General features: G+C 62.7%; 197 protein-coding genes, 6 tRNA genes and 1 pseudogene (2 of these 204 running past the window's edge). 133 read left to right on the forward strand and 71 right to left on the reverse strand.

All coding sequences use genetic code 11. The features are described 5' to 3' along the window. The 3 genes from ACYQ12_RS07810 to ACYQ12_RS07820 all read right to left on the reverse strand — a co-directional run. Positions 1–43, reverse strand: the start of a protein-coding gene (locus ACYQ12_RS07810; protein WP_459869842.1) for an OmpA/MotB family protein. 620 nt of this gene lie to the left of the window's left edge; 43 of the gene's 663 nt are visible here — the first part of the coding sequence; its start codon is at positions 41–43; the stop codon falls past the left edge of the window. Beyond that, positions 36–857 carry a motility protein A gene (locus ACYQ12_RS07815; RefSeq protein WP_459869845.1) on the reverse strand — a complete coding sequence of 274 codons (822 nt, stop codon included), beginning with the start codon at positions 855–857 and terminating at the stop codon, positions 36–38. Before ACYQ12_RS07815 ends, ACYQ12_RS07810 begins: the two co-directional genes overlap by 8 nt. 75 nt (positions 858–932) lie before the next feature. Then, complete coding sequence (locus tag ACYQ12_RS07820) at positions 933–1694, reverse strand: glycerophosphodiester phosphodiesterase family protein (RefSeq protein WP_459869847.1); 762 nt, start codon at positions 1692–1694, stop codon at positions 933–935. A gap of 176 nt (positions 1695–1870) precedes the next feature. Between ACYQ12_RS07820 and ACYQ12_RS07825 the strand changes: the two genes are divergently transcribed. From ACYQ12_RS07825 to ACYQ12_RS07835, 3 genes are all read left to right on the forward strand, one after another. Next, on the forward strand, positions 1871–2440 hold the full coding sequence (locus tag ACYQ12_RS07825; protein WP_459869850.1) for a hypothetical protein: 570 nt from the start codon (positions 1871–1873) through the stop codon (positions 2438–2440). Positions 2441–2535: 95 nt separating this feature from the next. After that, positions 2536–3513: an NADPH:quinone reductase gene (locus tag ACYQ12_RS07830; RefSeq protein ID WP_459869853.1), complete on the forward strand. Its 978-nt coding sequence runs from the start codon at positions 2536–2538 to the stop codon at positions 3511–3513. Between the two features lie 9 nt (positions 3514–3522). Continuing rightward, a complete protein-coding gene (locus ACYQ12_RS07835) occupies positions 3523–3984 on the forward strand; it encodes a septal ring lytic transglycosylase RlpA family protein (protein WP_459869856.1) in 462 nt (153 codons plus the stop codon). Positions 3985–4056: 72 nt separating this feature from the next. On the opposite strand, the gene ACYQ12_RS07840 is transcribed toward ACYQ12_RS07835, so the two are convergent. Next, entirely contained in the window at positions 4057–6510 is a 2454-nt protein-coding gene (locus ACYQ12_RS07840; protein WP_459869858.1) for an acyl-CoA dehydrogenase, read from the reverse strand. Positions 6511–6846: 336 nt separating this feature from the next. On the opposite strand from ACYQ12_RS07840, the gene ACYQ12_RS07845 reads away from it, so the two are divergent. Then, positions 6847–7746, forward strand: a complete 900-nt coding sequence (locus ACYQ12_RS07845) for a DMT family transporter (protein ID WP_459869861.1) — start codon at positions 6847–6849, stop codon at positions 7744–7746. A 121-nt stretch (positions 7747–7867) separates the two neighbouring features. Here the strand turns inward: ACYQ12_RS07845 and betA are convergent, their stop codons facing one another. The 3 genes from betA to betI form a co-directional block, all read right to left on the reverse strand. Further along, positions 7868–9550, reverse strand: a complete 1683-nt coding sequence (gene betA, locus ACYQ12_RS07850) for a choline dehydrogenase (protein ID WP_459869864.1) — start codon at positions 9548–9550, stop codon at positions 7868–7870. An 87-nt stretch (positions 9551–9637) separates the two neighbouring features. Continuing rightward, a complete protein-coding gene (betB, locus tag ACYQ12_RS07855; RefSeq protein ID WP_459869867.1) occupies positions 9638–11122 on the reverse strand; it encodes a betaine-aldehyde dehydrogenase in 1485 nt (494 codons plus the stop codon). A gap of 53 nt (positions 11123–11175) precedes the next feature. Beyond that, positions 11176–11775 (reverse strand): transcriptional regulator BetI, encoded by a 600-nt coding sequence (gene betI / locus ACYQ12_RS07860; RefSeq protein WP_459869870.1) that lies wholly within the window; start codon positions 11773–11775, stop codon positions 11176–11178. Positions 11776–12056: 281 nt separating this feature from the next. Between betI and ACYQ12_RS07865 the strand changes: the two genes are divergently transcribed. From ACYQ12_RS07865 to ACYQ12_RS07890, 6 genes are all read left to right on the forward strand, one after another. Further along, entirely contained in the window at positions 12057–13010 is a 954-nt protein-coding gene (locus ACYQ12_RS07865; protein ID WP_459869873.1) for a choline ABC transporter substrate-binding protein, read from the forward strand. 103 nt (positions 13011–13113) lie between these two features. Beyond that, positions 13114–13190 (forward strand) — tRNA-Met (locus ACYQ12_RS07870). 144 nt (positions 13191–13334) lie between these two features. After that, positions 13335–13410 (forward strand) — tRNA-Asn (locus ACYQ12_RS07875). Positions 13411–13465: 55 nt separating this feature from the next. Further along, a tRNA-Asn gene (locus ACYQ12_RS07880) sits at positions 13466–13541 on the forward strand. Positions 13542–13570: 29 nt separating this feature from the next. Further along, positions 13571–13646, forward strand: a tRNA-Asn gene (locus ACYQ12_RS07885). 279 nt (positions 13647–13925) lie between these two features. Beyond that, on the forward strand, positions 13926–14099 hold the full coding sequence (locus tag ACYQ12_RS07890) for a hypothetical protein (protein ID WP_459869876.1): 174 nt from the start codon (positions 13926–13928) through the stop codon (positions 14097–14099). Positions 14100–14105: 6 nt separating this feature from the next. Here ACYQ12_RS07890 and ACYQ12_RS07895 read toward each other — a convergent pair whose 3' ends face one another. From ACYQ12_RS07895 to ACYQ12_RS07905, 3 genes are read right to left on the reverse strand one after another with little or no spacing between them, the layout of a single operon-like run. Then, positions 14106–15221 (reverse strand): ABC transporter permease, encoded by a 1116-nt coding sequence (locus tag ACYQ12_RS07895; RefSeq protein WP_459874482.1) that lies wholly within the window; start codon positions 15219–15221, stop codon positions 14106–14108. Beyond that, positions 15221–17950, reverse strand: coding sequence for a ribosome-associated ATPase/putative transporter RbbA (rbbA, locus tag ACYQ12_RS07900; RefSeq protein WP_459869878.1), 2730 nt, complete (start codon positions 17948–17950; stop codon positions 15221–15223). Before rbbA ends, ACYQ12_RS07895 begins: the two co-directional genes overlap by 1 nt. Beyond that, complete coding sequence (locus tag ACYQ12_RS07905) at positions 17947–19023, reverse strand: HlyD family secretion protein (protein WP_459869881.1); 1077 nt, start codon at positions 19021–19023, stop codon at positions 17947–17949. Before ACYQ12_RS07905 ends, rbbA begins: the two co-directional genes overlap by 4 nt. Before the next feature lie 323 nt (positions 19024–19346). Here ACYQ12_RS07905 and ACYQ12_RS07910 point away from each other — a divergent pair, with 323 nt between their 5' ends. Next, the gene (locus ACYQ12_RS07910) at positions 19347–20318 is read left to right on the forward strand and encodes an NAD(P)H-dependent flavin oxidoreductase (RefSeq protein ID WP_459869884.1); all 972 of its coding nucleotides are present in this window, start codon (positions 19347–19349) and stop codon (positions 20316–20318) included. A gap of 20 nt (positions 20319–20338) precedes the next feature. Here ACYQ12_RS07910 and glgX read toward each other — a convergent pair whose 3' ends face one another. The 4 genes from glgX to ACYQ12_RS07930 all read right to left on the reverse strand — a co-directional run bounded on the left by glgX (position 20339) and on the right by ACYQ12_RS07930 (position 29529). Then, positions 20339–22471 (reverse strand): glycogen debranching protein GlgX, encoded by a 2133-nt coding sequence (glgX, locus tag ACYQ12_RS07915; protein WP_459869886.1) that lies wholly within the window; start codon positions 22469–22471, stop codon positions 20339–20341. 22 nt (positions 22472–22493) lie between these two features. Then, entirely contained in the window at positions 22494–25046 is a 2553-nt protein-coding gene (glgP, locus tag ACYQ12_RS07920) for an alpha-glucan family phosphorylase (RefSeq protein WP_459869889.1), read from the reverse strand. 238 nt (positions 25047–25284) lie between these two features. Further along, on the reverse strand, positions 25285–27681 hold the full coding sequence (locus ACYQ12_RS07925) for a putative bifunctional diguanylate cyclase/phosphodiesterase (RefSeq protein WP_459869891.1): 2397 nt from the start codon (positions 27679–27681) through the stop codon (positions 25285–25287). 141 nt (positions 27682–27822) lie between these two features. Continuing rightward, the gene (locus tag ACYQ12_RS07930; RefSeq protein ID WP_459869893.1) at positions 27823–29529 is read right to left on the reverse strand and encodes a methyl-accepting chemotaxis protein; all 1707 of its coding nucleotides are present in this window, start codon (positions 29527–29529) and stop codon (positions 27823–27825) included. A 408-nt stretch (positions 29530–29937) separates the two neighbouring features. On the opposite strand from ACYQ12_RS07930, the gene ACYQ12_RS07935 reads away from it, so the two are divergent. Continuing rightward, entirely contained in the window at positions 29938–31560 is a 1623-nt protein-coding gene (locus tag ACYQ12_RS07935) for a methyl-accepting chemotaxis protein (RefSeq protein ID WP_459869896.1), read from the forward strand. A 110-nt stretch (positions 31561–31670) separates the two neighbouring features. Here the strand turns inward: ACYQ12_RS07935 and ACYQ12_RS07940 are convergent, their stop codons facing one another. The 5 genes from ACYQ12_RS07940 to ACYQ12_RS07960 form a co-directional block, all read right to left on the reverse strand. Then, positions 31671–32168, reverse strand: a complete 498-nt coding sequence (locus ACYQ12_RS07940; protein WP_459869898.1) for a TspO/MBR family protein — start codon at positions 32166–32168, stop codon at positions 31671–31673. 115 nt (positions 32169–32283) lie between these two features. Further along, on the reverse strand, positions 32284–34122 hold the full coding sequence (locus ACYQ12_RS07945) for a protein kinase domain-containing protein (protein WP_459869901.1): 1839 nt from the start codon (positions 34120–34122) through the stop codon (positions 32284–32286). 25 nt (positions 34123–34147) lie between these two features. Next, positions 34148–35830 carry a dihydrolipoyllysine-residue acetyltransferase gene (locus ACYQ12_RS07950; RefSeq protein WP_459869904.1) on the reverse strand — a complete coding sequence of 561 codons (1683 nt, stop codon included), beginning with the start codon at positions 35828–35830 and terminating at the stop codon, positions 34148–34150. A 12-nt stretch (positions 35831–35842) separates the two neighbouring features. Beyond that, the gene (locus ACYQ12_RS07955; RefSeq protein WP_459869907.1) at positions 35843–36820 is read right to left on the reverse strand and encodes an alpha-ketoacid dehydrogenase subunit beta; all 978 of its coding nucleotides are present in this window, start codon (positions 36818–36820) and stop codon (positions 35843–35845) included. Next, positions 36813–38042: a thiamine pyrophosphate-dependent dehydrogenase E1 component subunit alpha gene (locus ACYQ12_RS07960; protein ID WP_459869909.1), complete on the reverse strand. Its 1230-nt coding sequence runs from the start codon at positions 38040–38042 to the stop codon at positions 36813–36815. Before ACYQ12_RS07960 ends, ACYQ12_RS07955 begins: the two co-directional genes overlap by 8 nt. Positions 38043–38316: 274 nt before the next feature. Between ACYQ12_RS07960 and ACYQ12_RS07965 the strand changes: the two genes are divergently transcribed. From ACYQ12_RS07965 to ACYQ12_RS07980, 4 genes are all read left to right on the forward strand, one after another. Beyond that, on the forward strand, positions 38317–39372 hold the full coding sequence (locus tag ACYQ12_RS07965) for an AraC family transcriptional regulator (protein WP_459869912.1): 1056 nt from the start codon (positions 38317–38319) through the stop codon (positions 39370–39372). Positions 39373–39464: 92 nt separating this feature from the next. After that, positions 39465–41111 carry an AMP-binding protein gene (locus tag ACYQ12_RS07970; protein WP_459869915.1) on the forward strand — a complete coding sequence of 549 codons (1647 nt, stop codon included), beginning with the start codon at positions 39465–39467 and terminating at the stop codon, positions 41109–41111. Positions 41112–41173: 62 nt separating this feature from the next. Continuing rightward, the gene (locus ACYQ12_RS07975; protein ID WP_459869917.1) at positions 41174–41941 is read left to right on the forward strand and encodes an SDR family NAD(P)-dependent oxidoreductase; all 768 of its coding nucleotides are present in this window, start codon (positions 41174–41176) and stop codon (positions 41939–41941) included. 13 nt (positions 41942–41954) lie between these two features. After that, positions 41955–43145, forward strand: a complete 1191-nt coding sequence (locus tag ACYQ12_RS07980) for an acetyl-CoA C-acyltransferase (RefSeq protein ID WP_459869920.1) — start codon at positions 41955–41957, stop codon at positions 43143–43145. A gap of 18 nt (positions 43146–43163) precedes the next feature. Here ACYQ12_RS07980 and ACYQ12_RS07985 read toward each other — a convergent pair whose 3' ends face one another. The 6 genes from ACYQ12_RS07985 to ACYQ12_RS08010 form a co-directional block, all read right to left on the reverse strand. Next, the gene (locus ACYQ12_RS07985) at positions 43164–43742 is read right to left on the reverse strand and encodes a hypothetical protein (RefSeq protein WP_459869923.1); all 579 of its coding nucleotides are present in this window, start codon (positions 43740–43742) and stop codon (positions 43164–43166) included. A gap of 7 nt (positions 43743–43749) precedes the next feature. Beyond that, complete coding sequence (locus tag ACYQ12_RS07990; RefSeq protein WP_459869925.1) at positions 43750–45111, reverse strand: TRAP transporter large permease; 1362 nt, start codon at positions 45109–45111, stop codon at positions 43750–43752. After that, positions 45101–45763 carry a TRAP transporter small permease subunit gene (locus ACYQ12_RS07995; protein WP_459869927.1) on the reverse strand — a complete coding sequence of 221 codons (663 nt, stop codon included), beginning with the start codon at positions 45761–45763 and terminating at the stop codon, positions 45101–45103. Before ACYQ12_RS07995 ends, ACYQ12_RS07990 begins: the two co-directional genes overlap by 11 nt. Continuing rightward, positions 45763–46860, reverse strand: a complete 1098-nt coding sequence (locus ACYQ12_RS08000) for a TRAP transporter substrate-binding protein (protein WP_459869930.1) — start codon at positions 46858–46860, stop codon at positions 45763–45765. Before ACYQ12_RS08000 ends, ACYQ12_RS07995 begins: the two co-directional genes overlap by 1 nt. 259 nt (positions 46861–47119) lie before the next feature. Continuing rightward, positions 47120–48514, reverse strand: a complete 1395-nt coding sequence (locus ACYQ12_RS08005; RefSeq protein WP_459869932.1) for a sigma-54 interaction domain-containing protein — start codon at positions 48512–48514, stop codon at positions 47120–47122. Positions 48515–48709: 195 nt separating this feature from the next. After that, positions 48710–49639, reverse strand: a complete 930-nt coding sequence (locus ACYQ12_RS08010; protein ID WP_459869935.1) for a LysR family transcriptional regulator — start codon at positions 49637–49639, stop codon at positions 48710–48712. A gap of 142 nt (positions 49640–49781) precedes the next feature. Here ACYQ12_RS08010 and ACYQ12_RS08015 point away from each other — a divergent pair, with 142 nt between their 5' ends. The 4 genes from ACYQ12_RS08015 (at position 49782) to ACYQ12_RS08030 (ending at position 54291) form a co-directional block, all read left to right on the forward strand. After that, on the forward strand, positions 49782–51299 hold the full coding sequence (locus ACYQ12_RS08015) for a CoA-acylating methylmalonate-semialdehyde dehydrogenase (RefSeq protein ID WP_459869938.1): 1518 nt from the start codon (positions 49782–49784) through the stop codon (positions 51297–51299). A gap of 11 nt (positions 51300–51310) precedes the next feature. Beyond that, a complete protein-coding gene (locus tag ACYQ12_RS08020) occupies positions 51311–52087 on the forward strand; it encodes an enoyl-CoA hydratase (protein ID WP_459869941.1) in 777 nt (258 codons plus the stop codon). A gap of 64 nt (positions 52088–52151) precedes the next feature. Continuing rightward, positions 52152–53042 (forward strand): 3-hydroxyisobutyrate dehydrogenase, encoded by an 891-nt coding sequence (mmsB, locus tag ACYQ12_RS08025; RefSeq protein ID WP_459869944.1) that lies wholly within the window; start codon positions 52152–52154, stop codon positions 53040–53042. A gap of 97 nt (positions 53043–53139) precedes the next feature. After that, positions 53140–54291, forward strand: a complete 1152-nt coding sequence (locus ACYQ12_RS08030; RefSeq protein WP_459869946.1) for an acyl-CoA dehydrogenase family protein — start codon at positions 53140–53142, stop codon at positions 54289–54291. 75 nt (positions 54292–54366) lie between these two features. Here the strand turns inward: ACYQ12_RS08030 and ACYQ12_RS08035 are convergent, their stop codons facing one another. The 6 genes from ACYQ12_RS08035 to mntR form a co-directional block, all read right to left on the reverse strand. Beyond that, positions 54367–55731, reverse strand: coding sequence for an alpha-amylase family glycosyl hydrolase (locus ACYQ12_RS08035; protein WP_459869949.1), 1365 nt, complete (start codon positions 55729–55731; stop codon positions 54367–54369). A 393-nt stretch (positions 55732–56124) separates the two neighbouring features. Continuing rightward, positions 56125–57285 carry a metal ABC transporter permease gene (locus ACYQ12_RS08040; RefSeq protein WP_459869952.1) on the reverse strand — a complete coding sequence of 387 codons (1161 nt, stop codon included), beginning with the start codon at positions 57283–57285 and terminating at the stop codon, positions 56125–56127. Beyond that, positions 57285–58433, reverse strand: a complete 1149-nt coding sequence (locus ACYQ12_RS08045; RefSeq protein WP_459869955.1) for a metal ABC transporter permease — start codon at positions 58431–58433, stop codon at positions 57285–57287. Before ACYQ12_RS08045 ends, ACYQ12_RS08040 begins: the two co-directional genes overlap by 1 nt. Next, positions 58430–59227, reverse strand: a complete 798-nt coding sequence (locus tag ACYQ12_RS08050; RefSeq protein ID WP_459869958.1) for a metal ABC transporter ATP-binding protein — start codon at positions 59225–59227, stop codon at positions 58430–58432. The genes ACYQ12_RS08045 and ACYQ12_RS08050 overlap by 4 nt, the downstream gene beginning before the upstream one ends. 100 nt (positions 59228–59327) lie before the next feature. Then, complete coding sequence (locus ACYQ12_RS08055) at positions 59328–60299, reverse strand: metal ABC transporter solute-binding protein, Zn/Mn family (RefSeq protein ID WP_459869961.1); 972 nt, start codon at positions 60297–60299, stop codon at positions 59328–59330. Between the two features lie 189 nt (positions 60300–60488). Continuing rightward, positions 60489–60941, reverse strand: coding sequence for a manganese-binding transcriptional regulator MntR (gene mntR, locus ACYQ12_RS08060; protein ID WP_459869964.1), 453 nt, complete (start codon positions 60939–60941; stop codon positions 60489–60491). A 196-nt stretch (positions 60942–61137) separates the two neighbouring features. Between mntR and ubiT the strand changes: the two genes are divergently transcribed. Continuing rightward, entirely contained in the window at positions 61138–61614 is a 477-nt protein-coding gene (gene ubiT, locus ACYQ12_RS08065; protein WP_459869967.1) for a ubiquinone anaerobic biosynthesis accessory factor UbiT, read from the forward strand. Between the two features lie 70 nt (positions 61615–61684). On the opposite strand, the gene ACYQ12_RS08070 is transcribed toward ubiT, so the two are convergent. Together ACYQ12_RS08070 and ubiU are read right to left on the reverse strand one after the other, a co-directional pair. Further along, positions 61685–62581, reverse strand: a complete 897-nt coding sequence (locus tag ACYQ12_RS08070; RefSeq protein ID WP_459869970.1) for a U32 family peptidase — start codon at positions 62579–62581, stop codon at positions 61685–61687. Between the two features lie 26 nt (positions 62582–62607). Next, complete coding sequence (ubiU, locus tag ACYQ12_RS08075) at positions 62608–63603, reverse strand: ubiquinone anaerobic biosynthesis protein UbiU (RefSeq protein ID WP_459869973.1); 996 nt, start codon at positions 63601–63603, stop codon at positions 62608–62610. Positions 63604–63763: 160 nt separating this feature from the next. On the opposite strand from ubiU, the gene trhP reads away from it, so the two are divergent. Further along, positions 63764–65107 (forward strand): prephenate-dependent tRNA uridine(34) hydroxylase TrhP, encoded by a 1344-nt coding sequence (gene trhP, locus ACYQ12_RS08080; RefSeq protein WP_459869976.1) that lies wholly within the window; start codon positions 63764–63766, stop codon positions 65105–65107. Positions 65108–65156: 49 nt separating this feature from the next. On the opposite strand, the gene ACYQ12_RS08085 is transcribed toward trhP, so the two are convergent. Next, positions 65157–66047, reverse strand: a complete 891-nt coding sequence (locus tag ACYQ12_RS08085; RefSeq protein WP_459869979.1) for a prenyltransferase — start codon at positions 66045–66047, stop codon at positions 65157–65159. A gap of 176 nt (positions 66048–66223) precedes the next feature. Then, a complete protein-coding gene (locus ACYQ12_RS08090) occupies positions 66224–68518 on the reverse strand; it encodes a heavy metal translocating P-type ATPase (RefSeq protein WP_459869982.1) in 2295 nt (764 codons plus the stop codon). Positions 68519–68782: 264 nt separating this feature from the next. On the opposite strand from ACYQ12_RS08090, the gene ACYQ12_RS08095 reads away from it, so the two are divergent. The 11 genes and pseudogenes from ACYQ12_RS08095 to ACYQ12_RS08145 all read left to right on the forward strand — a co-directional run. Continuing rightward, positions 68783–69436 carry a cytochrome c3 family protein gene (locus tag ACYQ12_RS08095; RefSeq protein ID WP_459869984.1) on the forward strand — a complete coding sequence of 218 codons (654 nt, stop codon included), beginning with the start codon at positions 68783–68785 and terminating at the stop codon, positions 69434–69436. Then, positions 69424–72603, forward strand: a complete 3180-nt coding sequence (locus ACYQ12_RS08100) for a TAT-variant-translocated molybdopterin oxidoreductase (RefSeq protein ID WP_459869987.1) — start codon at positions 69424–69426, stop codon at positions 72601–72603. Before ACYQ12_RS08095 ends, ACYQ12_RS08100 begins: the two co-directional genes overlap by 13 nt. After that, positions 72600–73961, forward strand: a complete 1362-nt coding sequence (gene nrfD / locus ACYQ12_RS08105; protein ID WP_459869990.1) for an NrfD/PsrC family molybdoenzyme membrane anchor subunit — start codon at positions 72600–72602, stop codon at positions 73959–73961. Before ACYQ12_RS08100 ends, nrfD begins: the two co-directional genes overlap by 4 nt. Next, positions 73954–74484: a DUF3341 domain-containing protein gene (locus ACYQ12_RS08110; protein ID WP_459869993.1), complete on the forward strand. Its 531-nt coding sequence runs from the start codon at positions 73954–73956 to the stop codon at positions 74482–74484. Before nrfD ends, ACYQ12_RS08110 begins: the two co-directional genes overlap by 8 nt. Continuing rightward, on the forward strand, positions 74481–75086 hold the full coding sequence (locus ACYQ12_RS08115) for a c-type cytochrome (RefSeq protein WP_459869996.1): 606 nt from the start codon (positions 74481–74483) through the stop codon (positions 75084–75086). Before ACYQ12_RS08110 ends, ACYQ12_RS08115 begins: the two co-directional genes overlap by 4 nt. Further along, complete coding sequence (locus tag ACYQ12_RS08120; RefSeq protein WP_459869999.1) at positions 75083–76117, forward strand: hypothetical protein; 1035 nt, start codon at positions 75083–75085, stop codon at positions 76115–76117. The genes ACYQ12_RS08115 and ACYQ12_RS08120 overlap by 4 nt, the downstream gene beginning before the upstream one ends. Then, positions 76110–76634, forward strand: a complete 525-nt coding sequence (locus ACYQ12_RS08125) for a hypothetical protein (RefSeq protein WP_459870002.1) — start codon at positions 76110–76112, stop codon at positions 76632–76634. The genes ACYQ12_RS08120 and ACYQ12_RS08125 overlap by 8 nt, the downstream gene beginning before the upstream one ends. Then, complete coding sequence (coxB, locus tag ACYQ12_RS08130; RefSeq protein ID WP_459870005.1) at positions 76627–77646, forward strand: cytochrome c oxidase subunit II; 1020 nt, start codon at positions 76627–76629, stop codon at positions 77644–77646. Before ACYQ12_RS08125 ends, coxB begins: the two co-directional genes overlap by 8 nt. After that, on the forward strand, positions 77643–79259 hold the full coding sequence (ctaD, locus tag ACYQ12_RS08135) for a cytochrome c oxidase subunit I (protein WP_459870008.1): 1617 nt from the start codon (positions 77643–77645) through the stop codon (positions 79257–79259). Before coxB ends, ctaD begins: the two co-directional genes overlap by 4 nt. Beyond that, entirely contained in the window at positions 79231–79899 is a 669-nt protein-coding gene (locus tag ACYQ12_RS08140) for a cytochrome c oxidase subunit 3 (RefSeq protein WP_459870011.1), read from the forward strand. Before ctaD ends, ACYQ12_RS08140 begins: the two co-directional genes overlap by 29 nt. 59 nt (positions 79900–79958) lie before the next feature. Then, positions 79959–80207 (forward strand): annotated as a pseudogene (locus tag ACYQ12_RS08145) (hypothetical protein); the annotation flags it as partial. A 108-nt stretch (positions 80208–80315) separates the two neighbouring features. Here the strand turns inward: ACYQ12_RS08145 and ligB are convergent. Beyond that, the gene (gene ligB / locus ACYQ12_RS08150) at positions 80316–81923 is read right to left on the reverse strand and encodes an NAD-dependent DNA ligase LigB (protein ID WP_459870013.1); all 1608 of its coding nucleotides are present in this window, start codon (positions 81921–81923) and stop codon (positions 80316–80318) included. Between the two features lie 226 nt (positions 81924–82149). Then, the gene (locus tag ACYQ12_RS08155; protein WP_459870016.1) at positions 82150–84183 is read right to left on the reverse strand and encodes a carboxy terminal-processing peptidase; all 2034 of its coding nucleotides are present in this window, start codon (positions 84181–84183) and stop codon (positions 82150–82152) included. A 128-nt stretch (positions 84184–84311) separates the two neighbouring features. Between ACYQ12_RS08155 and ACYQ12_RS08160 the strand changes: the two genes are divergently transcribed. Continuing rightward, positions 84312–85610, forward strand: coding sequence for a M18 family aminopeptidase (locus tag ACYQ12_RS08160; protein WP_459870019.1), 1299 nt, complete (start codon positions 84312–84314; stop codon positions 85608–85610). 129 nt (positions 85611–85739) lie between these two features. On the opposite strand, the gene ACYQ12_RS08165 is transcribed toward ACYQ12_RS08160, so the two are convergent. The 9 genes from ACYQ12_RS08165 to ACYQ12_RS08205 form a co-directional block, all read right to left on the reverse strand. Continuing rightward, positions 85740–85816: transfer RNA gene (locus tag ACYQ12_RS08165), tRNA-Met, on the reverse strand. A 55-nt stretch (positions 85817–85871) separates the two neighbouring features. Further along, on the reverse strand, positions 85872–86963 hold the full coding sequence (gene ychF / locus ACYQ12_RS08170; protein ID WP_459870022.1) for a redox-regulated ATPase YchF: 1092 nt from the start codon (positions 86961–86963) through the stop codon (positions 85872–85874). Positions 86964–87119: 156 nt separating this feature from the next. Continuing rightward, positions 87120–87704, reverse strand: a complete 585-nt coding sequence (pth, locus tag ACYQ12_RS08175) for an aminoacyl-tRNA hydrolase (protein ID WP_459870025.1) — start codon at positions 87702–87704, stop codon at positions 87120–87122. Between the two features lie 31 nt (positions 87705–87735). Then, complete coding sequence (locus tag ACYQ12_RS08180; protein ID WP_459870028.1) at positions 87736–88377, reverse strand: 50S ribosomal protein L25/general stress protein Ctc; 642 nt, start codon at positions 88375–88377, stop codon at positions 87736–87738. Between the two features lie 105 nt (positions 88378–88482). Further along, positions 88483–89424, reverse strand: a complete 942-nt coding sequence (locus tag ACYQ12_RS08185; protein ID WP_459870031.1) for a ribose-phosphate pyrophosphokinase — start codon at positions 89422–89424, stop codon at positions 88483–88485. A gap of 72 nt (positions 89425–89496) precedes the next feature. Then, positions 89497–89571 (reverse strand) — tRNA-Gln (locus tag ACYQ12_RS08190). Positions 89572–89662: 91 nt separating this feature from the next. Then, the gene (gene ispE / locus ACYQ12_RS08195) at positions 89663–90517 is read right to left on the reverse strand and encodes a 4-(cytidine 5'-diphospho)-2-C-methyl-D-erythritol kinase (protein WP_459870034.1); all 855 of its coding nucleotides are present in this window, start codon (positions 90515–90517) and stop codon (positions 89663–89665) included. Continuing rightward, on the reverse strand, positions 90514–91131 hold the full coding sequence (gene lolB / locus ACYQ12_RS08200) for a lipoprotein insertase outer membrane protein LolB (RefSeq protein WP_459870037.1): 618 nt from the start codon (positions 91129–91131) through the stop codon (positions 90514–90516). Before lolB ends, ispE begins: the two co-directional genes overlap by 4 nt. Beyond that, positions 91131–92828 carry a tetratricopeptide repeat protein gene (locus ACYQ12_RS08205; protein ID WP_459870039.1) on the reverse strand — a complete coding sequence of 566 codons (1698 nt, stop codon included), beginning with the start codon at positions 92826–92828 and terminating at the stop codon, positions 91131–91133. Before ACYQ12_RS08205 ends, lolB begins: the two co-directional genes overlap by 1 nt. 340 nt (positions 92829–93168) lie before the next feature. On the opposite strand from ACYQ12_RS08205, the gene hemA reads away from it, so the two are divergent. From hemA to ACYQ12_RS08245, 8 genes are all read left to right on the forward strand, one after another. Continuing rightward, positions 93169–94443: a glutamyl-tRNA reductase gene (hemA, locus tag ACYQ12_RS08210; protein WP_459870042.1), complete on the forward strand. Its 1275-nt coding sequence runs from the start codon at positions 93169–93171 to the stop codon at positions 94441–94443. Further along, complete coding sequence (gene prfA, locus ACYQ12_RS08215) at positions 94440–95525, forward strand: peptide chain release factor 1 (protein WP_459870045.1); 1086 nt, start codon at positions 94440–94442, stop codon at positions 95523–95525. The genes hemA and prfA overlap by 4 nt, the downstream gene beginning before the upstream one ends. Then, positions 95525–96385, forward strand: a complete 861-nt coding sequence (prmC, locus tag ACYQ12_RS08220; RefSeq protein WP_459870048.1) for a peptide chain release factor N(5)-glutamine methyltransferase — start codon at positions 95525–95527, stop codon at positions 96383–96385. Before prfA ends, prmC begins: the two co-directional genes overlap by 1 nt. Before the next feature lie 172 nt (positions 96386–96557). Then, on the forward strand, positions 96558–97058 hold the full coding sequence (locus ACYQ12_RS08225) for an Lrp/AsnC ligand binding domain-containing protein (protein ID WP_459870050.1): 501 nt from the start codon (positions 96558–96560) through the stop codon (positions 97056–97058). 34 nt (positions 97059–97092) lie between these two features. Then, on the forward strand, positions 97093–97848 hold the full coding sequence (locus tag ACYQ12_RS08230; RefSeq protein ID WP_459874483.1) for a HesA/MoeB/ThiF family protein: 756 nt from the start codon (positions 97093–97095) through the stop codon (positions 97846–97848). Between the two features lie 259 nt (positions 97849–98107). Beyond that, positions 98108–99400, forward strand: a complete 1293-nt coding sequence (locus ACYQ12_RS08235; RefSeq protein ID WP_459870053.1) for an NAD(P)/FAD-dependent oxidoreductase — start codon at positions 98108–98110, stop codon at positions 99398–99400. A gap of 153 nt (positions 99401–99553) precedes the next feature. After that, on the forward strand, positions 99554–100918 hold the full coding sequence (locus tag ACYQ12_RS08240) for a glutamine synthetase family protein (RefSeq protein ID WP_459870056.1): 1365 nt from the start codon (positions 99554–99556) through the stop codon (positions 100916–100918). A gap of 45 nt (positions 100919–100963) precedes the next feature. Beyond that, positions 100964–102280: an NAD(P)/FAD-dependent oxidoreductase gene (locus tag ACYQ12_RS08245; protein WP_459870059.1), complete on the forward strand. Its 1317-nt coding sequence runs from the start codon at positions 100964–100966 to the stop codon at positions 102278–102280. Positions 102281–102374: 94 nt separating this feature from the next. Here the strand turns inward: ACYQ12_RS08245 and ACYQ12_RS08250 are convergent, their stop codons facing one another. After that, complete coding sequence (locus tag ACYQ12_RS08250) at positions 102375–103754, reverse strand: glutamine synthetase family protein (RefSeq protein WP_459870062.1); 1380 nt, start codon at positions 103752–103754, stop codon at positions 102375–102377. A 239-nt stretch (positions 103755–103993) separates the two neighbouring features. On the opposite strand from ACYQ12_RS08250, the gene ACYQ12_RS08255 reads away from it, so the two are divergent. Beyond that, a complete protein-coding gene (locus ACYQ12_RS08255) occupies positions 103994–105487 on the forward strand; it encodes an aldehyde dehydrogenase (RefSeq protein WP_459870065.1) in 1494 nt (497 codons plus the stop codon). A 73-nt stretch (positions 105488–105560) separates the two neighbouring features. Here ACYQ12_RS08255 and ACYQ12_RS08260 read toward each other — a convergent pair whose 3' ends face one another. Next, positions 105561–106826, reverse strand: a complete 1266-nt coding sequence (locus ACYQ12_RS08260; protein WP_459870067.1) for a 6-phosphofructokinase — start codon at positions 106824–106826, stop codon at positions 105561–105563. Positions 106827–107004: 178 nt separating this feature from the next. Here ACYQ12_RS08260 and mpl point away from each other — a divergent pair, with 178 nt between their 5' ends. The 3 genes from mpl to ACYQ12_RS08275 all read left to right on the forward strand — a co-directional run bounded on the left by mpl (position 107005) and on the right by ACYQ12_RS08275 (position 109732). Further along, entirely contained in the window at positions 107005–108372 is a 1368-nt protein-coding gene (gene mpl / locus ACYQ12_RS08265) for a UDP-N-acetylmuramate:L-alanyl-gamma-D-glutamyl-meso-diaminopimelate ligase (protein ID WP_459870069.1), read from the forward strand. Then, the gene (locus ACYQ12_RS08270; RefSeq protein ID WP_459870072.1) at positions 108365–109003 is read left to right on the forward strand and encodes a flavin prenyltransferase UbiX; all 639 of its coding nucleotides are present in this window, start codon (positions 108365–108367) and stop codon (positions 109001–109003) included. The genes mpl and ACYQ12_RS08270 overlap by 8 nt, the downstream gene beginning before the upstream one ends. A 105-nt stretch (positions 109004–109108) precedes the next feature. Continuing rightward, on the forward strand, positions 109109–109732 hold the full coding sequence (locus tag ACYQ12_RS08275) for a LysE family translocator (RefSeq protein WP_459870075.1): 624 nt from the start codon (positions 109109–109111) through the stop codon (positions 109730–109732). 9 nt (positions 109733–109741) lie between these two features. Here ACYQ12_RS08275 and ACYQ12_RS08280 read toward each other — a convergent pair whose 3' ends face one another. Genes ACYQ12_RS08280 through ACYQ12_RS08290 form a run of 3 tightly spaced genes read right to left on the reverse strand, consistent with a single transcriptional unit; the run spans position 109742 to position 112952 of the window. Beyond that, the gene (locus ACYQ12_RS08280; protein ID WP_459870078.1) at positions 109742–111151 is read right to left on the reverse strand and encodes a VTT domain-containing protein; all 1410 of its coding nucleotides are present in this window, start codon (positions 111149–111151) and stop codon (positions 109742–109744) included. Beyond that, a complete protein-coding gene (locus ACYQ12_RS08285; protein WP_459870080.1) occupies positions 111148–112089 on the reverse strand; it encodes a diguanylate cyclase domain-containing protein in 942 nt (313 codons plus the stop codon). The genes ACYQ12_RS08280 and ACYQ12_RS08285 overlap by 4 nt, the downstream gene beginning before the upstream one ends. Continuing rightward, positions 112086–112952 carry a hypothetical protein gene (locus ACYQ12_RS08290; RefSeq protein WP_459870083.1) on the reverse strand — a complete coding sequence of 289 codons (867 nt, stop codon included), beginning with the start codon at positions 112950–112952 and terminating at the stop codon, positions 112086–112088. The genes ACYQ12_RS08285 and ACYQ12_RS08290 overlap by 4 nt, the downstream gene beginning before the upstream one ends. 96 nt (positions 112953–113048) lie before the next feature. On the opposite strand from ACYQ12_RS08290, the gene ACYQ12_RS08295 reads away from it, so the two are divergent. The 11 genes from ACYQ12_RS08295 (at position 113049) to lipB (ending at position 123310) form a co-directional block, all read left to right on the forward strand. Further along, positions 113049–114332, forward strand: coding sequence for a glutamate-5-semialdehyde dehydrogenase (locus tag ACYQ12_RS08295; protein ID WP_459870086.1), 1284 nt, complete (start codon positions 113049–113051; stop codon positions 114330–114332). Further along, positions 114319–114987, forward strand: coding sequence for a nicotinate-nucleotide adenylyltransferase (gene nadD / locus ACYQ12_RS08300; protein ID WP_459870088.1), 669 nt, complete (start codon positions 114319–114321; stop codon positions 114985–114987). Before ACYQ12_RS08295 ends, nadD begins: the two co-directional genes overlap by 14 nt. A gap of 79 nt (positions 114988–115066) precedes the next feature. After that, positions 115067–115444, forward strand: a complete 378-nt coding sequence (rsfS, locus tag ACYQ12_RS08305; protein WP_459870091.1) for a ribosome silencing factor — start codon at positions 115067–115069, stop codon at positions 115442–115444. Further along, entirely contained in the window at positions 115441–115908 is a 468-nt protein-coding gene (gene rlmH, locus ACYQ12_RS08310; protein WP_459870094.1) for a 23S rRNA (pseudouridine(1915)-N(3))-methyltransferase RlmH, read from the forward strand. Before rsfS ends, rlmH begins: the two co-directional genes overlap by 4 nt. A 70-nt stretch (positions 115909–115978) precedes the next feature. Further along, positions 115979–117883 (forward strand): penicillin-binding protein 2, encoded by a 1905-nt coding sequence (mrdA, locus tag ACYQ12_RS08315; RefSeq protein WP_459870096.1) that lies wholly within the window; start codon positions 115979–115981, stop codon positions 117881–117883. Next, positions 117870–119015, forward strand: a complete 1146-nt coding sequence (gene rodA, locus ACYQ12_RS08320; protein WP_459870098.1) for a rod shape-determining protein RodA — start codon at positions 117870–117872, stop codon at positions 119013–119015. The genes mrdA and rodA overlap by 14 nt, the downstream gene beginning before the upstream one ends. Positions 119016–119046: 31 nt before the next feature. Further along, on the forward strand, positions 119047–120081 hold the full coding sequence (gene mltB / locus ACYQ12_RS08325; protein WP_459870100.1) for a lytic murein transglycosylase B: 1035 nt from the start codon (positions 119047–119049) through the stop codon (positions 120079–120081). Further along, the gene (locus ACYQ12_RS08330; protein WP_459870103.1) at positions 120081–121025 is read left to right on the forward strand and encodes a septal ring lytic transglycosylase RlpA family protein; all 945 of its coding nucleotides are present in this window, start codon (positions 120081–120083) and stop codon (positions 121023–121025) included. The genes mltB and ACYQ12_RS08330 overlap by 1 nt, the downstream gene beginning before the upstream one ends. A gap of 79 nt (positions 121026–121104) precedes the next feature. Beyond that, a complete protein-coding gene (locus ACYQ12_RS08335) occupies positions 121105–122229 on the forward strand; it encodes a D-alanyl-D-alanine carboxypeptidase family protein (protein WP_459870105.1) in 1125 nt (374 codons plus the stop codon). A gap of 104 nt (positions 122230–122333) precedes the next feature. Next, a complete protein-coding gene (locus ACYQ12_RS08340; protein WP_459870107.1) occupies positions 122334–122645 on the forward strand; it encodes an HP0495 family protein in 312 nt (103 codons plus the stop codon). Next, positions 122645–123310 carry a lipoyl(octanoyl) transferase LipB gene (gene lipB, locus ACYQ12_RS08345; protein WP_459870110.1) on the forward strand — a complete coding sequence of 222 codons (666 nt, stop codon included), beginning with the start codon at positions 122645–122647 and terminating at the stop codon, positions 123308–123310. Before ACYQ12_RS08340 ends, lipB begins: the two co-directional genes overlap by 1 nt. A gap of 114 nt (positions 123311–123424) precedes the next feature. Here the strand turns inward: lipB and lipA are convergent, their stop codons facing one another. From lipA to ACYQ12_RS08360, 3 genes are all read right to left on the reverse strand, one after another. Next, a complete protein-coding gene (gene lipA / locus ACYQ12_RS08350; protein ID WP_459870113.1) occupies positions 123425–124477 on the reverse strand; it encodes a lipoyl synthase in 1053 nt (350 codons plus the stop codon). Between the two features lie 200 nt (positions 124478–124677). After that, complete coding sequence (locus ACYQ12_RS08355) at positions 124678–125694, reverse strand: zinc-binding alcohol dehydrogenase family protein (RefSeq protein WP_459870116.1); 1017 nt, start codon at positions 125692–125694, stop codon at positions 124678–124680. A 113-nt stretch (positions 125695–125807) separates the two neighbouring features. Further along, a complete protein-coding gene (locus ACYQ12_RS08360) occupies positions 125808–126782 on the reverse strand; it encodes a LysR family transcriptional regulator (protein WP_459870119.1) in 975 nt (324 codons plus the stop codon). Between the two features lie 143 nt (positions 126783–126925). Here ACYQ12_RS08360 and ACYQ12_RS08365 point away from each other — a divergent pair, with 143 nt between their 5' ends. Further along, positions 126926–128341, forward strand: coding sequence for an acetyl-CoA carboxylase biotin carboxylase subunit (locus tag ACYQ12_RS08365; protein WP_459870122.1), 1416 nt, complete (start codon positions 126926–126928; stop codon positions 128339–128341). A 9-nt stretch (positions 128342–128350) separates the two neighbouring features. Beyond that, positions 128351–130147 (forward strand): sodium-extruding oxaloacetate decarboxylase subunit alpha, encoded by a 1797-nt coding sequence (gene oadA / locus ACYQ12_RS08370; RefSeq protein ID WP_459870125.1) that lies wholly within the window; start codon positions 128351–128353, stop codon positions 130145–130147. A 129-nt stretch (positions 130148–130276) separates the two neighbouring features. Here the strand turns inward: oadA and ACYQ12_RS08375 are convergent, their stop codons facing one another. Then, positions 130277–131467 carry an ammonium transporter gene (locus ACYQ12_RS08375; protein WP_459870128.1) on the reverse strand — a complete coding sequence of 397 codons (1191 nt, stop codon included), beginning with the start codon at positions 131465–131467 and terminating at the stop codon, positions 130277–130279. Positions 131468–131989: 522 nt separating this feature from the next. After that, complete coding sequence (gene pyk / locus ACYQ12_RS08380; RefSeq protein WP_459870131.1) at positions 131990–133459, reverse strand: pyruvate kinase; 1470 nt, start codon at positions 133457–133459, stop codon at positions 131990–131992. 505 nt (positions 133460–133964) lie between these two features. Between pyk and topA the strand changes: the two genes are divergently transcribed. The 8 genes from topA to ACYQ12_RS08420 all read left to right on the forward strand — a co-directional run bounded on the left by topA (position 133965) and on the right by ACYQ12_RS08420 (position 140372). After that, positions 133965–136595, forward strand: a complete 2631-nt coding sequence (gene topA / locus ACYQ12_RS08385) for a type I DNA topoisomerase (RefSeq protein ID WP_459870134.1) — start codon at positions 133965–133967, stop codon at positions 136593–136595. Positions 136596–136626: 31 nt separating this feature from the next. After that, positions 136627–137091 carry a DUF6586 family protein gene (locus tag ACYQ12_RS08390; protein WP_459870137.1) on the forward strand — a complete coding sequence of 155 codons (465 nt, stop codon included), beginning with the start codon at positions 136627–136629 and terminating at the stop codon, positions 137089–137091. A 95-nt stretch (positions 137092–137186) separates the two neighbouring features. Then, the gene (locus ACYQ12_RS08395; protein WP_459870140.1) at positions 137187–137423 is read left to right on the forward strand and encodes a hypothetical protein; all 237 of its coding nucleotides are present in this window, start codon (positions 137187–137189) and stop codon (positions 137421–137423) included. Between the two features lie 63 nt (positions 137424–137486). Next, on the forward strand, positions 137487–137975 hold the full coding sequence (locus tag ACYQ12_RS08400; protein WP_459870143.1) for a LabA-like NYN domain-containing protein: 489 nt from the start codon (positions 137487–137489) through the stop codon (positions 137973–137975). A gap of 283 nt (positions 137976–138258) precedes the next feature. Next, complete coding sequence (locus ACYQ12_RS08405) at positions 138259–138717, forward strand: PA2171 family ribosome-binding persister protein (protein ID WP_459870145.1); 459 nt, start codon at positions 138259–138261, stop codon at positions 138715–138717. 209 nt (positions 138718–138926) lie between these two features. Continuing rightward, positions 138927–139229: a DOPA 4,5-dioxygenase family protein gene (locus ACYQ12_RS08410; RefSeq protein WP_459870147.1), complete on the forward strand. Its 303-nt coding sequence runs from the start codon at positions 138927–138929 to the stop codon at positions 139227–139229. Between the two features lie 183 nt (positions 139230–139412). After that, positions 139413–139976: a L,D-transpeptidase family protein gene (locus ACYQ12_RS08415; protein WP_459870150.1), complete on the forward strand. Its 564-nt coding sequence runs from the start codon at positions 139413–139415 to the stop codon at positions 139974–139976. Positions 139977–140108: 132 nt separating this feature from the next. Next, entirely contained in the window at positions 140109–140372 is a 264-nt protein-coding gene (locus tag ACYQ12_RS08420) for an Lpp/OprI family alanine-zipper lipoprotein (protein ID WP_459870153.1), read from the forward strand. 42 nt (positions 140373–140414) lie between these two features. Here the strand turns inward: ACYQ12_RS08420 and ACYQ12_RS08425 are convergent, their stop codons facing one another. The 3 genes from ACYQ12_RS08425 to mfd all read right to left on the reverse strand — a co-directional run bounded on the left by ACYQ12_RS08425 (position 140415) and on the right by mfd (position 146838). Beyond that, positions 140415–141467, reverse strand: coding sequence for a L,D-transpeptidase family protein (locus tag ACYQ12_RS08425; protein WP_459870156.1), 1053 nt, complete (start codon positions 141465–141467; stop codon positions 140415–140417). 158 nt (positions 141468–141625) lie between these two features. After that, on the reverse strand, positions 141626–143272 hold the full coding sequence (locus ACYQ12_RS08430; protein WP_459870159.1) for an FMN-binding glutamate synthase family protein: 1647 nt from the start codon (positions 143270–143272) through the stop codon (positions 141626–141628). Between the two features lie 116 nt (positions 143273–143388). Then, complete coding sequence (gene mfd, locus ACYQ12_RS08435; protein ID WP_459870162.1) at positions 143389–146838, reverse strand: transcription-repair coupling factor; 3450 nt, start codon at positions 146836–146838, stop codon at positions 143389–143391. 602 nt (positions 146839–147440) lie between these two features. On the opposite strand from mfd, the gene ACYQ12_RS08440 reads away from it, so the two are divergent. The 11 genes from ACYQ12_RS08440 (at position 147441) to ACYQ12_RS08490 (ending at position 158213) form a co-directional block, all read left to right on the forward strand. Next, positions 147441–148895: a glyceraldehyde-3-phosphate dehydrogenase gene (locus tag ACYQ12_RS08440; RefSeq protein ID WP_459870164.1), complete on the forward strand. Its 1455-nt coding sequence runs from the start codon at positions 147441–147443 to the stop codon at positions 148893–148895. A 294-nt stretch (positions 148896–149189) separates the two neighbouring features. Then, on the forward strand, positions 149190–150539 hold the full coding sequence (locus tag ACYQ12_RS08445) for a Na(+)-translocating NADH-quinone reductase subunit A (RefSeq protein ID WP_459870167.1): 1350 nt from the start codon (positions 149190–149192) through the stop codon (positions 150537–150539). A gap of 2 nt (positions 150540–150541) precedes the next feature. After that, entirely contained in the window at positions 150542–151774 is a 1233-nt protein-coding gene (locus tag ACYQ12_RS08450) for an NADH:ubiquinone reductase (Na(+)-transporting) subunit B (RefSeq protein ID WP_459870169.1), read from the forward strand. Beyond that, a complete protein-coding gene (locus tag ACYQ12_RS08455; protein ID WP_459874484.1) occupies positions 151771–152544 on the forward strand; it encodes a Na(+)-translocating NADH-quinone reductase subunit C in 774 nt (257 codons plus the stop codon). The genes ACYQ12_RS08450 and ACYQ12_RS08455 overlap by 4 nt, the downstream gene beginning before the upstream one ends. A 3-nt stretch (positions 152545–152547) precedes the next feature. Further along, positions 152548–153222, forward strand: a complete 675-nt coding sequence (locus ACYQ12_RS08460) for an NADH:ubiquinone reductase (Na(+)-transporting) subunit D (protein ID WP_459870172.1) — start codon at positions 152548–152550, stop codon at positions 153220–153222. Beyond that, a complete protein-coding gene (nqrE, locus tag ACYQ12_RS08465; RefSeq protein ID WP_459870175.1) occupies positions 153222–153842 on the forward strand; it encodes an NADH:ubiquinone reductase (Na(+)-transporting) subunit E in 621 nt (206 codons plus the stop codon). Before ACYQ12_RS08460 ends, nqrE begins: the two co-directional genes overlap by 1 nt. Before the next feature lie 23 nt (positions 153843–153865). Next, positions 153866–155098, forward strand: coding sequence for an NADH:ubiquinone reductase (Na(+)-transporting) subunit F (gene nqrF, locus ACYQ12_RS08470; RefSeq protein WP_459870178.1), 1233 nt, complete (start codon positions 153866–153868; stop codon positions 155096–155098). Then, positions 155095–156150 carry an FAD:protein FMN transferase gene (locus tag ACYQ12_RS08475; protein ID WP_459870181.1) on the forward strand — a complete coding sequence of 352 codons (1056 nt, stop codon included), beginning with the start codon at positions 155095–155097 and terminating at the stop codon, positions 156148–156150. The genes nqrF and ACYQ12_RS08475 overlap by 4 nt, the downstream gene beginning before the upstream one ends. Further along, a complete protein-coding gene (gene nqrM / locus ACYQ12_RS08480) occupies positions 156147–156404 on the forward strand; it encodes a (Na+)-NQR maturation NqrM (RefSeq protein WP_459870184.1) in 258 nt (85 codons plus the stop codon). Before ACYQ12_RS08475 ends, nqrM begins: the two co-directional genes overlap by 4 nt. A 59-nt stretch (positions 156405–156463) precedes the next feature. Beyond that, positions 156464–157855, forward strand: a complete 1392-nt coding sequence (gene sthA / locus ACYQ12_RS08485; protein ID WP_459870187.1) for a Si-specific NAD(P)(+) transhydrogenase — start codon at positions 156464–156466, stop codon at positions 157853–157855. 76 nt (positions 157856–157931) lie between these two features. Next, the gene (locus ACYQ12_RS08490; protein WP_459870189.1) at positions 157932–158213 is read left to right on the forward strand and encodes a YrhK family protein; all 282 of its coding nucleotides are present in this window, start codon (positions 157932–157934) and stop codon (positions 158211–158213) included. Between the two features lie 35 nt (positions 158214–158248). Here ACYQ12_RS08490 and ACYQ12_RS08495 read toward each other — a convergent pair whose 3' ends face one another. Both ACYQ12_RS08495 and ACYQ12_RS08500 read right to left on the reverse strand, forming a co-directional pair. Beyond that, positions 158249–159151, reverse strand: coding sequence for a carbon-nitrogen hydrolase (locus tag ACYQ12_RS08495; protein ID WP_459870191.1), 903 nt, complete (start codon positions 159149–159151; stop codon positions 158249–158251). 1 nt (position 159152) lies between these two features. Next, the gene (locus ACYQ12_RS08500) at positions 159153–160223 is read right to left on the reverse strand and encodes an agmatine deiminase family protein (protein WP_459870192.1); all 1071 of its coding nucleotides are present in this window, start codon (positions 160221–160223) and stop codon (positions 159153–159155) included. A 163-nt stretch (positions 160224–160386) separates the two neighbouring features. Here ACYQ12_RS08500 and ACYQ12_RS08505 point away from each other — a divergent pair, with 163 nt between their 5' ends. Both ACYQ12_RS08505 and ACYQ12_RS08510 read left to right on the forward strand, forming a co-directional pair. After that, complete coding sequence (locus ACYQ12_RS08505; protein ID WP_459870194.1) at positions 160387–161628, forward strand: lipoprotein-releasing ABC transporter permease subunit; 1242 nt, start codon at positions 160387–160389, stop codon at positions 161626–161628. A 9-nt stretch (positions 161629–161637) separates the two neighbouring features. Further along, a complete protein-coding gene (locus tag ACYQ12_RS08510) occupies positions 161638–162327 on the forward strand; it encodes an ABC transporter ATP-binding protein (RefSeq protein ID WP_459870196.1) in 690 nt (229 codons plus the stop codon). 6 nt (positions 162328–162333) lie between these two features. Here the strand turns inward: ACYQ12_RS08510 and ACYQ12_RS08515 are convergent, their stop codons facing one another. Beyond that, complete coding sequence (locus ACYQ12_RS08515) at positions 162334–162861, reverse strand: DUF2062 domain-containing protein (protein ID WP_459870199.1); 528 nt, start codon at positions 162859–162861, stop codon at positions 162334–162336. A 154-nt stretch (positions 162862–163015) separates the two neighbouring features. Here ACYQ12_RS08515 and ACYQ12_RS08520 point away from each other — a divergent pair, with 154 nt between their 5' ends. From ACYQ12_RS08520 to murB, 9 genes are all read left to right on the forward strand, one after another. Beyond that, on the forward strand, positions 163016–165301 hold the full coding sequence (locus tag ACYQ12_RS08520; protein ID WP_459870201.1) for a DNA internalization-related competence protein ComEC/Rec2: 2286 nt from the start codon (positions 163016–163018) through the stop codon (positions 165299–165301). Positions 165302–165370: 69 nt separating this feature from the next. Continuing rightward, positions 165371–166018 (forward strand): MotA/TolQ/ExbB proton channel family protein, encoded by a 648-nt coding sequence (locus ACYQ12_RS08525; RefSeq protein ID WP_459870204.1) that lies wholly within the window; start codon positions 165371–165373, stop codon positions 166016–166018. Further along, entirely contained in the window at positions 166015–166449 is a 435-nt protein-coding gene (locus ACYQ12_RS08530) for an ExbD/TolR family protein (protein WP_459870206.1), read from the forward strand. Before ACYQ12_RS08525 ends, ACYQ12_RS08530 begins: the two co-directional genes overlap by 4 nt. Beyond that, positions 166446–168185 carry a lipid A export permease/ATP-binding protein MsbA gene (msbA, locus tag ACYQ12_RS08535; protein ID WP_459870208.1) on the forward strand — a complete coding sequence of 580 codons (1740 nt, stop codon included), beginning with the start codon at positions 166446–166448 and terminating at the stop codon, positions 168183–168185. Before ACYQ12_RS08530 ends, msbA begins: the two co-directional genes overlap by 4 nt. Next, the gene (lpxK, locus tag ACYQ12_RS08540) at positions 168182–169174 is read left to right on the forward strand and encodes a tetraacyldisaccharide 4'-kinase (protein WP_459870211.1); all 993 of its coding nucleotides are present in this window, start codon (positions 168182–168184) and stop codon (positions 169172–169174) included. The genes msbA and lpxK overlap by 4 nt, the downstream gene beginning before the upstream one ends. 8 nt (positions 169175–169182) lie before the next feature. Continuing rightward, the gene (locus ACYQ12_RS08545; protein WP_459870214.1) at positions 169183–169368 is read left to right on the forward strand and encodes a Trm112 family protein; all 186 of its coding nucleotides are present in this window, start codon (positions 169183–169185) and stop codon (positions 169366–169368) included. 2 nt (positions 169369–169370) lie between these two features. Next, positions 169371–170138: a 3-deoxy-manno-octulosonate cytidylyltransferase gene (kdsB, locus tag ACYQ12_RS08550; protein ID WP_459870216.1), complete on the forward strand. Its 768-nt coding sequence runs from the start codon at positions 169371–169373 to the stop codon at positions 170136–170138. Positions 170139–170170: 32 nt separating this feature from the next. Continuing rightward, positions 170171–170662 (forward strand): low molecular weight protein-tyrosine-phosphatase, encoded by a 492-nt coding sequence (locus ACYQ12_RS08555; protein ID WP_459870219.1) that lies wholly within the window; start codon positions 170171–170173, stop codon positions 170660–170662. Continuing rightward, positions 170649–171659 carry a UDP-N-acetylmuramate dehydrogenase gene (murB, locus tag ACYQ12_RS08560; RefSeq protein WP_459870221.1) on the forward strand — a complete coding sequence of 337 codons (1011 nt, stop codon included), beginning with the start codon at positions 170649–170651 and terminating at the stop codon, positions 171657–171659. The genes ACYQ12_RS08555 and murB overlap by 14 nt, the downstream gene beginning before the upstream one ends. A 108-nt stretch (positions 171660–171767) precedes the next feature. Here the strand turns inward: murB and rne are convergent, their stop codons facing one another. Next, a complete protein-coding gene (gene rne, locus ACYQ12_RS08565; protein WP_459870223.1) occupies positions 171768–175067 on the reverse strand; it encodes a ribonuclease E in 3300 nt (1099 codons plus the stop codon). Positions 175068–175732: 665 nt separating this feature from the next. Here rne and ACYQ12_RS08570 point away from each other — a divergent pair. The 3 genes from ACYQ12_RS08570 to sppA all read left to right on the forward strand — a co-directional run bounded on the left by ACYQ12_RS08570 (position 175733) and on the right by sppA (position 178524). After that, the gene (locus ACYQ12_RS08570; protein ID WP_459870225.1) at positions 175733–176680 is read left to right on the forward strand and encodes an RluA family pseudouridine synthase; all 948 of its coding nucleotides are present in this window, start codon (positions 175733–175735) and stop codon (positions 176678–176680) included. A gap of 69 nt (positions 176681–176749) precedes the next feature. Further along, positions 176750–177400: an HAD-IA family hydrolase gene (locus ACYQ12_RS08575; protein ID WP_459870227.1), complete on the forward strand. Its 651-nt coding sequence runs from the start codon at positions 176750–176752 to the stop codon at positions 177398–177400. A gap of 47 nt (positions 177401–177447) precedes the next feature. After that, positions 177448–178524, forward strand: a complete 1077-nt coding sequence (gene sppA, locus ACYQ12_RS08580) for a signal peptide peptidase SppA (protein WP_459870230.1) — start codon at positions 177448–177450, stop codon at positions 178522–178524. Between the two features lie 57 nt (positions 178525–178581). Here sppA and ACYQ12_RS08585 read toward each other — a convergent pair whose 3' ends face one another. Next, positions 178582–179184, reverse strand: coding sequence for a Maf family protein (locus ACYQ12_RS08585; protein WP_459870232.1), 603 nt, complete (start codon positions 179182–179184; stop codon positions 178582–178584). A gap of 293 nt (positions 179185–179477) precedes the next feature. Between ACYQ12_RS08585 and ACYQ12_RS08590 the strand changes: the two genes are divergently transcribed. From ACYQ12_RS08590 to ACYQ12_RS08660, 15 genes are all read left to right on the forward strand, one after another. Then, a complete protein-coding gene (locus ACYQ12_RS08590; protein ID WP_459870234.1) occupies positions 179478–180002 on the forward strand; it encodes a YceD family protein in 525 nt (174 codons plus the stop codon). 31 nt (positions 180003–180033) lie between these two features. Further along, a complete protein-coding gene (gene rpmF, locus ACYQ12_RS08595) occupies positions 180034–180204 on the forward strand; it encodes a 50S ribosomal protein L32 (RefSeq protein WP_023005526.1) in 171 nt (56 codons plus the stop codon). 23 nt (positions 180205–180227) lie between these two features. After that, entirely contained in the window at positions 180228–181346 is a 1119-nt protein-coding gene (plsX, locus tag ACYQ12_RS08600) for a phosphate acyltransferase PlsX (RefSeq protein WP_459874485.1), read from the forward strand. 5 nt (positions 181347–181351) lie between these two features. Continuing rightward, positions 181352–182329, forward strand: coding sequence for an ACP S-malonyltransferase (gene fabD, locus ACYQ12_RS08605; RefSeq protein ID WP_459870238.1), 978 nt, complete (start codon positions 181352–181354; stop codon positions 182327–182329). Positions 182330–182345: 16 nt separating this feature from the next. Further along, on the forward strand, positions 182346–183089 hold the full coding sequence (gene fabG, locus ACYQ12_RS08610; protein WP_459870247.1) for a 3-oxoacyl-ACP reductase FabG: 744 nt from the start codon (positions 182346–182348) through the stop codon (positions 183087–183089). Between the two features lie 97 nt (positions 183090–183186). Continuing rightward, a complete protein-coding gene (acpP, locus tag ACYQ12_RS08615) occupies positions 183187–183420 on the forward strand; it encodes an acyl carrier protein (protein WP_110600108.1) in 234 nt (77 codons plus the stop codon). Between the two features lie 182 nt (positions 183421–183602). Next, a complete protein-coding gene (fabF, locus tag ACYQ12_RS08620; protein ID WP_459870251.1) occupies positions 183603–184841 on the forward strand; it encodes a beta-ketoacyl-ACP synthase II in 1239 nt (412 codons plus the stop codon). A 5-nt stretch (positions 184842–184846) separates the two neighbouring features. Then, positions 184847–185695 (forward strand): aminodeoxychorismate lyase, encoded by an 849-nt coding sequence (pabC, locus tag ACYQ12_RS08625; protein ID WP_459870254.1) that lies wholly within the window; start codon positions 184847–184849, stop codon positions 185693–185695. Continuing rightward, a complete protein-coding gene (gene mltG, locus ACYQ12_RS08630) occupies positions 185683–186684 on the forward strand; it encodes an endolytic transglycosylase MltG (protein ID WP_459870256.1) in 1002 nt (333 codons plus the stop codon). The genes pabC and mltG overlap by 13 nt, the downstream gene beginning before the upstream one ends. Positions 186685–186747: 63 nt before the next feature. Next, positions 186748–187398 carry a dTMP kinase gene (gene tmk, locus ACYQ12_RS08635; protein ID WP_459870259.1) on the forward strand — a complete coding sequence of 217 codons (651 nt, stop codon included), beginning with the start codon at positions 186748–186750 and terminating at the stop codon, positions 187396–187398. After that, positions 187389–188372 (forward strand): DNA polymerase III subunit delta', encoded by a 984-nt coding sequence (locus ACYQ12_RS08640; protein ID WP_459870262.1) that lies wholly within the window; start codon positions 187389–187391, stop codon positions 188370–188372. Before tmk ends, ACYQ12_RS08640 begins: the two co-directional genes overlap by 10 nt. A 38-nt stretch (positions 188373–188410) precedes the next feature. Continuing rightward, complete coding sequence (locus ACYQ12_RS08645) at positions 188411–188746, forward strand: PilZ domain-containing protein (protein ID WP_459870264.1); 336 nt, start codon at positions 188411–188413, stop codon at positions 188744–188746. Between the two features lie 102 nt (positions 188747–188848). Beyond that, positions 188849–189676 carry a TatD family hydrolase gene (locus tag ACYQ12_RS08650; RefSeq protein WP_459870266.1) on the forward strand — a complete coding sequence of 276 codons (828 nt, stop codon included), beginning with the start codon at positions 188849–188851 and terminating at the stop codon, positions 189674–189676. 31 nt (positions 189677–189707) lie between these two features. Then, a complete protein-coding gene (locus ACYQ12_RS08655) occupies positions 189708–190256 on the forward strand; it encodes a DUF1285 domain-containing protein (RefSeq protein ID WP_459870269.1) in 549 nt (182 codons plus the stop codon). A gap of 20 nt (positions 190257–190276) precedes the next feature. Continuing rightward, positions 190277–192499, forward strand: a complete 2223-nt coding sequence (locus ACYQ12_RS08660; protein WP_459874486.1) for an ATP-dependent helicase — start codon at positions 190277–190279, stop codon at positions 192497–192499. Positions 192500–192578: 79 nt separating this feature from the next. On the opposite strand, the gene ACYQ12_RS08665 is transcribed toward ACYQ12_RS08660, so the two are convergent. Next, entirely contained in the window at positions 192579–194222 is a 1644-nt protein-coding gene (locus tag ACYQ12_RS08665) for an electron transfer flavoprotein-ubiquinone oxidoreductase (protein ID WP_459874487.1), read from the reverse strand. 334 nt (positions 194223–194556) lie between these two features. On the opposite strand from ACYQ12_RS08665, the gene ACYQ12_RS08670 reads away from it, so the two are divergent. From ACYQ12_RS08670 to ACYQ12_RS08705, 8 genes are all read left to right on the forward strand, one after another. Next, a complete protein-coding gene (locus ACYQ12_RS08670; protein WP_459870272.1) occupies positions 194557–195309 on the forward strand; it encodes an electron transfer flavoprotein subunit beta/FixA family protein in 753 nt (250 codons plus the stop codon). Next, entirely contained in the window at positions 195306–196232 is a 927-nt protein-coding gene (locus tag ACYQ12_RS08675; protein WP_459870275.1) for an electron transfer flavoprotein subunit alpha/FixB family protein, read from the forward strand. The genes ACYQ12_RS08670 and ACYQ12_RS08675 overlap by 4 nt, the downstream gene beginning before the upstream one ends. Positions 196233–196498: 266 nt before the next feature. Next, complete coding sequence (locus ACYQ12_RS08680) at positions 196499–197317, forward strand: DUF3450 domain-containing protein (protein ID WP_459870277.1); 819 nt, start codon at positions 196499–196501, stop codon at positions 197315–197317. Next, entirely contained in the window at positions 197314–198690 is a 1377-nt protein-coding gene (locus tag ACYQ12_RS08685) for a MotA/TolQ/ExbB proton channel family protein (RefSeq protein ID WP_459870280.1), read from the forward strand. Before ACYQ12_RS08680 ends, ACYQ12_RS08685 begins: the two co-directional genes overlap by 4 nt. Further along, positions 198674–199207: a MotA/TolQ/ExbB proton channel family protein gene (locus ACYQ12_RS08690; protein ID WP_459870283.1), complete on the forward strand. Its 534-nt coding sequence runs from the start codon at positions 198674–198676 to the stop codon at positions 199205–199207. The genes ACYQ12_RS08685 and ACYQ12_RS08690 overlap by 17 nt, the downstream gene beginning before the upstream one ends. Beyond that, a complete protein-coding gene (locus ACYQ12_RS08695; protein WP_459870285.1) occupies positions 199200–199607 on the forward strand; it encodes an ExbD/TolR family protein in 408 nt (135 codons plus the stop codon). Before ACYQ12_RS08690 ends, ACYQ12_RS08695 begins: the two co-directional genes overlap by 8 nt. Beyond that, on the forward strand, positions 199607–200350 hold the full coding sequence (locus ACYQ12_RS08700) for an energy transducer TonB (protein WP_459870288.1): 744 nt from the start codon (positions 199607–199609) through the stop codon (positions 200348–200350). Before ACYQ12_RS08695 ends, ACYQ12_RS08700 begins: the two co-directional genes overlap by 1 nt. Positions 200351–200352: 2 nt before the next feature. Beyond that, positions 200353–201597: a tetratricopeptide repeat protein gene (locus tag ACYQ12_RS08705; RefSeq protein ID WP_459870291.1), complete on the forward strand. Its 1245-nt coding sequence runs from the start codon at positions 200353–200355 to the stop codon at positions 201595–201597. Here the strand turns inward: ACYQ12_RS08705 and xthA are convergent. Both xthA and ACYQ12_RS08715 read right to left on the reverse strand, forming a co-directional pair. Then, on the reverse strand, positions 201564–202379 hold the full coding sequence (xthA, locus tag ACYQ12_RS08710) for an exodeoxyribonuclease III (RefSeq protein ID WP_459874488.1): 816 nt from the start codon (positions 202377–202379) through the stop codon (positions 201564–201566). The two genes, ACYQ12_RS08705 and xthA, sit on opposite strands and share 34 nt — an antisense overlap. Then, a complete protein-coding gene (locus ACYQ12_RS08715; RefSeq protein WP_459870294.1) occupies positions 202379–202645 on the reverse strand; it encodes a hypothetical protein in 267 nt (88 codons plus the stop codon). Before ACYQ12_RS08715 ends, xthA begins: the two co-directional genes overlap by 1 nt. 240 nt (positions 202646–202885) lie before the next feature. Between ACYQ12_RS08715 and rhlB the strand changes: the two genes are divergently transcribed. Then, complete coding sequence (rhlB, locus tag ACYQ12_RS08720) at positions 202886–204160, forward strand: ATP-dependent RNA helicase RhlB (protein WP_459870296.1); 1275 nt, start codon at positions 202886–202888, stop codon at positions 204158–204160. Positions 204161–204203: 43 nt separating this feature from the next. After that, complete coding sequence (gene dinG, locus ACYQ12_RS08725) at positions 204204–206339, forward strand: ATP-dependent DNA helicase DinG (protein ID WP_459870299.1); 2136 nt, start codon at positions 204204–204206, stop codon at positions 206337–206339. 113 nt (positions 206340–206452) lie between these two features. On the opposite strand, the gene ACYQ12_RS08730 is transcribed toward dinG, so the two are convergent. After that, complete coding sequence (locus tag ACYQ12_RS08730) at positions 206453–207532, reverse strand: 3-deoxy-7-phosphoheptulonate synthase (protein ID WP_459870302.1); 1080 nt, start codon at positions 207530–207532, stop codon at positions 206453–206455. Between the two features lie 366 nt (positions 207533–207898). On the opposite strand from ACYQ12_RS08730, the gene rpoE reads away from it, so the two are divergent. Next, complete coding sequence (gene rpoE, locus ACYQ12_RS08735) at positions 207899–208504, forward strand: RNA polymerase sigma factor RpoE (RefSeq protein ID WP_459870305.1); 606 nt, start codon at positions 207899–207901, stop codon at positions 208502–208504. Positions 208505–208518: 14 nt separating this feature from the next. On the opposite strand, the gene ACYQ12_RS08740 is transcribed toward rpoE, so the two are convergent. After that, positions 208519–208743 (reverse strand): hypothetical protein, encoded by a 225-nt coding sequence (locus ACYQ12_RS08740; protein WP_459870307.1) that lies wholly within the window; start codon positions 208741–208743, stop codon positions 208519–208521. 53 nt (positions 208744–208796) lie between these two features. Between ACYQ12_RS08740 and ACYQ12_RS08745 the strand changes: the two genes are divergently transcribed. The 15 genes from ACYQ12_RS08745 (at position 208797) to ppc (ending at position 227106) form a co-directional block, all read left to right on the forward strand. Then, the gene (locus tag ACYQ12_RS08745) at positions 208797–209483 is read left to right on the forward strand and encodes a sigma-E factor negative regulatory protein (protein ID WP_459870310.1); all 687 of its coding nucleotides are present in this window, start codon (positions 208797–208799) and stop codon (positions 209481–209483) included. Further along, entirely contained in the window at positions 209483–210472 is a 990-nt protein-coding gene (locus ACYQ12_RS08750; protein WP_459870313.1) for a MucB/RseB C-terminal domain-containing protein, read from the forward strand. The genes ACYQ12_RS08745 and ACYQ12_RS08750 overlap by 1 nt, the downstream gene beginning before the upstream one ends. Before the next feature lie 22 nt (positions 210473–210494). Then, the gene (locus ACYQ12_RS08755; protein ID WP_459870316.1) at positions 210495–210950 is read left to right on the forward strand and encodes a SoxR reducing system RseC family protein; all 456 of its coding nucleotides are present in this window, start codon (positions 210495–210497) and stop codon (positions 210948–210950) included. A 200-nt stretch (positions 210951–211150) separates the two neighbouring features. Then, complete coding sequence (locus tag ACYQ12_RS08760) at positions 211151–212578, forward strand: DegQ family serine endoprotease (RefSeq protein ID WP_459870319.1); 1428 nt, start codon at positions 211151–211153, stop codon at positions 212576–212578. 257 nt (positions 212579–212835) lie between these two features. Beyond that, positions 212836–214653, forward strand: coding sequence for a translation elongation factor 4 (gene lepA, locus ACYQ12_RS08765; RefSeq protein ID WP_459870321.1), 1818 nt, complete (start codon positions 212836–212838; stop codon positions 214651–214653). Positions 214654–214664: 11 nt separating this feature from the next. After that, complete coding sequence (lepB, locus tag ACYQ12_RS08770; protein ID WP_459870324.1) at positions 214665–215468, forward strand: signal peptidase I; 804 nt, start codon at positions 214665–214667, stop codon at positions 215466–215468. Positions 215469–215505: 37 nt separating this feature from the next. Beyond that, complete coding sequence (rnc, locus tag ACYQ12_RS08775; RefSeq protein ID WP_459870326.1) at positions 215506–216198, forward strand: ribonuclease III; 693 nt, start codon at positions 215506–215508, stop codon at positions 216196–216198. Beyond that, positions 216195–217094: a GTPase Era gene (era, locus tag ACYQ12_RS08780; protein WP_459870329.1), complete on the forward strand. Its 900-nt coding sequence runs from the start codon at positions 216195–216197 to the stop codon at positions 217092–217094. Before rnc ends, era begins: the two co-directional genes overlap by 4 nt. Before the next feature lie 25 nt (positions 217095–217119). After that, entirely contained in the window at positions 217120–217836 is a 717-nt protein-coding gene (recO, locus tag ACYQ12_RS08785; RefSeq protein WP_459870332.1) for a DNA repair protein RecO, read from the forward strand. A gap of 152 nt (positions 217837–217988) precedes the next feature. Next, complete coding sequence (gene pdxJ / locus ACYQ12_RS08790; RefSeq protein ID WP_459870335.1) at positions 217989–218801, forward strand: pyridoxine 5'-phosphate synthase; 813 nt, start codon at positions 217989–217991, stop codon at positions 218799–218801. Between the two features lie 149 nt (positions 218802–218950). Beyond that, the gene (gene cysM, locus ACYQ12_RS08795) at positions 218951–219847 is read left to right on the forward strand and encodes a cysteine synthase CysM (RefSeq protein ID WP_459870337.1); all 897 of its coding nucleotides are present in this window, start codon (positions 218951–218953) and stop codon (positions 219845–219847) included. A 1-nt stretch (position 219848) separates the two neighbouring features. Then, the gene (locus ACYQ12_RS08800; RefSeq protein ID WP_459870340.1) at positions 219849–221270 is read left to right on the forward strand and encodes a methyltransferase domain-containing protein; all 1422 of its coding nucleotides are present in this window, start codon (positions 219849–219851) and stop codon (positions 221268–221270) included. Further along, entirely contained in the window at positions 221254–223524 is a 2271-nt protein-coding gene (gene relA, locus ACYQ12_RS08805) for a GTP diphosphokinase (protein ID WP_459870343.1), read from the forward strand. Before ACYQ12_RS08800 ends, relA begins: the two co-directional genes overlap by 17 nt. Then, entirely contained in the window at positions 223505–224326 is an 822-nt protein-coding gene (gene mazG / locus ACYQ12_RS08810) for a nucleoside triphosphate pyrophosphohydrolase (protein WP_459870346.1), read from the forward strand. The genes relA and mazG overlap by 20 nt, the downstream gene beginning before the upstream one ends. Positions 224327–224457: 131 nt before the next feature. Further along, a complete protein-coding gene (ppc, locus tag ACYQ12_RS08815) occupies positions 224458–227106 on the forward strand; it encodes a phosphoenolpyruvate carboxylase (protein ID WP_459870349.1) in 2649 nt (882 codons plus the stop codon). Positions 227107–227148: 42 nt separating this feature from the next. Here ppc and ACYQ12_RS08820 read toward each other — a convergent pair whose 3' ends face one another. Then, positions 227149–228075, reverse strand: a complete 927-nt coding sequence (locus ACYQ12_RS08820) for a ketopantoate reductase family protein (protein WP_459870352.1) — start codon at positions 228073–228075, stop codon at positions 227149–227151. Further along, positions 228072–228855, reverse strand: partial view of a DNA topoisomerase III gene (locus ACYQ12_RS08825; protein WP_459870355.1) — the 3' end only. The gene runs 1190 nt beyond the window's last position; only the last 784 of its 1974 coding nucleotides appear in the window; the start codon falls outside the window, past its right edge; it ends in the stop codon at positions 228072–228074. The genes ACYQ12_RS08820 and ACYQ12_RS08825 overlap by 4 nt, the downstream gene beginning before the upstream one ends.

The raw sequence follows: 228855 nt of genomic DNA on the forward strand, positions 1-228855 counted from the left end.
ATCCGACGCCACCGAGCAGGTCGTCCTGATGCTGGCTATTCACCGGCCCGGGCTCCCATTATCGGGTCGTTGCGATGGAGCGGCTGGGCATCGCGGATTTCGTCCTGGTAGTTGGCCATGAAGGAGTTCAAGGTTTCTTCGATGAACGAAGGCAGCCGGCGCTTGGAAATCAGCGACACGCCTTCCAGCACCATGTTCATGGCGATCAGGCGATCTTCGGTACGACGTTCCAGCTTCACCGCGATGGGCTTGAACACCAGGTTGGCGAGCAGGATGCCATAAAAGGTAGTGAGCAGCGCCACGGCCATGCGTGGGCCGATGGCGGCCATGTCGCCGGCTTCCATGACTTCGAGCATGTTGATCAGTCCCACCAAGGTGCCGAGCATCCCGAAGGCCGGCGCATAGGCAGCCATGGTGCGGAAGATGTGCGCCTCGGCGTGCTCGCGGGCCTTGAGCCGGGCGATGCGCCAGCGCAGCAGATCGAGAATCTCGCTTTCCTTGGTGTTGGCGATAACCAATTGGATACCGGTGCGTAGAAACGGATTGCGTGTCCCTTCCAGTGCTGTTTCCACGGCGCGTACGTCGCCCTTGAACCACAGGCGGGCCATGTCGACGAGCTCCTTGATATCGTCTCGTGCGTAGGTGTTCTCCCGGCGGAACACGATGCCCACCAGGCGCACCACACGCACCACTTCGCGCAGCGGATAACTGATGAACGTGGCGGCCAGGGTGCCGGTGAGCACGATCGCCAGGCCGGGCAGGTTGAGGAAGCTGTCGGGCGATTCGGCGGTAAACAGCAATACGGTGGCGAGCAACAGGCAACTGACCACCATGCCGATCACGGTGGAGGCGTTCATAAGGGATCCTTGTCCGAAACGGTGACTGGATGACAGTAATATCGGCCGTTCGGCAGGGAACTTGAACGCGTCGGGTTATCCAGCCCTGTCGGTATCCTCCGCCAGGCGGGCGGGATCGTTACTGATCAGGCTGTCTGCGCCCCATGCCCATAGACGTCGGGCAACGGCGGGGTCGTTGACGGTGTAGCACAGCAGATGGGTATCGCTGGCCTTGATCGCGTGGGCCTGGGAGGCTTTCAGCCTGCGCCAGTCCAGATGCAGGCTGTAGGCCGAAAGTTGCTCTACCTGGTGTTGCCAGTCCTTGTCGAGCCTGTCGCTGAGAATGCCCAGCGGCAACCGGGTAGGGTCGGGCTCGCAAGCGCGGGCCGCAACCAGGGCCTCGTGGCTGAAGGAGGAGACGATCAGACGCGAGGCGGGCAGCGTTTCAAGCAGGGCGGGGATGACCGCCTTGGCCAGAGCGTCGGGGGCATGACCGCGGCTGACCTTGAGTTCCAGATTCAGCCCCATGCCGAGCTTGTCGATGAGCCCGAGTACCGCGCCGAGCGTCGCTATCCGCTCTCCGTGGAACTTGCCACTGAACCAGCTTCCCACATCGAAGCGACTCACCTGGGCAAGCGACAGCTTGCGCAACTTGCCGCGGCCGTCGGAGCAGCGTCGGATGCCCGCGTCGTGCCAGATGACCGGTGTACCGTCGCCGAGCTGCTGAACGTCGAGCTCCACCCAACGACAGCCTGCCTCGAATGCCGCGCGCACCGCAGACAGGGTGTTTTCCGGTGCGTGGGCCGACAGGCCGCGGTGGGCGATGGTGCAGGGGAGTTCGACGACTGTGGCATTCATGTGGGGCATCCCGGGACGCTGATACGGAGCCTGAACTTCGGCAAATTCTGCCGTCTCGTCAAGTGTTTCCAGGCGTGTCGATCATGATGTCGGGCGCCACCTCAAGAAGAGGTAGCAGACATCGCGATGTGCTAGGCTTCTGCGCCCATCAGTAACGGTGAAAAAGTGGAGAGCCGATGAAAGTCGTGCATGTAAAAAACGAGCAGCAACGTGACGCTTGTCTCGCACGGCTGTGTGCCGAGGTCTACGGCTATGAAGCCGGCATTGCGCCACTGGCGACTTTTGCCGGCACGCTCGGCGTGCTGTTCGAACAGGAGGCCGCGCGGGTGCTGGCACTGGTCGACGACGCTTCGCATCCGGTAGCTCTGGCGCTGCTGGTACTCGACGAACGCGGCAGCAGCATGGAGTTGGCGCTGCTCTCGGCACTGGATCCTCGGGCGCGCAAGCCGGCCGAGCGGCTGGTCAGGGAGCTGGCCGAGCGGGCACCGCTACGGGTGAATGCCACCGATGCGGCCGGAGAGGCGATGTTCCGCGACTGCGGCATCGAGCGCTGGTATACCGGCCCGGAGGGGACTCGCATCGGTCTGGGGCCCCGCCATCCCGCCACCGGGTTGGACGATCTGCCCGCGACGATGCGCTTCGACGAACGTGCGGTCATCCAATCCTTCAAGCAGGACGAAAAGCTCTTCGATGGCTACAAGAAGCGCTTCATTCGCGGGCTCGAGTCCTTCCCAAGGGTGCTGTAAGCGTATGGTAGTTTCCCGTGGGGACATGCTGGCGCTGACAACGGGGCGCTTGTATGGTGAGACGGTATCCCATTAGCCGAATAAGGAACGTTGCCATGGCCAAGCGAATCCAGCTCTCCCGCACCGGTGGTCCCGAGGTGCTCGAGTATGTCGATGTCTCGCCCGCCGAGCCCAAGGCGGGCGAGATTCGGGTCAGGAATCACGCCGTGGGCCTGAACTTTATCGACATTTACGTGCGCACGGGACTGTATCCGACGCCCGAGCTGCCCTCGGGGCTGGGTACCGAAGGCGCCGGCGTGGTGGAGGCGGTCGGCGAGGGTGTGAGCCACGTCAAGGAGGGCGATCGCATCGCCTATGCCCAAGGGCCGCTTGGCGCCTACGCCGACCTTCATGTGCTGCCGGCCGACAAGGTGGTGAAACTACCCGATGGCATTGCGTTCGAAACTGCGGCGGCATGTATGCTCAAGGGCCTGACGGTGCAGTATCTGCTGCGTCAGACCTACCGCCTGCAGGGCGGCGAGACCATCCTGTTCCACGCCGCGGCCGGTGGGGTCGGCTCGATCGCCTGCCAGTGGGCCAAGGCGCTGGGCGTCAAGGTCATCGGCACCGTGGGATCGCCGGAGAAGGCCGAACTGGCCAAGAAGAACGGTGCCTGGGCGACCATCGACTATACCCGGGAGGATGTCGCCGAGCGGGTTCGCGAGCTGACTCAGGGCGAGATGGTGCCGGTGGTCTACGATTCGGTGGGCAAGAGCACTTGGGAGATTTCCCTGAACTGCCTGCAGAAGCGCGGCCTGATGGTCAGTTTCGGCAATGCCTCCGGTCCGGTGGAGGGCGTCAACCTGGCGATCCTCAACCAGAAGGGCTCGCTCTACGTGACGCGTCCCAGTCTCAACGGCTATGCCGATACGCGCGAGCGCTTCGAGCAGATGTGTGGCGAGCTGTTCGAGGTGCTCGAGAGCGGCAAGGTCACGATCGACATCGCCCAGCGCTACCCGCTGGAGAAGGCCGGTGAGGCTCAGGAGGCGTTGGCGTCGCGCAAGACCACCGGTTCGACCATTCTGCTGCCCTGAGCCTGCCGGATGCCGGAAGTCATATTCTCGACGACGAAGGCCGTCTGCCGGAGCGCAAGCCAGGCAACCCGGTTGCGGGCCGGCAGGCTGGGGCTGGGGCTGGGGCTGGGGATTGCCGTATTGCTGGCGGGATGTGCGGGAACCGCGACGGCGCCTTCCTCCGCCGACATGCTGGCGTCGCCCGTCGAGACAGGCAAGGCGAGCTACTACGGCGAGGCTCACCGGGGCAAGCGCACTGCCAGCGGCGAACGCTACGATCCCGATATGCTGACCGCCGCGCATCGCACGCTGCCTTTCGGGACCCGTGTCCGCGTCACTCATCTCGGCACTGGACGCGAGGTGTCGGTGCGCATCAACGATCGCGGCCCTTTCGTACGGGGCCGCATCATCGATCTCTCTTATGCCGCCGCCAAGCGCCTCGACATGATTCGCCAAGGCGTCGCGCCGGTCGCCATACAGGTCGACGACTGACGCGGCTCACGTCCTTCCACCTCGATGCGCCCCGGCCTCCGGCCGGGGCGCTATCGGCAGTCAGGTGCCGGCTCAGGCGACGTCGTGCCAGACCACCTTGTCCTTGCGGGTGGCGAAGGCATCGAAGGCAAAGTCGTCGACGCTGAGCATCTCGAGGACCTCCTTCTCGTAGCGACGCATGAATTCGGCATCCTCCGCACTGATCAGCCCGGCCTCGAGCGCGGCCTCGATACGTTGTTCGGGGTGCAGGGCCTCGGCGGGCAGCTCGCCTTTGGCATAGGCCTTGTTCACCGCCCGGTAGATCGGCTCGGCGCGTGCGTTCTCGGCGAGCAGGGCGTTGTAGCGAGCCAGCGGATTTTCTTGCAGCCCCTGCGCATCCTGGGTATCCCAGGTATTGGCGGTCAGCTTGTGGCGTAGCGCGGTGTCCGTGGAGACCGCCCTGGCGATTTCGCGGGTCAGGTCGTCTGCCGGTTTCTTCCAGCGGCGCCCCAGCGGCATGGTAATGACCGACAGGGTCGTGGCCAGCGCCCGGTTGGGCAGGTTGTCGAAATACTCGACCAGCGCCTGCTCGGCACGGTAGAGCAGGGTCCGGCAACTATAGTGCAGCAACGCCGCCTCATGCTCGACGTGATCGCCTGCCTGCCACTGCTTGAGCACCATGGAAGTCAGATAAAGGTTGGAAAGTACGTCGCCCAGTCGCGCCGAGAGCAGCTCGCGTTGCTTGAGGCTGGCGCCGAGACTGGCCATGGCGGCATCGGCACCCAGGCCGAACGCTGCACTGAGCCGGCTCACGTCACGGGCGTAGGGGGCGGCGGTGTCGTCGAAGGGCACTGACGGCTTGCCGATGCCGAGGCTCTGGACGAAGGCGCGGGCGGCATTGCCGAAGATCAACCCGGCATGGGCGAAGAATGCCTTGTCGAAGGCCTCGATGTCGTTGGCCTCCTTGGCGGCCAGTTCCTTGAGCGTGTAGGGGTGGCAGCGAATCGCGCCCTGACCGAAGATCATCAGGTTGCGGGTCATGATATTGGCGCCTTCCACGGTGATCGATACCGGCACGGCGCTCCAGGCCAGGCCGAGGTAGTTGCGCTTGCCGAGGGTGACGGCGCGTCCACCGTGGACATCCATGGCATCGGCAATGATATTGCGCTGGAACTCGGTCAGTTGGCTCTTGAGGATCGCCGAGGGGACGGCGGGTTTCTCGCCGTGATCGATGAGGTTGGCGGTCTGCATCACCGTGGCCTGGGCAATATAGGCATGGGCGGTGAGCCGCGCCAGGGGCTCCTGTACGCCTTCCATCTCGGCCACCGGCACGTTGAACTGGCGGCGGATGCGGGTGAAGCCGCCGGACCAGCCGATGGCGTAGCGGCCGATGCCCGAGGCGCCGGAGGGCAGGGTGATGCAGCGTCCCACCGAGAGACATTCGACCAGCATGCGCCAGCCTTGCCCGGCCATGTCCGGCCCGCCGATGAGATAATCGAGTGGAATGAACATGTCCTGACCCTTGATGGGGCCGTTCATGAACGGACTGCCGATGGGGTGGTGACGCCGGCCGATCTCCATGCCCGGTGTGTCCCGCGGGATCAACGCACAGGTGATGCCCAGGTCCGTCTCGTCGCCCAGCAGGTGCTCGGGGTCGAACATGCGAAAGGCCAAGCCGATCACGGTGGCGATCGGCGCCAGCGTGATCCAGCGCTTCTCGAAGGTCAGCTTGAGGCCGAGCACTTCCTTGCCGTCGTGCATGCCGCGACAGACGATGCCCACATCCGGCAGCGAGGTGGCGTCACTGCCGGCACGCGGCCCGGTCAGACCGAAGCAGGGGATCTCGCGGCCATCGGCCAGGCGCGGCAAGTAGTGGTCCTTCTGCTCCTCGGTGCCGTACTTGAGCAGCAGTTCGCCAGGCCCCAGCGAGTTGGGCACACCCACGGACACCATCAGCGTCTCATTGATGGCGAGCTTCTGCAGAACCGCCGATTGCGCCTTGGCGGAGAAGCCCAGCCCGCCGTACTGCTTGGGAATGATCATGCCGAAGAAACCTTCCTTCTTCAGATAATCCCACAATTCCTCAGGCAAGTCGGCGCGTTCGCGGGCCACGTCCCAGCCGTCGCACATACTGGCCGCGACGGTGCACTGATGCTCGACGAAGGCGCGTTCCTCTTCGCTGAGCCCATCGTCACGGTAGTCGAGCAGGCGCTGCCATTGCGGCTTGCCGGAGAACAACTCGCCGTCCCAGGAGACGGTGCCGGCCTCCAGCGCGGAGCGCTCGGTCTCGGAGACCTTGGGCGCAGCCTTGTCGAAGAGGGCGTAGATGCGCGGCGTCAGCCAGCGCCGGCGCAGATCGGGCAGCCCGCTGACAGCGACTCCGCCTGCGGCGATGAGCAGTAGAATACCCACGACCGGTGCGCCGGCCAGCAGGCCGACGAGGCCGAGAACACCCAGCACGCCGACCGCTGGCATGGCACCGGCTTCGCGCCGCATGACTTCCAGCAGACCGACGATCGTCAACACGATCAGTATGAACTGCAGCATGATTTGCCTCCGAGCTTGGCGACGCGTTCGAACGATTGTTTGAATTATTAGCCTAGTGTATCTCCCTCGGTCTGGCTAGTCGTACCTGGCTGAAGGTGGCGCAACAAGACGCGATAAAAGACCATTTTCAGGTTGGCATAACGGCGAAGTCAGACGACGCTAAAGAAGGCCAACAATGCCTTTCATGGCTTCGAAAGGGCCGAAAAAGATGTAGAAATGACTCCAGGGCCATTCGCCCACGGCCGAGACTGAATCCTTTGGCATGAATCCTGTCGGCTGAACGACTCATCGTACCTGGGGCGGTTAACCTGCTCCCCGTTGCATGGAGATTGCGTATTGTTTTCGTCTACCGCGCTGGTAATAGCAGCCGCTTTCCAATGGGGGCTGGCCGGGGGGCTTGGCAGTCTGCTGATATCCCGAGGCTGGGCACCCGATGTCATCTCTTTCTGGCGGGCCTTGGTGGGGCTGGGATGCATGGCGATCTGGATGGTCGTGATCCGTCTCCGGGGGCGGCGCTTTTCCTTCAATCGCAAGTTAGTGCTTTGGTCAGTGGTCGCGGGGCTGGGCGTCGCAGGCAATTTCACGTTCTATTTCATCAGCATCAGCGAGGGAAGCGTAGCGGTGGCTGCCACCCTGATGTATAGCGCTCCGATCTTCGTTTACGTGGTCTCCTTCATTGCCGGAGTGGAGCGCCCTTCGCTGGTGAAGCTTCTCACCATCGTGCTGGTCATGGCCGGAATCGTACTGCTGACCGGCATCTACCGTGCACAGGCGGATGTGGTCACGATACTGGGCATCGTCAGTGGCCTGCTGGCGGGACTTGCCTATGCCTTGTTCATCTTCGGGTTCAAGTATGCCGGCGACTACGGGCCTGCACCGAGCGTGTTGTTCATTGCCTTCGCCACCGGCACGCTGGTCCTGCTGGCGCTGATCGATCACGGCCAAGCGTTAACCGTGCCGGTCTCGGCCGATGCGGCCTGGTTCTTCCTGCTTGGGTTGCTGGGCGCCGGCCTGTCGTTCTACTGCTATATCGCCGGGCTCCGGCACACCCTGCCTACTACGGCTTCGATCGTGGCCATGGTGGAGCCAGTCACCGCGGCTCTCTTTGGCTTGCTCATGCTTGGCGACACGTTGAACTGGCCGCAGGTCGTGGGCATGACCTTGATTCTGGGCGCCGTAACCGGCTTGAGCGTCCTGCAGAGCCGTCCTTCACGCAGCGCTACACTAAAACGGTAGTGCGGTATCGGTTCGGAAAGTGTTCCCGTTCTCCATTCCTTTTCCATGGAAGCGACGCCGAAGCCAAAACGCCCCGCATGAGCGGGGCGGGCAAGAGGGGCGGACAAGAGGGGCGGAGCGCTCAGGCCTTCGCTAGCTGGCGGGCCGGGGCGTCGCCGGCCACGTAGTAGGGGACATCGGCCCTGGGGAGCGGATCGCGGCCGCGCACCTTGTCGGCCATCTTCTCGGCGATCATGATCGTCGGGGCATTGAGGTTGCCGGTGGTGATGACCGGCATGATCGAGGCGTCGATCACCCGCAGCCCCTCGAGACCATGCACACGCCCGGCACCATCGACCACCGCCATATCATCCGTGCCCATCTTGCACGAGCCGCAGGGGTGATAGGCGGTTTCGGCGTGCTGGCGCACGAACTCGTCGAGCTCGGCGTCGCTCTGCACGTCCGGCCCCGGCGAGATCTCGCGGCCGCGATAGGGATCCATGGCCGGCTGGGCAATGATTTCCCGAGTGATGCGGATGGCATCGCGAAATTCCTGCCAGTCCTTCTCCTCGGACATGTAGTTGAACAGGATACTCGGCGCAGCGCCGGGGTCGCGGGAGGTCAAGCGGATCCGCCCGCGGCTCATCGAGCGCATCGAACCGACGTGGGCCTGGAAGCCGTGGGCCTGCACCGCGCTCTTGCCGTTGTAGCTGATGGCGATCGGCAGGAAGTGGTACTGCAGATTCGGCCACTCCTCGCCATCGTTGGTGCGGATGAAGCCGGCCGCCTCGAACTGGTTGCTGGCGCCGATACCGGTACCGAAGAACATCCACTCGGCGCCGATCCTGGGCTGGTTCCACCACTTGAGCGCCGGATAGAGCGAAATCGGCTTCTTGCACTCGTACTGGATATACATCTCCAGGTGATCCTGAAGATTTTCGCCAACGCCCGGCAGGTCGTGTACCAGCGGGATGTCGAATTCGCGCAGATGCTCGGGGTTGCCCACGCCGGAACGCAGCAGGATCTGCGGCGAGGCGATGGCGCCGGCGCATAACAGCACTTCGCGACGCGCCCGAACTTCCTGAGCCTGGCCCTTGCGCGAGTAGGCCACGCCCACGGCACGTTTGCCGTCGAAGAGGATGCAGTCGGTCATTGCATGGGTTTCGATGGTCAGATTGGGACGCCCCCTGGCCTGATCCAGATAGCCGCGTGCGGTGGAGGCGCGCCGTCCGTTGGGCGTGGTGGTGCGATCCATCGGCCCGAAGCCTTCCTGCTGGTAGCCGTTGACATCCTCGGTCTCGGGATAGCCGGCCTCGATGCCCGCACGGATGAAGGCACCGTAGAGTTCGTTGTTGCCCTCCTTGGGTGTGGCCACCGACACCGGGCCGTCGCCGCCGTGGTAGGCGTTAGGGCCGATGTCGCGGGTCTCCGCCTTCTTGAAGTAGGGCAGACACTCGAGGTAGTTCCAGTCCTCCAGACCGGGTGCCGCCGACCAGCGGTCATAATCCAGCGCGTTGCCGCGCAGGTAGCACATGCCGTTGATCAGCGACGAGCCGCCCAGGCCCTTGCCTCGCCCGCACTCCATGCGGCGGTCGTTCATGTAGGGTTCCGGGTCGGTCTCGAAGGCCCAGTTGTAGCGCTTGCCCTGAAGGGGATAGGCGAGGGCTGCCGGCATCTGGGTCCGGAAGTCGAAACGGTAGTCGGGGCCTCCGGCTTCCAGCAGCAGCACGCTGACCGCGGTGTCTTCGGTCAATCGCGTGGCGAGCACGTTACCGGCCGAGCCGGCGCCGATGATGATGTAATCGTATTCACGAGCCTGTGCCATGCCAAGGCCCTCCTGTCGATTCATGAAACGGGTGCAGCAAAGGAGGCAGCCGGGACTCCGGCTGCCCTGCCAGGGTTGGGGGCCTGGTTAGAAAACGGCCGGGAAGGGGCCCATCTCGACCTGCACGGACTTGATCTGGGTGTAGTGATCGAGCGTCGAAATGCCGTTCTCGCGGCCCACACCGGACTGCTTGTAACCCCCGACCGGCATCTGCGCCGGCGAGTCGCCCCAGGTGTTGATCCAGCAGATACCGGCCTCGATGCGCTGAATGACGCGGTGCGCGCGATTGAGCCCTTCGGTGAACACGCCGGCCGCCAGGCCATAGTGGGTGTCGTTGGCGCGGGCGATGACCTCCTCCTCGTCATCGAAAGCGAGAATCGCCATCACCGGGCCGAAGATCTCCTCACGGGTGATGCGCATGTCGTCGGTGCAGTCGGTAAACACCGTGGCCGAAGCCCAGGCGCCTTTGCCATAGTCATAGTCGGCATCGCCGTCTGCGGTCATGCGTGAGCCGCCGACCAGCAACCGGGCACCGTCCTGGTGACCGATCTCCAGATAGGAGAGCACCTTCTCCAGGTGTTCGAAGCTGACCAGCGGGCCGAAGTTGACCGTGGGATCGAGCGGGTCGCCCGCCTTGATACGCTTGACGCGCTCGACGATCTTGGCCTCGAAGGCGTCCTTGACCGAGCGCTGCACGAAGACCCGGGTACCGTTGGTGCACACCTGCCCGCTGGAATAGAAATTGCCCATCATCGCGGCATCGGCAGCGCGATCGAGGTCGGCATCGTCGAAGACGATCATCGGCGACTTGCCGCCCAGCTCCATGGTGACGTCCTTGAGTGTCGAGCCGGCGGCGGCGGACATGACTTTCTTGCCGGTGCCCACTTCGCCGGTAAACGAGATCTTGTCGATGTCGTCGTGCTCGGTCAGCATGGCACCCACGCGGCCGTCGCCTTGCACGACGTTGAACACGCCGTCGGGCAGACCGGCTTCGGTGAAGATATCAGCCAGCTTGAGCGCGGACAATGGCGTCACTTCGCTGGGCTTGAACACCACGGCGTTACCCGCGGCCAGTGCCGGGGCCGCCTTCCAGCAGGCAATCTGGAGCGGATAGTTCCAGGCGCCGATAGCGCCCACCACGCCGAGCGGTTCACGACGGGTATAGACGAAAGAGGTCTCACGCAGCGGAATCTGCGTGCCTTCGATGGCCGGGGCCAGACCGGCGAAGTATTCCAGCGAGTCGGCGCCGGTGACGATGTCCACTGCGCTGGTTTCGCTGATCGGCTTGCCGGTATCCAGCGTTTCCAGCTCTGCCAGCTCATCATTGCGCTCGCGCAGCAGCGCTACCGCCTTGTGGAGGACTCGGGCGCGCTGCATGCCGTCCATGGCGGCCCATGTCTTCTGTCCTTCACGAGCGCTGGCCACGGCACGATCGACATCGGCCGGCGAGGCTTGCTGAACGCTGGCGAGCACCTCGCCATTGGCGGGGTTGAGGGTGTCGAATGTCTCGCCGGATGTGGCATCCACCCGGCGCCCGCCGATATAGAGTTGCTGGGTTTCGAAAGTCGCCATGGGGTGCCTCCTGCGATATTGCATGGGATTCAGGCCGGGACGTGTGGTGACGCTCAGGCGCTGTATTCAGTGTGGTCTAGCTGAGTATCCAAATAGTCATAGGCCAAGTGGCGTGCGCGGTCGACATCGAGCCCCTCGGGCGCCAGGGCGCCGCGCAGCCACAAGCCATCGATCATCGCCGCCAGCCCGCGTGCGGCACGGCGTGCCTCCGGCTTGGGCAGGCAGCGGCGAAACTGAAAGCTCAGGTTCGAGTAGAGGCGCCGATCATTGACATACTGCAGGCGCTGCAGATCTGCGTGATGCATGCTCGAGGCCCAGAAGGCCAGCCAGGTCTTCATCACCGACCGGCTGATCTGGCTGCGGTCAAAGTTGCCATCGATGATGGCGCGCAGATGTTCCCGAGGCGTGTCATGCGCGAGGCTGGCGCGCCGTTGAATCACCGCGCTGCCCAAATCGTTGAGGATATGGCGCATGGTGGCCTCGATCAGCCCATCCTTGCCGCCGAAGTAGTGGCTGATGATGCCTGTCGAGACGCCCGCCCGCCGGGCGATACGTGCGATCGTGGCATCTGCCAGTCCGGCCTCGTCGATGGCTTCCATGGTGGCCTGGATCAACTGCTGGCGGCGGATAGGTTCCATTCCAAGCTTGGGCACCGCGTTGTCTCCTCTCGCATGCGACGCGATCGTTGCGTTGAAAGCGCAAGTGGCCTGTCAATGCAGCGTTCAGCTATAGTGTGCAGGATTTTTATTGAACGTTCAATCAATAATAGGGATAGTGGATTACATAGTTTTACACCCCTATCATAATAAAGCCTTATCGAAGATTCAGTGTTTCTTCGAATAATTTTATCCATCGGGTCGAGGCGTGTCTGATTGCAGCGACAAGACGCTGATGACACCGGCATGATCTCAGACCCTACCCGAGGAACGGTACGATGACGAAGAAGACGCTTTCCCTGTCCTTGCTCGCTGGCCTGACGACGCTCTCCGCTCCGCTGGCGATGGCGGAGGTGCCGCAAAGCTGCCAGACCGTACGCTTTGCCGAAGTCGGCTGGACTGACATTACCGCTACCACCGCGCTGTCGAGCGTGGTGCTCGATGCACTGGGCTACGACACGCGTGCCGACACGGTCTCGGTGCCGGTGGCCTACGCAGGCATGAAAAACGGCGACTTCGACGTGTTCCTGGGCAATTGGATGCCGTCGATGGCCTCCATCAGCGATCCCTACATCGAAAAGGGGAGTGTCGATCGCATCACCGCGAACCTGGAGGGGGCCAAGTACACGCTGGCCGTGCCGCAGTATGTCATCGACGCGGGCGTGACCTCAGTGGCGGATCTGGACGCTCACGCCGACGAGTTCGGACATCGTCTGTACGGTATCGAGGCGGGCAACGACGGCAACGAGATCATCCAGCAGATGATCGATGACGATGCCTTCGGGCTCGGCGACTGGCAGCTGGTCGACTCCTCCGAAGCGGGGATGCTGGCCGAGCTGAAATCGAAGACGGGAAACGAGGATTGGATGGTATTCCTCGGTTGGGAGCCGCATCCCATGAATACCAACTTCGACATGGGCTATCTGGAAGGGGCCGACGACTACTTCGGTCCTGATCTGGGCGGGGCGACCGTCTATACCAATGCGCGGGGCGGCTATGCTGAAGAATGCGCAAACGTGGGAGAGCTGCTCGAGAATCTGACCTTCTCGCTGGATATGGAAAACCAGATCATGAGCGCCATCATGGATGAGGGCGCGGAGCCGAAAACGGCGGCGCGCCAGTGGCTCAAGGTGCACCCCGAGGTGCTTAAGGCCTGGCTCGAGGGCGTTCAGACTGTCGATGGCGAACCGGGCCTGCCGGCCGTCAAGACGGCGCTGGGCCTGCAGGGCTGAGTCCCGCCAAGCCAGAGTGGCGATTCGGGCTTGCCATCATGCAATCCCATGTGCATAATTCGCCACCATCGTCGGGCGGCGCTACATGTCCCACGATGCAAGTGGCTACGTAGCTCAGCTGGTTAGAGCACATCACTCATAATGATGGGGTCCCCTGTTCAAATCAGGGCGTAGCCACCAGAATCGACGAAACGCCCATCGGCTTGTCCGGTGGGCGTTTTTCGTTTACGGACGGGGCGTGTTCGCGCCGATCCATCAGGTAAACGGCCGTAACCCTTGACGAATTTTTTTCGTTACGTATACTACGCCGCGTGTTCCGGATGTTCCCCGATAGCTCAGTTGGTAGAGCAAATGACTGTTAATCATTGGGTCGCAGGTTCGAGTCCTGCTCGGGGAGCCACATCGGACATGGCGCAGGTCATGCTCGGATTATCCTGACACCACAATTCGGCCATTCCCCGATAGCTCAGTTGGTAGAGCAAATGACTGTTAATCATTGGGTCGCAGGTTCGAGTCCTGCTCGGGGAGCCATCCAATGCCGAATTGATCCGTTATGCCGTTCCCCGATAGCTCAGTTGGTAGAGCAAATGACTGTTAATCATTGGGTCGCAGGTTCGAGTCCTGCTCGGGGAGCCAATGTCTTATCTTGATGCCTGCTCCCGGCATCATGCGAATCGCCGCTTGTCCCCCTGCTGATTTCCCGTCTCATGCCTTCTTGGCATCGTCGCATCCTCTGTGACGCTCGCTCCTTTTCGTTCCTGCGGAATGATCGGGGAATAAAGGGTCCTGGCCGTTCTCGACAGGCCAGATGAGTCCATTGTCCGCGTCTGATGACTTGCGCGCTCGGGTAGGCTCGTATTCCGTTAGATGCCTAAGCTGTAGTCATGTTTCGGTATGGCGGCCGGAGGCGGGATCATGTTGTGCGAACACTCACCACTTAAATGCTCCTGCGGGAGTGACGAGCTGGCTATCCCGAGCGAGGTGAGGGATGGCGCCTACGTCACCTGCGCGAGCTGCAACGCCGTGGTCTGCCACGTCGATGACTATCAGGCGCTGCTCGATGAGGCCGATATCAGATCCTCCCGTTGAAAGCCTTCAGTCCAACGACCTGCGCAACCGTGACAGGGACATGACAAAGAAGATCGTGCCGATGACCGCGAGCGTCACGAGTTGTGGCCAGACGACGGTCAGACCCGCCCCGCGAAACAGAATGCCCTGTCCCAGCATCACGAAGTGCGTGGTCGGAGCGGCGAGCATGATGTCCTGAATGAATTCCGGCATGCTTTCCCGTGGCGTCGTGCCGCCGGAAAGCATCTCCAGCGGGATCAGCGTGAGAATGATCAGCAGCCCGAGCTGCGGCATGGAGCGGGCCACGGTACCGAAGAAGATGCCCATGGAGGTCGTGGCGAACAGATGCAACGTGGCGCCGAACAGAAACAGGGCGACCGAGCCGGCAATCGGAACCTGCAGCCAGGTTGCCACGACCACGCGCAAGGCGAAGGCAGAGGCGAGCAGGACCACCAGACCCATCGACCAGACCTTGGCCATCATGATCTCGAAGGGAGTCACCGGCATCACCAGCAGATGCTCGATGGTGCCGTGCTCGCGCTCGCGGATCAGTGCCGCGCCGGTGAGGATGATCGACAGCATGGTGATCTGGTTGATGACCTCGTTCACCGCCCCGAACCAGGCCTGATTCAGGTTCGGGTTGTAGGCCACACGTACCACCGCTTGGACGGGCGTGACGGAATCGGGATCGTGGCCTGCCAGGAAGGTGGCGATCTCGTCGTTGATGATCTCCTGGATGTAGCCGGCCCCGGTGAACGCCTGGCTGATCTGGGTCGCATCGACGTTGAGCTGGATCGTGACAGTATGGCCGTCGAGCAGGTCGCGCTGAAAGTCCGGAGGAACGTTCAGCGTGAAGGTGTAGCGCCCCTCATCCATGCCTTCGTCCATGTCGGCATGCCCAGTCATCACCGGCGGCAGAAAATAGGGCTCCTGAAAGGCGTCGACGAGACGTTGCGACGCGGGTGAGCGATCCTCGTCGACGATGGCGATCGTGGCCCGGTGCAGGGTTTCAGGCATCGCGGTGGCGCTCGAGTAGATGCTAAGGCTGAAGGCGTAGACGATCAGCAGCAGCATGGCGGGGTCGCGCAGAAGCGTGCGCAGTTCCTTGAGGCCAAGCTGGAAGATATTGGAGAGCGTATGCATCATGTTTCCTGCTTCCTGAGACCGGCGAGGCTCAACAGGCTGAGCACCGGGATGGTCGCCAGCAGGGCCAGGAAGTAAGGATAGAGTTCGGTCAGGCCGAGGGCCTTGGAAAAGATGCCGCGGCTGATGACCAGAAAATGGCTGGTTGGGTAGAGCTGGCCGATCACGGCTGAAACGCCTTCCAGTGACGAAACGGGATGGATCATGCCCGAGAACTGGATCGCCGGTACCAGGGTGCCGATGGCGGTTCCGAAGATGGCCGCGATCTGGCTGTTGAAAAGCGACGAGACAAGGAAGCCCAGCCCGGTGGCGCACATCACGTACAGCAGGGCGCCCAGGGTCAGCGTGATCGGGCTACCCTTGATCGGCACGTCGAATACCAGTACCGACAGCAGCACCAGCAGTCCGAAATTGACCAGTCCCAGCGCCACGTAGGGCAGCTGCTTGCCGATCAGGAACTCCAGGCGCGTCACCGGCGTGACGTAGAAATTGGTGATCGACCCCAGTTCCTTTTCCCGTACGACCCCGAGCGCCGTCAGCATGGCAGGAATCATCATGAGCAAGAGCGGAATGACGGCGGGCACCATCGCCGGCAGGCTTCGCACGTCCGGGTTGTAGCGATAGCGAAGGGCAATGTCGACCTGGCCACTGCCGGACATGCCGCTGTCACGCGCCAGTTCCTGCACATAGCCGGCATGAATGCCCTGCACATAACCGCGAATCGTGCTGGCGCGAGTGGGCATGGCACCGTCGATCCAATAGGACACCTGCGGCGAGTCACCGCGCTTGAGGTCGCGTCCGAAATCGGGCGGGATTTCCACGGCCAGACTGATATCGCCGTTGCGCAGGCGTTCGTCGAGCTCCGCGTAGCTCTGCAGCGGCGCCTTCTCGCTGAAATAGCGTGAACCGGACAGGTTGAGACTGTAATGCTGACTGGTCGTGGTCTGGTCACGATCGAGTACGGCAAAGGAGAGATCTTCCACGTCCAGCGTAATGCCGTAACCGATGATGAACATGAGCAGCAGTGTCCCGGCCAGGGCCAGCGTGGCACGCACCGGGTCCCGGCGTAGTTCCATGCTCTCGCGCCGGGTATAGCTGAACAGTCGGCGCCAGCTGAAGCGTGGCGGCGGGGCGGCAGCGGCCGTTGCCGTGACGATGGAAGGGGAGCCTGCCGGTGCGCTGTCGGCCGGTTCCTCGGGGGATTGGCTGGCCTCGCGCAGATAGGCGATGAAGGCCTGTTCCAGCGTGGCGCTACCGCGACTTTCCATCAATGCCTGCGGCGTATCGCTGGCGAGTACCCGGCCGGCATGCATCAGTGAGATGCGATCGCAGCGCATGGCCTCGTTCATGAAATGGGTCGAGATGAAGATGGTGACACCATCCTCGCGTGACATCGTTGCCAACTGGGCCCAGAAGTTGTCACGGGCGACCGGATCGACCCCTGACGTGGGTTCATCGAGAATCAGGATTTCCGGGCGGTGGAGTATCGCAACCGCCAGTGACAGGCGCTGACGAACCCCCAACGGCAGGCGGCCGGGCAACTGGTCGACGACGCCCTCCAGGTCGAAGCGGGTCAGCAGCTCCGCGCGGCGCCGGCGATAGTCGGTATCGGAAAGATGGAACAGTCGGGCATGCAGATCGAGGTTCTGCCCTACACTGAGTTCGCTGTACAGCGAGAAGCCCTGCGACATGTAGCCGACCCGCCGTCGGGTCTCGATGTTCTGCGGATCGACCGGTTGGCCGAACAGCCGGGCCTTGCCTTCCTCGAACGGCAAAAGACCGGTCAGCATCTTCATGGTGGTCGACTTGCCGCAACCGTTGGAACCGAGGAAACCGAAGATCTCCCCTTTCTCGATGCGGAAATCGACGTGATCCACGGCGGTGAAATCCCCGAACCGCTTGGTCAGACCGTGGGCTTCTATGGCGACCTGGTCGTTGGCTCGCCGTGGCGGAATGTCCAACGCCTGATGTCCGCGGCGTTTTTCCTCGGGCAGCAGTTGGATGAAAGCGTCTTCCAGCGTCGTGCAGCGGGTCCGCTCGAGCAAACCTTGGGGCGTGCCGGTGTCGAGTATTCGGCCGTCGTTCATGGCTATCAGCCAGTCGAAGCGCTGGGCCTCGTCCATGTAGGCCGTGGCCACCAGAACGCTCATGTGGGGACGTTGCCGGCGGATGCTGGCGATCAGTTCCCAGAACTGACTGCGGGATAGCGGGTCGACCCCGGTCGTCGGTTCGTCGAGGATCAGCAGATCGGGGTCGTGAATCAGCGCGCAACACAACCCCAGCTTCTGTTTCATGCCGCCGGAGAGCTTGCCGGCAGGGCGCTCGGTGAACTCGCTCAGGCCGGTACTGCGAGTGAGGTCGGCGATGCGACGTTCACGCTCGCCGTGATCCTGACCGAACAGCCGCCCGAAGAATTCGAGATTCTCACGCACCGTCAGGGTCGGGTAGAGATTCTTGCCGAGCCCCTGGGGCATGTAGGCGATGCGCGGTCCCGCGAGGCGGCGATGCTCGCTATCGGCCATGTCGCCACCGAGGACTTCGATACGCCCTTGCTGGAGGCGCCGGGCACCGGCAATCAGTGACAGCAGGCTCGACTTGCCGACGCCATCGGGGCCGATCAGTCCGACCATCTGCCGCGCCGGAATGTCGAGAGTCACGTCGGCCAGGGCCATGGTCCTGGCGTACTGCAGGCCGACAGCGTTCAGTCGTGCGACGATGTCCCCGGTCATGACGCAACGTTCACGCGCAGAGCCTCGGGCCACTCGGCTTCGGAGTCGAGCTTGAGATAGGCCATGCCGGGCAGGCCGGTCTTGACCTGCTCAAGGTGCTCCTTCAGCAGTTGCGGATCGATGCGTGCCCGGATCCGAAACATGAGCTTTTCCCGCTCGCTGGCGGTTTCCACCGTCTTGGGGGTGAACTGAGCGGCGCTGGCGACGAAACTGACGCGGGCGGGAATCACGTATTCCGGGGCAGCATCCAGAATCAGGTGCACCTCGTCGCCCAATGCCACGCGACCGGCCTGCGAGGTGGGCAGAAAAAACGTCATGTAGACATCGGTCAGGTCGATCAGATTGAGCACGTTACCCCCTGGAGCCAGCACTTCGCCGGGTTCCGCCACGCGATACTGCACTCGGGCCAGACGGTCGGCACGCAACTGGCTGTCTTCCAGATCCGCCTGGGTCTTCGCCACGCTGGCTTCGGCGGCGTCGATGGCGGATTGCGCCTCGACGACCTGGGAACGTGACGCGACGATGGCGGCCTGGGCGGCCGAGACCTGGGCCTTGGCCGCCGCCAGCGCCGCTTCCTTGCTCTGCATGGCCGCCAGGTCATCGTCGACCTGCTGCCGGGAAATGGCACTGCGCTGGAGCAGGGCATGGGAACGCTCGTAGCGCTTGCGCGCCGCCGTCAACTCTGCCTGGCGCTGGTGCACGACGGCTTCGTCCGCCGCCTTGTTGCTTTCGTTCTGGGCCACCATGGCATGGGCGGTCTGCAGGGCGTTGCGCATGCGTTGCAGCTCGGCCTGGGCCTGGCGCAATTGCGCTTCGAGGGCGCGCGTGTCCATGCGGGCCAACAGCTCGCCGGGAGCCACGAAATCGCCTTCGTCGACCAGAATCTCCGCCACACGACCGCTCAGCTTGGTCGCCACGTCCAGCTCCGTGGCCTCGATGCGCCCGTTGCCGCTGGCGATCGACGCGTCAAGCGCGTCCGGGCGTAGCGTTGACCAGGCGATGAAGCCGACGATGGCCAGCAACCCCACGACGATCACGATTCTTGTCAGCATCTTGCGGTTGGGCTGCATCATGTGTGTCCGGCTCCGGTAGGCAGTGAAGACGATACGCTCTGGCCTGAGCGCTCAGATTAACCTGCACTGCTGAATGTATGTTGTCATGGATCAACAGTACAAGTCGGATGATGACTGCTGCCGAGTCTCGGTACCGTCGTGCCTCATGTGGCTGCTGCAGTGGCTGAGAAGAGCCGGCCATGCAGCGAAAGGCACATTGCATTGCCGTGCAAGGAAAGGGTTAGCTGTCGCTTTCCGGCCTTTGTCCTGCCGCCGACAGCGCGCATGAGTCGCCAGGAACGAGGAGCGGGAAAAGGACACCAACCAGAGAGAGCGGGCACTCGATGAAGACACGTATCACGGAACTGCTGGGAATTCGCTACCCGATCGTTCAGGGCGGCATGCAATGGGTAGGGCTGGCCGAGTTGGCTTCGGCCGTCTCCAATGCCGGCGGGCTCGGCATTCTGACGGCGCTGACCCAGCCCACGCCGGAGGCGTTGAGCCGGGAAATCGCGCGTACCCGAGAGATGACCGACAAGCCGTTCGGGGTGAACCTGACCATCCTGCCCGCCGTCAACCCGCCCCCTTACGCCGAGTACGTCGATGCCATCGTCGAGTCGGGCATCAAGATCGTCGAGACGGCGGGCAACAATCCGAAGGAATTCATCCAGCGTTTCAAGGCCCATGACGTCAAGATCGTGCACAAGTGCACCCAGGTGCGCCATGCCCTGGCCGCCGAGCGCAGCGGCGTCGATGCCGTGTCGATCGACGGCTTCGAGTGCGCCGGCCACCCGGGGGAAGAGGACGTGCCCGGATTGATCCTGATTCCCCTGGCGGCCCGTGCCCTGCGGATTCCGGTCATCGCCTCGGGCGGCATCGGCGACGGACGCGGCATGGCGGCGGCCATGGCGTTGGGGGCAGAGGGCATCAACATGGGCACGCGCTTCTGCGCGACCCGGGAGGCGCCGATCCACGACAACGTCAAGCAGGCCCTGGTCCGGGCCACGGAAAAGGATACGAAGCTGATCTTCCGCACGCTGCGCAATACGTCCCGGGTGCTGAAGAATGCCGTTTCCGAAGAGGTGGTCAGCATCGAACGGCGCCCCGGTGGCTGCGAGTTCGAGGACATTCGGGCACTGGTGGCGGGAAAGCGCGGCCAGGCGGCTTTCGCGTCCGGCGAGGTGGACAGCGGTATCATCAGCGCCGGACAGGTCATCGGACTGATCGACGACGTGCCCAGTTGCGCCGAGCTGCTCGAGCGCATGGTTCGTGACGCCCGCGAAGCGCTGGCCTCGGCGGCGTCGGCATTCGCGTGACGCCATGACACCGGCATGAATCAAGCGGATGCGGGGGCCGGCGCCGCAACGAGGATGGCGCTGGCGCGCAGCCCGAGTCGATAGGTCGGGTCCCGGTGCGGTACGGGCTCGTCCGGCATCGCGCATGATGTCAGCCGCGACTCGTGCGCGGTATCCACGGCCAGATGCCATTGCCGGCCGGGCGGCGCCTCGGGCAGGCGAAACTCGACGCTGTCCACGCCAGCGTTGAACAGCAGCAGCAACGGGCACGCGGCATCCCGGATCCACCAGGCGAGCTGGCGGGCCTGCGGTGCATCCCAGGCGGGAGGGCCGCCATGGGGGGCGAGCCAGCGAACCTCGTCGTCGCCATAGAAGCGTGTCTCGCCGAGGACGGGGTGGGCATGACGAAAGGCGATCAGTTGGCGCACGAACCGGTGGAGATCGCCATGACGCTCCAGCAGCCGCCAATCATGCCAGCTCGTCTCGTTGTCCTGGCCATAGGCGTTGTTGTTGCCATGCTGGGTGCGTCGGCACTCGTCGCCGCCCAGCAGCATCGGAACCCCGCGGGATACCAGCAGGGTCAGCAGGAAATTCTTGATCTGTCGCTCCCGGATGGCGTCGATCACGGCATCCGTGGTCTCGCCCTCCGTGCCGTAGTTAGCGCTATGGTTGTCGTCGGTGCCGTCGTGGTTGTCCTGACCGTTGGCGTCGTTGTGCTTGACGGCATAGCTCACTAGGTCATTGAGCGTGAACCCGTCGTGACAGGTGACGAAGTTGACGCTGTTGGCGGGGCTCTTGCCCGAGCGGGCGTAGAGATCGGCGCTGCCGCAAAGGCGGCTGGCGAACGCCCCGAGCATACCCGCATCGCCGCGCCAGAAGCGCCGCACGTCATCCCGGTAACGGTCGTTCCATTCCGACCAGCGCGGTTGCGAGAAGCTGCCGACCTCGTAGGCGCCGGCGATGTCCCAGGCTTCGGCGATGAGCTTGACGTCACGCAGCACCGGATCTTCGGCGATCTGGGCGGGAAGCGGCGCGTTGGCCAGCAGCCTGCCACTGGCATCGCGGCCGAGGATCGAGGCTAGATCGAACCGGAAGCCGTCGACGTGCATCTCCGTCACCCAGTAGCGCAATGCGTCCAGGATGAACTCCCGCACGACGGGATGGCCGGCGTTGAAGGTATTGCCGGTCCCGGCATAGTCCCGATAGTGACGGCGGTCGTCGTCGAGCATGTAGTAGATGGCGTTGTCGAGGCCGCGAAAGCTCAGGGTCGGGCCGCACTCGTCGCCCTCGGCGGTGTGGTTGAACACCACGTCCAGGATCACCTCGATGCCGGCGCGGTGAAAGGCTCGGACCATCTCCTTGAATTCCGCCACCTGCTGCCCCTGTCCACCGGCGCTGCTGTATGACGCCTTGGGCGCCAGAAAGGCGACCGAGTTGTAGCCCCAGTAGTTGTGCACTTCGAATGGACGGCCGGTGTGCGGCTCGATCTCGGGCAACTGGCATTCGTTGAACTCGTGGACGGGCAGCAGTTCCACCGCCGTGACGCCGAGGGCCTGCAGGTAGGGAATCTTCTCTACCAGGCCGCGATAGGTACCGGGATGGGCGACGCCGCTGCTGGCGTGTCGGGTGAAGCCGCGGACGTGCAGTTCGTAGATGACGGTTTGCGACCAGGGACGCCGGGGCGGGAGGTCGTCCTGCCAGTCGAACGCATCCCGGATGAAGATGCACTTGGGCATGGCGCCGGCGCTGTCCAGCGTGGACGGTGCGCGGTCCGGTTCCGGCGCCAGCGGATCGTATCCGCGTGCCGGCGCGAAATCCCAATGCGCCAACTGGGTGAGCGCGCGGGCGTAGGGGTCGAGCAGCAGCTTGTGGGTATTGAAGCGATGGCCCTGTTCCGGGCAATAGGGACCCGTCAGGCGATAGGCATAGAGCTGGCCGGGGCGGACGCCCTTGATCCACACGTGCCACAAGTCACCGGTGCGATGCCGGACGGGATCGAGATCGATGCCGTGGATCGGCACGGCGTCATGAGGATCGGCGAACAGCTCCAGACGGACACGCTCGGCATGACGGCTGAACAGGGAAAAGTTGACTCCGCCCCCGAGGGGGTGGGCGCCTTGGGGGAGTGGAATGCCGCGACGAATGTCGAGGCTTTCGGGAAGCGCGCACTGCATGTCCATGGCGTGGGAACCCGGCTCAGCGTTGCCAGAGAATATGGGCGTCTTCCAGGGGCACGGCCATCGGGTCATGCTGCGCGATCACCCTGGCCGTGTAGTCCGTGGCGGGACGCAGTGACGCCAGCGAGGCGCGATAGACGTAGCCGTTGGCGGCATGTTCCAGGCGGTGCTGGCGCTGCATGGGCACGCGTTCCACGGCGGCTCCTTCGATGGCATTGGCATAGAGCTCGACCCGGACCCTGTCCGGATCGAGGCCGTCGAGGTAGACCTCGATCTCGAAGCCATGCTGCTGGGCATCGCTGGTCACCCGCATCTCGCCAAAATGGAGGTCGGGCCATGTCTGGGCCTGCGGATGCTGCCAGCGCACGGCCTGGCCACTGATGGCGGCTTCATGGCAGCGCGCGGACCGCTGGCGGAAGGCAGCGGCAGCCGGCAGATAGTAGCGCTCGGCATATTCGCGCAGCGTGCGGTTGGTGGAGAAGCGCGGCGTGAGGCGGGCCATGCTCTCGCGCATTCGCGACACCCAGCCAGTGGGAATGCCCGAGGCATCGCGAGCGTAGAAGGCGGGGGCGACTTCCCGTTCGAGCAGGTCGTAGAGGGCCTCGGCCTCGGCCGCGTCCCAGGCGGGATCGTCGTCATGTTCCTGGCCGTCGCCCAGCGCCCAGCCGACCTCGGCGGTGTAGGCTTCCGCCCACCAGCCGTCCAGTTCCGAGAGGTTGAGACCGCCGTTGACCAGCACCTTCATGCCGCTGGTACCGCTGGCCTCCCAGGGGCGGCGTGGCGTGTTGAGCCAGACATCGACGCCCTGCACCAGATGTTCCGACAGCGACATGTCGTAATCGCTGAGAAAGATCACGCGCGAGCGCGCCTCGGGCCGGCGGATGAAACCTATCCACTCCTGGATCATGGCCTGGCCGGCGAGATCGGCCGGATGCGCCTTGCCCGCGATGATCAACTGAATGGGGCGCTCGGGGTGGTTCAGCAGCCGCAATAGCCGCTCCGGGTCGTGCAGCAGCAGGTTGGGGCGCTTGTAGGTCGCGAAGCGGCGGGCAAAGCCCAGGGTCAGTATCTCCGGATCGAACAAGTGTTTCGCCTCCGCGACCTCCGCTGGCGAGGCCCCGGAGGCGGCCCGCTGCCTTGATAGACGTTCGCGGGCGTATGCGACGAGCTGGGTGCTGCCCGACAGGCGGAATTGCCAGAGCCGGGCATCCGCAACCTGGCGGATCGCGTCGCCCAGATGCTCCGCCGTGCCCCGCCAGCGGTCCTGGCCGCAGACCTCCGTCCACAGTTCGTCGGCGGGCGCCGAGTCCCAGCTCGGCATGTGCACGCCGTTGGTCACGTGACCGACGGGAACTTCCTCGACCGGCCAGCGTGGAAACAGCGGGGCGAAGAGGTGACGGCTGACCCGCGCGTGCAGCTGGCTGACGCCATTGACCGCACCGCTGCCATGGATCGCCAGATAGGCCATGTTGAAGGGCTCCGAGGTATCGTGCGGGTCGCGACGGCCCAGGGCCAGCAGGTCATGCAGCGAAATGCCGAGACGCTGCTCGGCATAGGCGCTCAGATATTGCTCGATGAGCGCCGGGGAGAAGCGATCGAATCCTGCGGCGACTGCCGTATGGGTGGTAAAGAGATTGCCCGCCCGGGTCGTGGCCAGAGCCACGTCGAAGGGCTGGGCGGTGCGCTGCATGAAACACGAGGCGCGCTCCAGCACGGCGAAGGCGGCGTGACCTTCGTTGAGGTGACAGACCTCCGGCTCGATACCGAGCGCCTCGAGCAGGCGCCAGCCGCCGATGCCGAGTAAAAGTTCCTGCTGAAGACGCAACTCCGGGCCGCCCCCGTACAGTTCGCTGGTGATACCGCGATGAGCCGGAAAATTCGCCGCGTCGTTGCTGTCGAGCAGGTAGAGCCGTGTCCTGCCGACCTGTACCTGCCAGGTCCGCAGCCAGATGGAATAGCCGGGAAGCGCGACTTCCAGGCGTAGCCACTCGCCATTGGCCTGGCGCAGCGGCGCGATCGGCAGTTGCCCCGGATCGTTGTACGGATACAGCGCCCGCTGAGTGCCATCCTGGTCGATCACCTGCCGGAAGTAACCCTGCTGGTAGAGCAGCCCCACGCCGATCACCGGGACGCCGAGATCGCTCGCCGCCTTGAGCTGGTCGCCGGCGACGTTGCCCAGCCCGCCGGAGTAGATGGGCAGGGTCTCGCTGAGCATGAATTCCATGCAGAAGTACGCCACGCATTTCAATGCACTCTGGGGATGGCTCTGCTGGAACCATGTCGAGGCGCTCTCCGCCTCGCGGGTCTCCTGTATCCGGACCTCGAGTTCGGCGCGAAAGGCTGGCTCCCGCATCGCTTGCTCGAGCCGCTCTCGCGATACCGTCTGCAGGACGACCCAGGGATTATGGGTCAGCTCCCAGAGCACGGGATCGAGCTGTCGCCAGACACGGTCGGTGGCGTGATTCCACGACGAACGCAGGTCGAGCGCCAGTTCGGCCAGTAAATCGAACCCCTCCACGTCCGCACATAGAGGAAGCTCCTTGGGGTAGCGGCCATGCAATGAGTCACTCATAGCGCCTCGCTTGTCGTGAAACCCGTTCGATGGGGACCATGCCGTGTCGTGGCATATGGGACAGCTTTACATTAGCTTGGCCTGCAAGGGCAATGCCTGCCCGCAAGGAGAGAAGAGTATTTCTGGTCGAGTCCGATCCACCATGACGGGCGCCCTGTATCGGCGCTTCACGGGGTGAGTGCCGAGATTTCTCGGACAAGGCCTGGTGTAGGCCCGCTTCCAGTGGATCGATCACTCTTCACTCTTCCCTGAGAGGCAACGGTCGGTGGGAAGTGCCGATGTGGCGGCTGAAGTCGACCCATGGCATGGGGCGGTAGTAGTGAAATCCCTGTACGTGATCGACGCCCATCGAGTGCAACAGATCGCTCTGGCCTTGGGTCTCCACGCCTTCGACCACGACCCGTTGCGAGAGCTGCTCACCGAGATACAGCAGTCCCTGCATCAGGTGACGGCTGGCATCGGCATTATGACCACAGAGACCTGCGGTGAGTGAACGGTCGATCTTCACGCTGGAGAAGGGAATGTCCTGCAGGAAACTGATCGATGTGTAGCCCGCGCCGAAGTCGTCCAATGCGACGCCGAAGCCCGCCTCACGCAACTCGGCGATCTGCTCCTGTACCGACGCCATGTCGAGAAGTCTGACGTGTTCGGTCATCTCGAAGGACACCGAGCGGGTGGGAATGGCATAGCGTTCGGCCAGGGCGATGACGTAGCCGGCAAAGCAGCGGGCATAGAGCTGCTTGGCGGAGATGTTGATCGACAGGAAATCGATGTGTCGGTAGAGCTGTTCGGCGGCCATGCGCTGGAAGGTCCGTTCGACGACCCACTCGTTGAGCTTGAGGATCAGATCGCTGGCTTCAGCAATCGGAATGAAGAGGCCAGGGCTGATATCGCCTCTTTCAGGATGATGCCAGCGCAGCAGCACCTCTCCGCCAACGGTCGTGTCACGCTTCAACGAGTGGATCGGCTGGATGTAAAGTTCCAGCGCGCTGTCCTGTTCATCCAGGGTGCGCTCCAGCTCCCGTGAGTAGGCGAAATGGCGCGACTGGTCGTCGAGCAGACGTGAAGTGAACAGCACGATGGGCGTGTCGGGGTCGCGCTTGGCGGCGGACATGGCCGCATCGGCGCGTTTCAGCAGGCCGGCGGGGTGTCGTGCATGCTGCGGGAACAGTGCGATACCCACCGTGCAATGCAGAGTGTGGTGATGGCCCTCGATGATGAAGGGATCCTGCAGGGCTTCGACGATACGTTCGGCCAAGGGCAACGGGCACTGTAGCCGATCGCTTAGGATGAGGAACTCGTCGCTATCCATGCGCCCATAGGCCGCCTCGGGCCCCGCAATGGTCCCCAGTAACCGGGCAAAGCACTGCAACAGGCGGTCACCGTGAGCATGGCCGAAGGTGTCGTTGATCTCCTTGAAACCGTCCAGATCCAGATACAGCAGGCCGAAGGGCTCTCGGCGTGATGTCATCTCCGCCAATAGTGCGGTCATCTTGCGACGATTATACAGGCCGGTCAGCGTATCGTGCTCCGATTGCCGGGTGGCCAGATGAACCTGGCGCTGCTGCGAGTGCAGGCGCCACCAGGCAATCAGTGCCACCAGAAACAACAACGCGGTCATCCCGGCGATCAGCATCCGTCCCCAGAGCGGGAGCCGTTCAGCGTCGGGGGCATCGAATACCCTGACGTCTAGCCCGCGCGGCACCTGGTCGAGCAGGGCATGGCTAAGATTCAGTTCCAGCGGTACCTCGATCGTCGGGGCCGCTACGTCACGGCTCAGCAGGTGACGGGCGACAAGGTGCGACAGACTGGCGACATTGACGAACGCTCCCCCATCGCAGCCGTAGTCGAGCAGGTAACCGGCGTGGCAGAAGAAGGCGCTGAACTTTTCCTGAAAATGGGCAGCCAGGGCGGGGGCCGGAGAGCGCCGGGCCAAGCGCAGTGGCGCGTCCAGCGCCAGAATGGCGTAACTGGAATAGTCGCGAGTGTCTGTATAGACGGACTGCCACGTTCTGGCGATTACGCGTTCGAACCCGGCCTGGGGAATCTGATCGAGCGCCTGTCTCCCGAGTCGGAAACCCGCATCGGTGGCGGAATGCAGCAGAAGCAGATCATGTTTGCCGGTGACTTGGCGAGCGAGAATCGCGCTCTGGGTCATGGCCTCCGAAGTCAGGGCCAACGGCACGCCACGGACTCGAGCCAGCTCGGCCAGCTTCGAACTGTTGATGCCAATGGCGATCGGCGGTGGGCCGGAAAAGGTTGAAGAGTGCCGCAGGTAGAACGCCAGCGCTGCATCATCCAGCAGCACCAGGCGATCATAAGGTCTGAGGCGGTTGGCGCTGTCATGCAAGGCGTCGTCTGCGAGATAGTCACTGGCTGGCTGATCGCGTGCTTCGAGATAGTGTACGCGGACACGCACGTTCTGATTCGCCGATTCGAGGTAGTAGCGCAGGTTGCGTACCAGACTATCCGTCCAGGCATCGCCGTCATGGTACGACGCGAGAATCAGAATCTGAGGCACCTCCTTGCCCATCGAGGGCATCTGCTCCGGCATCGCGGGATCCGCTTGCGTGCCTCCTCCCTCCATTGTCAGGCCCAGCGCGAGGATGAGAGGCGACAGAAATCGGTAAAACATAAAGCGGCGTCCCCCGTAAGCGTTCTTGTCGTTTCACTAGAAGTCTAGTCCTCTTGGCTAATGGGAAAGTGCTATCTTCCGCAACGAAGTCCTGCTCGTAGCCATAAGCGTGGCCAGGCCACGCTTATGGCTGCTACCGAGTTAGAATTCGCTCCAGTCTTCGACGAGGGCTTTGGGCCGCGGGCTTGTCGGCGCTTTTTCCGGAGTGGCCGGCAAGGCGGGGGAGGGGGACGTTTGTGCCGAGGCCTTTCCCGCGGCCGCAGACTGCCGGGTGGGCACGGGTTGCCGGGTGGCGGCGGCCTGGCTATCCAGACGGAATGTGGCAATAAGCTCGGCCAGTTGTTTGGCCTGCTCTTCCAGAGACGCGGCGGCGGCGCTCGTCTGCTCGACAAGAGACGCGTTCTGCTGGGTGACGGAATCCATCTGGGTGAGGGCCACGTTGATCTGTTCGATGCCGCTGTTCTGCTCTTGTGTCGCCGATGACACTTCGGTCATCAGGGCGGAGACCTGGCGGATGGAGCTGACCGTCTCATCGATGGTCTGTCCGCTACGCTCTGCCTGCTCGGCTCCACTGACGATTCGCGATGTCGTGTCGTCGATCATGGCACGAATCTCCTTGGCGGAAGTGGCGCTACGGCTGGCCAGTGAGCGCACTTCGCTGGCTACCACCGCGAAACCGCGACCCTGTTCTCCTGCACGGGCCGCCTCGACCGAGGCATTCAGGGCCAGGATGTTGGTCTGGAAGGCGATGGAGTCAATGACTTCAACAATGTCCTGTATCTTGCGTGAGCTGTCGGCGATTTCCCGCATCAGTTGCACGGTCTGCTGAACTTCCTGCCCGCCGGCTTCGGCTGTCCGGGATGCGCTGGTGGAGAGTCGGTCGGCCTGCGTTGCCGACTCGGTATTCTGGCGTACGGTGGAGGCCATCTGCTCCATGCTGGAGGCGGTTTCCTGCAGGGCGGATGCCTGTTCTTCGGTGCGTGAGGAAAGGTCCTGGCTTCCCGTCGCGATTTCGCCGGCACCGGTGAAAACGCTCTCGCTATTCTGACGCAATGACAGCACGAGGTGACGCAGCTTTTCCTGCATATCCTTTAGCGCGCTGAAGAGCCTGCCGATCTCATTGCCGCCTCGGTCCTCGATCCGGGCCGTCAGGTCGCCCTGGGCGATGCGGTCGAAGTGTTCCATGATTTCCTTGAGCGGCCTGACCACGGCGCGCATCATTCCTGCGCGTACGATCAGCGCTGCCATTAGCGCCAGTACGAGCAGGGTAACGGCAATAATTTCCACCAAGAGACTCGATTCGGAATCTTCGGCAACGAGCGTCTCACCACGCTCCTCGACAAAATGAATAAAGCTCCTGACTGCGTCATCGAAACTCATGAAAAGCGTATCGAGGGACGCTTTCTGGCGCTGAATGTCGTCCGGGTCGGCTTCCTCCAATAGCGGAACCAGCGTATCCGAGACAAGCGCCCCGTAGGCTGACGTGACCGCATCAATATATGTGCCGTGTTGACTGTCCTGGCGCGAAGGAACGCTCTTGAACGCGGCAAAGCGCTGCCGGGCCCTTTCAAGTGCTTCTTCGGCGCGCTGGCGCATTTCTCTCGCGCCGTCATAGTTGGCCTGGCGGCTCAACATGGCATATTGATCCATCATCTGTCGCGCACGCAACAGATTGACTTGTGCCCGATTGAGCATGTTGGACTGCGTGACATTGACTTGCGAAAGTTCATCGATGGCTTTTGCGCTGATGTTATTGGAATAAAATCCTAGCGCGCTAATTGCACCGATCATCGCCACTAGCACGGCCAGCGCCAGGGTCAGGCTCCATTTGACTGATAGGTTTTTCATTTCTCGGTTCGCTTTATTATAACAGATTTATACAAATATTTTTGTATCCCGCATTTCATATCGGCACTAGGGAGTCGAGTTTTAATTTAATTAAAGGTTTTTTGGATAGTAAATACTTACTTGGGCGATGGGGGCTGTCCGGAATTTTTTGTCGCGCCAATAAAAAACTCGTAGTGGGATGATAATTAGCATAAAAGTTATTTTTATTGTCTGGTCAATATAAACAAGGCTGCAGAGTGGCAAGAAATTGAGGCTTGTTGGCAGGAAATTAACGCTGGCCGACAAGGCATGAAGAATCAGCAGACTCAAGCTGGGAGAAGGCTCGCCGATATCCATGATGTCGATAATTACAAGTCCAGTGACACCAATTACCAAGAACCTTTATGAAACTTTCGACAGGGAATTACCATGCGGCATTGGACTACGCGAAGAAAGCTGTGGGCCATTCTGGCTCTGATGTGGGTGGGCATGCTGGTGCTGGTCGGGTGGACCGCCTTCGACAAGCGTGCGGGTCTGCTCGATGAGCGTGTTGCCAGCTTGAGCAAGTTCGTGGGCAGTGCCCGCGATCTGGTCAATGATTATGTGGCGCGTGCCGAACGCGGCGAGATGAGTGTGGAGGAGGCCAAGTCCCGAGCCATCGGCAGGCTGGCGAGTCTTAGCTTCGGCGAAGGAGGCTATATCTTTGCCTTCGACAGCGATATTCGAATCGTCGCCCATCCGCGACGTGAAACCGGTGACGACATGAGCGGTTATCAGGACGATGACGGCAAATATCTTTATCGCGAACTCAAGGCGACCGCCGACAACAATCCCCAGGAAGGGGGCTTTGTCTATTACATGTCCGAGCGGGCCCAGGCTGGCGGCGGTCAGACAGCCAAGCTCAGCTATGTGCAGCGGGTCCCGTCCTGGAACTGGAACCTGGCGGCCGGCGTTTACCTGGATGATATCAATGCCGCGTTCTGGAACAGTCTGATCAAGCTCGGGGCGCTGCTTCTCGTCATCGGGGCAACCGTCACGCTGATCATGGGGTGGATCATCCGCGATGTGCTGAACAGCCTGGGTGGCGATCCGCACCATGCTCAGGAGGTGGTCAAGCGTATCGCCGAGGGCGACCTGACCCAATCCCTGACGCTGAAATCCGGCGATACCACCAGCCTGCTGGCGACCATCGAGGGCATGCGCATCCGCCTGGCTTCATCCATGGTCAACATTCGCCAGGCCACGGACTGGATCCACGTCGGGGTCGGGGAGATGACTACCGGCAACCAGGACCTGTCGGCGCGCACCGAGCAGCAGGCGGCCTCCATCGAGGAAACGGCCTCGAGCATGGAAGAGCTGACCCAGACGGTACGCCAGAACGCCGATAACGCCCAGCAGGCCAGCGTCATCGCCGACGAGGCCAGCAGCACGGCACGTCGTGGCGGTGAAATGATGGACGAAGTCGTCACCACCATGCGCGGCATCACCGACAGCTCGCGCCGGGTCACCGATATCATCGAGGTCATCGATTCCATCGCCTTCCAGACCAACATCCTGGCGCTGAATGCCTCGGTCGAGGCGGCCCGTGCAGGAGAACAGGGTCGCGGTTTCGCGGTGGTAGCCAGCGAAGTGCGCTCGCTGGCCAGTCGCAGTGCCGAGGCCTCCCGCGAGATCCGCACGCTGATCGCAGCTTCCAACCAGCAGATCGGCAGCGGGGCGACATTGGTCGACCGTACCGGCGATACCATTCGCGGCGTGGTCACTGCCGTGGCGCGGATGACCGATCTGATGCAGGAGATCTCCTCCGCCTCCCGGGAACAGAGCGCCGGCATCGAGCAGGTCAGCCAGGCGGTGGGGCAGATGGATCAGGTTACCCAGCAGAACGCCACGCTGGTGCAGCAGGCCGCGGGCGCTACCGCCTCGCTGGGTGAGCAGGCCGAGCGTCTGGTGAAAGAGGTGGAGTGGTTTCGGATCGCCGAAGAACAGCGCCATGCATCTGGCGCCCCGCAGAGCATGCATCGGCTGGCTGCGGTGCCTGAAGCGTCGTTCTAAGGCTGGGATCGTGCCGCCCGTTACCCGGGCGGCCTGGAAGGGCGAAGAGGCGTCTTCCTGCCGCCAGGTTCGCTGTATCGGCGGGCGAATCGGGGCGGCGGTGGATATTCTCAGCCGAGTAACTGCGGGTTGGCGTGCCATACCGAATAGGTCAGTGCCATGGCGACGCCGACCCACAGCAGATAGGGCAGCATCAGCAAGCCGGCGAGGCGGCGAAGCCGCCAGAAGGCGACCACATTGATGACGATCACGGCCCATAGCACGACGATACAGGCGAAGGAGAGCGCGCCGAGATGCCAGACGAAGAACAGCCAGCTCCATAGGGCATTGATAGCCAGCTGGATCAGGAACAGCGTCAGCGCTTCGGGTGCGGCACGAAAGCCGCCGATCCGCCATATCCACCAGGCAGCGATTGCCATCAGGACATACAGCGTGGTCCATATCGGTCCGAAGGCCGCCGCCGGAGGTGCCCAGCCGGGTTGGTCGAGCCTTGCATAGAACGCGGCGGCGTCGACGGAGGCCACGGCGCCGATCGCCGCTACAACGAAACAGATCGCCAGCCAGGCGATGAAGCCCAGTGCCTGATGGCGGGTGGAAAGCTCACTCATGAATGTGCCTCATCTCGGGGTTAACATGCCCAGCATGCGCTATCGAGGAGTTTTTTCCATGCCCCATGCCGAACACTTCTGATAAACCGTCCTGCATCGGCCGTTTACCCTTGTGTTACCACGCTGCGTGGGGTGAATGGACGCTGCGCGGGTTGCGTGGATAATAGTGTTCCGGCAGACGGTCGACATGGGTGAAGAATTTGGTGTCCTTGTAGGGCATTTTCATGAAGCCCGAGATGCCCAGGCCGTTGATCTGCGGTACCGCGGCGAGCAGCGTATCCAGATACGAGCGAAATTCCTCTTCCCGCGCCGGGTCGAGGAGACGGTAATAGCTGTGGATCTTGAGATGGGTGGGCAGGGCCTCGAAGATGATCATACCGGTGTGATGAATGGCGTTGAGTTCGATCAGCGTATCCATGATTGCCTGCGGCAGCGCCAGGTACTCCTCCGGATCCGGACCATCCTCGAAATAGGAGTGTACGCGGCTGGGATCTTCCAGATCCGGGGCGGCGCTGACCTCGTAAGGAAGTTCCATCTGCGGCTCGACGAGGAAGGGTTCGTCGGGCGCTGCGCGATCGATATGCAAGGTGTCGCGGGCATTGAACAGGCAGGCCTTGAAGATGCCCTGACGATAGATGGCGCGGGCCAACTGGACCATATTGTTGACCGCGGCGACGAAGGCACTTTTGCGGCCGGCATCATGCAGATTGAGCGTCGTGTCGATGTAGACGCCTTCCTTTTCCCAGCGCACCGCCAGACCGCCGACCACGGGATACTTGCCCAGGCGGCTGACGGCGGCGAGAAACGCCTTCTCGGTCTCGCCCATGCCCTGCATGAAGTTTCGGTAATAGCGATCCAGCTGGACGTCGTTGACTTCAGCGAGCACATCCTCGCGATTCTCCTCACGCAGGAACGACTTGCGCGAGCTGTAGACCACGGTATCGATCTCGCGCCGACTGGGCCGTACCCAGACCGGTACCATCGGCGCTTCGGGGGGCATGGGCAAGTCGAGCATCACGGTGCGCGCGATACGCGGCATGTGAGCCAGGAAATAGTCGCCGGCGTGCGCTCTTGCCGCCGGGTCGGCATCGAGCAGGGCGTCGAGCAGACGGGCGAACTCCCGCGGTAGCCCCAGCGACACCGCCGGGATGGCGCGATGGCCGAAACGGCAGGACTGCGCCGAGGCCAGCGCGTATAGCGTGGCCGCAGCGCCCTGCTCGTCGAAGCGCGGCGAGGAGAGCCCGCCATTCAACTGCTCCTCGCCGATGAAGTAGACGTCGCCCAGGCGGGCGTTGGTCTGCTGCAGATTGTCCGACATCAGTTCCATCACGTTATTGGCGAGAAACTGCAGATTGGTGTCGAGCTGAGCGAACACCGACGAGCCCCAGTCAATCAGCGCGATCCGCTCGGTGCGCGGATCGAAGACCAGGTTGGAGGGCTTGATGTCGCCATGCACGATGGGCTTGCCGGAGGGGCCCGCACCTTGGCGCAGACTGCGCAGGATATCTGCCAGCTGCGCGGCGATCCTGATGACCAGGCGCGGCGGAAGGCGGCCGTGACGCAGCGAATACTCCTCGAGATTGATGCCGGGAGCGCGCTCCATGACCAGGATCGACTGGCGGCGCACCTGCTGGTAGGCGATCAGCTTGGGTACCTGGGGGTGGTCGACCTGCTCGAGCATGAACGCCTCCTCCTCGAGGCGCTCGTGAAACTGCTGGGGCAGGGTGAGGCGCGTGAACTTGAACACATAATGAGCCTGGTGAGCGGTGACGCCGGCGAATACGAAACCGTAGGCGCCTTTGCCGATCAGCTCGATGTCCCGATAGCCCAGTTGAACGAGCTGGGCCTTGCATAACGCCACCCACTCCTTGAGCTTTCGGGCATCGGTATGGCTGAGCAGATAGACCGACTGCTCTTCGGGAATATAGAACTGTTGCAGGCCATCGTGTGTCATTGAAAACACGTCCCCACCCGTAGCGTCAGCGCATTTCGAGCAGCATCGTCTGCGGCGCCTGCAGATAGCTCTTCCACAGGTTGCAGAAACGCGCCATGCTGCCGCCGTCGAGGATGCGATGGTCGCCGGACCAGGTGATGGTCATGATCGAGCGCGCCACTACCGCTCCGTCATCACTGAAACGTGGCAGCCGCTGGATCTTGCCCAGCGCGACGATCGCCACTTCCGGTGGATTGATGATCGGCGCGGCATAGGTACCGCCCAGCGCGCCGATGTTGGAGATGCTGATAGTGCCATCCTGAAGATCCTTCTGTTCGACGCGGCCTTCGCGAGCGGCCTGGGTCAGGCGCTCGACCTCGGCGGCAATCTCCAGCAGGCTCAGGGTTTCCACCCGCTTGATGTTGGGTACCATCAATCCCGCACGGCTATCTACTGCCATGCCGATGTTGCAGTGCGGCTGATAATGGATTTCGCTGGCGTGTGACTCGAAGCGGCTATTGAGAATCGGGTAGGCCTGAATCGCCAGCGCCATGGCTTTCATGATCAACGGCATCAATGTCAGCCGGGTGCCCTGCGCCTCGGCCTGAGGCTTGAGTGTCTCACGCAGTGTCAGCAGCTCGGTAACGTCGATCTCGTCGCCATAGGCGAAATGCGGAATCGCCGCAGCGGCTGCCGCCATGCGCTTGGCCATTACCGCCCGCACGCCGCGTAGCGCTTCGACCTTGACGCCATCCTCTGGTGGCGTGGCCGGTGTCGGCGGGACCCGCTCGGAGGCGGTGGCAGCCGGGGCAGGCGCCTTTCGAAAGGCCAGCACGTCCTCCTTCAACACGCGTCCATGCTTGCCGGAGCCGGGAATGTCCTCGAGGCGCAAACCATGCTCGCGTACCAGCCGCCGCACCGCCGGGCTGGCCGGGATACGCCGACGGGCCGAAGGCGTGGACGGCGTGGTGTGGACGGAGTCGGCGGCAGCGTTCGGCTCGATGTTGACCTGCTCGGGGCTCGATGGCGCTGCCGATGCGCCCGGCGCGGGAGAAGCTTCCCGGTCGCGCGGCACGAAGGCGAACAGCGGGGCATGCACCCGGGCGTGCTGCTGCGCCTGGCAATGATGCCGGGTCATCCGTCCCGCCTTGGGTGCGGTGATCTCCACCAGTGCCTTGTCGGTCATCACGTCGACGACCGGCTGGTCCTCTTCAAAAGGCTCGCCCTCGGCCACATGCCAAGTCACCACCTCGCATTCGACGATGCCTTCGCCGATGTCGGGCAGCAGGAAATCCTCGGTAGCCTCGCCAGTGTCGGCATCGGAGCTCGGCACGGAGTCTGACGTCGGCGTATCGGCGTCAGGCGACGCGCTGGCCGGCGGGCGTCCCGGCACTTCGGCGTCGAGCGTCGTCTCGTCGCGTGCCGCCGGCGTCTCGCCGGGCTCGGGCCTGTCGGCGCGAGGCGTGTCGTGGCTTGATGTGTCGGCCGAGGCGTCCTGCGGGGTGAAGGCAAACAGCGGTGTATGCACCCGTGCCGTCTCGCCTTCCTGATAGTAGAGCTGGGTGATGCGCCCCTGGTGCGGCGCGGTAATCTCCACCAGCGCCTTGTCGGTCATCACTTCCACTACAGGCTGATCCTCCTCGATAAGATCGCCTTCCTGAATCAGCCATTTGACCAGTTCGCATTCGACGATGCCTTCGCCGATGTCGGGTAGGATAAATTCACTCATTACACCATTCCTCTAGAAGTCGATGCTGCGTTGGATCGCCTCGAAGATCTTGAGGTGATCGGGCAGGTACTCTTTCTCCAGCGCGAGGGGGAACGGCGTGTCCAGCCCGGTGACCCGCGCGATGGGCGACTCCAGATAGAGGAAGCAGCGTTCCTGGACGGTGGCTGCGATCTCGGCGGCGAAGCCACCAGTCAGCGGTGCCTCGTGGGAGATCACCAGCCGGCCGGTCTTGAGCACCGAGTCGCAGACTGTGGCCACGTCCCACGGTGCGATGGTGCGTAGATCGATCAGCTCGCAGGAGATGCCGGACTGCTCGGCTTTCTCGGCGGCGTCCTTCAACGGCTCCATCTGCGCGCCCCAGGCGAGCAGGGTAATGTCGGTGCCTTGCTTGATGACGTCGGCCTGACCCAGCGGCAGTTCGTAGTCCTCGTCGGGAACGTCGCCCACCGAGGCGCGATACAGTCGTTTGGGTTCGAAGAACAGCACCGGGTTGCGATCGCGGATCGCGGCGAGCAGCAGGCCCTTGGCCTGATGGGGATTGCGCGGCACCACGATCTTCAATCCCGGCGTGTGGGCAAAGTAAGCCTCGGGGGATTGGGAATGATAGAGCCCGCCGGAGATGCCGCCTCCGTAGGGGGTACGGATCGTCAGCCCGCCGACATTGAACAGGTTGCCGGAGCGGTAGCGGAACTTGGCCGACTCGTTGACGATCTGGTCGAAGGCCGGAAAGATGTAATCGGCGAACTGGATCTCGGCCACCGCCGTCGCACCCTGGGCCGCCAGGCCATTGGCGAAGCCGATGATGCCCTGTTCCACCAGCGGTGTGTTGAAGCAGCGCTGCCGGCCGTACTTCTCCTGCAGATGGCTGGTGGCGCGGAATACGCCACCGAAGATGCCTACGTCCTCACCGAAACAGACCATCCGCGCGTCGCTGGCCATGGCGATATCCAGCGCGTTGTTGATTGCCTGCAGCATGTTCATGCTAGTCATGCGCCTCACCTCCCTCGCGTTTTGTCGGCTTGGCGTCTGACTGGTGGGCGCTGCGGGGATATGCCTCGGGATACTTGCGGATATGCGCCTTGAGGCTGGCCAATTGTTCGGCGAGCTGTGGCGTGACCTCGTCGAACACGTCGGTGACCAGCGTGTCGAGCTCGGGCGGGGGACGTTTCTCGGCACGCTTCATGGTATCGAGCACCTCGCGACGCAGGTTGTCCTGCAGGGGCTTTTCCTCCTCTTCGCTCCACCACCCGAGATCGATCAGCCAACGTTTCATGCGCATGAGCGGGTCCTTTTCGCGCCAGGCTTCCTCCTCCTTCTTGCTGCGGTAGCCGGACGGATCGTCCGAAGAGGAGTGCGCGGCAAGGCGATAGGTCATCGCTTCGATCAGCACCGGTTGATGCTGTTCCACCGCCAGCTGGCGTGCCGCCCGCGTGGCCTCGTAGACGGCGAGAATATCGTTGCCATCGACGCGAATCGTCTGCATGCCATAGCCGAAGGCGCGCGGGGCGATGCCGTCGCCGGCGAACTGCTCCACCGCCGGAGTGGAGATGGCATAGCCGTTGTTGCGGCATAGGAAGATCACCGGCACCTTGAGCACCGAGGCCATGTTGAGCGCGGCATGGAAGTCGCCTTCCGAGGCGGCCCCCTCGCCGAACAGCGTGAGGGTGCAGTGTCCGTCGCCATCGAGCTTCTGGCCGTAGGCGTAGCCTGCGGCCTGAGGAATCTGCGTGGCCAGCGGCGAGGAGATCGTCATGTAATGCAGTTCACGCGAGCCGTAGTGCACCGGCATCTGGCGCCCCTGACCGTAATCCAGGGCATTGCCGAAAAGCTGGTTCATGAATTCGTCAGTGGTGAAGCCGCGATAGGCCAGCGCGCCCTGTTCGCGATACTGCGCCATGATCATGTCGGCGTCGTCGAGGGCGGCGGTGGCGCCGATCACCGAAGCTTCCTCGCCGGTGCACTGCATGTAGAAGCTCAGGCGCCCCTGGCGTTGCGCCGCCATCATGCGTTCGTCGAGTACACGGGTGAACAGCATGGCGCGATAGATGCGCAGCGCCTTTTCCCGGTCGAGCGAAGGCGATACGCCGCCCTCGTGCAGCGTGCCGTCCTGCTTGAGCAGCGTAAAGACGGGAACGTGGATGTCTTCCCCATTCATGAAGGTGGGGGCGTGGACGTGAATAGCTGACGTATCGAGTGACATTGTTGTTGTCATGATCCTCTTCCTGGATGCGGCGGAGGAGAGACGCGCCTCTCGTGAAGGCGCGGATTTCATGCCAGGCGCGTCGTTACGTGTCGATGGCTGGCATACCTTTACGTTAAGGTAAGGCGTGTGTCATGCGAACGCTAGTGGGGAACGGGCATATCGGACTATCGTCTAGATGGCGCCTCCGGCGTAAACCTCTTCAATGAAAGCATGCCGCGGGTATTGGCATGGCGTGTCATGCCCGCACTGCCTTGGGGCCGTCATCCCGTGCCGAGGGGGCGCAGTGGTCGAAAAAGGAACCATCTCCGTACGGTTGGTGCATGAGGCGCTCCAGGCGCCCGGTCAACGTGGCATCGACCCGTTCATGCTGCTGCGGAAGGCAGGGATCGAGACTGCGGTACTCGACGAACCCGACTCACGCGTTTCGGCCTTCCGGTACGCCGCGCTGTGGCGGACGGTGGCCGCCTGTCTCGACGATGAGTACTTCGGCATGAATGACCGTCCGTTGAGGAGGGGCAGCTTCGCCTTTCTGTGCCGCTCGTCTCTGGCCTACGCCAGGCTGGGGGACGCGCTCGCGCACCATCTGGGCTTTCTTTCGCTGATGCTCGACGATATGCCGGCGATGCTGCAGCGTCATGGAGATCTGGCGGAAATTCGCCTGGGGGAGCGGGGCGCGCCTCGCCGGGCCTTCAGCTACTTCACCTACTGGATGATCGTGCACGGCATCGCCTGCTGGCTGGTGGGGCGCCGGATCCCGATACTCGCTGTCGAGCTGCGCAGTGCGCCGCCGGCGTACTGTCAGGACTATCGCATCATGTTCGGCGAGAACCTGCGCTTTTCCCGGCCCGTCACCCGCATCATCCTCGCTGCGGGATATCTCGACCTGCCCATCAAGCGTACTCAGGCGGAGCTGGGCCGCTTCCTTGCCCGAGCGCCGGCGAACATTCTCGTCAGGTACCGCGATCCCGACAGTCTGGCGAGTCGCATCAAGGCCTACCTGCGCCAACGGCCGGCCCATACCTGGCCCGGAGCCGACGGGCTGGCCCGGGAGCTGCACATGTCACCCTCGACGCTGCGCCGGCACCTGAAGCGCTCGGGAGGAAGCTATCAAGCTCTCAAGGACAGCGTGCGCAAGGAGTCGGCGATCGCGCTGCTGGCCGAGTCGACGCTGTGCTTCGAGGAGATCGCCGGGCAACTGGGTTTCGCCGACGCCAGCTCGTTCTATCGCGCCTTTCAACGCTGGACCGGCTCCAATCCCGGCCACTATCGCAGCCTGGCGCAGGGTGAGGGGCGGGCTCGCTCAGGCCTCATGGCAAAACCGGTCAGCCACCTTGAGTGATTAGGCCATTGTCCGTTTCCGATCGGTCGGGCCACCATCCAGAGGCATCCTTCTACGGTTCCACAACAATCACAAACCGAGGAGTCAACGCCATGTTTCACCGGTTCACGGCATCCACCCCGCGCGATTATTCCGCAGCGACTGCCGAATTCGATTATCAGCATGTCGTGGACGCCACCCTGGCGGGCCGTCTCGACGCCATGAACGCCTGCATCGAGTGCTGCGATCGGCATGCCCTGCCGGGACGGGTGGGACTGTTCTGGGAAGGCGCGGACGGTGCCAGCGAGATGCATACCTTCGCCCAGCTTCAGCGGCAGGCCGCCCGGTTCGCCAACTTTCTTCACGCCCAAGGCGTCGAGCCGGGGGACCGCGTGGCGGGCCTATTGCCGCGCATTCCCGAACTGCTGGTGACGATTCTTGGCACCTGGCGCCTGGGCGCGGTCTACCAGCCGCTGTTCACCGCCTTCGGTCCCAAGGCGATCGAGCATCGCCTGAACGTCGGCAAGGCCCGGCTGGTGGTGACCGACGGGGCCAACCGGCACAAGCTCGACGAGATTGCCGACGTGCCGCCTGTCGTCACCGTCGGCGGCGACAAGGGACGGGGCATCCGGCGCGATGATTTCAGCTTCTGGAGCGAACTGGAGCGGCAGCCTGCACACTTCGAACCGGTCATGCGCAACGGTGACGATCCGTTCCTGCTGATGTTCACCTCCGGCACCACGGGGCCGGCCAAGCCGCTGCAGGTGCCGCTCAAGGCCATTGTCGCCTTCGTCGGTTACATGCACGACGCGGTTGGCCTGCGCGAGGAGGATGCCTTCTGGAACTTCGCCGACCCGGGCTGGGCGTATGGCCTGTATTACGCCGTGACCGGCCCGTTGGCGATGGGCCACCCGACGACCTTCTACAATGGGCCTTTCACGGTGGAGAGCACCTGCCGGGTGATCCGCAAGTATGCCATCACCAATCTGGCCGGCTCGCCCACGGCCTATCGCCTGCTCATGGCGTCCAGCGACGAGGTCGAACAGGCCCTGCGCGGACAGTTGCGTGTCGTCAGCAGCGCCGGCGAGCCGTTGAATCCGGAGGTGATCCGCTGGTTTGCCGAACGGCTCGGGGTCACCATCCATGACCACTACGGGCAGACCGAACTCGGCATGGTGGTATGCAACCATCATGCCTTGGAGCATACCGTGCGCCCCGGCTCGGCAGGGTTTCCGGTGCCCGGACATCGCATTGCGGTGCTCGACGAGAACTATCGGGAGCTGGGGCCGGGCCAGCCCGGTATCCTCGCCGTCGACCGACGCCAGTCACCGCTGTGCTGGTTCGCAGGCTACCAGGACATGCCGACGTCCGCCTTCGTCGGGGATTACTATCTGAGTGGCGACACCGTCGAGTGGAACGATGATCAGAGCATTAGCTTCATCGGACGCAGCGACGACGTGATTACCACTTCGGGCTACCGGGTCGGGCCCTTCGATGTCGAAAGCGCCCTGCTCGAACATCCTGCAGTGGCCGATGTCGCCGTGGTCGGCAAGCCCGATCCGCAGCGTACCGAAATCATCAAGGCCTTCGTGGTGCCGGGAGCCCGGTACCGGCCCGATGATGAACTGATCGAGACGCTACAGCAGCACGTGCGCCAGCGTCTCGCGGCCCATGCCTATCCCCGCGAGATCGAATTCGTGGAGGCGCTGCCGAAGACGCCCAGCGGCAAGGTACAGCGCTTCATCCTTCGTCAACGTTAACCGTGACCCTGACGCGGCGGATATCCGCCTGGCGCAGGGCACCAGCATATCGAGGCTAGTGCATGCATATCGATAAACACGTGTTCATCGTCACCGGGGCGGGATCGGGGCTCGGCGCGGCCACCGCCCGGATGCTGGTCGAGGCTGGAGGCCGGGTCATACTGGTCGACATCAATGCCGAAACCGCCGAGGCGCTGGCCGCGGAGCTGGGCGAGACGGCAGGCGTTGCCGTCGCCGACATCAGCCGGGAGGAGGATGCCGCCGCCGCCATACAGGTCACGCGGGAGCGATTCGGTGCGGTGCACGGGCTGGCCAACTGCGCGGGGATTCTCAATGCCGAGAAGGTGCTTGGCAGGGAAGGGCCGCATCGTCTGGACAGTTTCGCGCGCACCATCAACGTCAACCTGATTGGCAGCTTCAACATGCTGCGTCTGGCGGCACAGGCCATGGCGGACAACGCGCCGGATGGCGAGGGCGAGCGCGGCGTCATCATCAATACCGCCTCGATCGCGGCCTACGATGGCCAGATGGGGCAGACCGCCTACGCGGCGTCCAAGGGCGGCATCGCCAGCCTGACATTGCCGGCGGCCCGGGATCTGGCCCGCTACGGTATCCGCGTGATGACCGTCGCCCCCGGCATCTTCGAGACGCCGATGATGAGCGAGCTGCCGCAGGAGGCGCACGATGCGCTATGCGCGAACGTGCCGTTTCCCTCGCGCCTGGGCCGCCCCGGAGAGTACGCGGCGCTGGTGCGTCACATCATCGAGAATCCCATGCTCAATGGCGAGGTGATCCGTCTCGACGGCGCCTTGCGGATGGCGGCCAAATAGTCTGGAGGCATTTATGACAACATCGGATCCCGTCGTGATCGTCGGCGCCGCCCGCACCCCGATGGGCGGTTTTCTGGGCGATTTGCAGGGGCTGACGGCCCCCCAGTTGGGTGCCGCGGCCATTCGTGCGGCACTCGAGCGCAGCGGCCTGACGCCGCAGGCGGTCGAAGAGGTGCTGTTCGGCTGCGTGCTGTCCGCCGGGCTGGGGCAGGCGCCGGCGCGCCAGGCGGCTCTGGGAGCCGGGCTGGAGAAATCGACGCTGTGCACCACGCTCAACAAGATGTGCGGCTCGGGCATGCAGGCGGCAATTCTCGCCCACGACACGTTACTGGCCGGCAGTCGCGAGGTGGCCGTGGCCGGCGGCATGGAGAGCATGTCCAACGCCCCCTACCTGCTTGAGAGGGCGCGCAGCGGCTACCGCATGGGCCATGGCCGAGTGCTGGATCACATGTTCCTCGACGGGCTAGAGGACGCCTACGAGCCGGGCCGCCTGATGGGCACCTTCGCCGAGGACTGCGCCGAGGCTCACGGCCTGAGCCGTGAGGCCCAAGATGCCTTTGCCGTCGCCTCGCTGACCCGGGCCCAGCAGGCCATCGATGACGGCACCTTCGCGGCCGAGATCGTGCCGGTGACGGTGAAGGCCGGCAAGCAGGAGCGGACCGTAGAACACGACGAACAGCCCCCCAAGGCGCGACTGGACAAGATACCCGGACTGCGGCCCGCCTTTCGCGAGGGCGGCAGCGTCACGGCGGCCAATGCCAGTTCCATCTCCGACGGTGGCGCCGCTCTGGTGATGATGCGCCGCTCCCAGGCCGAACGGCGCGGCCTGACACCACTGGCCATCGTTCATGGCCATGCCGCCTTCGCCGATGCGCCGAATCTGTACCCGACGGCGCCGATCGGCGCCATCCAGCGCCTGGCGGAAAGAACCGGCTGGTCGCTGGCCGACGTCGATCTGTTCGAGATCAACGAGGCCTTCGCCGTGGTCAGCATGGTGGCGATGAAGGAACTCGACCTGCCTCACGACAAGGTCAACGTTCACGGCGGCGCCTGTGCGCTGGGACATCCGATCGGCGCCTCGGGGGCGCGTATTCTGGTGACGCTGCTCAACGCCCTGCGCCATCGTGGGCAGCGCCGGGGCATCGCCGCGATCTGCATCGGTGGGGGCGAGGCGACCGCCATGGCCATCGAGAATCTTCAGTAACGGCGGGCGAGCCGCTGCTCAGGCGTCGCGAAGATGCAGCACCTGTCCGGTCAGGGCCCGTCCGCCGCCGCTGGCGAGGAAGCGCGCGCAGTCGGCGATTGCCACGGAGGAGGCGCCTTCGGGACAGAGAAGATTGACGCGCACGCCGGAGCCGGCCCCTTCGGCGAGGCGCCGGACCAGAGCCGCCAAGGCCTCGCGTACCATGCTGTCTGCCTGGCTTTCCCCTTCGGGTGCAATGGCGATCAGCCGGCCTCCGCCACGGCTATGCATCCAGGCGCGCGCGACCTGCAACAGACTCGTCGGCGCCGCGACCTGCTCGCTCAGGCGGCGCTCCAGCGGCACGTCGCGTGACAGCGGCTCCGGGGCGCATACCAGGACATCGAGGCGTCCTAGCCGGCCTAGCAATACGTCCAGCGCCCCCTCACCGACCGTCACTCCGAAACGATCGTCACTCTCGCCGCCCAGGCTATCGAGTGCCCGGGCCAGGCTCGCTGCATCGGCGATGAGCAGTGCCACGATCGCGCCTTCTTCCAGAAAAGCCCGTGCCAGGGTCGCGACAACACCGCCGCCGCCGGCGATCAGTACATGCTTGGCCATGGCTTCCTCAGGGCATCAGACCGGGTAGCCACAGCGCCAGAGCGGGGAAGAAGATACATAGCGCTAGCCCGGTGAGTTGCAGCAGCACGAAGGGAATGATCGAGCGGTAGATGGTGCCGATGCCGATCCGTCCCTCGGTGATGCCCTTGAGATAGAACAGGGCATAGCCGAAGGGGGGCGTCAGGAAACTGGTCTGCAGATTGATCGCCACCAGGATGGCGAACCAGACCAGCAAAGCCTGGCCGGAAAGCCCGTAGCCGAAATCGAGAGCTGCGAATACCGGGGCCACCAGCGGCAGCACCACGAAGCTGATTTCGATCCATTCGAGAAAGAAGCCCAGCACGAAGATCAGAGCCATGATCAGCAGCAGCAGGCCGTATGGGCCGAGTCCGGTGCCGGTGATCAGCTCTTCGATCATGTAATCGCCCCCCAGACGCTTGAAGACCACCGAGAAGCAGGTGGCACCGATCACGACGAAGAGAATCATCGCCGAGGTGCGTGAAGTCTCGCGGACCGCGTCGCGCAGGGTGGCGAAATCCAGTCGCCGCAGCACGCCGGCCAACAGCAGGCTGCCCGCCGCCCCGATGGCCGCTGCCTCGGTAGGGGTGGCGATACCCGCCATGATCGAGCCCAGCACTGCGGTAATCAGTAGCACCGGCCCCAGCAGGTCGCGTAGCAATGCCAGCGCCAGCGGTGTGGTGTCCGCATCCGCGGCATCGGCATTGGCCAGCGGCGCCCAATCGGGCTTGAGGCGGGCGGTGATCAAGAGGTAGGCAATGTACAGCCCGCCCAGCAACAGGCCGGGGATCAGCGCAGCCTTGAACAGCGCGCCTACCGAGACCTGCAGGATCGAGCCCATCAGTACCAGCATGATCGAGGGAGGGATGAGGATGCCCAGCGTGCCCGAGGCGGCAATGACGCCGCAGGCCATTTCGGCGCGATAGCCCTGCTTGAGCATGACCGGTAAAGCCAGCAGACCGAGCATGACCACCGAGGCGCCGATGATGCCGGTACTCGCCGCCATCACGATGCCCAGCAGGGCCACCGATACTGCCAAGCCTCCGTGGGTGCGCCCGAACAGGCGTTGCAGGGTCAGCAGCAGGTTCCTGGCGACGCCGGAGCGTTCCAGCATCAGCCCCATGAACACGAACAACGGGATGGCAATCATTAGCCAGTTCTCGACCACCCCGCCGAAGATACGCGAGCCGACGGTGCCCAGGAAGGGGATCGGGATATCACCGATGAAGGCAAACACGATGCCCAGCCCGCCAAGCAAAAACGCCACCGGATAACCAGTGAAAATGCCTGCTAGCAATGCTGCCACCATGGTCAGGGCCAGGCCGTACTCGTTGAGGAAATCAGCTGACATGAGGTGGCTCCCTGTCATGACTGGCCGCGGCTTCCGCCGGTGTCACCATCGGCTCGAGTCGCCGAGGGTCGAAGAGCCCCGCCAGATGATCGAACACCTGCCCCAGCGCACCGACGGCCAGGAATACCAGGCCGATGGGCAGCATCGCTTTTATCAGGTAACGGTCGGTGAGCCCTCCATAGTTGGAACGCTCACCGGACAGGTAGGACATCGCCACGAAGTGTTGCGACAACCAGGCCACCAGCAGACAGAAGGGAATCAACAGCAGTAGATGTCCCAGGATGTCGACGATCGCTCGGCCGCGCGGCGACAGCTTCTGGTAGACCAGATCGACGCGCACGTGGGTATCGTGATGCAATGCATAGGTGCCGCCCAGCAGGGTCAGGATACCGAAGAGGTGCCACTGCAGTTCGGTGATACTGTTGATGGTCAGGGCGTTGCCGAACAGCGGCACGCTCCTCTCCCAGCGAGCGATTTCATTGAGCCCCAGCGCGTTGAGCGTGACGGTGGTGAGCACGGCGAGCATGACCAGCAGCACCAGCCAACTGGTCACGCGACCGACGACAAGGCCGACGCCGACAAGCGGACGGGCCAGCGCCGCGCACACCGCCCCGCTCCGCGCCCGCCAGGGCGCGAGGCGAGCGGTCGTCATCACTGTGCTCCTTCAACCGGCTTGGGAGCGGGCAATGCTTGCAGTTCGTACCATTCATCGATCAGCCCGACATGCTGCATCAACGACTCGTAGGCTTCCTTGAACGCTGGGTTGTTATCCATCTCTTCCTGACGCACCTCGACCCAGGCGTTCTGCAGCGCCTCGATCACCGAGTCGGGGAAGCGGCGGACCTTGACGCCTTTCTCCTCGAGCCGATGAATCGTACGCACCTGTTCGGGCGGCGCCTCGGCCATCGCCCACTGCAGGGTGGCGCGACAGGCTGTCTCGAACTGCGCCTTGCGCTCGTCGCTGTAGCTGTCCCATACCTGCTGGTTGACCAGCAGCGAGAACCAGCTGGCGCTCTGGTGCCAGCCGGGGAAATAGTAATAATCGGCCACTTCGTCGAAGCCCATCGCAGCGTCTACCTGGGGAACCGAAAATTCGGTAGCGTCAACACGGCCGCGTTCAAGGGCCAGATAGATCTCGTTGCCGGGCACCAACTGGGTGGAGGCGCCGAGCTTGTTAAGCACCTTGGCGCCGAGTCCCGAGATGCGCATCGACAAGCCCTGGAAGTCCTCTGGTGAATTGATCTCCTTGTTGTACCAGCCACCGGTTTCCTGAGGCGAAATGAAGCACGGCAGGACTTTCACGCCGTAAGGATCGTAGGCCTTCTGTAGCAGCTCGGTGCCTTCATCGGCCCACATCCAGGACATGAAAGCTTCCGGTGTGGGGCCGAACGGCAGCGCGCCGTAGAGATTGGTGACGGGAACGGTACCGGCCCAGTAGCCGATCCAGTCCCATCCCGCCTCGACAGCGCCAGAGGAAACCGAGTTGAAGACCTCGAAGGGCGGTACCAGGTCGCCGGGTTCATGGACGCGTAACGTCACCGCACCGCCGGTGGCCCGTTCCAGTTCCTCGGACAGGTGTACCGCGCCGGCACCGAGGAAGTTCTGGGTGGAAAAGGTACTGGCAACTTCCAGGCGCTTGGGGCCTTCGGCCAGCGCAGGCGTCGCTAGCAAGACGCTCAGTGCAGCTACGGTCGATGTTGTCAGACAGGTACGCGGGCAGGGAAAGCATGTCGTATATGAACGTGGCATGAGTTACTCCTTGGCGTGTTGTTATTGTGTGGGCGTCAGCCGACCGCTACGTTCCACGCAAGAACGCCGCCAGAAAGTAAAAGAGCTTTAATTTTTAATTGTTTAAAGATGCGATATACAACGCATAACCCGCCTTGGGGCTTGGCGGCGACAGGCAAGGCCATGAAGCGTCCGGCTGAGCGGACGGTTCGGGGGGAACATCGCGCCGACAGCCGGGCAGAGGCGCTCAAGATGTGTCCGGAATACCAGACGGTGTCCGCTATTCCGGACGTATCATGCCGTGACGGGCCAGCTTTTCGTAGAGCGAGGACTTGGCGATGCCCAGCTGTCTGGCCGCCTGGGTTCGGTTGCCTCCGCAGGTAGACAAGGCGGCACGCAGTGCCTCGCACTCAGCACGGGCCAGCGTCGACTTAAGCGTGCCGCCGAGGGCTAGCGCCGGACAGGTCCGTTGCAGTGTTTCCGGCAAATCGGACTCATCGAGACAGGCTCCGCCCAGATAGAACGCCGCCTCGAGCACATTCTCCAGCTCGCGTACGTTGCCTGGCCATGGATGGGCGCAGAGCCGTGACAGTGCCGCCGGGGTCAGCATTGGGCAGCGCCGGCCGCGACGATGCGCTAGTCGCGCCAGCAGATGACGGGCGAGGACCGGTATATCCTCGCGACGCTCGCGCAGCGGTGGAATGACCAGTGGTACCACGTTGATGCGGTAAAACAGGTCCTCGCGGAATTCGCCGCGCTCGACCAGGCTCTCCAAAGGCCGGTGAGTCGCGGCCAGCACGCGCACATCCACCGGCAGCAGACGGGTTGCGCCTACTGCTTCGATTTCGCGGTCCTGCAGCACACGCAGCAGTTTGGCCTGCATGGTCAGCGGCATGTCGCCGATCTCGTCGAGAAACAGGGTGCCGCCGTGGGCGAGCTGGAACTTGCCCGGCTTCCCTCCCTTGCGCGCACCGGTGAAGGCGCCTTCCTCATAACCGAACAGCTCGGCTTCGAGCAGCTGTTCGGGAATCGCCGCGCAGTTGAGCTTGATGAAGGGACCTGCGGCACGCTCCGACAGACGATGCAGAGCATGGGCATACAACTCCTTGCCGGTGCCCGACTCGCCGCGAATCAGAACCGATGCATCGCCCGGCGCAACCTTGCGTACCTTGGCGCTCAACTCGCGCATGACAGGGCTTTCACCCACGACATCAGCCAGTTGCCAGCGTGCCCCGGCGCGGGCATCCAGTGCCGTGCGATAGTAGTCCACCTCCGCCTTCAGCGCCTTGACCTGAGCATTCATCTGACGCCATTCCCAGGTGTCGTGGTAAATCACCGTGCCGATGGCACCGATGATCTTTCCGCCGGCCTGGATCGGATAGCGATGAGCAATCATGTGATGACCCCGTAGCATCTGCAACTGAGCCAGTTCGGCCTGACCCGATGCCACTACCTGGGGCATGCGGGTATTCTCGATCACCTCCCGCACGTCACGGCCCACCACCTCCTGAGCATCGACTTCGAGAAAGGCTGCATAGGGGGCGTTGAGATAGACGATTCGGGCATCGGCATCCACTACCACCAGCCACTCCGCCATGGCATCAAGTGCCGCAGGCAGCAGTGGTGACGGATTACCGGCTTCAACAGCTGGCAGACGATAAGCGTCAGCTTTCATGAGGGCCTCCAGATGCGAGGCGTAGTGTCCGAGGCGAATGGCGGGACGACCGCGAGGTCACGTGGGGAGCAAGATGTTCCATGGGGTGTCTTCCCGATTATTGTTGTAAGGGGGAGCGATTGGCTGGATGAATCCTGAGCATCCGCAGCGAGCGCGACACTGTCAAAGCGACCAAGGCAGGGGGGCGAAGGACATTCAGTCCGGTGGAAAGTCGCCGGGCTCGGCATGGCCCATCATGGTGGCCTGGGTGGCCTGCGCCGTGGCACGCAGATGATCCCAGGTGGCCCGCATGCGAGCCACGTCCCTGAGTTCGGTGGGCATCAGCATCCAGAAGGTGCGGACGAACTCCACCTGGTCCGCGAGTACCCGGCGTAGCCTCGGTTCTGCACTGGCGGCGAAGGTGGGGAGGATGGCGATGCCCGCACCGGCGGCACAAGCCTGTTGCTGAGCCAGAATGCTGGTACTGCGCAAGGCGACGTGTCGCGGACGGCCGAGTTCCTCAAGATAGCAGAGTTCCTTGCTGTAGAGCAGGTCGTCGATATAGCTGACGAAGGTGTGCTGGCGCAAGTCCTCGCGGGTGCGGATCGGCGGATGGTGGCGCAGATACGCATCGGAAGCATAGAGCCGCAGCACGTAATCGGTGAGCCGGGTGATGGTAAAGGGGCCTCGCTCGGGGCGCTCGAGAGTAATGACGATGTCCGCTTCGTGACGCGAGAGCTGAACCGTGCGCGGCACCGCCAGCAGATCGACGCTGAGGTCGGGATGACGCGCGGTGAGGCTGGCCAGGTGAGGAGCGAGCATGGCGACACCGTATCCTTCGGTGGCACCGATCCTGACCAGGCCCGACAGGTTGTCGCGTCCCCCCGGCGCATACTGCTCGATGGACAGGCAGGCACTTTCCATGGCCTCTGCCCGAGGCAGCAGGTTGCGGCCATTCTCGCTGAGGCGATAACCCGCGGCGGCACGGATGAACAGCGGCATGCCGAGCGCCTTCTCCAGTGCCTGTACCCGGCGGGCCACGGTAGTGTGGTCGACCCCCAGGCGCCGTGCCGCCACGGTCAGCTTGCCGGCCCGGGCCAGCTCGAGGAAATAGCGCAGATTGTCCCAGTCCAGAGGTTTTTGCATGGCTTGTCTGTGCAAAAATGCAGAGTTTATCTGCATTTCGTCGTGTTGTATTCCGCAGCGACGCACCTAGTATCGTTAATACCCTTGGTATCGCTTGGGTTATCAGGCTCACAACAACATTTCCAATACGAGCGATTCACCTATGCCAGCGCAACACGATGCTTCCACTCCCACCGTCAAGCTGTTGATCGGCGGGGAGCTGACCGAATCCACCACGACGCAGTGGCGCGACGTGATCAATCCCGCGACCCAGGAGGTATTGGCGCGCGTGCCCTTCGCCACGGCTGATGAAATCGAGGCGGCGGTGGCCAGCGCCAGGGCCGCCTTCAAGACATGGCGCAAGACGCCGATCGGCGTACGCTCGCGTATTTTCCTCCGATACCAGCAGCTGATTCGCGATCACATGCAGGAGTTGGCGGCGATTCTCACTGCCGAGCAGGGCAAGACGCTACCGGATGCCGAAGGCGATGTGTTCCGAGGTCTGGAGGTGGTGGAACACGCCGCCGGGATCGGCAATCTGCAACTTGGCGAACTGGCCAACAACGTCGCCGGCGGTGTCGATACCTACACCCTTCTGCAGCCGCTGGGCGTCTGCGCCGGGATCACACCGTTCAACTTTCCGGCCATGATCCCCCTGTGGATGTTCCCGATGGCTATCGCCACCGGCAATACTTTCGTGCTCAAGCCCTCCGAGCAGGACCCGATGGTCACCATGCGGCTGGCCGAACTGGCGATCGAAGCCGGTATCCCGCCAGGGGTCCTCAACGTGATCCATGGCGGCGAGGAGGCCGTCAACGCGATCTGCGACCATCCGGCCATCAGGGCCGTGTCGTTTGTCGGCTCCACCCGGGTGGGCACGCATGTCTACCAGCGCGCCTCCCAGGCGGGCAAGCGCGTACAGTGCATGATGGGAGCCAAGAACCACGCCATCGTCATGCCCGATGCCAACCGCGAGCAGACCCTGAACAGCCTGGCCGGGGCGGCATTCGGCGCAGCAGGGCAGCGCTGCATGGCGGTATCCGTCGCGGTGCTGGTGGGCGAGGCCAACGACTGGCTCCCGGAGCTCGTCGACAAGGCCCGTTCGCTCAGGATCAGTGCGGGACACGAGGCCGACACCGATGTCGGGCCGCTGATCTCCTGTGCAGCGCTCGAGCGCGTCAAGGGGCTGATCGAACGCGGCCGGCAGGAGGGCGCGGAGCTGCTGCTCGACGGACGCGATCCGGACGTTGCGGGCTACGAGAAGGGCAACTTCGTGGGGCCGACGATCCTCTCGGGAGTGACGCCAGAGATGTTGGTCTATCGTGAGGAGATATTCGGGCCGGTGCTATGCGTGATGCACGCTGCGAGTCTGGACGACGCCATCGAGCTGATCAACGCCAATCCCAACGGCAACGGCACGGCCATCTTCACCCGTTCCGGTGCCGCCGCGCGGCACTTCCAGGAGGAGATCGACGTGGGGCAGGTGGGCATCAACGTACCGATTCCCGTGCCGGTGCCGATCTTCTCCTTCAGCGGCTCGCGGGGCTCAAAGCTGGGCGATCTGGGCCCTTACGGCAAGCAGGTCGTGTCCTTCTACACCCAGACCAAGACGGTCACCTCGCGCTGGTTCGATGAGCAGGAGGTCGGCGGTACCGTCAACACCACCATCACGCTGAAATGAACGGGGGCTCCATGAACTACCAGAATCTGCAACTCGAACGTCACGGTAATGTCGCCCTGATCATCCTCGACCGGCCTCAGGCATTGAACGCGCTGTCTCCCGAGCTGACGGTAGAGCTCTCGACGCTGCTCGACGAGCTCGAGGCCGACGATGATATCAGCGTGGCGGTGCTCACCGGCAGCGACAAGGCCTTCGCCGCCGGCGCCGATATCAAGGCGATGAAGGACTGGTCGTACATGGACGTCTATCAGGCCGACTTCATCACCGCCACTTGGGAGCGTATCTCGACCTTCCGCAAGCCGGTAATCGCCGCGGTCGGCGGCTACGCCCTGGGCGGAGGCTGCGAGCTGGCGATAATGTGCGACTTCATCATCTGCGCCGAGACGGCAAGGTTCGGACAGCCGGAGATCACCATCGGCACCATTCCCGGCGCGGGCGGCACCCAGCGATTGGCGCGCTTCATTGGCAAGTCCAAGGCCATGGACATGGTGCTCACCGGCCGCATGATGGATGCCGAGGAGGCTGAACGCTGCGGTCTGGTCAGCCGCGTGGTGCCGGCCGAGCAACTGCGTGAGGAAGCCCTCGCGGTGGCCGAGCGGATCGGGCAGCTTTCCACGCCGATCACGATGATGGCCAAGGAGGCCGTCAACCGGGCCTTCGAGACCACGCTCGCCGAGGGTGTGCGCTTCGAGCGGCGCCTGTTCCATTCGACCTTTGCCACGCAGGATCAGAAGGAGGGCATGGCCGCCTTCGTCGAGAAGCGCAAGCCCGACTTCAAGAATCGCTGAGTCGGCACGGATCCTGACGTATCGCGCAAGACATGCAGCACGACAAGAACAACAGGAGGATGCCATGCATATCGGATTTCTCGGTCTCGGCAACATGGGCGCGCCCATGGCGCACAATCTGCTCGCGGCCGGCCATCGCCTCACCGTCTTCGACGTCAACGAGCGGGCCGTGGCAGGGCTTGCCGAAGCGGGTGCCACGGCGGCCACTTCGGCAGCGGCGCTGGCCGGTCAGGATGTGGAAATGATCATTACCATGCTGCCCGCCGCAGCTCACGTCCGCGATGTCTATCTCGGCGAGGATGGCCTGCTGGTCCACGTGGCAGAGGGCGTGTTGCTGGTCGACTCCTCGACCATCGATCCCATGACCTCCCGCGAAGTGGCCGTGGCCGCAAACCGCCAAGGCAACCCGATGCTCGACGCGCCGGTATCGGGCGGGACCGGCGGAGCCACGGCCGGGACCCTGACATTCATGGTCGGTGGCGAGCCCGAGGACTTCGAGCGCGCGCAACCGATACTCGCCGCGATGGGCAGGAACATCGTGCACTGCGGGGCCGCCGGCAACGGGCAGGTGGCCAAGGTGGCCAACAACATGCTGCTCGGCATCTCCATGATCGGCGTCGCCGAAGCCATGTCACTGGGCGTGGCACTGGGCATGGACCCCGCGGTACTGGCCGGGGTGATCAACACGTCGAGCGGACGCTGCTGGAGTTCCGATACCTACAATCCCTACCCCGGCGTGCTGGAAAACGCACCCGCGTCCAAGGATTATCGTGGCGGCTTCGGCACCGACCTGATGCTCAAGGACCTGGGGCTGGCCAGCGAGGCGGCCAGACAGGTACGCCAGCCGGTGATTCTCGGCGCTCTGGCCGAGCAGCTCTACCGAAACTTCAGTGTCCAGGGGCACGGGCAACTGGACTTCTCCGCGATCATCAAGCAGTACCGCCAGGACGCTTGAATATCCCCGAATCAACCAGAAGCGGTGGCCACACACGGGATCGGCATCAGGAAGTCGCCCGGGGTGATCGTGCGCCGCGGATAGCAGGAGGTGTCCCGTGCATGACATCGAACTGAGCGAAGACCAGCGCATGATTCGCGATCTGGCCCGGGACTTCGCGCGGCGCGAGATCGCGCCGCAGGCCCCGGCGTGGGAGAAGGCCGGCTGGATCGACGATGACATGGTGGCGCAGATGGGCGAACTGGGGCTGCTCGGCATGGTGGTGCCGGAGCAGTGGGGTGGCTCCTACATCGACTACATCGCCTATGCCCTGGCCGTGGAGGAGGTCTCCGCGGCAGATGCGGCGACCGGGACGCTGATGAGTGTCCACAACTCGGTCGGCTGCGGGCCGATATTGAAATACGGCAGCCAGGCGCAGAAGGAGGCCTGGCTGGCCGAGCTGGCCAGCGGTCGAGCCATCGGCTGCTTCTGCCTGACCGAGCCGCAGGCCGGCTCCGAGGCCCACAACCTTCGCACTCGCGCCGAGTTGCGCGACGGCCGGTGGGTGATCAACGGGGCCAAGCAGTTCGTCACCAACGGCAAGCGCGCCAGGCTGGCCATCGTCTTTGCAGTGACCGACCCCGAACTGGGCAAGAAGGGGCTGTCGGCGTTTCTGGTGCCCACCGATACCCCCGGCTTCGTCGTCGATCGCACCGAGCACAAGATGGGCATTCGTGCTTCCGATACCTGCGCGATCGTTCTCGATGACTGCGCCGTTCCCGAAGCCAACCTGCTCGGCGAGCGTGGCAAGGGGCTGGGCATCGCCCTGTCCAACCTCGAGGGCGGACGCATCGGCATCGGGGCCCAGGCGCTGGGGATCGGGCGTGCCGCCTTCGAAGCGGCACTGGGCTATGCCCGTGAGCGAGTCCAGTTCGGCAGGTCGATCAGCGAGCATCCGAGCATCGCCAACATGCTTGCCGACATGCATACCCGGCTGAATGCGGCACGGCTGCTGGTGCTGCATGCCGCACGTCTGCGCAGTGCCGGTGAGCCCTGCCTGTCGGAAGCCTCGCAGGCCAAGCTGTTCGCCTCGGAAGCGGCCGAGTGGGTGTGTTCCAAGGCGATCCAGATTCATGGCGGTTACGGTTTTCTGGAGGATTACCCCGTGGAGCGCTACTACCGTGACGCGCGCATTACTCAGATATATGAAGGCACCAGCGAGATTCAACGCCTACTGATTGCGCGCGAGCTGAGCAATTATGCCCTCTGATGCGTACGCCAGGCGACGCGATCATTCGCCTGCTCGCATGGGCTTAAAAACGGCGGAGACAGGGCGGGCAATTAGTCACGCTCTCAAACTGAGAATGCGCCCGCCATAGGCGGGTAGTGTCTCGATATGCACTTGGCCACCATGAGCTTCGAAGCGTCGCTGCGGCTCCAGCAGGTCGATAAAGACACTGCCATCGGCGACCGGGGCGTCGAGAGTCAGCGCCACCGGTTGCGCTGTCGCATTGACGGCAACCAGCACGCATTCCTCTTCGACTTGGCGTATGAAGCCCAGCTGCTCGTGATGCACTGCGGCCTGGCGATAATCGCCATGGCACAGGGCAGGGCTGGTATGGCGGATATGCGCCAAGCGTGCAATGTAATCGGCAAGCTCCGGATGCGGCGCGTTGTGCCTGACCTCGGGGCTGGGCATCGCGGGCCGTAGCGCAGAATCATTTCCGGCCTGCCGTTCGCCCTGTATGCCCCATTCACTACCGGCATAAATCGAAGGCATGCCGGGGATGCTGAACAGTAACAGGTATAACGGATACAGGTGCTCCGGCTGGCGTAGCGTGCTGGCGATGCGGTCGACATCGTGATTATCAACGAAGTTGTACAAGGGCAGGTGGCGATAGATCCCCTCGGGACCGAATTCACGGTTCAGCGAGTAGGTGATCTCGAAGAAGTTGCGATCGTTAAGGCTCGACCACAGGCCCTTGTAACACTCGTAGTTAGTGGTGGAGTCGAGAGTGTCGGGGTTGGCCCAGCGCCGATAATCGCCGTGTATGGTTTCGCCGATAAGCAGGAAATCCTGGCGCTGCTGACGACAGAAATCGGCCAAGGCACGCAGGAAGTCATCATCGATACTCTCGGCGACATCGAGGCGCAGGCCATCGATATCGAACTCGCGAATCCATTTCGCCACCGCGTCGAATAGATGCTCGCGGACCTCGGGATGATGCAGGTTGAGCTTTACCAGGTCGTAGTGACCGTGCCAACCATCGTACGCGAAGGCATCGCCATCGGGGCTTTCACGATCAAAATCGACGCCGGCGAACCAATCCCGGTAAGGGGAGGCTTGCAGGTGGCGCTGCAGGTCGCGAAAGGGGCCGAAATGGCGTCCGACATGGTGGAAAACGCCATCGAGCAGCACGCGAATACCCTGTTGGTGGAAGGCGGCGACCAGCTCGGCCAAGGTCTGATGGGTGCCCAGGCGGCGGTCGACACGAGTGTAATCGGCGGTGTCATAGCCATGTGCGGTGGATTCGAATACCGGACCGAGGTAGACGGCATTGATGCCAAGGTATTGCAGGTGCTCGATCCAAGCGTTGAGTTGGGCGAGACGAGGCTCGGGGGCGGACGAGAAATCGTTGGTACGCGGCGCGCCACACTGTCCCAGAGGGTAGATGTGGTAGAAGACCGCGTCGGATGTCCAGGTCGGCATTCGTTTCCTCCTACTATAGGAATGGCGCCTTATCCGTCAGGATGGATGATGCCTAAACGGCTGGCAAAGTGACTCAACCGCCTTGGTGAGTAGCGAACACACATCCGCTGGCTCAAGTGGGGTTAGTACGAGTCAGAGTAGCCGAACCTTATCGGCCTCGTTGGCTAAAGGTGTATGACGCCTGTGCACATACTGCTGTCTTGTTCATCTGGCCCCTCCCGGCGTGAAGGTTATCTAATGTTGCTCATTTACAAGAAAGTCGAGTACGTGCAGGCCTTGTGGCCTCAAAAACTCACTTTTAAATCAATGATTTAGTCAAGAAATGTGGCGTTTTTTCGCCATTGTGATGTCTGGCCAAGGCAACATCGGGCCTTGACCGCAACGCTTAGCCGCTTAGCCGTAATGGGCTCGTCGCTGAGAGGGCAGCCCCGCCTTGGCGGGTTCCAGAATCTCCTGTGCCATCGTGCGTCCGCTGGGAGTGAGGCGCAGCAGGCTGCCGTCGCGCACGACCAGTTGCTGATCGAGGCTGCGTAGCACGACCCGGCGTGCACGGGACTCGTCCCAGCGCAGGTGTTCGCAGAGCGCGAGGGTGACGTTCTCCACCCCTTCGGGGTCGTCCTCGTGGTTGTACAGGTGTACCGCCAGCGTCCGGCATTCGTTGACGCGTCGCTGACTCTGGCGGCGTATGGCCTGGGCCACCAGGCCGTAGCGCGGCCCGGCGAGAAAGGCGAGCAGCAGGAAGACACCGGTCATTACCGCCATCATGCCACCGATCGACACGTCCCAGGCCACCGCCAGGTGATAGCCGCTAACGCTCGAGGCGATCGAGATCGCCATGCCATAGAGGAACATCAGCCACAGGCGGTCCGTGAGCAGGTAGGCCGCGGCAGGCGGCACGATGACGAAGGCGACGAAGAGCACGGCGCCGACGGCGTCGAATGCCGCCACGGCCGTGCTGCTGGTGAGCATCAGCAAGCCATAGAACAGCACGCCGGGCGCGAATCCCAGCGCCTTGGCCAGGGCTGCGTCGAAGGTGGCGAGCTTGAGCTCCTTGTAGAACAGCGTGACGAACAGCCCGTTGATCAGCGTCATGACGCCCATCGACAGCAGCGACTGGGGGACGCGGTATTCGCCGAGCGTCACCGTGTCGAGCCACACGAAACCGATCTCGCCAAGCAGCACGGTATGCGTGTCGATGTGCACGTCGCGGGCATAGAGGTTGAGCAGTAGCACCCCGATCGAGAACAGCACCGGAAAGACCAGGCCGATGGCGGCGTCCTTCTTGACGCGTTGCGTGTTGACCAGCAGCTCGGTGAGAAAGACGGTGAAGATGCCGGTCAGGGCCGCACCGACGATCTGGATTGGGCCGCTCTGCTGATGGGTGATCAGCCAGACGATGACGATACCGAAGACGATCGAGTGGCCGATGGCATCCGACAGCATGCTGGTGCCGCGCAATACCAGAAAGGTGCCCACCAGGGTCGATGCGATGCCCACCAGGGCGCCGACCAGCATGATCATCAGCGGTACGTTATCAAACAAGGCAGCCAGCATCAGGTGTCCCCCCGGCCCAGTGTGTCCAGGATCCGCTCGGCTTCGCTGATCCCCGACGGTGTCAGGGCCCAGTACGCCCCGCTGCCCGGCTCGCCGGGCGGTGAGGAGCGCAACTCGACGAGGCCGCGGCGAGCGAGCTTCGCCAGTGCCGTTTGGGTGCCCACGCCATGATAGGTGTCCACCATGCCCTGCTCGGAGCGGTAAGCGGGGTCGCCGTGTCGGGCGGCGAGCTGGTAGAGCGTGGTCAGTACCTGCTGGTAACGCAGGCGCCGCCGGCCGCGCCACAGGCGTATGGCCTCCCACACGAAGCCACGGCCCGGGGCGAACAGCAGCGAGAAGATCACCACGCTGGAAACGCTGAGGATGATCAGCGGCCCGGTCGCCAGGCCGCGTGCCAGGGCGCTGAGCAGGGCGCCGCACACGCCCGAAGCCACGCCGATCAGGGCGGCGAGCGTCACCATGCCCTCGAGCCGGCGACTCCACTGACGGGCGGCCACCGCCGGCGCGATGATCATCGCCGCCATCAGGACGACGCCGACCATCTGCAGCCCCACGACCACGGCCAGGGCAATCATCACCGTCAGCACCACTTCCAGCCACACCACCGGCAGGCCGAGCGAGGTGGCGAATCCGGGATCGAAGGAGACCAGCTTGAACTCCTTCCACAGCATCGCCACCAGTAGCAGAGCGGCGGCCGTGATGCCGCCCATGATCCATAGATCGCTGCGCAGCGTGGCCGCCGCCTGGCCGAAGAGGAAGGAGTCGAGCCCGCCTTGCGCTGCATTGTTCATGCCCTGGATATAGGTCAGCAGGACCACGCCGAGGGCGAAGAAGGTGCTCAGGGTGATGCCCAGCCCGGCATCGGTCTTGAGGCGGCTGTTGCGCGTCAGCATCAGCATTACCAGAGCGGCCAGCGCACCGGTGACCAGCGCGCCGAGCAGGATGCTACCCATGTGACGAGTGCCGGAGAGGATGAAGCCCAGGCAGACACCGGGCAACGCTGCGTGGGACAGGGTGTCGCCGAGCAGGCTCTGCTTGCGAAGTACCGCAAAGCTGCCGAGCACGCCACTGATCAGGCCCAGCAGGGCTGCGCCGATGATCACGTTCTGGATCGTGTAGTCCTGAAGCAGGTCGAGGATATCCATCATGGCTTTTCGATCACGTCGACCGTGTCGTCACGGGGCAGTAGAGCGGAATCCTCGAGCAGGGCAATCTGTCCGCCGTAGGCCTTGCGTAGGTTGGCGGCAGTATAGACGTCACGCACCGTACCTTGGGCGATGACCCGCACGTTGAGAATCAGTAGCCAGTCGAAGTAGCTGCGTACCGTCTGCAGGTCATGGTGCACGACGATGACCGTCTTGCCGGCGTCGCGAAGCCGGCGCAGGATCTCGACAATGGCACGTTCGGTAGTGGCGTCGACGCCAGCCATGGGCTCGTCGAGGAAATAGACGTCGGCTTGCTGCACCAGGGCGCGGGCCAGGAAGACCCGTTGCTGCTGGCCGCCGGAAAGCTGGCTGATCTGGCGCTGGGCGAAGTCCTGCATGCCGACCAGTTCCAGTGCCTGCATGGCTTCGCGTCGTTCGCGCCGTCCCGGGCGTCTCAGCCATCCCAGGTGGCCATAGAGCCCCATGGTGACCACATCCAGCGCGGTGGTCGGGAAATCCCAGTCGACGCTGGAGCGCTGGGGCACGTAGCCCACCCGTCGCCGCTGGGCCCGGTAGGGGCGCCCGAATAGCGTGACGTGGCCCGCTACGGTAGGCACCAGGCCGAGAATGCTCTTGATCAGGGTGCTCTTGCCGGCACCGTTGGGACCGACGATCGCCGCCATCACGCCGGGTGGTACGTCGAAATCGATATCCCACAACACCGGCTTGCTCTGATAGCTGACGGTCAGATCCTCGACGTGCAGGGCAAGATTCGGCTCGTGCAGAGACGTGGTCATGATTGGCGCTTCCGTGGGTTGCGTGGATGGCAGAGCAGGCTCGGCGGGTCTGTCGTGGGCGGCGCGCATCTGCCGTCGCACTCCGACAGGGGGCATCCCGCTATGAGGCGATCTCCCACCGCTCGGCCCAGTCAGCCAGCGCATCGGGCAGGGCCGGCAGCTCGCCACCGAGCGCCTCGACGATATGGCGTGTGTTGAAGTAGATCATGCCAATGTAGGTGCCGTCAGCGGTGCCCGCCTCTCCCATGGCATCCGAGAAGAGCTGGCCGCCGATGACGATCTCCTGACCTTGCTTGCGAGCGGCCTCTATCACTGCCTGGACGGTGCGCGGATTGATCGTGCTCTCGACGAAGACGGCCGGCACATGGCGCCGGGTGACGATGTCGGTCATCTCGCGAATATCGGCGACGCCGGTCTCGGTCTGGGTGCTGATGCCTTGAATACCCGCCACTTCGATATCGTAGGCCCGGCCATAATAGTTGAAGGCGTCGTGTGCCGTGACCAGTATCCGCTGGGTGTCGGGAATCGTGGCGATGCTGTCGGCCACCCAGGCGTGAAGCGCCTGCAGTTGAGCAGCGTAGCGTTCGGCATTGGCGTGAATCGGTTGCGTACAGTCGGGACGCTGCTCGCTCAGCGTGTCGGCGATAATGGGCAGGGTCTGCGCCCATAGGCTGACGTCCATCCACACATGGGGGTCGATGCCATAAGCATCCTGCACGGTGATGAGGCGGTCCGGGGCGATCGCCGCGGAGGCGACTGCAACCGTGGGTGTGATATCGGCAAATCTTTCCAGTACGTCCCCGAGCTGGCCTTCCAGGGAGTAGCCGGAATAGAAGATGACGTCGGCGCGCTGGAAGGTTCTCACATCCTGGGCGCTGGCCTGGTAGAGGTGCGGATCGACTCCGGGTCCCATGAGTGCCGTGACGTCCACGCAGTCGCCACCGACGTGTGCGACGAGATCGCCAACCATGCCGGTGGTGACGACAACGTCGAGGGGAGGCTGCTGTGCGTGAGCGGGAGCGGCCCCGGCCAGCGGTATCACAAGACCCAATGCGGTCAACCAGGCTTTCATGCTGCGCTTCCTCATGACAGGGCGGGGACGGAGTCACTCTCGGCGAGACGTTCATGTATAGCATTAGCTATACATTGGCGCAAAATTAGCAGAAGCGCTTCGCCTGTCAAGCGCAACTGGACCATGCTGGCGGGTGGAAACAGGGCGAGAGGAGAGTATTGCCGTCTGGCCCAGGGGAGGGAGCGTGCGCTAGCTCTCCTCCAGGTAGCGCTCGAAGGCAGTGAGGGTTTCGCCGCTGACATGGTGTTCGATGCCTTCGGCATCTATGCGGGCGGTTTCGGCACTGACGCCGAGCTTGCACAGAAATGCCTCGACGATCTGATGCCGGCGTCGACTCATGGTGGCAAGCTGCTCGCCTTCTTCGGTCAGACGGACGCCGCGGTAAGGGCGCTTGACGATGAATCCCTCCTCGGCAAGGCGCTTGAGCATCTTGGCTACGGTGGGCTGTGCCACGCCCAGGCGGCGTGCGATATCGGTCTGCCGAGCTTCGCCAGCATCGCCGATCAGATCGGCAATGAGCTCGACGTAATCCTCGATCAGCTCGGTACGGCGTGCATCGCGCGCCTTGCGGAACCCTTCCACGTGACTTTCGGCTTCTATCAACGATTCACGGCTGGCGGCGCTTCGGGATGTCGGATTCATTCGCGGGCAATAACCTTCAGCTGCAGCAGGATAGTGATAACCCATCATGCCTATAGGAAAAAACATTGCAACAAGGTGTGACGTTGTATCGGCGGTTCCAATGCGGGCTGACTTGATACGTATCAGGTGTCGGTTCGGGGGCTCGGTCTAGCATGGCAGGCATTTCGTTCAAGTACCGTTCATCAGGAGTTGCTTTATGTTCCCCGCCACCTTGCCTCGCCCGCCGGCTCCCGCTCGCCTGCTCGGCACGCTCGATTCGCTCCTGCCGGCAACCGTCAAGCGCCAGTTGGTCGAGCCACTGCTTAACCGCGTCTTTGCCGAGCCCTTGGCGGAGGGCGAGTTCGACGCACTGGAGGGACGGCGCATCGCGCTGTGCATCGAGGATCTGGACATGTCTCTGACGCTGGGCATGCAGGCGCGCCGCCTGACGATGCTCGATGCGAAAGGGGAATCGGTCATCCGCGGCGGCTGGCGCGAATTCCTGTGCCTGGCCACGCGCAAGGAGGATCCGGACAGTCTGTTCTTTCAGCGCCGCCTGGTGATCGAAGGCGATACCGAACTGGGACTGATGGTCAAGAATCTTCTCGACAGCCGCGAGGAGGGGGTGATTCCCGCTCAACTGGGAGAGTGGCTCTATCGTCTCGAGGCGCTCTCCCGCCGCGAGTCTCGATAGTCACGGCCGGGCCTGCGCTGACGCAGCGGACCGGCGGCAACAGCGAGACCGCCGGAACCCGCAGCGAGAATCATGCCGGTGGCTGGGTCAGGGCCATGCCGGGGCGGCCGTGCCAGTAGCCATCGCAGACTTCGACATCCACCAGGGCCAGCGGGTCGCGGGGCAGTGGCTCTCCCCGGCGGGCGCGGTCGAATGCCGTTACCACTTCAGTCATGTCCAGGGCGGTGGGGCTCAGGCGCACTGCAGCCACGCCCATTTCACGCATGGCGGGGATCTCATGACGTAGGTCCTGGCAGGCCCCCGAAAGCGTCTGGATACCATTCAGCGTGAAGACCTCGCGGGATTCCTGGGAGCGTAGCGGCAGCCCCTGAGGATATTGCTGGCAGACGAACTGGCAGCGATCCTTGGGCTTGTCGTGGCGCCGGGCCGTGAAACAGCGTGCCGACCAGGCCAGAGGCAAATGCCCGTAGGCGAACACTTCGCAGGGTAGCGCCAGGTCGCGCTCGCGGCAGCTCTCGAGCAGCGCAGTCAGGGCCTGACGGGACATTTCCACCGGTGCCTGCCAGCGTTGCAGGCCGGCAGCGGCCAGCACGGCAAGCGTGGCCGGGTTATAGAGATTGAGCGACGCGCCGCCGACGAACGGCAGCCCCGCCCGGGACAGCAGTTGCAGTGCGCTCTGATCGTTGGCTTCGACCAGAAACTCGCCGTTGGCGCAGAGCCTGCGCAGGCCACGCAGGTCCGCCTCGGATTCGATCAGGGTCTGCGACGACAGCACCACCTGCTTGCCGTGCTGGCTCAGCTCACGGCCGATATCCAGCCAATCGTCCAGCTTCATGTCGCGCCTTCGGGAACAGACCGTCTCGCCCAGATAGACGATATCGACCGGCCAGTTAGCGACGTCGCGGTAGAAATCGGCGAGACGTTCACGCGTCCAGTAGAACAGCACCGGGCCCAGGGAAAGTTGCATGTTGCCTCCTGCTCTGTCGTATCGGGTCATTTCCAGCGACGTTCGTAGGCGCCCAATGTCGTGGTGGTGCCTTCGGAGAGCTCACCGAGTCCCGTCATCCAGGCCGGGGCGGGGCGAAAGCTCTCAGGGTCGCGTTCGAGAGTATCCAGCGCTTGTCGCCAGATGCCGGCCACCCTGGCCACGTAAGCCGGACTGCGCTGGCGGCCTTCGATCTTTACCGCGCGGATGCCCAGCGCTCTGAGCTCGGGAAGCAGGTCCAGAGTATTGAGGCTGGTGGGTTCCTCAATGGCGTGGTAGGTCTCGCCATCGACTTCGAAGCGCCCCTTGCACAGCGTGGGATAGCCGGCGCGTTCGTCCGCGGCGTAGCGATCGATCAAGACACCGCCCAGGCGCGATTCCAGGCCCTTGGGAGTCTCTTCCCAGCGTACGTGGGCGGCCGGCGAGCACACGCCGCGCGTGTTGGGCGATTCGCCGGTCAGGTAGGAAGAGAGGTAACAGCGTCCCTCGGCCATGATGCACAAGCTGCCGAAAGCGAACACTTCCAGCTCCACCGGACTCTGGCGGGCCAGATCGCGCACCTGGGTGAGCGACAGCACTCGCGGCAGTACGGCACGCACGATGCCGAAATGCTCGTGATAGAAGCGCAGCGCCTCATGGCTGGTGGCCGAGCCCTGCACCGACAGGTGCCGTGGCAGGTCGGGGTGGCGGCGGGCGGCGTAATCGAGCAGCCCCATGTCGGCCAGGATCAGTGCGTCGACACCGAACTCCGCGGCCTGATCCACCGCACGCGTCCACTGCTCCCAGCCATCCGGCTGGGGATAGGTGTTGATGGCACAGAACACGCGCCTGCCTCGCGAATGGGCGTAGGTCACGCCTTCCCGGGCGCGCTTGTCGCTGAAGTTGAGTCCGGCGAACTGGCGGGCATTGGTGGCATTCTGGAAACCGAAGTAGACGGCGTCGGCTCCTTCGTCCACGGCGCGTTTCAGAGCGGGCAGGTTGCCTGCCGGACAGACGAGTTCCATGGGCTGTCTCCTGACTGAAAGACCGACCATGCTAGTCGACTATTTTCGGACTCCCCTTGATGCGGATCATGGCCGTACCGTTTTTGCGCCTCTCGAACTGGGCGCGGGAAAAGGCCAAGGGCATCATGCCGCTGCCCATCATCATCATGAGGAATCCGCCATGCCGCAGGCCCCCGAACTGCTGTCGCCCGCCGGGACGTTCAAGAACATGCGTTACGCCTTCGCCTATGGCGCGGATGCCGTCTATGCCGGACAGCCCCGCTATTCGCTGCGGGTTCGCAACAACGATTTCAGCCTCGATAATCTGCACCGCGGCATCGCTTACGCCCATGAGCGGGGCAAGGCGTTCTACCTCGCCTCGAACATCGTGGCGCACAACAGCAAACTCGGGACCTATCTGCGCGATATAGCGCCGATCGTCGAGGCGGGACCGGATGCGCTGATCATGTCGGATCCCGGGTTGATCATGATGGTCCGCGAGCGCTGGCCGGAGCAGACGATCCACCTGTCGGTGCAGGCCAATGTGGTCAATCACGCCGCCGCGCGTTTCTGGCAGCGCCAGGGCATCCGCCGCATCATCCTGTCGCGGGAGCTGTCGCTGGAGGAGATCGCCGAGATACGTCAGGAGTGTCCGGATCTGGAGATCGAGACGTTCGTCCACGGTGCCTTGTGCATCGCCTACTCGGGGCGCTGCCTGCTGTCGGGATACTTCAATCATCGTGACCCCAATCAGGGCACCTGCACCAACGCCTGCCGCTGGCAGTACAACACCATCGCATCGACTACCGACGAGACCGGGGACCTGATGCCGGTCGATGTGGGGGCCGACAGGAAAAGCGTCATGGCTGGCGAGGCGACAGGGCAGGAGGAACGCTCGGCACTGATCGAGGAGGCTTCGCGTCCTGGCGAGCATCTGCCGATCCACGAGGATGAGCACGGCACCTATATCATGAATTCCAAGGACCTGCGCGCCGTGCAGCATGTGGCGCGGCTGACCGAAATGGGCGTGGCTTCGCTGAAGATCGAGGGGCGCACCAAGTCGCCCTATTACGTAGCACGCACCGCCCAGGTCTATCGGCGGGCCATCGACGATGCCGTGGCGGGGCGCCCCTTCGACATGCGACTCATGGATGAGCTCGATAACCTGGCCAACCGGGGATACACGGAAGGCTTCTATCGCCGCCACGTGCATGACGAGTATCAGAACTACGAGCGTGGTCACTCCATCGGGGTGCACCAGCAGTTCGTCGGCGAGGCGCTCGGCTACGATGCCGACCGCGGCTGGCTGGAGGTCGATGTCAAGAACCGCTTCGCCGTGGGTGAGACGCTGGAGCTGATGCTGCCGGGCGGCAATCGACGCTTCGTCCTCGAGTCGCTGGAAAGCTCGCGCGGCGAGCGGATCGATGTAGCGCCTGGCTCGGGGCATGTGGTGCGGCTGCGTGTGCCGGGAGCCGTCATCGACCCGGCTCGGGCCGAGTATGCCCTGCTGATGCGCGACCTGTAGCCAACCCCGGTGCGCAGACAACGCCCGGCGCAGGAACTAGAGCCGCACGTTACCCCAGCAGCAGGGCCAGACCGAGCAGCAGCAGGGTGCCCAGCAGCGTGGCGACATTCAGACCGAGCACGGGCAACAGATATCGAGGCCCCTCGTCGGCGTGGCGCAGTTGCCAGGCGACCCGCAAGGCCGCCGGCAGAGGCAGCAGGGCGATGAGCGCTGCCAGCGGAAAGATGCCGGTAATGCTTGCCGCTGCCACACCCAGGTAGGCGCCGATCAGCAATCCCGAGGCGATGCGCGCGCAGGCCGGAATACCCAGCACGATGGGCAGGTGCCGGCGCCCGATGCGGCGGTCGGCATCGATATCGGGGAACTGATTGACCAACAGCAGTTCGCTGGTCAGGGCCATGGCAACCAGCGAGGCGAAAACCGCCGTGGCATCGAGTTGCCCACCGAGGGCGAGCGTGGTGCCCAGCACCATGACAGGGCCGAATCCCAGGCCTGGCGCAATCAGGCACAGGAATGGGGAGCGGGTGAGCCAGCGCGTGTAGGTAACCACGAGTATCAGCCCTGCCAGGCCGATCACCAGCAGGGCGAACCCGCCCGTCCAGAGGAAGCGGATGCCGATGAGGACGGTGGCGGCCAGCATCGTCAGCCCGGCGAACCCGACCCCGCGTGCGGCGCCGGGAGTCGCGGGCAGTGCCCCGCTTCCGCCCGAGAAGGGCGTGCGTCTCGTCATCAGGTCGAGTCCCGAACGGAAGTCGTCATACTCGTTGAGCAGGTTGACGGCGGCGTGCGCGCACAGGGCGCCCAGCACGATCAGGGCGATGTCGGCCGGCGATACGACGAGCTGCCGCGTGGTGACAGCGATGCCCAGCAGCACGCACAAGGGTGCCAACAGCAGAAAGTTGGGGCGTGTCGAGCGTGTTACGGTTGTGATGGCATGCATGACGTCAATCGCTTCTTGGCTACGCTCTGTCTGAAAAATGTCTGCGCTCACTCATGCAGCGTTAAAAATCAGCTCAAATGCTCATTTACACCACGTAAACCCGAATGCGGGCCCAGTCCGTTTATCGCTGATTTTTGCCTTGCCTGCGTATCGCTCGCCGGTTTTTCAGACAGAACTTAGGGTTTGAGCGAGGGACACTGTGCGCGCGGGGCCGGCGCATCGGCTCGGCTATTCTGCGCTAGCGAACCATCCTGCGGAAGATAGAGACGGGCGGCATTGGCCAGCACGCTGACGGAACTGACGGTCATGGCGGTGGCGGCGATCACCGGGGGAATCGGCATCCAGATCGCCAGGCCGAGCGCCAGTAGATTGTAGACGATGGAAAATCCCAGGTTCTGGCGCATCAGTCGATAGGCTCGACGGGCCAGACGGTGAGCTTCCCAAGCCTGCCCGATGCCGGGCGTCATCAGCGAGACGGCCGCCATGTCCCGCGCCTGACGGGTGGCGCCGGCAACGCTGATGCCCGTCGTGGCGGTGGCCAGTGCCAGGGTGTCGTTGATGCCGTCGCCGACGAATACCGATGGACGGGGCAGGGTGTCGACCAGGCGCGCCTTGGCATCGGGCGTCAGGGCAGCGAAGCATTCACTGTCGCGAAATCCCGCGCGACGGCCGACGGCATGGACATTGTCGGCCTGGTCACCGCTCAACAGGGCCAGGACGAAGGAGGCCCGACGGAAATGGCGAAGTGTATCGGCAGTGGCCGTCGCCAGCGTTTCGTCCAGGGCCAGAACTCCCAGCCACTGGGTTCCTCGGGCCACGCCCACCAGCTTGCCCGACATGGCCGAGATATCCTGCGGCTGTGCGCCGTGTTCGGCCAACCAGGCTGGCGAGCCGACGCGAATGCAGCCATCCGCCAGATGCATTTCCACACCCTGCCCTGGATGATGGGTGGTGTCGACGTCTTCGGCCAGGGTCAGGCCGCGATCGATGGCGTGGCTGCGCAGCGTCTGGGCGACGGGATGCATGATGCCCTTTTCCGCCTCGGCGGCCAGACGCAGCAACTCGTCGGCATCGATATCCGCCGCGGTGAGGATGTCGCGGATGCCGAGCCGGCCGACAGTCAGGGTGCCCGTCTTGTCGAAGGCGATGCTGCGGGCCTTGGCCAGTGTCTCGAAGGCTGCCAGGTCCCGGAACACGATGCCGCGGCGCAGACCGGAGGCACTGGCTGCCTGCGTCACCACCGGAATGGCCAGCCCCACGGCACAGGGACAGGCGACGATCAGCACCGACAGCGCCCAGGCGAAGGCAGCCTCGAGTCCGACACCACGCATCAGCGTGACGGCAAAGGTCAGCAGCGCCAGGCCCAGTGCCACGGAGGGCAGCCAGCGGGCGAACACGTCGGAAAGCTTCTGGAACTCGCCCTTGCGGGCGTGCAGTTCAAGCATCTTGTGACGCAGGGTGTCGATGTAGCGCTTGCCGAAGGGCGCTTCGACGATCAGCGAAAATGACGGTCCCGCGTTGACGCAGCCTGCCTCGAGCGCGTCGCCACGGGTCAGAATGACCGGCGTGTTCTCGCCGGTGAGCACGGCACGGTCGATCAGGGCATGAGCATTGACCAGAATACCGTCGAAAGGGACGGCCTCGTGCTCTTCCACCGCTACACGAGCCCCGGGCGGGACCTGATCGACCGACAGCTGACACCAGGCATTCTCCTGCCAGACGCGGACGGTTTCGGGAGTCAGGTCGTCCAGTGCGGCCAGCGCCTCGAGACCGTCCTGGCGGCTGTACATTTCCACCAGACGGCCTACCAGCAGAAGGGTGATCAGCATCACGGCGGTATCGACGTAGACGTCAGCCGAGCCGCGCCACAGGTGCCAGAGGGAAAACAGCACGGCGCTCAGCACGCCCAGGCTGACCAGCACGTCCATGCCCGGCCGGCCGGCACGTAGCGTGCGCCAGGCGGCACGATAGAAGGGCAGGCCGGCATAGCTCACCACCGGCAGGGCGAGAACGCTTGCCACGATGGCGATCACCCAGTCGACACGTGCACCCAGGCCATAGTTGAAGTACAGCAGTGCCGAGGCCATGACCGTCCACATGCCGAACGCCACGCTGACGACAAGACGCGTGACAAGTGCACGTTTCTCCCGCGCCAGGCGGGCACGGCCGGCTGTCGCGCTGGGCGAGGAGGACAGGACATACCCGAGCCGGTCGACACGGGCACTCAAGGCGTCGAAATCGGTCCGCTCGGGATTCCATTGCACGAATGCCGTGCCGGAGACGAAGTTGACGCTGGCCTGTTCGACGCCGGCCTGACGCTCGAGATAGTGCTCGATGGCGAATGCGCAGCTGCTGCACCACATGCCATGCACGGCAAAGACGCCTTCCCGTGTCGGGGGGCCGGGAGATGCCGCCGCTGCCGTGGAGGCTTGCGAGTGGCCAGTATGTGAATCTGCCAGGGGTAGGGGCATCGTGTTCCGTCGATGGAGTATCCAGATTGAGCGTAGCGGAAATTGGCGCAAGCGAGATATCAGGTATTAGGCAACGGCGATGAAGGCAATGAAATCCGTTGCGTGGCAAACGCTTGGAAGTCAACGCGTGATGCTGAATCAGCATAAAGAGATGCACGCCGTATTGGCACGCCTGGCCATTCCTTTCCTATAGTGAGTTCCGTTGGGACCGTGATTCGGTGCTTCGAGGAGTCAAGATAAGAATAAGGTCAAGGAGAGGGCCGAATGCCGCAAATCTTTCCCCGCCGAGCGAACTCACTGGTCAGCGTCATGCTGTGGGGCGGCATCCTGGCGGTGGTGGCGCTTGCCGTTGTCGCCATCACGCTGGGGAGTTCGGCGCACGATACCGGGGTCAATTCCACGCCGGAGCAGCCGGTGCCCTTCAGCCACGATCACCATGTGGGCGGGCTGGGCATCGACTGTCAGTATTGTCATACCAGCGTCATGCAGTCCGACTTCGCGGGATTGCCGCCGACCTATACCTGCATGACCTGCCATTCGCAGCTATGGACCAATGCCGAGATGCTGGCACCCGTACGCGAGAGTCTCGAGCGTCGCGAGCCCCTCCGGTGGGTTCGCGTTCACGACCTGCCCGATTTCGCCTATTTCAGCCATCGCGTTCATGTCAACAACGGCGTGGGCTGCGAATCATGCCACGGCCGGGTCGATGAGATGCCCATCACCACCCAGCGCAAGCCCCTGACCATGCAGTGGTGTCTGTCGTGCCACCGCAACCCCGAACCCAACCTGCGCCCTGCCGACAAGATCACGGCCATGGGGTACGACCCGGCCAAGGACGACATTCCCGGGCATGCGCTGCTGGAGCGTTACGGAATTCACAAGGATAACCTGACCGAGTGCGTCACATGTCATCGATAAGTCATTCATCGATAAGCCAAGATGACCTGCAGAACATCCGCGAACGGCTGGCGGATGTGCGCGGGCCTCAGTACTGGCGGAGCCTGGAGGAGCTGGCCGACAGCGATGCCTTCGGCCAGTTCCTGGCCCAGGAGTTTCCACGCCTGGGCGCGGTCTGGGAGGCGCCACTGGATCGGCGTGGTGCGCTCAAGCTGATGGCGGCAAGCATGGCGCTGGCCGGGTTGACGGCATGCGGACGGCAACCGGAAGAGGTCATCGTGCCCTACGTCAACATGCCCGAGGGCGAGGTGCCGGGGCAGCCGCGCTATTACGCCACCTCCTATCTGATCGGGGGTTATGCGCAGGGTCTGCTGGCGCAGAGCCACCAGGGCCGCCCGGTCAAGATGGAGGGCAACCCCGAGCACCCCGCGACGCTGGGCGCGTGCGACGCCTTTTCCCAAGCCTCGGTCCTGTCGCTCTACGACCCGGACCGTGCCGGTGCCGTCATGCATCGCGGCGACGTGGCGGGATATGGCGGGTTTCTCATGGCGCTGCAGGACAAGCGGCGTGACTGGGATGCCTCGCAGGGGCGCGGTCTGCACATACTGACCGGCAGTTTCACCTCGCCGAGCCAGCACGCTTATCTGCAGACATTGCTTGAACGCTGGCCGCAGGCGCGCTGGCATGTGCATGAGCCCATCGATCGCAGCGCCGTCTATACCGGTAGCCGGCTGCTGTTCGGCAGGCCGCTGGAGCCGGTCTACCATTTCTCCCAAGCGCGAATCGTGGTGTCGCTGGATGCCGATTTCATGCAGGCGCAGCCAGGCTTCCTGCGTCATGCCCGGGATTTCATGGCGGAACGGCGTCCCCGTGACAATGACGGTTTTCTCGCCCGACTGTACATGGCCGAGTCGACCCCCAGCATTACCGGCAGCGTGGCCGATCACCGCTACCGCTTGCCGTTTCGGCAGGTGGAGGACTTCGCACGCCAGCTTGCCGTGGCGCTAGGTGTGGAGAGGGTCGAGCTGCCCACGCAGACGGAGATTCCCGATAGCTGGCTGGAGCCGTTGGTGGCGGATCTGCGCCAGCATGCCGGCGCCGCGCTGGTGGTGCCTGGAGACCAGCAGCCGCCCGCGGTGCATGCCATCGCTCATGCCATCAATCAACGCCTGGACGCCTATGGCCGTACGGTGGATTTCGTCGCGCCGGTGGATGCCAGCCATACCGCTGCGCCACTGGAGGAGTTGACCGCCGCCATGCAGGGCGGCGAGGTGGAAAGCCTCATCGTCATGGATACCAATCCCGTTTACACGGCCCCGGCCGATCTGGCGTTCGCCGAGGCTTATCAGAAGGTGGCGTGGCGGCTGCACTGGGGGGAGGTCTATGACGAGACGGGCCGGATGTCGCACTGGCATATTCCCGCTACCCACCCGCTCGAAACCTGGGGCGATGCGCGCGCTTTCGACGGCACGGTGAGTTTTCTGCAGCCACTCATCCAGCCGCTGCACGGCGGCAAGACTAGCCTGCAGCTATTGACGGCACTGTTCCGGGGCACCGACGAGGATCCCCGTGAGCTGCTGGTCGCCTATTGGCAGGCGCAGGCGCAGGCGCAGGCGCAGGCTGTCGGCGACTTCCAGACCTTCTGGCGGCGGGGTCTGCATGACGGCTTCGTGGCGGATTCCGCCTTCGCACCGGAAAATGCCATGCCGCGTGACGGTTGGACGGACGTCCTGGCCGCACCGGATACCGAGGTGGACGATGAGAACGGCATAACGCTGCAGTTGCAGCCCGATCCGGCGATCTGGGACGGGCGCTACGCGAACAATGGCTGGCTCCAGGAACTGCCCCGGCCGCTGACCAAGCTGACCTGGAACAACGCGCTGCTGATCAGTCCGCTGCTGGCGCAGGAGCGTGGCCTGAAGGAGGGCGACGTGGTGCGTGTCCGCTCGGACCACCATGCGCTCGAGGTGCCGGTCTATGTGCTGCCGGGCATGCCGGATCGTGCCGTGACGCTGCAACTGGGCTATGGTCGTGACGGCATCGGGCATATCGCCGACGGAGTGGGCGGCAACGCCTATCCGTTCTCTACCAGCACGGCCCGCTGGGCGACGCACGTGGACCTGGAGACGACCGAGCGCCACATGAGTCTGGCGACGACCCAGAACCACCACGCCATCGAAGGCCGCGATCTGATTCGCGCCACCACGCTGGAGGAGTATCGCAGCAACCCTCGGTTTGCTCACCATCCGCCGCCACATGAGTCGCTCTATCCCGAGCCCTGGCCCGCCGAACGTCAGGCCGAGTATGCCTGGGGCATGGTCGTCGATCTGACCGCCTGTATCGGCTGCAACGCCTGCGTGGCGGGCTGTCAGGCCGAGAACAACATCCCCGTGGTCGGCCCCGAGGAGGTCAAGCGCGGGCGCGAGATGCACTGGATCCGTATCGATCGCTACTTCGAGGGGCCACCCGAGAGTCCGCACCTGATCTTCCAGCCGGTGCTGTGCATGCACTGCGAGAATGCTCCCTGCGAGTACGTTTGCCCCGTCGAGGCGACGCAGCATTCGGCCTCGGGGCTCAACGAGATGATCTACAACCGCTGCATAGGCACGCGCTACTGCTCGCAGAACTGCCCGTACAAGGTGCGGCGTTTCAACTGGTTCGATTACACCGGGGAGCAGGCGACATTCGCCCAGCCCGATGCAGTGCACAATCCCGAGGTGACGGTACGCTCGCGGGGCGTCATGGAGAAATGCACCTTCTGCGTGCAGCGCATCAACCGTGCCCGGATCACCGCCGATGTCGAGGACCGGCCGATCCCCGACGGCGCCTTGCAGACGGCCTGCCAACAGGCCTGTCCGACCCAGGCGATCGTGTTCGGCGATATCGGCAACGAACGGAGCCACGTCAAGCGACTCAAGGAGCATCCGCTGAACTACGGCATGCTCGAACATCTCAACACGCGCCCGCGCGTGTCGTACTTGGCGGGCGTGGGCAATCCCAACCCCGAGGTCACGGCGCCCCAATCCGACCCGCTGGTCGATCCGGACCAGTACAAGGCGGAGCGAAAGGAGACGAAGGGCAGCCCAACGAAAATGCGGGAGCGGGACGCGGGGGAAAAGGAGGATGCACCGCTGGTGGGCTTCTTCACGCCGTCGTCGCGTAAGGATGGCAAGGGAGAGCTGACATGAGCAAGCGTGAAGAACGGCCGCTGCTGCCCCCCGACCTGACCCATGCCCGGCTCACCGAGCGCATCAGCAATCTGGTGCTGAGCCGGTCGACACCGCGTTCCTGGTGGGTGGCTCTCATGATCAGCGGCCTGGTCGCCGTGTCGTTCGTCTATGCCGTGCTGTACGTGTTCGCGGTGGGGGTCGGGCTTTTCGGCATCAACATCCCCGTCGCCTGGGGCTTTCCCATCACCAATACCATCTGGTGGATCGGCATCGCCCATGCCGGCACCCTGATCTCTGCGGTGCTGCTGATCACCCGTCAGCCCTGGCGGGCGTCGATCAACCGCTTCGCCGAGGCGATGGCAATGTTCGCGGTGGTATTGGCCGGCGCCTATCCCATTCTCCACCTCGGGCGGCCCTGGTTCTTCTACTATCTGCTGCCGTACCCCAACCACATGGAGTTGTGGCCGCAGTGGCGCAGTCCGCTGGTATGGGACTTCTTCGCCATCTTCACCTATCTGGTCTTCACCGCGACGTTCATGTACGTCAGCCTGCTGCCGGACCTGGCCACGCTGCGCGATCGGGCCACCGGCTGGCTGGGACGGGTGGTCTACGGCACGCTGGCGATCGGCTGGCGCGGCTCGGCCGCGCACTGGGCGCGCTACGAGAAGGCCAACATGATCCTCTCCTCGGTGGCTGCGCCTATCGTCGTGACGGTGACCGGCATCATCTCGCTGGACCTGGCGGTCTCCATCGTGCCCGGTTATCACTTCACCATTTTTCCGCCCTATTTCGTGTCGGGAGCGCTGTTCTCGGGGTTTGCGACGGTGGCGCTGTTGGCCGTGGTGCTACGCAGCATGTTCCGCCTGCAGGATCTCGTTACGCGGACTCATCTCGATTACCTGGGGCGCATGATGCTGGTGTTCGCCCTGGTCGTCGATTACGCCTACACCCAGGAGATGTTCTTCGCCTGGTACTCCGGCGAGGACTATTACCGCTACGTCTACATCGATCGCTGGACCGGCCCTTACGCACCGGCCTGGTGGGCGATGATCTTCTGCAACGTGGTGCTGGTGCAGTTGCTGTGGTTCAGGCGCGTCAGGCGCTCGCCGATCGCCATGTTGTGTCTGGCGATCACCAGCGACGTGGGCATGTGGCTCGAGCGCTTCCAGATCGTCTTCACCTCGACGCATGCCGATTATATGCCCTCGGCGTGGGGCGAGGCCTGGCCGACCGTCTGGGATTGGGCGGTATTCATCGGCTCGCTGGGGGTGTTCTGGCTGTTGCTGCTGCTGTTCGTACGTCTCATGCCGTTGATTTCGATGCATGACATGCGCGGACTCATCGCCAAGCTCAACAAGGGAGACGACGATGGCTGAGGAATATGGCGTCATGGCGCGTTTCGAGACTGCCGAGGCGTTGGTAACGGCCGTTCGGGGCATGCGCAAGGCCGGTTATCGCCAGCTCGAGCCCTGCGTGCCCTATCCTGTGGAAGGCCTGGCCGAGGCGCTGGCGTTCAAGCCCCGCTGGGTGCCGATCGTATCGCTGGCCAGTGCCATTCTGGGAGCGGCCGGCGTCTATTTTATGCAATGGTACGCCAGTGTACTGAGCTATCCGTTCGTGGTGGGCGGCAAGCCCTTGCACAGCTGGCCGGCGTTTCTGATTCCGAGCTTCGTCATCGGGTTGCTGTCGGCAGTGCTGGGCAGCGTGATCGCGATGCTTTGGGGAAACCGGCTGCCACGTCCTTATCATCCCGCCTTCAACGTGGCCGAGTTCGACCGGGCCTCGGATGACGGCTTCTTCCTCATCGTTGCGGGCGACGATGCCCGCTTCGATGCCGACAGGACACCGGCCCAGCTGCGCGACCTGCACGCCGCGGACATCATGGAGGTGCCGGCATGAGGCTCGGACCGGCTCCGCTATGGGGAATGGCGCTGCTGGCGTTGTTGCTGGCGGCTTGCGATCAGCAACAGATGACCGACCAGCCCAAGTACGAAACCTACGAGGCGGCGCCGACCTGGCCGGACGACCAGGCGGCACGACATCCGGTGGCGGGCACGGTGGCGCGCGATGAATCCATCGACACGAGCGTGCCCGAGGAGCTGCCGATGCCGTTGACGCAACCACTTCTCCAGCGTGGTCAGGAGCGCTTCAACATCTATTGTTCGCCATGCCACAGCCGCGTCGGCGACGGGCAGGGCATGATCGTGCAGCGCGGTTTTCCGGCGCCACCGTCGTTTCATACCGATCGCCTGCGCAATGCTCCACTGCGCCACTTCTACGATGTCATCACCGATGGCTACGGGGTGATGTACTCCTATGCCGACCGGGTGGCGCCGCAGGATCGCTGGGCAATCGCGGCCTACATCAAGGCGCTGCAGCTTTCCCAGTATGCGAGGCCGGAGGATCTGACCCCGGTGCAGCGTCGTGAACTCGAGGGTGCCGGCTCATCAGGCCAGGCCGTGGAAGCGGGCACGCAGGCGACACGGGAGGGCAGTGAATGACGAGACCGGTGATCTGGATTGTCGGCCTGCTGGCCCTGGCGCTCTGCCTGCTCGGAGCCGTCATCGACTGGACCGCCTTCCTGCGTAGCTGGCTGGTGGCCACGCTCACCTGGAGCGCGCTGCCCCTGGGGGCCGTGGCGGTACTCATGACGCACAACCTGACCGGCGGCGCCTGGGGGCATGCCAGCCGTCACGTCTGGCGGGCCCTGGCCGGCGCCATGCCGCTTTTCGCGCTGGCCATGGTGCCGTTGCTGTTCGGCCTGGATGAACTCTTCTCCTGGACGCGTCCGCTCAGTGAGCTGCCCGAGGTCGTGCGGCACAAGCGACTCTATCTCAACGAGCCGTTCTTTCTGGGGCGCTGGGGCTTCTACATGGTCGTGTGGCTGGGGCTTGCCTGGTTGCTGGCGTGGCGGGGAAGCCGCGCCAAGGCGGTATCGGCGCCGGGCCTGATTCTGTGGGTCCTGACAGTGACGTTCTTTTCCGTGGACTGGTACATGTCGCTGGAGCCCAAGTTCTACTCCGACGTGTTCGGGCTGGAGCGGGTCTGTGCCATGGCGGCGAGCAGCCTGGCGGCAGGCATGCTGCTGCTGGCGCCGCAACTCAAGGCGGCGTTGCGCAAGGACATCGCCAATATCTGGCTGACCTTGCTGCTGGGCTGGATCTTCATGGGGTTTTCCCAGTTGATCATTATCTGGTCGGGCAACATCCCCGACGAGATCGGCTGGTACATCCACCGCAGCGAGGGCGCCTGGCAATGGGTCGGCAGGATGGCGTTCGTGCTCTTCATGCTGGTGCCGTTCATGATCCTGTTGTCCACGACGGCCAAGCAGCGCCGGGGCTGGCTCACGCTGGCCGCGGGGATCTGCCTGGTCGGCTATGTGCTGCAAATGCAATGGATGATCCTGCCTGCCTTCGAGGAGTGGCGTCCGGCACAGACCTGGCTCGATCCGGCCGCGCTGGTGGCCGTGGGGGCAGGCTTCGTGTGGCTGACAGGCCGGGCCCTGAAACGTGGGGAGCGAGACCATGAGTGAAGAACACAATCCGACGGCCGGTCACGAGCCTCGCGATGTTCCGGCTCGCATTCCGGTGCTGTTCATCCTCTTCATGGCGATATTCTTGCCTCTCGTGCTGCTGGCGCTGTGGGGATTGATGTCCACGGTATGGAGGGAGTTGCCCGGCCCGCCCAACCCCTTTGCCGGAGAGCCGGCCAACGTATCGAAGGCGCCAAGGCTGCAGACTTCGCCCGAGGTGGATCTGGCGACGTTCAATGAACGTGTCGAGGCGCGACTGCACGGTGTCGGCTGGAGCGACAGGGAGGCGGGGCGTGTCCACATGCCGGTCGAGCAGGCAATGCAGTTATTGGCCGAACGTGGCCTGCCGGAGCAGGGGCCGCTTGCCAGCGAGCGCGCCAGTCTCACCGAGCCGCCGCTGTCCAAGGGCGTGAATGCGGCGACTCCGGACAGGGTGAACGTCTCGGCTGCCCAGGCGGTCGTCGGGGCGGAAGATAGGACGGAACCTGGCGACAGACAGGAGGCGGGGAATGAATGACGAAGTCGCATCCTATCTTCCGGAGGTAGAGAAGGGCTTGCACCTGATCCCGACGCAGGCGACCGACTATGCGGGACAGGTCGATCATCTCTACTTCGCCCTGGTGGGCGTCTGCGCAATCATTCTGCTGCTGGTATTGGGACTGATCGCTTTCTTCGGTTTCCGCTATCGCGCCGGCAACCAGAAGGCGGATCGCTCGAACCGGCCTTCGACGCGCACCGAGAACCGAGTGGAAATTGCCGTTCTGGCCGCCATGTTGGCAGCGTTCATGGTGTTCTTCGGCTGGGCGACCAGCCTTTATCTCGAGGCCTATCGCGGGCCCGAGCCGGCCATGACCATCGATGTCGTCGGCAAGCAGTGGATGTGGAAGATCCAGCATCCCGACGGGACGCGAGAGATCAACTCGATTCACGTGCCGGTCGATGAGGTCATCGAGCTGCGGGTGACGTCTCAGGACGTCATTCACAGTTTCTTCGTCCCGGCATTTCGCCTGAAGCGCGACGTCGTGCCGGGCACCGAAAAGACGGCCTGGTTCAAGGCGTCGAAGACAGGGGAATTCCGGCTGTTCTGTGCCGAGTACTGCGGCAGTTTCCACTCACGGATGCTGGGCAAGGTCGTGGTGATGGAGCAGGCCGACTATCAGGACTGGCTGACCCGGCAGGGCACCGAAGGCAGCCTGGCCGCTGCGGGCAAGCAGCTCTTCAAGACCCATGGTTGCAGCGGTTGTCACATGGGCAAGTCGAGCGTTCGCGCGCCCACGCTGGCCGGCATCTATGGGCGTAGCGTAGCTCTGGACGACGGACGCGTGATCATGGCCGACGAGGCCTATCTCCGCGATTCGATCCTTCAGCCGGACAAGGATATCGCTGCCGGCTTCGAGCCGGTCATGCCGAGCTTCGCAGGTCAGATCACGGAGGATGAGATCTTGCAGATCATTGAGTATCTCAAGTCATTGGAGCCCGGCGACTGGGAGACAGCGGCGCTGCTGCAGAATCAAGGAGAGAATCCATGAGTGCCGAGAGTGCCATGAATCAGGCGCACGAAAGCTACCTGACCCGCGGCTGGCGGATTCGCGATTGGCTGCTGACGACGGACCACAAGCGCGTCGCCTGGCTGTACACGATATCGATCACCGCCTTCTTCTTCCTGGGCGGAATCGCGGCGCTGCTCATCCGGCTGGAACTGATGACGCCTCAGGATGATCTGCTGAGTGCCGATCTCTACAACCAGACCTTCACCGTTCACGGCATCGTGATGGTGTGGTTCTTTCTGATTCCTTCCATACCCAACACCTTGGGCAACTTCCTGATGCCGCTCATGGTGGGCGCCAAGGATCTGGCGTTTCCCAGGCTCAACCTGCTGTCGTGGTACATCTACACGATTGGCGGAATCCTGACGATTGCGGCCGTGATCACCAGCGGCGTGGATACCGGCTGGACTTTCTACACCCCGCTATCCACCCAGTACGCCGACAGGGCGGTCATCGCGGCGCTCGCCGGGGTGTTCGTGGTGGGGTTCTCCACGATCCTCACGGCCATCAACTTCATCGTCACCACGCACAAGATGCGCGCGCCGGGGCTGACCTGGTTTCGCCTGCCGCTGTTCGTCTGGGCCAACTACGCCACCAGCCTGGTCATGGTCCTGGCGACCCCGGTGCTTTCCGCGACGCTGATCCTGCTCATTCTGGAGCGGCTGTTGGGAATCGGTATCTTCGATCCCACGCTGGGTGGAGATCCCATCCTGTTCCAGCATCTGTTCTGGTTCTACTCGCATCCCGCGGTCTACATCATGATCCTGCCAGGCATGGGAGTGGTATCGGAGCTGATCACCTGCTTTTCGCGCAAGACCGTCTTCGGCTATCACGGCATGGCCATTTCGATCCTGGCCATTGCCGTGTTCGGCTTTCTGGTGTGGGGGCACCACATGTTCGTCGCCGGACAGAGCCTCTATGCCGGGGTGATGTTCTCGCTGTTCTCGTTCTTCGTCGCCTTGCCTTCGGCGATCAAGACCTTCAACTGGACGGCGACCCTGTACAAGGGTCGGCTGATCTTCACCTCGCCGATGATCTATGCCCTGTCGTTCGTCGGGTTGTTCACCATCGGCGGCTTTACCGGAATCTTTCTCGCCTCGGTGGCCGTCGACGTGCATGTGCACGATACCTACTTCGTCGTGGCGCACTTCCATTACATCATGGTCGGCAGCATGGTGACGGCGTATATCGGCGGGCTGCACTTCTGGTGGCCGAAGATGACGGGGCGCATGTACCCCGAAATATGGGCCAAGGTTGCCTCACTGGCGCTGTTCATCGGGTTCAATCTGACATTCTTCCCGCAATACCTGCTGGGATATGCCGGGATGCCTCGGCGCTATCAGACCTATCCCGAAGATTTCCAGATACTGCATGTCATGTCATCACTGGGCGCCGGGGTACTGGCCATCGGCTATCTGCTGCCATTGGTCTACCTGCTCTGGTCCCTGCGCTGGGGCGAACGTGCACCGCCCAATCCCTGGCGGGCCGCGGGGCTCGAGTGGCGCACGGATTCGCCACCTCCCAAGCACAACTTCCTCGAACCGCAGCAGGTAACAGGACCGCCTTATGACTACGACGCCATCGACAACAAGTAAAGCGGAGCCCGCCGAGCAGTTCGATGACATGACGCAGCAGCGCCATGCGGATCTCATGGGCATGTGGATCTTCCTGGCCACGGAATTGATGCTGTTCGGCGGGGTGTTCACGGCCTTTACCGTCTATCGCCATGCCTACCCCGACGCCTTCGCCGAAGCGGCCGGGCATCTCGATCTCACGCTGGGAACGCTGAACACGGTGCTGCTGGTCACCAGCAGCCTGTTCATGGCCCTGGCCGAGCGGGCGGCAAATGCCGAGCAGAAGCGGCTGACGCTGATGTTTCTGCTGACCACGATAGGCATCGGCGTGGTGTTTCTCGCCATCAAGGGCTATGAGTGGCACCACGAATACACCGAGGGCCTGATGCCGGTGCTGGGTCTGGAATTCCGCTATCCGGGCCAGCATCCGGAGCAGGCCCAGATGTTCTTCAACTTCTATTATGTCCTGACCGGGCTGCATGCCGTACACATGTCCCTGGGCATGATCATGCTGCTGGTGCTGCTGGTGTTCACGTTGCGCTGGCGAAACCCGCCCAAGCTGGGACGGCAGATACAGATCAATGGTCTCTACTGGGCCTTTGTCGACATCGTCTGGGTCTTCATTTTCACGAGCCAATACTTGCTGCGTGCCTCATCGTGAAGCACGCATCGCCATGAAGGCCGTCCGGAAAAGAGCTGCATCATGAAGGGGTCTGCGAAATGAAGGATGTCAAAGCACCCGTTCTCGCCTGGGGCGGATACGTCGTCATACTCGGCGCCAGTGTCGCGGCGGCCAAGCTCGTGCCAGGATCGCTGGGGCATGCTTTCAGCCTGTTATGTGCTTTCGTCATGGCGGCGCTGATCGTGACTTTCTTCATGGGGTTGCGCTCGGCGGACAATCTCCTGCGCGTGTTTGCCCTGGCCGGGATCATGTGGCTGACCTTCATGATCGTGCTGACCATGGCGGACTACTTCTACCGCGACATCAAGGAGGGAACGGCGCTTCGCCAGGACGGTGGCGTGACGAGTCACCATGAGACGATGAGAGTGCGGCATGCCGTGGAGGCGTCTAGCGGCTCACCGATCCAGGATATGTTCATCGGCGAGGCGCGTCAGCCATTGCGTCACGAGGGGATGGTGGAAGAATTCGAAAAGCCGGGATGCTCGTACCGGGCCAATGCCGGGATACTGCTGCCAGTCGGAGAGGCCCCGGGCTTGCAACGCAGTTAGAGAGGTTTCCTTTATCGCGGCTTTAAAGGCGGCATCGGGGAGTGTCGGCATACCCAGTGCGACAAGCCAGTGCTGGCGGTCTCGTTGGCGTGCCTGCTGGAAGCTTTCCCGCCAGGCATGGGCCCGCTTGGCGCCGACGACGGGCAGCTCGGCAAGCTGAGGCTCCGTCAGTTCAAGCCAGTCGAGCAGATCCGCCACGAGTCCATGCTCTATCAGCCGCCGCCAGGTGCCAGGCCCAATGCCCGCAAGTGCCAAGCCCTTGTCGCTGCCTAGCCACTCCAGACGCGCCAGAAACTGCTCATGACATGCCGGGGCATCATGCATGCAACTCAGGATGTCGTAGCGACTCTCGTCGGGCGGGTTGACTACGGGACGCGGGTCGGCGGGCACCAGCACCGATTCGAGCTGAGGGATGGTCAGCCCGGCGAGACGAATCAGCACCTGATCGCCGGGGCGAACGTCCAGCTCGTGCCAGTGATCGAGAGAGCCCAGGCTGACGCGGCGGACTTCACGGTCGTCGAGCTGAACGGGGCTGAGATTGGCAACGGGAGTGATCTTCCCCGTGCGTCCGATGGAGAAGTCCAGCGACTCGACGACGCCCAGAGCACGCTGAGCGGGGTATTTCCATGCCATGGCCCAGTCCGGGGGCTCAGCATGCCAAGTACTGCCCGACGGGCGATCGCCCCGCTTGACCACGATGCCATCGGTCACGAAGGGCAGGGCTTCGTGATACCAGCGCTGGCGCCATTCGCTGATGTCTTTCAGGGTGCGGATACGCTGGGTGTAATGTCCGACCGTACCGAAGCCCCAGGCCTCGAGCTGGGCGAGTCGGTCCGGCATGGCGTCGGGACCGTCGGGCCACGCCCATACGAAGACATCGAGGCTCGTGGCTTCCCGAGGGGAGAGGGCCTTTTGCGCCATCATTCCCGCCACGGCGCTGCGGGCCCCGTCGCTGCCCTCCTGCGCCTGCACGTGGCCCTGGCGGCGCTGGTACAGTTCGCCTTGCAGCACGACATGGGCCGGCAGGGGCCGTGTCGTCACCGGCAGGGTCTGGGGGACTGTCGGCAGGCGGCGGATCTGCGCCAGCCAATCCTGTCCTTGTTCGCCATTGCCCCGGCTGATGGCGGCAGCGAGATGGCCGGCTTCATAGACCAGCGTCACCGCGACACCGTCGACCTTGGGCTGCGCCCATAACGGGGCGTCGCCCTGCCGATGCAGCCAACGCGCAATGGCCTGCCGGTCGGCCAGCTTGTTCAGGCCCGTATGCGGAATCGGATGGCGAAGGGCGCCTTCGGGCTCGGTCGGTGTGGGGGAGACCCGCCCCGGCTGAAAGCAGTGCTGCCACGTTGCCAGTTGCCGCTTGGCTTCATCGTATACCCCGTCCTCGACCAGACGACGCCCTTCGCGGTAGTAGGCCTCGTCCCAGCGAGCTATCTGCTGTTCCAGGGTGGTCACGACCCGTTGGCCCTGAGCGAGGGGCACGGCGGGGCAGGAGGACACTGAGACGGGAAGTGGCGGAGAGGATGCCGCAAGGGTTGGTGCGCATGGCAGCAGCGCTACTGTCAGCACCAGAGACCACGGCAGACAGCGTACCAGGCCCTCGAATGACCGGCGCGAGACACGCACCGCGAAGAGCGAGCGCCACAACGACATCGCCCCGCAAGAAGCGGGGCGATGGGATTCAGGCCTGGTTGAGCAGACGGGCATAATCGAGAAGGATTTCAGCGCTCTCTTCGATCTGAGCGCGATCGATCGGCCGTAGCTCCTCCTCTTCACGACTCTCCGCCCAGTCCTCGATAGGGTCGAGGCCCATGGCACGACGGCGTTGGTTCTCCAGAGCGAGCTGTTCGGCCTCCTGGGCCTCCATCTCGCGCTGGCGCTGCTCACGGTTGAGACTGACGCTGTTCTGCTGTTCGCGCAGTCGCTTGGCAAGCTCCGCCTGGCGTTCGAGATAGGTAAAGTCCGCATCCTGGGCAACACGCTTGTCATGCAGGTCTTCCAGGGTCTCGCGATAGCGCCACGGTTCGCCATACAGGCGATACTGTACCGGCCTCACGTGGTCCCAGGGCAGGGCGTTATCCAGAGCGCTCTCTCCGATCTCGTCGGGGTCGATCAGTCGCGGAAACAGCAGGTCGGGTTCGACGCCCCGGTGCTGGGTGCTCTCACCGGAGATGCGGTAGAACTTGGCGCGTGTCAGCTTGAGTTGACCATGGCTCAGGTCGTTGAGCGTCTGTACCGTCCCCTTGCCGAAAGTGCGGGTGCCGAGTACGAGACCCCGGCCGTAGTCCTGAATGGCGCCGGCAAAGATCTCCGAGGCCGAGGCCGAAAGCCGGTTGACCAGGACGGCCATCGGCCCTTCGTAGAGCGCACCGCTTTCGGTATCGCCGTACAGGCTGATGCGACCGCGCGCATCGCGGACCTGCACGGTGGGGCCCCGGTCGATGAACAGACCGATCAGCGAGTTGGCTTCCTGCAGGGCACCGCCGCCATTGTTGCGCAGGTCCAGCACGATGCCTTCGGCACCCTGCTCCTTGAGCGATTCGATCTCCTTGGCCACGTCGCGGGTCGTGCTGCGGTACTCCTCCTCGCCGGCCTGCCAGGCATCGAAATCGACATAGAAGGCGGGCACGTCGATGACGCCGATCTTGTGCTCGCTGCCATCGCGGGTCAGCGTGACGATCTCGCTCTTGGCGGCCTGGTCCTCCAGCTTGACGGTGTCACGCACGATTTCCACGACATGCGAGCGGGTCACGTCGACGGCCTTGGCGGGAATGATATCCAGGCGCACCGTGGAACCCTTGGGACCCCGAATCAGTTCGACGACTTCGTCAAGGCGCATGCCGACCACGTTGGTCATCTCGCCATCGTCTCCCTGACCGACGGCGACGATACGATCCGCCGGCTGCAGAACGCCGCTCTTGTCAGCGGGGCCGCCGGGGACCAGGCTCGACACCTTGACGTACTCTCCCTCGTTCTGGAGCAGGGCACCGATGCCCTCCAGGGACAGCTTCATCTGGATATCGAAGGATTCGCTCTGCTGGGGCGAGAAGTATTCCGTATGCGGATCGATGGTGCCGGTAACGGCGGACATGAACAGTACCAGGACATCCTCGGCATTGGTCTGGCGAATGCGCGACAGCTGATTGGCATAGCGTTCATGCAGCGTCTCGGCAATGTCATCGTTCTCCTGATCGCCTATCGATAGCGTCAACGCCGCATTCTTGAGCCGCTTGTCCCACAATTCGTCAAGCGCCTTCTCGGTCTGCGCCCAGGGCTCGTCCTCGCGGTCCAGGGCGATGCGATCGTTTCCCTCGTAATCATAGTCGAGCCCTTCGTCGAGACGGGCCAGCAGCCACTCCAGGCGCGCTTCCAGACGTTCCTGGTAACGGTTGTAGAGGGCATAGACGCGGTTCAGATCCCCATCGGAGATGGCATCGTCGAGTGAGGTCCTGAGATCACTGAAGGCATCCACGTCGCGTTGCAGCAGGTAGGCACGCTGCGGGTCGAGCAGGTTGAGAAAGCGTGTCAGCGCGTTCTGTGACCATTGGTCATCGAAATTGACGTCGGCGTAATGACCATAACGCAGCGACTCGGCAACTTCTACGGCGGCTTGGTTCTGTACATCGGTTGGGGTAGGGCCGGCCAATGCCGGGGCGCTCAGCATGACCAGCAGCGAAAGCGCCGCCGCTCGCCAGGCGGCTAAAGACAGACTCATCAATGAAGCACTCCAGGATTCATATATACTCTGTTCCCTAGACTTCCGGATTCCTTGAGAATTCCCAAGCCGGACTGGCATTGTAGCAGTCTGTATCGCTGGACACAGGCCTTTCACTGAGGAATTTCATGTCTCACGCTCCGCTTCTGGAACGGTTGCTCTCATTTCTGCAGCTTTCTCCGACCCCGTGGCACGCCGTGGCCAACATGGCGTCTCGCCTCGAACAGGCTGGCTATCGCCGTCTCGACGAAACCCAGGCCTGGCAACTGTCGCCGGGCGACAGATTCTATGTGACGCGCAACGACTCCTCCCTGATCGCCATGCAGATACCCGCGGCGGGGCTCTCTTCGCTGCGCATGATCGGTGCACACACCGACAGTCCGGGGCTGCGTTTGAAACCCAATCCGGCGGTAACCGGACGTGGCTGGCTGCAGCTGGGCGTCGAAGTATACGGAGGGGTTCTGCTGGCTCCCTGGTTCGATCGTGATCTGGGGCTGGCCGGACGGGTCCACGTGCGGCGGGCCGACGGGCGTTTGCAGAGCGTGCTGCTCAATGTCGACCGCCCGGTGGCCATCGTGCCGAGCCTAGCGATCCACATGGATCGGGAAGCCAACAGCGGACGGGCCATCAATGCCCAGACCCAGATGGCCCCGGTATTCCTGCAGGACGGTGACAAGCCCGATCTCGAGCGTCTGCTCAAGCGCTGGCTCTTCGAGCAGCATGGCATCGAAGAGGCCGACATTCTCGATTTCGAACTCGGCTTCTATGATGTTCAGCCGCCTGCCGTGATCGGTGTGGAAGGGGAGCTGATAGCCAGCGCACGCCTGGACAACTTATTGTCCTGCTTCATCGGTATCGAGGCCCTGCTGGCAGGTGATGGCACGCAGGGCGCCGTGTTCGTGGCCAACGATCATGAAGAGGTGGGAAGCGCCAGCGCCAGCGGAGCGCAGGGGCCGTTTCTCGCCGACGTGCTGCGCCGTGCTCATGAACAGTTGGAAAAGGGCGGCGAGGAAGGCTGGATCCGCCTGATACAGCGCTCGCGCATGATCTCCTGCGACAACGCTCACGCCCTGCATCCCAACTTTCCCGACAAGCACGATGCCAACCACGGGCCCGCCATCAACGGAGGGCCGGTCATCAAGGTCAACGCCAACCAGCGCTACGCCACCAACAGCGCCACGGCCGCGATGTTCCGGGATCTGTGTCGCGAGGCGGAAGTGCCGGTACAAAGCTTCGTCACGCGTGCCGACATGGGATGCGGCAGTACCATCGGCCCGATCACCGCGACCGAGTTGGGTGTTCCCACCCTCGACGTCGGCGTGCCGCAGTGGGGCATGCACTCGATTCGTGAAACCGCCGGGAGTCGGGATGCCGACTATCTGATCCGGGCATTGACGGCTTTCGTCAATCGAGCCGAACTGGGGTAGCCTGTCCAGTTCGCCTGTCACGGGCGGGCTGTTCATCGGCAAGGCCGGATGCCGCCTGGCGGATTGTCTTTCCACAAGCCACAGCAAAACGCCCGCCAGGCAAAGCCATGGCGGGCGTTTTCGATTCGGTGGTGGCTACGCCCTGATTCGAACAGGGGACCCCATCATTATGAGTGATGTGCTCTAACCAGCTGAGCTACGTAGCCATTCAACGGGGGCGCATGTTACCGCTAAGCGCATGATGTGTCAATCTTATTCCCGTCAGACATTGAAACGGAAGTGCACCACGTCCCCATCCTTGACGATGTACTCCTTGCCTTCCAGACGCCATTTGCCGGCATCCTTGGCAGCCTGCTCGCCACCCAGCGTCACGAAGTCGTCATATCCGATGACTTCAGCACGGATGAAGCCCTTCTCGAAGTCGGTATGGATCACGCCGGCCGCCTGCGGTGCGGTGGCCCCGATTCTGATCGTCCAGGCGCGCACTTCCTTGACGCCGGCCGTGAAGTAAGTCTGCAGGCCGAGCAGAGCATAGCCGGCACGAATCACCCGGTCGAGACCCGGCTCCTCCATGCCCATCTCGTCGAGGAACATGCTGCGCTCCTCGTCGTCGAGCTCGGCGATTTCCGCTTCGAGCTGGTTGCACACGGGAACGACGACGGCATTCTCTTCCGTAGCGATTTCACGCACCACGTCGAGGTAGGCGTTATTCTCGAACCCGTCCTCATTGACGTTGGCGATGTACATGGTCGGCTTCAACGTCAGGAAACCGAAGCTCTTGACCTGGCGCTTCTCGTCATCGGAGAGATCGAAGCTACGCAGTGGCAGGCCTTCGGCGAGATGCGGCTGGATACGGTCGAGTACCGCCTTGGTGGCGATGGCATCCTTGTCGCCGCCCTTGACCACGCGGGTCAGGCGCTGGATGGCCCGGTCGACGGTATCGAGGTCGGCCAGGGCCAGTTCCATGTTGATGATCTCGATGTCCGCACGGGGATCGACCTGGTTGGCGACGTGAATGACATTGTCGTTATCGAAGCAGCGCACCACATGTGCGATGGCATCGGTCTCGCGGATGTTGGCGAGAAACTTGTTGCCCAGTCCCTCACCCTTGGAGGCGCCTTCCACCAGTCCGGCGATGTCCACGAATTCCATGGTGGTGGGGACCACCCGCTCCGGTTTGACGATCTCGGCGAGCCTGTCGAGACGCGGGTCGGGCATCGGCACGATACCGGTATTGGGCTCGATGGTGCAGAACGGGAAGTTTTCGGCGTCGATGCCTGACTTGGTCAATGCATTGAAAAGAGTGGACTTGCCGACATTGGGCAGGCCGACGATGCCGCAGTTGAAACCCATGGTATGTTCCTGGAAGTCGAGATCGCGAATGAAAGAATGGCGGGCATTTTACGCCATGAGACATGGCTTCACTAGCCGAAGGGGAGTGTGGACGAGCGGGAAGCCGCAACATGCCGGAATGGGCATCGATGGCAGTGCGATCTGAAGGGGCGGGCGCTACCCCTGGAAGCTGTGCAGGCGATTCATGGCCTTGGCCCAGTTCCCCTCCAGTGCGTCGGGAAGGGTTGCCAGACTTTCGGCTATGGCAGCATCGATGGCGCTGCGTTCGCTCTTGCCGGGACGACCGAGCACATAATTCGTCACCAGTTTGGCGCTGCCGGGATGGCCGATGCCGATACGCAGGCGGTGGAAGGACTTGTCATTGCCCAGTGCGCTGATGGTGTCGCGCAGGCCATTGTGGCCACCATGGCCGCCACCCTGCTTGTAACGGGCAGTGCCTGGAGCGATGTCGAGCTCATCATGGGCGACGAGCAGCTCGTCCGGAGCAAGCTTGTAGAACTGGCAAAGCGCGGCGACAGCCGCGCCACTGCGATTCATGAAGGTGATCGGGGCGAGAAGATGCAATTCCTGCCCGTCAAAATTCACCTTGGCATAGTGACCCAGAAACTTCTTTTCCGGGCGCAGTGGCGTATGGCTGTCGCGCGCGATGGCTTCCACCAGCCAGGCGCCTGCATTGTGCCGGGTGTCGTCGTATTCCGCGCCGGGGTTGCCCAGGCCGATGATCGCTTTCACTTGGCTCATGCGTTTGCCTATTCGGTGTCAGCAGCGGGACTTATTCCGCCTGACCTTCTTCGTTACCCGCGCCTGCTTCGTCCTCTTCGCTGGCGGCGCTGACGGTAGCGTGGGTCACGCTGACGACGCCGGCGTCATACTCTTCGCCGTGAGTCAGAGCGACGATGCTGACGCCCTTGGGCAGTTTCAGGTCGGAGAGGTGCAGCGTCTCGCCCATGCCCAGGTCGGTGACGTCGACTTCGATGTACTCGGGCAGATCGGCCGGCAGACAGCTGACTTCCACATCGTTGGCCAGCACGTGCAGCACGCCGCCCTCGTCCTTGACGCCCTTGCACTTGTCCTCGCCCACGACGTGCAGCGGCACGTGCAGGGAGAGTTCGTGAGTGGCATCGACGCGCAGGAAGTCGGCATGGGTGACCAGCGCCTTGTACGGGTGACGCTGCAGATCGCGGATGACGACCTGTTCGGTGCTGCCATCGATATCGATGGAGATCAGCGAGGAGAAGAACGCTTCATCCTCGATGGCCTTGTAGAAGGCGGCCTTGTCGATGGTGATCGGCTGCGGAGCCTTCTCACCGCCGTAGATGATGGCGGCGACTTGCTGGTTCGCACGACGCAGGCGGCGGCTCGCACCTTTCCCCAGCTCGTGGCGAACGTTGGCGGTCAGTTTGTAATCGGACATGATTCAACCTCTTGGTCGTTAAAGGAAGCGGCACCGCCCGCGACCAGACGATGCCGTTCCTGAATGCTCCCGACACCAGGACGGGAGCGATGTATCCGGACGATGTCAGTGGAACATCGCGCTCACGGATTCTTCATTGCTGACGCGGCGGATCGCTTCGGCGATCAGCCCCGCCACGCTGAGCTGACGTATCTTGCCGCTGCGGCGAGCCAGCTCGGAAAGCGGAATGGTATCGGCAACGACGAGTTCGTCAAGCACCGAGCCGGAAATATTGTCCAACGCCGGACCGGAGAGGATCGGATGCGTGGCGTAGGCGACAACGCGTCGGGCGCCGTGCTCCTTGAGAGCCTCGGCCGCCTTGCATAGCGTGCCGGCGGTATCCACCATATCGTCTACCACCACACAGGTACGCTCTTCGACTTCGCCAATGATGTGCATGACCTGGGCCTGGTTGGCCTGAGGGCGGCGCTTGTCGATGATGGCGAGATCGGCGTTGAGCTGCTTGGCGATGGCGCGAGCGCGTACCACGCCGCCGACGTCAGGGGAGACGACGACCAGGTCATCGTAGTTCTGACGTTCGATGTCGTCGAGCAGGATCGGTGAGCCGTAGACGTTGTCCACGGGGACATCGAAGAAGCCCTGAATCTGATCGGCATGCAGGTCCATGGTCATGACGCGATCGACACCGGCCTTGACCATCACGTCGGCGACCACCTTGGCCGAGATCGGTACGCGGGCGGAGCGCACGCGACGATCCTGGCGGGCATAGCCGAAGTAGGGCACCACGGCGGTGATGCGGGTGGCGGAAGCGCGACGCAAGGCATCAACCATCAGGATCAGCTCCATCAGGTTGTCGTTGGTCGGAGCGCAGGTGGACTGCAGGATGAAAACGTCCTTGCCGCGAACGTTCTCGTTGATCTCGACGGCGATTTCCCCATCGCTGAACTGACCGACCGTGGCATGGCCGAGTCGATTATCGAGACACTCGGCTACCTTTCGGGCGAGTTCGGGGTTGGCATTCCCCGCGAAGACCATCAATTTAGACACGCGCAGCCACCTTTGGAGTCTTGTGGGATCTCGGGAGTGGATCAGTTACGGCGTCGGTCATGTGCCCGGGATTGGCTGGGGTAGGAGGATTCGAACCTCCGAATGGCGGTACCAGAAACCGCTGCCTTACCACTTGGCTATACCCCAGTAACGACACCCTGATTCAGCATGGCTCATTGAGCCCAGGCGACCAACTCGTCGCTGCTCTCTTCCGATGCCGTGAAAGCAGGCAGAACGATCAGTCGTTCGCCTTGGCATCGAGAGCATTATGGAGAGGGGATGTGTTGCAGCCACGCGCCTTGAAGGCAAGCCAGTCACCACGAACACGGCGTAGAATTCTATCGGCGGCCTCTTCGCTCGTCAAGGGACAGAACAGGCAGGCGCCGGTACCGGTCAACATCGCCGGGCCGAAATGTCCAAGCCACTCAAGCGCCTGGTCAACGGCTGGATAGAGCCGTCGCACCACGATTTCACAATCGTTGCGCCATCCGCATCCCCCCTGCAATGCGCGCGCCATACTAATTGGCGAGGTGTCGCGTGTCAATTCAGCGTGACGGAACACGGAGGGCGTGGAGACCGACACGCCGGGGTGCACGACGACGAACCAGGGGGTGTCGAGCGCAACGGGAGTGAGTCTCTCGCCGATACCTTCCGCCCATGCCGCCTTGCCGTGCACGAACACCGGTACATCCGCGCCGAGCGTCAGACCGAGGTCGGCCAGTGCATCGAGCGACAGTCCCAGTTGCCATAGCCGGTTCAGAGCGAGCAGGGTCGTCGCGGCGTTGGAGCTGCCACCGCCGAGCCCGCCGCCCATCGGCAGGCGCTTGTCGAGGCGGATGTCGGCGCCAAACCGGCGTCCGCTGACCTGCTGCAGCAGACCGGCGGCACGCATGATCAGATTGTCCTGAGGGGCAACGCCGGTGAGCGAGGGGGTCAACTGGATGTGACCGTCCTCGCGAGGTGAAAAATGCAGCGTGTCACCATGGTCGAGAAACTGAAACAGGGTCTGCAGCTCGTGATACCCATCGGGACGTTGTCCGACGATATGCAGCATCCGGTTGAGCTTGGCCGGTGCCGGCAGGGTCAGCATCATCGAGTCTCTTCCGCCTCGCGAGACGCCAGGTTCCAGTCATTGATCACCAGCGTGGCGTGCAGATCGTCATAGGTCATGAACAGGCGCTGAGGCAGCCACAATCCACCGGCATCAGTCCAGGCGCTGTATTCGATATTCCAGCCGGCCTGATGCAAGCGTGTCGGAAAACCGAGCTCGTCGGTCACCAGCTCATGAGGCATGTCGGGTGTCGGCAGCCCGCGTATCCAGTAATCGAGCGCAGAGATCGGCAGTGACCAGCCCAGTTGTTCATGCATCAGGGCTTCGGGACTGTCGGCATGGAATTCGCCGTTTCCAGTCGTCAGGCTGACCTGACCCGGACGGCCCTCCAGTACGCTGCGGCCGGTGCCGAAGGGGCCGCTGAGCAACATGCGGTAATGGCCGGGACGCTGCGTCCAGTCGAGGTTGGCACCGGTGGTGTCGTCGGGCGTGCGAAGCCCGACCTTGCCGGCCAGGGACCAGCTCTGCAGGGCTTCGAGACGGGGCTTCTGGCGCTGCCAATCATCCACCTGGCGCGTCACGTCGGGGCCGGGCGATTGGGTCGCGCAACCGGTAACAAGCAGGAGAATGACGAAAAGGGTGATCAGGCGTGACATCAAGGCGTTTCCGGGGCTTGGGTGGGCGTGAGAGCTTCGGTGGGCGTAGGCGCCAGGCGCGGTTCCTGCTGGAGAAGGGCATCGATGGCGGGATGTTCGGCAAAACGGGCCAAGGTGTCAGCGACAATGGCGCGGGCCTCGTCCTTCTGTCCTAGATGCCACAGCACTTCCGCGAGGTGGGCGGCGATCTCCTGATCGGGCTGTTTGCGGAAGGCTTCCTGAAGATAGGGCAGGGCACGCTCGAGGTTGCCGAGCTGGTAGTGTACCCAGCCCAGGCTGTCGAGAATCGCGGCACTTTCCGGCTCCAGCCGGTGGGCTCTCTCGATCAGGGCCAGGGCCTCCTCGTTCCGGTCGGTTTCACTGGCCAGGGTGTAGCCTAGTGCGTTCAGGGCCTCGCTGTTGTCAGGCTCCTGATCGATGATGACGCGCAGGTCCTGCTCCATGGTGTCCAGATCGCCCTGACCGTAGGCGCGCATGGCTCGCATGTAGCGCAGCTCGGTATCGTCGGGATCATCGAGCAGGGCGCGGTCGAGCAGAGCATTGGCAGCTTCCGTTCTGTCCCTGGCGTCGAACAGTTCCATCTCGAGGCGTAGCAGGTCGATCCGCTGGGACGGGTGACGCAGACGCTCGATATGCAGAAAGGCATGTGCATCCAGCTCACGATCCGCTTCGACCAGCATGTGGGCGGCTCGCGCTCGGGCATCGAGGAAGCCTTCTCCGGGCGGCACCTGACGATAATAGAGCAGGGCGTTATCGATCTCTCCGGCCTGTTCGGCAATGGCGCCCAGCAGAATGTAGGCTGCCGACGGCGTCTCGTCGCGGTCGAGCAGAGGCAGCAGAAGACGGCGTGCCGTCGCGGGAGCCTCGCCGTCGAGAAACATCTGGGCCAGCGCCATGCGCAGCATGGGGCTGTCGTCATGGCTGGCGAGAATGCGCTCGCTCTGGATCTCGGCCTCTGCGATCTGGCCCAGCGCAAGATAGGCCTGCGCCAGGGCGAGAGTGAGGCGGCTGTCGTCAGGCGCTTGTGTCAGGCCGCGGCTAGCGGCGTCACGTGCCTTCTCATACTGATGGGTCTGCATGGCGATGCTGGCCCGCACCAGCCACAATTCCGCCAGATCGGGCTGACTTTCGGCCAGTCGGGCCAGTCGGTGATCGGCAGCGCCGGGTTCACCATTGGCCGTCTCGAGCAGCGCGGTGGCCAGCTGAGCATCGGCGTGCTGAGGATTGGCCTCGGCAAAGGGGCGCAACTCGGCGAGCAGGGGCGTGGGGTCGGCGTGGCTGTCGATGGCCAGTTCGGCCAGCGAGGTCAGCTCCGCCTCCTGGCCACGCCTGGCCAGGGCCAGGCGCTGCTCGAAGGCTTGCTTCCAGTCGCCACGCTGCAGCGCCAGACTGGAGAGAAGGCGTGCAGGCAACTCGCTCTGCGGAGCGAGCCCCTGCCAGTGCCGTGCGGCGCGCTCGAGAAGCGGCTGATCATTGGCGTAACGCGCCGCGAGAGTGGCGCGCTCGGCGAGCTGGGGCGAACCATAGCGCTCGGTGGCCTGGAGGTAACCGCGTGCCGCCTGCTGATAGTCGCCGCGCTGGCCTGCCATTTCAGCCAGCATCACCTCCCGCAGCCCGGCGGCATCGAACCCCTGAGTGACGGGCGGGGCGTCGGCCAGCGGATCGTCCAGGGTCAGAAAGCTCCGCGAAGGGTCCATGCTCTGGCATCCCGTGAGCCATGATGCCAGTGCCGTGGCAGCCAATGCCGTGGCGGTCAATGTCAAGCGTGAGCGCATGCCACCCTCGTATCCGGTCAAGTGATTCCAGCATACCGGCTTGGCTGCAAGGGGCAAAGCGCCTCATGAGCGAAGCGCCCATGACGCGGCGTAACATCACGTGAGCACCGCTCATCCCATGGCGCACCTCCCTATGGTAGAATGCCTGTCCCCGACAGGACGGTCCGGGCTGGTAAACCGGTGTGGTCGCCCTCACATCGCCTGACATGGCACATAATGCCGATCGACGCTCATAAAGCGACATATTGATGACCGTGATTTCATGACGCTTCTCGCCCTGGGAATCAACCATAAGACGGCTGCCGTCGAGGTGCGCGAGCAGGTGGCGTTCACGCCAACTCAGCTCGAGTCCGCCCTTGCCCAGCTGAAAAGCTTGCCTCATGTGCAGGAGGCAGCCGTGCTGTCGACTTGCAACCGTACCGAACTCTACTGTGTCACCGGCGACCGAGGAGAGCGTCAAGTCCTCGACTGGCTGAGCGACTTCCATCGTCTGCCGGTGGAGTCGCTGGTGCACTGTGCCTACCACTATCTGGACGGTGAGGCGGCACGGCATCTGATGCGGGTTGCCGCCGGTCTGGACTCCATGGTGCTGGGCGAGCCGCAGATCCTCGGCCAGCTCAAGGACGCCTACCAGGTGGCGCGTTCCTGCGCCGGGCTGGGGGGCGAGCTCGAGCGCCTGTTCCAGCACACCTTTGCCGTGGCCAAGCAGGTGCGCACCGAAACCGGCATTGGCGAGAACCCGGTATCGGTCGCCTACGCTGCCGTGAGCCTTGCCAGTCACATCTTCGACGATTTTACGCGCGCTCGCGCTCTGCTGATCGGAGCGGGTGAAACGATCGAGCTTGTGGCAAGGCACCTGCACGAGGCGGGCATCCGCGGCCTGACCGTAGCCAACCGCACACGGGAGCGGGCCGAGCGTCTGGCGCAGGAGTTCGACGCCGCAGCGATCGAGCTGTCCGAGATTCCCCACGCGCTGGAGCGGGCCGATATCGTCATCGCTTCCACCGCCAGTCCTCTGCCGATCCTGGGCAAGGGCATGGTGGAGCGTGCCCTCAAGGTGCGCCGCCACCGCCCGATGTTCATGGTCGATATTGCCGTGCCGCGGGACATCGAGCCCCAGGTGGGCGAGCTCGACGACGTCTTTCTGTACAGCGTCGACGACCTGCAGGAGGTCATTGCGGAAAACCGCCGGCACCGTGAAGTGGCGGCGCAACAGGCCGAGGCCCTGATCGAGCTGGGGGTCGATAAATGGCTGCACGAGCGTCGCGTGCGCGGGGCCGGCGATCTCATTCGACGCTATCGTGAGCAGGCCGAGACGCTGCGTGTGTCGGCCGAGGCTCAGGCCTTGTCGCAACTGGCGCGGGGAGACGATCCCGAGAAGGTGCTCAAGCGGCTGTCCCGTCAGTTGACCAACAAGCTGATGCACGGCCCGACGCAGCGTCTGCGCGAAGCCTCCGGCGCCGAGCGCCACGATATCATTCAGGCGGCCGATGCTCTGCTGATCGATCCGGCCGCGCCGACACAGGATCCTGCATGAAAGAGACATTGCGCCAACGGCTCGAGGCTTTCCACGACCGTTTCGAGGAGCTTGCCGTGCTGCTTTCGGAGCCGGACGTGATCACGGACCAGGCCCGCTTCCGGGACTACTCGCGCGAGTATGCGGAACTGGAGCCGCTGATCGAGGCGTGGCGTACCTATCTGCGTACCGAGGCGGATATCGAGGACGCCGAGCAGATGCGCCAGGATAGCGATGTCGAAATGCGCGAGCTGGCCGAGGAGGAGTGGCTGGCGGCACGCAAGCGCCAGGCCGAGCTGGAGGAAGAGGTCAAGCGGCTGCTGGTGCCCAAGGATCCGGACGACGAGCATAACGTGTTCCTCGAGGTGCGTGCCGGTACGGGAGGTGACGAGGCGGCGCTGTTCGCGGGGGACCTGTTTCGCATGTATTCACGCTACGGCGAGAAACAGGGGTGGAAGCTCGAGATCATCAGTGCCAGCCATGGCGAGCAGGGCGGGTACAAGGAGATCATCGCCCGAGTGCGCGGCGATGGCGTTTACGCCCGGCTCAAGTTCGAATCCGGGGCGCACCGCGTGCAGCGCGTGCCGGCTACCGAATCCCAGGGGCGCATTCACACCTCCGCCTGCACCGTCGCGGTGATGCCCGAAGCGGACGAGGTCGGCGACGTGGACATCAATGCCAACGATCTGCGTGTCGATACCTTTCGTTCCAGCGGGGCCGGCGGTCAGCACGTCAACACCACCGACTCTGCGATCCGCATCACCCACCTGCCGACGGGGCTGGTGGTCGAGTGTCAGGAGGAGCGCAGCCAGCACAAGAACCGCGCCAAGGCGATGTCGTTGCTGGCTGCTCGTCTCAAGCAGGCGGCAATCGACAGTCAGCGCCAGCAGCAGGCCGATGCCCGCCGCTCGCTGGTGGGTTCCGGGGATCGCAGCGAGCGCATTCGCACCTACAACTTTCCTCAAGGGCGCATCACCGACCATCGCATCAATCTGACGCTCTACAAGCTCAACGAGGTGATGACCGGCGAGCTCGACGAGATCATCGGTCCTCTGGTCAACGAGTATCAGGCCGAACAACTCGCTGCCTTGCAGCTTGGCTGATGCGTATCGACCGTCTGCTGACTCTCGCCGCCGCCCGTCTTCAAGCGGAGGGTTCGCCCACGCCGCGCCTCGACGCCGAGGTGCTGATGATGGATGCCACCGGTCGTGACCGGGTCTGGCTGTATGCCTGGGGCGACCGGGAGCTGCAAGGATTCGAGCGTGCGCGCTTCGAGGCGCTGGTGGCGGCACGAGCCATCGGCCATCCCGTGGCCTACCTGATCGGCGAGCGAGAGTTCTGGGGGCTGGCCCTGACGACCTCGGAGTCGACGCTGATTCCGCGTCCGGATACCGAATGCCTGGTCGAAGCGGCGCTGGCGCGTACGGCTTCACCTCGAGGAGACATGCTCGATCTGGGCACGGGCACCGGCGCGATTGCCCTGGCCTTTGCCAGCGAGCGACCCGGGTGGCGGGTGCTGGGTGTCGATCGGGTGGCGGAGGCGGTGCAGCTCGCGCGTCTCAATGCCGAACGCCTGGGGATCGACAATGCGCGCTTCGCACAGAGCGACTGGTTCGCGGCCATCGCGTCGGAGCGCTTCGATCTGATCGCTTCCAATCCCCCCTATCTTGCCGATAACGACTGCCATCTGGAGCGGGGCGATGTGCGCTTCGAACCGCGTTCCGCCCTGGTGGCGAAGGAAGCCGGCCTGGCGGATCTGCATTTTCTGATACGGGCGGCACGTGAGCATCTCGAGCCCGGCGGCTGGCTGCTGCTCGAGCACGGCATGGCCCAGGGAGTACCCGTGCGCGAGGCGCTGACGGCGGCCGGCTACCACGCGGTCACGACGCTTCCCGATCTGGCCGGTCATGAGCGCGTCAGCCTGGGGCAATATCAACCGACGGAATATCAACCGACGGTATGACAGGCGATTGCGTTCCGTCACATTCAGCGTCGTCTGGAGCCGTGACCTTGGAGTGTGTTAGTAATAGATTTTTGCCCATCACGTTGAGATGCGGTGCGGTCGATCGTGACGCCGATGCGTGCTGTGGGCAGAGTATCGTTCTGTTTATTCATCGGCTGGGAACAGAATTATAATGAAAGCCAAAACCCGTTCGCTGGATCGTATCGATCTCAACATCCTGCGTTGCCTGCAGGACAACGCTCGCATTTCCTATGTCGATCTGGCCGCCAAGGTCGGGTTGTCGACGACGCCCTGCCTGGAGCGTGTCAAGCGTCTGGAGCGTGCCGGTATCATCCGCGGCTACAAGGCCGTGCTGGATCCCAGGGCGCTGAAGGCCAATCTGCTGGTATTCGTCGAGATCAGCCTCGAGACGCAGTCGCCCGCCGTGTTCGACGAGTTTCGGCGCGCCGTGGCCAGGCTGCCGCAGATTCAGGAATGTCATCTGGTCTCGGGCCAGTTCGACTACATTCTCAAATGCCGCATTCCCGAAATGTCGGCCTACCGGCAACTGCTGGGTGATGTGGTACTGACACTGCCGGGCGTGAAGGAGTCGAAGAGCTATGTGGTGATGGAGGAGGTCAAGGAGGAGTTCTCGCTCTACATTCCCGATATTCACCAGCTCGACGAGAAATGAGTCGTGCGCTACAGGAGCCGAGTCCATGCCCTCGATGAATGACGAAGCGTTGCTGCGTTATAGCCGTCAGATCATGCTCGAACAGATCGAGATCGAAGGGCAGCAGCGGTTGCTGGATTCCCATGTGCTGATCGTGGGGGCCGGAGGGTTGGGGTCTCCCGCAGCACTGTATCTGGCCGCGACCGGGGTCGGGCGGCTGACGCTGGCCGATGACGATGTGGTCGAACTGTCCAATCTGCAGCGTCAGATCGCTCATGGACAGGCGGACCTGGGCCGGCACAAGGCGGATTCCGCCGCGGAATCCGCGCGTGCGCTCAATCCGCATTGCGACGTTCAGGCGGTGACGATGCGCCTGAGCGGCGAGACCCTGTCGAATGCGGTGCGAAGCGCGGATGTGGTGCTCGATTGCACCGACCGTTTCTCCAGCCGCTTCGCCGTCAACCGGGCTTGCGTGGAAGCCGCTACCCCCTTGGTGGCGGGAGCGGCGATCCGTTTTTCCGGCCAATTGATGGTGTTCGACCCAAGTGACGAGAAATCTCCCTGTTACGCCTGTCTGTATGGGGAGCAGGGGGATGACGAAGAGCTGCGCTGCGCCGAGAACGGGGTCGTCGCTCCCCTCGTCGGCATCGTGGGTGCCTTTCAGGCCCTGGAGGCGATCAAGCTGCTTACCGGTGCCGGCACCGCGCATCAGGGGCTGTCCACTTTCGATGGGCTCCATGGCGAGTGGCGTCACTTCAAGGTCAGGCGGGATCCGCAGTGCCCGGTATGCGCAGAGCGCCGGGCGTCGTGACACCACCATGGGTGGCATGACCGAATACACCGGCGGCGCGGCTGTTTCTCACCGGGGCTGCCATGCCCACCGAGTCTACCGGGGCTGTCTCCCCCATCCGGCCCGTTCTGGGTGAATGAGGCTCGGCTGCGGACAATTCATCCGGGGACGTTTCACTACTTGACGCCGCGTAACGCTTTAATGTCAAACTAAAGCCCATGAAGCGGGCCCGCGCTGTTCGCTGGCCAACGTCGTGCCACTACGGGGCCCCTACCTGTCCATGAATATCGCTGCAGCCCTGCGTCGCCCCTCCTCCTATTACAGTGCCAGTGTGGCTGTCGATCTCGCGCCGAGTATGCCATTGACAGGCGAGGCCAGAGCGGACGTCTGCGTCGTTGGCGGCGGCGTGACCGGCTGTTCGGCCGCGCTGCATCTGGCGGAGCGCGGCTATCGCGTCGTGTTGGTGGAGGCCGGCGAGATCGGCTATGGCGCCTCGGGGCGCAGTGGCGGGCAGATCCTGCCCGGGCTGGGTACCGATATGCCGGTGATCGAGAAGGCACTGGGGCGTGAGATGGCACGCCGTACCTGGGAGTTGAGTCGGGAGTCGGTGCGCCTGACCCGGGCGCTGATCGAACGCCACGCCATTCCCTGCGATCCCGCCTGGGGCTATCTGCACGTGGCGCTCAAGCCTCGTCACGTCAGGGCGATGCGGCGCCATCAAGCCTACATGGCCGAAGTCTACGGCTACTCGGGCGAGACCTGGCTGGACGCCCCGGCACTGCGCGAGCATGTGGTCACCGATGCCTACCTGGGCGGACTCTTCGATCGCGAGGGCGGCCATCTCCATCCACTCAACTACACGCTGGGGCTGGCACGGGCCGCGCAGCAGGCGGGAGTGGCGATCCATGAACACAGTCCTGCGATACGCATCGAGCAGGAAACGCCGGCCACGGTCGTCACGGCCCACGGCCGGGTGAAGGCCGATTACGTGGTGATCGCCACCAACGCCTACCTCGAGGGGCTGGTAAACGAGATGAGCGGGCGAATCATGAAGGTGGCCAACTATATCATCGCCACCGAACCGCTCAGCGATGCGCAGGTCGCTCAGGTTCTGCCCCGCAACGATGCCGTCTCCGATGCCAACTTCGTTCTCGACTATTACCGTCTTTCCGCCGATCATCGCCTGCTTTATGGCGGTGAGGTGAGTTACAGCGGACGCGAGCCGCGTGGGTTGCGCGCCCGTATGGAAGCGAAAATGGCGAGACTGTTTCCAGTGCTCGAGGGCGTGCGCATCGATTATCGCTGGGGCGGCGATGTTGCCATTACGCGCAATCGGGCCCCGGATTTCGGCTGGCTGGGAAGCAATATCGTCTACGCCCAGGGATACTCGGGACATGGCATGTCCCTGGCGGGTCTGGCGGGGCAGTTGATGGCCGAGTCGATTGCCGGTCAGGCCGAGCGGTTCGATGTCTTTGCGGCCATGCGCCACCGCGTGTTTCCAGGCGGCGAGAGACTGCGTATCCCCCTGCTGATGCTGGCGACCCAGTTCTACAGGCTGCGCGACCTGTTGTGAATGCCGGCCGAGGAGGATTTGCAGAATCTTCACTTCACGCCGAGCCTGGAAGGCGAGAAGCTGCAGACCTTCCATCATTGTGACGCAAGTGCAGTCGCGTTGAGTCGAAAGACCGGAGGCTGCAATCCCCGGCAGGCCAGTTAAGGAATTTGTATGAGCAACCCGCAGGATCATACCCTGAACGCGTGGTTCAGCACGCATGGCATTACCGAGGTGGAATGCCTGGTCTCGGATCTGACCGGCATTCTCAAGGGCAAGATCATGCCGGCAGGCAAGTACCTCAATGGCGGTCGCCCCCGGTTGCCGGACTCCATCTTCATCCAGACGGTGACCGGGGGCTATCCCGACGATGACGATATCCGTTTCTGGAACCCGGCCGAACTCGACATGGAACTGGTGCCGGATCCCGATTCAGTGTTCCTCGTGCCCTGGGCCGACGATCCCACGGCGCAGATCATTCATGATTGCTATTACATGTCGGGCGAGCCGGTAGAACTCTCGCCGCGCCATGTCCTCAAGCATGTGCTGGCGCTCTACGCCGCGCGGGGCTGGAAGCCCATCATGGCACCGGAACTCGAGTTCTATCTGGTCAAGACCAATACCGATCCGGACTACCCTCTCGAACCGCCCGTGGGACGCAGCGGACGTCAGGAGAGCAGCCGTCAGTCGTTCTCCATCGATGCGGTCAACGAGTTCGACCCGCTGTTCGAGGACATGTACGACTACTGCGAAGCGCAGGAGCTGGACATCGATACCCTGACTCACGAAGAAGGGGCCGGCCAGATGGAGGTCAACTTTCAGCACGGCGATCCGCTGGCACTGGCCGACCAGGTGGTGATCTTCAAGCGGACGCTGCGCGAGACGGCGCTGCGCCACGGCATGTACGCCACCTTCATGGCCAAGCCGATGGCCTCGGAGCCGGGCAGTTCCATGCATCTCCATCAGAGCCTGATCGATGTCAAGACCGGCAGGAACCTGTTTGCAGGCGAAGAAGGGCGGCCGAGCAGGATGTTTCACCAGTACATCGGCGGCCTGCAGCACTACCTGCCGGCGGCGATGCCGTTTTTTGCGCCCAACGTGAACTCCTACCGACGCCTGCTGCGCAGCGAATCGAGCGGCTCGGCGCCGATCAATACCGAATGGGGGTTCGACAACCGCACGGTGGGGTTGCGCGTACCGGTAGGGGATCCCGAGGCGACCCGGGTCGAGAACCGCCTGGCCGGCGCCGACGCCAATCCCTATCTGGTCATGGCAGCCTCCCTGGCCTGCGGCTACCTGGGCATGCTGGGCCAGCTCGAGCCGCGCCCGCCGATGATCGGGTCCGCCTGGTCCGCCGGGCATACCCTGCCCGAGGACATGGGACCGGCGCTGGACGCCTTGAGCCACTGTGCGCCGCTGACCGACCTGCTGGGCGAGCGCTTCACGCGAAGCTATCTGGCGGTCAAGCGTGCCGAGCACACCGCCTATTTTCGCGTTATCAGCTCCTGGGAGCGCGAGCATCTGCTGCTCAGGGTCTGACGCCTTGCGCAGCCATTCGTCCACCATATTGCTTCAGGAAGCGCTATGTCTCCCCACGCCACGTCGCATGTCTCGGTTGCTCCCGCGCGGGAGCACGTCGCTTCCTACTATGCCGCTTCCGCCCATGCCAGTCCCGAACGTCCCGCCCTGCAAGAAACGGTACGCTACGACGTCTGTGTGATCGGCGCCGGCTTTTCCGGCATCTCTTCGGCGCTGCATCTGGCCGAGAAAGGTTACCGAGTCGTGGTGCTGGAGTCGGCCCGGGTCGGTTTCGGTGCCTCGGGACGCAACGGTGGGCAAATCGTCAATAGCTATAGCCGCGACATGGACGTGATCGAGGCGCGCTATGGCGAGGATACGGCGCGTGCGCTGGGCAGCATGGCCTTCGAAGGCAACACCATCATTCGCGAGCGGGTGGCGCGTTACGCCATTGACTGCGACCTCAAGGACGGAAGCCTCTTCGCCGCGTGCAATGCCAAGCAGTGGCGAGGGCTCATCGAGCACAAGGCGCTGTGGGAGCGCTACGGCCACGACCGTCTCGAGCTGCTGGGGGGCGATGCCTATCGCCGCGAGATCGGGTCCTCCCGTTATGTCGGCGCGCTGCTCGATCATTCGGGAGGACACGTCCATCCGCTCAATCTGGTGCTTGGCCAGGCGGCGGCCTTCGAGTCACTCGGCGGCGTCATCCACGAGCAATCACCGGTGATTGAGCTGGTTCACGGTGAGCCGGCACGTGTACGCACCTCAGCGGGCAAAGTGGTGGCCGACCATGTCGTGGTGGCCGGTAATGCCTACATGAGCGGCCTGGTTCCTCCTCTGGAGGGCAAGGCCATGCCCTGCGGAACGCAGGTGGTGGCCACCCGACCGCTGGACGAGGCGATGGCCCGGGAGCTGTTGCCGAACGATCGCTGCGTCGAGGACAGCAATTACCTGCTCGATTACTTCCGGCTGTCGGCGGATCGGCGCCTGATCTATGGCGGTGGGGTGAACTATGGCGGTCAGGATCCGGCGAGCATCGAAAGCGTGATCCGGCCCAAGCTGGAAAAGACCTTTCCCCAACTCGGGGGGATCGCGCTGGAGTATGCCTGGAGCGGCAATTTCCTGCTGACGCTCAACCGCTTGCCCCAGTTCGGGCGACTCAACCGTAACGTGTTCTATGTCCAGGGCTATTCGGGGCACGGCGTGACCGCCACGCATCTGGCGGGACGGTTGATCGCCGAAGCGTTGTCCGGCCAGCACGAGCGGTTCGACGCCTTCGCCGGCATTCCGCATCTGCCGTTTCCCGGCGGACGTCTGTTCCAAGTGCCGTTCAGTGCATTGGGTGCCTGGTACTACCGGTTGCGGGACGGTTTGGGAGTCTGAACGATTTTATACCGTTATCTTTACTGTTCGGCCCCATTATCCAGTAAAGCGGGAATGACGGAGGGGATTCGCACAGGTTAGTCCCCTCCAGAAGTCACACGTGGCGCAGATACCAGCGGTACTCCAGAGCGCTGACGGCCTGACGCGACAGTTCGTACTCGGCGGTGCGGTTGGCGTGGTAAACCGCATGAAACGTGGAGCCGAAGAGTTCGCTCATCGGTTCGCTTTCGAGCCAGGCGTCGAGTGCCTGCGGCCAGCTGATCGGCAGACTGGGCTCCACCTGGTCATAGGCATTGCCGCGGATCGCCTCGGGAGGGGGGAGCCGGCGCGACAAGCCATGCTCGATGCCTGCGAGCAGGACGGCGACCAGTAGGTAGGGGTTGGCGTCGGCACCGGCGACGCGATGCTCGATACGCTTGGCGGCGGGCGGCCCGGAAGGGATGCGAATTGCCACCGAACGGTTGTCGTAGCCCCAGGTAGGGGCCATGGGAACGTACAGGCCGGGTTGGAAACGTCGATAGGAGTTGAGGTTGGGCGCGAAGATGGCCATCGAGGCCGGCATCAGTTCGACCAGCCCGGCGATGGCCTGCTGCAGAAGCGGACTGCCCAGCTGCGCATTGTCGGAAGTGGCGAAAACGTTGCGCCCGCTTTCATCGAGCAGGCTGATGTGTCCATGGGTGCCGTTGCCGGCTTCGCCGCCGTAGGGCTTGGCCATGAAGGTGGCCTCGAAGCCGTGATGGATCGCTACGCCCTTGATCAGTCGCTTGAGCATTACTGCCTCGTCGCAGGCGCGCAGGGCATCGTCGCGGTGCAGGAGATTGATCTCGAACTGACCCGGCGCGCACTCCTTGAGGGCAGTGTCGATAGGCAGGCCCTGTGCCTGGGCGGCCTCGGTGACCTCTTCGAGAAAGTCGGCGTATTCGTCGAGCTCGGCTACCGAGTAGAGCTGGCTCTGGCTGGCGCGCTCGCCTGTCATGGGAGAGCGCGGCGGCTGAGGCAGGCCGGAGCCGTCACGCTCACGGTCGACCAGATAGAATTCCAGTTCGACGGCGACGACCGGCTGCAGTCCCTTGGCGGTGAAGCGCGACAACACGCGTGCCAGAACCTGGCGAGGGTCGCATTCGAAAGGGCGGCCATCGGGCTCTTCCATGGTCATCAGCATCTGGGCCTGATGGCCGCGCCGGGACCAGGGGACACGAACCAGCGTACCGGCAACGGGACGGCAGGCGCGATCGCCGTCACCGCTGGCCAGCCCCAGGCCGGTTTCCTCGACCGTATTGCCGCAGATGTCGAGTGCGAACAGGGAGGCCGGAAGATGCATGCCGACTTCCAGTACATGCAGCAGATTGTCACGGGGAACGCGCTTGCCGCGTAGTACGCCGTTCAGATCACTGATCAACAGGTCGATGCTGTCGACCTCGGGATGAAGCTCCAGAAACGCCCTGGCCTCGGCATCGCAATGGCTGGCCGTCATGGGGGGTTACCTATCAGAGGGAAGGAGAATCTGCCCATCTTTCAGTGACCTCCGACGCTTGTCAATGTCGATGTTTCGCTTGCGTCGGAGCGCTCGATTAACGCTATAGTCACGTCAGCGGGCTTGGCGCCGGTCGGAACATCGCGGTCGCAAGCCGGCAGGCACACGCCAAGCATCGCCATATCCGCCGATAGCAAGGGCATCGGTCAATCCATGCAGGATCCATGCGGGCCGGAAAAATGCACAAGACTCATGCCGAATGGCAAGCGCTTGCGGGAGCGCTGTCCGTTGAAACCCGAGCGTTCATCGGAGGGCGGTTCGTCGAAGCGGCGAATGGGGAGCGTTTTGCGACGATCAATCCCGCCACGCGCGAGACACTCGCGGACGTTGCCAGCTGTGACGATGCGGATGCCGATGTCGCCGCCGCCCATGCGCGCGCCGCCTTTGCCGAGGGCGCATGGTCCCGGTTGGCGCCGGCGCATCGCAAGCGCATCTTGCTGCGCCTGGCAGAGCTGATGGAAATACATCGCGATGAGCTGGCGCTGCTCGACACGCTGGACATGGGCAAGCCGATCACCAGTGCTCTGGGCGATCTGGGCGGTGCCATCAACTGCATTCGGTACAATGCCGAGCTGATCGACAAGAGCTACGGCGAGGTGGCGCCGACCGATGCGGGCAGCCTGGGCCTGATCTTGAGGGAGCCGTTGGGGGTGGTCGCCGCCATCGTTCCCTGGAATTTTCCCATGATGATGGCGGCCTGGAAGATCGGACCCGCCCTGGCAGCGGGCAACAGCGTGATTCTCAAGCCCTCCGAGAAGTCCCCGCTATCGGCGTTGCGCTTGGCTAGGCTTGCGTGTGAAGCCGGCATTCCCGACGGGGTGTTTCAGGTGCTGCCGGGGTTCGGGCATACCGTCGGCAAGGCATTGGCGCTGTCGATGGATGTCGACTGTCTGGCCTTCACCGGCTCCACGCAGGTCGGCAAGCAACTCATGCAGTACGCGGGGCAGTCCAACCTGAAGCGGGTCTATCTGGAGTGCGGCGGCAAGAGCCCCAATCTGGTGTTTGCGGACTGCTCCGATCTGGATAGCGTGGCACGCCATGCCGCCGATGCCATCTTTCACAACCAGGGTGAAGTGTGTATTGCCGGCTCCCGTCTGCTCGTGGAGAACGGCATTCGTTCCGCCTTTCTCGACAAGCTGTTGGCCCACGCACGGGAGATGCAGCCAGGTGACCCGCTCGATCCCGACAGTTACATGGGCGCCATCGTCGATGAGGCCCAGTACCGGCGGGTTCTGGACTACATTCACCGTGGTATGGCGGAGGGCGCGACGCTGCGCGCCGGCGGAGAGGTTGCGGAAGCCGGCACGCAAGGCTTCTTCGTGCCGCCGACGGTATTCGATGACGTGACGCCCGAGATGGCCATCGCTCGCGACGAGATCTTCGGCCCGGTGCTTTCCGTGTTCGGCTTCGACAGCGAGGACGAGGCCATCACGCTGGCCAACGACAGTGCCTACGGGCTTGCGGCAGGTCTGTGGAGCCAGGATGTCGATCGCATCATGCGTGTCTCGCGTCGACTGCACTCGGGGCAGGTCTTCGTCAACAACTGGGCCGGGGGCGACATGACCGTTCCCTTCGGTGGGGTCAAGCAGTCCGGTAACGGCCGTGACAAATCCCATCACTCCCTTGACGAGTACTGCAATCTCAAGACGGTCTGGATGACGCTCAAGCCCTGAACGAGGCTCAACGCAAAACCCCCGCCGAACGCTCGGCGGGGGCGGGCATTGCCTCACTGTCAGGTGTCAGGTGTCAGGTATCCATCGGGAATTCGGGCAATTTGCGCTCGACCTTGGCCTTCTTGAGCTTGGCCACCTTGGGCAGGCCGTTTTCGAACGGCGGATAGTCTTCACCTTGGATCAGCGGCTGCAGGTAGCGACGGCATGCCTCGGTGATGCCGAACCCGTCCTCGCGGATAAAGTCGCGAGGCATGAACTTCTCCTGATTGGCGACTTCCGCCAGCGGTGCAGCTTCGATGCGCCATTCGTAAGGCGCCTCGCTGACGCGCTTGATGGCCGGCATCATGGCATTCTTCCCGGCCAGGGCCAGCTTTACCGCCTCCTGGCCCACGGCGTACGCCTGCTCGACATCGGTGCGCGAGGCGATGTGGCGCGCGGCGCGCTGCAGGTAGTCGGCGACTGCCCAGTGATACTTGTAGCCCAGATCCGCCTTGACCATGTCGGCGAGTGCCGGCGCCACGCCGCCCAATTGGCGATGGCCGAAGGCATCGGTGCTGCCGGCATCGGCGAGGAAGGTGCCGTCGGCGTAGCGAGCGCCTTCGGAGACGACGACGACGCAGTAGCCGTACTTCTTTACCGCTTCCTCTACACGTGCCATGACGGCTTCACGATTGAAGTCGATCTCGGGGAAGATCACCAGGTGGGGCGGCTCGCCTTCGCCATTGCCCGCCAGGGCGCCGGCAGCAGCGATCCAGCCGGCATGGCGTCCCATGACTTCGAGAATGAAGACCTTGGTCGAGGTGGAGCACATCGAGGCGATGTCGAGAGCCGCTTCGCGGGTCGAGGTGGCGATATACTTGGCTACGCTGCCGAAGCCCGGCGAGTTGTCGGTGATCGGCAGGTCGTTGTCGACGGTCTTGGGGACATGAATCGCGGTCAGCGGATAGCCCATTTTCTCGGAGAGCTGGGAAACCTTCAGACAGGTGTCGGCGCTGTCACCGCCGCCGTTATAGAAAAAGTAGCGAATGTCGTGAGCCTTGAAGACCTCGATCAGGCGTTCATATTGGGCACGATGCGTCTCGATATCCTTGAGCTTGTAGCGGCAGGAGCCGAAGGCGCCGCCCGGTGTGTGACGCAAGGCGGCGATCGCGTCGTCGCTCTCCTGAGAAACGTCGATCAAGTCTTCGGTCAGAGCGCCGATGATGCCAAAGTTGCCGGCGTAGATTTTGCCGATCTGATCGCTGTGCTGACGGCAGGCCTCGATGACACCGCAGGCGCTGGCGTTGATCACGGCGGTCACGCCACCGGACTGGGCATAGAAGGCGTTATGCTGGGCCATGGGGCTTCCTGTGCTCCTGCTGAAAAATGGCTCGCGAATGGTAGGGTCCATCCGCATCATAGCCAAAAGCGCCGCCCTCTGCACGGCGGCCCGTTACGTTCGTGACGGCACTGGTCGCCATGCAGGCGCCATGCTAGGCTCGCTGCCAACATGGCAAGAGCGGCGGAGACTAGGCGGCATGCACCTCCATATTCTGGGAATCTGCGGTACTTTCATGGGCAGCCTGGCGCGGCTGGCGAAGGATCTGGGTCATCATGTCAGCGGCTCGGATGCCAACGTCTATCCGCCGATGAGTACCCAGCTCGAGGAGGCGGGCATCGCCCTGACCGAGGGCTTCGCTGCCGCCAATCTCGACCCACGGCCCGATCTGGTGATCATCGGCAATGCCCTGTCGCGCGGCAATCCCGAAGTCGAGGCGGTACTGGATGCCCGATTGCCTTACGTTTCGGGGCCTCAGTGGCTGGCCGAGCACGTACTGCCCGGGCGGCATGTCCTGGCCGTCGCCGGCACCCATGGCAAGACCACCACCGCCAGCATGCTGGCCTGGCTACTGGAGAGTGCGGGACTGACGCCGGGATTTTTGATCGGTGGCGTGCCGCGCAATTTCGGCGTCTCGGCACGGCTGGGGTCGCCGGAATCCCCCTTCGTGATCGAGGCTGACGAGTACGATACGGCCTTCTTCGACAAGCGCTCCAAGTTCGTGCACTACCGTCCCGATGTAGCGGTACTCAATAATCTCGAGTTCGATCACGCGGACATTTTTTCCGATCTCGCTGCCATCGAGCGCCAGTTCCATCATCTGGTGCGCACCGTGCCGTCTACGGGGCGCCTGATCGTGGCCCAGGACGAGCCGGCGCTCGAACGGGTGCTGGGACAGGGCTGCTGGACCCCGGTGGAGCGCTTTGGCGAGGCCGCGCAGAGCGACTGGCAGTATCGCCTCGAACGTGACGATGCCAGCCGTTTTCGCATCGTTCACGGTGGTGAGGATGGCGTGGTGGATTGGGCCATGACCGGCGTGCACAATGCCCGCAACGCTACCGCGGCGCTGGCCGCTGCGGCCACCTGCGGCGTGGATCTGGCACGAGGGTGTGCCGCGCTGTCGCGCTTTGCTTCGCCGCGCCGACGCCAGGAGGTGCGCGGTGAAGTCGCCAACATCCAAGTGATCGACGATTTCGCACACCATCCTACCGCCATTGCAATGACGCTCGAGGGGCTGCGTGCAGCCACCGGCAAGGGCCGCCTGCTGGCGGTGATCGAGCCGCGCTCCAACACCATGCGCTTGGGGGCCATGAAGGAACGGCTGCCCGTCAGTGTGGCCAGTGCCGACGCCGTCTGGTGGTTTCAGCCGCCAGGACTCGACTGGACACTGGACAGTCTGGTGGACGAAAGCCCCGTTCCCGCGCGTGTCGTTACCGATCTCGAGGTGCTGGTCGATGAGATCGTCGAGCAGGCGCGCCCCATGGATCGTATCGTGGTGATGTCCAACGGCGGGTTTGGCGGCGTGCATGAGCGATTGCTCAGCGCGTTGGAGGCGAAACATGGCTGAGCCGGGCCGGCAGGAAGCCTTCAGGCCACCGGTGACCGTCGCGCTGACGGGAGCTTCGGGCGTGCAGTACGGTCTGCGTCTGATCGATTGTCTGGTGGGGGCCGGGCATGAGGTCTTCGTGATGATCTCCAAGGCCGCCCACATGGTGATCAGTACCGAAACCGACGTGGCGCTGCCGGCTCAACCGACGCGGCTGGCCGAGGCCTTGGCGGCACGCTCGGGAGCGGCTCCGGGACAGATCCGCTGTTTCGGGCGTGAGGATTGGATGGCCCCGGTGGCCTCGGGATCCGGGGCACCCTCTGCCATGGTGGTCTGTCCCTGCTCGACGGGAACGCTTTCTGCAGTGGCGACCGGGGCCAGCAACAACCTGATCGAGCGAGCCGCAGATGTCGCGCTGAAGGAGCGCCGCAAGCTGATCCTGGTGCCGCGCGAGACGCCGTTTTCCGCCATCCACCTCGAGCACATGCTCGCCCTGACCCGCATGGGAGCGGTCGTTCTGCCGGCCGCACCGGGTTTCTATCATCGTCCGGCGCGTCTCGAGGACATGATCGATTTCATCGTGGCGCGCATTCTCAATCAGCTGGATATCGAGCACGCCCTGATGCCGCGCTGGGGCGAAGAGGCGTTGTAAGCGAACAGATGCCGTAGGATAGTCGATATATCGCCAGACGATAATGTAGCCAAGCGCAAGCGGATCGGCTGGCCTTTCCGGGAATGTGTCGAGAAGAGTGCTGCCATGGTCAACCTCTCTTTGTTGTCGGTGTTCGTGCCGACTTTCTTCATGGTGTCGCTGACACCGGGTATGTGCATGACGCTATCGATGACCCTGGGCATGACGGTCGGGGTCCGTCGGGCGATGTGGATGATGGCCGGGGAACTGGTCGGGGTGGGGCTGGTGGCGGTCTCGGCGGTGGTGGGGGTGGCTACGGTCATGTTGCGCTACCCGCAGTTGTTCGCCGCCTTCAAGTGGCTGGGCGGTGCCTACCTGATCTACCTGGGAATCATGATGTGGCGTTCGCGAGGACGCATGGCCATTCCTCTCGAGTCCCAGGCGTCGCCGGACGTCTCGCGCCTGCAGCTCGCCAGCCAAGGGTTCGTGACTGCCGTGGCCAACCCCAAGGGGTGGGCGTTCTTCATCGCCCTGCTGCCTCCCTTCCTCGATACCTCGCTGCCCATGGCATCGCAGCTGGCCGTGCTGGTGGGCATGATCCTGGCCATCGAGCTGAGCTGTCTTCTGCTGTACGCCGGCGGCGGCCGCACGGCCAGCCGCCTGTTGCAGCGTCGGGGAAATGTCCAGCTGCTCAATCGCGTGGCCGGCAGCCTGATGGTGATAGTGGGGTTGTGGCTGGCCTTCGGATGAACGTCTGCCTCAGGCTGGCGGCAGCCAGAGGATGCGTATCGTCATGAGCACCAGTGAGGCAAGGCTCAGCGTCAGCCAGGGAGGCGAGGTCAGCGGCGCGTGGGCGAAGCGATGATAGCTGACCCGAGTCACGCCACATACCGTCAGGCCAAGCAGAGCGCCCCCGATCACGTCACTGGTCCAGTGCGTGCCCTCCACCAGGCGGGACAGCGCCATCAGTAGGCATAGGATGATGGCTGGCCAGTAGACATATGCCCGACGGCGCGATGACAGCGCCTGGGCGAAGAACGCACCTGCCAAGCCGTAGACCACCACGATGGTGGACATCAGTGTGTCTGGATAGGTCGGTGAACCGGGAACCTGCGAGGCGCCCGCAGCCATGCCGGCATTGATCTGGTGCTGGCTGAACAGCGCGTTGGCCACGGCGATGCCCCCGAAGGCCGAGACCAGATGGAAGAAAGCCGCATAATGGCGGGCTTTCAACAGCCATAGCATCCAAGGCAGGGTCAGAGCGATCACGCCGGGTGCATCACCGCTGAGAGCTACCGCCTGACTGAGACTGGCGAGCAGATCGAACTGGATGTGTTGCATGATCGATCTGATCTGCAGGTCCATAAGCAGCGGACCCTGCGTTTCCAGCACCCATAGCGTCCAGGCACATAATGCGGTGAGGCTAGTCATCAGCAGACACAGCGAGGCCAGCGGAAACTCTCCGCGAGAACGGGGAGAGCTCAGGGCGTTCCAGAGGCGCCTGCGCCAGGAGGAGTTCTGCGCCAGCCGCGCCAAGTGACGGTAGAGCCGACCTTCGAAGCTCAGCTGATAGCGTAGCCAGGAGAAGCTCACCGCCAGGAAGGCCACCGTCGTGGCGAGTATGATCAGCCAGCGATTCGTGCCTGGGGGAATGTCCAGCAGGCGTTGCCAGGAGTGCCCCAGCAAGTAGCCTGGCAACAGATAGGCCGGCGCCCAGGCCAGGGCGGACAGGATATTGACCCCCAGGAATCGCCCGGTCGGCATGTGCAGCATGCCCGCCACCAGCGGGATCAGGGGACGCACCGGCCCCACGAAGCGACCGATCAGGATCGACAGGATGCCGTAGCGAGTAAAGAAGGCCTGGCTGCGTTCGAGCCATTCGGGGTGACGATTGAAGGGCCAGGTCTGGGGAACGCGTTCGCGCTGGGTGTAACCGAGCCAGAAGCTCAACCCATCGCCAATGATGGCTCCGGCAAATCCGCTGGCCAGCACCAGGCTCAAGGCAACCTGCTGATGCCCGGCCAGAGAAGCGGCTGCGGTGATCAACACCACGCCTGGAACGACGAGGCCCACCACGGCCAGCGACTCGCACAGGGAAATCAGCAGAATGATCACGAGCAGCAACAGTGGCGAAGGGGAAAGCTGATAGAGCCACTCGGTAAGGTTCAAGAATGCGGCTCCATCAGCTTGTCTCCCGCAACGGCCAGGCGTTGCTCGAAATGGGAGTGGCTCTCCTGCTTGCCGAGACGTTTGACGCGAGAGTGGAACTCCAGCGGACCGGTCTCGGGAAAGAAGAGCTTGGCGGTCTCCTGGGACAGGCGCTCGCGGGCGTTCAGAGCGTTCGCTTCGGTGGTGTTGGGCAGCAGCAGCCAGAAAAGGCTGTGCTGATGGCGCCCCAGGATATCGCCGCGGCGCGTGTGAGTCGAAACGGTATGACTGAAACGCTTCAACAGAGCATGTCGTAACTGGAGGCCGAACTGCTCGCTCGCCACATCCAACTGCGGCAGGTGAATGATAAGAACGCTCAAGGGTTGATTCAGCGTCTGGGCACGCGAAATCTCGGTGTGCAGCCGTTCGCTCAGCGCGGTCCGCGACAGAGCGCCGCTTTCGGTGTCGTAGAGATCGGTGGCGCGTAGCAGACGGGTCTGGCTGGAGTACCACCACAATGGCAGCACGCCCGCCAGGATCAGCACGACGTAGTGCATGACGACGTCCCGCGAGAGCAGGGAGTCACCGAGTGATGCCAGCCAGACCGGCGCCAGCAGCACATTGAGCAGCATGGCAGGCCCGGGCGGAAGGAGAATCAGGGTCAGAACGGGAGGAAGCCCTATCCATAACGTGCCGGGATCGTCGAGATGGGGAAGCTCGGAGGCGACCATGAGATAACAGCTGATCAATACCAGATAGGAGGACAGGTGGCGCTTGTCGTGATGCGTCAGGCGTAACGCTGCGGCACCGGCGACCATCAGCGAGAGCAGCGCGGGCAGCAGGATTTGCGAGTAATGCCCCAGCAGATAGTGCCAGAAGGCGTACACCAGCAGCAGAGGGGCGCTGAAGACATAAACCAGTGTGACAAGCCGGGTCGAGACGAAGCGATGAGGCGTCACGTGCTGGCCTCCATGTCGATACGGAGAGGTTCCTGTTGCTGAGCGAGTTCCTGCGCCAGCAGGATGGGCGGTGTCGGCTCTTCGAGAGGCATCACGCGGGCCACGATCTCGCCCGGCAGTTGTTCGATGATGGCGTTGCGCCGCAGTCGGGCAGACTGTATGTCGCGGGTGATCAGGATAACGGCAAAGACGGTTCCGTTGAGCCAGTAGCAACTTTCGAAGGGGTAGGTGGCGGAATTCAGCGCCAGGCCCAGTTCCTCGGCGCTCAGCTGCTGGGGCGTGCGGGCGCGCAGCAGCAGCAGCTCTCCATAGGTGCCTTCGCGCTCGCTACGCGCGAGTTCGATCTCCAGGTCGTGGCTGAGACGTCCGGCTGACCACATGCGCATGCGTGGTGAGACGCGTGGGCGGATATCGATATTGTGGCGCAGCTGCATGAACGAGCGAGCATTGGCCAGACCCAGCAACAGCAGGCTGATCAACAGTACCGCCAGCACCAGACTCTGCTCCAGGCCCAGCGTATAGGTCATGCGCCACCAGGCGACGACCGACAGCACCGCTACGCTCAACTGGATCAGGGGTGGCTGGGGAAACAGCAGTAGAATGGGCCACGCCCATATCCAGATGCCATGGCGATACGGGTCGAGCCACAGCAGGCCGAGCACCAGCAGGGCGATGACCAGCGTGAGGTAGCGCAGATGGTGAGGGGGGCGCTTGGCCAACGCCATGCAGGCGAAAATCGCCGCACCGGCCCAGAGCAGCAGCGAAGTGGGGCTAGGCGCTTCCATCACCCCCAGAATCATGAGCAGGCCCGCTGTCGACAGGAACAGGACATTGGGCAGGCGTGTTTTGTACTTACGCTCCATGGTGCCTTACTATTGATCCGTTTTCTGGACGATGTCCGGCATTATAACGTTTGCATTGGCGCCGTCGCGTGCGCCCTTCAGGAGATGATTTCCGGCATGTTCTCACACTCGTCATCCGAGATCCGTGACGTCGCTGCCTATATGCATGAGCTGGGCGTCGTCGCGCGTCGTGCCAGCAGCCAGATGCGCCGTGTCGATACCGGACGCAAGAATGCGGCGCTGCGGGCCATCGCCCACCACCTCGAGGCGTCGCGTGATGCCCTGGAAAATGCCAACGAGGCGGATCTGGCGCGTGGGCGCGCTTCTCAGCTCGAAACGGCTCTGCTCGATCGCCTGGCCCTGACGCCGGCACGTATCGATACCATGATTGAGGGGCTTAACCAAGTGGCATCGCTGGCCGATCCGGTAGGAGAGGTCGATGGGCTGCGCTTTCTTCCCAGCGGGATTCAGGTCGGACAGATGCGCGTGCCGCTCGGCGTGATAGGCATCATTTTCGAATCCCGCCCCAATGTGACGGTGGAGGCCGCCAGCCTGTGCCTGAAATCGGGTAACGCCTGTATCCTGCGTGGCGGTTCCGAGGCCCGGGACAGCAACGCGGTCATTGCGTCCTGCATCAAGGCTGGGCTGGAAGATGCAGGACTGCCGGCCGGTGCCGTGCAGGTGGTGGCGACCACGGACCGGGCCGCCGTGGGCCACCTCATCACCATGCCCGAATTCGTGGACGTGATTATTCCCCGAGGTGGCAAGTCGCTGATCGAGCGCGTTTCACGCGAGGCCCGGGTGCCGGTGATCAAGCATCTCGACGGTATTTGCCACATCTATATCGATGCATCGGCGGATCTCGACAAGGCCCTGGCCATTGCGGTCAATGCCAAGACGCAACGCTACGGGACTTGTAACACCATGGAAACGTTGCTCATCGATGCGCCGGTGGCCGATACGCTGCTGCCGAAACTGGCCGAAGCCTATGCCGGGCATGGCGTCGAGCTGCGCGGGTGCCCGCGTACCTGCGAGATCGTGGCAGACGCCACGCCGGCCAGCGCGGCCGACTGGGATACCGAGTACTTGGCGCCGGTGCTGGCCATTCGCGTGGTCGAGGGCGTCGAGGCGGCCATGGAGCATATCGAGCGTCATGGGTCGCACCATACCGATGCCATCGTCACCGAGAACATCAGCCTGGCGCGACGCTTTCTCGCCGAGGTGGATTCCAGCTCGGTGATGGTCAACGCCTCGACGCGTTTCGCCGACGGCTTCGAATACGGGTTGGGAGCGGAAATCGGTATCTCCACCGACAAGCTGCACGCCAGGGGGCCTGTGGGCCTGGAAGGGCTGACGACACGCAAGTATGTCGTGTTTGGTGACGGTCATGTCCGTACCTGAACATGGCGCTGACCGCCATCCGCGTGTCGCCATGATGGGCGGGACCTTCGACCCTGTTCATCTTGGCCATCTGCGTAGTGCCGTGGAGCTTGGCGAGGCGCTGGCACTGGACCGGATCCACATGGTGCCTGCCCATGTGCCTCCCCATCGGGAAGCACCGGGCGTCTCCTCCGCTCAACGCCTGGCCATGCTCGAGGCCGGTATCGGCGATACGCCGCGCCTGATCGCCGATGGTCGCGAACTCGATCGCGATGGACCCTCCTATTCCGTAGACACGCTGGCTCTGCTGCGTGATGAAATAGGCTCCCAGGGGAGGCTGGTCATGGCGCTGGGGCATGATGCCTTTATCAAGCTGCATCGATGGCATGAGCCGAAGCGTCTGTTCGAGCTCGCCCATGTGGTGGTCATAGATCGTCCCGATCATGAAGCGCTGTGGCCCGCGGCGCTGATTGAACTAATCGGCAAGCGTGAAGTCGATAACGCTTTCGCGTTGATGCGTGAGCCTGCGGGAAGATTGTTGCGTCTGCGCCTGTCCAGCCGTATGGCGATTTCGGCGACCGGGATTCGGCAACGCCTGCAGCGGGGAGGCAGTGTGCGCTATCTGCTGCCTGAGGCGGTCGAACGGTATATCGTCCAACGCCGGCTCTATGCGTAAACGCTGACGGCAAGGGAATCCGCACGTAGAATGTGCTTGTACTGACCAGGATGGATTCCATCTATATTCACGAGGAGCTATGCAGATCGAAGCGCTCAAATCCCTGGTGGTGGATGCTCTTGAAGAACTCAAGGCACAGGACATCACCGAACTTGACGTGGCGGCATTGACTAGCGTCACGGATACCATGCTGGTGGCTAGCGGCACGTCGTCCCGCCATATCGGGGCTCTCGCCGACAACGTGGTGGAAAAGGCCAAGGAGGCGGGGGTTCGCCCGCTGGGGGTCGAAGGGGATCAGGGATCCGATTGGGTTCTAGTGGACCTGGGCGATGTCGTGGTCCATGTCATGATGCCGGATGCACGGCGGCTTTACGATCTCGAGCGTCTCTGGGCCGATCTGCCCAGCGATGATCTACGCGAGCGTCGTGGGGAGGAGGTACATGAGGCTCAGGGATGAAGCTGCGTTTGCTTGCGGTCGGCACGCGCATGCCGGACTGGGTCAGCCAGGGCGTCGAAGAGTATCGCAAGCGTCTGCCGCGTGACTTCTCTCTCGAAGTGGTCGAGATAGCCCCCGGCAAGCGTGGCAAGAATGCCGACATTGCCCGGGCTATCGAGGCTGAAGGTGGCCGAATGCTGGAAAAGCTGCGTGAAGGGGAACGGGTCGTGGCACTCGATGTGGTGGGACAGGCCTGGAGTACCGAGCGCCTGGCATCGGTTGCCGATGAGTGGCGTCATGAAGGTCGGGATGTGGCGCTGCTGGTGGGAGGCCCCGATGGGCTGGACCCACGTGTCGTTGCAAGGGCCGAACAGCGCTGGTCGCTGTCGGCTCTGACGCTGCCGCATCCTCTGGTTCGCATTCTTCTTGCCGAGCAGATCTATCGCGCCTGGACCCTGCTCTCTGGCCATCCTTACCATCGATAATCTGGATATGGCATTTGCCAACCCGTTCATGTGCCATTCCTGTCCTGTCAAGTGACCATGCGTTTCCTCCATGCGTAAACCCCGCAAAGCGATCAAGAACCCCAAGCAGGAAGTGCGCGTCTTCCATAACCGCTCGCTGGTTGCAGCGCTGGTTGTGCTGCTGATGACAGGTAGCCTGTTTGCCCGGCTCGTCTATCTGCAGGTTTACGAGCATGACATCTACATTACGCGCTCCGACAAGAACCGCGTGCGCGTCGAGCCCTTGCCGCCCACCCGCGGGCTCATCTATGACCGCAACGGTGAGTTGCTGGCCGAGAATCGTCCCACCTATAACCTGACCATGATCCGTGAGCATGTCGAGGACATGGATGCCACGCTCGATACCCTGGTCAAGATCCTGGGATTGCCGGACAGCGAGATCGAGACCTTTCGCGAACGGTCGCGTCAGCGTCAGCGTCCCTATCAACCCGCCCTGCTGATGAGCGATCTGACCGAGCAGCAGATCGCCAGTCTGGCGGTCAACCGTTACCGTCTGGCAGGGGTCGAGGTCGAGGCGCAACTGCTGCGCTACTACCCGGATGCCCAGATCATGTCGCATGTGCTGGGGTATGTGGGTCGCATCAATGTCGAGGAGCTCGCCGAACTCGATCCGGGGGATTACGCGGGAACGCATTTCATCGGCAAGACCGGCGTCGAGCGCTTCTATGAAGAGGAGCTTCACGGGCATGCCGGGCTGCGCAAGGTCGAGACCAATGCGCGTGGCCGGGTGCTGCGTGAATTGGGGCGCACGTATCCGGTGCCTGGCAAGGATATCACCCTGACCATCGACAAGCGCATGCAGCAGCTGGCCTTCGATCTGCTCGACGGGCGGCGCGGCTCGATCGTGGCCATCGAGCCCAAGACGGGCGACATCCTGGCCATGGTGTCGGCACCGGGGTTCGATACCAATCAGTTCGTCACCGGTATCGATTACGCTTCCTACCAGGCGTTGCAGAACGACATCGACCTGCCGTTGTTCAACCGGGCCAGTCGCGGCCAGTATCCGGCAGGGTCCACCATCAAGCCTTTCATGGCGCTTGCCGCACTGGAAAACGGCGTGGTGACGCCGGACGAGACCATCTACGACCCGGGATATTTCCAGCTTCCCGGCGACTCCCATCGCTACCGCAACTGGCTGCGCTGGGGACATGGTCGGGTGGATCTGGAGCGCGCCCTGGCGGTATCCAACAATACCTATTTCTATGACATGGCCAACCGTCTGGGGATCGATCGCATCTCGGAGTTCATGCACAAGTTCGGCTTCGGCGAGCGTACCGGTCTGGACATCTATGGCGCCTCCCAGGGGCTGATGCCGTCGCGTGAATGGAAGCGCGAGCGCTACCGCCAGGCGTGGTATCCCGGGGAGACGCTGTCGGTGGGCATCGGTCAGGGCTACTGGATGAATACTCCGCTGCAATTGGCGACCGCCGAGGCGGTACTGGCCAACCGCGGGCATTGGGTTCGCCCGCACCTGGCCAGCCGGGTCGGTAACGAGGAAGTGGCACCGCCGTTTCCCGACACCAAACCGGATATCGAGCTGCGCAACGACGGCTGGTGGGATCGGGTCTACAACGGCATGGAAAAGGTTGTCAGCGGGCGAGAGGGAACCGCACGGCGCATTGGCGTGGGGCTGGAATATCGCATGGCGGGCAAGTCGGGCACGGCTCAGGTCTTCTCGCTGGGGCAGGACCAGAAGTACAACGCCGATCAGCTTGCCGAGCGGCTGCGCGATCATGCTCTGTTCACCGCGTTTGCCCCGGTCGGGGATCCTCAGATCGCCGTGGCGGTCATCGTCGAGAACGCCGGCGGGGGAAGCTCGCATGCGGCACATCTGGCACGTGCGCTGATTGATGCCTGGCTGCTTCCGCCGGAGGAGATCACGCATGACGCCGAGGCGCTGATCAAGAAGGAGGTCGGGCACGATGATGACGCATGATTTTCAACGCACGTTGCGTGGTCAGGAAGCCGGGGTCTCCCGCAAGCGCACCTTGTGGTCGCGCATTCACCTCGACCCGTGGCTGCTGCTGCTGCTGCTCATCCTGCTCTCCGCTGGCTTGGTAGTGCTCTACAGTGCCAGCGGCAAGAGCCTGCATACCGTCACGGCGCAAGCGATCCGCTTCGGTATCGCGCTGGTGGGGATGTTTTTCATTGCCCAACTGTCGCCTTCCACGCTGTTTCGCTGGACGCCGCTGGTCTATGGCGCGGGTGTGCTGATGCTGGTCGCGGTGGAAGTGATGGGTGATATCGGCATGGGGGCGCAGCGCTGGCTGGAGATCCCGGGCCTGATCCGCTTTCAGCCCTCCGAGCTGATGAAGCTTGCCATGCCCATGATGGTAGCGGCCTACCTGCACCGTCGCGAGTTGCCTCCCAGCTGGCGGGATCTGGCGGTATGCGGCGTGATTCTTGCGGTTCCGGTGCTGCTGATCGCTCGGCAGCCGGATCTGGGCACATCGCTGCTGGTGGGCAGTGCCGCGGTGTTCGTGATCCTGCTGGCCGGGCTGTCATGGCGCTTCATCGCGCTCTTGGTGGGGCTGGCGGGTGCAGCGCTGCCGCTGTTGTGGATGAACATGCACAACTACCAGCGCCAGCGGGTACTGACGTTTCTCAATCCCGAGAGTGACCCGCTGGGAGCGGGGTGGAATATCATCCAGTCGAAAACCGCGATCGGTAGCGGGGGCATCTTCGGCAAGGGGTGGGGGCTGGGCACGCAGTCCCAGCTGGAATTCCTGCCCGAGAGTCACACCGACTTCATCGTCGCGGTATTGGGCGAGGAGTTCGGCCTCATCGGCATGAGTGTGATACTGCTGCTGTACCTGCTGATCGTCGGGCGTGGGCTGTTCATGGCCAACGGCGCTCAGGATACCTATGGACGGCTGTTGTCGGGCAGTATCATCCTGACGTTCTTCATCTACGTCTTCGTCAATATCGGCATGGTGAGCGGTATATTGCCCGTGGTGGGCGTGCCACTGCCGCTGGTCAGCTACGGCGGCACCTCCAGCGTGACGTTGCTGGCGGGTTTCGGTATTCTCATGTCGGTTCACACCCACCGTCGGCTGTTGGCTCGTTGACCAGGCGCTGCGATGAACAGGAGGCTTCACAATGATGCGGCGTTTCACGTATAGACACGCCATGCTGGCCGGAGTCACGGGCGTATGGTTGACGCTGGTGTCACCGGGCATCTTCGCTCGGGAGGACTTCGACCCGCAGCAGCATCCCGAGGTTCGGACCTTGATCAAAGAGCTGGCGCAGGAGGAGGGGCTGGATCCGCAGCGCCTGGCCGAGATCATGCGAGGTGCCGAGTTCCATCAGAGCGTGCTGGATGCGATGAGCGGTGCTGCCGAGCGCCACCTGCGTTGGGGGGAGTACCGCGATATCTTCATCCAGCCCGAGCGAATCAGTGAAGGAGTAGACTTCATTGCGGCACATGCCGACGCCTTCGCTCGTGCCGAGCAGCAATACGGCGTGCCCGCGGAGATCATTGCCGCCATCATCGGCGTGGAAACCCGTTATGGCGCCCATACGGGACGCCATCGCGTGCTCGATTCCCTGTCGACGCTGGCTTTTCATCATCCCACCCGCGGCGCCTTCTTTCGCGGCGAGTTGGCCGCCTTTCTGACCATCACCCTGTCGCAGGGGGTCGATCCGGGAGCGCTCAAGGGGTCCTACGCCGGGGCCATGGGATATCCGCAGTTCATCCCCACCAGTTATCAGGCCTATGCGGTGGATTTCGATGGGGATGGGCTGCGGGACCTGTGGGAAAACCCCGTGGATGCCATCGGTAGCGTCGCCAACTATTTCGCGCGTCATGGCTGGGTGAAGGACGCTCCGGTCGTTTCTGAAGCACAGGGACCGGCCGTGCCGCCGAGCGGTATCGAGTTCAACCTGGCGCGCCAACCCTATGTCAGCGTCGCACAGCTGCGCGAGAGGGGCATCACGGCGATGCGGGAAGCGTCGCTGGCACCGGATCGGCAGGTGATTCCCCTGGCGCTGGAAGTCGACGAAGGGCAGTACCGCTATGCCATGGGGCATGACAATTTCTATGTCATCACCCGCTATAACCACAGCTATCTCTATGCAATGGCTGTCACGACTCTGGCGGAGCGGATCCGAGCGGCCATGGACGAACAAACCTGATGCGATGGCTGGTTCTCGGCCTGGTCCTTGCGCTTCTGGCAGGGTGTGCCGGCAATGGCGGTACCTCGGGAGGGCGCTATCGGATGGCGCAAGACGCCTATCCCGATGCGCCGCCAGACGTCTCCCAGATTCCCGATGCCGTGCCGAAAGTCGAACCCCTGGCGCCTAGCGGCAATCGGTCGACGTATCAGGTCTGGGGCAAGACCTATCATGTCCTGCCCGATGCCCGGGGCTATCGCGCCGACGGGTTGGCATCATGGTACGGGGAGAAGTTTCAGGGCTATGCCACCGCCAGTGGCGAAACCTACGACATGTACAAGATGACGGCGGCGCACCGCTCCTTGCCGTTGCCGACCTATGCGCGCGTCACCAATACGAAAAATGGCCGCTCGGTCATCGTCAAGGTCAACGACCGTGGCCCCTTTCATGGCGATCGTCTTATCGATCTGTCCTATGCAGCGGCGGCCCGTCTCGATATTCTGCGCGGCGGAACCGGGCATGTATTTGTCGAGGCCATCGATCCGGTACAATGGCTGGCCGAACAGCGAAGCAGCAAGGGCACGGCGTCACCGGAGGGCGCGCAAGAGTCAGCCGATGCCGTCCGGCCCGGGCCTCCCGCATCTTCATCGGCACAGGTGTCAGGCCCGACCAGTGAGCGTGCACAGCCGCCCACGGTGCTGGCATCCTCGGATCATGCCGTCTCAAAGCCGCAAGGCGGCGGGCGGTATCTACAGGTGGCGGCATTGGGCTCTGCGGCCAATGCCCAGGCTCTCAAGGCCCGCCTGCAATCGCAGTTGTCGCGCCCGGTGCGTGTGGCAAGTTCCGCTTCCTTGCATCGTGTCCAGGTGGGACCGGTGCAGGATGCATCCACCCTTGAAGCCCTGAAGGCGGCGCTTCGTGAGGCCGGTTTCGACCAGCCTTTTGTAGTGACCGTCAACGAGTAATCCGTTCAGCGAGAAAACCTTTGTCATGAGAGTGTTCTGTCTTTCACCGTACATGTCCCGCCTCTCAGCGGTACTCCTCATGTTGTGCCTGTCTCTGGTGACGCTGTCGGCCAGGGCCCAGATGGTCATACCTTCACCGCCTTCCCTGGCTGCTTCCTCCTGGGTATTGATGGATGCTTACTCAGGCAAGATCCTGGTTGATCACAATGCGGATCAGCCCCTGCCGCCCGCCAGTCTGACCAAGATGATGACGGCCTATCTGGTCGAGCATGAAATGGACGAGGGCAACCTGTCGCCGGATGATCAGGTCATGATCAGCGAGAACGCCTGGCGTACCGGCGGGTCGCGAATGTTCGTTCAGGAAGGGACCACGGTCAGTGTCGAAAACCTGCTCAAGGGAGTGGTGATTCAGTCGGGCAACGATGCCAGCGTGGCACTGGCCGAACATATTGCAGGAGGCGAATCGACCTTTGCCGATCTGATGAACCAGCATGCCAAGCGCATGGGAATGAACAACTCCCACTTCGTCAATGCGACGGGGCTGCCGCACGAGGATCATTACTCCTCCGCCCACGATTTGGCCATTCTTGCTCGCCACATCATCAAGGACTATCCGGACCACTATCAGGTCTACTCGGAGAAGTACTTCACCTATAACGATATTCGTCAACCTAACCGTAACCGGCTGCTATGGCGTGACCCTGATGTCGATGGCCTGAAGACAGGCCACACCGACGAGGCGGGCTACTGTCTGGTAGCGTCGGCCAAGAAGGGAGAAACCCGGCTGATCGCGGTCGTCATGGGAACACGCTCCGAAGAGGCGCGCGCTCAGGAAACGCAGAAACTGTTGAGCTACGGTTTCCGCTTCTTTGAAACCAAGAAGCTGTACGACCGTGGCGCGGTTCTCAACGAGCCGCGCGTCTGGGGCGGCGAGCAGAATACGCTGCGCGTGGGCGTGACGGAAGACGTCTATATGACCGTGCCGCAGGGACGCAGCGATGAACTGACGGCGCGCCTCAACATCCAGCAGACCATCAAGGCGCCGGTCCAGGCCGGTCAGCAGGTGGGAACGCTGGAAATCAAGCTGGGAGATGAGGTGTTGGGTCAGCAGCCCTTGGTCGCTCTGGAGCCCGTGGAAGAGGGCGGCTTCTTCAAGCGGATCTGGGACTCCATCCGCCTGTTCATCGACGGCCTTTTCGACTGAGCCCTGCTGCAGGCCGCGTCGGGAGCCTCGCTCGACCTTCGCCCTTGGTAGACGGGCGAAGGTTGAGTAGAATACTCGGAAATATCATCTGTCGAGTGCACCTCATGACCGACAAGTCTCTACGGGATCTGCGTGTGTCGGATGCTCAGGCGGCGCCCGAGGCGCCCAAGGTTGAGTTTCCCTGTGAATATCCCATCAAGATCGTGGGCGACGCCGCTCCCGACTTCAAGACGACCGTGATCGATATAGTCGAAATCCACGCTCCCGATTTCGACCGTACCAGTATCCGCATGGTCGACAGTCGTAATGGCAGGTTCCAGTCGGTACGCGTGACGATTACCGCGACCGGGGAGGAGCAACTGCGTACGCTGTTCACTTCTCTCAAGGCCACCGGCCGTGTGCATATGGTGTTGTAATGGAGAGCGAGGGCGACTTGTCGCCGATCCAGTTGCACCGCCTGGGGCGGCGCGCCTATACACCGGTCTGGCAGGCCATGCGTGCGTTTACCGATAAACGTGATGCCCGGACACCTGATCAGTTCTGGCTGGTGGAGCACGAGCCGGTATTCACCCAGGGGCAGGCCGGCAAGCCCGAACATCTGCTGATGCCCGGCGACATTCCGGTAGTCGCCACCGACCGCGGAGGGCAGGTGACCTACCACGGGCCGGGGCAAGTGGTGCTATATCCGCTGCTTGATGTGCGACGCGCACGGCTGGGGGTGCGGGACCTGGTCACTGCCTTGGAAAGGGCGGTAATCAACCTGCTCGATTCACATGGCGTGGTGGCGCAAGCGCGCCCCGATGCGCCGGGGGTCTACGTGGGCGACGCCAAGATCGCCTCCCTCGGGCTGCGAATCCGGCGTGGCGCCAGCTTTCATGGGGTGGCGCTCAATATCGATGGCGATCTGTCACCCTTCTCGCGGATCAATCCCTGCGGCTATGCCGGCATGGCCATGACTCGGCTCGCCGATCTGGTCGATGACTGCCCCGATACCGACACGGCGGCTCTGCAACTGGCCGAGTTCCTGGCACGGGAACTGGGACGTAAACTCGCGCTGGCGGAGACGCCCGTCTGCACGTAGCCGCGCCAATCTCCCTCCGCTCCCGGCATCAGCAGAAACCCCGCCAGACTCATGATCTGGCGGGGTTTCTGCTATCCGCTGTACAGGCTCGCCGATATTCGAGGCCTGGTGCGTTCAGCCGACATTGACGGCCGCGATACGGTTCGAGTCGGGTTCATGGCCAGGCACGGCAGCAGGGGAGGCCAGGCCGAGATTGTTCTTCTCGAATACCCTGTCAGCCCTGTAGCTTGAGCGAACCAGCGGACCGGAAGGCACTTCCATGAAGCCCTTCTCCAAACCCAGAACGCGATAGCGCTCGAACTCCTCCGGGGTAACCCAGCGTTCCACCGGCAGGTGGTTGCGCGTGGGCTGCAGGTACTGGCCCAGGGTGACGATGTCCACACCGATGGCGCGCAGGTCGTCGAAGGTCTGGAGGATCTCCTCTTCCGTCTCGCCGAGCCCCAGCATCAGGCTGGTCTTGGTGACGATCTCGGGGCGATGTCGCTTGGCATGGGCCAGTACGTCGAGTGTCTTGCGATAGCCGGCACGCGGGTCGCGCACGCGTCGGGTCAAGCGCTCCACGGTCTCGACGTTCTGGGCGAACACCTCGAGGCCGGAGTCGACGACCCGCTCGATGGCGCTGGTCACGCCGTTGAAATCCGGCGTCAGGGCTTCCACTGCGACCTCGGGGGTGCGTGACTTGATGGCGCGGATGCAGTCGGCATAATGGCCGGCACCGCCATCGGCAAGATCGTCGCGGTCCACGGAAGTGAGAACCACGTAGCGCAGCCCCATAAGCTCCACCGACCTGGCGGTGTTCTCCGGCTCCTCGGCATCCAGCCAGCCCTGCGGGTTGCCGGTATCCACGGCGCAGAAACGGCAGGCGCGGGTACACACCGAACCCATCAGCATGATGGTCGCCGTGCCGTTACTCCAGCATTCGCCCATGTTCGGGCAGTGGGATTCGGCGCAGACGGTGCTGAGCCGGTGCTTGGCCACGTTCTTCTTCACGGCATCGAAGCGTTCGCCACCGGGGACCTGGGCGCGCAGCCATTGCGGCTTGCGCCCGCTGACGCCGCCGCCCTCGGCCTGACTACGCACTTTCATGCCGTCCTTGATGGCGGCGATGCCATGGTCGTTGCGATATTTCTCGCCACTGGAGACGCGTTTGGAAGGGGTGTCGCTCATAGCTGTGAGCCTCTCTGCTTGCAGGGCCAACGACGCCGGGACTGCGTTACCACGGGTCCACCGGGAGTGCGCCGGCCGGCGTTTTCAGGCAGTCTGGCACGTCGAATGATGCGTGGATCTTGGTGCATAAATTACCACAGGAGACGTCATGCTGGACAGCGGGCCCTGGCAAGCCGCCGCTTGACGTCAGGCCGGTAAGGCTAAGCCATTGCCGTCAGCACGAGCTTGCCGGTGACGTGGCCCTCTTCGAGCTTGCGGTGCGCCTTGCCGAGATTCTCGGGCGTCAACGGACCGACGACTTCGCTCAGTGTCGAGTGCAGGCGCCCGGCATCGAAGTGCTCAGCCATTTTTGCCAGCGCCTGACCCTGATGCTCGATATGGTAGCCATGCAGCGGGCGGGCGAACATGAACTCCCAGCTGAACGTCACGGCCTTACCCTGCAGTTGGTTGAGGTCGACGCTCTTTTGCGTCTCGGCGATCGCCACGATATGGCCGAGCGGACGAATGAGCTCGTTCATGTTATCCCAATGATCGCCAATGTCGTGGCAGTTGAAGATGTAGTCGACTTCCGGATGGCCGGCACGCTGCATGGTATTGACCAGGTCGTGATGATCGACGATTTCATGCGCCCCCATGTTGCGGCACCACTCGATGGATTTTTCACGTGACGCGGTGGCGATGACCTTGATGCCGGTCAGCTGACGTGCCAGCTGGATGGCGATCGAGCCTACACCGCCGGCACCGTTGATGATCAGCAGGGTCTCGTCTTGGTGCGTATCGTTGCCCTGCGACAGCTTCAGCTTGTCGAACAGCGCTTCCCAGGCGGTCAATGCCGTCAGCGGCATGGCTGCCGCCTCTTCGGGCTTGAGTTTCTGCGGTGCCTTGGCGGCCAGGCGTGCATCGACGAGCTGATATTGCGCATTGCAACCGGGACGCTCGACCTCGCCGGAATAGTACACCCGGTCTCCCTTGGCAAAGCCGCTTACCTTGTCACCGATGGCTTCCACTTGGCCAGCGACGTCCCACCCCAGCACATGCTGTTGGTCGCTGGGCAGAAAGGCCCCCTGACGGATCTTGGTGTCGACCGGGTTGACCGACACCGCTTCTATACGCACCAGCAGATCCCATTCGCCGGGCTGCGGTGTTTCGCGTTCGATGAACTCAAAGGCGCGCTCGGGCGTTGCTTCAGGATGGCCGGTAGTGGCGATGGCTTTCATGTCACGCTCCCTGTGTGGAGAAGATAAACTTAAACTGTATCGTGAAGGTAAAGGTCCAGTCCCAGATGCGGGCGAGCACCGCAGGAATCAACCGCATGCGGGCAGACAGAACGTCAGGTGGTACAGACGAAACTGGGACCCGGTGCCGCTTCCAGCGGTGCTCGGAAGTGAGCGTTGAGCTCCGGTAGCAGTTCGCGAACGAAGCGCAGAAACAGTTCGGTGACCGGTGTCGGGTAACGGTCCTTGGGGTAGACCGTGCACCAGGAACGCCGCAGCGGAAAGCCGGGCAAGTTGGGTGAGGCGAGAAGGCCTGAGGCAAGCTCCAACTGCACCGCCAGGCGTGGCAGAATCGCCACGCCAAGATGCGCCATGACACCCTGCTTGATGGCCTCGTTGGTCCCCAGCTCGATGGTGTGATGCAGCGAGACGCGCTCGCGGGCGGCAAAGTCCTCGAAGGCGGTACGCGTACCGGAGCCCGGCTCCCGCATCAGCACGTAGTGATGAGCGAAATCCTCCAGAGTCGGAGACGTCGCGGTCAGCAGCGGATGACCGGGCCACACGATGGGGATCATCTCGTTGTCGAGAATCGGCATGAACGCCAGGTTGGCATCCTCCGGCACCATGCCCATGATCACCAGATCATCGCGACGCTCGGCGAGGCGCTCCAGCGCCTGACCGCGGTTGCAGACCCGCAGACGAATCTGGACTTCGGGATAGCGGGCCCGGAAGCGCGCCAGGATATGCGGCACCACATATTGCGCAGTACTGACCGCCGCCAGGTTCAGCTCACCGCGAATGGTGCCGGCCAGCTCGGAGAGCTCCATCTGCAGGCTGGACACCTGCCCGAAGATGGACTGCACCGAGGCCGACAGGGCGTCGGCGGCGGGCAACACATGCAGTGTCTTGCCAGCATATTTGAAGAGTGGCTGCTCGAGCGCCTGTTCGAGCTGGCGGATCTGCGCACTGACCGCCGGCTGTGTCAGGCCGAGCTGTTCCGCAGCGCGCGAGTAGGACTGCTGTCGATAGACGGCCTGAAAGACCTGAAGCTGACGAAACGTCAGACGGTTGAGCAGATTGGGTCGTGACATCGACGTCCCCGAGGGCAGCTATAAGCTATCCCTTATAGGATGGCAAAAAAATATCAATTTTTCTATTGGCTCTTGTCTGGGTAGCGTTGAACGCAGGAAACGGGCGGCACTGATTCCCGTCGACGCAACCCGGAGGGCATACGGTGTTCAAGAAACTTCTCATCGCCAATCGTGGCGAGATCGCTGTGCGTATTGTACGCGCCTGTGCCGAGATGGACATACGTTCGGTCGCGATTTACACCGAGCCGGATCGTTTCGCCCTGCACGTCAAGCGTGCCGATGAAGCCCACTTCGTGGGGGATGATCCGCTGGCCGGCTATCTGGACCCGCGACGGATCGTCGATCTGGCCCGCGAGACGGGCTGCGACGCGATCCATCCCGGTTACGGGTTTCTTTCCGAGAATGCCGATTTTGCCCGTATCTGTAGCGAGGCCGGTATCACCTTCGTCGGGCCCGACGCCTCGGTGATTGCGCGCATGGGCGACAAGACGGCGGCGCGTGCGGCCATGCGCGAGGCGGGCGTGCCTGTCACGCCAGGATCGGAAGACAACCTGGCATCCTGCGAGGAGGCCTTGAACCTGGCCGAAACCATCGGTTATCCGGTCATGCTCAAGGCCACCTCCGGCGGCGGCGGGCGCGGCATTCGCCGCTGCGACACGCCGGCTCAGCTCAGGCAGGCCTGGGATCGCGTGATCTCCGAAGCGACCAAGGCGTTCGGCTCGGCTGACGTGTTCATGGAAAAGTGCGTCGTCGATCCGCACCATATCGAGGTGCAGATTCTTGCCGACCGCCATGGCGGCATCATCCACCTTTTCGAGCGCGACTGCTCCATCCAGCGCCGCAATCAAAAGCTGATCGAGATTGCGCCGAGTCCCCAGTTGACGCCGGAGCAACGCTCCTATGTGGGTGAGATGGCGGTTCGTGCCGCTGCCGCGGTCGGCTATGAGAATGCGGGCACCGTGGAGTTTCTCGTCAAGGGCAACGAGGTGTACTTCATGGAGATGAACACCCGGGTCCAGGTCGAGCATACCATCACCGAATCGATTACCGGCGTCGATATCGTGCGTGAGCAGATTCGTGTCGCGGCAGGGCACAAGCTGGCCTTTCGTCAGGAAGACATCCGCCATCACGGCTTCGCCATCCAGTTTCGCATCAACGCCGAGGATCCCAAGAACGATTTTCTGCCCTCCTTCGGACGCATTACGCGTTACTACGCGCCGGGCGGACCGGGTGTGCGTACCGACACGGCGATCTACACCGGCTATACCATTCCGCCGTACTTCGACTCCATGTGCCTCAAGCTCATCGTCTGGGGGATGACCTGGGAGGAGACGCTCAACCGGGGCATCCGGGCCCTCAACGACATGCGCCTGCAGGGCGTGAAGACCACTGCGCCTTACTATCAGGAGATTCTGCGCCATCCGGACTTCCGCAGCGGTCATTTCGACACCGGCTTCGTCCCCGCGCATCCGGAGCTTCTGAATTACTCGGTGAAACGCAATCCCGAGGAAGTCGCCCTGGCCATCGCCGCCGCCATCGCCGCACATGCCGGCCTGTAAGGAGAAGTCATGAACAAGGTCAATGTCACTGATGTCGTGCTGCGCGACGGTCACCAGTCCCTCATCGCCACGCGCCTGCGCACCGAGGACATGCTGCCGGTCTGCGGCAAGCTCGACGCCATCGGCTACCATTCACTGGAAGTCTGGGGCGGCGCCACCTTCGATGCCTGCGTGCGTTTTCTGAAGGAGGATCCTTGGGCGCGGCTGGCAGCATTGAAGGAGGCGCTGCCCAACACGCCGCTGCAGATGCTGCTGCGCGGCCAGAATCTGCTTGGCTATCGCCACTATGCCGATGATGTGGTCGAGCGATTCGTCGCCAGGTCGGCGGAGAACGGCATCGACATCTTCCGCGTCTTCGATGCCCTGAACGATCTGCGCAATCTGGAAACCGCCATGCGTGCGGTCAAGGCCAGCGGCAAGCATGCCCAGGGGACCATTTGCTACACGGTCAGCCCGGTGCATACGCTGGACATGTATGTCGATCAGGCCAAGCGACTGCTCGACATGGGCGCCGACTCCATTGCCATCAAGGACATGGCAGGCCTGCTCACGCCTTACGCCACGGGCGAGCTGGTAGCGGCACTGGTCGAGGCCGTCGAGGTGCCGGTGCATCTGCACGCTCACGCGACATCGGGTCTGGCGCCGATGTGCCAGGTCAAGGCCGTAGAGGCCGGTTGCCGGCATATCGATACCTGCATTTCGGCGTTTGCCGGCGGCACCAGCCATCCCGCTACCGAATCCATGGTGGCGGCCTTTCAGGGCACCGGTTATGACACCGGGCTCGACCTGGAGGCGCTCAAGGAGATCGGCGACTACTTTCGCGAGGTACGCAAGAAATACGCAGCCTTCGAGAGCGAGTTCACCCGCGAGGATGTCTCGGTGCAGATCAATCAGGTGCCGGGTGGCATGATGTCCAATCTGGCCAACCAGTTGAAGGAGCAGAATGCCCTGTCGAAGATTCGCGAGGTGTTCGACGAAATTCCCCGGGTGCGTGCCGACCTGGGCTATCCGCCGCTGGTGACGCCGACATCGCAGATCGTGGGTACCCAGGCGGTCATGAACGTGCTGATGGGCAGTCGCTATAAATCCATTACCAACGAGGTCAAGCGCTACCTGCTGGGCGGCTATGGCCAGCCGCCGGCAGCCGTGGACGAGAAGGTGCGTCGGTTGGCGATCGGTAACGAACCGGTGGAGGAGGGGCGTCCGGCAGATCGCCTGAATCCCGAAATGTCTCGCCTGGCCCAGGAGATCGGGGATCTGGCCGGAAATGAAGAGGACGTACTGACTTTCGCCATGTTCCCCGATCTTGGCCGGGAATTCCTGCAGGGGCGCCGCGACGGCACGCTCAAGCCCGAGCCGTTGCCGGCGCCTGCCGAAATGGCGGGACGCCCGGTGACCGAAGGAACGCCCACCGAATTCGTGATCGACGTCCATGGCGAGTCCTACGAGGTGCAGATCACCGGTGTCGGTCGCAACATGGGGGGCAAGCGTCAGATCTATCTGACCCTCGATGGCATGCCCGAAGAAGTGCTCTTCGAGGCCAAGGACGATTTCGTCGGCGGCCAGGCTTCTGGCCGGGCACAAGCCACCGCGCCGGGCCATGTCACGACCTCAATGCCTGGTAACATCGTGGATGTACTGGTTGAGACCGGTGACAGCGTGACCGAGGGACAGGCGGTGTTGATTACCGAGGCGATGAAGATGGAAACCGAGGTCCAGGCACGGGTTTCCGGTACCGTCAAGGCGATTCATGTGGCCAAGGGCGATCGGGTCACGCCCGGTGAGGTACTCATCGAGATCGAGTAGCTGTGCCGGCTCTCTCTGTTGCCCCGGCTTGTCCGGGGCTTTTTCGTGCATGCGGCCTCGTGGCGGGCCGAGAATCGCCGGTAGAACGAGTCCGGGCACTACTGGCCCAGGTTCATGTTACGGCGCGCCTTACTCGCCACGCGGTGTGGCACTGATCTTGTGCAGGGAAAGATCCGCACCTTGGTACTCCTGCTCTTCGGAAAGGCGTATCCCGACACTGGCCTTGAGGCCGCCATAAACGATGGCGCCGGCGAGCAGGGCCAGGGCGATGCCGCCCAGGGTACCGATCATTTGTGCCACGAGGCTCACGCCCCCCAGGCCGCCCAGCGCACTCTGCCCGAAGATACCGGCGGCAATACCGCCCCAGGCACCGCATAGACCGTGCAGCGGCCAGACGCCGAGTACATCGTCGATCTTCCAGCGATTCTGGGTCAGGGTGAACAGCCAGACGAAAATGGCGCCTGCAATCAATCCCGTGGCCAGGGCGCCGAGCGGGTGCATCAGATCGGAGCCGGCGCACACGGCCACCAGGCCGGCCAGTGGCCCGTTATGGATGAAGCCCGGATCGTTGCGCCCTGTCGCCATGGCGGCGAGGATACCGCCGACCATTGCCATCAGCGAGTTGACCGCGACCAGCCCGCTGATGCCGTCCAGGGTCTGGGCGGACATGACGTTGAATCCGAACCAGCCCACGGTCAATGTCCAGGCACCCAGAGCCAGGAAGGGAATGCTGGAGGGCGGGTGCGCGGCCACGGCACCATGGCGCGGATAGCGTCCCTTGCGCGGGCCCAGCAGAAGCACGGCCACCAGGGCGACCCAGCCCCCGAAGCCATGCACGACCATGGAGCCGGCAAAATCGTGGAAGGCGTGGCCGAAGCTGGCTTCAAGCCATGCTTGAAGGCCGAAATTGCCATTCCACACCAGTCCCTCGAAGACGGGGTAGGCCAGCCCGACCAGAAGCAGCGTAGCGGTAAATTGCGGATAGAAGCGGGCGCGTTCGGCAATGCCGCCGGAAATGATCGCCGGTATCGCGGCGGCGAAAGTCAGAAGAAAGAAGAATCTGATCAGCCCGTACCCGTGATCGGCAGCGAGTGTCGTGGCATCACTGAAGAAGCCGCTGCCATAGGCCAAGGCATATCCGAGTGTGAAATAGGCCACCGTGGATGCGGCAAAATCCGTGATGATCTTGACCAGGGCATTGACCTGATTCTTGGAGCGGACGGTGCCGACCTCAAGAAAGGCAAAGCCGGCATGCATGGCCAGCACCATGCAGGCGCCCAGAAGGAGAAACAGAACATCGGCGCTGGAAGGAGTCGGCATTGGGTGTGTACCTGTCATTCTCGTTGAAAAAAGCCGCGGGTTGGCGCGGCCGTGCATGGGAATCCGTCATGCACAAAATGTGCCTATAATATTATCTTTTAAAATCAATGAGTTATTTTTGCATGCTTGTTTATGACGCATTTATGGCATTAATTTGGTGCATTCTCGAAGAGGGGTGAACTTTTGTGGTGCAAAGAGTGCCGCCGGTGTTCCTCGACGGTGCAGGCAGACGGGAGCGCCAGCAGGATACCTGCAGGGGACAGGCGAGCCGGATGTCGCATGATCTCGGTAGGCAATGAACTGGCTGAAAGAGGCGTGCGGGATTCTCGGCCTGAAGCTATGTCAGAAGATTACGAAAAAAGTTGGGCCAGTGCGCGAAGGAAAGCGCATGCCGGCCCGACATGGTGCGGTGACAGGAGAGTGCGCCCGTCGGATGCAGGCGCGTCCCACCCACTCGGGCAATGGAGATTTTCTTGCTGGAATGGGCGATCAGTGCGTGTCGCTTGGCGTCGTGGTCACTGCTCAGTCACGCTCGTCGCCTACCTGGATGATCTTGAAGGTATTGGTGCCGCCGTGCGCGTTCATATGATCGCCGCGGGTCAGGATGACATGGTCTCCCTCGTGAGCGATGTTGCGCTTGACCAGCTCCCGGATCGCGGCACTGTTGATGCGATCCGACGGGATGTGATCGCTGTCGAAGGGCAGCGAAACCACCCCGCGATAGAGCGCCATCCGCCGCTGGGCAATGGGGTCCTGAGCCAACGCCACGATGGGCAGGCCGGAGCGGATGCGTGAGGCGATCAATGGGGTATAGCCGGTCGAGGTCAGACAGGCGATGGCCGCGACACCGGAAAGGTGGTTGGCCGCATACATGGCCGACAGAGCGACCGTTTCGTCGATTCGGGTGAAACCTTCATGGATGCGGTGCTGGGATTGCTGGGCGGCGCGTTCGCGTTCGGCGCCCAGACACAGGCGATGCATGGCTTCCACGGTTTCCACCGGATAGTTGCCGGCAGCCGTCTCGGCGGAAAGCATCACGGCATCGGTGCCGTCAAGCACGGCATTGGCCACGTCGAAGACCTCGGCACGGGTCGGCAGCGGTGCACTGATCATCGACTCCATCATCTGTGTGGCGGTGATGACCAGCTTATTGAGACTGCGCGCACGGGCAATGATACGCTTCTGCACGCCGATCAACTGAGCATCGCCGATCTCCACGCCCAGGTCGCCACGTGCCACCATCACTGCCTCGGAAGCGCGGATGATGTCGTCGAGCACTTCCGGATCGGCAACCGCCTCGGCGCGCTCGATCTTGGCCACCAGGCCGATCTCCTTGCCCGCATCGCCCAGCAGTTCGCGGGCCAGTTGCATGTCGGCGGCATTGCGGGGAAAGGAGACCGCCAGATAGTCGACACCGATGGCGATCGCCGTCTTGAGATCGGTCTTGTCCTTGTCTGTCAGTGCCTCGGCCGAGAGGCCTCCGCCCTGCTTGTTGATGCCCTTGTTGTTGGACAGTTTGCCACCGACGCGTACGGTCGTGTGGACCTCGGGAGGCGTGACGCGCTCCACCACCAGTTCCAGGCGACCGTCATCGAGCAGCAGTACATCGCCGGCTACCACGTCGTCGGCGAGTTGCTTGTAATCACAGCCGACACGTTCGCTGTCGCCGGCATCACGGTCAAGAGAGACATCGATGACGAAAGCCCGGCCTTCTTCGAGATGTACTGCACCTTCTGCAAAACGGGCAATACGGATCTTGGGCCCCTGCAGATCGCCCAGTGCCGCGACACACTTCCCATGACGGGCGGCCACTTCACGAACCGCAGCCAGGCGACGGCGGTGATCTTCGGCACTGCCGTGAGAGAAGTTCAGGCGCACCACGTCGACACCGGCGGCGATCATTTCGTCGAGCACGCCTTCCTGGTCGCTTGCCGGTCCCAGGGTGGCGACAATCTTGGTGCGGCGGATCGGACCATGAAACGCGTTCTGCATGGGGTTCTCCTTGGCCTGTATCAGGTAATGAGAGAGTGAAGAAAGCTGGCTGATGTGGTGATTTTACTACATTCGGCCAGCGCCTGCCGAGGTCGGTAGCCGGTAAAGCCCTCCGGCACATCGATGCCTTTCTACGTTTGGATAATGACGGGAAAGTAACAGTTACGGTAGGGGTTAGACATAAATCGTCGTTACTGTCGCCAGGGGAAGGACTTGCCGTCCTGATAAGCCTGTGTCTAGTGTTCATGGCACGGCCCTTGTCGCGCGAAGGATGCAGCCCCATATTGCCAGGCCTCGAAGGGGCGCTTGACGAGCCAGCCGGTACCGCAAGGCGCGATCAGAGCCCTTGGCACGAAGCGGTCCACGGTTCCGGCACATTATGTAACGACTGGCGTGGTGGGCAGCGCTGGGGTAGGGTAAGCGCATTTTTCTCGCCGGGACGCCCCGGACGCGATGAACAAGAAGCCGTTGATGTCAGGTCAGCGGCCCGGAGAAACGGAGCACTATGGGCAAGTCACTGGTCATCGTCGAGTCGCCGGCCAAGGCCAAGACCATCAACAAGTATCTCGGGAACGACTTCGTCGTGAAGTCGAGCGTGGGGCATATCCGCGATCTGCCGACTAGTGGCTCCGGCAAGGCGGCCAGCGATCCCAAGGAGCGCGCTCGTCAGGCCGCGGCAACTCGCAAGATGTCGCCCGAGGAGAAGGCTGCCTATAAAAAGCAGAAAGGGTGGTCTCAACTGGTACGGCGCATGGGGATCGACCCGGAGCATGGCTGGTCGGCCCATTATGAGATCCTGCCCGGCAAGGAGAAGGTGGTCGCCGAGCTCAAGAAGCTCGCCGAAAAGGCCGATGCCGTCTATCTCGCCACCGACTTGGATCGTGAGGGAGAGGCGATTGCCTGGCACCTCAAGGAAACCATCGGCGGCGACGACACGCGCTATCGGCGTGTGGTGTTCAATGAGATCACCAAGAACGCCATTCAGGAAGCCTTCAAGACGCCGGGAGCGCTGAACGTTCCCCGTGTCGAAGCGCAGCAGACCCGGCGCTTCCTGGATCGCGTGGTCGGGTTCATGCTCTCGCCCCTGTTATGGAACAAGGTCGCTCGCGGCCTATCGGCGGGGCGCGTCCAGTCGGTGGCGGTACGCTTGATCGTCGAGCGCGAACGCGAGATTCGTGCTTTCGTACCCGAGGAGTTCTGGGACGTACATGCCGACCTGGTCAGCGAACAGGGCGAACCCATCCGCTTCGAGCTGGTGCGTCAGGAAGGGCAGCCATTCCGCCCGACCTCGGAGAAGGAAACGCTGGAGCGTATCGAGGCGCTGCGCAAGGCTGAACTGGCCATCACCGAGCGTGAAACCAAGCCGACCCGCTCCAAACCGACGGCGCCCTTCATCACGTCGACACTGCAGCAGGCCGCCAGCGGACGTCTGGGATTTTCGGTCAAGAAGACCATGATGATGGCTCAGCGTCTTTACGAGGCAGGCCATATCACCTACATGCGTACCGACTCCACCAACTTGTCTAAGGATGCGGTGGATAGCGTGCGCGACTATATCCAGGACAGTTTCGGCAAGGCCTACCTGCCGGAAACGCCCAACCGCTACTCCAGCAAGGAGGGCGCGCAAGAGGCGCACGAGGCCATTCGTCCCTCGGACGTGAGCCGTCGTGCCGATAGCCTGGAGGGCATGGAACGCGACGCCCAGCGTCTCTACGAGCTGATCTGGCGCCAGTTCGTCGCCTGCCAGATGACGCCGGCGGAGTATCTGTCGACGACCCTGACGATCGAGACTCGGGGCTACGAGCTCAAGGCCAAGGGGCGCGTGCTCAAATTCGACGGTTACACACGGGTGATGAAACCTGCCGGCAAGAAGGACGAGGACCAGTCGTTGCCGGACATCGACAAGGGAGCCGTGCTGTCGCTCGAGAAGCTCGATCCTCAGCAGCATTTCACCAAACCGTCGCCGCGCTACACCGAGGCGAGTCTGGTCAAGGAACTCGAGAAACGGGGCATCGGTCGACCCTCGACCTATGCTTCGATCATCTCGACCATTCAGGATCGCGGTTACGTCAAGCTTGAAAACCGGCGCTTCTATGCCGAGAAGCTCGGCGACATTGTCACGGATCGCCTGGCAGAGTCGTTCAGCGATCTGATGGACTACGGTTTTACCGCCCGGATGGAGAACAATCTCGACGAGGTCGCCGAGGGTGAGCGCAACTGGCGCGAGCTGCTCGATGCCTTCTACGCCGATTTCAAGGCCAAGCTCGAGCACGCCGAGGGCGAGGAGGGCATGCGGCCCAACCAGCCGGTGCCTACCGATATCGACTGTCCCCATTGCGGGCGCAAGATGCAGATTCGTACTGCCTCGACGGGCGTGTTCCTGGGCTGCTCCGGCTATAACCTGCCGCCCAAGGAGCGTTGCAAGACGACCATCGATCTCATCCCGGGCGAAGAGGCGGTGGCGGCGGACGCCAATGAGGAGGCCGAAACCGATGCGCTGCGTGCCAAGCGTCGCTGCGCGAAGTGCGGCACGGCCATGGACAGCTATCTGATCGATGAGACGCGCAAGCTGCACATCTGCGGTAATAGCCCCGACTGTGACGGCTACGAGATCGAAACCGGACGATTCCGCCTCAAGGGTTACGAAGGGCCGGTCATCGAGTGCGACAAGTGCGGCAGCGAAATGCAGCTAAAGTCGGGTCGCTTCGGCAAGTACTTCGGTTGTACCAATGAGAACTGCAAGAACACGCGCAAGTTGCTCAAGAATGGGGAAGTGGCGCCGCCCAAGATGGATCCGATTCCGATGCCGGAACTGGCCTGTCATAAGGTCGAGGATCATTATGTGCTGAGAGACGGTGCCAGTGGCCTGTTCCTGGCTGCCAGTCAGTTTCCCAAGAACCGTGAAACCCGCCCGCCGCTGGTCAAGGAACTCAAGGCGCACGCCAGGGAGCTGCCGGAGAAGTATCACTTTCTGCTCGATGCGCCGAGTGAGGACCCCGAAGGTCGGCCGGCGCAGATCCGCTTCTCGCGCAAGAGCAAGAGCCAGTACGTCATGACCGAGGAGGAGGGCAAGGCGACCGGCTGGCGTGCACTGTTCGAGGAGGGACGCTGGCAGATCGAGGACAAGCGCAAGTGAGCTGGTCGCCGGATGGCGAAGGAGACAGGACATGACGCCTCGTGGACGTACCAATCAACTGCTGTACCAGGCAGACTTGCTGTTGGGCATGGGGAGCGAGACGGGAGGGGATGAACACGCAGAGGCGCGACGCCTGGCGAGTGAAGAGGGGGCGCTGGCACTGCTTGAGCTGGCGCTCAACGCGCTGCTGCGCGAAGTGACCGAACATGCCCGTCTGGAGCGTCACGAATGGCGCGAACTGCTGGCAGAGGGCGCCTCTCCGGTCGCGGCCGTAACGGAGCTTCGTGAAATCGCCACGACGCCCGATAGTTGGCTGGCGATGCTGACGGTCCGTCTGGAGGCGCTGCATGGCGTGGATGGCGCCGCACGCCGGGAAACCCGCTCGGCGATGATCATCGGTACCGCGCAGGCCTCGTTAGGCGATGAGCTGCGCTGGTGCCTGCAGGAGTTCAAGGCGCTGTTGCCCCGGTTGCGTGAAGCCAGTCTAGAGTGGTGACGATGGCGCATGCAGATGATAGGCTTGAACCGGAACAACGACCATGGCGCTCCGCCTTGGTCGTTTTTTGTTGTCCGCAACGATGAGAGGTGAATGTGGCTGATACTGCGATTCTTGAAATCGTTGAGCTCGCCGATGGCGAGATCGTTCTCCGGCCTTCGGAGGGCAAGGGAGAAGCGCTGGTGAGCATCCGCTTCTCCCAGGAGGCGGCGGAACTGCTGCGTCAGAGCCGTTTCGAGGTGGCGCGTGAAATGATTGACCATGCCATCACGCGTACGCATCTGTGGGAGGGCGAAGACGACGACCCGCGCGAACCCGCTACGCTTCATTGAGTGACCCGGTGCCGCGCAATGCGGCGCTTGAATCGTCCGCGAGAGTGCATCAGGAGAGAGGCAATGGAGAAGATAGCCATTTTCGTGGACGTGCAGAATATCTATTACACGACGCGACAGGCCTTTGGCCGGCATTTCGACTATAACGCCTTCTGGCGCGAGGTAACGGCTGGCGGGCAACAGGTCCATGCCATTGCCTATGCGGTCGAGCGGGATGATGAAAAGCAGCGTCAGTTCCAGAACATCCTGCGTGGCATCGGCTTCGAAGTGAAGCTCAAGCCCTTCATCCAGCGTCGGGATGGCTCGGCCAAAGGCGACTGGGATGTCGGCATCACGCTGGATGCCATCGATTATGCCGAAAGGGTCGATCGCATCGTCCTGGCCTCGGGCGATGGGGATTTCGACCTGCTGGTCAGCAGAATAAGGCACAAGTTCGGCATACCCGTCGATGTTTACGGTGTCGCACGTTTCACGGCGAATTCCCTGATTCAATCGGCCACGCGCTTCACGCCTATCGAAGAGCGATTGCTGCTGCCCGCCAAGTTCACGTAGCTCCGCATGCAGCGCCAGAGAAGAGGATTGCAGAAAACAGCCCATCTGCGGGCCGGCTCCGGCGAGGAGAGACGTGTTTGACGTTCCCTCACGTAGAGCTATGTTTAGGGTTCATGGGTCTGGTTCGCTTCGTGTGCCGACTGTGCTCTAGCAGGTGGCGCTGCGATGATGGGCAGTCTGGGCGGCACGGCCCGACCCTTGAATGATGCAATGTGACGGGCGGCCTGAAAGCCACATAGAGGGCGGAGCCGCCAGGCTGATGACCATAGGAGAGATATTGTCGATGAATGCCATCGAGTTGCTCACGGAAGATCACAAGACGGTTCGCGAACTCCTCACCCAGCTGGTCAGCACGACCGAAAGGGCCGAAAAGAAACGGCCCGAACTGCTCGAGAAGATCGAGCTCGAGGTTCTGGCCCATACCACGATCGAAGAAGAGATTTTCTATCCCGCCTTCAAGGAGAGCAACGGCAAGGAAAACGACCGGATGTATTACGAGGCCTGGGAGGAGCACCGTGCCGTGGAGGAGCTCGTACTGCCTGACCTGAAGAAGACCGATCCGACCAGTCCGCAGTTTTCCGGGCGTGCCAAGGTACTCAAGGAGATGCTTGAGCACCATATCGAGGAAGAAGAAGAGGACATGTTCGAAAAAGCCCGTGAGACCATGTCCGAAAGCCAGCTCAACGAGCTTGGCGAGCGGATGGCGGTACGCAAGAAGGAATTGATGCAGAAAGGCGTCTGAACAGGGGCGGAGGAAGAACATCCGGCACCTGACGCTCGCGCTTCAAGACTGCAGCCCCGGTTCGTCGAGAGCCGGGGCTGCAGTCTTGCAGACAACACGAAACGGCAGGTCGCACTTGGGCGACCACGACAGTATCGGCATGTCTGCCAGGCGCCGTGGAGCCAGCGCTCCCGCCGTGCGCATCACCGAAGCCATCAAGAGGAGATCGCGTGTCCAGCCGGCCGGAAAACCGCTACGCGTATTATCATGCTCATGTCTACTTCAACGCTGCCACTCAAGAGCAGGCGGTCTCGCTGTGTCAACGGGCCGGGAGCCATTTTGATGTCAGGGCCGGGCGTGTACACTGCAAGCGGGTAGGGCCTCATCCGTGCTGGAGCTGCCAGCTGGCTTTCGAGAGTCAAACGTTCGACTCGCTGATTCCCTGGCTGGAATCAAACCGGGATGGGCTGGATATCCTTGTGCATGGGGTGACAGGCGATGACTGGGCAGACCACACGCGCCACGCCATGTAGATGGGAAGAGAGCTGGTGCTGAATCTGTCGGTCTTTGCTCGTTGAACCGGCACGATGACCTGACGAGAGCATGAATGAAGGGCGGTACCGCCTGGTGAATCGCTGCGCATGCGAACGGGTCGGTGGGCGCGACAGGAATGACATGAATGAGGAGGCGGTAACCGCGTGTCAAGCGTACGCTCCATGAACCTGCGGCAGCAGCTGTTATCGTTATGTATCCTATTATTTCTTGGAATGACCGCCTGGCCGGCCAGTGCGGATCAGGGAGAAGTCTGGCTGCTTGTCGATGACAAGACCTCGACGTTGCATGTCTATCGCGGCGAGAAGGAGATCGAGCACTTCCACCCCGTTTCGCTGGGTAGGGGAGGCGCCTCGCGGCTGCGTGTGCGGGGTGATAACAAGACGCCGACCGGCGAGTTTCGTATCAACTGGATCAATCGGGACAGCCGTTTCCATATCTTTCTGGGCCTGGACTACCCGACGCTCGCCAATGCGCGCGAAGCGCAGAACGCCGGAATCATGAGCAACGAGGAATTCGATCGCTATCTGAGCGATTATCGACGTCTTGGTGTCCCGCCTCAGAATACGGTGCTGGGCGGTAATATCGGAATTCACGGTATCGGTGAGGGCGATCCGAGCTTCCACAAAAAATTCAACTGGACTCAAGGTTGCGTGGCGGTTACAAATGAGCAGATTGAACAACTCGCGGATTGGGTAGGACTTGGCACAAGAGTCATCATCCGCTAGTTTTCTCTGTGAGGGCAGAAAATGCCCGCCCGATGCATTGGCGTCAGGCTTGCCTATCGACGTTGCAATTGCACGGAAAAGCCTGCCAGTCAGGCATTGACTAACCAAGGAAGTGACTTCAAGGAGAAGAGCATGTCGAATCCTATCAAAACCACTCTCAAGCTTTCCGCCATTGGCCTGACCATGGCCATTTTTGCCGGTTGTGCTTCCAGCGGTGGCGAGAAGAGCGGGCAGGCGGAGCAGGCACAGGCTGACGCCACTGAAACCCGTAACATGGCCCGTGAGGCTCTGAACACGGCTAACCAGGCTCAGCGTGACGCCCAGGCAGCCATGCAGGCCGCTCAGCGCAACAGAGAAGAAATGGATCGTATGTTCCAGAATTCCATGCGCAAGTGATCCGTTAGGTGGATACCGCTTGCGGTATCCACCGAGCGAACCTCAGGAAGACCCTGCCATCGGCAGGGTCTTCCTCGTTTCATCCCACCAGTTGGCATTCTGCGCAATTTCCATCTGATCGAAAAACGTGGTGTTCTCCTCCTCCGGTGGCGCGGCAACCAGTTGAATCGGTTCCGGCAAGCCATGGGGAGTCTCGATGATGCTGCGCAGGCGGGCGTAATCCACCGGATACTGCTTGTCTTCGACAAAGTCCGATACGGCATCGACAGCTTCGGTAATTCGAGTGATGGACGTTTCGTGCATCTCTTCCAGGCTGGGATAGGCCTGGACATAAAGCACATCCTGCGACCAGCCGAGCTTGAAGGGTGCATGAATCAGTCGCACTTCGGTGCCTACCGGCAAGCGCGGAAACAACCGTTCGATGTCTTCGGGAAGCATGCGGATGCAGCCATGCGTGACCCGCATGCCCACGCCCTGAGGCCGGTTGGTGCCGTGAATGAGATACCCCGGGATGTCCAGGCGCATGGCGTATTGGCCCAGCGGATTGTCCGGACCGGGAGGAACGACCCTGGGCAACATGTCGCCCCGCTCGGCATGCTCCTTGATGATCGATTCCGGCGGATACCAGGCGGGGTCTTTCACCTTGGCCACGATACGGGTCTCGCCGAGAGGGGTTGACCAGTCCATGCGGCCGACGCTGATCGGATACGTTTCCACCTGGGCCGGTTCACCCTCGGCGGCAGGGGGATAATAGTAGAGCCGCATCTCGGCGACGTTCACGACGACGCCTTCGCGCGGTCCTGGGGGCAGAATGAACCGAGTGGGAACGACGACCTCGGTGCCTTCGCCCGGCAGCCACGTGCGCGTTTCCGGATTGGCCCGGCGCATCTCCTCGTAGCCGACACCGTAACGGCGACCGATATCGATCAGGGTATCCTCCTGGGTCGCCGTCACCACCTGGGCTTCGCCGATGATATCGCCCTCCTCGGGCATCGGATAATGGCCGACCGGCCAGGAAGTTTCCTCGGCCATGAGCAGGGAGGGAAGCAGCAGAGCGCTGCCTAGCAGTAATAGACGTTTCAAGGATGCCGGCATGTGTCAGGACCTGTGCTGTACGCGCATCAGCGGGAAGCGCCGATGCAGTATTCTGAAGTATTTTTTCCTCCAGCTGAATCGCAATTAACCGCTTGGCGCATGGCTTATTGACGATTCCGCGGGAAACGGATTTCGTGGCATGTACGATCCGGTGGCAACTAGCGCAACTTGGTGGCACGCAGTTCCGCAATGGCCGCGGGGGGATGGAACGACGCTGGGTTGGCGTCGGCCCAATAATTGCGGAAGACCACGTGCTGCGGCATGCCATCCAGCAGTTCGCCGGGTTTCACGAAGGGAAACAGCGCCGCATAGGACTGTATCTCGTTTTTCGATACGCGGCGCATGATGTGCTCGGGGCCCAGTTCGGAGGCGTCGTTGAGCCCGGCAGCGGCCAGCATCTCCGCTAATGCCTTTAGCGTATTGTCATGAAAATGGTAGACGCGCGCGCTCTTGTCAGCCACGTCGAGCTTGTTACCACGCCCGGGATTCTGGGTGGCCACGCCACTGGGACAGCGGTCGGTATGGCAGGCCATGGCCTGGATGCAACCCAGGGCGAACATATAACCGCGGGCGGCATTGCACCAATCGGCTCCCAGCGCGATGGTGCGGGCAATGTCGAATGCAGAAACCAGCTTGCCGGCGGCACCGATATAGATATGCTCACGCAGGTTCGTGCCGACCAGGGTATTGTGCACCAGCAGCAGCGCTTCGGTCAGTGGCATCCCCAGGCGATTGATGAATTCGAGCGGTGCCGCGCCGGTGCCGCCTTCACCACCATCCACCACGATGAAGTCGGGATGCTGTCCGCTTTCCAGCATGGCCTTGACCAGTGCGAACCACTCCCAGGGGTGGCCGATGGTCAGCTTGATACCCACCGGCTTACCTCCCGAGAGTTCCCGTAGCCGGGCGATGAAGGCCATCATTTCCAAAGGCGTCTCGAAGGCGGAGTGGGCATAGGGGGAGATGACGTCCTCTCCCACCGGAACGCCACGGGCCTCGGCAATCTCCTCCGTCACCTTGGCACCGGGCAGAATGCCGCCATGTCCGGGTTTGGCGCCCTGCGACAGCTTGATCTCGATCATCTTGACCTGATCCAGCGAGGCGTTCTTGATGAAGCGCTCTTCGCTGAAGGTGCCATCCGCATTGCGACAGCCAAAATAGCCCGAACCGATTTCCCACACCAGGTCGCCGCCGTGTTGGCGATGATAGCGCGATATCGATCCTTCGCCGGTGTCGTGATAGAAATTGCCACGCCGGGCACCGGCATTGAGGGCGCTGATGGCATTGCCCGACAGCGAACCGAAGCTCATCGCGGAGATATTGAAAATGCTGGCCGAGTAGGGCTTGGCGCAATGCTCGCCAATGGTGATACGGAAATCGTGGAAGTCGATCCGCACCGGCTTCAGCGAGGGGTTGATCCATTCGTAACCCTCCTCGTACATATCCTTCAGAGAGCCGAAGGCTTTCTTGTCGAGCACGTTCTTGGCCCGCTGATAGACAAGTGCGCGTTGTTCGCGGGAGTAGGGCTGCTCGTCCGTGTCGCCCTGAATGAAATACTGCCGGATCTCGGGTCCGATGGACTCCAGGCTGTAGCGGAAGTGCGCCAGGATGGGGTAGTTGCGGCTGACCGTATGGCGACGCTGAGTCAGGTCGTACGTGCCGAGGAGCGTCAGACCGCCGAAGACCAGAACCGCCCAGCCCCAGGTGAAGGAAAACGCCAGACCGACCAATGAGACCAACAGGCCGAGCAGGCTCAGGGAATAGGCGCCGTAGCGCAGCGGAAGCTTGGATAGATGTGCCAGCATCCTCGCGGGACCTCCTTGGGCGTGCGAATGCGGTGGTTGAAACAGGCGACAGTCGCTGAAGACTGACGCCCGTGAGTGTGGGTTGCCCCGTCCGATGAGAGCAGTCGGCCCCGGGATCAGGCTGCTTCCGCCTTGCGGTTCAGGACTTCCAGTAGCCGCTCCACCGCAGTGAATCGCGCTTCTTCGTTCCCCATGTCGGCTTCGAAACGCAGCGTGTCGGCACCTTCGAGCCTGTAGTGTGCCGGATCCTGCTGAATCAGGGTGACCAGCGTCATCGGGTCGATGGCCGGACTGGCGCCGAAGATGACACGGCCGCGCTCGGGACCGGCTTCCAGTCGCGCAATGCCTAGCCGGGCGGCACGTTGGCGTAGCAGGGTCTGGCGAAACAGCGTCTTGACCGGAGCGGGAAGCAGACCGAAGCGATCGACCATTTCCACCTGCAGTTCCTTGAGGTCGGCCTCGTTTTCGGCGTTGCTGATGCGCTTGTACATGATCAGGCGTTGCTGCACGTCGTGCAGATAATCATCGGGGATCAATGCCGGCAGATTGAGGCTGACTTCCACGCCTTCGTCCAGCGGGGCTTCGATATTGGGCGTCTTGCCGGCACGGATCGCCTTGACCGCGCGATCGAGCATCTGCATGTACAGACTGTAGCCGATGGTTTCCATCTGCCCGCTCTGCTCGTCACCCAGCAGTTCACCGGCACCGCGGATTTCCATGTCATGACTGGCCAGGGTGAACCCGGCGCCGAGATCCTCGGCCTGGCCGATGGCTTCGAGGCGCTTGATGGCATCCCGGGTCATGCCCTTGGGCGGCGGCGTCAACAGGTAAGCATAGGCCTGATGGTGGCTACGGCCGACACGTCCACGCAACTGGTGCAGCTGAGCGAGGCCGAACTTGTCGGCGCGTTCGATGATGATGGTATTGGCGCTGGGCACATCGATGCCGGTCTCGATGATGGTCGAACATACCAGCACATTGAAGCGCTTGTGGTAGAAATCCGACATGACCCGCTCCAGCGAGCGCTCCGGCAATTGACCGTGCGCTACCGCCACCCGGGCCTCGGGCACCAGTTCGCGAACCTTTTCCGCCGTCACCTCGATGGTCTTGACCTCGTTGTGCAGGAAGTAGACCTGCCCGCCTCGCAGGATCTCGCGCAGGATGGCTTCCTTGACTACCGGTTCGTTGCGTTGCTGGACGAAGGTCTTCACCGACAGGCGTCGTGCCGGCGGGGTGGCGATGATCGACAGGTCGCGAATCCCGCTCATGGCCATGTTCAGCGTGCGGGGTATCGGTGTGGCGGTCAGCGTGAGGATATCCACCTCGGCGCGCAGGCCCTTCAGGCGCTCCTTCTGCGCGACGCCGAAGCGGTGCTCCTCGTCGATGATCAGCAGGCCCATGTTGGGAAACTTCATCGACTTCGAGAGCAACTTATGGGTGCCGATGACAATATCGGCGCGCCCTTCCTCGATGCGCTTCATGGTCTCGGATTGCCCCTTGCCACCGGTAAAGCGCGAAATCAGCTCGATCTGCACGGCCGTGTCGGCGAAGCGATCGCGAAAATTATCGAAATGCTGCTGGGCGAGCAGAGTGGTCGGTACCAGGACCACCACCTGGCGCCCCGAATTGACGGCCAGAAAGGCGGCACGCATGGCCACTTCCGTCTTGCCGAAACCGACGTCACCGCAGACCACGCGATCCATGGGGCGCGCCGCTGTCATGTCGCCGATCACGGCATGAATCGCGGCACGCTGATCGGGCGTCTCCTCGAAAGGGAAACTGGCGGCAAAACGGGCATACTCCTCGCCGGGCGGGTCGCAGGCGAAGCCTTCCCGGGCTTCGCGCCGGGCATAGACATCGAGCAGTTCGGCGGCAGTGTCGCGGATCTTCTCGGCAGCCTTCTTCTTGGCCTTGTCCCAGGTGTCGGAGCCCAGTTTATGCAGCGGGGCGAGCTCGTCGCTGGCCCCGGCATAGCGGGAAATCAGATGCAAGCTGTCCACCGGGACGTAGAGCTTGGCAGCGTTGGCATATTCCAGCGCGACGAATTCGGCAGCCTGACCGCCGGCTTCCAGTCGCTCCAGTCCCAGGTAACGACCGACGCCATGGGTCTGATGGACGACGGGGGCGCCGGGACGCAGTTCGGAGAGGTGGCGAATCGCCAGTTCGTTGTCATCGGTGGCCTTTTCTCGGCGCCGGGTCTGGCGGACGACCTCTCCATAGAGTTCGGTTTCGGTGATCACCGCCAGGGCGGGATCGCTCATCCATAGCCCGTCGTCCAGCCCCCCTTGAGTGATGGCCAGTCGATCGTGCCCCTCGAGAAAACCTTGCCAGCTGTCGAAATAGGGCAGCTTCAGGTGGAGCGGGGCGAGTGCCTCTTCCAGGGCTTCGCGTCGGCCCCGGGATTCGGCGACGAACAGCACGCGTAGTTCGGCATGCGCTTGCAGGAACTCCTCCAGACGGGCCAGAGGCTGCTGGGCGCGGGCATTGATGGCAACGGTCGGGGGAGGCTGGGTGGCCAACGTCTGAGCGTGGGGGTGTGGCTCTTGATTGACCAATTCCACACGAGGACGGCGCTTGATCGCGGCAAAGACCTCGGCGACGGGGACGAAAGCCCGGGCTGGCGGCAGCAGGGGGCGGGTCGGATCGACGCCGAGGTTCTCGAAGCGGCTTTCGATGGCGGCCCAGTGATGCTCGGCAGCACCATGCGCTTCAGGCAGTAGCGCGACCTGGGTGTCCTTCGGCAAGTAGTCGAAAAGCGTCGCCGTCTCTTCGAAGAACAGCGGCAGGTACTGCTCCAGCCCGGGAGAGGGGATGCCCTTCAAGGCATCGATGTAGAGCGGGCTCTGACGCGGATCGACATCGAACAGCGTCTCGAAGCCTTCGCGGAAGCAAGCGATGGACGAGCGGGACAGGGAATACTCGTGGGCCGGCAGCAGCTCGACATGCTCGATCTTGTCTGCCGAGCGCTGAGTATCGGGATCGAAGCGGCGCAGTGTATCGATCTCGTCATCGAACAGGTCGATGCGCAGCGGCGCGTCGCTGCCCATGGGGTAAAGATCGATCAATGCGCCCCGCAAGGCGTACTCGCCGGGTTCGTAGACGGTTTCCACGGCACGGTAACCGGCCCGCGAGAGGCGTTCGCGAAAGCCTTCGCGATCCAGCGTCATGCCGGTCTGCAGCGTCAGCACTCGGCCGGCAATGTAGTCGGTGGGCGGAAGGCGCTGCATCAGGGTATTGATGGGTACCAGCACGATGCCACTGAGGCCTTCCTGCAGTTGGCGTAGCGTACGCAGCCGGGATGAGACGATATCCTGATGCGGTGAAAAACTGTCGTAGGGCAAGGTCTCCCAGTCGGGAAAGGGGAGTACCGGCACTTGCGAGAAGAAGCTCAGGGCGTTTTCCAGGCGCTGGGCGCTGGCGGTGTCCGGTGTGATCACCAGCAGTGGCGCCGCATCGGCCAGGCGGGCCAAGGCCAGCGCCGTGGCGCTGCCTTGAGGCTGGTACCAATACGCCGTCTTGCGCGTATCTTCCGGGCGTGGTGGTTCAAGCGGCGAGAAGTGCGTCATGGGCTTGTCGTCGTTCGGGAAATGCTGCTGATGATACCAAGCCCGCCTTGCCTGAGGACAGGGGCATCAAAGTCGGGCGGTTTTCTAAAAGTTCGAGATGGAAAGAACTCATTCTGTCTCGATGCGTAATGGTAAGTTCGGCATGTGGAGTAGCCAGGGCTTTTCTTGAGACTCTTGCAGGGAGGATGGAACATTGTACTAAAAGGTTAAGTTGAATTAGTACTTTGCAGTATCGATGGAGATAACGAAATAATACAATGTTGCGGAATGTTTCGTTGAGCAATATCGGAACATACTTGTTGCCGCGAAGCGTTGAAAGCGGGAGAGAGTTTCCTCGCGAAGCCATGCGCTGCCGGTAGGTTAAACGCGGCCATTGTCGGCAGGTACGGTGATGATCCACTGATTTTACTAATAAAGCGGACAGGCTATTAAGGTGGATTAACGTCCCGCTTATTGCCTTTTTTTATTTTGTAGTCAAGCCTCTTTTTCTGTAGTGGCGCTACAGCAGTTGCGACCATACTGGCATTGCAGTCAAGCGCAACGTGAACGGATAATATTCTTCACTAAGTCAAACCAATTCCCGAACAGTGAAGAGGCCCTCCGTGAGTCAAGAAAAGCTCGACACCTATTTTCAGGAATGGCAGGACAATGAGGCGTTAGCCGAAGAAATGATCCCGCTGCTGGGTCAGTTGTACCGCAAATACAATGTTGTCCCCTCCCTGTACGGCCGCTCACTCATCAATCGTTCGGTTATCCGGATTCTCAAGAATCATCGCTACGTACTGAAGGTCGAGGGTACGGAACTGACGGTTCGCGATACCTTTCCCATGGTCAAGGCCATGACCGAGCTCGACCTGGGGCCGGCCCACGTCGATATCGGCAAGCTGGGCGTCGCTTTCAAGAAATCGGGCAAGGATGATGTCAAGGCGTTCCTCAGAGAGGAGCTGGCCGAGATTGTCGGGCGCCACGAGGCCGCCGGCATGGGCGGCGCGCCCAAGGATGTCGTGCTCTACGGCTTCGGGCGTATCGGTCGCTTGCTGGCACGTATCCTGATCGAGAAGGCGGGCGGCGGCAACTTGCTGCGTCTGCGTGCCATCGTCGTGCGTGGAAGTGGTGACGATCTCGAGAAGCGTGCCAGCCTGCTGCGTCGTGATTCCGTACATGGCCCCTTCTCCGGCAGCATCAGAGTCGATCACGAGAATAATGCGATCATCGCCAATGGCAATTTCATTCAAGTGATCTATGCCAATTCGCCGAGTGATGTCGATTACACCGCCTACGGTATCGACAATGCCCTCATCGTCGACAATACCGGCAAGTGGCGGGACGAGGAGGGGCTGTCCCAGCATCTCGAGTCCAAGGGGGTTTCCAAGGTGCTGCTGACGGCGCCGGGCAAGGGCAACCTCAAGAACGTGGTGTATGGCATCAACCATCACGATCTCGACGAGGGGGATCGTATCGTGTCGGCGGCTTCGTGCACGACCAATGCCATCGTGCCGGTGCTCAAGGCGATCAACGACGAGTTCGGCATCCAGCATGGTCATGTCGAGACGGTTCACTCCTATACCAACGACCAGAACCTGATCGACAACTACCACAAGGGTGATCGTCGCGGACGCAGTGCGCCATTGAACATGGTGCTGACCGAAACGGGCGCGGCAAAGGCGGCGACCAAGGCGCTGCCCGAGCTGTCCGGGAAGCTGACCGGCAATGCCATTCGCGTGCCGACGCCCAACGTGTCGATGGCGATTCTCAACCTTTCTCTGGAGAAAAAGGTCAGCCGGGACGGGTTGAACGAGTATCTGCGTGACATGGCACTGCATTCGACCATGCAGAAGCAGATCGACTATGTCGATTCACCCGAAGTGGTGTCGTCCGACTTCGTTGGCAATCGCCACGCTGGTGTGGTCGATGCCAAGGCTACCCTGGCCAACGACAACCAGGCCGTGCTCTATGTGTGGTACGACAACGAGTTCGGCTACAGCTGCCAGGTGGTACGTATCCTGCAGTACATGTCCAACGTGCATTTTCTCTACCTGCCTGCCGGCCGCAGCTGATCGGCTGCCGCTACCGTCTGTCCCGCATGTCGGGACAGGCGGCTTCGCTTTTCCTGCCAACACCGACCTTCGCTCAGGTGGTCTTTCGACTTGCGTCTCTTTATAATGGGTGCGATTTTTCCGCGTGATCCGTTTGGCCACGGATTGCAGACGCAACCTTCTGATAAGAAAAGAATTCGAACGCCGTGACGTCAGCCAAGCACACGAACGAGACCCACGTTGCGTGTCAATGGTGTTGCCGTCCGTCGAAGATCCTTTCCTTACGCAAATCAGATCCAATGACTGGGCGAGACTATGATCGAAGTCAAACGAGGCCTGGATCTTCCCATCGCCGGGGCGCCCGAGCAGCGTATCTACGATGCGCCGCCGGTACGGCATGTGGCGATCCTGGGGCCTGACTACGTCGGCATGAAGCCGACCATGGAGGTCCAAGAGGGAGATAGGGTAAAGCTGGGCCAGCTGTTGTTCACCGACAAGAAAACGCCAGGGGTTCGCTTTACCGCACCAGGTGCAGGTGAAGTGGTCGCCATCAACCGCGGAGAGAAACGTATCCTGCTGTCCGTGGTGATAAGGCTGGACGATCAGGAAGAGGCGGTGACGTTCACGGCGCATGACACCAGTGCCCTGGCCGGGCTGGAGCGTCAGGCAGTGGTCGATCAACTGGTGGCGTCGGGGTTGTGGACTGCGCTGCGCACTCGCCCATTTTCGCGTACGCCGTCTCCCGAGGCTGTACCCGCCGATATTTTCGTCACGGCAATCGATACCCATCCGCTGTCCGCTGATCCCGCGGTCGTCATCGCTGAAGACGGCGATGCCTTTGCCAACGGGCTCAAGGTGCTCAAGCAACTGACGCCGGGCAAGGTATTTCTTTGCCAGGCACCCGATGCTCAGCTTCCCGGTGGCGAGATCGAGGGCGTTCAGGTCGAAACCTTCACTGGGCTGCATCCGGCTGGCCTGCCGGGAACGCATATCCATTTCCTGTCTCCGGTCAGTCTGAGAAAACAGGTCTGGCAGGTGGGATATCAGGATGTGATCGCCATCGGCAAGCTCTTCGTCGAGGGGCGCCTGGACCTGAAGCGTGTCGTCGCGGTGGGCGGACCTCGCGCCAAGCAGCCGCGTCTGTTGCGTACGCGCATTGGGGCGAGCAGCGCCGAGTTGCTCGAGGGCGAGATCGTCCAGCCGGAGGAGACCCGGGTCATTTCAGGTTCGGTCTTCGGCGGCGCCACGGCGGAAGGGGCCCGGCGTTTCCTGGGACGTTTCCATCAGCAGTTCAGCCTGATTGAAGAAAACAACAAGCGGGCCTTCATGGGCTGGCTGTCACCCGGGCGCGATCGCCACTCGGTGACAGGGGTGTATATCTCGCGTTTCCTCGGATTGCCCAGCTACGCACCGGATACCTCGGTCAATGGATCGGAACGCGCCATGGTGCCGATCGGCTCTTACGAGAAGGTCATGCCGCTCGATATCCTGCCCACGCAATTGCTGCGTTCATTAATTGTCGGCGATATCGAGTCCGCCATGCAGCTTGGCTGCCTGGAACTGGATGAAGAGGATCTGGCGTTGTGTACCTACGTCTGTCCGGGTAAGTACGAGTACGGCCCCATCCTGCGCGACAATCTCACCATGATCGAGAAAGAGGCCTGAAGATGGGTATTCGCAAGACGCTCGACAATCTCGAGCCGCACTTCCACAAGGGAGGCAAATACGAGAAGTATTACGCGCTGTATGAAGCCGTCGATACGATCTTCTATTCGCCGCCCGATGTGACCAAGGGAACCGCGCATATACGCGACGGTATCGATCTCAAGCGCATCATGATCACGGTGTGGCTATGTACCTTCCCGGCGATGTTCTTCGGAATGTACAACGCCGGTCTGCAGGCCAACCTCGCCATCGACAACGGCTACGGTGTGCTTGGCGGTTGGCGCGAAGCGGTCACCATGGCGCTTGCCGGCAGCCATGATCCGGACAGTCTCTGGGCCAACTTCGTGCTCGGTGCGACATATTTCCTGCCGATCTATCTCGTGACCTTCGTCGTGGGAGGCTTCTGGGAAGTCCTGTTCGCCATCAAGCGCGGTCATGAAGTCAACGAAGGCTTCTTCGTCACCTCCATTCTGTTTGCGCTGATTCTGCCAGCCACCACGCCGCTCTGGCAGGTTGCGTTGGGCATCACCTTCGGTGTCGTCATCGGCAAGGAGGTGTTCGGCGGTACCGGCAAGAACTTCCTTAACCCCGCGCTGACCGGACGGGCCTTCCTATATTTCGCCTATCCGGCCGCCATGTCGGGAGACGCGGTCTGGGTCGCGGCCGACGGCTATACCGGCGCGACCGCGCTATCCGTTGCCGCTCAGGATGGCATGGTGGAACTGCACAACCAGTATGACTGGCTGGATGCCTTCCTGGGCTTCCTGCCCGGTTCGATCGGTGAGGTGTCCACACTGGCGATTCTGATCGGGGCGGCCGTGCTGCTTCTGACGCGGGTCGCTTCCTGGCGCATCATGCTGGGGGTCTTTCTTGGCATGGTGGCCACCGCGCTGCTGTTCAACTTCGTGGGCTCCGAGACCAACCCGATGTTCGCCATGCCTTGGTACTGGCATCTGGTGCTGGGCGGTTTCGCCTTCGGCATGGTATTCATGGCGACCGATCCCGTTTCCGCCTCGATGACCAATCCCGGCAAGCTACTCTTCGGTGCGCTGATCGGGGTGATGACCGTGCTGATTCGTGTCGTCAACCCGGCCTTCCCGGAAGGCATCATGCTGGCGATCCTGTTCGCCAATCTTTTCGCACCGCTGATCGATCACTTCTTTGTGCAGGCCAATATCAAGCGGCGCATGAAGCGTGAAGCGGCGTATGCCAACGTGACCGAGGAGGCTGCCTGATGGCCAGTAACAACTCCGTCAAGAAGACGCTGACGGTCGCTCTGGCGTTGTGCATTGTCTGTTCCGTGGTGGTCTCCACGGCAGCGGTAGTGTTGCGCCCGATTCAGCAGCAGAACCAGGAGATTGACCGCAAGAGCAACATCCTGCAGGTGGCGCAGCTGTATCAGCCGGGTGTCAGCGTTGATGAGCAGTTCGAGCGTCTGATCACGCCGCGTGTCGTCGATCTGGAAACCGGTGAGTACTCCGAGGATCTCGATCCGAGTACCTACAATCAGTTCGATGCCGCCAAGGACCCTGCGACGTCCCGCTCGCTTTCGGGCAACGATCCGGCAGGTCTGGGCCGGCAGGAGCGCTTTGCCACCGTGTATCTGGTAGGCGACCCCGAGAACCCCGACCAGATCATCCTTCCGGTCCGCGGTCAGGGGCTATGGGGGCTGATGCAGGGCTTCCTGGCGTTGGAAGGCGACGGCAATACCGTGGTTGGCCTGTCCTTCTACGATCAGTCCGAGACCCCGGGGCTGGGTGGGGAAGTCGAAAACCCTCGCTGGAAGGCGCAGTGGGAAGGCAAGAAGATCTATGCTGACAGCGATATGCAGCCGGAGATCGTGCTGGTGAAGGGAGGCGCAAACAGTGAATATGAAGCTGATGCGCTTTCCGGGGCCTCCCTGACCAGCCGTGGGGTGACCAACCTGCTGCAGTTCTGGACGAGCGAGAACGGCTTCGCCGAATATCTCGCCCGATTCCGCGACAACACACAAGGAGGAGCGTAAGCAATGGCTGCCGATACTCCCAAAAGCGTCGTATTCTCGCCGGTCTTCAAGAACAATCCGATTGCCTTGCAGGTATTGGGGATCTGTTCCGCGCTGGCCGTGACCAACTCGATGAGCGTCTCGCTCGTCATGGGGCTTGCCGTCATCGCGGTCACAGCATTCTCCAGCATGTTCGTCTCGCTGATCCGCCATCACATTCCGTCGGCGATTCGTATCATCGTACAGATGACCATCATCGCGTCGCTGGTCATCGTGGTCGATCAGGTCCTCAAGGCGTATGCCTACGACATGTCCAAGCAGTTGTCGGTATTCGTCGGTCTGATCATCACCAACTGTATCGTCATGGGGCGTGCCGAAGCCTATGCCATGCAGAACGGCCCGATGATGAGTTTCCTGGATGGCGTGGGCAATGGCCTGGGATATGCCGTGATTCTCCTGATCGTCGGCTTCGTGCGCGAGTTGCTGGGGTCGGGTAGCGTCTTCGGTATCACCCTGTTGCCGGCCATTCAGAACGGAGGCTGGTACGTGCCCAACGGGTTGATGCTGCTGCCGCCGTCGGCCTTCTTCGTCATCGGCCTGCTGATCTGGATCCTGCGTTCCTTCAACCCGGATCAGGTCGAGAAGACCGAATACCGGATCGTGGCCAACAGCAAGACCAAGATCAAGGAGACCGTGTGATGTTCGAGCATTATCTGAGCCTGTTCATCCAGGCGGTCTTCGTCGAAAACATGGCGTTGGCCTTTTTCCTGGGCATGTGTACTTTCCTGGCGGTATCCAAGAAGGTGGCGTCGGCCATCGGTCTGGGCATCGCCGTGGTGGTGGTGCTGACCATTACCGTGCCGGTCAACAACCTGATCCTGAACTTCCTGCTCGATGAAGGGGCACTGACCTGGACGGGACTGGAAGGCGCCGAGAACATCGATCTGTCGTTCCTCGGGCTGCTGAGCTATATCGGCGTCATTGCGGCGATCGTTCAGATTCTCGAGATGTTCCTCGACAAGTTCGTACCGGCGCTCTACAACGCCCTCGGCGTCTATCTGCCGTTGATTACCGTGAACTGCGCGATCCTTGGCGCCTCCCTGTTCATGGTGCAGCGCGACTACGCCTTCGGTGAGTCCGTGGTATATGGCGCCGGATGCGGGTTGGGCTGGGCGCTGGCCATCACCGCACTGGCGGGCATTCGCGAGAAGCTCAAGTACAGCGATGTGCCGGCAGGTCTGCAGGGACTGGGCATCACCTTCATCACCGTCGGGCTGATGTCGTTGGGCTTCATGTCCTTCTCCGGCGTTCAGCTGTAAGCCAACGGGAATAGGAAACCGACATGGTCGATTCATCCATTATCGTGCTCGGTGTCGTCATGTTCACCGTGGTCGTTCTCGGCCTGGTGCTGGTGATACTGGCGGCACGCAGCCGACTCGTGAGTAGCGGCGACGTCTCCATCGAGATCAACGACGATCCCGAGAATACCCTGACGACACAGGCCGGCGGAAAGCTGCTGCAGACGCTGGCCGCCAACGGCATCTTCCTGTCCTCCGCCTGCGGCGGTGGCGGATCTTGTGCGCAGTGTAAATGTCGTGTCACGGAGGGCGGGGGCTCCATCCTGCCCACCGAAGAGTCCCACTTCACCATGCGTGAAAAGAAGGAGGGCTGGCGCCTCTCCTGCCAGGTACCGGTGAAGCAGGACATGAAGATCGAGGTGCCCGAAGAGGTCTTCGGCGTCAAGAAGTGGGAGTGCGAGGTCGTTTCCAACCCCAACGTTGCCACCTTCATCAAGGAACTGACACTGAAGCTCCCCGAAGGGGAGAACGTGGCCTTCCGGGCGGGCGGATACATGCAGCTCGAGGCGCCGCCCTACGACATCCAGTTCTCCAGCTTCGATATCGAGGAAGAGTATCGCGGCGACTGGGATAAGTTCGATCTGTTCAAGCTTTCCCACAAGACGGACGAAGAGGTCATCCGCGCCTACTCGATGGCCAACTATCCGGAAGAGAAGGGCATCCTCAAGTTCAACATCCGTATCGCGACGCCACCGCCCAACAGCGACCATCCGCCCGGACTGATGTCGACCTATGTCTTCTCGCTCAAGCCGGGTGACAAGGTCACGGTATACGGGCCCTTCGGTGAGTTCTTCGCCAAGAACACCGATGCCGAGATGATCTTCATCGGCGGTGGTGCCGGCATGGCGCCGATGCGCAGTCATATCTTCGATCAGCTCAAGCGCCTCCGGTCCAAGCGCAAGATCTCCTTCTGGTATGGCGCGCGCTCCCTGCGCGAATCCTTCTACAACGAGGAGTTCGATCAGCTGGCGCAGGAGAACGAGAACTTCGAGTGGCATCTGGCCCTGTCTGATGCGCAGCCCGAGGACAATTGGCAAGGGCCTACCGGCTTCATCCATAACGTGCTCTACGAGATGTACCTCAAGGATCATCCGGCGCCCGAGGATTGTGAGTACTACATGTGCGGGCCGCCCATGATGAACGCATCGGTGATCAAGATGCTGACGGATATGGGGGTCGAACCCGAAAACATCCTGTTGGATGACTTTGGCGGATGACCTACCGCATCACGCGGTGTCTGGCAGGGCTGGCCCATCTCGGGCTGGCCCTGTTGCTATCCGTCTCACTGGCGGGGTGTGAACGTCAACCGCAGGTTTACCGCTTCGAGGGGCCGGCTTTCGGCACCGGCTTTCATGTCACCCTCTATGGCACTTATGACCAGGAGCGCATCGATGCCATCGAGGCAGGCATTCTGGATGCTCTCAATGAAGTCGATACCCTGATGTCGACCTACAAGTCCGACTCCGAACTGTCGCGCTTCAATCGTGCCGAAGTTGGCGTACCCTATACCTTATCGCCACCTACCGCCGAGGTGATCGATGAGGCGATCGGTATCGGGGAGCTGTCTGGTGGCGCGTTCGATGTGACAGTCGGGGCTGCGGTCAATCTCTGGGGGTTCGGACCGGATATGCGCCCCGAAACGATTCCCGGCGATGAGGAGGTTGCCCGAGCATTGGCCGAGGTGGATTTCCATGCGCTGCAGCTGGACGGCAATCGCCTCACCAAGACCAAACCGGTCTATGTCGATCTGTCCGGCATTGCCAAGGGATACGGAGTCGATCGTGTCGCGCAGCGCCTCGATGTCGAAGGGGTCGAATCCTATCTGGTCGAGGTCGGCGGTGAAATCCGCACCCGGGGTGAAAAACCGGGCGGCGAGCCGTGGCGGATTGCCGTGGAAAAGCCTGTTTCTAGCCAACGCTCCGTGCAGCATGTCGTCGAGCTGCGGGACGCGGCCGTGGCGACTTCAGGCGACTATCGCAACTATTATGAACACGATGGGCAGCGCTTCTCGCATACCATCGATCCACGTACCGGTAGGCCGGTCACGCATCGTCTGGCATCGGTTACGATCATCGCCGAGCGTTGCTCCACAGCGGATGCGCTGGCTACCGCCATTACCGTGCTCGGGCCGGAGGCCGGCCTGGAATTGGCGGAACGCGAGAATATTGCCGCCTATCTTGTTGTCAAAACTGATGACGGTTTCGAAACCCATGTCAGTCGCGCTTTCCGCTCTTATCTACAGGGTGAAAGTGAAGGAGTTGAAACATGACTATCTGGTTGTTGGCGTTCGGTCTGATGCTGCTATTGGTGGCCGGCATGGCCATCGGCGTAATCCTGGGGCGCAAGCCCATCGCCGGCTCGTGTGGCGGCCTGAATCGTTTGGGGCTCAAGCAGGGGTGCGATATCTGCGGTGGCAAGGATGAGGTCTGCGAAGAAGAGAATCGCAAGCGCCGCCTGGAGCAGCGCCGTCGCGATGACGAAAATCGCGGTGCCGATCTGGGATACGACGCCACCCGCCGTTGAGCGTCCCGAAGGCTCAGCAGTGTCAATCGGAATTGCAATGAAAGGAGCAAGCGAACCTAATGGCTGTCCATAACTATGATGTGGTGGTGATCGGTACCGGTCCGGCGGGAGAGAGTGCAGCCATCAATGCTGCCAAGCACGGCAAGCGTGTCGCGGTAGTGGAGAGGCAGGCTGCCGTCGGTGGGAACACGACGCACTGGGGAACCATTCCTTCCAAGGCGCTACGTCAACAGGTCAAGCAGATCATTCAGTTCAACACCAATCGCATGTTCCGCGACATCGGTGAGCCCCGCTGGTTTTCCTTTCCCCGTGTGCTCGAGCGCTCCCGCGTGACCATCGAGCAGCAGGTCGAGATGCGCAGCAAGTTCTATTCGCGCAACCGTATCGATCTGTTCTTCGGTGTGGCGCGTTTCAAGGACGAGCACACCGTCGTGGTCCGCGACAACCACGAGGGCGCCGAAGAGCTTTGCGCCCAGAAGATCGTCGTCGCCACGGGCTCGCGCCCCTATCGTCCGGCCGACGTGAACTTCCGCCATCCGCGAATCTACTGTTCCGACACCATTCTGGGCCTGTCGCATACGCCTCGCACGCTGATCATCTATGGTGCCGGCGTCATCGGTTCGGAGTACGCCTCGATCTTCTCGGGGCTCGGCGTGAAGGTGGACCTGATCGATACCCGCGACCGCCTGCTGTCGTTTCTGGATGACGAGATCAGTGATGCCCTGTCCTATCATCTACGCAACAATGGCGTGCTGATCCGCCACAACGAAGAGTACGAAAAGATCGAGGGGGACGAGTCGGGGGTCGTGGTATCGCTCAAGTCCGGCAAGCGCCTGCGGGCCGACGCCTTCCTGTGGGCCAACGGGCGTACCGGCAACACCGACAACTTGGGGCTGGAGAACATCGGGCTGGAAGCCAACGGTCGGGGACAGCTACAGATTGATGAGCACTACCGGACCGCGATTCCTCATATCTATGCGGTAGGGGATGTCATCGGCTGGCCGAGTCTCGCCAGTGCCGCCTATGATCAGGGGCGTAATGCCAGTGCCGACCTGCTCGACGGGGACTTCCGCTTCGTCGACGACATTCCTACCGGCATCTATACCATTCCCGAGATCAGCTCGGTAGGCAGAACCGAACGCGAATTGACCGCCGCCAAGATACCTTACGAGGTGGCCCAGGCCTTTTTCAAGGATACCGCACGGGCCCAGATTACCGGCGACACCGTCGGGATGCTGAAGATTCTCTTCCATCGCGAAACGCTGGAAATCCTCGGTATTCACTGCTTCGGTGATCAGGCCTCGGAGATCATTCATATCGGTCAGGCGATCATGCAGCAGAAAGGTGAGGCGAATACGCTCAAGTATTTCATCAATACCACGTTCAACTATCCGACCATGGCCGAAGCCTACCGTGTCGCGACGCAGAATGGTCTGAATCGATTGTTCTGAAGCGAGGAAGCCGTGAAACGAAGCGGGAAATACATGGGCTCGAAACTGACGAAGTGATTGGAATCAGGAGGCAGGGATGCACAAGCAGCAAGGGGCGGACAAGGAGTTGACCATCACGCTAGGCCACGACGAAGTTGTCATTCATCATCGCTACGAGGTGCTGAGTATCGCCAACGATGTGCTGATCGGGATCTGGTTCGTCATCGGCAGCATCTGCTTCTTTTTCAAGGGCTCAGTACAGGAAATCGGTGTCTGGCTCTTCCTGCTGGGTAGCGTACAACTGTTGATTCGCCCAATGATTCGGTTGCGCCGCCTGATTCAGTTGAAGGACCTGCCTTCCAGCAGTTCCAACTTCTAGGCGGTCCCGGCCCGAATGGGCCGGGACACGGGTTCTCAGCGGTCGCGGTAACGCTTGGTCAGGTCACCGTAGGCATCGATACGGCGGTCTCGCAGGTAGGGCCACAGACGTCGCACCTTTTCGCTTCTGCGCATATCGAGCTCGACGAAGAGACGCACGCTTTCGTCGGTACCGGCATGTGCCAGCAGCTCGCCCTGCGCGCCGCAGATGAAACTGCCCCCCCAGAAGTGAATGCCTTCACTTACCTGGCTGGGATCCTCCTCGAAGCCGACGCGGTTGGCGACGAGCACCGGCAGGCCATTGGCGACGCCATGAGAGCGCTGGATCAGGGTCCAGGCATCCTTCTGACGCGCCTTCTCGGGAGTGTCATCGGGCGGATGCCAGCCGATGGCGGTGGGGTAGAGCAGCAGTTCGGCACCGGCCAGCGCCATCAGGCGGGCGGCTTCCGGATACCACTGATCCCAACAGACCAGCACGCCCAGACGGCCCACTGAGGTATCGATCGGCTCGAAACCCTGAGTGTCATCGGCTTCACCCGGAGTGAAATAGAACTTCTCGTAGAAGCCGGGGTCGTCGGGAATGTGCATCTTGCGGTAGGCGCCGACCCGCCCCTTGGCACGGTCGAGCACCACAGCGGTGTTGTGGTAGACACCGGCCGCCCGCCGCTCGAAGATCGAGCCGACGATGACGATATCGAGCTCCTCGGCCAGTCCGGCCAGGCGCTGAGTGGTCGGGCCATCCAGCGGCTCGGCCAGGTCGAAGACATCGACGTCCTCGGTCTGGCAGAAGTAGTTGGTGGCATGCAGTTCCTGCAGCAACACCAGCTCGGCGCCCTTGGCGGCGAGTTCGCGAATGCCGGCTTCGCTTTCAGCGAGACTTCTGGCCTTGTCGGGCCAGGCCTGCTGCTGCACCAGTCCGACCTTGAGGGTATCCGTCATGTCACTTGTCCTCATTGACGAAGGAAGAGGCGAGGGTGTCGGAGAGCGAGCCTCGCGGTAACTGCATGGTAAGACAATGGAGACTGCCATGCTGACGAATCACCGTACGGCAGTCGAGGGGCACGATATCGCGATCGGGGAAAACCCCGGCCAGTGCCGTCAGTGCCCGAGTATCGGCGCTATCGCCATATACCGGCACCAGCACGGCACCGTTGATGATCAGGAAATTGGCGTAGGTTGCCGGCAGCCGGTGGCCATCCTCCGGGTCGAAGCAGGGCGCCGGCCACGGCAGAGGGACCAGCCGGTAGGGCGACCCATTGACCTGACGCAGTGCATTTAGTTCACGCTCCATTGCAGCGAGAGCTTCGTAGTGCGGGTCCTGCTCATCGTCGCAACGTACATAGGCAATGGTCTGCGGGTCGCAGAAGCGTGCCAGGGTGTCGATGTGACTGTCGGTGTCGTCGCCTTCCAGATGACCGTGAGCAAGCCACAGGAAGCGCTGTACGCCAAGATCCTCGCGCAGCTGGGCCTCGATGGACTGCCGATCCATTCCGGGATTGCGGTTGGGATTGAGCAGGCAAGCCTCGGTCACCAGCAGCGTGCCCTGACCGTCGGTCTCGATGGCGCCGCCTTCCAGCACCAGGCTGCGCGTCTCCAGTGGCGCGCTGAAGGCACCGCGCCTGGCGAGACAGACGTTCAGGGCGTTGTCACGGGTCGCCTCGAACTTGCCGCCCCAGCCGGTAAAGACGTAGTCGAGCAGTACGATGTCACCGTCGCGCTCGACGCCGATCGGGCCGTGATCCCGGGCCCAGGTGTCGTCCGCCGGCGCCACGGCCAACAGCAGACGTGCCGGGTCCACGCCGAGATGCGAAAATCGCGCCTCCAGGCGTTGACGCGTGGCAGCGTCGGGGACGCTGATCAGGAGGCGCTGATAACGGGCAATCGCGCTCACCAACGCCTCGAGCGTCGCTTCGATACGCTCGAGAATCGGTGCCCAGTCGCTTTCGGGCGTGGGCCAGGTCAACTGGATCGCATCCTGCGGATGCCATTCGGGGAGCAGGCGTTGGGTCATTGAAGGTCTCCATGCGGCCGGCGGCATTGTAGTGCCAGGCGTGCGGGATGCAAGCGCTTGACGCCACTATTTTTGTATCGCTGCAATAGCCGTTTCGCTTGAGCGATGCAGCCGAATATAAAAAGCCGTACCATGGATCGCCTGTCGACAAGGAATCACCCTGATGCTGGACCGTATACCGTTTCTCATTGGCCTGCGCTATGTGCGGGCAAAGCGTCGCAACCATTTCATTTCCTTCATTTCCCTGACCTCCATGCTGGGCTTGATGCTGGGCGTGGCCGTGCTGATTCTGGTGCTGTCGGTCATGAACGGCTTCGACCATGAATTGCGTAGCCGGGTGCTGGGCATGGTGCCGCATACCCGTATCGAGGCGCCTGGCGGGCTGACCGACTGGAAGGCCCTGGCGGATCGCCTGGAGCAGCACGAGCATGTCATAGGCGCTGCTCCCTATGTGCAGCAACAAGGCATGTTGACCCTGGCCGGACGTAGCGAAGGGGCTTTGGTCAATGGCGTCAACCCTCAGTACGAGAGCAATGTCTCGATCATCGACGAGCACATGCAGAGCGGTAGTCTCGATGATCTGGCGGCAGGCGAATGGAACATCGTGCTGGGCGAATTGCTGGCACGCAATCTGGGGGTGGGAGTCGGGGATCGCGTGACGCTGCTGGTGCCAGAAGCCTCGATCACGCCGGCAGGTGTCTTTCCACGCCTCAAGCGTTTCACGGTCAGTGGTATTTTCAAGGTCGGCGCGGAACTCGACGCCAGCCTGGCCTACGCCAATATCCAGGACATGCAGACTCTCGCACGCCTCGGCGATGCGGTGGAAGGGGTGCGTCTGGAGCTCGATGACCTGTTTCAGGCCCGTGCCGTGACCCGCGACATCGTCAATGAACTGGGCCGGGGCTATCGCGGCATCGACTGGACCTACACCCACGGCAATCTCTTTCAGGCCATCCAGATGGAGAAACGCATGATCGGGCTATTGCTGATGGTCATCGTTGCCGTCGCCGCGTTCAATATCGTCTCGACGCTGGTCATGGTCGTTACCGACAAGCATGCCGATATCGCCATCCTGCGCACGATCGGCGCCACGCCCGGCTCCATCATGGGTATCTTCATCGTGCAGGGCCTGGCGATCGGCATCATCGGCATCGTGATAGGGGTGATCCTGGGAATTGCACTGGCCCTGACGGTCGCCGACCTGATTGCCTGGTTCGAAGCGCTGACGGGCATTCAATTCCTGGATCCCAACGTCTATTTCATCAGTTATCTGCCGTCGCGGCTGGAGTGGAGCGATGTCAGCGTCATCGTCGTTTCGGCCTTCGTGCTGACCTTTCTGTCCACCCTGTATCCGGCGTGGCGCGCAGCGCGCATCCAGCCGGCCGAAGTTCTGCGCTACGAGTGAGGCATCGCGATGACTGCAACCAATGACATCATGCTTGTGTGCCAAGGGCTGACCCGTGTCTATCGCGAGGGGCCTCAGGATCTGACCGTCCTGCACGAGCTGGATCTCGAGGTTCACGCCGGCGAGCGAGTCGCCGTGGTGGGCAGCTCCGGCTCCGGCAAGACCACGCTGTTGAATCTGCTGGGCGGGCTCGATCATCCGAGTGCCGGCAGTGTGCGTATCGCCGGCCAGTCCCTGGCCGGCTTGGGGGATGCCGCGCTGGGACGCTTCCGCAATCGGCATATCGGCTTCGTCTATCAGTTTCATCATCTGCTGGCTGAATTCACCGCGCTGGAAAATGCGGCACTGCCGCTGATGATTCGCGGAGAATCACGCAAGGTGGCCGAGTCGAGGGCGCAGGCGATTCTGGATCGGGTCGGCATGGCGGCACGCGGTGCCCATAAACCCGGCGAGCTTTCCGGCGGAGAACGTCAGCGTGTCGCCATCGCCCGGGCACTGGTCACCGACCCGAGCCTGATGCTGATGGACGAGCCGACCGGCAACCTCGATCAGGCGACCGCCAGTCATATCCTGGCGTTGATGGACGAGCTTGCCGCGACGAGCGCCTGCGCCTTCGTGGTGGTGACTCACGACCCGGCATTGGCGGCCCATCAGGACCGGGTCCTCAAGCTCGACCAAGGGCGGCTTGCTCCCGCCTGACACGTATCAGGCGCCGGGAGGGCGGCGTCTGCGGGTGCGGCGCTTCCAGCTGCGCGACACGTGCCAGCGCCACAGCAGGCGAATGAGCACATTACTGAGCAGTGCCGCGACGACAGCGACGGCCAGCGAGCCCAGCAGCAGTGGCGGCATGATGTCGGCCATGCGCTCGGCGATCCATCGGGTCGACACACGCTCCGGCATATGGCGGGCGGGTGTATCCAGCAGCCAGGCACCGATCCGGTAATTGCAGTAAAAGATCACCGGCATGGTCAGTGGGTTGGTCAGCCATACCAGGCTGACGGAAATAGGTAGATTGCAGCGCAACAACCAGGCACCGCCCGCCGCGAGAACCATCTGAAAGGGAAGCGGCAGCAGGGCGCAGAACAGCCCGACCATGAAGGCATTGCCTACGGTCCTGCGTGACAGTACCCAAAGGGACGGATTGCTGATCAGGTGTCGCATGAAGCGCAGGGATCTTCTGCGCTGCAGCGATTCCGGGTGAGGCATGTAGCGCTGGAGCAGTCGGCGAGGCATGGTCCCGTTCGCTTCAGGATAACCGGGCCATTATCCATGCAAGTGCCGATGACTGCCATGGCTGTCGTACGTCTCCTCTGTCGGGATCAATGCTCGAGCCTTGCCGGTGGCGGAACATGCCACCATGGCCAGGCGTTGCTGGGAGAAGCAAAAGATGCGTATGGGCTGGGCCTGTCCCGTTGCCGTCGCAGCCTTGGCAGGATGTATCGTGGGGGACGGCATCTCTTTTGGGCTAGCGCCTGTGGCAGGCGTATGGGCTCTTGTCCTGTGCCTGGCGCTGGCTTGGCGTCGTCCTCGTGCGGTTGTCGCACTGCTGGTGTTCGCTCTGTGTGCCGTACAGGTACTGATCGAGCGAGGCGCCGTGCTTCCCCCCGGACTGTCGCGACAGGATGTCGTGCTGCAGGGGCGTCTGCTCAGAGTGGAAAACGACGGGGGGCTGGCTCGACTTCGATTGGCCGTCGAACACTGCGCGGTAGTCGATGGGCCGTTGCCGAGTTGCGGGCGGCTCGGGCAGGTCCGTCTGTCCTGGTACGATGCGCCCGTCCTGCAGGTAGGGGAGCGTTGGGCTGTTACCGCCCGCCTGCGTCCGCCAGGCGGATTCGCCAATCCGCATACGTTCGACTATGAAGCCTGGCTTTGGCGCGAGGGCATACACGCCACCGGTTACGTCCGGGACAATCCCGCGGCACATCGCCTCGCGGCAGCGCCTGGCAGCCTGCGCCGTTCCGCCCTGGCGCATCTTGAAGCCACGGACCTGCCGCCGTTAGCAAAGCGCTGGCTGGAAGCATTGACCCTGGGGGCATCGCAGCAGCTCGATCAGGACGACTGGGAACTGTTCAATGCCACCGGCACAACCCATTTGATGGTGATTTCGGGACTGCATATCGGCTTGTTGGCCGCGCTCACGCTCTGGCTGGGGCGCGGGCTGGCGCGCCTGGTAATGCCGGGAAGCTGGCGGCTGGCAGTATGGCCGTGGTGGCTGGCAGGCGCTGCGGCGATAGCCTATGCATGCCTTGCCGGCCTTGAACCGCCTGCCATGCGGGCAATGCTGATGACATTGATCGGGTTATGGGTTGCCAGCGGACGTCATGCTCCGGGCGCCTGGCAGGCTTGGTGGCTGGCCATGGCCGTGGTAGTGATACTGGACCCGTTGGCGCCCTGGCGACCTGGGCTGTGGTTGTCCTTTCTGGCCGTGGCGGTATTGATTCTTGTCTGGGCCGGTCGTGAACGACCCAAGGGCCTGCGCGGTTGGCTCTGGACGCTGATACGGACCCAGCTGTTACTGGCCCCGATCATGGCGGCTGCCGTATTGCTCGCTTTCGATCGTCTGGCACCGGTGGCGCCGCTGATCAATCTCGTCGCGACACCGGTGGTCAGTAGCCTGATGGTGCCGCTGGGGCTGCTGGGGTGGGGGCTGGCCTGGATATCTCCGCTGTCTTCGGCCTGCTGGTGGCTGTTTGCCTGGCTGGCCGAAGGCGTGCAGGGTGTCCTGTCATGGTCGGCCGGGTGGATGCCTGCGTGGTCTCCCGACGCCTGGCAGGCGCTGCCCCTGGCGGTGGTGCTGGGAGGCGTCGGCCTGCTATGGGGACTGCCGGGCCTGCGGCGTGACGTGCGCATCTGGGGCAGCGCGAGCCTGGCGGTGCTGCCGCTCGTGATGGGGCCGTCCGTACCGGATGCGGGCCGTGTAGAGATCACGGTACATGACGTGGGACAGGGAGAACTGGTCGAGCTGCATAGTGCCCACTACCGATTGCTGTTTGATACTGGACCGCGCTTCGCCTCGGGTTTTATGGTGCTGGACAGCCTGTGGTCCGCGCCTCAGCACTTCGACGACGTGATCGTCAGCCATGGTGACCAGGATCATGCCGGTGGCATTGCGGCGCTGGTCAAGCATCATCATGTGGCGCAGTGGTGGGCGCCGCGATGGGAACGGTTCGAAGTGAAGTTTCATGCCTGTGAAGCCGGAGTGCACTGGCAGCGCGACGGTATCGACTATCGTTTCCTGTCTCCGCGGCCGGATGATGGCGACCTGTCCAGAAACGATCATTCCTGCGTTCTGCTGGTGGAGGCGGGTGACGAACATGCCTTGATCACGGGAGACGCCGGCAAGTTGGTCGAAGCCCGGTTCGCGGGGATGTTCGATGCTCCGTTGAGCTTGCTCGTGGCCGGGCATCATGGCAGTCGCACCAGTTCGTCCCGCGCTTTCGTGCATGAGACGTCGCCGGCGCATGTGGTGTTCAGTGCCGGGCGTGACAATCGCCACGGTCACCCGCATGACGAGGTCGTGCGTCGGTTTCGTGCCGAGCACAGCTGCCTATGGGATACAGCCTACGATGGCGCCTTGCATTTCACGCTCGGCACAGGCCATCTCGCCTCCCGGGCGCAGCGTCCTCCGCCCGGTGTCGAAGGGCGATGCGTTGGGGTAGAATCCCGCGGTTGAAGTTGTTGCGGCGCTTGCACAGGCGAAGCGACCGGGGCTGGGCCCTATCACTGAATCTGGAGGAAAGCCGTGCTTGATGTTCTTGCTTCCGGCGGCATTCTGACGCTGCCGCTGCTGGGCTGTTCCCTGGTCGCGGTAGCCATCATCATCGAACGGTTATGGACACTGCGGCCCAAGCGCATCGCGCCGCTGGGACTCGGGCAGCAGGTATGCGAACTGATCCAGCAGGGACAGGTCAATCTGTACTGGCTGGAGAGCCAGTCACCACTTGGCGCCGTGCTTGCCGCCGGGTTGCGCAATGCCCGACTGGGCAACGATCAGGTGCGTGCCCGGTTGCAGGAGTCCGCGACAGCCGTGATCCACGACATGGAGCGCTTTCTGAGCCCGCTGGGTACCATTGCGGCTATCGCGCCGCTGCTGGGGCTGCTGGGTACGGTGATCGGCATGATCGACGTGTTCTCGGTGATCGTCCAGGCAAATGGCGCAGAGCGGACCGCTGAACTCGCAGGAGGCATTTCCCAGGCGCTGGTCACCACCGCGGCGGGTCTGAGCGTGGCGATCCCGTCGGTGATGTTCCACCGCTACTTTCAGCGCCGGGTCGAGGACATCACCGTGCGCATGGAGGAGCAGGCCGGTCAGGTGGTCGAATTCCTGGCCCATCATCACGGCGATCTGACGCTGGCCGAACGTCGCGGGAGCCAGGAGCCGGTATCATGAGATTTCCTCGCAGGCAGCGCGAGCCGGTAGAGGTCAACCTGACCCCGCTGATTGATGTCGTCTTCCTGCTGTTGATCTTTTTCATGGTTTCGACCACTTTCGAGACACGCGAGGCGCTTGAACTCGAATTGCCCCAAGCCTCCCAGGGGGCGGCGGTCCAGGCGAACGAGCCATTGATCCTGACGGTCACCGCCGAGGGGGAATATCGCCTCGACGATGTCACGCTGGCCGATCCGACGGCACTGCGCGGGGCCTTGGCGCCGCAGGCCGACAGGGCCCGGGAACGCGGACTGGTGATCGCCGCTGATGGTCGCGCGTCGCATGCCGATGTGGTCGCCGCGCTGGACGCGGCGGCGGCACTCGGCGTCAAGCATGTTCGCATCAGCACCCGCCAGGGTGCCGAGACACCCACGCAAGTGGAGATACCGTGAGTCAAGCATCCAGCTGGTCCCTCTATCGTCGTCTGCTCGGCTACGTGAAGCCGTACTGGAAGTCCTTCGCCACGGCCGTCGTCGGTTATGGCATTTATGCTGCATCGAGCACGGCACTGGCGGAGATGATGAAGCGGCTGATCGACGGTATTCAGAACCCCGATGCTGCGTTCCGCCTGTTTCTGCCCCTGTTCGTCATCGGCATGTTCGCCGCCCGTGGGGTCGGGACCTTCCTCGGCACCTATTTCATGAGCAATGTTGCACGCAACGTGGTGCATGCCCTGCGCTGCAACGTGTTCGATCACATGCTGCACCTGTCGGGCCAGTTCTTCGATGCACATTCCAGCGGCCATCTGATATCGAGGGTGACCTACCATGTGGAGCAGGTCACCGGGGCGGCAACCAAGGCCGTCACCATCGTGCTGCGGGAGGGCCTGTTCGTCGTCGGCCTGATTCTCTATCTGTTATGGACCAACTGGCTGCTGACGCTGGTATTCCTCACGGTCACTCCCTTGATCGGCGGCGTCGTCAGTGTCGCCAGCAAGCGTTTTCGGCGTATCTCCCGACGTATCCAGAATTCCATGGGGGATGTGACTCATGTCGCTTCCGAGGCCTTGTCGGGTTACCGTGTGGTGCGCACTCATGGTGCCGAGGAGTACGAGCAGCAGCGCTTTGCCAAGGCCAGCAACAACAACCGCGAACAGAGCATGAAGGAGGCCTTAACCAAGGCCATCAGTACGCCGGTGATTCAACTGCTGGTCGCGGTAGCGCTGGCCGGACTGGTATGGCTGGCCATGGCGCCGGAGCTGATGGCCGACATGACCGCCGGCGAATTCGTGGCTTTCATTACCGCAGCGTCGCTGATGGCCAAGCCGATCAAGCAGCTCACCGAAATCAACGGAGAGATCCAGAAAGGGCTGGCAGCTTCCCAGGAGCTGTTCGGACTGCTCGAGGAGCCGCGGGAGGTCGATACCGGCCATATCGTACCGGAGCGGTTGATGGGACGAGTGCGCTTTGACGGGGTACGCTTCGCTTACGGGCCGGATCAGCCCGAAGTGCTCAGGGGCATCGATCTCGAGGTGGTGCCGGGCGAGATGGTGGCGATCGTGGGCCGCTCGGGCAGCGGCAAATCCACGCTGATGGGACTGTTGCCGCGCTTCTACCATCCCACGGCGGGACGGGTCACGATCGACGATGTGGCACTGGACGACTATCGTCTCTCGCCGCTGCGCCAGCAGATTGCGCTGGTTTCGCAGCAGGTCACTCTATTCAATACCAGCATCGCGCAGAATATCGCCTATGGAATGCCGGATGCCAGTCGCGAACGTATCGTGGCGGCAGCGCATTCCGCGTATGCGCATGAGTTCATCGAGCGCCTGCCCCAGGGATACGACACGCTGATCGGCGACAATGGTGTGATGCTCTCCGGTGGCCAGCGCCAGCGCCTTGCCATTGCGCGGGCCATCTTCAAGGACGCTCCGATCCTGATCTTCGACGAGGCGACCTCGGCACTGGATACCGAATCGGAACGCTATATCCAGAAGGCGCTGGAGGAGGTGTGTCGCAACCGGACCACCTTCGTCATCGCACACCGTCTATCCACCATCGAGCGCGCCGACCGCATCGTGGTCATGGATCAGGGGCAGCTCATCGAAAGCGGGACACATGCCGAACTGCTGGCCCGCGATGGCGCCTATGCCGCACTCTATCAGCTACAGTTCCAGGAGGAGGCATGAGCCGGCTGGTCGACGCCTGGTATGCCGATGCGCCATGGCTCAAGCTGCTGAGCCCGCTGGAAAGTCTCTATCGCCAAGGCGTTGCGGCGCGGCGCCGCACTTATCGGCGAAACACCGGCAAGGTCTGGGAGGCGCCGGTGCCGGTCATCGTGGTGGGGAACATTACCGTCGGTGGCACCGGGAAATCCCCGCTGGTGGCCTGGCTGGGGCGCTGGCTGGCGGAGCAGGGGTGGCATCCCGGCATCGTATCGCGGGGCTACGGCGGACATGCGCCCCGCTATCCCCTGTACGTGGAATCCTCCACGCCCGTCGCACAGGCCGGTGACGAGCCGGTGATGCTGGCCCAGCAGACGGGATTGCCGGTCGCGGTAGATCCCGACCGCCCCAGGGCGGCGCGCAAGCTGGTGGCGGCAGGCTGCGATATCCTGCTTTCCGATGATGGGCTGCAACACTTGGCGCTGGGGCGGGATATCGAACTGATCGTCATCGACGGGGTGCGAGGTGTCGGCAATGGACGTTGTCTTCCTGCCGGCCCGTTGCGGGAACCTCTGTCGCGTCTGACGGAAGCCGATGCGGTAATCAGCAATGGCGGCCGATTCGGCGTCGACATGCTAGGCGTGCCGGCTTATGGGATGCAACTGGTGCCGGTGCATTGGCGTCATCTGCTGGATGGTGTGTGCTATCCGGTAGCCGAACGGCCTTTCAGGGGCCGCGTTCACGCTCTGGCCGGCATCGGGCATCCGCAGCGCTTCTTCGCGACACTGGATTCGCTGGGTGTGGAGCATGAGCCGCATCCTCTGGCGGATCATCATCGTTTCAGCGCGCAGGATCTGCAATTTACCGATAACCTGCCGGTGGTCATGACAGCCAAGGATGCCGTGAAATGTCGGCCTTTCGCCAATGAGCGCTGCTGGGTACTCGATGTCGAGGCCCGGCCCGATGCAGCGTTGGTCGACTGGCTACGAAAACGACTCGATACATTCAAGTGAGGTGGACGATGGACAAGGAACTGCTGGCAATGCTGGTCTGCCCCCGCTGTCAGGGCAAGCTCAAGTATGACCGTGAGCGCGGCGAGTTGAAGTGCCTCTATGATGGCTTGGCCTATCCCATTCAGGACGACATTCCGGTGATGCTCGAAAGCGAGGCGCGCGTCATGAGCGTCGACGAGAAACTGGGCGCCTGATCATGTCCGATTACGTTATCGTCATCCCGGCACGCTATGCGTCCAGTCGTCTGCCCGGCAAACCGCTGCTCGAGATCGCCGGAAGGCCGATGGTGGCTCATGTCTGGGAGCGGGCCTGCGCCAGCGCTGCGAGCCGTGTAGTGGTGGCGACCGACGACACGCGTATCGAGGCGGCACTGCAACCGTTTGGGGCCGAGGTCGTCATGACGCGCGGCGACCATCCCTCGGGGACGGATCGGCTGGCTGAAGTCGCTGCCGTCCTGAAGCTGTCTCCCGAGACCATCGTGGTCAACGTGCAGGGAGACGAGCCCCTGCTGCCCCCGGTGCTGATGGATCAGGTCGCGCAGGGGCTCGTCGAGGATGACGAAGCCTCGATCGCGACGCTGGCCGAGCCCATCACGCAGGTCGATAGTCTGTTCAACGCCAACGTGGTCAAGGTGGTCAGGGACATGCGGGGGCGCGCACTGTATTTTTCACGGGCTCCGATTCCCTGGGATCGCGAACATTTCGTCTCGCGTCCCGAGCTGCTCGAGACGGATGGCTGGCTGCGTCACATCGGGCTTTACGCCTACCGTGCCGGTTTCCTTGCCGAATATGTCGACTGGATGCCATCGCCACTCGAGCAGCTCGAGCAGCTCGAGCAACTGCGCGCCCTGCATCACGGACATCATATTCAAGTAGCGGTTGCGTCGACACCTCATCCGGCGGGTGTCGATACTCCCGAGGATCTGCAACGTGTACGCCAGCTGTTGAATGAGCAGGCGATCTGAGATGTGACTCAGAATGTTCCGGAGAGATTTCGATGATACGCGTGCTTTTTGTTTGCATGGGCAACATATGCCGTTCACCGACGGCGGAAGGGGTGCTGCGCAAGCGTCTGGAGAAGGCTGGCCTGGCGGATCGCGTCGAGATCGACTCTTGTGGCACGGGAAACTGGCATGTCGGTAAGCCCCCCGATGCGCGTGCCGTGGCGGCCGCGGCCCGGCGGGAAGTCGACATCAATGCACTGCGGGCACGTCAGTTGAGCGCGGAGGACTTCCGCCACTTCGATTACGTGTTGGCGATGGATACCGATAACCTGGCCTATATCCGCTCCCAGTGTCCTGCCGGTTGCCAGGCGCATGTCGGCCTGTTTCTCGACTTCGCCGGTTATCGGGACAGGGGCGTGCCGGACCCTTATTACGGCGGTGAGGCGGGGTTCGACCTGGTGCTGGACCTGATCGAGGAAGCGGCAGATGGCTTGCTCGATGAGCTACGCGAAAAACTGGCAGAGGGCCGGTATGCAGGTCGTTGAAGCCGATCTGTCGCAGGCCAACACGCTGGGCCTGACCTGCAAGGCGGACCACTTCATTGCCGCCCACAGCCCTGGAGAAGTGCGTCAGGCGCTGCGCCTGGCCAAGGAGTCGGACTGGCCGGTGACCGTACTGGGCGGTGGCAGTAACATGCTACTTCCGCCTCGGCTGAAGGGGTTGGTGCTGCAGCCGGCGTTTGCCGAATGGCGAATCGAGCCTGCCAGGGAGGGAAATGTCCTTGTGCATGCCGATGCCGGCGTCTCCTGGCATGCGCTGGTCATGGCTCTGGCCGAGCGCGACTTGTGGGGCGTCGAGAACCTGGCGCTGATTCCGGGACATGTCGGGGCGGCTCCCATTCAGAATATCGGCGCTTATGGCGTGGAGTTGTCGGATGTCCTGGAAGCGGTTCATTTCGTACATCGAGACGATGGGCGCGAGAGGGTCCTGACGATGGAGGAGTGTGCCTTCGGCTACCGCGATAGCGTTTTCAAGCATGCACTCGCCAATCGAGTGGTGATTACCCGGTTGGTTCTGCGAATGTCCACGACGCCCCGGCCACAGCTTGAATATGGCGCATTGCATGAGCGTGTTCCGAGTCATCCGACGCCACTGCAGGTGGCCCAGGCCGTGTGCGATGTCAGGCAGGAAAAACTGCCCGATCCTCGAAGGCTGGGGAATGTCGGCAGCTTCTTCAAGAATCCGCTGGTGACAGCGGAACAGGCCGAAGCGCTCTTGGCTCGATATCCTGCCATGCCGCATTTTCCGCAGGCGGATGGGCAGGTCAAACTGGCCGCCGCTTGGCTGATCGACCAATGCGGTTTCAAGGGGCTGCGTGACGGTTGTTTCGGTGTGCACGATCGCCAGGCGCTGGTGCTGGTGCATCACGGCCAGGGCCGGGTCGAGGAGCTTCTTGCCTTGGCAGAGCGTATCGTGGCGGCCGTCGCCGGGCGCTTCGGCGTCCGGTTGGAGCGTGAGCCACAGTGTGTCGTGGAAACATAGTCCAGGACTCATCGCCTGATAGCCACAGAAAAAAGCCCGGCAAGATTGCCGGGCTTTTTGTTTCACCGAAACCGGACGGAGGGTCGCCGCCGCCCGGAACGGGTACCGCTAGCTGTTGTCTTCGCCGGACTGCTGACGTCGACGGATTTCGCGCGGGTCGTTATGCGCCCGGCGACGACGGCGCGATTCTGGCGTCGTGGCTGTCTCCTCGGCAGCCTTCTCAGTCTCATTCTGCTCAGTGGCAGCCGCTTCCTCGGCCTTGCTGTCTGCCTTGGGAGCTTCTTCAGGCTCCTGCTCGGGCTGGGCGGTTTCCGGCTTGGGCAGCTCGGAGGCAACCGGCGCCTCGGCCTTGTTATCTGCCTTGGGGGCTTCGCCAGGCTCCTGCTCGGGCTGGGCGGTTTCCGGCTTGGGCCGAGTGGACTCCGCCTTGGGCAGCTCGGAGGCAACCGGCGCCTCGGCCTTGCTGTCTGCCTTGGGAGCTTCTTCAGGCTCCTGCTCGGGCTGGGCGGTTTCCGGCTTGGGCCGAGTGGACTCTGCCTTGGGCAACTCGGAGGCAACCGGCGCCTCGGCCTTGCTGTCTGCCTTGGGGGCCTCCTCAGGCTCCTGCTCGGGCTGAGTGGACTCCGCCTTGGGCAGCTCGGAGGCAACCGGCGCCTCGGCCTTGTCTACTTCGGGCGCCTTGCGTTCTGGCTGGGTAGCCTCGGCCCTCGGTCCTGCCAGCAGTTTCTGCTCGGCTTTGGTTTCATCCGCCCTGGCTTCGTCCGCCTTGGCTTCATCTTCCTTCGGCTTGGCTGGCTTGGCTCTGGAGGCTTTCAACTCCGCCACGTCGGCTTCGAGATCCGCTTCGGGGACTTCTGCTTCAGGCGCTTCCACTCTGGGCGTCTTCGGCTTGGAAGAGGATTTCCCTTTGGTTGCCGCTCTACCTGCGGCCTTGTCCCGCTGAGGCTGGGCCGTATCATCCTTGGCATCGTCCGGCTTCGAGGTCGGTGACTTCGAGACCTCCGGTGTCGTCGCTTCGGTTGCGGTCGGCGCTTCCTGAGCGTCCTCCTGGCTATTCGCCTGGGCCAGCAGCTTTTCCTGCTCGGCCACGGCTTGCGGGTTCAGTGCCTGCTGCCGGGTGCGCTTGCGAGGATTGTTGCGTGTGCGCTTGGGCTTGGTATCAGCGGCGCTCTTGTCGGACTTGGCCGAGGAAGTGGCGGTCTCCTGGCTGGTTTTCGGCTCTTCGTCACGGGGCTTGGCGTCGCGGGGCTTGTTCCGTCCGTTAGGCTTGTCGTTCCGCGACGGCCGGTTATCCTCGCGCCCTTCGGGGGAGTTGCTGTCCTGACGGGAGCTTTCCTGACGAGAGCTTTCCTGACGGGAGCTGTCCTGACGGGAGCTGTCCTGGCGTGCATTGTCTTGACGAGCATTGTCTTGACGAGCATTGCGGGCCGGACGGTTTTCGTCGCGGCTCTCATTGCGACGCCGACGATTGCCACGCCCACCATTCGCATCGCTTCGATTGGTGTTGCGTTCCTCCCGCTCTTCCGTTGCGCCTGTCTTCTCGCCGCCATTTTGCGAGGGGCGTGTCGGGGCCGGGCGTTGAGCGCTGCTCTGTTCGCGCGGGGCGTTACGTTGTTCGCGCGGGGCGTTACGGTTGGCAGCGCTATCGGCCGGCTTCGAGGCAGGGGCGGATGCCTCATCGCCACCCAGCAACTTGTTCAGGCCCTTGAAAACCCGCGACAGGAAGCCGGAGTTTTCTTGAGAAGGCGAAGTCTGAACTGCCGGAGCGGCGGGAATCTCGTCCTGACGCAACGAGTCCGGAGCCGGGGCGGTATGTGCCACGGACTTGACCGCAGCTTCCGTACGCAGGATCGGCTTTTCAAAATTCGGGTCCGGCTCCTTGCCCACTTCGGTATCGGTCGGCAGTTCGAAGCTCGACTTGATGCCTTCCTCCTCCTCGACGTGGTCGTCACGCAGACGCTGGACGTCATAGTGGGGCGTGTCCATCTCGGGGCTGGGCAAGAGCACTACCTGCACGCCCTGGCGACGTTCGATCTCGGCCAGCACGCTGCGCTTCTCGTTGAGCAGATAAGTGGCCACGGGGACCGGCAGGATCGCCCGGATCTGCGCGCTACGCTCCTTCATCGCCTCTTCCTCGATCAGGCGCATGATGGACAGTGACATGGAGCGTACGTCGCGGATGGTGCCCTGACCGTCACAGCGTGGGCAGACTACGCCACTGGTCTCGCCGAGCGAAGGCCGCAGGCGCTGACGGGACATTTCCATCAGGCCGAAGCGTGAGATGCGTCCGATCTGGACCCGGGCGCGATCGAGCTTGAGGGCATCGCGCACGCGGTTCTCGACATCGCGCTGGTTCTTGGCCGGCGTCATGTCGATGAAGTCGATCACCACCAGGCCGCCGATATCGCGAAGACGCAACTGACGAGCAATCTCGTCGGCCGCTTCCAGGTTGGTCTGTAGCGCGGTTTCCTCGATATCGCCGCCACGGGTGGCCCGCGCCGAGTTGATGTCGATGGAAACCAGGGCTTCGGTGTGGTCGATGACGATCGAGCCGCCGGAAGGCAGCTTGACCTCACGCTGATAGGCCGTTTCGATCTGGGACTCGATCTGAAAGCGTGAGAACAGCGGCACGTCATCGGTATACAGCTTGATCTTCTGCTGGTAGGACGGCATGACCTGGCGGATGAAGGCCAGCGCTTCCTCGTGCACTTCCGAACTGTCGATCAGCACTTCGCCGATATCCTGGCGCAGATAGTCGCGCATGGCGCGAATGATGACGTTGGATTCGCGATAGATCAGGAAGGGGGCGGGGCGCTTGACGGCCTCTTCGGTGATGGCTTCCCAGACCTGCACCAGGTAGTCGAGGTCCCACTGCAGTTCCTCGGCGCTGCGGCCGATACCGGCAGTACGCACGATAACGCCCATCCGGTCCGGCAGGGTCAGCTGACCCATGGCGTCCTTGAGCTGAGTGCGATCATCGCCCTCGATGCGTCGTGAAATACCGCCGGCACGCGGGTTGTTGGGCATCAGCACCAGGAAGCGACCGGCCAGACTGACGAAAGTGGTCAGGGCGGCGCCTTTGTTGCCGCGCTCTTCCTTGTCGACCTGGACGATGACTTCCTGGCCTTCCTTCAGGACTTCCTTGATACTGGGGCGGCCCGAGACATCCTTGATGAAGTATTCGCGGGATATTTCCTTAAGCGGCAGGAAACCGTGCCGATCGGCACCAAAGTCCACGAACGCGGCTTCGAGGCTGGGTTCGACGCGGGTGATGCGTCCGCGGTAGATATTGGCTTTCTTCTGTTCCCGGGCACCGGATTCGATGTCCAGATCGTAAAGGCGTTGACCATCGACCAGAGCGACGCGCAGCTCTTCAGGCTGGGTCGCGTTGATGAGCATCCGTTTCATGTTGTCTCGCTGAATGGTCGTGCCGGTAAGGCGGCGACTCGAGTATCGGCGACGACGAACCGCTTGCTGTCGTGTTGTGCTCAGTGCATGTCGTGGAGGCGTCTGATACCTGACTGGGGTAGGGCCCTACATGGCAAAAGTTCAGCTTTTCGGCCGTGCAATTCCCTGACGCGGCATGATCATGTTGAGTACGCGGCGGCGGCAGGACGTGTCTCGGCGGGTGCAATGTCGTGTCCCGTCCGGTCCTGCGGTCTTCCGCCAGACACCTGGCTGCGTCGGTTCGGCGACGCCGGCCTCCGGCACGGTGTTGACTTTCCCCGTGGCGGTTGAACGCCCCACGACCAACTGCTGGCAGGTGAGGGTGAGGCGTTCTCCCCGATTCCGGGCGTGATAGTACTGATTTTTCGATCACCTCGATCACTACATCTGACGCGGCTGCCGCATGGCAGCGTTGTCGTGATCGTGTTGTTCGTCGCTCGGGCCCGCGTGTCTGTCGTGCAGGCGCTACCAACGGACAGGTAATGTCCATTTGAGCGAGTCCGGAATATAACAGTAAAGCCTTTGGCCAGCAATTGGCGTCAAGGCGGCGCGAGTACGATAGAATGGCGGCTGAATTGCGGTCCTGGACCGTTCATCCTCGGTGGCTGAGTAAGGAGAGGGCGTGCATGGCCGAAGGCCGCGACGTTCAATGGATCGAAGTTGATGAGGGGCAGGTCGGGCAACGTATCGACAACTTCCTGCGTACCCGTCTCAAGGGGGCGCCGAAGGCGCTGATCTATCGCATCGTCCGCAAGGGCGAAGTGCGGGTCAACAAGAAGCGTGTCAAGGTGGATTATCGCCTGATGGCGGGGGACCTTGTCCGTGTGCCTCCGCTGCGTCTGGCGCCGGAAGCCGCCGTGCGCGAGGTCAGCGACAACCTGCGCAATCTGCTCGCCGGCAGCGTGCTGGTGGAGGGGCCGGACTGGCTGGTCATCAATAAGCCGTCGGGGCTGGCCGTGCACGGCGGCAGCGGGGTCAAGATCGGCCTGATCGAAGCGTTGCGGCAGGTGCGCGAGGATCTCGATTTTCTGGAGCTGGTGCATCGCCTCGATCGCGATACCTCGGGTTGTCTGCTGCTGGCCAAATCCCGCGAGGCGCTGCTGACACTGAATACCGCGTTGAAGAATCGCCAGATGGACAAACAGTATCTGGCCCTGGTGCAAGGGCGCTGGCCTGCCAAGCGGGAGTTCGTCAGTGCGCGCCTGGACCGTTTCGAGGCCGGAAATGGTGAGCGCAGAGTCCGGGTCGACCCCGACGGCAAGGTGTCGCGCACCCGTTTTGCAGTTCGTGAAGCCCTTCCCAACGCCACCCTGATAGAGGCAGAGCCGATTACCGGGCGAACGCACCAGATTCGTGTGCATGCTGCTCATGCCGGCTGTCCATTGCTGGGAGATGACAAGTACGGCAGCCGGGAGGGGGCGCGTCTGGCCCAGCGTCTTGGGCTGGAGCGATTGTTTCTGCATGCCGCATCGCTGACGTTTCCCGAGCCTCGTAGTGGAAGGCCGGTACACATCAAGGCGCCGCTTGGTGAGACGCTGGAAACGGTTTTGGTGCGGGCCCGCGAACAGCGCTGAGTCGCGGCGCGAAACCCCAGCCAGGACCGCTGGCGGCGGCTATGGCATGTCAAGGAACAAGGAGCAAGCGTGCGTTACCGGCTGGTGATATTCGATTGGGATGGCACTTTGATGGATTCCGAAGCGCGAATCGTGGCCTGCATGCAGGCGGCGGCACGTGATGTGGGCTGGAAGCCTCTGGCGCACGAACAGGTCAGGGACATCATCGGGCTGGGGCTGCCCGAAGCCATCATGAAATTGTGTCCGACGATATCGGATGCGCAGGCTGCCGCCATGCGTGAGCGTTACTCGCATCATTTCGTGGCGGCCGATCAGGAGCCGATGCGTTTCTTTGCCGGCGTCGAAGCGGGAATCGAAAGGCTGCGCCGTCATCCGCAGGTGCAGCTGGCGGTGGCGACCGGCAAGAGCCGGCGCGGGCTGGATCGCGTCTTCGATACGGCCAATTGCCGTGCCTGGTTTCATGCCAGCCGTACCGCCGACGAGACCCTTTCCAAGCCGCATCCACGCATGCTGGAAGAGTTGCTGGCCGAGACCGGCGTCGATGCCAGTGAGGCGCTGATGGTGGGTGACAGCGAGTACGACATGGAAATGGCGCGCGCCTTGGGCATGGATCGTGTCGCCGTGACATACGGCGTGCATGCTGTCGAGCGGCTCACGCTCTCGACGCCGGTCCTGATCGTCGATGAGTTTCCTGCGCTTGTGGATTGGCTGCATGAATGATCGGCACCGTCCCGCGCTTCCCAATGAACCGAGATTGAGCGATACCGATGAGCGACGACAAGCATGATGACTGGACCCAGGGGCCCGAGTTGAGTCGGGAAGAGGCGCGGCGTCGCAGGGTCGGGGAGGACGCGTCGGCAAGCGCGGCCGATGACGATGCCGAAACGTTGCGTGAAAAGCAGCGGCTTGCCCAGCTTCAGATGATGGATCGCTGGATCGGTGGCGTACTCACCGAGCAACGCCGCAGTCGACGCTGGAAGCTGTTCTTCCGTTTCCTGTTTGCGCTGCTGATTCTGGCTTCGTTGACGATGACGCTCTATAGCCTTTTTCTCGGTAATCTCGACACGGCACCGGCCGAGGAGCACCTCGGCGTGGTCGAGGTGCGTGGCGTGATCGATGCCGAGGGGGCTGCCAGCGCCGAAAGGGTGATCGAGGGGATACGCAAGGCCTGGGAGAGCCCGACGACCCGCGCGGTGGTGCTGCATATCAATAGCCCCGGTGGCAGCCCGGTCCAGTCTCAGCGCATCTATGACGAGATTCGGCGCCTGGAGTCGACAGGGGAGAAACCGATCATTGCGGTGATCGAGGATATCGGCGCCAGCGGGGCCTACTATATCGCGGCGGCGGCCGATGAAATCTATGCTGCCCCTTCCAGCCTGGTCGGTTCGATCGGGGTGATCTACTCGGGATTCGGGCTGCAGGAGGCGATCGGCAAGCTGGGAGTCGAGCGGCGTGTCTTTACCGCCGGGGAAAACAAGGCCTTTCTGGACCCCTTTTCATCGATCAGCCCTGAGCAGCGCCGCTATTGGCAACAAGTGCTGGACACGACGCATCAGCAGTTCATCGATGCGGTCAAGGCGGGACGCGGCGAGCGCCTGAAGGAGGACCCGCAGCTGTTTTCGGGGTTGGTGTGGACCGGCGAGCAGTCCGTGACGCTGGGGCTGATCGACGGCCTGAAAAGCGTTGACGACGTTTCCAGGCAGCTGGTGGGCGAGGTGCGCCTGCGCGACTACACGCCGGGACTTGATCCCTTCGAGCGGCTGTCCCGCCAGTTCGGACGCGTCAGCGCCGAATGGCTGGGCATGCCGGCGGTATCCTCTCCCATACGCTATCAGCTGCCCTGAGCGCGTTCGCGCTGGGCTGCGGGTCGCTTCGCCGGCGATCCGCAGTCTTTCTTCCCTTCATGGCCTGTCGTCGCAATGGTGTGTCAGCGGGTCCATTCCGGCCTCTCGCAGCAGTTGGCACAAGCGGATAAGCGGCAAGCCAATCAGTGTATTGGGATCGTCCCCCTCGAGGCGCTCGAACAGGGTGATGCCCAGTCCCTCCATGCGGAAGCTGCCGGCACTATCGAGAGGCTGTTCCCTGGCGACATAGTGCTCGATTTCCATTTCGCCAAGCGGGCGAAACACGACCTCGTAGGTTTCGTGGCAGACCTTCTGCCAGTCACGCCTGGTATCGAGTAACGCCAGTCCGGTGACGAAGCGGACCCGTTTTCCCGAGAAGCGGGCCAGCTGGGCGCGTGCCGCCGCTTCGCTGCCCGGCTTGCCCAGGATGCTGCCTTCAAAGACGGCGACTTGATCGGAGCCGATGATCAAATGCGCCGGGTGAGCGGCAGAGAGCCTTCTTGCCTTGGCCAGCGCCAAGCGTTGAACCAATGTCTCGGGCAGTTCGTCTGCATGTGCCGTCTCATCGATGTCGGGGCTTGCCCAGGTGTAGGGAAGCTCGAGTCGGTCGAGCAGTTGCCGGCGCCAGCGTGAGCCGGATGCGAGTACCAGGCGTGACATGAGGTCTCCTTGAGGGGGCTGTCGAAGGGGACGTTGTGATATGCAACATGCCCTTGGAGTAAAAACTTGGGGTAAAAGAAGGGCGCGGGAAGCGTAGACACGCTGAACGCCCTTCGTTTAACTGCCTTTCGCCATGAGCGGATGCCGCGGCTCGCCGGCATTCCAGTCAAAGCCTACACTATTGCTTGTCTCCCTCGAGGCTCTACCGGAGAGATCCATAGCGGAGAGATCCGTAGGCCAACCTCCGTAAGTCTTTTGACAGGAACGGGGGGAATCCCTATTATTGCGCGCCTATGTTAACCACACGATTCCCTAATCTGGTCGAGCCCTACAAGCTCGCCGCCAACCACGAGCAGCTCGAAGGGCTCATGTCCCTTGAGCGGATGTCGCGTCTCAGTGAGGAAATCGGCGAGCAGGAAGGTGACTGCGAAGTGCGCATGGACTTCGGTATCGATGCTCATGGCCGGCGCTTCATTGAGGGCGAGCTGACGGCAAAGGTGCAGGTTCCCTGTCGCCGTTGCCTGGAGCCGATACCGGTGACCCTGGAGAGCCGCTTCCTGTTGGGGATGGTGTCCAGTGATGCCCTGGCGGCTGAGTTGCCGGGGGATTACGAGCCGGTATTGGTGGAAAGCGAGCAGTTGAATCTCCTGCCGGTGGTTGAGGATGAGCTCATCCTCAGCGTGCCGCAGGTGGTTTACCACGACGAGGCAGAATGCGCCGTCTCTCAGGATCAGCTGGCGAGTGCTGATCCCGATTTCTCGGACGAGCGTCCTGAAAACCCCTTCAGTGTGCTGCGCACGCTGAAAGGCAAAACCTGAATCTTTGTTGATTACTCTGGAGTGAATTCCCATGGCCGTTCAACAGAACCGTAAGACCCGTTCCAAGCGCGGCATGCGCCGCAGTCATGATGCGCTGTCCGCTCCGGCCCTGTCTCAGGACAAGGAAACCGGTACGACCCACCTGCGCCACCACGTCTCTCCTGACGGTTTCTATCGTGGCCGCAAGGTCGTCGACGCCTAAGGCGACGACGTCCGCACTTGACCGTGCGAATTGCCATTGATGCGATGGGCGGGGACTTGGGTCCCCGCACTGCTGTTGCAGGCACCTTTCATGCTTTGGATCGGCATCCCGATCTCGAAGCTTTGCTGTTTGGGCCGCGCGCCGTTCTCGAGGCTGAAGTCGATGCCTTGCCCCGTCGTTTGCTTGGCTTGCGCTCCCGCTTGACGATTCTCGATGCGCCACATGTCATTTCCCAGGAGATGCGGCCTTCGAACGCCTTGCGGGGAGCTGAACAATCGAGTCTTTACCTGATGCTGGCCGCCGTGCGTGATGCCTGCGCGGATGCCTGCGTCAGTGCCGGCAATACCGGGGCCATGATGGCGTTGGCGCGTCGCATGCTGGGTACCGTCATGGGTATCGATCGCCCGGCCATTAGTACGGCGATCCCGACCCAGGATGGTGGGCGTTGCTATATGCTGGATCTTGGGGCGAACGTCGATGTTCAGGCGCGGCATCTGCAAGATTTCGCCCGGCTGGGGGCCGTCATGGCTCGAGTGGTGGATGGGCTCGAGAAGCCGCGTGTGGCACTGCTCAACGTGGGGGTCGAGGCCAACAAGGGAGCGGCGCGTGTGCGTGAAGCCGATGTGCTCCTGCGTCAGACGAGTGGCCTCAATTATGTGGGTTTCGTCGAAGGTGACGCCATCTTTTCCGGAGAAGTGGATGTGGTGGTCTGTGACGGCTTCGTTGGCAATATCGTCCTCAAGTCCAGCGAGGGGTTGGCGCGGATGTTGATGAAGCGCTTGCAAGAGACCTTCGAGGCGCACTGGACGACTCGGCTGGTCAGCTTTCTGGCTCGCCCGGCGCTGTACAGGCTCAAAGGCCAGCTCGATCCAGTGCGCTATAATGGCGCAAGTCTGCTGGGGCTATCGGGAATCGTGGTGAAGAGCCATGGGGGAGCCGATGAGCAAGGTTTTGCCTGGGCGATTTCCCGGGCGGTGCGTGAAGTTCAGATGGCACTGCCGCGCTACCTGGCTCAGGAGTTGGGTGAGGACAGAAGTGCGCAGCCCTCTATCCTCTCGGCTTCCGCTTCGGATGAGGCGGGTCGAGAGGATAGCGGGTTTTCGGCCCGTTTGAGATCCGACGAATCCCATCCTCAAAGGTAACAGCGATGACTCAATCCCTGGCCCTTGTCTTTCCAGGGCAGGGCTCCCAGCACCTTGGTATGCTGCGGGAGCTGGCCGAGCGCTACAGCGTAGTGCGCACGACCTTCGACGAGGCCTCCGAAGCCCTGGGTTATGATCTCTGGCATGTCGTGCAGGAGGGGCCGGAGGAGGCTCTTAATGCCACGGCCTGCACGCAGCCGGCACTGCTCGCGTCGAGCGTGGCGATCTGGCGTGTCTGGCAGGAGCTCGAGGGGCCTCGGCCTGCTGCAATGGCGGGACACAGTCTGGGCGAGTACAGCGCCATGGTATGTGCCGGTGCCGTCGGCTTCGCCGAGGGCGTCAAGCTGGTGAGGCTGCGCGGTGAAGCGATGCAGGACGCGGTGCCCATGGGGCAGGGCGCCATGGCCGCTATACTCGGCCTGGATGACGACGTGGTGGAAAAGGCGTGCCGCGAGGCGCTACCCCAGGGCAATACTTCAGGCGAGGTGGTGGCTGCGGTCAACTACAATGCACCGGGGCAGGTAGTGATCGCCGGCAGCAAGGCCGCGGTCGAGCGGGCCATCGGGCTGTGTCAGGAGGCGGGCGCCAAGCGTGCTCTGCCGTTGCCGGTATCGGTGCCTTCGCACTGTGCGCTGATGAGGCCAGCTGCCGAGCGCTTGGAGGAGGCCATGGCCGATATCGAACTCAAGGTGCCACGCTATACTGTGGTCCAGAATGTCGATGCCTGTGCCCATGCCGATGTCGATACGCTGCGCACACGCCTCATCGAGCAGCTTTATCAGCCGGTTCGCTGGACGGAGTGTGTCAATGCGATGGTTGGACAAGGGGCTAGCGTATTTATCGAATGCGGGCCCGGAAAGGTGTTGACGGGACTGAACAAGCGTATTCAACGTCAGGCCAAGGGGCTGGCCGTGAATGATCCTGACAGTCTTGCCGCCGCGCTCGAACTGGCGCGTGACGCTGTCAGTGAGTCGAATTCGTAAGGATGCAGGAAACAAGATGACGAGCGAACGCAGAGTTGCCCTGGTGACAGGAGCAAGCCGTGGTATTGGTCGTGCCATTGCCTATGAGCTTGGCCGGCAGGGGCGGATCGTGATCGGCACGGCGACGAGCGCCGGGGGAGCCGAGCAAATCGACCAGGCCCTGAGGGCTGAAGGCATCGAGGGGGCAGGGCGTGTCCTCGACGTGACTGACCAGGACAGTGTGGATGCTCTGATCAAGGCGATCAGTGACGAATTCGGAGCCCCGACGATTCTGGTCAACAATGCCGGAATCACGCGAGACAATCTGCTGATGCGGATGAAGGAAGACGAATGGGATGCGGTGCTCGATACCAATCTCAAGTCTGTCTATCGTGTGACCAAGGCTTGCGTGCGAGGCATGACCAAGGCCCGTTTCGGGCGTATTGTCAGCATCAGTTCCGTGGTCGCTGCCATGGGCAATCTCGGGCAGACCAACTATGCTGCCGCCAAGGCGGGGATGGAAGGGTTTACCCGCGCGTTGGCCCGCGAGGTTGCGTCGCGTTCCATCACCGTCAATGCGGTGGCGCCGGGATTCATTGCCACCGACATGACCGAAGGTCTGGCCGAGGCGCAGCAGGAGTCGTTGCTGACTCAGATTCCTCTGTCTCGTCTCGGCAAGCCCGAGGAAATTGCCGCGGCTGTAGGGTTTCTGACCAGTGATGTTGCCGGTTATATCACCGGGGAAGTGTTGCAGGTCAATGGCGGCATGAATATGCGCTGACGTCCCGCTGGCGCTGTTGCGTCGTCTGAGGGCGGTCTATAAACTAGCCGCAGCTTTCCTGAGCTAGCGGATTCGTACCACTAGGAGTAACGAAACAATGAGCACCATCGAAGAGCGCGTGAAGAAGGTTGTGGCCGAGCGCCTGAACGTCAAGGAAGAGGACATCCAGAACACGTCGTCTTTCACCGAAGATCTCGGCGCGGATTCTCTGGATACCGTCGAGCTGGTGATGGCGCTCGAAGAGGAATTCGATACTGAAATTCCCGATGAAGAAGCCGAGAAGATCACCACCGTACAGGAGGCGATCGACTATATCGTCGCTCATCAGTAAGTCCTGCGAGACGGCGACTACCGGCGCCGGTTCGTAACGACGATGCTCAACGAAAGCCGCTCCTTAGAGAGCGGCTTTCGTTTTTCAGTGACCATCGACTGGCTCCATCGGGCACGGTGTTCGGGTATAATGCGCGCAAACACGGCCATGCCGTGCCAACTCGCTAGTTTGGAGGAGAGCTAATGCCTCGCAGAAGGGTCGTGGTGACCGGGGTCGGTCTGGTAACGCCGGTCGGCAACACCGTCAAGGAGAGCTGGGACAGTATCCTGGCGGGCAAGAGTGGCATTGCACCGATCGAGCACTTCGATGCCAGCGGTTTCAATACGCGTTTCGGAGGCTCGATCAAGGATTTCGACATCAGCCCCTACCTCAACCCCAAAGATGCCCGCAAGATGGATCTGTTTATCCAGTACGGTATCGCGGCGGGAGGGCAGGCGATGGCCGATGCCGGGTTGGAGTGCACCGAGGAAAATGCCGATCGCATCGGTGTGGCCATCGGTTCGGGAATTGGCGGCCTGCCGATGATCGAGCATAACCACAATGCGCTGAACAAGGGGGGAGCGAGGCGTATCTCCCCCTTCTTCGTGCCGGGGTCGATCATCAACATGATTTCCGGCAATCTGGCCATTCAGCACGGCTTTCGGGGTCCCAACATCGCCATCACGACGGCCTGTACCACCGGGACTCATAATATCGGCTACAGTGCACGCACCATCGCGTATGGTGATGCTGACGTGATGCTCTGCGGCGGGGCCGAGATGGCGACCACACCACTGGGACTGGGCGGTTTCAGTTCGGCGCGCGCCTTGTCGACGCGCAACGACGATCCTCAGGCAGCGAGCCGCCCCTGGGACCGCGATCGCGATGGCTTCGTACTATCCGACGGCGCCGGCGTGCTGGTGCTCGAGGAGTACGAACATGCCAAGCGGCGTGGGGCGCAGATCTATGCCGAGGTGATCGGTTTCGGCATGAGTGATGATGCCTATCACATGACGGCGCCACCGGAGGACGGTCGTGGCGCGGCGCTGGCCATGGCCAATGCGATCCGCGATGCCGGCATCACACCCGACAAGATCGATTACATCAATGCCCATGGCACCTCGACACCGGCAGGCGACCTGGCCGAGAGCCGGGCCGTGGAGCATGTGCTGGGCGATGCCGCCAAGTCGGTAGCGGTGAGCTCGACCAAGTCAATGATCGGACACCTGCTGGGTGCCGCCGGAGCGGTCGAGGCGATCTTCAGCATCCTGGCCATTCGGGACCAGGTCGCACCGCCGACCATCAATCTCGACAATCCCCAGGAGGGCTGCAATCTCGATTACGTTCCGCATACCGCGCGGCAAATGTCGATCGAGTATGCCCTGTCGAATTCCTTCGGTTTCGGTGGTACCAACGGCTCGCTGATCTTCGCCCGGGTCTGATCCTGATGCGTGCCGAGCCGCTGCCTTTCGATGACCGCGGACTGGCCTATGGGGACGGGCTTTTTGAAACCGTCCTCGTCCGAGATGGCCGGCCACAGCTCTGGGAGGCGCATCTTGCGCGTCTATTCCGCGGTTGCCGGCGTCTGGGTCTGCCATTGCCTGAGCGGGAGTGGCTCGACGCCCTGCCGGCCCAGGCAGGAAGCGGGCTGCAGGTGCTCAAGCTGATCGTGACGCGTGGCAGTGGTGGGCGGGGGTATCTGCCGCCCGAGTCGCCAGTGCCTCGTCTGCGCTGGCAGGCCATGCCTTTCGCACCTGCCGAATCACGTTGGTATCATGGCGTCAGGGTACGCCATTGTCAGCTGCGTCTGGGAATACAGCCGCGTCTGGCGGGCATCAAGCATCTTAACCGGCTCGAGAACGTTCTGGCCCGGCAGGAGTGGGATGATTCCGGGGTGGCGGAAGGTCTCTTGTGTGACAGCGAGGGGCATCTGATCGAAGCCGTGTCGATGAATCTGCTGTGGATGCGCAAGGGGCGTCTGGAAACGCCGGATCTTGCCGGTTGCGGGGTCAAGGGAACCTTGCTCGAGACGCTCTGCCAACGGCTGCCGGTCGACCCGGTGCGCGTCGGTCCCGAGGTGCTGGGCGAAGTGGAAGCGTTGTGGCTCGTCAACTCGGTGCAGGGGGCGTGGCCAGTGATACGTCTGGACAGCGCCACGGGGAGATGTCTATGTCGGTGGCGGCTCGGTGCTGCGCATCGAAGACTTCAGGCGCATGCTCACACGCTGCTGGGGTATCCCGGTGACTTCGAGTTACCGGCTGAAGCCATCAACGAGGACGCTCCATGCGAGTGGTAAAAATCCTGCTGTTGCTTGGAGTGGTTGGCATTGCCGCCGTCTTCCTGGCCTTCCGCTATTGGGAATCGCGGCTCGATGCCCCCATTGCCGCCGAGACGGAGATCCTTTATGAGGTGCCGCGCGGTGCGGGGTTTCACCGTGTCATCGATGATTTGTCCGAACAGGGCATCATTGCGGAAACCTGGCCCTATCGAGTGCTGGCGCGTATCGAACCCGAGAGCCTTGCGGGCCTGCGTGCCGGAGAGTTTCGTATCGAGCCGGGACTTTCGGGCCGCGAGCTGATCGCGCTGCTCTCCAGCGACAATGTCGTGACCTACCGGTTGACGGTTCCCGAAGGCTGGACCTTTGACCAGATGCGCGGGGTGCTGGCCGAGGCGCCCAAGCTGGATCATCGCACCGTCGACATGAGCGACGAAGAGATCATGGCCGCTCTGGGGCATGACGACGAGCACCCCGAGGGACGTTTCTTCCCCGATACCTATCGCTACCAGAAAGGAACGCCGGATCTCGAGCTGCTGCGTCAGGCCTATGCGCGCATGGCCGATACTCTCGATGAGGTATGGGCGCAGCGGGATGAGGACCTGCCGATCGACACGCCTTACGAGGCGCTGATCCTGGCATCGTTGATCGAGCGCGAGACCGGAGCGTCCGAAGAGCGTCGCCAGATCGCCGGTGTCTTTACGCGGCGGCTGCAGCGTGGCATGCGCCTGCAGACCGACCCGACCGTCATCTATGGCATGGGAGAGGCCTACAAGGGCAATATCACCCGTGCCGATCTGCAGCGTGACACGCCTTACAATACATACCTCATCTCCGGCCTGCCGCCGACACCGATTGCCATGCCGGGACGGGCCGCTCTGGAGGCAGCCGTTCATCCTCAGCCGGGCGATGCGCTCTATTTCGTGGCCAGGGGAGATGGAACGCATCACTTTTCGAGCACGCTCAGCCAGCATAATGCGGCGGTGCGCCGTTACATTCTCAATCGCTGAGACGTGTTCAATCGTCAATGGCGACCGGGTGATACGCCAGAACATGCAGGAACTCAAGACGACATGACCAAGGGACGCTTCATCACTCTCGAAGGGGGAGAAGGCGTCGGCAAGACCACGAATGCCGATTTCATCTGCCGCTGGCTCGAAGCACAAGGTATCGAGACGGCGCGTACCCGCGAGCCCGGGGGCACGCCCCGTGCCGAAGCGATTCGCCAACTGTTGCTCGATCCGGACCCGGAGGAGCCCCTGTCGAGCGATGCCGAACTGCTGCTGATGTTCGCTGCACGGGCCCAGCATCTGGCATCGCGGATTCTGCCCGCACTGGCACGTGGCGCCTGGGTCGTATGTGACCGCTTTACCGATGCCACCTTCGCCTATCAGGGGGGCGGTCGGGGCGTCGACATGCGGCACATCGCTACGCTGGAATCCCTGGTTCAGAAGGGCTTGCAGCCCGACCTGACGCTGCTGCTGGATATGCCTGTCGAGGTGTCGCGTGGTCGGATCGACACACGTCTTGCCGAGCAGGGAGGCCAGCGTGATCGTTTCGAGCGCGAGCGCGGCGCTTTCTTCCTGGCGGTGCGGGAGGCGTACCTCGAGCGAGCGCACGCAGCGCCGGAGCGCTTTGCGGTGATCGATGCCGCACAGTCGCTACCCGACGTGCAGGCCCAGATCGCCACTTGCCTGAGTGACCGGGTCGCCGCATGGGTGTAACGCCATTACCATGGCAGCAGGCGTTATGGCAGCAGCTGGTGCGTCTGCAGAGCAACGATCGCCTACCCCATGCGCTGCTGCTTTCGGGGCCCCATGGCGTCGGCAAGCATGAACTGGCCGATGCCTTGGTGGCGCGGACATTATGCCGCTCTCCCGGTGACACGGCCTGCGGCGTCTGCCATGGGTGCCGGATGCTGGCGTCGGGTTACCATCCTGATCTGCTCGAGGTGGCACCTGCCGAGAAGGGTCGGCAGATTCGTGTCGATCCCATCCGCGAAGTCAACGCCTTCGTGGCGCAGACGGCACAGCAGGGCGGCTACCGGGTAATTCGGCTGCAGCCGGCCGAGGCCATGAACGTCGCCGCGGCCAATGCGCTGCTCAAGAGTCTCGAGGAGCCCGGGCGCCAAACCCTGTTCGTGCTGCTTGCCGACATTCCGTCACGTATGCTGCCCACCATTCGTTCGCGCTGTCAGCATTGGAGCCTGGGCGTTCCGGCCCATGATCCCAGTGTTGCCTGGCTGAGCGAGCGGTTGGGAAGCACCGAGGAGGCCGTTTTCTGGCTGCGTGTGGCCGGGGGCTTGCCGCTACTGGCCGACGAACTTGCCGGTGCCGAAGCGCGCGGCCTGCGCCAGGAACTGCATGAGTTATTCGATGCACTGGTCCGCGGTGCAGAGCCGGTCGGTGAAGCGGCCCGTCTGGATCGGCAGTCCCTCGATCGTATTCTGTGGTACGGTATTGCCTGGCTGGAAGATCTGATTCGGCTTGGGCTTTCCGGCGATCCGGAGCGCATACGCAATCCCGATCTGCTGCCGCTGTTTCGACAGGCGGTCAAGAATGCCCGGGTACGTGACTGGTTCCGCCTGCTGGATTATGCTCGTGAGCAGCGACGCCTGATCGCCGCGGGCGGCAATCCCAATCCTCAACTGGTCATGGAGGCCTGGCTGATTCGCTGGGCGGCGCTGCTCCGCTCATGATCGCGATCCGTGAATCCGGCTGTATTCAGGAGGCTTCGATGGCAGCACAAAAGGCACTCTCCCTGACCATTCGCGATGAGCAGACGCTGCTTTCGGCCTACATGCCCTGGTTGGAGCATGGAGGCATGTTCGTGCCGACCCGGGAACGCTACACGCCGGGGCAGATCGTGCATCTGTTGCTGACGCTGCCTGACGAGACGGAGAGGATGCCGGTGTCCGGTACGGTAGTCTGGATATCGCCGCCCGGTGTGGGCGGGAGGCGCATGCCGGGCATCGGGGTCCATTTCGATGACAAGGGGCACGCGATGCGCGAACACATCGAGACCCGTCTGGCCGGCTTGCTGGGCCAAGGTACGCCCACTTACACCTTCTAGTCGTCACTGTCCTGGTCACCCCTGTCGGCGGTATCCGCGGCTTCCGACTACGCTGGCGCCAAGGCGCTTTTCGTCCTTTATTGCTATCCATCAAGTGAGACCATGTTCGTCGACTCTCATTGTCATCTCGACCGCCTCGACCTTACCGCCCATGGCGGCGATCTGAGCCGCGCGCTGGACGCGGCGCGGGCCCGCGAGGTTCGCCAGTTTCTGGCCATCGCCGTGACCCTTGACGACGTGCCGGGGCTCGCCGAGATCGCCCGGAGGCATCAGGATGTGGTGATTTCGGCGGGGACCCACCCGCTGCACGAGACCTCGGAAGAGCCCGATATCGAGACGATCACGGAGTGTGCCGAGCGCTTCGGTGCCGTGGCCATCGGCGAGAGCGGGCTGGACTATCACTATGACAGTGTGTCTCGCGAGGTCCAGCATGAACGCTTCAGGCGTCACCTGATTGCCGCGCGTGAACTGGAGTTGCCCATCATTGTCCATACCCGCGATGCAAGGGAAGAGACCCTGGCGCTGATTCGCGAGCATACCGATCCCAAGGTGGGCGGCGTCCTGCATTGTTTCACCGAGGATCTCGACATGGCGCGCGAGGCGGTACGCCATGGCTTCTATATATCACTGTCGGGAATCGTTACCTTCCGCAATGCGGATTCCCTCCGTGAACTGGCCCGACGTCTTCCTCTGGATCGTCTGCTGATCGAAACCGACAGCCCTTATCTGGCGCCGGTGCCCAACCGCGGCAAGCCCAACGAGCCTCAGTGGGTCGTTGAAGTTGCAGAGTGCATCGCTGCCGAGCGCGGCATCAGTGTCGATGAGGTCGCCATGCAGACGACCGTCAATTTCTATCGTCTGTTTCAGGAGGCGGCGCCGGAGGCGCCTGCCGAAGTGCGTGAAGCGCTGGCAAGAGCTAGCCTATTCTGAAACGTTCTGCCGGCAGTATCAGGAGATTGCGATGTCATTGGAACCGTTGATGGCGCATGTGGATCCCGATGGCGCCATTCCTCCGGTCGATCGCTGGGATCCGCCCCACTGCGGCGACATGGACCTGGTGATCGCGGCGGATGGCCGCTGGATTCATGAGGGAACGCCGATCGGCCGGCCGCGGCTGGTTCGCCTGCTGTCCACCGTGCTGCGCCGTGAGCCGGATGGGGATTATTGCCTGGTCACGCCGGTCGAGAAGGTGCGTATCCAAGTCGAGGATTGTGCCTTTCTGATTATCGATGCGGAGTTGCTCGGCGATGAGTGGCAGTTGACGACCAATGTCGGTGACAGGATAACGCTCGGCGAGGAGCATCGTCTGGAAGTGACGATGACGCCTTCTGGCGAACCGGTGCCGGAAGTCATGATCCGTTTCGGATTGACGGCTCGCCTCAACCGCAATGTCTATTATCGCCTGATAGACGTGGCGGAGACCCGCGAAGTCCAGGGCCAGCAGGAGATCGGCCTGGTCAGCGGCGGCGTCTGGCAACCGCTGGGCTCACTGCCGGCGAGTGCCGAGTGACGCGAGTGGCGACTCCCACACTGCCGCTGACGTCGGAACAGCGTGCGGTCGTCGAACACGCGAAGGGGCATGCTCGAGTCGCGGCGGTGGCCGGTGCCGGCAAGACCACGACCCTGGTGGCAAGAGTGCTGCACTTGCTGGCAGGAGGCGTGCCCTCTCAGCGCATCATGGTGCTGATGTTCAACCGGGCGGCGCGTGAAGACTTCGCGGCCAAGCTCGGCATTCAGGCGCCTTCGGGCCAAGCGTTGCCGCAGGTGCGTACCTTCCATTCCATCGGGCACCGCCTGACTCAGAGCCTGACACGCTGGGGGAGGCTCGCACCGCGGCAGCTGCTCCAGGCCGACTGGCAGCATGAGCGTCTGCTGCGCCAGGCCGTCATGCAGAGCTTGGATGCGGCCAGCGAAAACCATCGTGAAGCTGCGCTGGAGGCCGACAGGGTGGAGGCGTTCGGCCAATTCTGCGATCTGGTCAAGGCGGAGGTGATGACGCCCCGGGCGCTCTACGAACGGCTCGATTTCGGTCCGGATACCGGCCATTTTCCTGAAGCCTTCGAGCGTTTCGAAGCGCTTCTCGAGCAGCATGGCCTGATGACCTACGCCGATCTGCTCTATCGTCCACTGCGTTGTCTGGAGCGGGAGCCCGACACTCGCGCACGGATCCAAGGCTATCTGGACCACGTCATCGTCGATGAGTATCAGGACATCAACGAGGTGCAGCAGCGCCTGCTGGGTCTCCTCGCCGGGGATCGGGCCGAGGTGATGGTGGTCGGCGATGCCAATCAATGCATTTACGAATGGCGTGGTGCGCGTCCGGATTACATGCTGGAACGTTTCACTGCCAGCTTCGGGGCTGCCAGCGATTACCCTTTGTCCTACACGTTTCGCCACGGCCATGCGTTGGCCTTGGCAGCCAATCATGCCATTCGCGCCAATCGGCGGCGCCCCGACCAGCAGTGTCTGGCGGCACCCGGCAACCCGGCAACCCGGATTGGAGCCGCCATGGGCGGATCGCAGCTTCTCGAAGCATTCGAGAATTGGCGCCGTCAGGGGCGGGCCTGCAATGAAGCGTGCATTCTGGTACGCAGCTGGGCGCTATCCGTCCCCGTGCAACTGCAGCTGCTACGTGCAGGCATCCCCTTTCGCTTGTCACGGCAGGATCGCTTCGTGTTTCGTCTGCCGCTGGTGCAGGCCCTGGCCGGCTATCTGATGTTGGCGTACGACGCCCGTTTGCTCCGCGATCCGGATCATGTGCTGCTGTTGTTCGCCCAGCCAACGCCCTTCGTGGCTCGCGAACGGTTGCAGGCGCTGACTCGGGTCCTGGCCACGACGCAGCGCTGGCCGGAGCGACACGATCCGCTGCTTGACGGGCTCAAGCCGTTGCAGCGACGCAATCTCAAGCGGCGCTGGCAATTGTTGTGCGAACTGCCTCGACTCGCTCATCTATCCCCGGCCAAGCTGCTCGAGCATGTCGTTGAACGCATCGAGGCCGACAAGGTACTCAAGCGGGCGGCTGCCCGGCGCGAAAAGGGCGAAGAGGATGTCAGGCTGCTGGATGTCCTGATCGAGCAGGCCGGCGAGTTGGCCAGCGATCCGCAGGCCTTCATCGAATTGCTGCGCAATCCGGTGGAGAACCGTGACGATGGTGTGCTGATCACCACCGTGCACGGAGCCAAGGGACTGGAGTGGCCCTGGGTCGTGCTGTCGGGTGTCAATGAGGAGGATTTTCCGCATTACAGCCGGGAGAATCCGCTCGACGATGAACGCCTCGAGGAGGAGCGGAGACTGTTCTATGTGGCGATTACTCGCGCACGCGAGCGACTGCTGCTATTGCATGACGGGGGCAGCCATCATCCCAGCCGTTTTCTCGCGGAAACAGCCTGGCAGGATTGCCAGCGTGTCGGCGACATTCTCGAGAGGGGCGGTAACGACGCGGACGACACTGCACCGCTGAAGGTTCGCGAGCCGGCTCTCATGTCCCGCTACCTGGCTGCGCTGGGTCATTCCCTGCCGGTGTGCGCAGCGGTTTCCGAGCCAGAGAAGGCCGGCATCGAAGCTGGTGCCTGGGGCGTGGGGCAATGGGTCGACCATGAAGTGTTTGGCGTCGGCGAAATAGAGAGTGTGGAAGGTAACCCCGCGAATCCAGTCATCGAGGTGCGTTTCACCCACGCAGGGCGGCGGCGGCTGATTGCGGCGCGTGCCCCGTTGAAAAGAATGCCGTCCCGAAGGGTCGGGGCCATGCCGTGAACCTCGGCGAGGCACTGCCCCATTCAAAGCGTCAATGAAAAGGCCCCGCATGGCGGGGCCTTTGGCATGAGGAGGCGGACTACATGTTGGGATAGTTGGGCCCGCCGCCGCCCTCGGGCGCCACCCACTGGATGTTCTGCGCCGGGTCCTTGATGTCGCAGGTCTTGCAGTGCACGCAGTTCTGGAAGTTGATCTGGAACCGCGGCTGGCCGGCGTCGTCCTCGACCACCTCGTACACCCCCGCCGGGCAGTAGCGCGTCGCCGGCTCGGCATACTTGGGCAGGTTGTGCTGGATGGGAATCTCCGGATCGACCAGCTTGAGGTGACAGGGCTGGTCCTCCTCATGGTTGGTATTCGACAGGAACACCGAGGAGAGCTTGTCGAAGGAGAGCTTGCCGTCGGGCTTGGGATAGTCGATCTTCTTCGCCTGGTCGGCCAGCGCCATGCGCTCGTGGTCCGGCGTGGTGTCGCGCACCACCGGCAGCTTGCCGCCCAGCAGCTGGTTGGCGAAGTTGTAGGCCCCGCCGACATGGGTGCCGTACTTGTGGATCGCCGGGCCGAAGCTGCGTGCCTCCTGCAGCTCCTCCCAGGCCCAGCTCTTCTCCCACCTGGCGGTGAACGCCGTCAGTTCGCGGCCCCCCTCGTCACCCTCGACGAACGCCTCGAACACCGTCTCGGCGGCCACCATGCCCGACTTCATCGCCGTGTGCAGACCCTTGATCTTGGCGAAGTTCAGCGTGCCCGCGTCGCAGCCGATCAGCAGCCCGCCGGGGAAGGTCATCTTGGGCAGGCTGTTGGCGCCGCCCTTGACGATGGCCCGCGCCCCGTAGGACACCCGCTTGCCGCCCTCCAGATACTGCTTGAGCACCGGATGGTGCTTCATGCGCTGGAACTCGTCGAACGGCGACAGCCAGGGATTGGTGTAGGAGAGATCGACGATCAGGCCCACCACCACCTGCTGGTTCTCGGCGTGATAGAGGAAGAACCCGCCGTGGGTATCCTTCTCCAGCGGCCAGCCCGAGCCGTGCACCACCAGGCCCGGCTCGTGCCGGTCGGCGGGCACGTCCCACAACTCCTTCAGGCCGATGGCATAGTGCTGCGGGTCCTTGCCCGCAGCCAGATCGAAGCGCTGGATCAGGCGCTTGCCCAGATGCCCCCGGGCGCCCTCGGAGAATAGCGTGTACTTGGCGCGCAGCTCCATGCCCGGCGTGTAGCCTGCCTTCTCGCTGCCGTCCGCCGCCACGCCCATGTCGCCGATGACGATGCCGCGCACCGTGCCGTCTCCGTCGTGGAGCACCTCCTGGGCGGCGAAGCCGGGAAAGATCTCCACGCCCAGTTCCTCGGCCTGCTCGGCCAGCCAGCGGCACAGGTTGCCGGCGCTGATCACGTAATTGGGCATCGCCCCGCCGGTGTTGTGCATGCTCTTGGGGACCAGGGCGTTGGGCAGCTTCTGGGCCTTCTCGGCATCCTTGAGCAGGTAGACGTCGTCGCGCGTGGCCGGTGTGTTCAAGGGGGCGCCGCGCTCCTCCCAGTCGGGGAACAGCTCGCGCAGGGCGCGAGGCTCGAAGACCGCACCGGAGAGGATATGGGCGCCGACCTCGGAGCCTTTCTCGACCACGCAGACCGAGAGTTCGCGTTCGGCGGCCTGGGCCTGCTGCATCAGGCGGCAGGCGGCGGATAGACCACTGGGACCGGCGCCGACGATGACCACGTCGAAGTCCATGTATTCACGTTCCACGTCTCTATCTCCTCCGTCTTGAATGCCAGGCGGTCAGGACGCCTTTGAATTATTTAAAAAGTTTATTTCAAACGGTCGTTTGTATCTAGTCATACACGAGGGAATATCATAATGTCATCTGCAGGGAACTTTGTCCCGCTCGGGGGAGTACCCACCTTCGAAGGGTTTGACCCGGTCAGGCCCTTACGCGAGTATTGGCAATCGTAATAGTCGCGAGGTGGGTCATGCCGAGCGACATTTTTCAGGACGGAGCCCCTATCAAACGCTTGCATGAATTTTATAAGGGCATGCCTGCAGGTTCTAACCAAGCGAGGACACCATGAAAGTACTCGTCGCGGTCAAACGCGTCATTGACTACAACGTCAAGATCCGCGTCAAGCCGGATCACTCCGATGTCGATCTGGCCAACGTCAAGATGGCCATGAACCCCTTCTGCGAGATCGCCGTGGAAGAGGCCGTGCGCCTGAAGGAGAAGGGCATCGCCACCGAGGTGGTGGTCGCCACCGTCGGACCCAAGGCCGCCCAGGAGCAGCTGCGCACCGCGCTCGCCCTGGGCGCCGACCGCGCCCTGCACATCGAGACCGACGACAAGGTCGAGTCGCTGGCCGTGGCCAAGCTGCTCAAGGCCGTGGTCGACGAGGAGCAGCCCGGGCTGGTGATCCTCGGCAAGCAGGCCATCGATACCGACAACAACCAGACCGGCCAGATGCTCGCCGCGCTCGCCGGCCTGCCCCAGGCCACCTTCGCCTCGGTGGTCGAGATCGATGGCGACAAGGCCACCGTCACCCGCGAGATCGACGGCGGACTGCAGACCCTGGAACTGGGACTGCCGGCCATCGTCACCACCGACCTGCGCCTCAACGAGCCGCGCTACGCCAAGCTGCCCGACATCATGAAGGCCAAGAAGAAGCCGCTCGGCGTCAAGAGCCCCGCCGACTACGGCGTCGAGACCGGCTCCCGGGTCGAACTGCTCAAGGTCGAGCCGCCCGCCGAACGCCAGGGCGGCATCAAGGTCAGCTCCGTGGACGAGCTCGTCGACAAACTCAAGAACGAAGCCAAGGTGATCGTATGAGTCTGCTGGTTCTCGCCGAACATCAGGGCGGCGAACTCTCCGCCGCCACCGCCCACCTCGTCGCCTGCGCCCAGGCCATCGGCGGCGACATCGATCTGCTCGTGGCCGGCGACAACGTCGGCGGCGTGGCCGAGGCCGCCGCCCAGCTCGACGGTGTCGCCCGGGTACGCGTGGCCGACAATGCTGTCTACGCCCACCAGCTCGCCGAGCCCCTGGCCGACCTGCTGGTGCAGCTGGCCGACGAGTACAGCCACGTGCTGGCCGCCGCCTCCACCACCGGCAAGAACGTCCTGCCGCGCCTGGCCGCGCTCAAGGACGTCTCGCAGCTCTCCGACGTCATCGGCGTCGAAGGCCCCGACACCTTCCGTCGTCCGATCTACGCCGGCAACGCCATCGCCACCGTCAAGAGCGGCGACCCGCTCAAGGTGCTGACCGTGCGCACCACCGCCTTCGACGGCGTGGGGCAGGGCGGTAGCGCCGCCATCGAAGCGGTCGACATCGTCGCCGAGGCCGGACGCTCCAGCTTCGTCAAGGAGGAGCTGGCCGAAAGCGACCGCCCCGACCTGGGCAGCGCCAAGATCGTCATCTCCGGCGGGCGCGGCATGGGCAACGGCGACAACTTCCGGCTGCTCGACGGTATCGCCGACAAGCTCGGCGCTGCGGTGGGCGCCTCGCGGGCCGCGGTGGACGCCGGCTTCGTGCCCAACGACATGCAGGTCGGCCAGACCGGCAAGATCGTCGCCCCGGAGCTGTACATCGCGGTGGGCATCTCGGGCGCGATCCAGCACCTGGCGGGGATGAAGGACTCCAAGGTGATCGTGGCGATCAACAAGGACGAGGAAGCGCCGATCTTCCAGGTGGCGGACTACGGCCTGGTAGGCGATCTGTTCCAGATCCTGCCCGAGCTCGAACAGAAGCTGTAAGTTTCCGGCGGTCCATCGACCGGTAGAACTGACCGGCCCGTTATTGCGGGCCGGTTTTTTCATGTTCCGACCCCTGTCATTATTGATAATTGTTCTTGTTTGTATTAGCGTGCTTACCTACTACGCTAAGGCCTGCTCAAAAGGCCGGTGATGCAAGCTGTCACGTCATGCATGGCTTGCAGGTCCGCTTTCGCTTCGTACTGGTCGTGAGTCGACTCATGCCGGTCTTGCCAGCGGTAGAACATAACTGGACATGGGAGAGCGTGGTGCGTAAGAACCCGCAATGGAAAATGTCCCGCCAGCCATCCATATCGATGCGCTGGTGGACGGTGCTGTTGTTGCTGTGTCTGACGCCGTTGGCTTCCTGGGCGCAGGATTCGCTGCGTGACGAGAGTGTCTCGGCCCAGCGCGAGCAAGCCGCATTGCAGGAACGTATCGATGCTGCGGACGAAGAAACGCGTCAGGCCCTCGAGCATTTGCGTGAGACCGAGCGCGAGGCGCAAAGGCTGGAAAGCTACAACGAGGAGCTGGCCCCGCTGGTCGAGCGTCAGACCGAGACATTGGCGCGTCGTGAACAGGCCTTGGAAGATATCGAGGTGACGCGTGAATCTTTGCCGGGATTGATGCGCAGCATGGTGACTCGGTTACGCACTCTGATCGAGGCCGACATGCCTTTTCTACAGGAAGAGCGCCTGGCACGGGTGGCGAGCCTGGATGAGATGCTTGCTGCAAGCGACCTGGGCCTCGCCGACAAATGGGACAGGCTGTTCGCTGCCTGGCGCGCGGAGCTCGACTACGGCCGAGACATGGATAGTTGGCGGGGCGCGCTGGTTGGGGATGAGACTCGCGAAGTGGACTATCTGCGGATTGGCCGGGTGGGTTTCTATTACCTGACCCCTGACGGGCATCACGGCGGTGTCTGGAAAGCGGCGCAGGGTGAATGGCAGCCGCTGAACGACGCTCAACTCGTCGAGCTGCGCAAGGGAATTCGCATTGCCCAGGACCAGCGGGCTCCGGAGCTGCTCAAGTTACCGACTTCGCTGACGCCGGAGACCACCGTGCGTGAGCAGGAGGCGCAGTCATGAGACTTCATCTCTGGGGAAGGAAATGCTGGAAGGGAGCACTGCTCTCTCTGGTCATGGTGACGGGGCTGGCGCAGGCGGCACCGCTCGACCAACTGCTGGAAGACTTTCGTGCCGATAATCAGGCGGCGCAGGCCCGGGATCGTCAGCGGCTCGAGCAGCTGGTCGAGGATCAGGATGCTCTGCAGGCGGCGGTGGCCAATGCCGAGGCGCGTTTGGCTTCGGCGCGTGAACGCCGGGAGACGCTGGAGACTCGGCAGCAGGAGCAACAGCAAGCCCTTGATGCCCTGAATGTGCGTCGCGCCAATGAGGCCGGCGATCTCGAAGGGGTATTCGATGTGGCGCGCCGCTATGCCGGAGAGCTTCGCGACGATCTGGGGGAAAGCTGGCTTACGGTAGGCACCGACACTGGGTTACCGCAGCGCCTCGATGAGCAGGGCTTGCTCGGGACGACGGCCCTGGCATCGCTGCGGGACAGCCTGGCGGCGCTGGTGGCCGAAACCGCACGGGCGGTACGTTTCACGGCACCCGTGGCCGATAGCGAAGGCGTCATCAGCGAGCGCGACGTGATCCGGCTGGGCGATTTCGTGGCGTTCAGCAACGGTGATCTGCTGCGTCGAGCCGGCGAAGACGGCCGCCTGGCCGTGGCGGAGCATACGCCGGAGGAGGTGGCCGAGGCCCTGCGAGGATTCCAGCAGGGATCGCATGATGTCGTGGCGGTCGATCCGACCAAGGGAGCGGTGCTTGATGCCTTGGCGCAGCAGCCCAGCCTCTGGGAACGCTTCAATCAGGGCGGAGCCGTCGGCTACGTAGTGGTCGCGCTGGGCGTGCTGGGCCTGCTGGTCGCGCTGGCGCAGTACCTCTATCTCCTCGTCGTCAGCCAGCGTGTGCACCGGCAGCTGCGTGAGCCCAAAATGCTGCGTGACGACAATCCCCTGGGGCGTGTGTTGCAGCGTTTCACGACGCTGGGGCGGGAACATGCGCCGGAGGCGCTGGAGGCCCGGCTCGATGAGGCGCTGTTGGCCGAACAGCCCCGACTCGAGCGGGGGCAGCCCTTGGTCAAGCTGTTGGCGGCAGTGGCACCGCTGCTGGGGCTGCTGGGAACCGTCACGGGGATGATCGTGACTTTCCAGTCGATCACGGTGTTCGGAACCGGCGATCCCAAGCTGATGGCCGGCGGGATCAGCCAGGCACTGGTCACGACCGTCCTGGGCCTGATCACTGCCGTACCTCTGCTGTTCGCACATACGGCACTGCTGAGCCGCAGTCGTGCGCTCGTCGGGTTGCTGGAGGGGCGCTCCAGCGCCGTTCTGGCGGAGCATCTCGAATCACAAGTGATTCAGGCGGAGCCTCGGAACCATGCGGCTTATTCTTGATCCCGTCACTTGGCTGGTCGAGGCCGGGGGGCCCGTACTGGTAGTGATCGCCGGCGTGGCGGTGGTGCTCTTCAGCATCGCTCTGGAGCGCTGGCTGTATTGGCGCTTCACCCATCACCGGGCGCGGCGCGCCCTGATCACGAGCTGGGTGGAGCGTCGAGAGCACTCCAGCTGGAGCGCATTGACACTGCGTGAGGTCTGGACGCGCGAGCTGATTGCCCGGCTGCGGATGCCGTTGCCGTGGCTCAAGCTGCTGGTGGGGTTGTGCCCGCTGCTGGGGTTGCTGGGTACGGTAACCGGCATGATCCAAGTCTTCGACAGCCTGACCCTGACGGAGGTCAACCAGGCACGGGCCATGGCGGACGGCGTGGCCCGCGCGACCCTGCCGACGTTGGCAGGCATGGCCGTGGCGGTTGTCGGTCTGCTGTTCACGACCCGTCTCGAACACGTTATTCGGCGCGAAGATCAGCGGTTGCACGACCGCATGGCTCGCGCTGCGGAGGATGCCCATGCGTAGGCGCAGATTGTCGAACGCTAGCGACGACGCGACCGAGGTCAACCTCACGCCGATGCTCGACGTCGTCTTCATCATGCTGATCTTCTTCATCGTGACCACCAGCTTCATCAAGGAGAGTGGGGTGGAGATCGAACGGCCCGAGGCGGCCTCGGCCTCACCGCGCCCGGATGCCCAGGTCATGGTGGCCATTACTCCGGAAGGGGCGGTGTGGGTGGATGGACAGCCCGTCGACGCTCATCGCGTCGGCGGTGAAGTCGCGCGCCTGGTCAGCGATCAGGGAGGCGTGGTCATCCAGGCCGATCGCAATTCGACGACCGGGCTGCTGATCGAGGTCATGGACCGTATCCGTGACGCCGGAGTGGATAATGTTGCTGTCGCGGCCAGCAGAGGCGCAGGCTGATGCGCTTGATGTTGGGCTCCCTTGGGGGAGCGTTTCTGGCTCTGGTGCTGTTCTATCTGCTGGCCCTGCTGGTGGCGCCACCGGAGGATACGCGTCAGGAGATCGTCGTGCCGCTATCGATCTCGATGGTCGAGGCGCCGCAGCAGCAGGCTCCCGAGCCGGCGGCGGCGCCGGCCGAGGCCATGCCGGCACCGCCGGTCGAGGCTCCGCCTCCACCGCCGCCTGCGCCCATGCCGGCCATCCAGACGGATAGCCCCATTGCGTTGCCCGAGCCCGAGACGCCGCCTCTGGAGACGCCGGAGGTTTCGCTGGATGCTCAATTGCCCGAGTTGGCAGTCGAGCAGCCGCAACCGTCGCCCAAACCACAACCGTCGCCCGAGCCTCGGCCAACTCCCGAGCCCGCGTCGGAACCTGTTCCGGCTCCCGAGCCGGTAGCAAATGCAGCACCGCAGGCGCCCGTCGCTGCACCCTCGGAAGTGGAGAGTTCTCCGCAGCCAACGGTGCGCGTACCGCCGCAGTATCCTTCCCGGGCACAACGTCGCGGACTGGAGGGTTATGTCGAGGTACGTTTTACCATTCAGCCCAACGGGCGTGTCGATCCTGATTCGCTGCGGGTTGTCGATGCCCAGCCGCGCCATGTCTTCGAAAGAGCTGCGCTCAAGGCCATCGCCGAATGGCAGTTCCCCGAGGCCAGCGCGCCCCGGGAGGCCCGGCAGCGCCTTGAATTCCAGCTGAGGGGATAGCCATGCGTACGCACCGCTTGTTGCTTGTCATGCTGATGGCCTGGTTGTTTGCCGCCGACGTATGGGCGGCGGGACCCGCGCTGCGACCGGATATGGTGCAGTTGCTGGAAGGCCTGCAGGAACGTCTCGAGGCTGGAGAATATGCAGACGTCGAGGCCAGGGCCCGGCAGACAGCGGAGCGTCTGCGTGGCGGCAACGCGGCGGATCGCTGGGCTCGGGCATTGTTGCTTCAGCTCACCGCCACCGCCGAGGCCCGGCAGGGCAATGAGCTCGAGGCGGCAGATATCCTGGCCGTCGCCCGGGACATCGAGGGCGTCGATGCCAGCCTGCAACGGCGCTGGCTGAATCAGGAGGCACGCTTGCGGCTGCGTGGCGGCCAGACCGCCGAAGCCGCCCAGTTGCTCAAGCGCTGGCTGGAACAGGGGCAGCCCGACGCACCATCGTTATGGCTGATGGCTCAGATCCAGGGTCAGCTGGAAAACTGGGACCGTGCGGTGGCTTGGGTGGATCGGGCACGGCAGGCGACCGCTGCGCCGGACGATACGCAACTGCGCCTGGCGGCATCGATTTATCAGCGTGCCGGCCAGCCCGAGCAGGCGCTGGCCATGCTCGACGAGTTGCTCGAACGCGACCCCGACGATCCGCAAGCCTGGCGGCGTGCGGCCGCTCTCGCTCAGCGCCTGGGGGCGCACGGGCGTGCCGCGGCAATATGGGAGGCCGGATGGCGCCGAGGAGTGCTGACAGACGCGGAAGACCTCGAGCGCCTGGTTCGGCTGCACCTGGCAGGCGGAACGCCCGCCCGGGCGGCGGAACATCTGGAGCGTGCACTGCGGGAAGGACGTCTGGAGGATGACGTTGCCCATGCGCGTCTGCTGGCAGAAGCCTGGACGGCGGCCCGTGACCGTGCGCAAGCGCTGAACGCCTGGCAGGCACTGGCGGAGCGCTCCCAGGCGGGGAAGGACTGGCAGCAGCTGGGCGAGCTGGCCTACGGTTGGGGAGAGTGGGAGCGAGCCGTCTCGGCCTTGCGGCGCGCTCGCCAGGCCGGCGCCCAGGCGCAAGGACGCATCTGGCTGCTCGAAGGCGTGGCGCAACTGGAGCAGGGGGATGTGCGTTCGGCCCGCCAGGCTTTCGAGGCCGCTAGCGAGGCGGGCGCTGCCCAGGCAAATGCCTGGCTATCGATGCTGAGCGACCGACCTCACGAGCGAAGACAGTCTCAAAGCGAAAATTCCACCCACACCGGGGCATGATCCGAGGGGCGCTCCATGCCGCGAAGCTGATAGTCGATCCCCGCATCGCTGACCCGTTCGGCCAGCGGCGGGCTGGCAAGGATGTAATCGATGCGCAGGCCGCGCTTGGGGTCGCGTTCGAAGCCTCTCGAGCGATAATCGAACCAACTGAAGCGATCATCCACGCCAGGATGGCAACTCCGATAGCAGTCCTGCATTCCCCAGTTCTTGATGCGTGACAGCCATTCACGTTCCACCGGCTGAAAGCTGGTCTTGCCTTCACGCAGCCAGCGTTTGCGACTGGCCTCGCCGATACCGATATCGATGTCTTCCGGTGAAATGTTGAAATCTCCCATCACCGCGACACGCTCCTCGGGGGCATGGTCCTCCTCGAGAAGGCGGATCAATTGACGGTAGAAGTGCTGCTTGTAGGGAAACTTGGTGGGGTGGGCAAGGTTCTCGCCCTGGGGGAAATAGCCGTTCCACACCGTCAGTGAATTGCCATCCGGTGTGCTGAAACGCGCTCCGATCAGGCGTTTCTGGGCGTCCTCGCCATCATCGGGGAAGCCGTAGAAAACCTGCTCCGGTGCCTGGCGGCACAACAGCGCGACACCGTAATGCCCCTTCTGGCCATGGTAGTAGACGTGATAGCCCAGCGACTCCACCGCCTCACGGGGAAATTCGCTGTCCTGAACCTTGGTTTCCTGCAGGCCGATGATGTCCGGGCGATGCATGTCGACCAGCGCCTGCAACTGGTGGGGGCGTGCCCGCAGTCCATTGATGTTGAAGGAGACCATTCGCATCATGATGCCCCGTTATCGTCATTGTGACCTTTGTCGGCATCGGGATGCTCGGGAGCTGCGTGCGGATCGAGTACGCTGCCCTGTTGCTGGCGGGCCAGCTTGCGTGTCGCCTGGAGTTTGCGTTGCTGGCGTTTCTTTTGCACGTAGCGACGCGAAGAGGTCACCTCGTCGGGATTCTCGTGGCGCCACTTCTTGTAATCCTTGCGTCGGCCGGTACGGATCGTCACCTTGTCGGCAAGCGAGCGGGTCTTTTTCCTGCGGGTCATGACAGCGGCATTTCCTTGGAAGTATTGTCCGGTATTCTACCAGCCCCGATTAGCCGCCTAATACCCGTGTCCGGGAGACGTGACGGTTTTTTCGCCGCGTAAGCCCTCAAGACTGATACAATGGGCGGCTCTTTGCCTGCCGCTTCTCCATGGCGCCAGGTGAGTTGCGCGCCCCGGCGGGTGGGCACGGGCGCGCCTTTCACTCCATACCCACACGGACATTGAACAGATACGCAAGCTATGAGTGAGACGGAAAATACTTCAGTGCCGGCCCAGGATCGCAAGCCCAAGCGTCGCCGGCGCAAGCCGCGCAGATCCCAGTCGAGCTGGGACCTGCGTCAGTTTCAAGTGCCGCCCATGGCGGGAAAGTGGCGCTTCCATGACTTCGACCTGCCGTTGCCGCTGATGCGCGCCATTCATGCTCTGGGGTTCGAGTACTGTACACCGATCCAGGCCGAGGCGTTGAGGCATACGTTGCTGGGCGGTGACATTGTCGGCAAGGCCCAGACCGGCACCGGCAAGACGGCGGCCTTTCTGATCTCTATCCTCGCCTATTTCCTGGAGGAGCCGGCGCCGGATGGGCAGAAGGATGGCGCACCGCGTGCGCTGATTGTCGCCCCGACCCGCGAACTGGCCCTGCAGATCGAGAAGGACGCCAAGGCGCTGGCCCGCTTTACATCGCTCAGCGTGGCCAGTGCCGTGGGCGGCATGGATTACCAGAAGCAGCGCGATGCATTGAATCGCAAGCTCGACCTTCTGGTGGCCACGCCGGGGCGGCTGCTGGACTTCCATCAGAAGCGGGACGTGGACCTGACGCAGGTGGAGGTTCTGGTGCTGGACGAGGCGGATCGTATGCTGTCGATGGGATTCATTCCCGACGTCAAGCGCATCATCCGCCATACACCCAGGAGCGAGGAGCGCCAGACCTTCCTGTTCTCGGCAACCTTTACCGAGGACATTCTCAATCTGGCCAGTCAGTGGACCCATCAGCCCGCGCATGTCGAGATCGAGGTCACCACCGAAAATGCGGCCAACATCGAGCAGCGCGTCTATCTGGTCAGCGATCGCGACAAGCTCAAGCTGCTGATCAACCTGGTCAAGCAGGAGGCGATGGAGCGGGTCATGGTATTCGGTAACCGGCGCGACCTGGTGCGCAAGCTCGACGAGGAGTTGCGCAAGGCCGGCACCAGTGTGGCCATGTTGTCCGGGGACGTGCCTCAGGGGCAGCGCATCAAGACGCTGGAGCGCTTCCGCGAAGGCGAAGTCTCCGTGCTGGTGGCCACCGACGTGGCGGGGCGTGGCATCCACATCGAAGATGTCAGCCATGTAATCAACTACACGCTGCCGGAAGACCCCGAGGACTACGTACACCGCATCGGGCGTACCGGGCGGGCCGGCGCCAAGGGTGTGTCGATCAGTTTCGTTGGCGAGGAAGATGCCTTTTCCCTGCCCGAGATCGAGGCCTATATCAATGACAAGCTGCCCTGCGAGCATCCGCCCGAAGGTCTGCTGTAATCCTGCGGTACATCGGTGATACCTGCGGTATGAAGGAGCGTGCATGCTCGACGAGGCCCTGAAGGGAGAGATCCAGGACGCATATCGTCGCGTGCTCGAGGGACTCGAGCTGACGCCGCGTTACGGTCAGCGGCTGATGATCGCCGAGATTGCCCGCACCCTGGCCGGTATCGAGATCGACGATGCCGGCCGGCGCCTCTCCAACGAACATGTCTGCGTGCTCGAGGCGGGTACCGGTACCGGCAAGACCCTGGCCTACCTGCTGGCGGCGCTGCCGGTGGCCAAGGCGCGCGGCAAGCGGCTGGTGGTGTCCACGGCCACCGTGGCGCTGCAGGAGCAGGTGCTGCATCAGGACCTGCCGTCGCTCAAGCAGCACAGCGGACTGAGCTTCGACTATGCGCTGGCCAAGGGGCGGGGGCGATACCTCTGCGTGGCGCGGCTGGACCAGGCGCTGGAGGGCGAGGAGACGAACCCGACGCTGTCATTGTTCGAGCAGGCCATCGAGTCCCGCGAAGGTGACGATTTCCACGAGCTGGTGCGCGACATGGCCGACGCCTACGCGGCGGGGCGCTGGGAGGGCGATCGCGACAGCTGGCCCATTTCCATCGCGGACGGCACCTGGAGGCGTTTGACCACCGACCACCGTCAGTGTACCAATCGCCGCTGCGGCCATTTCGGTGCCTGTGCGTTCTTCCGGGCGCGGCGGCATCTCGAACAGGCCGATATCATCGTGGCCAACCATGACCTGGTGCTGGCCGATCTGTCGCTGGGCGGTGGTCTCGTGCTGCCGCCGCCGAAGGATTGCATCTACGTCTTCGATGAAGGCCACCATCTGCCCGACAAGGCGCTGGAGCACTTCTATCACCGTCTGCCCATCAATGCCGCACTGCGTTGGCTGCGCACGCTGAAGAAGTCGCTGACCGAGCTGAACACGGCGCTGGGAGTGCAGCCGACTCTGGCGCGCCTGCTGGCGGGAATGCCCGAGATGATCGCGGCGCTTGAACCGCGCCTGGGCGAAGCGTATGCCATGGGACATCAATTGGCGGGGTTGGGCCAGGGCGCGGGCGAGGAGACCCGGCACCATCGTTTCCCCATGGGGCGCGTTCCCGATGCGTTGCGCGACCTGTCGGCGACATTGGTCGTGGCCTTCGCTGCGCTGTCGCGCACTCTCGAAACCATGGCCGACATCCTGCGTGAGAGCCTGGATCCCGAAAAGGCCACCGGCCTTCCTCGCGAGCAGGCCGAGCCCTGGCTTCCGCTTGTCGCGCTGCTGCATGGCCGAGCGCTGGAAGCGCATGCATTGTGGCAGGCCATGGGAGCGCAGGATGTGGAAGGAGAGGCGCCCCAGGCACGCTGGCTGACCTTCGAGCAGATTGCGGGCGAGAGCGAGCTGACCTTTTCGGCAAGTCCGGTGTCGGCTGCCGAAACCTTGGCGCGTCATCTATGGGGCACCTGCTTCGGCGCCGTCGTGACATCTGCCACCCTGACCGCGCTCAACCGCTTCGAGCGTCTCCAGGAGCGTGCCGGGCTGGCTAACCGTTATCGCTACCAGCGTCTACCGAGTCCCTTCGACTATTCCCGCGCCGTGTTGAGCGTGCCCCGCGAGGCGGTAGATCCTGGCGATCGAGAGAAGCACGAAGCGGCCATCATCGCCTTCGTCGAGGCGCTGGATGGAAAGGAGGCGGTGCTCCTGCTGTTCTCTTCGCGCAAGCAGCTTCGCGCCGTGGAAGAGGGGCTTTCCCAGGATCGCCGGGCGCAGGTCTTGGCCCAGGACCGTCTACCCAAGCGTGAGCTCATCGAGCGTCACCGGGCGCGGGTGGATGCCGGCAAGGGGAGCATCATCTTCGGGCTGGCCAGCTTTGCCGAAGGCATCGACTTGCCGGGCGACTATCTGACCCATGTAGTGATCACGCGGCTGCCGTTCTCGGTTCCCGACGATCCGGTAGGCGCCACGCTGGCCGAGTGGATCGAAAGCCGTGGCGGCAATCCGTTCATGCGGATTTCCGTACCCGATGCCTCGGTGCGTCTGGTTCAGGCTTGCGGTCGTCTGATCCGCAAGGAAGCCGATCAAGGGCGCATCACGCTGCTCGACCGACGGGTACTCACGCGCCGCTACGGCAGGGCGCTGCTCGACTCCCTGCCACCCTTTCGTCGCGAGATTGACGGCTTGGCTCAGTAAGGATCCGCGTGACAACCGGATCTCCTCGCAACATGACTGAAGAAAAGGGCTCGCTTGCGGCGAGCCCTTCGATTGGGTGAGGCATGCGGTCGGTGGGCCGAGACCCTCGTGCGTCAAATATCGCGGCGGCGCCCGGCCAACACCGGCCGCAGCTTGTCCGACATCTTGCGCATCGCTAGTTCGGTGCTTTCCCAATCGATGCATGCGTCGGTGATCGAGACCCCGTACTTGAGCTGCGAATGGTCTTGAGGAATCTTCTGATTCCCCCAGCCAATGTGGGATTCCACCATCAGGCCGATGATCGACTGATTGCCTTCCAGGATCTGATTGGTGACGTTTTCCATTACCAGCGGCTGCAGGGCCGGATCCTTGTTGGAGTTGGCGTGGGAGCAGTCGATCATGATGTTCGGCTTGACCTGGGCCTTGCGCAGTTCCTGTTCGGCGAGCGCGACGCTGACGCTGTCGTAATTGGGCTTGCCATTGCCGCCACGCAGCACGACATGACCATAGGCGTTGCCACGGGTGCGGATGATGGCGACCTGTCCGGCCTGGTTGATGCCAAGAAAGTTATGGGGATGAGCAACCGACTGCAGGGCGTTGACCGCAACATCGAGGCTGCCGTCGGTGCCATTCTTGAAGCCGACCGGGCAGGATAGGCCGGAAGCCATTTCGCGGTGGGTCTGGGATTCGGTGGTGCGTGCCCCGATGGCCGACCAGCTGATGCAGTCCTGCAGATACTGTGGCGAGATGGGGTCGAGGGCCTCGGTGGCCAGCGGCAAGCCCATTTCCGCCAGTTCGACCAGCAGGCCGCGTGCGATGTGCAGGCCTTCTTCGATCGCGAAGGAGTCGTCCATGTGCGGGTCGTTGATCATGCCCTTCCAGCCCACCGTGGTACGCGGCTTCTCGAAATACACGCGCATGACGATGTAGAGACTATCCTTGACCTCGTCGGCCAGGCGACGCAGGCGCTGCGCATAGTCGCGTGCAGCTTCGACATCATGAATGGAACAGGGGCCGATGACGACCAGCAGGCGGGGATCTTCGCCATTGAGAATCTGCTGGATAGTGCGGCGTCCCTTGATGACGGTCTCCTCGGCAGCGGCGGACAGGGGAATGTCCTGCTTGAGCGCATCGGGAGTGATCAGGACGTCCTGGGAGAGGACGTTGAGGTTGTTGACCTGCTGTTCAGACATTCAGCTACCCGTTGATGTGTTCCTGCGATAAACAGGAGTGTCGTGACAAGTGCGCTTACTATCGCTTGTGGGCCATGGGGAAATCAATGTCAAAGGCGAATCTGATAGCCTGTACCGAAGATGGCGACAAGCGTTTCATGCGGTTTGTCTTGATGGTATGCCAAGAAACAGGAACACTAAGACCTATTGAAAGTGGCTGTTACCATTCGTTTCCTGTCGCGGCCCTGCTGGCCGGCGTGATCGGATGTCATTGATAGCCCGTGGATCCAGGTTGAATTTATGAACTTTCTGCACCCGTTATTGTTTGGCATCAGGCGCTTTTCGGCGCTTCGACCGTTGAGTCTCGCCCAGAAAGGGGGGGCGTGAATGGGCACCAAAGAAACCGATCAGCAACTCGTCGAGCGTGCCCAGAAAGGCGATACCCGGGCTTTTGATCTGCTGGTAAAGAAGTATCAGCACAAGATCATCGGTCTGATAGGGCGGTATGTACATGATCATGCGGAAGTTCAGGATGTGGCGCAGGAGGCCTTCATCAAGGCTTACCGTGCCTTGAGCAATTTTCGCTCGGAAAGCGCCTTCTATACCTGGATGTACCGAATTGCCATCAATACCGCCAAGAATCATCTCGTCTCACGTGGCCGACGTCCGCCGGGGAGTGATCTGGATATTGCCGATGCCGAAATCGTCGACCACAGCGGGCGTCTTTCCGATATCGAAACGCCCGAGGCTTCCATTGCCCGCGATCAGCTCGAGGCGGCCGTATTCGAGGCTATCGAGAATCTTCCAGAAGATCTCAGGACGGCGATCACGCTGCGTGAGTTCGATGGGCTCTCCTACGAGGATATCGCCAATATCATGCAGTGTCCGGTGGGGACGGTGAGGTCACGCATTTTCCGGGCGCGTGAAGCCGTCGATCGGCATATCCAGCCGCTGCTTACCACGAGCCGCGACGAGGATGTGATCCATGAATGAACGGAAAAATTTATTCATATGCCCGATTTCAGTGAACTGAAACGCGTCCCCGACGTCTCAGCAGACATAGCAGGGAAGGAAGGGGCCCGGGGATGATCCGGCGCATCCTTGTTGTGCAGGGCTTCCGAGTCGATGTCGATGCTGCCGACACCAAAGAGGCGCCTGCAGCTGGTGACGTTCGCCTGAAGATCGAAGATCCGAATATTGACGGTGAGCGGCAACAAATAATAAGCAGTCATCGTACTGCTCGTAATGTGTGGCTACCCGCCTTGTCGAGTGTGAGGGTATGAGAATGAATCAGAGTCTACGGGAATCGTTGTCGGTACTGATGGACAACGAAGGTGATGAGCTCGAGCTGCGTCGTGTTCTGAAGTCGCTTGGAGAATCACCCGAAGAGGCTGATGTGTGGCGCCGCTATCATCTGGCACGCAGCATGATGCAGCGTGACCGGGAGGCGGATGTCAGTGTGGATCTGTCTGCCGGCATCATGTCACGGATAGCGTCCGAGCCATTGCCTGAGGTGGAGACTCGCTCGGCGCCACGCCGCGGTTCGCCATTTTCCTTCGCCGGCAGTGCCGCGATTGCCGCTGCCGTGACACTGATGGTGATTGGTGGGGCTCGATTCTACAATGTGGGCGGAGAAGATGCCGGTACCCAGGGTGAACTGGCCGGTCTGGATGGTGAAAACCGCTCCCGGACAACCCTTCCCGTCGCCAACGAGACGGCTCCGCTCACCCAGTTCCCGCTCTTTCAGTCGCCGGCCGCTTCCGATGGTCTGATGGCCGTAGGAGCCGAAGCGCCATTCTTCATGTCGCCCAGCCAACGTCAGTCTCAGCAGGCAGAGGTGGAGCAGACGCGCGCCTTGCAGGCTTATCTGGACCGCCACGCTCAAGGTGCAGCGTATCGCTCCGGCGACGCCTGGATGCCGTTGCTGCGCTCAAACGGCTACGTCGCCCAAGAGTCGCCGAGCCAGCGCTGATGTTGCCGGTGTTGGCCGCTACCTTGCTGGTAGCCGTGTTCCCGTGGCAGCAGGCATATGCCCAGCCTCCCGACGAGACGCGCTCCGTAAGCAGCTTCAATTGTCCTGAACTGGCGGAGCAGCCTCGGCCGGAGACGGCAGAGCATTGGCTGAAGCGAAGCCTGTGGGCGGGGCATTGTTATATCTTCCGGGCTCGCGGCGTTCGCCTCAGTCATGAGGGCGTCAGAACACTGGCGCTCTTTCATCAGGTACGGGACGGCGTTGAGCATGAAGTGGCGCGTTTTCTTGACGGTCCTCCGGTCATTTACGAGCGGCGCGGAAGGGTCGGTCGTGCCGCTTGGTCGGTCGATGGCAATCGGGAGCCTCAAGCCTCTCCCGATGCCATCGTCTCGCACCTCGACGATCATTATCGGCTGCGGCTCGCTGGCGAGGAACGTATCGCCGGGCGCATGACCCAGCGCCTGGATATCGAACCGCGGGATCCGCTGCGTTATGGCCATCGAATGTGGCTCGACGGTGAGACGGCGCTGCCGCTCAAGCAGCAACTGGTTGCGGTAGACGGTCAGGTGCTCGAGACCTTTCAGATGACCGATCTCGAGGCGCCTCGCATCTACGAAGGCGGCATCGTCTTCGAGCCGGTCAAGGAGGCGCCAGCTACGCTCTGGGAGCCCGCCTGGTTGCCCCCGGGGTATCAGGCTCAGCCGGTCACTCCCCATCTTGCCGTGAGTGCATCCCGAGTGGAGCATCGTCTGTACAGCGACGGTCTGAACAGCTTCAGCCTGTTCGTGGAGCCGCTCTCTTCGGCGATCACCAAGCTGTCACCGGGAGTCTACCGTTCGGGCGTATCGCAGGCGGCGGTTCGTCACGCTTCGCTTGGCGGCAGGGCCATGCAGATTCTAGTGGTCGGCGAAGCGCCGGCAGAAGTGTTGGCGCGTGTCGCTTCGCATGTCGTATGGAACTCCTCCGATACGGCAGCGGCGGAGCCATAAGCCCAGAGCAGGATTTCCCGTCATGATGGAGCAGGAAGGCCGTGTCGTTGCCGTGCGCGACGGACAGGCGTGGATTGAAACTCAGCGTCGTTCCGGGTGCAGCGGTTGTCAGGCCCGTTCCGGCTGTGCCCAAGGCATGCTGACCAAATGGTGGCACCGCCCTCATCATCTTACCATTGACTTCGACAAGAGCCTGCCGCTTGCCGAAAACGATCGAATCGTCCTGGGAATCGAGGAGCGCATCTACCTGCAAGGTGTCGCGCTTCTCTATGGCATACCATTGATGACGGCGATCATCATGGGAGGGCTTGCCGAACAGTGGGCGGGGCGTGGAGCGCTTCTCGTCCCGGGAGGTTTCGTGCTGGGCCTTATCCTGGGGCTGCTGGGCGTGTCCTGGCATAGCCGACGGGATGCCTCGCGGGCGTTTTATCGCCCGGTTCTGCTGCGGCGAATTCGTCCATCCGGACGAAACGAGTGAACTCTTGGCGCGTTCAAGCATCAATGAAAAGCGGATGCGAGAAACGTGCGAAGTTAACGCCTTGGTTCTCCATTGCCCCATGCAGCGATGCCTCTGGGTAGAGCCTCGGTGACATGGCGTTTTGTATCGTCACATGACCCGCCATGCCGTCGATTCGAACATGTCTTAAACGAATCCAAGTGTTGTAGCAGGAGCCCTTGATGGAACGTATGACACGACAAATCTCACCTTGGCTGCTGGCGCTGTTTGCCTTCCTGGCGGTTCAGGTGGCGCAGGCCCGTGAACTGCCCGATTTTACCGAACTCGTCAAACAGGCGGCGCCTGGTGTGGTCAACATCTCGACGACACGGGCGGTTCCGGTACGCAGTGCATCTCCCTTCGGGCCTCAGGGACAGGAAATCCCCGACATCTTTCGTCACTTCTTCGGTGATCAGTTTCCCCAGATGCCCGGTTCGCCCGGACAGGGTAGCGAGGAGCGCCACTCGCTGGGTTCCGGCTTCGTTATCAGTGAAGACGGTTACATAATGACCAACGCTCACGTCGTCGAGGGCGCTGATGAAATTGTAGTCAGCCTCAACGATCATCGCGAGCTGCAGGCCGAGCTGGTCGGTTCTGACAAGAAGACCGATGTGGCCTTGCTCAAGGTCGATGCCAATGACCTGCCGGTACTCAGGCTGGGCAATTCCGATGAGCTGGAGGTCGGCGAATGGGTGGCCGCGATCGGTTCGCCGTTCGGTTTCGATCATTCGGTGACGGCGGGTATCGTCAGCGCCATCAATCGCACCCTGCCCAGCGATGCCTACGTCCCGTTCATTCAGACCGATGTCGCCATCAACCCCGGCAACTCGGGTGGTCCGCTGTTCAACCTGGATGGCGAGGTCGTGGGTATCAACTCCCAGATATTCACCCGTAGCGGCGGTTTCATGGGGCTGTCGTTCGCTATCCCGATCAGCGTGGCCATGAATATCGCCGATCAGCTGCGTACCGAAGGTCGGGTCAGCCGTGGCTGGCTGGGGGTCGTGATTCAGCCGGTGTCGCAGGATCTTGCCGAATCGTTCGGCCTCAAGAACGCACGCGGTGCCCTGGTAGCCGATGTGGCTCCCGAAGGTCCGGCAGCACAAGCGGGCCTGCAGGCCGGTGATATCGTCCTCGAGGTCAATGGCGAAGACGTCGAGTCCTCCATGACGCTGCCGCGCTTGATCGGTCGCGTTAGTCCGGGTCAGGAGGTTCAGCTTGAACTGCTGCGTGATGGTGAATCGAAGCAGCTCTCGGTGGAAGTGGGCCATTGGCCTGATGAAGAGCAGGCGAGCGACGACGCTGCAACGGGGCAGCAGGGCAGCCAGGCCCGGCTGGGCATTGCCGTGCGCGATCTCACCCAGCAGGAGCTTGATCAGCTTGGCATCGAGTCTGGCGTACTGGTTCGTCAGGTAGAACCCGGTGGCGTTGCAGCCAAGGCCGGCATCACCGGTGGCGATATCATCGCAACGTTTGACCAGAAACCGGTAGAGAGCGCCGAGGAACTGATGGAGGCGATCGATAATGCCTCTTCGAATCGTGCCATTCCGGTACGCATCATTCGCGATGGTCGGCCGCTGTTCGTCGCGCTGCGCCTTTCCGAAGAGGAGTAAGCCGTTCATTAGCCGTTATCAAAGAGCGGCGCAGTAGGGTATGGCGGGGCCTTTTTGGCCCCGCTTGCCTTTGTACTCAAAAAAGGCAGCCTGCCGCTTTCATGCTCTTCGGGCGGCGGCATGTCGGCACCCGCGAGGGAGTTTGCTGTTCCTGTCAACGCCATGCCGGTACAATGCCGACAATCAATTTTTACGCATCCCGCACTGGCGCTTTCCTGATTGTCTCCGGGGTGTCTACATGGAATCGGAACGGCTCGATGTCTCACGACGCAAGTAGCGGAAAATTAAAGCATATTCGAAACTTCTCGATCATTGCCCACATCGATCACGGCAAGTCGACGCTGGCGGATCGCATCATTCAGCTATGTGGCGGCCTGACCGAACGCGAATTGAAGGAGCAGGTGCTCGACTCGATGGATATCGAGCGCGAGCGCGGCATCACCATCAAGGCACAATCCGTCACTCTCGATTATCAGGCTCAGGACGGCCAGACCTACCAGCTCAATTTCATCGACACACCGGGCCATGTCGATTTTTCCTATGAAGTTTCCCGTTCGCTTTACGCATGTGAAGGGGCGTTGCTGGTTGTCGATGCTGCCCAGGGGGTCGAGGCGCAGTCGGTTGCCAACTGTTATACCGCCATCGAGCAGGGGCTCGAGGTTCTACCGGTGCTCAACAAGATGGATCTGCCGCAGGCCGATCCGCTCAAGGTTTCCCAGGAGGTCGAAGAGATTATCGGCCTGGATGCCACCGATGCCTGTCAGGTGTCGGCAAAGACGGGGTTGGGCATGGCCGAGTTGCTCGAACGGCTGGTGAGAGACATTCCGCCGCCCAAGGGGGATCCCGATGGCCAGTTGCAGGCATTGATCGTCGACTCCTGGTTCGACAATTATCTGGGGGTGGTCTCGCTGGTGCGGATCTTCGACGGCACTCTGAAAAAGGGCGACAAGATCCGCATGAAGTCCACCGGGCGCGACTGGGAGGTCAACGAGGTCGGTATCTTCACGCCCAAACGCCACCAGACCAATATCCTGCGTGCAGGTGAGGTGGGGTTCGTCGTGGCCGGCATCAAGGACATTCATGGTGCGCCCGTCGGCGATACCATCACGCATACCAAGACGCCCGACGTGGTGCGCCTGCCGGGATTCCAGAAGGTCAAGCCGCAGGTTTATGCCGGGATGTTTCCGGTCAGTGCCGAGGATTACGAGGATTTCCGCGACGCGCTCGAAAAGCTGGCGCTCAACGATGCCTCGCTGGCCTACGAACCGGAGAATTCCGATGCCCTGGGCTTCGGCTTTCGTGTCGGGTTCCTCGGCACACTGCACATGGAAATCATTCAGGAGCGTCTGGAGCGTGAATACGATCTCGATCTGCTGACCACGGCGCCGACGGTCGTCTACGAACTGGCCATGGACAATGGCGAGGTGATTTACGTCTCCAACCCCTCCAAGCTACCCGACATGGCCAATGTCGATGAGATGCGCGAGCCCATCGTTCGCGCCAGTATCCTGGTGCCGCAGGAGTTCGTGGGCAACGTCATCACCGAATGCGAGCAGCGTCGCGGCAACCAGCTTGACATGCAATTCCTGGGTAGCCAGTTGCAGCTCACCTATGAACTGCCCATGAGCGAAGTGGTCATGGACTTTTTCGATCGTCTAAAATCCATTTCCCGTGGCTACGCCTCGCTCGACTACAGTTTCGAGCGTTTCCAGCCCGCCAAGCTGGTACGCCTGGACGTGCTCATCAATGGCGACAAGGTGGATGCGCTGGCTGTCATCATTCACCGCGACCATGCCCACAGCCGGGGGCGGGCACTGGTGGAAAAGATGAAGGAGCTGATTCCGCGCCAGATGTTCGACGTGGCCATCCAGGCCGCCATCGGCGGTCAGGTGGTGGCTCGTTCCACCGTCAAGGCCCTGCGCAAGAATGTCACCGCCAAATGCTATGGTGGCGACGTGACCCGCAAGAAGAAACTGCTCGAAAAGCAGAAGGCGGGTAAAAAACGCATGAAACAGGTAGGTCGGGTGGAGATCCCTCAGGATGCCTTCCTCGCTGTACTCAAGATGAATGACTAGGAAACGAACTCATGGATTTTTCGCTTCTGCTGGTGGTGGCCGTCGCCGTCACAGGCTTGCTCTGGCTGATGGACGCCATCTGGTGGCGGCGAAAGCGCCACGCCGCATTGACGGTCGCTGAGAGCGGCGCCGGCGGACCGCTCGACGAGGGGTCACGTGACGAAATCACCAAGGAGCCCTGGCTGATCGATTATGCCCGCTCCTTCTTTCCCGTGCTTCTGGTGGTGCTGCTGGTACGCAGCTTTCTGGTCGAGCCGTTCCAGATACCCTCCGGCTCGATGCGCCCGACCCTTGAGATAGGGGATTTCATTCTCGTCAACAAGTTCACCTATGGTCTGCGCCTGCCGGTGACCAACACCGAGGTCGTCGATCTCGGTGAGCCGGAGCGGGGAGATGTCATGGTGTTCCGCTTCCCTCAGGATCCCTCCATCAACTTCATCAAGCGGGTCATTGGCCTGCCGGGGGACCACATCCGTTACGCGGATAAGCAGCTTTACGTCAATGGCGAGCCGGTTTCCAAGACATTGATCGAAGCCAATCCTCTGCAAGCCCCCGCCGAAGAGCTGTTTGCGGAGCAGCTTGGGGAGGTGAATCATGAGGTCTATAACAACCCGCGCGATCCCGGCCCCCAGATGCGAGAAGTCGTGGTGCCGGCTCACCATTATTTCATGATGGGTGACAACCGCGATCACTCCAACGACAGCCGCTACTGGGGCTTCGTTCCCGAAGAGAACATTGTCGGCAAGGCCTTTGCAGTTTGGCTGCATTGGGACGGCGGTTTGCCGAGCTTTTCGACGGTACGCAAGATTCATTAATGCATGCTTATGCGCTTCATGACCAAACGGGAGATCCGTGAGTAGCTCGTTAACCACCTTCAGTCGTCGAATCGGCTACCAGTTTCGCGATGCAGCGTTTCTGGAACTGGCGCTCACCCACCGCAGCTATGGCGGTGAAAACAATGAGCGGCTGGAATTCCTCGGCGACTCCATCGTCAATTTCGTAATTGCCGAAGCGCTGTTCCAGCGCTTCCCCCAGGCGCGTGAAGGTCAGCTTTCTCGCCTGCGTGCACGTCTGGTCAAGGGCCAGACGCTGGCCGAACTTGCCCGTGAGTTCTCGCTCGGCGAATACCTCCGGCTTGGCTCCGGTGAGATGAAGAGCGGAGGGTTCCGGCGCGACTCTATTCTTGCGGATGCCGTGGAGGCCGTCATCGGTGCGATCTATCTTGATGGAGGCATGGAGATCGCCAAGGCGCGCGTGCTGTCCTGGTACGGTACGCGTCTCGAGGCCATCGACCTGCAGGACACCTTGAAGGATCCCAAGACTCGCCTGCAGGAGTTCCTTCAGTCACGTCAGGCGGCGTTGCCACGTTATGACGTGGTTTCCGTGGAAGGAGAGGCACATGCCCAGACGTTCACTATCGAGTGTCATGTCGACATGCTGGCCGACCATACCCTGGGTGTCGGTGCCAGCCGCCGTCACGCTGAACAGCAGGCTGCCGAACGCGCCCTGGCGAGGCTGGAGCCGACACGAGGGAAGCGCTCATGACTGAAACCTGCGGATTCGTTGCCATCGTCGGACGCCCCAATGTCGGCAAGTCGACCCTGATGAACCGGATTCTGGGCCAGAAGATTTCCATTACCTCCCGGCGCCCCCAGACGACGCGCCACCAGGTGATGGGGATCAAGACCGAGGGCGAGACTCAGTTCATCTATGTGGACACCCCGGGCATGCATATCATGTCCAAGGATCGCAACAGGGCGATCAACCGCTTCATGAACCAGGCCGCGACCCAGGCCCTGCGCGATATCGACTGCGTCGTGTTTCTCGTCGACCGCACGCGCTGGACGAAAGAGGACGAAGTGGTGCTGGAGAAGCTGACGCATGTCAAGGCGCCGGTGATCCTGGCGATCAACAAGGTCGACTGGCTGGAAGACAAGAATGAACTGCTGCCCTGGCTGGCCAAACTTTCCGAGAAGCGAGACTTCGCGGCGGTGATGCCGGTTTCCGCCAAGCACGGGACCAATGTGCCGGAATTGGAGGCAGAGGTCGCCAAGTACCTTCCCGAAAGCTTTCATTACTTTCCCGAGGATCAAATCACCGACAAGAGCCAGCGCTTCCTGGCGGCCGAACTGGTCCGTGAAAAGGTCATGCGTCAGCTGGGCGACGAGCTTCCCTACCAGATGACCGTCGAGATCGAGGAGTTTCGCGACGAGGGGCGTATCGTCCATATCAGCGCGTTAATGCTGGTGGAGCGTCAGGGGCAGAAGAAGATCCTGATCGGCGAGAACGGCGAGCGTATCAAGAAGATCGGCCGCGAAGCCCGCCTCGAGATGGAGCGGGCCTTCGGTACCAAGGTGATGCTCAACCTGTGGGTCAAGGTCAAGCGGGGCTGGTCGGACGACGATCGCGCATTGAAAAGCCTGGGTTACGATCTCGAGTGACGGTTCGAGCTGAGAGCGAGGCACCATGACGCCCCAGCCAGCCTATCTTCTTCACAAGCGTCCTTACCGGGAAACCAGCGCCTTGGTCGACCTGCTCACTTTGGAGCATGGTCGGGTGAGGGCGGTGGCGCAGGGGGTGCAGCGTTCGGGTAGCAAGTCCCGCGCACGTCTGCAACCGTTCAGCCCGCTGCATGTCACCTGGACCGGGGAAAGCGATCTCAAGCGTCTGCGATTGATGGAGTCGTCAGGCGGGGTATCGTTGCTGGCGGGAGAAGGCTTGCTATGCGGGTTCTATGTCAACGAGCTGCTGACGCGCACCCTGCCGCTGGAATTCCCCGTCCGCGAGGTCTTCGGCATCTATGCGCTGACGCTGGAGGCGCTGACCTTGCCGCAGCACCGGGCGCCGGCTCTGCGACGTATGGAAATCACCCTGCTCGAAGCGCTCGATGCGGCACCCGTTTTCAGTGACGAGCACGACGCGCCGCTGGAGCCGGCTGGCAGTTACGTCTACCGTCCGGAAACCCGGCACTTTCGTCGGGCCGGACCGGATGAGCGCGGAACGGATGGCCGCTCCCTCCGGCTGCTGGCCCGTGGTGACTGGGAGGCGCCGGGACTCGCCGGGCTGGCCAAGCAACTGACACGTGTTGCGATGGCCCCGTTGCTGGGGCATGCCCCCTTGCGCTCGCGTGAACTCATGTACAGGCTGGCGGCCCAACGTCAGCGTATCTCCCGGACGGAATGACTGCTGCATGCCGCGCAGCGTGGCCCGGTCGTGGACCGGGTCCGGGTGGCTATGCGGCGACCGTGGTCGTGGCCATTGCGCTATGTTCCGACAGGCAACTGTCTTTTTCCGTCAGGTTCTGACTCTCTTTCGCTTCGATTGGAGATGATCTCATGTATCCCCCCCGCATCCTGCTTGGTGTCAACATCGACCACATCGCTACCCTGCGTCAGGCGCGCGGCACGCGCTATCCGGATCCCGTTCAGGCGGCTCTGCTGGCCGAGGAGGCCGGGGCCGACGGGATCACCGTGCACCTGCGCGAGGATCGCCGCCACATCCAGCCGCGTGACGTGCGTCTGCTGGCCGAAATGCTCAACACCCGGATGAATCTTGAGATGGCCGTCACCGAGGAGATGATCGCCCTGGCCGAGGAGATCCGTCCGGCCCACGTATGCCTGGTGCCGGAAAAGCGTGAGGAACTGACCACCGAGGGAGGTCTCGATGTGGCGGGGGATCCCGAGCGTGTGCGTGATGCCTGCCGTCGGCTAAGCGATGCGGGATGCGAGGTGTCGCTGTTCATCGATCCCGATCCGCTGCAGATTCAGGCGGCATACGACGTGGGGGCTCCGGCGGTCGAGCTGCATACCGGCGCCTATGCCGAGGCCAGCGGCGATGCGGCACGTGTCGAGCATGAGCGCATCGCTGCCGCGGCGGAGCTGGCCAGCGAACTGGGATTGATCGTCAACGCCGGGCATGGCCTGCATTATCACAATGTCGAGGCTATTGCCGCGATCCCCGGGATCAACGAACTCAATATCGGCCACGCCATCATCGCCCGGGCGCTGTTCGTAGGGCTCAAGGAAGCCGTGGCGGAAATGAAGCGGCTGGCGATTGCCGGCCAGGAGAGCGGGCTGATGGCGCAGCTGGATGCGCATGCGCTGGATCACGAGCACGGCCATGAACATCAGGATGACTGTTGCTCTTGATATGCCGCACGGACGCGCCTGTCCTCATGTCGAAGGCGAAGATATAATTCGGAATATCTTCATTTATCTGTAACGTTTCGCGTGCCCGGGCTCATGGCGGTTCGCCCGCTACCGAGCCGCTTGCCTTATCGCGACTCAAGGACAACAACATGCATTTTCCCACTCTCGAGGAAATTGTCGGTCACACTCCGCTGGTACGCCTGGCTCGCATCACTGCCGGGCAGGGCAATACTCTGCTGGCCAAGCTCGAAGGGCATAATCCGGCGGGGTCGGTCAAGGACCGCCCGGCACTATCGATGCTTGACGAAGCCGAAGCGCGTGGAGAGATCGCGCCTGGCGACACCCTGATCGAGGCCACGTCGGGCAATACGGGCATTGCGATGGCAATGGCCGCTGCGATCAAGGGTTACCGCATGGTCCTGATCATGCCTGAGAATGCATCCAATGAACGCAAGCAGGCCATGGCGGCCTATGGTGCAAAATTGATTACCGTCAGCCAGGCGGCAGGCATGGAAGGGGCTCGCGATCTGGCCGATGAGATGATCGCCCGTGGCGAAGGTAAACCGCTCAATCAGTTTGCCAACCAGGACAATCCGCTGGCGCATTATCGCACCACCGGGCCGGAGCTCTGGGAGCAGACCGGGGGAAGGCTGACCCATTTCGTCAGCGCCATGGGCACCACCGGTACCATCATGGGCACCTCGCGCTATCTCAAGGAGCGCAATCCCGATATCCAGGTCGTCGGCCTGCAGCCCGAAGATGGCGCGAGCATTGCCGGCATCCGGCGTTGGCCCGCGCAGTACCTGCCGAGTATCTACGACGATTCACGTGTCGATACGGTACTCGATATCGGCCAGCGAGAGGCCGAGGAGCATATGCGCCGCCTGGCTCGCGAAGAGGGCATTCTGGCCGGGGTCTCCTCGGGAGGCGCATTGGCCGGTGCGCTGCGTATCGCGGAAACGGTCGAGAATGCCGTGATCGTGTTCATCGTCTGCGATCGAGGAGATCGCTACCTTTCCACGGGCCTTTACGCCCCGGAGCTCTGACATGCCCATGCTCGGCAAGCGTCGACCGGCGAAACCCAGGACGTCCACAACGGTCTTGCCTGCACGGCGAGAGGTCGCGCCACATACCGAAGAGACCGGTGTGCTGGTCATCGAGCGGCTCGCCCACGATGGGCGCGGCGTCGCCAGGGCGCGGTCGGGCAAGACGGTATTCGTGGATGCCGCCCTGCCGGGTGAGCAGGTTCGTGTCGCGGTGCACCGTACGCGCAAGCGTTTCGACGAGGCGCATGTCGTCGAAACGCTGCATGAGGCGCCGTCCCGTAGCGTGCCTCCATGTCCGCATTACGCCCGTTGCGGAGGCTGCGACCTGCAGCATCTGGCGCTGCCCGAACAACGTCGGCACAAGCTCGACGTGGTGCGCGAGCTGTTCGCTCGCCAAGGGCTCGAGCTGCCCGAGACGCTGGAACTGATCGCAGGCAGTGGCACTGGCTATCGCCGTCGTGCCCGGCTGGGGGTCAAGATCGATGCTCAGGGGGCCGTCCATCTGGGCTTTCGTGCCCGTCGCAGCGACCACCTCGTCGATATCGATTCCTGCCTGGTCCTGGTGCCGTCGCTGGCGCGACTGCTGGAGCCGCTGCGTGAACAGCTCGCGGTACTCGAGGCGCCGCGTCGCGTCGGGCATATCGAGCTTGTCGAGGCCGATGCAGGCGCCTGCGTGATTGTTCGTCAACTACGTGACGTGCCCGAGGATGCCGAACGCTGGCGAAGTTTTGCCGAACGCCATGGGGTTTTCCTGGCCTGGCGGGTCGGTCGCGATACCTCGAGGCTGAGCTGGCTCGGCGACACACCCGATCTCAGCGTCACGTTGCAGATTGAGGGCAGAAAACTGGCGCTGGGGTTCGCTCCGGGGGATTTTCTTCAGGTCAACGCCGAGGTCAACCAGGCGCTGGTCCAGACGGCGCTTGACTGGCTGGCCTTGCAGGGTGACGAGCAGGTCATGGATCTGTTTGCCGGCGTAGGTAACTTCACCCTGGCGCTGGCACCTCATGTAAAGGCAATCACCGGTATCGAAGGCAGCCCGGAGATGGTGGAGCGTCTGCGGCACAATGCCGAGCGGGCCGACCTGCAGGTCAGCGCGCGGCAGGCCGACCTGGGCTCCGTGGCGCCGGATTTCCAGGCGATCGATGTGGTCGTACTCGATCCGCCCCGCGAGGGAGCCGACCGAGTATGCCGGGCGCTGGGGCGCAGCAAGGTCCAGCGTATTCTGTATGTATCCTGTGATCCGGCATCGCTGGCGCGTGATGCGGCGCATCTGGTGCAAGGCGGCTATCGCATCACGCAGGCGGCCGTTGCCGACATGTTCGCCCATACGGCACATCTCGAATCCATACTGCTGTTGACGCGTGATGCCGTGCAGGGCGGCGGACAGGCATCGGGAAGGGACGATAATGGTCAAGGTTCGTGAGGATCAGCCGCTGACACCCAGCGGCAACGTGGATATCGATCAGTGGCTGTCTCGCCTGCAGGAAGATGTGTCGCTGCGTCAGGTGAATGAGATGCGGGCGGCATGCGAGCTGGCCGAACGTCTCTCGAAGGAAACGGGCAAGTTGCACGGTGCCTGGCTGGACGAGGGGTCGAGCTTTCGTATCGGCCTGGAAATGGCCGACATTCTGGGCGAGCTCAAGCTCGATCAGGCCTCGCTTGAGGCCGCTGTCCTCTACCGGGCGGTTCGCGAGGGACGGATCAGCGTCGAGGGCGTCGAAAAGCGCTTCGGCAAGGAAGTGGCGGGGCTGATCGAGGGGGTGCTCAACATGGCCGCCATCAGCCAGCTGCAGGCGCCCAAGCAGGGGCTTTCCCAGCACAATCAGCAGGAAAACCTGCGCAAGATGCTGATCACCATGGTCGACGATGTCCGCGTCGCCCTGATCAAGATCGCTGAGCGCACCTGCGCGCTGCGTCAGGTCCGCGAAGCACCCCGGGAAAAGCGCCTGCGGGTATCGCGGGAGGTGTTCGACATCTATGCGCCGCTGGCGCACCGGTTGGGTATCGGCCAGGTCAAGTGGGAACTGGAGGACCTGTCGTTTCGCTACCTGCAGGAAGACGACTACAAGGCGATCGCCAGGCAACTGGCCGAGAAGCGGCTCGACCGCGACCGCTATATCCATGAGGTGATCGCCTCCATCAAATGCCTGCTGGAGCAGCAGGGCATCCTCGAGTACAAGGTGGACGGCCGGGCCAAGCATATCTACTCGATCTGGCGCAAGATGAAGCGCAAGCGCATCGACTTTTCCCAGGTCTACGACGTGCGCGCCGTGCGTATCCTGGTGCCCGAACTGACCGACTGTTACACCGCACTGGGTATCGTCCACTCGCGCTGGCACCACGTGCCCAACGAATTCGACGACTATATCGCCAACCCCAAGAAGAACGGCTATCAATCGCTGCATACCGCGGTGATCGGGCCGGAGAACAAGGTACTGGAGATCCAGATCCGTACCTTCGCCATGCACGAAGAGGCGGAACTCGGTGTCTGCGCCCACTGGCGTTACAAGGGCACCGACGTCAACGCCAAGAGCCGCAGCTACGAAGAGAAGATCGCCTGGCTGCGCCAAGTGCTCGAGTGGCAGGAGGAGGTCGGTGACATCGGGGATCTGCGCGAGGGGCTGAACAGTGATGTGGCGCCCGATCGCATCTATGTCTTCACGCCGGACGGCCACGTCATCGACCTGCCCAAGGTCGCCACGCCCATCGATTTCGCCTACCGCGTACATACCGAAATCGGTCATCGCTGCCGGGGAGCAAAGGTCAACGGGCGAATCGTGCCGCTGACCTTCCGCCTCAAGACGGGTCATCAGGTAGAAATTCTCACCGCGACCAAGGGCGGGCCGAGCCGTGACTGGCTGAACCCGACCCTGGGATTCGTCAAGACGTCGCGGGCACGGGCCAAGATCCAGTCTTGGTTCAAGCATCAGGCACGCGACCAGAATCTCGAAGAGGGACGGCATCTGTTCGAGAAGGAGTTCCGGCGCCTGGATCTTGAGGGGTTCGATCTGGTGACGCTGGCCAAGACCGTCAACTACCAGAACGCCGATGACATGTATGCTGCCATCGGCGCCGGTGACCTGCGTATCGGCCAGGTACTGCATCAGGCTCAACAGCTGTTCGGCGATACCGACGATCAGGAGCAGCTCGAACGCCTGCTGGCCAAACCCAAGCGTCCCCATGGCAAGGACGACGCCAGTGGCATCACCGTGCTCGGCGTGGGCAATCTCAAGACCGCCATGGCCAACTGCTGCCATCCGGTACCGGGAGATCAGATCATCGGTTTCATCACCCAGGGGCGCGGCGTGACGATCCACCGTCAGGACTGTCCCAACATCCTGCAGCTGCGCAGCGAGGAGCCGCGGCGTATCGTCGACGTGGAGTGGGGCAAGCGGGCCAGCACCCAATATCCGGTGGATATCGAGATCGAAGCCTGGGATCGCTCGGGCCTGCTTCGCGACGTCACCCATGTACTCACACATGACAAGGCCAACGTGCTCTCGGTCAATACCACCACCGACAAGCACGACAACATCGCGCGCATGAAACTGACTCTGGAAGTCGATGGGCTCGAGGCGCTGGGGCGGATATTTGCGCGTATCCAGCAACTGCCCAACGTCATCGACGTCAAGCGACTGCGCAACGGAGGAGGCGTGCATGACCGAACCGCGCCATGACCTGGACGATCTGTTGACCCTGATGGCCGTACTGCGTGACCCTGAGCAGGGCTGTCCCTGGGATCTCAAGCAGGACTGGAATTCCATCGTGCCGCACACGCTGGAAGAGGCCTATGAAGTGGCCGATACCATCGAGCGGCGTGCGTTCGACGAGCTGCCCGGCGAATTGGGGGATCTGCTGTTTCAGGTGGTTTACTACAGCCAGTTCGGTGTCGAGGAGGGGCGCTTCGATTTCCATGATGTGGTGCATACCCTGACGACGAAGATGCTGCGCCGTCATCCGCATGTCTTCCCCGACGGCACATTGGCGTCACGGCGCAACGTTTCGGAAGATGTCAGTACCGAGCACATCAATGCGCGTTGGGAGGCGCTCAAGGGTGAGGAGCGTACGGCACGTCGGGCCACCTCGGTGCTCGACGACGTCCCACGGGCGTTGCCTGCCCTGTCACGTGCCGCCAAGTTGTCCAAGCGCGCGGCCAGGGCCGGATTCGACTGGCCGGACACCCGCGGCGTGATCGCCAAGATCCGTGAAGAGATCGCCGAAGTCGAGGAGGCCCTCGAGGCCGGCGACACGCCTCACGCTCGGGAAGAAGTCGGTGATCTGCTGTTCGCCGCAGTCAATCTGGCGCGCACGCTCGGGGCCGATCCCGAACAGGCGCTGCGAGCGACCAATACCAAGTTCGAACGACGCTTTCGCTACATCGAACGGGCGCTGGACGACCAGGGGCGGGCACTGGATTCCGCGAGCCTGGCCGAAATGGATGCGCAGTGGGAGGCCGCCAAGCGTAAAGAGCGCACCTAGCCACTCGTGCATGGGTTACAAGCTGCCACGTTCTATTTCCGGCATTGCCAGGGGCGACGCATGCGATGCCGGTTCGACGCCTGTGCAATGCATACCGCCATGTGGCGGACAAGACGATTCACGGAGGGCCTATGAGTCACGACTTGCACGAATCTCTGCGAGACAATGTACGGATACTGGGAGATAGCCTGGGACATACCATCGCCGATGACCTCGGGGCGGAATTCGTCGACAAGATCGAGACCATTCGCGCTTTCGCCAAGCGCGGCCGCCAGGGCGATCCGCAGGCGCGTCATGAACTCATCGAGTATCTGCGTGCGTTGCCGGAGCAGGACATGTTGCCGGTAACGCGCGCCTTCAACCAGTTCCTCAATTTCGCCAACATTGCCGAACAGCACTACCGGGCCCGCTTTCGCCGTGTCGAGGACTACAAGCCCGGTACCCAGCCCGATCTCGGTGAACTGCTGGCCCGGGCTCGGGAGGCGGGACACTCGCCGCGCCGCCTGGTCGAGACCCTGGCCGGCATGCGTGTCGAGCTGGTGCTCACCGCACATCCCACCGAAGTCATTCGGCGTACGTTGATTCAGAAATACGATGCCATCGACGAGTGCCTCAGCGTCATGGAGGCGGCATCGGAGCGCCCCGAGAAGGGGCAGCGCGCCCGGGGTCGGCTCGAGGAGCTGATCAGCCAGGCCTGGCATACCGATGAAATCCGTCATGAGCGCCCCACACCGGTCGACGAGGCCAAGTGGGGGTTTGCCGTCATCGAGAATTCGCTATGGCAGGCGGTGCCCGACTTCCATCGCGATCTGGACAACCTGCTGCTCGATACCGCTGGCGAGCGTCTGCCCTTGGATGCGGCGCCGCTGCGCTTTGCCTCCTGGATGGGCGGCGATCGCGACGGCAATCCCAATGTCACGGCCAAGGTCACCGAAGAGGTGCTGCTGCTGGGACGCTGGATGGCTGCCGATCTTTATCTGCGCGATCTCGAGCAGTTGAAGGCGGAGCTGTCGATGTGGAAGGCCAACAGTGCGCTCCGCTCCGATGTGGGGAACGAGCCGGAGCCGTATCGAGCCGTGCTCAAGCGGCTGGCCGCACGGGTCGAGGCGACTCGCGACTGGGCCAAGGCCCGCCTGGATGGTGAGCCGACCAGGGACGACCCCATCATCGAGACGCGCGATCAGCTCTATGCCCCCTTGCTGGCCTGTTACCGTTCACTGTGCGATGTCGGGCTGCATACCATTGCCAATGGCGTTCTGCTCGACACTCTGCGCCGGGTGGCGGTGTTCGGCGTGACCCTGACCAAGCTCGACATTCGTCAGGAGGCCGGGCGTCATGCCCAGGTGTTCGAGGAGCTGACCGATTATCTGGAACTGGGTCATTACCGCGACTGGGAAGAGGCGCAACGCCAGGAATTTCTGCTGACGGAGCTGCAATCGGCGCGTCCCCTGATTCCTCGGCGCTGGGAATGTTCCACCGAGACGCACGAGGTCATCGATACCTTCCGCACCATTGCCCGGGAGCATCGCGAGGCGCTGGGCACCTACATCATTTCAATGGCGGCGCAGCCTTCCGACGTGCTGGCCGTGGCGCTGTTGATGAAGGAGATCGGCGGCGATGCCCGTCTTCCCATCGCACCGCTGTTCGAGACGCTGGATGACTTGAACCACGCGGGCGACGTCATCGACCGTCTGCTGGCGCTGCCGGGCTATCGCCGCCTGACCGGGGATTGCCAGGAAGTCATGATCGGCTACTCCGATTCGGCCAAGGACGCCGGGCAACTGGCGGCTGCCTGGGCGCAGTATCGCGCCCAGGAGCGTCTGGTCGAGGTATGCAATCGTCACGGAGTAGCACTGACGCTCTTCCATGGTCGGGGGGGCACGGTGGGTCGCGGCGGCGGCCCGGCGCATGCGGCGATCCTGTCGCAACCGCCGGGCTCGGTGAACGGCAGCCTGCGCGTGACGGAGCAGGGCGAGATGATCCGCTTCAAGTTCGGGCAGCCCGACATTGCGCTACGTTCCATGGAGATCTACACCGGGGCCGTACTGGAAGCGACACTGCTGCCGCCTCCGGTCCCCGAGCCGCAGTGGCGCGAGGAGATGGATCGTCTGGCCGATATCGCCCACAAGGCGTATGTCGGTGTGGTGCGCGAGGACCCCAACTTCGTGCCGTACTTCCGAGCCGTGACGCCCGAGGGCGTGCTGGGGCGGTTGCCGCTCGGCTCGCGTCCGGCCAAGCGCCGCCAGGAGGGCGGCGTGGAGTCCCTGCGCGCCATTCCGTGGATTTTCGCGTGGACCCAGACCCGACTGATGCTGCCGGCCTGGCTGGGCAGCGGTGAAGCCTTCGTCAGGCGACTGGAAGAAGAAGGTGGCCTGGAGCGGCTGCGTGAGATGCGGTCGCAGTGGCCCTTCTTCGCCACCTACCTCGACATGCTCGAAATGCTGCTCGCCAAGTCGGATCCGGAAATTGCCGTTTACTACGAGCGCCGTCTGGTCGACGAACCGGCCCTGCAGGCGCTGGGCGGCCAGCTGCGCGAACGACTGCAGCGTCTGGAAAGCGTGCTGCTGACGATTCTCGACCAGCAGGCCCTGCTGGAGAATACGCCTCTGATCTATCAGGCCATCGAGGTGCGCAATCCCTATATCGACCCGTTACATGGCCTGCAGGCGGAGCTGCTGCAGCGTAACCGCGATGCCGACGGTGCCATCAGTGCCGAGCTGTCGCGTGCGCTGATGGTGACCATGGCGGGGATTGCCGCGGGACTGCGCAATACCGGCTAGGAAGTACGGGGCAGGAGCCGTGCAGGCTGGGGCTGCCGTGTTCTAGGCCGGCGTGGCCCGATAAAGGCCTTCCAGCGCCGGCAGCTCGAGGCCGTGGCGTGTCGCGGCCTCGAGCAGCGGCCCGAGGATGGCATCGCGTTCGGTGCGCCTTCCGGCGAGCACGTCCTGCAGCATCGAGGCGCGGTTATTGGCGGTCCTCTCCACCACTTGCCAGATCGATACCCGCCATCCCGTCTCGGGAGGCGGCACCTTTTCCGCTGCCATGACGGCGACGATATCATCGATTACCGCCTCGACCATGGGGCGAAACGGGCGGTCGCGAAGCTGACCGTTACGGATGCGAAAACGGGCCACCAAGGGATTGATGGCGGCGTTGACGGCGAGCTTGTGCCAGAGCCGGACGCGGATATCGTGACACGCCGATGCCGCAAGCCCCACCCGCTGCAGGGTCATGGCGATCTGCTCGGCCAGTGGAGCATGGCGTCCTTCGAGGTGGCCGATCCAGGTTTCGCCATGACCGGCATGCACAATGCCGTCATTCTCCACATAGGCGCCTTCCGTTGTCGTCGCACACAGCACCGGCCCCTTCCAGGCTCTTGTCAGGCGGGGCTGGAGAGAGAAGCCGTTCTGCAGCAGCAGCAAGGGGGTGGTAGCGGCGATGCGGGGCGTGACTGTCTCGAGCGCCGCCTCGGCGGAATACGCCTTGGTGGCAAGAATCACGAGCGCTGGCACAGGTCGCCCGGGCAATTGAGCGGCGGACAGGCGCGGCAGGGCGATACGTCGTGTCGTGCCCTCGGGCGTCCGGTAGGCATAGGGCGTCTCGTCGGGAACGCGGCCGACCAGTTGCAGGGGCATGATGTCCGTGAGCCGGGCGGCGAACAGTCGTCCCAGGGCGCCAGCGCCCAGGATCATCCAGGAAGAGGTGCACATTGCGGCGGTAGGCCTATGCCGCGAGGCGTCATCGTTCATGACGGAGCCGAGGTCTTGCGTCGCCGCTTGGCAGTGCGGGGCGGGGAGGCTTCGGATCGACTCGAATTCCTCTTGCCGCTTTTCGTACCTCCACGCTTGCGCGTGCGAGAGGGGCCCTGCTTGTTGGGGGCAGGGGCCTCGATGCTCTGAGCGCTGCGGAAGGCCTGTTGCATGCGTCCGGCATCGGCCTGCCTTAGCAGCTCGTGCAGGTCCTTCACCAGCTCGTCAAGAAAAGGTGCTGGCGGATCGTTCTGCTCGGCGATGGACGATAGCCGCTGTTCCCATAGTGCGGTGCGCTCCGGGCGGGTGGCCGCCTCCGGTAGGGCCGCGATCAGGGCATGTCCCGTGCGGGTCGCGCGCAGCGTGCTCTTCTCGCGGGCCACGTAACCGCGTTGCACCAAGGTCTCGAGGATGCTTGCACGAGTCGCTTCGGTGCCCAGGCCGTCGGTATCACGCAGCGTGCGTCGGACGGCATCGTCCTGGACGTAGCGGGCCACGTTCATCATGGCCTTGATCAGGCTGGCATCGGTGAAAGGCTCCGGCGGGCGCGTCTCGCGATCCTCGACGGACTGCGCGACGACATGCGCTTTTTCCCCTTCGCGCAAGGCCGGCAGCGGGGGCGCCTCGTCGCGGGTGGTGAACAGCGGTTTCCAGCCCGGCACGAGAATCTCCCGGCCCTGAGCCCGGAAGATCTCGTCGAGCACGGTGAACTCCGCCTTCACTTCCCGGGTCTCCAGCGGCGCGTAGAACTGCGCCATGACGTTGCGCACGATGAGCCGG

Source organism: Halomonas shantousis (genome assembly GCF_054654615.1).

What these genes read in the sequence shown, in the direction of transcription:
- ACYQ12_RS07815 (WP_459869845.1), bottom strand. Translation starts at nt 857, where the DNA reads ATGAACGCCTCCACCGTGATCGGCATGGTGGTCAGTTGCCTGTTGCTC.
- ACYQ12_RS07820 (WP_459869847.1), bottom strand. Translation starts at nt 1,694, where the DNA reads ATGAATGCCACAGTCGTCGAACTCCCCTGCACCATCGCCCACCGCGGC.
- ACYQ12_RS07825 (WP_459869850.1), top strand. Translation starts at nt 1,871, where the DNA reads ATGAAAGTCGTGCATGTAAAAAACGAGCAGCAACGTGACGCTTGTCTC.
- ACYQ12_RS07830 (WP_459869853.1), top strand. Translation starts at nt 2,536, where the DNA reads ATGGCCAAGCGAATCCAGCTCTCCCGCACCGGTGGTCCCGAGGTGCTC.
- ACYQ12_RS07835 (WP_459869856.1), top strand. Translation starts at nt 3,523, where the DNA reads ATGCCGGAAGTCATATTCTCGACGACGAAGGCCGTCTGCCGGAGCGCA.
- ACYQ12_RS07840 (WP_459869858.1), bottom strand. Translation starts at nt 6,510, where the DNA reads ATGCTGCAGTTCATACTGATCGTGTTGACGATCGTCGGTCTGCTGGAA.
- betA (WP_459869864.1), bottom strand. Translation starts at nt 9,550, where the DNA reads ATGGCACAGGCTCGTGAATACGATTACATCATCATCGGCGCCGGCTCG.
- betB (WP_459869867.1), bottom strand. Translation starts at nt 11,122, where the DNA reads ATGGCGACTTTCGAAACCCAGCAACTCTATATCGGCGGGCGCCGGGTG.
- ACYQ12_RS07865 (WP_459869873.1), top strand. Translation starts at nt 12,057, where the DNA reads ATGACGAAGAAGACGCTTTCCCTGTCCTTGCTCGCTGGCCTGACGACG.
- ACYQ12_RS07890 (WP_459869876.1), top strand. Translation starts at nt 13,926, where the DNA reads ATGTTGTGCGAACACTCACCACTTAAATGCTCCTGCGGGAGTGACGAG.
- ACYQ12_RS07895 (WP_459874482.1), bottom strand. Translation starts at nt 15,221, where the DNA reads ATGCATACGCTCTCCAATATCTTCCAGCTTGGCCTCAAGGAACTGCGC.
- rbbA (WP_459869878.1), bottom strand. Translation starts at nt 17,950, where the DNA reads ATGACCGGGGACATCGTCGCACGACTGAACGCTGTCGGCCTGCAGTAC.
- ACYQ12_RS07905 (WP_459869881.1), bottom strand. Translation starts at nt 19,023, where the DNA reads ATGATGCAGCCCAACCGCAAGATGCTGACAAGAATCGTGATCGTCGTG.
- ACYQ12_RS07910 (WP_459869884.1), top strand. Translation starts at nt 19,347, where the DNA reads ATGAAGACACGTATCACGGAACTGCTGGGAATTCGCTACCCGATCGTT.
- glgX (WP_459869886.1), bottom strand. Translation starts at nt 22,471, where the DNA reads ATGCAGTGCGCGCTTCCCGAAAGCCTCGACATTCGTCGCGGCATTCCA.
- glgP (WP_459869889.1), bottom strand. Translation starts at nt 25,046, where the DNA reads ATGAGTGACTCATTGCATGGCCGCTACCCCAAGGAGCTTCCTCTATGT.
- ACYQ12_RS07925 (WP_459869891.1), bottom strand. Translation starts at nt 27,681, where the DNA reads ATGTTTTACCGATTTCTGTCGCCTCTCATCCTCGCGCTGGGCCTGACA.
- ACYQ12_RS07930 (WP_459869893.1), bottom strand. Translation starts at nt 29,529, where the DNA reads ATGAAAAACCTATCAGTCAAATGGAGCCTGACCCTGGCGCTGGCCGTG.
- ACYQ12_RS07935 (WP_459869896.1), top strand. Translation starts at nt 29,938, where the DNA reads ATGCGGCATTGGACTACGCGAAGAAAGCTGTGGGCCATTCTGGCTCTG.
- ACYQ12_RS07940 (WP_459869898.1), bottom strand. Translation starts at nt 32,168, where the DNA reads ATGAGTGAGCTTTCCACCCGCCATCAGGCACTGGGCTTCATCGCCTGG.
- ACYQ12_RS07945 (WP_459869901.1), bottom strand. Translation starts at nt 34,122, where the DNA reads ATGACACACGATGGCCTGCAACAGTTCTATATTCCCGAAGAGCAGTCG.
- ACYQ12_RS07950 (WP_459869904.1), bottom strand. Translation starts at nt 35,830, where the DNA reads ATGAGTGAATTTATCCTACCCGACATCGGCGAAGGCATCGTCGAATGC.
- ACYQ12_RS07955 (WP_459869907.1), bottom strand. Translation starts at nt 36,820, where the DNA reads ATGACTAGCATGAACATGCTGCAGGCAATCAACAACGCGCTGGATATC.
- ACYQ12_RS07960 (WP_459869909.1), bottom strand. Translation starts at nt 38,042, where the DNA reads ATGACAACAACAATGTCACTCGATACGTCAGCTATTCACGTCCACGCC.
- ACYQ12_RS07970 (WP_459869915.1), top strand. Translation starts at nt 39,465, where the DNA reads ATGTTTCACCGGTTCACGGCATCCACCCCGCGCGATTATTCCGCAGCG.
- ACYQ12_RS07975 (WP_459869917.1), top strand. Translation starts at nt 41,174, where the DNA reads ATGCATATCGATAAACACGTGTTCATCGTCACCGGGGCGGGATCGGGG.
- ACYQ12_RS07980 (WP_459869920.1), top strand. Translation starts at nt 41,955, where the DNA reads ATGACAACATCGGATCCCGTCGTGATCGTCGGCGCCGCCCGCACCCCG.
- ACYQ12_RS07985 (WP_459869923.1), bottom strand. Translation starts at nt 43,742, where the DNA reads ATGGCCAAGCATGTACTGATCGCCGGCGGCGGCGGTGTTGTCGCGACC.
- ACYQ12_RS07990 (WP_459869925.1), bottom strand. Translation starts at nt 45,111, where the DNA reads ATGTCAGCTGATTTCCTCAACGAGTACGGCCTGGCCCTGACCATGGTG.
- ACYQ12_RS07995 (WP_459869927.1), bottom strand. Translation starts at nt 45,763, where the DNA reads ATGACGACCGCTCGCCTCGCGCCCTGGCGGGCGCGGAGCGGGGCGGTG.
- ACYQ12_RS08000 (WP_459869930.1), bottom strand. Translation starts at nt 46,860, where the DNA reads ATGCCACGTTCATATACGACATGCTTTCCCTGCCCGCGTACCTGTCTG.
- ACYQ12_RS08005 (WP_459869932.1), bottom strand. Translation starts at nt 48,514, where the DNA reads ATGAAAGCTGACGCTTATCGTCTGCCAGCTGTTGAAGCCGGTAATCCG.
- ACYQ12_RS08010 (WP_459869935.1), bottom strand. Translation starts at nt 49,639, where the DNA reads ATGCAAAAACCTCTGGACTGGGACAATCTGCGCTATTTCCTCGAGCTG.
- ACYQ12_RS08015 (WP_459869938.1), top strand. Translation starts at nt 49,782, where the DNA reads ATGCCAGCGCAACACGATGCTTCCACTCCCACCGTCAAGCTGTTGATC.
- ACYQ12_RS08020 (WP_459869941.1), top strand. Translation starts at nt 51,311, where the DNA reads ATGAACTACCAGAATCTGCAACTCGAACGTCACGGTAATGTCGCCCTG.
- mmsB (WP_459869944.1), top strand. Translation starts at nt 52,152, where the DNA reads ATGCATATCGGATTTCTCGGTCTCGGCAACATGGGCGCGCCCATGGCG.
- ACYQ12_RS08035 (WP_459869949.1), bottom strand. Translation starts at nt 55,731, where the DNA reads ATGCCGACCTGGACATCCGACGCGGTCTTCTACCACATCTACCCTCTG.
- ACYQ12_RS08040 (WP_459869952.1), bottom strand. Translation starts at nt 57,285, where the DNA reads ATGCTGGCTGCCTTGTTTGATAACGTACCGCTGATGATCATGCTGGTC.
- ACYQ12_RS08045 (WP_459869955.1), bottom strand. Translation starts at nt 58,433, where the DNA reads ATGATGGATATCCTCGACCTGCTTCAGGACTACACGATCCAGAACGTG.
- ACYQ12_RS08050 (WP_459869958.1), bottom strand. Translation starts at nt 59,227, where the DNA reads ATGACCACGTCTCTGCACGAGCCGAATCTTGCCCTGCACGTCGAGGAT.
- ACYQ12_RS08055 (WP_459869961.1), bottom strand. Translation starts at nt 60,299, where the DNA reads ATGAAAGCCTGGTTGACCGCATTGGGTCTTGTGATACCGCTGGCCGGG.
- mntR (WP_459869964.1), bottom strand. Translation starts at nt 60,941, where the DNA reads ATGAATCCGACATCCCGAAGCGCCGCCAGCCGTGAATCGTTGATAGAA.
- ubiT (WP_459869967.1), top strand. Translation starts at nt 61,138, where the DNA reads ATGTTCCCCGCCACCTTGCCTCGCCCGCCGGCTCCCGCTCGCCTGCTC.
- ACYQ12_RS08070 (WP_459869970.1), bottom strand. Translation starts at nt 62,581, where the DNA reads ATGCAACTTTCCCTGGGCCCGGTGCTGTTCTACTGGACGCGTGAACGT.
- ubiU (WP_459869973.1), bottom strand. Translation starts at nt 63,603, where the DNA reads ATGGAACTCGTCTGTCCGGCAGGCAACCTGCCCGCTCTGAAACGCGCC.
- trhP (WP_459869976.1), top strand. Translation starts at nt 63,764, where the DNA reads ATGCCGCAGGCCCCCGAACTGCTGTCGCCCGCCGGGACGTTCAAGAAC.
- ACYQ12_RS08085 (WP_459869979.1), bottom strand. Translation starts at nt 66,047, where the DNA reads ATGCATGCCATCACAACCGTAACACGCTCGACACGCCCCAACTTTCTG.
- ACYQ12_RS08090 (WP_459869982.1), bottom strand. Translation starts at nt 68,518, where the DNA reads ATGCCCCTACCCCTGGCAGATTCACATACTGGCCACTCGCAAGCCTCC.
- ACYQ12_RS08095 (WP_459869984.1), top strand. Translation starts at nt 68,783, where the DNA reads ATGCCGCAAATCTTTCCCCGCCGAGCGAACTCACTGGTCAGCGTCATG.
- ACYQ12_RS08100 (WP_459869987.1), top strand. Translation starts at nt 69,424, where the DNA reads ATGTCATCGATAAGTCATTCATCGATAAGCCAAGATGACCTGCAGAAC.
- nrfD (WP_459869990.1), top strand. Translation starts at nt 72,600, where the DNA reads ATGAGCAAGCGTGAAGAACGGCCGCTGCTGCCCCCCGACCTGACCCAT.
- ACYQ12_RS08110 (WP_459869993.1), top strand. Translation starts at nt 73,954, where the DNA reads ATGGCTGAGGAATATGGCGTCATGGCGCGTTTCGAGACTGCCGAGGCG.
- ACYQ12_RS08115 (WP_459869996.1), top strand. Translation starts at nt 74,481, where the DNA reads ATGAGGCTCGGACCGGCTCCGCTATGGGGAATGGCGCTGCTGGCGTTG.
- ACYQ12_RS08120 (WP_459869999.1), top strand. Translation starts at nt 75,083, where the DNA reads ATGACGAGACCGGTGATCTGGATTGTCGGCCTGCTGGCCCTGGCGCTC.
- ACYQ12_RS08125 (WP_459870002.1), top strand. Translation starts at nt 76,110, where the DNA reads ATGAGTGAAGAACACAATCCGACGGCCGGTCACGAGCCTCGCGATGTT.
- coxB (WP_459870005.1), top strand. Translation starts at nt 76,627, where the DNA reads ATGAATGACGAAGTCGCATCCTATCTTCCGGAGGTAGAGAAGGGCTTG.
- ctaD (WP_459870008.1), top strand. Translation starts at nt 77,643, where the DNA reads ATGAGTGCCGAGAGTGCCATGAATCAGGCGCACGAAAGCTACCTGACC.
- ACYQ12_RS08140 (WP_459870011.1), top strand. Translation starts at nt 79,231, where the DNA reads ATGACTACGACGCCATCGACAACAAGTAAAGCGGAGCCCGCCGAGCAG.
- ACYQ12_RS08155 (WP_459870016.1), bottom strand. Translation starts at nt 84,183, where the DNA reads ATGAGTCTGTCTTTAGCCGCCTGGCGAGCGGCGGCGCTTTCGCTGCTG.
- ACYQ12_RS08160 (WP_459870019.1), top strand. Translation starts at nt 84,312, where the DNA reads ATGTCTCACGCTCCGCTTCTGGAACGGTTGCTCTCATTTCTGCAGCTT.
- ychF (WP_459870022.1), bottom strand. Translation starts at nt 86,963, where the DNA reads ATGGGTTTCAACTGCGGCATCGTCGGCCTGCCCAATGTCGGCAAGTCC.
- pth (WP_459870025.1), bottom strand. Translation starts at nt 87,704, where the DNA reads ATGAGCCAAGTGAAAGCGATCATCGGCCTGGGCAACCCCGGCGCGGAA.
- ACYQ12_RS08180 (WP_459870028.1), bottom strand. Translation starts at nt 88,377, where the DNA reads ATGTCCGATTACAAACTGACCGCCAACGTTCGCCACGAGCTGGGGAAA.
- ispE (WP_459870034.1), bottom strand. Translation starts at nt 90,517, where the DNA reads ATGATGCTGACCCTGCCGGCACCGGCCAAGCTCAACCGGATGCTGCAT.
- lolB (WP_459870037.1), bottom strand. Translation starts at nt 91,131, where the DNA reads ATGTCACGCCTGATCACCCTTTTCGTCATTCTCCTGCTTGTTACCGGT.
- ACYQ12_RS08205 (WP_459870039.1), bottom strand. Translation starts at nt 92,828, where the DNA reads ATGGACCCTTCGCGGAGCTTTCTGACCCTGGACGATCCGCTGGCCGAC.
- hemA (WP_459870042.1), top strand. Translation starts at nt 93,169, where the DNA reads ATGACGCTTCTCGCCCTGGGAATCAACCATAAGACGGCTGCCGTCGAG.
- prfA (WP_459870045.1), top strand. Translation starts at nt 94,440, where the DNA reads ATGAAAGAGACATTGCGCCAACGGCTCGAGGCTTTCCACGACCGTTTC.
- prmC (WP_459870048.1), top strand. Translation starts at nt 95,525, where the DNA reads ATGCGTATCGACCGTCTGCTGACTCTCGCCGCCGCCCGTCTTCAAGCG.
- ACYQ12_RS08225 (WP_459870050.1), top strand. Translation starts at nt 96,558, where the DNA reads ATGAAAGCCAAAACCCGTTCGCTGGATCGTATCGATCTCAACATCCTG.
- ACYQ12_RS08230 (WP_459874483.1), top strand. Translation starts at nt 97,093, where the DNA reads ATGAATGACGAAGCGTTGCTGCGTTATAGCCGTCAGATCATGCTCGAA.
- ACYQ12_RS08235 (WP_459870053.1), top strand. Translation starts at nt 98,108, where the DNA reads ATGAATATCGCTGCAGCCCTGCGTCGCCCCTCCTCCTATTACAGTGCC.
- ACYQ12_RS08240 (WP_459870056.1), top strand. Translation starts at nt 99,554, where the DNA reads ATGAGCAACCCGCAGGATCATACCCTGAACGCGTGGTTCAGCACGCAT.
- ACYQ12_RS08245 (WP_459870059.1), top strand. Translation starts at nt 100,964, where the DNA reads ATGTCTCCCCACGCCACGTCGCATGTCTCGGTTGCTCCCGCGCGGGAG.
- ACYQ12_RS08250 (WP_459870062.1), bottom strand. Translation starts at nt 103,754, where the DNA reads ATGACGGCCAGCCATTGCGATGCCGAGGCCAGGGCGTTTCTGGAGCTT.
- ACYQ12_RS08255 (WP_459870065.1), top strand. Translation starts at nt 103,994, where the DNA reads ATGCACAAGACTCATGCCGAATGGCAAGCGCTTGCGGGAGCGCTGTCC.
- ACYQ12_RS08260 (WP_459870067.1), bottom strand. Translation starts at nt 106,826, where the DNA reads ATGGCCCAGCATAACGCCTTCTATGCCCAGTCCGGTGGCGTGACCGCC.
- mpl (WP_459870069.1), top strand. Translation starts at nt 107,005, where the DNA reads ATGCACCTCCATATTCTGGGAATCTGCGGTACTTTCATGGGCAGCCTG.
- ACYQ12_RS08270 (WP_459870072.1), top strand. Translation starts at nt 108,365, where the DNA reads ATGGCTGAGCCGGGCCGGCAGGAAGCCTTCAGGCCACCGGTGACCGTC.
- ACYQ12_RS08275 (WP_459870075.1), top strand. Translation starts at nt 109,109, where the DNA reads ATGGTCAACCTCTCTTTGTTGTCGGTGTTCGTGCCGACTTTCTTCATG.
- ACYQ12_RS08290 (WP_459870083.1), bottom strand. Translation starts at nt 112,952, where the DNA reads ATGGAGCGTAAGTACAAAACACGCCTGCCCAATGTCCTGTTCCTGTCG.
- ACYQ12_RS08295 (WP_459870086.1), top strand. Translation starts at nt 113,049, where the DNA reads ATGTTCTCACACTCGTCATCCGAGATCCGTGACGTCGCTGCCTATATG.
- nadD (WP_459870088.1), top strand. Translation starts at nt 114,319, where the DNA reads ATGTCCGTACCTGAACATGGCGCTGACCGCCATCCGCGTGTCGCCATG.
- rsfS (WP_459870091.1), top strand. Translation starts at nt 115,067, where the DNA reads ATGCAGATCGAAGCGCTCAAATCCCTGGTGGTGGATGCTCTTGAAGAA.
- rlmH (WP_459870094.1), top strand. Translation starts at nt 115,441, where the DNA reads ATGAAGCTGCGTTTGCTTGCGGTCGGCACGCGCATGCCGGACTGGGTC.
- mrdA (WP_459870096.1), top strand. Translation starts at nt 115,979, where the DNA reads ATGCGTAAACCCCGCAAAGCGATCAAGAACCCCAAGCAGGAAGTGCGC.
- rodA (WP_459870098.1), top strand. Translation starts at nt 117,870, where the DNA reads ATGATGACGCATGATTTTCAACGCACGTTGCGTGGTCAGGAAGCCGGG.
- mltB (WP_459870100.1), top strand. Translation starts at nt 119,047, where the DNA reads ATGATGCGGCGTTTCACGTATAGACACGCCATGCTGGCCGGAGTCACG.
- ACYQ12_RS08330 (WP_459870103.1), top strand. Translation starts at nt 120,081, where the DNA reads ATGCGATGGCTGGTTCTCGGCCTGGTCCTTGCGCTTCTGGCAGGGTGT.
- ACYQ12_RS08335 (WP_459870105.1), top strand. Translation starts at nt 121,105, where the DNA reads ATGTTGTGCCTGTCTCTGGTGACGCTGTCGGCCAGGGCCCAGATGGTC.
- ACYQ12_RS08340 (WP_459870107.1), top strand. Translation starts at nt 122,334, where the DNA reads ATGACCGACAAGTCTCTACGGGATCTGCGTGTGTCGGATGCTCAGGCG.
- lipB (WP_459870110.1), top strand. Translation starts at nt 122,645, where the DNA reads ATGGAGAGCGAGGGCGACTTGTCGCCGATCCAGTTGCACCGCCTGGGG.
- lipA (WP_459870113.1), bottom strand. Translation starts at nt 124,477, where the DNA reads ATGAGCGACACCCCTTCCAAACGCGTCTCCAGTGGCGAGAAATATCGC.
- ACYQ12_RS08355 (WP_459870116.1), bottom strand. Translation starts at nt 125,694, where the DNA reads ATGAAAGCCATCGCCACTACCGGCCATCCTGAAGCAACGCCCGAGCGC.
- ACYQ12_RS08360 (WP_459870119.1), bottom strand. Translation starts at nt 126,782, where the DNA reads ATGTCACGACCCAATCTGCTCAACCGTCTGACGTTTCGTCAGCTTCAG.
- oadA (WP_459870125.1), top strand. Translation starts at nt 128,351, where the DNA reads ATGAACAAGGTCAATGTCACTGATGTCGTGCTGCGCGACGGTCACCAG.
- ACYQ12_RS08375 (WP_459870128.1), bottom strand. Translation starts at nt 131,467, where the DNA reads ATGCCGACTCCTTCCAGCGCCGATGTTCTGTTTCTCCTTCTGGGCGCC.
- pyk (WP_459870131.1), bottom strand. Translation starts at nt 133,459, where the DNA reads ATGCAGAACGCGTTTCATGGTCCGATCCGCCGCACCAAGATTGTCGCC.
- topA (WP_459870134.1), top strand. Translation starts at nt 133,965, where the DNA reads ATGGGCAAGTCACTGGTCATCGTCGAGTCGCCGGCCAAGGCCAAGACC.
- ACYQ12_RS08390 (WP_459870137.1), top strand. Translation starts at nt 136,627, where the DNA reads ATGACGCCTCGTGGACGTACCAATCAACTGCTGTACCAGGCAGACTTG.
- ACYQ12_RS08400 (WP_459870143.1), top strand. Translation starts at nt 137,487, where the DNA reads ATGGAGAAGATAGCCATTTTCGTGGACGTGCAGAATATCTATTACACG.
- ACYQ12_RS08405 (WP_459870145.1), top strand. Translation starts at nt 138,259, where the DNA reads ATGAATGCCATCGAGTTGCTCACGGAAGATCACAAGACGGTTCGCGAA.
- ACYQ12_RS08415 (WP_459870150.1), top strand. Translation starts at nt 139,413, where the DNA reads ATGAACCTGCGGCAGCAGCTGTTATCGTTATGTATCCTATTATTTCTT.
- ACYQ12_RS08420 (WP_459870153.1), top strand. Translation starts at nt 140,109, where the DNA reads ATGTCGAATCCTATCAAAACCACTCTCAAGCTTTCCGCCATTGGCCTG.
- ACYQ12_RS08425 (WP_459870156.1), bottom strand. Translation starts at nt 141,467, where the DNA reads ATGCCGGCATCCTTGAAACGTCTATTACTGCTAGGCAGCGCTCTGCTG.
- ACYQ12_RS08430 (WP_459870159.1), bottom strand. Translation starts at nt 143,272, where the DNA reads ATGCTGGCACATCTATCCAAGCTTCCGCTGCGCTACGGCGCCTATTCC.
- mfd (WP_459870162.1), bottom strand. Translation starts at nt 146,838, where the DNA reads ATGACGCACTTCTCGCCGCTTGAACCACCACGCCCGGAAGATACGCGC.
- ACYQ12_RS08445 (WP_459870167.1), top strand. Translation starts at nt 149,190, where the DNA reads ATGATCGAAGTCAAACGAGGCCTGGATCTTCCCATCGCCGGGGCGCCC.
- ACYQ12_RS08450 (WP_459870169.1), top strand. Translation starts at nt 150,542, where the DNA reads ATGGGTATTCGCAAGACGCTCGACAATCTCGAGCCGCACTTCCACAAG.
- ACYQ12_RS08460 (WP_459870172.1), top strand. Translation starts at nt 152,548, where the DNA reads ATGGCTGCCGATACTCCCAAAAGCGTCGTATTCTCGCCGGTCTTCAAG.
- nqrE (WP_459870175.1), top strand. Translation starts at nt 153,222, where the DNA reads ATGTTCGAGCATTATCTGAGCCTGTTCATCCAGGCGGTCTTCGTCGAA.
- nqrF (WP_459870178.1), top strand. Translation starts at nt 153,866, where the DNA reads ATGGTCGATTCATCCATTATCGTGCTCGGTGTCGTCATGTTCACCGTG.
- ACYQ12_RS08475 (WP_459870181.1), top strand. Translation starts at nt 155,095, where the DNA reads ATGACCTACCGCATCACGCGGTGTCTGGCAGGGCTGGCCCATCTCGGG.
- nqrM (WP_459870184.1), top strand. Translation starts at nt 156,147, where the DNA reads ATGACTATCTGGTTGTTGGCGTTCGGTCTGATGCTGCTATTGGTGGCC.
- sthA (WP_459870187.1), top strand. Translation starts at nt 156,464, where the DNA reads ATGGCTGTCCATAACTATGATGTGGTGGTGATCGGTACCGGTCCGGCG.
- ACYQ12_RS08490 (WP_459870189.1), top strand. Translation starts at nt 157,932, where the DNA reads ATGCACAAGCAGCAAGGGGCGGACAAGGAGTTGACCATCACGCTAGGC.
- ACYQ12_RS08495 (WP_459870191.1), bottom strand. Translation starts at nt 159,151, where the DNA reads ATGACGGATACCCTCAAGGTCGGACTGGTGCAGCAGCAGGCCTGGCCC.
- ACYQ12_RS08500 (WP_459870192.1), bottom strand. Translation starts at nt 160,223, where the DNA reads ATGACCCAACGCCTGCTCCCCGAATGGCATCCGCAGGATGCGATCCAG.
- ACYQ12_RS08505 (WP_459870194.1), top strand. Translation starts at nt 160,387, where the DNA reads ATGCTGGACCGTATACCGTTTCTCATTGGCCTGCGCTATGTGCGGGCA.
- ACYQ12_RS08510 (WP_459870196.1), top strand. Translation starts at nt 161,638, where the DNA reads ATGACTGCAACCAATGACATCATGCTTGTGTGCCAAGGGCTGACCCGT.
- ACYQ12_RS08515 (WP_459870199.1), bottom strand. Translation starts at nt 162,861, where the DNA reads ATGCCTCGCCGACTGCTCCAGCGCTACATGCCTCACCCGGAATCGCTG.
- ACYQ12_RS08520 (WP_459870201.1), top strand. Translation starts at nt 163,016, where the DNA reads ATGCGTATGGGCTGGGCCTGTCCCGTTGCCGTCGCAGCCTTGGCAGGA.
- ACYQ12_RS08530 (WP_459870206.1), top strand. Translation starts at nt 166,015, where the DNA reads ATGAGATTTCCTCGCAGGCAGCGCGAGCCGGTAGAGGTCAACCTGACC.
- lpxK (WP_459870211.1), top strand. Translation starts at nt 168,182, where the DNA reads ATGAGCCGGCTGGTCGACGCCTGGTATGCCGATGCGCCATGGCTCAAG.
- ACYQ12_RS08545 (WP_459870214.1), top strand. Translation starts at nt 169,183, where the DNA reads ATGGACAAGGAACTGCTGGCAATGCTGGTCTGCCCCCGCTGTCAGGGC.
- kdsB (WP_459870216.1), top strand. Translation starts at nt 169,371, where the DNA reads ATGTCCGATTACGTTATCGTCATCCCGGCACGCTATGCGTCCAGTCGT.
- ACYQ12_RS08555 (WP_459870219.1), top strand. Translation starts at nt 170,171, where the DNA reads ATGATACGCGTGCTTTTTGTTTGCATGGGCAACATATGCCGTTCACCG.
- murB (WP_459870221.1), top strand. Translation starts at nt 170,649, where the DNA reads ATGCAGGTCGTTGAAGCCGATCTGTCGCAGGCCAACACGCTGGGCCTG.
- rne (WP_459870223.1), bottom strand. Translation starts at nt 175,067, where the DNA reads ATGAAACGGATGCTCATCAACGCGACCCAGCCTGAAGAGCTGCGCGTC.
- ACYQ12_RS08570 (WP_459870225.1), top strand. Translation starts at nt 175,733, where the DNA reads ATGGCCGAAGGCCGCGACGTTCAATGGATCGAAGTTGATGAGGGGCAG.
- sppA (WP_459870230.1), top strand. Translation starts at nt 177,448, where the DNA reads ATGAGCGACGACAAGCATGATGACTGGACCCAGGGGCCCGAGTTGAGT.
- ACYQ12_RS08585 (WP_459870232.1), bottom strand. Translation starts at nt 179,184, where the DNA reads ATGTCACGCCTGGTACTCGCATCCGGCTCACGCTGGCGCCGGCAACTG.
- ACYQ12_RS08590 (WP_459870234.1), top strand. Translation starts at nt 179,478, where the DNA reads ATGTTAACCACACGATTCCCTAATCTGGTCGAGCCCTACAAGCTCGCC.
- rpmF (WP_023005526.1), top strand. Translation starts at nt 180,034, where the DNA reads ATGGCCGTTCAACAGAACCGTAAGACCCGTTCCAAGCGCGGCATGCGC.
- fabD (WP_459870238.1), top strand. Translation starts at nt 181,352, where the DNA reads ATGACTCAATCCCTGGCCCTTGTCTTTCCAGGGCAGGGCTCCCAGCAC.
- fabG (WP_459870247.1), top strand. Translation starts at nt 182,346, where the DNA reads ATGACGAGCGAACGCAGAGTTGCCCTGGTGACAGGAGCAAGCCGTGGT.
- acpP (WP_110600108.1), top strand. Translation starts at nt 183,187, where the DNA reads ATGAGCACCATCGAAGAGCGCGTGAAGAAGGTTGTGGCCGAGCGCCTG.
- fabF (WP_459870251.1), top strand. Translation starts at nt 183,603, where the DNA reads ATGCCTCGCAGAAGGGTCGTGGTGACCGGGGTCGGTCTGGTAACGCCG.
- pabC (WP_459870254.1), top strand. Translation starts at nt 184,847, where the DNA reads ATGCGTGCCGAGCCGCTGCCTTTCGATGACCGCGGACTGGCCTATGGG.
- mltG (WP_459870256.1), top strand. Translation starts at nt 185,683, where the DNA reads ATGCGAGTGGTAAAAATCCTGCTGTTGCTTGGAGTGGTTGGCATTGCC.
- tmk (WP_459870259.1), top strand. Translation starts at nt 186,748, where the DNA reads ATGACCAAGGGACGCTTCATCACTCTCGAAGGGGGAGAAGGCGTCGGC.
- ACYQ12_RS08640 (WP_459870262.1), top strand. Translation starts at nt 187,389, where the DNA reads ATGGGTGTAACGCCATTACCATGGCAGCAGGCGTTATGGCAGCAGCTG.
- ACYQ12_RS08645 (WP_459870264.1), top strand. Translation starts at nt 188,411, where the DNA reads ATGGCAGCACAAAAGGCACTCTCCCTGACCATTCGCGATGAGCAGACG.
- ACYQ12_RS08650 (WP_459870266.1), top strand. Translation starts at nt 188,849, where the DNA reads ATGTTCGTCGACTCTCATTGTCATCTCGACCGCCTCGACCTTACCGCC.
- ACYQ12_RS08655 (WP_459870269.1), top strand. Translation starts at nt 189,708, where the DNA reads ATGTCATTGGAACCGTTGATGGCGCATGTGGATCCCGATGGCGCCATT.
- ACYQ12_RS08665 (WP_459874487.1), bottom strand. Translation starts at nt 194,222, where the DNA reads ATGGACTTCGACGTGGTCATCGTCGGCGCCGGTCCCAGTGGTCTATCC.
- ACYQ12_RS08670 (WP_459870272.1), top strand. Translation starts at nt 194,557, where the DNA reads ATGAAAGTACTCGTCGCGGTCAAACGCGTCATTGACTACAACGTCAAG.
- ACYQ12_RS08675 (WP_459870275.1), top strand. Translation starts at nt 195,306, where the DNA reads ATGAGTCTGCTGGTTCTCGCCGAACATCAGGGCGGCGAACTCTCCGCC.
- ACYQ12_RS08685 (WP_459870280.1), top strand. Translation starts at nt 197,314, where the DNA reads ATGAGACTTCATCTCTGGGGAAGGAAATGCTGGAAGGGAGCACTGCTC.
- ACYQ12_RS08690 (WP_459870283.1), top strand. Translation starts at nt 198,674, where the DNA reads ATGCGGCTTATTCTTGATCCCGTCACTTGGCTGGTCGAGGCCGGGGGG.
- ACYQ12_RS08695 (WP_459870285.1), top strand. Translation starts at nt 199,200, where the DNA reads ATGCGTAGGCGCAGATTGTCGAACGCTAGCGACGACGCGACCGAGGTC.
- ACYQ12_RS08700 (WP_459870288.1), top strand. Translation starts at nt 199,607, where the DNA reads ATGCGCTTGATGTTGGGCTCCCTTGGGGGAGCGTTTCTGGCTCTGGTG.
- ACYQ12_RS08705 (WP_459870291.1), top strand. Translation starts at nt 200,353, where the DNA reads ATGCGTACGCACCGCTTGTTGCTTGTCATGCTGATGGCCTGGTTGTTT.
- xthA (WP_459874488.1), bottom strand. Translation starts at nt 202,379, where the DNA reads ATGCGAATGGTCTCCTTCAACATCAATGGACTGCGGGCACGCCCCCAC.
- ACYQ12_RS08715 (WP_459870294.1), bottom strand. Translation starts at nt 202,645, where the DNA reads ATGACCCGCAGGAAAAAGACCCGCTCGCTTGCCGACAAGGTGACGATC.
- rhlB (WP_459870296.1), top strand. Translation starts at nt 202,886, where the DNA reads ATGAGTGAGACGGAAAATACTTCAGTGCCGGCCCAGGATCGCAAGCCC.
- dinG (WP_459870299.1), top strand. Translation starts at nt 204,204, where the DNA reads ATGCTCGACGAGGCCCTGAAGGGAGAGATCCAGGACGCATATCGTCGC.
- ACYQ12_RS08730 (WP_459870302.1), bottom strand. Translation starts at nt 207,532, where the DNA reads ATGTCTGAACAGCAGGTCAACAACCTCAACGTCCTCTCCCAGGACGTC.
- rpoE (WP_459870305.1), top strand. Translation starts at nt 207,899, where the DNA reads ATGGGCACCAAAGAAACCGATCAGCAACTCGTCGAGCGTGCCCAGAAA.
- ACYQ12_RS08740 (WP_459870307.1), bottom strand. Translation starts at nt 208,743, where the DNA reads ATGACTGCTTATTATTTGTTGCCGCTCACCGTCAATATTCGGATCTTC.
- ACYQ12_RS08745 (WP_459870310.1), top strand. Translation starts at nt 208,797, where the DNA reads ATGAATCAGAGTCTACGGGAATCGTTGTCGGTACTGATGGACAACGAA.
- ACYQ12_RS08750 (WP_459870313.1), top strand. Translation starts at nt 209,483, where the DNA reads ATGTTGCCGGTGTTGGCCGCTACCTTGCTGGTAGCCGTGTTCCCGTGG.
- ACYQ12_RS08755 (WP_459870316.1), top strand. Translation starts at nt 210,495, where the DNA reads ATGATGGAGCAGGAAGGCCGTGTCGTTGCCGTGCGCGACGGACAGGCG.
- ACYQ12_RS08760 (WP_459870319.1), top strand. Translation starts at nt 211,151, where the DNA reads ATGGAACGTATGACACGACAAATCTCACCTTGGCTGCTGGCGCTGTTT.
- lepA (WP_459870321.1), top strand. Translation starts at nt 212,836, where the DNA reads ATGTCTCACGACGCAAGTAGCGGAAAATTAAAGCATATTCGAAACTTC.
- lepB (WP_459870324.1), top strand. Translation starts at nt 214,665, where the DNA reads ATGGATTTTTCGCTTCTGCTGGTGGTGGCCGTCGCCGTCACAGGCTTG.
- era (WP_459870329.1), top strand. Translation starts at nt 216,195, where the DNA reads ATGACTGAAACCTGCGGATTCGTTGCCATCGTCGGACGCCCCAATGTC.
- recO (WP_459870332.1), top strand. Translation starts at nt 217,120, where the DNA reads ATGACGCCCCAGCCAGCCTATCTTCTTCACAAGCGTCCTTACCGGGAA.
- pdxJ (WP_459870335.1), top strand. Translation starts at nt 217,989, where the DNA reads ATGTATCCCCCCCGCATCCTGCTTGGTGTCAACATCGACCACATCGCT.
- cysM (WP_459870337.1), top strand. Translation starts at nt 218,951, where the DNA reads ATGCATTTTCCCACTCTCGAGGAAATTGTCGGTCACACTCCGCTGGTA.
- ACYQ12_RS08800 (WP_459870340.1), top strand. Translation starts at nt 219,849, where the DNA reads ATGCCCATGCTCGGCAAGCGTCGACCGGCGAAACCCAGGACGTCCACA.
- relA (WP_459870343.1), top strand. Translation starts at nt 221,254, where the DNA reads ATGGTCAAGGTTCGTGAGGATCAGCCGCTGACACCCAGCGGCAACGTG.
- mazG (WP_459870346.1), top strand. Translation starts at nt 223,505, where the DNA reads ATGACCGAACCGCGCCATGACCTGGACGATCTGTTGACCCTGATGGCC.
- ppc (WP_459870349.1), top strand. Translation starts at nt 224,458, where the DNA reads ATGAGTCACGACTTGCACGAATCTCTGCGAGACAATGTACGGATACTG.
- ACYQ12_RS08820 (WP_459870352.1), bottom strand. Translation starts at nt 228,075, where the DNA reads ATGAACGATGACGCCTCGCGGCATAGGCCTACCGCCGCAATGTGCACC.